This is a genomic window from Pantoea coffeiphila, from assembly GCF_016909495.1.
Classification (GTDB): domain Bacteria; phylum Pseudomonadota; class Gammaproteobacteria; order Enterobacterales; family Enterobacteriaceae; genus Erwinia; species Erwinia coffeiphila.
This window is the reverse complement of record NZ_JAFBFW010000004.1, coordinates 1-230,686: the sequence shown is the minus strand read 5'-3', so window position 1 is coordinate 230,686 and position 230,686 is coordinate 1. Positions and strand designations below refer to the sequence as shown.

Annotated in this window: 187 protein-coding genes, 1 tRNA gene, 1 pseudogene, 1 riboswitch and 1 other annotated feature (1 of these 191 cut by a window edge); of the genes and pseudogenes, 103 read left to right on the top strand and 86 right to left on the bottom strand. The window is 54.2% G+C overall.

Annotation, left to right across the window (positions count from 1 at the left end):
* The 3 genes in view from JOE09_RS14590 to JOE09_RS14580 are tightly spaced (each overlapping or abutting the next) and all read left to right on the top strand, a layout consistent with a single transcriptional unit that may run on beyond the window.
* Window positions 1-723, top strand: the 3' portion of a protein-coding gene (locus JOE09_RS14590; RefSeq protein WP_205066282.1) for a PTS ascorbate transporter subunit IIC. Its footprint begins 669 nt before the window's first position; only the last 723 of its 1,392 coding nucleotides appear in the window; its start codon lies beyond the left edge, outside the window; it ends in the stop codon at window positions 721-723.
* Window positions 720-1,550, top strand: a complete 831-nt coding sequence (locus JOE09_RS14585) for a transketolase (RefSeq protein WP_200562916.1) — start codon at window positions 720-722, stop codon at window positions 1,548-1,550. The genes JOE09_RS14590 and JOE09_RS14585 overlap by 4 nt, the downstream gene beginning before the upstream one ends.
* Complete coding sequence (locus tag JOE09_RS14580; RefSeq protein WP_205066281.1) at window positions 1,543-2,499, top strand: transketolase family protein; 957 nt, start codon at window positions 1,543-1,545, stop codon at window positions 2,497-2,499. Before JOE09_RS14585 ends, JOE09_RS14580 begins: the two co-directional genes overlap by 8 nt.
* A gap of 500 nt (window positions 2,500-2,999) precedes the next feature.
* Here the strand turns inward: JOE09_RS14580 and pta are convergent, their stop codons facing one another.
* Together pta and ackA are read right to left on the bottom strand one after the other, a co-directional pair.
* On the bottom strand, window positions 3,000-5,144 hold the full coding sequence (gene pta / locus JOE09_RS14575) for a phosphate acetyltransferase (protein ID WP_205066280.1): 2,145 nt from the start codon (window positions 5,142-5,144) through the stop codon (window positions 3,000-3,002).
* A gap of 137 nt (window positions 5,145-5,281) precedes the next feature.
* On the bottom strand, window positions 5,282-6,484 hold the full coding sequence (gene ackA / locus JOE09_RS14570; protein ID WP_205066279.1) for an acetate kinase: 1,203 nt from the start codon (window positions 6,482-6,484) through the stop codon (window positions 5,282-5,284).
* Window positions 6,485-6,822: 338 nt separating this feature from the next.
* Between ackA and yfbV the strand changes: the two genes are divergently transcribed.
* The 8 genes from yfbV (at window position 6,823) to JOE09_RS14530 (ending at window position 17,434) form a co-directional block, all read left to right on the top strand.
* Window positions 6,823-7,275, top strand: coding sequence for a terminus macrodomain insulation protein YfbV (yfbV, locus tag JOE09_RS14565; protein WP_105591260.1), 453 nt, complete (start codon window positions 6,823-6,825; stop codon window positions 7,273-7,275).
* A 145-nt stretch (window positions 7,276-7,420) separates the two neighbouring features.
* Window positions 7,421-7,915 (top strand): YfbU family protein, encoded by a 495-nt coding sequence (locus JOE09_RS14560; RefSeq protein WP_205066278.1) that lies wholly within the window; start codon window positions 7,421-7,423, stop codon window positions 7,913-7,915.
* Between the two features lie 13 nt (window positions 7,916-7,928).
* The gene (locus JOE09_RS14555; RefSeq protein WP_205066277.1) at window positions 7,929-8,588 is read left to right on the top strand and encodes a sugar phosphatase; all 660 of its coding nucleotides are present in this window, start codon (window positions 7,929-7,931) and stop codon (window positions 8,586-8,588) included.
* An 80-nt stretch (window positions 8,589-8,668) separates the two neighbouring features.
* Window positions 8,669-10,501 (top strand): SLC13 family permease, encoded by a 1,833-nt coding sequence (locus JOE09_RS14550; RefSeq protein WP_205066276.1) that lies wholly within the window; start codon window positions 8,669-8,671, stop codon window positions 10,499-10,501.
* A 239-nt stretch (window positions 10,502-10,740) separates the two neighbouring features.
* Window positions 10,741-13,434: a TonB-dependent receptor gene (locus tag JOE09_RS14545; protein ID WP_205066275.1), complete on the top strand. Its 2,694-nt coding sequence runs from the start codon at window positions 10,741-10,743 to the stop codon at window positions 13,432-13,434.
* A 198-nt stretch (window positions 13,435-13,632) separates the two neighbouring features.
* Window positions 13,633-14,487 (top strand): cell envelope integrity protein TolA, encoded by an 855-nt coding sequence (gene tolA / locus JOE09_RS14540; protein ID WP_205066274.1) that lies wholly within the window; start codon window positions 13,633-13,635, stop codon window positions 14,485-14,487.
* Window positions 14,488-14,916: 429 nt separating this feature from the next.
* Entirely contained in the window at window positions 14,917-15,753 is an 837-nt protein-coding gene (locus JOE09_RS14535; protein ID WP_205066273.1) for a HupA family protein, read from the top strand.
* 166 nt (window positions 15,754-15,919) lie between these two features.
* Entirely contained in the window at window positions 15,920-17,434 is a 1,515-nt protein-coding gene (locus JOE09_RS14530) for a surface lipoprotein assembly modifier (RefSeq protein WP_205066272.1), read from the top strand.
* Window positions 17,435-17,573: 139 nt separating this feature from the next.
* On the opposite strand, the gene yfbR is transcribed toward JOE09_RS14530, so the two are convergent.
* Window positions 17,574-18,170: a 5'-deoxynucleotidase gene (gene yfbR, locus JOE09_RS14525; protein ID WP_105591267.1), complete on the bottom strand. Its 597-nt coding sequence runs from the start codon at window positions 18,168-18,170 to the stop codon at window positions 17,574-17,576.
* 68 nt (window positions 18,171-18,238) lie between these two features.
* The gene (locus JOE09_RS14520; protein ID WP_200546162.1) at window positions 18,239-19,453 is read right to left on the bottom strand and encodes a pyridoxal phosphate-dependent aminotransferase; all 1,215 of its coding nucleotides are present in this window, start codon (window positions 19,451-19,453) and stop codon (window positions 18,239-18,241) included.
* A 1,022-nt stretch (window positions 19,454-20,475) separates the two neighbouring features.
* On the opposite strand from JOE09_RS14520, the gene lrhA reads away from it, so the two are divergent.
* The 15 genes and pseudogenes from lrhA (at window position 20,476) to JOE09_RS14445 (ending at window position 37,553) form a co-directional block, all read left to right on the top strand.
* Window positions 20,476-21,402, top strand: coding sequence for a transcriptional regulator LrhA (gene lrhA / locus JOE09_RS14515; RefSeq protein ID WP_205066271.1), 927 nt, complete (start codon window positions 20,476-20,478; stop codon window positions 21,400-21,402).
* A 666-nt stretch (window positions 21,403-22,068) separates the two neighbouring features.
* Window positions 22,069-22,506 (top strand): NADH-quinone oxidoreductase subunit A, encoded by a 438-nt coding sequence (locus JOE09_RS14510; RefSeq protein ID WP_105591270.1) that lies wholly within the window; start codon window positions 22,069-22,071, stop codon window positions 22,504-22,506.
* Between the two features lie 17 nt (window positions 22,507-22,523).
* Window positions 22,524-23,198 (top strand): NuoB/complex I 20 kDa subunit family protein, encoded by a 675-nt coding sequence (locus tag JOE09_RS14505; RefSeq protein ID WP_105591271.1) that lies wholly within the window; start codon window positions 22,524-22,526, stop codon window positions 23,196-23,198.
* 105 nt (window positions 23,199-23,303) lie between these two features.
* A pseudogene (gene nuoC, locus JOE09_RS14500) lies at window positions 23,304-25,117 on the top strand (NADH-quinone oxidoreductase subunit C/D).
* A gap of 2 nt (window positions 25,118-25,119) precedes the next feature.
* The gene (nuoE, locus tag JOE09_RS14495) at window positions 25,120-25,635 is read left to right on the top strand and encodes an NADH-quinone oxidoreductase subunit NuoE (protein WP_105591273.1); all 516 of its coding nucleotides are present in this window, start codon (window positions 25,120-25,122) and stop codon (window positions 25,633-25,635) included.
* A complete protein-coding gene (gene nuoF, locus JOE09_RS14490) occupies window positions 25,632-26,972 on the top strand; it encodes an NADH-quinone oxidoreductase subunit NuoF (RefSeq protein WP_123335196.1) in 1,341 nt (446 codons plus the stop codon). The genes nuoE and nuoF overlap by 4 nt, the downstream gene beginning before the upstream one ends.
* A gap of 50 nt (window positions 26,973-27,022) precedes the next feature.
* Complete coding sequence (gene nuoG, locus JOE09_RS14485) at window positions 27,023-29,749, top strand: NADH-quinone oxidoreductase subunit NuoG (protein WP_205066269.1); 2,727 nt, start codon at window positions 27,023-27,025, stop codon at window positions 29,747-29,749.
* Window positions 29,746-30,723 (top strand): NADH-quinone oxidoreductase subunit NuoH, encoded by a 978-nt coding sequence (gene nuoH, locus JOE09_RS14480; RefSeq protein WP_105591276.1) that lies wholly within the window; start codon window positions 29,746-29,748, stop codon window positions 30,721-30,723. Before nuoG ends, nuoH begins: the two co-directional genes overlap by 4 nt.
* A gap of 12 nt (window positions 30,724-30,735) precedes the next feature.
* On the top strand, window positions 30,736-31,278 hold the full coding sequence (gene nuoI, locus JOE09_RS14475) for an NADH-quinone oxidoreductase subunit NuoI (RefSeq protein ID WP_105591277.1): 543 nt from the start codon (window positions 30,736-30,738) through the stop codon (window positions 31,276-31,278).
* 10 nt (window positions 31,279-31,288) lie between these two features.
* Window positions 31,289-31,843 carry an NADH-quinone oxidoreductase subunit J gene (gene nuoJ / locus JOE09_RS14470; RefSeq protein ID WP_205066268.1) on the top strand — a complete coding sequence of 185 codons (555 nt, stop codon included), beginning with the start codon at window positions 31,289-31,291 and terminating at the stop codon, window positions 31,841-31,843.
* Window positions 31,840-32,142 (top strand): NADH-quinone oxidoreductase subunit NuoK, encoded by a 303-nt coding sequence (gene nuoK, locus JOE09_RS14465; protein ID WP_105591279.1) that lies wholly within the window; start codon window positions 31,840-31,842, stop codon window positions 32,140-32,142. Before nuoJ ends, nuoK begins: the two co-directional genes overlap by 4 nt.
* The gene (gene nuoL, locus JOE09_RS14460) at window positions 32,139-33,977 is read left to right on the top strand and encodes an NADH-quinone oxidoreductase subunit L (RefSeq protein ID WP_205066267.1); all 1,839 of its coding nucleotides are present in this window, start codon (window positions 32,139-32,141) and stop codon (window positions 33,975-33,977) included. Before nuoK ends, nuoL begins: the two co-directional genes overlap by 4 nt.
* A 71-nt stretch (window positions 33,978-34,048) precedes the next feature.
* A complete protein-coding gene (gene nuoM, locus JOE09_RS14455) occupies window positions 34,049-35,569 on the top strand; it encodes an NADH-quinone oxidoreductase subunit M (protein ID WP_105591281.1) in 1,521 nt (506 codons plus the stop codon).
* A 6-nt stretch (window positions 35,570-35,575) separates the two neighbouring features.
* Window positions 35,576-37,033: an NADH-quinone oxidoreductase subunit NuoN gene (gene nuoN / locus JOE09_RS14450; RefSeq protein ID WP_205066266.1), complete on the top strand. Its 1,458-nt coding sequence runs from the start codon at window positions 35,576-35,578 to the stop codon at window positions 37,031-37,033.
* 64 nt (window positions 37,034-37,097) lie between these two features.
* Window positions 37,098-37,553 carry a GNAT family N-acetyltransferase gene (locus JOE09_RS14445; protein ID WP_205066265.1) on the top strand — a complete coding sequence of 152 codons (456 nt, stop codon included), beginning with the start codon at window positions 37,098-37,100 and terminating at the stop codon, window positions 37,551-37,553.
* 80 nt (window positions 37,554-37,633) lie between these two features.
* Here JOE09_RS14445 and JOE09_RS14440 read toward each other — a convergent pair whose 3' ends face one another.
* On the bottom strand, window positions 37,634-39,292 hold the full coding sequence (locus JOE09_RS14440) for a glucan biosynthesis protein D (RefSeq protein WP_105591618.1): 1,659 nt from the start codon (window positions 39,290-39,292) through the stop codon (window positions 37,634-37,636).
* A 338-nt stretch (window positions 39,293-39,630) separates the two neighbouring features.
* Between JOE09_RS14440 and elaB the strand changes: the two genes are divergently transcribed.
* From elaB to JOE09_RS14405, 7 genes are all read left to right on the top strand, one after another.
* The gene (elaB, locus tag JOE09_RS14435; protein ID WP_123335182.1) at window positions 39,631-39,942 is read left to right on the top strand and encodes a stress response protein ElaB; all 312 of its coding nucleotides are present in this window, start codon (window positions 39,631-39,633) and stop codon (window positions 39,940-39,942) included.
* A gap of 168 nt (window positions 39,943-40,110) precedes the next feature.
* On the top strand, window positions 40,111-41,778 hold the full coding sequence (menD, locus tag JOE09_RS14430; protein ID WP_205066264.1) for a 2-succinyl-5-enolpyruvyl-6-hydroxy-3-cyclohexene-1-carboxylic-acid synthase: 1,668 nt from the start codon (window positions 40,111-40,113) through the stop codon (window positions 41,776-41,778).
* The gene (gene menH / locus JOE09_RS14425) at window positions 41,775-42,542 is read left to right on the top strand and encodes a 2-succinyl-6-hydroxy-2,4-cyclohexadiene-1-carboxylate synthase (protein WP_205066263.1); all 768 of its coding nucleotides are present in this window, start codon (window positions 41,775-41,777) and stop codon (window positions 42,540-42,542) included. Before menD ends, menH begins: the two co-directional genes overlap by 4 nt.
* An 11-nt stretch (window positions 42,543-42,553) precedes the next feature.
* On the top strand, window positions 42,554-43,411 hold the full coding sequence (gene menB, locus JOE09_RS14420; protein ID WP_205066262.1) for a 1,4-dihydroxy-2-naphthoyl-CoA synthase: 858 nt from the start codon (window positions 42,554-42,556) through the stop codon (window positions 43,409-43,411).
* Window positions 43,411-44,379 (top strand): o-succinylbenzoate synthase, encoded by a 969-nt coding sequence (gene menC / locus JOE09_RS14415; RefSeq protein ID WP_205066261.1) that lies wholly within the window; start codon window positions 43,411-43,413, stop codon window positions 44,377-44,379. The genes menB and menC overlap by 1 nt, the downstream gene beginning before the upstream one ends.
* Entirely contained in the window at window positions 44,361-45,722 is a 1,362-nt protein-coding gene (gene menE, locus JOE09_RS14410; RefSeq protein WP_205066260.1) for an o-succinylbenzoate--CoA ligase, read from the top strand. Before menC ends, menE begins: the two co-directional genes overlap by 19 nt.
* A gap of 72 nt (window positions 45,723-45,794) precedes the next feature.
* Window positions 45,795-46,985 (top strand): nicotinamide mononucleotide deamidase-related protein YfaY, encoded by a 1,191-nt coding sequence (locus JOE09_RS14405; protein ID WP_205066259.1) that lies wholly within the window; start codon window positions 45,795-45,797, stop codon window positions 46,983-46,985.
* An 82-nt stretch (window positions 46,986-47,067) separates the two neighbouring features.
* Here JOE09_RS14405 and yfaE read toward each other — a convergent pair whose 3' ends face one another.
* From yfaE to ubiG, 4 genes are all read right to left on the bottom strand, one after another.
* Complete coding sequence (yfaE, locus tag JOE09_RS14400) at window positions 47,068-47,328, bottom strand: class I ribonucleotide reductase maintenance protein YfaE (RefSeq protein WP_205066258.1); 261 nt, start codon at window positions 47,326-47,328, stop codon at window positions 47,068-47,070.
* Between the two features lies 1 nt (window position 47,329).
* Window positions 47,330-48,460, bottom strand: coding sequence for a class Ia ribonucleoside-diphosphate reductase subunit beta (nrdB, locus tag JOE09_RS14395; RefSeq protein ID WP_205066257.1), 1,131 nt, complete (start codon window positions 48,458-48,460; stop codon window positions 47,330-47,332).
* Between the two features lie 76 nt (window positions 48,461-48,536).
* Window positions 48,537-50,822 carry a class 1a ribonucleoside-diphosphate reductase subunit alpha gene (gene nrdA, locus JOE09_RS14390; protein WP_205066256.1) on the bottom strand — a complete coding sequence of 762 codons (2,286 nt, stop codon included), beginning with the start codon at window positions 50,820-50,822 and terminating at the stop codon, window positions 48,537-48,539.
* A 398-nt stretch (window positions 50,823-51,220) separates the two neighbouring features.
* A complete protein-coding gene (gene ubiG / locus JOE09_RS14385) occupies window positions 51,221-51,946 on the bottom strand; it encodes a bifunctional 2-polyprenyl-6-hydroxyphenol methylase/3-demethylubiquinol 3-O-methyltransferase UbiG (RefSeq protein WP_200546175.1) in 726 nt (241 codons plus the stop codon).
* A gap of 192 nt (window positions 51,947-52,138) precedes the next feature.
* On the opposite strand from ubiG, the gene gyrA reads away from it, so the two are divergent.
* Window positions 52,139-54,775: a DNA topoisomerase (ATP-hydrolyzing) subunit A gene (gene gyrA, locus JOE09_RS14380; RefSeq protein ID WP_205066255.1), complete on the top strand. Its 2,637-nt coding sequence runs from the start codon at window positions 52,139-52,141 to the stop codon at window positions 54,773-54,775.
* A gap of 112 nt (window positions 54,776-54,887) precedes the next feature.
* On the opposite strand, the gene JOE09_RS14375 is transcribed toward gyrA, so the two are convergent.
* Window positions 54,888-55,901, bottom strand: a complete 1,014-nt coding sequence (locus JOE09_RS14375; RefSeq protein WP_205066254.1) for an alpha/beta hydrolase family protein — start codon at window positions 55,899-55,901, stop codon at window positions 54,888-54,890.
* A 79-nt stretch (window positions 55,902-55,980) separates the two neighbouring features.
* Between JOE09_RS14375 and JOE09_RS14370 the strand changes: the two genes are divergently transcribed.
* Together JOE09_RS14370 and rcsC are read left to right on the top strand one after the other, a co-directional pair.
* Complete coding sequence (locus JOE09_RS14370; protein WP_205066253.1) at window positions 55,981-56,964, top strand: helix-turn-helix domain-containing protein; 984 nt, start codon at window positions 55,981-55,983, stop codon at window positions 56,962-56,964.
* Between the two features lie 94 nt (window positions 56,965-57,058).
* Window positions 57,059-59,908 carry a two-component system sensor histidine kinase RcsC gene (gene rcsC / locus JOE09_RS14365; RefSeq protein WP_205066252.1) on the top strand — a complete coding sequence of 950 codons (2,850 nt, stop codon included), beginning with the start codon at window positions 57,059-57,061 and terminating at the stop codon, window positions 59,906-59,908.
* Between the two features lie 39 nt (window positions 59,909-59,947).
* Here the strand turns inward: rcsC and rcsB are convergent, their stop codons facing one another.
* Genes rcsB through JOE09_RS14350 form a run of 3 tightly spaced genes read right to left on the bottom strand, consistent with a single transcriptional unit; the run spans window position 59,948 to window position 64,431 of the window.
* Complete coding sequence (rcsB, locus tag JOE09_RS14360; protein WP_105591299.1) at window positions 59,948-60,598, bottom strand: response regulator transcription factor RcsB; 651 nt, start codon at window positions 60,596-60,598, stop codon at window positions 59,948-59,950.
* A 1-nt stretch (window position 60,599) separates the two neighbouring features.
* Window positions 60,600-63,263, bottom strand: coding sequence for a phosphotransferase RcsD (gene rcsD / locus JOE09_RS14355; protein ID WP_205066251.1), 2,664 nt, complete (start codon window positions 63,261-63,263; stop codon window positions 60,600-60,602).
* A 13-nt stretch (window positions 63,264-63,276) separates the two neighbouring features.
* Window positions 63,277-64,431 carry an MFS transporter gene (locus JOE09_RS14350; protein ID WP_205066250.1) on the bottom strand — a complete coding sequence of 385 codons (1,155 nt, stop codon included), beginning with the start codon at window positions 64,429-64,431 and terminating at the stop codon, window positions 63,277-63,279.
* A gap of 774 nt (window positions 64,432-65,205) precedes the next feature.
* Between JOE09_RS14350 and ompC the strand changes: the two genes are divergently transcribed.
* From ompC to JOE09_RS14330, 4 genes are all read left to right on the top strand, one after another.
* Window positions 65,206-66,309: a porin OmpC gene (gene ompC / locus JOE09_RS14345; RefSeq protein ID WP_205066249.1), complete on the top strand. Its 1,104-nt coding sequence runs from the start codon at window positions 65,206-65,208 to the stop codon at window positions 66,307-66,309.
* 549 nt (window positions 66,310-66,858) lie between these two features.
* The gene (gene apbE, locus JOE09_RS14340; RefSeq protein ID WP_205066248.1) at window positions 66,859-67,917 is read left to right on the top strand and encodes an FAD:protein FMN transferase ApbE; all 1,059 of its coding nucleotides are present in this window, start codon (window positions 66,859-66,861) and stop codon (window positions 67,915-67,917) included.
* A gap of 9 nt (window positions 67,918-67,926) precedes the next feature.
* Entirely contained in the window at window positions 67,927-68,568 is a 642-nt protein-coding gene (gene alkB, locus JOE09_RS14335) for a DNA oxidative demethylase AlkB (RefSeq protein WP_205066247.1), read from the top strand.
* A gap of 106 nt (window positions 68,569-68,674) precedes the next feature.
* Complete coding sequence (locus JOE09_RS14330; RefSeq protein WP_205066246.1) at window positions 68,675-70,327, top strand: multidrug ABC transporter permease/ATP-binding protein; 1,653 nt, start codon at window positions 68,675-68,677, stop codon at window positions 70,325-70,327.
* Window positions 70,328-70,517: 190 nt separating this feature from the next.
* Here the strand turns inward: JOE09_RS14330 and JOE09_RS14325 are convergent, their stop codons facing one another.
* From JOE09_RS14325 to JOE09_RS14300, 6 genes are read right to left on the bottom strand one after another with little or no spacing between them, the layout of a single operon-like run.
* Window positions 70,518-71,312: an amino acid ABC transporter ATP-binding protein gene (locus tag JOE09_RS14325; RefSeq protein ID WP_205066245.1), complete on the bottom strand. Its 795-nt coding sequence runs from the start codon at window positions 71,310-71,312 to the stop codon at window positions 70,518-70,520.
* Window positions 71,313-71,314: 2 nt separating this feature from the next.
* Window positions 71,315-72,229, bottom strand: coding sequence for an amino acid ABC transporter permease (locus tag JOE09_RS14320; protein ID WP_200546187.1), 915 nt, complete (start codon window positions 72,227-72,229; stop codon window positions 71,315-71,317).
* Complete coding sequence (locus tag JOE09_RS14315) at window positions 72,216-72,740, bottom strand: GNAT family N-acetyltransferase (RefSeq protein ID WP_105591307.1); 525 nt, start codon at window positions 72,738-72,740, stop codon at window positions 72,216-72,218. Before JOE09_RS14315 ends, JOE09_RS14320 begins: the two co-directional genes overlap by 14 nt.
* A gap of 10 nt (window positions 72,741-72,750) precedes the next feature.
* Window positions 72,751-73,692 carry an ABC transporter substrate-binding protein gene (locus tag JOE09_RS14310; protein WP_105591308.1) on the bottom strand — a complete coding sequence of 314 codons (942 nt, stop codon included), beginning with the start codon at window positions 73,690-73,692 and terminating at the stop codon, window positions 72,751-72,753.
* 52 nt (window positions 73,693-73,744) lie between these two features.
* Window positions 73,745-74,875: a M20 peptidase aminoacylase family protein gene (locus JOE09_RS14305; RefSeq protein WP_200546188.1), complete on the bottom strand. Its 1,131-nt coding sequence runs from the start codon at window positions 74,873-74,875 to the stop codon at window positions 73,745-73,747.
* Window positions 74,876-74,888: 13 nt separating this feature from the next.
* On the bottom strand, window positions 74,889-75,890 hold the full coding sequence (locus JOE09_RS14300) for an LLM class flavin-dependent oxidoreductase (RefSeq protein ID WP_205066244.1): 1,002 nt from the start codon (window positions 75,888-75,890) through the stop codon (window positions 74,889-74,891).
* A 202-nt stretch (window positions 75,891-76,092) separates the two neighbouring features.
* Between JOE09_RS14300 and JOE09_RS14295 the strand changes: the two genes are divergently transcribed.
* Window positions 76,093-76,263, top strand: a complete 171-nt coding sequence (locus JOE09_RS14295; protein WP_172606541.1) for a hypothetical protein — start codon at window positions 76,093-76,095, stop codon at window positions 76,261-76,263.
* 10 nt (window positions 76,264-76,273) lie between these two features.
* Here JOE09_RS14295 and JOE09_RS14290 read toward each other — a convergent pair whose 3' ends face one another.
* The 4 genes from JOE09_RS14290 to malX form a co-directional block, all read right to left on the bottom strand.
* The gene (locus JOE09_RS14290) at window positions 76,274-76,999 is read right to left on the bottom strand and encodes a 4'-phosphopantetheinyl transferase family protein (RefSeq protein WP_205066243.1); all 726 of its coding nucleotides are present in this window, start codon (window positions 76,997-76,999) and stop codon (window positions 76,274-76,276) included.
* 75 nt (window positions 77,000-77,074) lie between these two features.
* Window positions 77,075-77,281 carry a hypothetical protein gene (locus JOE09_RS14285; RefSeq protein WP_105591312.1) on the bottom strand — a complete coding sequence of 69 codons (207 nt, stop codon included), beginning with the start codon at window positions 77,279-77,281 and terminating at the stop codon, window positions 77,075-77,077.
* Between the two features lie 216 nt (window positions 77,282-77,497).
* Window positions 77,498-78,688: a MalY/PatB family protein gene (locus JOE09_RS14280; protein ID WP_205066242.1), complete on the bottom strand. Its 1,191-nt coding sequence runs from the start codon at window positions 78,686-78,688 to the stop codon at window positions 77,498-77,500.
* Window positions 78,689-78,748: 60 nt separating this feature from the next.
* Window positions 78,749-80,359, bottom strand: a complete 1,611-nt coding sequence (malX, locus tag JOE09_RS14275; RefSeq protein WP_205066241.1) for a maltose/glucose-specific PTS transporter subunit IIBC — start codon at window positions 80,357-80,359, stop codon at window positions 78,749-78,751.
* A gap of 258 nt (window positions 80,360-80,617) precedes the next feature.
* Between malX and malI the strand changes: the two genes are divergently transcribed.
* Window positions 80,618-81,649 (top strand): Mal regulon transcriptional regulator MalI, encoded by a 1,032-nt coding sequence (gene malI, locus JOE09_RS14270; protein ID WP_205066240.1) that lies wholly within the window; start codon window positions 80,618-80,620, stop codon window positions 81,647-81,649.
* Window positions 81,650-82,542: 893 nt separating this feature from the next.
* Here the strand turns inward: malI and JOE09_RS14265 are convergent.
* The 3 genes from JOE09_RS14265 to JOE09_RS14255 all read right to left on the bottom strand — a co-directional run bounded on the left by JOE09_RS14265 (window position 82,543) and on the right by JOE09_RS14255 (window position 84,705).
* Window positions 82,543-82,619, bottom strand: a tRNA-Pro gene (locus tag JOE09_RS14265).
* Between the two features lie 76 nt (window positions 82,620-82,695).
* On the bottom strand, window positions 82,696-84,456 hold the full coding sequence (gene yejM / locus JOE09_RS14260) for an LPS biosynthesis-modulating metalloenzyme YejM (protein WP_205066239.1): 1,761 nt from the start codon (window positions 84,454-84,456) through the stop codon (window positions 82,696-82,698).
* 21 nt (window positions 84,457-84,477) lie between these two features.
* Window positions 84,478-84,705 carry a YejL family protein gene (locus tag JOE09_RS14255; protein ID WP_105591318.1) on the bottom strand — a complete coding sequence of 76 codons (228 nt, stop codon included), beginning with the start codon at window positions 84,703-84,705 and terminating at the stop codon, window positions 84,478-84,480.
* 161 nt (window positions 84,706-84,866) lie between these two features.
* On the opposite strand from JOE09_RS14255, the gene yejK reads away from it, so the two are divergent.
* On the top strand, window positions 84,867-85,871 hold the full coding sequence (gene yejK, locus JOE09_RS14250) for a nucleoid-associated protein YejK (RefSeq protein ID WP_205066238.1): 1,005 nt from the start codon (window positions 84,867-84,869) through the stop codon (window positions 85,869-85,871).
* Between the two features lie 97 nt (window positions 85,872-85,968).
* Here yejK and rplY read toward each other — a convergent pair whose 3' ends face one another.
* Complete coding sequence (rplY, locus tag JOE09_RS14245) at window positions 85,969-86,253, bottom strand: 50S ribosomal protein L25 (RefSeq protein WP_205066237.1); 285 nt, start codon at window positions 86,251-86,253, stop codon at window positions 85,969-85,971.
* A 126-nt stretch (window positions 86,254-86,379) separates the two neighbouring features.
* Entirely contained in the window at window positions 86,380-88,134 is a 1,755-nt protein-coding gene (gene radD / locus JOE09_RS14240) for a DNA repair helicase RadD (protein ID WP_205066236.1), read from the bottom strand.
* 186 nt (window positions 88,135-88,320) lie between these two features.
* Here radD and rsuA point away from each other — a divergent pair, with 186 nt between their 5' ends.
* The 3 genes from rsuA to JOE09_RS14225 all read left to right on the top strand — a co-directional run bounded on the left by rsuA (window position 88,321) and on the right by JOE09_RS14225 (window position 91,112).
* A complete protein-coding gene (rsuA, locus tag JOE09_RS14235; RefSeq protein WP_105591322.1) occupies window positions 88,321-89,025 on the top strand; it encodes a 16S rRNA pseudouridine(516) synthase RsuA in 705 nt (234 codons plus the stop codon).
* Window positions 89,026-89,052: 27 nt separating this feature from the next.
* Complete coding sequence (locus JOE09_RS14230) at window positions 89,053-90,252, top strand: Bcr/CflA family multidrug efflux MFS transporter (RefSeq protein WP_205066235.1); 1,200 nt, start codon at window positions 89,053-89,055, stop codon at window positions 90,250-90,252.
* A gap of 512 nt (window positions 90,253-90,764) precedes the next feature.
* Window positions 90,765-91,112, top strand: coding sequence for a YejG family protein (locus tag JOE09_RS14225; RefSeq protein WP_105591324.1), 348 nt, complete (start codon window positions 90,765-90,767; stop codon window positions 91,110-91,112).
* Between the two features lie 119 nt (window positions 91,113-91,231).
* On the opposite strand, the gene yejF is transcribed toward JOE09_RS14225, so the two are convergent.
* The 9 genes from yejF to yeiP form a co-directional block, all read right to left on the bottom strand.
* The gene (gene yejF, locus JOE09_RS14220) at window positions 91,232-92,815 is read right to left on the bottom strand and encodes a microcin C ABC transporter ATP-binding protein YejF (protein ID WP_205066234.1); all 1,584 of its coding nucleotides are present in this window, start codon (window positions 92,813-92,815) and stop codon (window positions 91,232-91,234) included.
* A 1-nt stretch (window position 92,816) separates the two neighbouring features.
* Window positions 92,817-93,842 carry a microcin C ABC transporter permease gene (locus JOE09_RS14215; protein ID WP_200561283.1) on the bottom strand — a complete coding sequence of 342 codons (1,026 nt, stop codon included), beginning with the start codon at window positions 93,840-93,842 and terminating at the stop codon, window positions 92,817-92,819.
* Complete coding sequence (locus tag JOE09_RS14210) at window positions 93,842-94,933, bottom strand: microcin C ABC transporter permease YejB (protein ID WP_205066233.1); 1,092 nt, start codon at window positions 94,931-94,933, stop codon at window positions 93,842-93,844. Before JOE09_RS14210 ends, JOE09_RS14215 begins: the two co-directional genes overlap by 1 nt.
* A gap of 11 nt (window positions 94,934-94,944) precedes the next feature.
* A complete protein-coding gene (locus JOE09_RS14205; protein ID WP_205066232.1) occupies window positions 94,945-96,753 on the bottom strand; it encodes an extracellular solute-binding protein in 1,809 nt (602 codons plus the stop codon).
* Window positions 96,754-96,864: 111 nt separating this feature from the next.
* A complete protein-coding gene (locus JOE09_RS14200; RefSeq protein WP_205066231.1) occupies window positions 96,865-98,457 on the bottom strand; it encodes a cyclic di-GMP phosphodiesterase in 1,593 nt (530 codons plus the stop codon).
* 212 nt (window positions 98,458-98,669) lie between these two features.
* Window positions 98,670-99,242 carry a bifunctional murein DD-endopeptidase/murein LD-carboxypeptidase gene (mepS, locus tag JOE09_RS14195; protein WP_200546204.1) on the bottom strand — a complete coding sequence of 191 codons (573 nt, stop codon included), beginning with the start codon at window positions 99,240-99,242 and terminating at the stop codon, window positions 98,670-98,672.
* A gap of 522 nt (window positions 99,243-99,764) precedes the next feature.
* The gene (locus JOE09_RS14190) at window positions 99,765-100,472 is read right to left on the bottom strand and encodes a phosphatase PAP2 family protein (RefSeq protein ID WP_205066230.1); all 708 of its coding nucleotides are present in this window, start codon (window positions 100,470-100,472) and stop codon (window positions 99,765-99,767) included.
* A gap of 37 nt (window positions 100,473-100,509) precedes the next feature.
* On the bottom strand, window positions 100,510-101,493 hold the full coding sequence (locus JOE09_RS14185; RefSeq protein WP_205066502.1) for a CobW family GTP-binding protein: 984 nt from the start codon (window positions 101,491-101,493) through the stop codon (window positions 100,510-100,512).
* Window positions 101,494-101,577: 84 nt separating this feature from the next.
* Complete coding sequence (yeiP, locus tag JOE09_RS14180) at window positions 101,578-102,150, bottom strand: elongation factor P-like protein YeiP (RefSeq protein WP_105591333.1); 573 nt, start codon at window positions 102,148-102,150, stop codon at window positions 101,578-101,580.
* A 255-nt stretch (window positions 102,151-102,405) separates the two neighbouring features.
* On the opposite strand from yeiP, the gene JOE09_RS14175 reads away from it, so the two are divergent.
* The 4 genes from JOE09_RS14175 to fruA all read left to right on the top strand — a co-directional run bounded on the left by JOE09_RS14175 (window position 102,406) and on the right by fruA (window position 106,843).
* Entirely contained in the window at window positions 102,406-102,660 is a 255-nt protein-coding gene (locus JOE09_RS14175; RefSeq protein ID WP_105591334.1) for a YkgJ family cysteine cluster protein, read from the top strand.
* Window positions 102,661-103,066: 406 nt separating this feature from the next.
* Window positions 103,067-104,200 carry a fused PTS fructose transporter subunit IIA/HPr protein gene (gene fruB / locus JOE09_RS14170; protein ID WP_105591335.1) on the top strand — a complete coding sequence of 378 codons (1,134 nt, stop codon included), beginning with the start codon at window positions 103,067-103,069 and terminating at the stop codon, window positions 104,198-104,200.
* The gene (fruK, locus tag JOE09_RS14165) at window positions 104,197-105,138 is read left to right on the top strand and encodes a 1-phosphofructokinase (protein ID WP_105591336.1); all 942 of its coding nucleotides are present in this window, start codon (window positions 104,197-104,199) and stop codon (window positions 105,136-105,138) included. Before fruB ends, fruK begins: the two co-directional genes overlap by 4 nt.
* Before the next feature lie 16 nt (window positions 105,139-105,154).
* A complete protein-coding gene (fruA, locus tag JOE09_RS14160) occupies window positions 105,155-106,843 on the top strand; it encodes a PTS fructose transporter subunit IIBC (protein ID WP_205066229.1) in 1,689 nt (562 codons plus the stop codon).
* A gap of 98 nt (window positions 106,844-106,941) precedes the next feature.
* Here the strand turns inward: fruA and nfo are convergent, their stop codons facing one another.
* Window positions 106,942-107,784 (bottom strand): deoxyribonuclease IV, encoded by an 843-nt coding sequence (gene nfo, locus JOE09_RS14155; RefSeq protein ID WP_205066228.1) that lies wholly within the window; start codon window positions 107,782-107,784, stop codon window positions 106,942-106,944.
* 61 nt (window positions 107,785-107,845) lie between these two features.
* The gene (locus JOE09_RS14150) at window positions 107,846-108,910 is read right to left on the bottom strand and encodes a YeiH family putative sulfate export transporter (protein ID WP_205066227.1); all 1,065 of its coding nucleotides are present in this window, start codon (window positions 108,908-108,910) and stop codon (window positions 107,846-107,848) included.
* A 164-nt stretch (window positions 108,911-109,074) separates the two neighbouring features.
* On the opposite strand from JOE09_RS14150, the gene yieE reads away from it, so the two are divergent.
* The 5 genes from yieE to cirA all read left to right on the top strand — a co-directional run bounded on the left by yieE (window position 109,075) and on the right by cirA (window position 115,795).
* Complete coding sequence (gene yieE, locus JOE09_RS14145; protein WP_205066226.1) at window positions 109,075-109,941, top strand: DNA-binding transcriptional regulator YeiE; 867 nt, start codon at window positions 109,075-109,077, stop codon at window positions 109,939-109,941.
* A 181-nt stretch (window positions 109,942-110,122) separates the two neighbouring features.
* On the top strand, window positions 110,123-111,589 hold the full coding sequence (locus tag JOE09_RS14140) for an amino acid permease (protein WP_205066225.1): 1,467 nt from the start codon (window positions 110,123-110,125) through the stop codon (window positions 111,587-111,589).
* A gap of 176 nt (window positions 111,590-111,765) precedes the next feature.
* The gene (locus tag JOE09_RS14135; protein WP_200546213.1) at window positions 111,766-112,848 is read left to right on the top strand and encodes a FecCD family ABC transporter permease; all 1,083 of its coding nucleotides are present in this window, start codon (window positions 111,766-111,768) and stop codon (window positions 112,846-112,848) included.
* A complete protein-coding gene (locus JOE09_RS14130; RefSeq protein ID WP_172606542.1) occupies window positions 112,848-113,633 on the top strand; it encodes an ABC transporter ATP-binding protein in 786 nt (261 codons plus the stop codon). Before JOE09_RS14135 ends, JOE09_RS14130 begins: the two co-directional genes overlap by 1 nt.
* A 176-nt stretch (window positions 113,634-113,809) precedes the next feature.
* On the top strand, window positions 113,810-115,795 hold the full coding sequence (gene cirA / locus JOE09_RS14125; protein WP_205066224.1) for a catecholate siderophore receptor CirA: 1,986 nt from the start codon (window positions 113,810-113,812) through the stop codon (window positions 115,793-115,795).
* Between the two features lie 45 nt (window positions 115,796-115,840).
* Here the strand turns inward: cirA and fghA are convergent, their stop codons facing one another.
* The 3 genes from fghA to ptrR form a co-directional block, all read right to left on the bottom strand.
* The gene (fghA, locus tag JOE09_RS14120) at window positions 115,841-116,683 is read right to left on the bottom strand and encodes an S-formylglutathione hydrolase (RefSeq protein ID WP_205066223.1); all 843 of its coding nucleotides are present in this window, start codon (window positions 116,681-116,683) and stop codon (window positions 115,841-115,843) included.
* An 89-nt stretch (window positions 116,684-116,772) separates the two neighbouring features.
* A complete protein-coding gene (locus JOE09_RS14115) occupies window positions 116,773-117,897 on the bottom strand; it encodes an S-(hydroxymethyl)glutathione dehydrogenase/class III alcohol dehydrogenase (protein ID WP_205066222.1) in 1,125 nt (374 codons plus the stop codon).
* A gap of 84 nt (window positions 117,898-117,981) precedes the next feature.
* Window positions 117,982-118,860, bottom strand: a complete 879-nt coding sequence (gene ptrR, locus JOE09_RS14110) for a putrescine utilization regulator PtrR (RefSeq protein ID WP_205066221.1) — start codon at window positions 118,858-118,860, stop codon at window positions 117,982-117,984.
* Between the two features lie 100 nt (window positions 118,861-118,960).
* Between ptrR and JOE09_RS14105 the strand changes: the two genes are divergently transcribed.
* The 7 genes from JOE09_RS14105 (at window position 118,961) to mglC (ending at window position 127,274) form a co-directional block, all read left to right on the top strand.
* The gene (locus tag JOE09_RS14105; protein ID WP_205066220.1) at window positions 118,961-120,097 is read left to right on the top strand and encodes a YbfB/YjiJ family MFS transporter; all 1,137 of its coding nucleotides are present in this window, start codon (window positions 118,961-118,963) and stop codon (window positions 120,095-120,097) included.
* Window positions 120,098-120,222: 125 nt separating this feature from the next.
* On the top strand, window positions 120,223-120,888 hold the full coding sequence (gene folE, locus JOE09_RS14100) for a GTP cyclohydrolase I FolE (RefSeq protein ID WP_105591349.1): 666 nt from the start codon (window positions 120,223-120,225) through the stop codon (window positions 120,886-120,888).
* A gap of 105 nt (window positions 120,889-120,993) precedes the next feature.
* The gene (gene yeiB, locus JOE09_RS14095; RefSeq protein ID WP_205066219.1) at window positions 120,994-122,172 is read left to right on the top strand and encodes a DUF418 domain-containing protein YeiB; all 1,179 of its coding nucleotides are present in this window, start codon (window positions 120,994-120,996) and stop codon (window positions 122,170-122,172) included.
* A 136-nt stretch (window positions 122,173-122,308) separates the two neighbouring features.
* Window positions 122,309-123,349, top strand: coding sequence for an HTH-type transcriptional regulator GalS (gene galS / locus JOE09_RS14090; protein WP_205066218.1), 1,041 nt, complete (start codon window positions 122,309-122,311; stop codon window positions 123,347-123,349).
* A gap of 305 nt (window positions 123,350-123,654) precedes the next feature.
* Complete coding sequence (mglB, locus tag JOE09_RS14085; protein ID WP_205066217.1) at window positions 123,655-124,650, top strand: galactose/glucose ABC transporter substrate-binding protein MglB; 996 nt, start codon at window positions 123,655-123,657, stop codon at window positions 124,648-124,650.
* 73 nt (window positions 124,651-124,723) lie between these two features.
* Entirely contained in the window at window positions 124,724-126,244 is a 1,521-nt protein-coding gene (gene mglA, locus JOE09_RS14080) for a galactose/methyl galactoside ABC transporter ATP-binding protein MglA (RefSeq protein ID WP_205066216.1), read from the top strand.
* 19 nt (window positions 126,245-126,263) lie between these two features.
* The gene (gene mglC, locus JOE09_RS14075; protein ID WP_205066215.1) at window positions 126,264-127,274 is read left to right on the top strand and encodes a galactose/methyl galactoside ABC transporter permease MglC; all 1,011 of its coding nucleotides are present in this window, start codon (window positions 126,264-126,266) and stop codon (window positions 127,272-127,274) included.
* 83 nt (window positions 127,275-127,357) lie between these two features.
* Here mglC and JOE09_RS14070 read toward each other — a convergent pair whose 3' ends face one another.
* The 7 genes from JOE09_RS14070 to metG form a co-directional block, all read right to left on the bottom strand.
* Window positions 127,358-128,281 carry a DMT family transporter gene (locus JOE09_RS14070; RefSeq protein ID WP_205066214.1) on the bottom strand — a complete coding sequence of 308 codons (924 nt, stop codon included), beginning with the start codon at window positions 128,279-128,281 and terminating at the stop codon, window positions 127,358-127,360.
* A gap of 41 nt (window positions 128,282-128,322) precedes the next feature.
* Window positions 128,323-129,039, bottom strand: a complete 717-nt coding sequence (sanA, locus tag JOE09_RS14065; RefSeq protein WP_105591356.1) for an outer membrane permeability protein SanA — start codon at window positions 129,037-129,039, stop codon at window positions 128,323-128,325.
* A 138-nt stretch (window positions 129,040-129,177) separates the two neighbouring features.
* Window positions 129,178-130,875, bottom strand: coding sequence for an NAD-dependent malic enzyme (locus JOE09_RS14060; RefSeq protein ID WP_205066213.1), 1,698 nt, complete (start codon window positions 130,873-130,875; stop codon window positions 129,178-129,180).
* Window positions 130,876-131,002: 127 nt separating this feature from the next.
* Window positions 131,003-131,893, bottom strand: coding sequence for a cytidine deaminase (gene cdd / locus JOE09_RS14055; RefSeq protein ID WP_205066212.1), 891 nt, complete (start codon window positions 131,891-131,893; stop codon window positions 131,003-131,005).
* A gap of 127 nt (window positions 131,894-132,020) precedes the next feature.
* On the bottom strand, window positions 132,021-132,713 hold the full coding sequence (locus tag JOE09_RS14050; protein WP_200545956.1) for a CidB/LrgB family autolysis modulator: 693 nt from the start codon (window positions 132,711-132,713) through the stop codon (window positions 132,021-132,023).
* Window positions 132,706-133,101, bottom strand: coding sequence for a CidA/LrgA family protein (locus JOE09_RS14045; protein ID WP_200545957.1), 396 nt, complete (start codon window positions 133,099-133,101; stop codon window positions 132,706-132,708). The genes JOE09_RS14050 and JOE09_RS14045 overlap by 8 nt, the downstream gene beginning before the upstream one ends.
* Before the next feature lie 124 nt (window positions 133,102-133,225).
* Window positions 133,226-135,259, bottom strand: a complete 2,034-nt coding sequence (gene metG, locus JOE09_RS14040; RefSeq protein ID WP_205066211.1) for a methionine--tRNA ligase — start codon at window positions 135,257-135,259, stop codon at window positions 133,226-133,228.
* Between the two features lie 183 nt (window positions 135,260-135,442).
* Here metG and apbC point away from each other — a divergent pair, with 183 nt between their 5' ends.
* Entirely contained in the window at window positions 135,443-136,543 is a 1,101-nt protein-coding gene (gene apbC / locus JOE09_RS14035; protein WP_205066210.1) for an iron-sulfur cluster carrier protein ApbC, read from the top strand.
* A gap of 39 nt (window positions 136,544-136,582) precedes the next feature.
* On the opposite strand, the gene JOE09_RS14030 is transcribed toward apbC, so the two are convergent.
* The 3 genes from JOE09_RS14030 to JOE09_RS14020 form a co-directional block, all read right to left on the bottom strand.
* Window positions 136,583-136,831, bottom strand: coding sequence for a hypothetical protein (locus JOE09_RS14030; RefSeq protein ID WP_105591363.1), 249 nt, complete (start codon window positions 136,829-136,831; stop codon window positions 136,583-136,585).
* A 36-nt stretch (window positions 136,832-136,867) separates the two neighbouring features.
* The gene (locus JOE09_RS14025) at window positions 136,868-137,485 is read right to left on the bottom strand and encodes a trimeric intracellular cation channel family protein (protein ID WP_205066209.1); all 618 of its coding nucleotides are present in this window, start codon (window positions 137,483-137,485) and stop codon (window positions 136,868-136,870) included.
* A gap of 222 nt (window positions 137,486-137,707) precedes the next feature.
* Window positions 137,708-138,130: a GNAT family N-acetyltransferase gene (locus tag JOE09_RS14020; protein ID WP_200545962.1), complete on the bottom strand. Its 423-nt coding sequence runs from the start codon at window positions 138,128-138,130 to the stop codon at window positions 137,708-137,710.
* Window positions 138,131-139,825: 1,695 nt separating this feature from the next.
* Here JOE09_RS14020 and JOE09_RS14015 point away from each other — a divergent pair.
* The 17 genes from JOE09_RS14015 (at window position 139,826) to fbaB (ending at window position 160,861) form a co-directional block, all read left to right on the top strand.
* Window positions 139,826-140,965, top strand: a complete 1,140-nt coding sequence (locus JOE09_RS14015) for a polysaccharide export protein (protein WP_205066208.1) — start codon at window positions 139,826-139,828, stop codon at window positions 140,963-140,965.
* Window positions 140,965-141,396, top strand: a complete 432-nt coding sequence (locus JOE09_RS14010) for an arsenate reductase/protein-tyrosine-phosphatase family protein (RefSeq protein ID WP_239553095.1) — start codon at window positions 140,965-140,967, stop codon at window positions 141,394-141,396. The genes JOE09_RS14015 and JOE09_RS14010 overlap by 1 nt, the downstream gene beginning before the upstream one ends.
* Window positions 141,397-141,415: 19 nt before the next feature.
* Window positions 141,416-143,602: a polysaccharide biosynthesis tyrosine autokinase gene (locus JOE09_RS14005; protein WP_205066206.1), complete on the top strand. Its 2,187-nt coding sequence runs from the start codon at window positions 141,416-141,418 to the stop codon at window positions 143,600-143,602.
* A gap of 118 nt (window positions 143,603-143,720) precedes the next feature.
* Window positions 143,721-144,926, top strand: coding sequence for a hypothetical protein (locus tag JOE09_RS14000; protein ID WP_205066205.1), 1,206 nt, complete (start codon window positions 143,721-143,723; stop codon window positions 144,924-144,926).
* A 71-nt stretch (window positions 144,927-144,997) separates the two neighbouring features.
* Window positions 144,998-146,104, top strand: coding sequence for a glycosyltransferase (locus JOE09_RS13995; RefSeq protein WP_205066204.1), 1,107 nt, complete (start codon window positions 144,998-145,000; stop codon window positions 146,102-146,104).
* The gene (locus JOE09_RS13990; RefSeq protein WP_205066203.1) at window positions 146,101-147,321 is read left to right on the top strand and encodes a glycosyltransferase family 4 protein; all 1,221 of its coding nucleotides are present in this window, start codon (window positions 146,101-146,103) and stop codon (window positions 147,319-147,321) included. Before JOE09_RS13995 ends, JOE09_RS13990 begins: the two co-directional genes overlap by 4 nt.
* Window positions 147,322-147,398: 77 nt before the next feature.
* Window positions 147,399-148,466, top strand: a complete 1,068-nt coding sequence (locus tag JOE09_RS13985; RefSeq protein ID WP_239553093.1) for a glycosyltransferase — start codon at window positions 147,399-147,401, stop codon at window positions 148,464-148,466.
* Between the two features lie 47 nt (window positions 148,467-148,513).
* The gene (locus JOE09_RS13980; protein WP_205066202.1) at window positions 148,514-149,797 is read left to right on the top strand and encodes a flippase; all 1,284 of its coding nucleotides are present in this window, start codon (window positions 148,514-148,516) and stop codon (window positions 149,795-149,797) included.
* Window positions 149,798-149,831: 34 nt separating this feature from the next.
* Window positions 149,832-150,296, top strand: a complete 465-nt coding sequence (locus JOE09_RS13975) for a serine O-acetyltransferase (protein WP_205066201.1) — start codon at window positions 149,832-149,834, stop codon at window positions 150,294-150,296.
* Between the two features lie 64 nt (window positions 150,297-150,360).
* Window positions 150,361-151,773, top strand: coding sequence for a mannose-1-phosphate guanylyltransferase/mannose-6-phosphate isomerase (locus tag JOE09_RS13970; protein WP_205066200.1), 1,413 nt, complete (start codon window positions 150,361-150,363; stop codon window positions 151,771-151,773).
* A gap of 15 nt (window positions 151,774-151,788) precedes the next feature.
* The gene (cpsG, locus tag JOE09_RS13965) at window positions 151,789-153,165 is read left to right on the top strand and encodes a phosphomannomutase CpsG (protein ID WP_205066199.1); all 1,377 of its coding nucleotides are present in this window, start codon (window positions 151,789-151,791) and stop codon (window positions 153,163-153,165) included.
* Window positions 153,166-153,353: 188 nt separating this feature from the next.
* Window positions 153,354-154,751 (top strand): undecaprenyl-phosphate glucose phosphotransferase, encoded by a 1,398-nt coding sequence (gene wcaJ / locus JOE09_RS13960; RefSeq protein WP_205066198.1) that lies wholly within the window; start codon window positions 153,354-153,356, stop codon window positions 154,749-154,751.
* A 39-nt stretch (window positions 154,752-154,790) separates the two neighbouring features.
* Complete coding sequence (locus JOE09_RS13955) at window positions 154,791-155,798, top strand: NAD-dependent epimerase (protein WP_205066197.1); 1,008 nt, start codon at window positions 154,791-154,793, stop codon at window positions 155,796-155,798.
* 58 nt (window positions 155,799-155,856) lie between these two features.
* Window positions 155,857-157,836, top strand: a complete 1,980-nt coding sequence (locus JOE09_RS13950; RefSeq protein ID WP_205066196.1) for a tail fiber domain-containing protein — start codon at window positions 155,857-155,859, stop codon at window positions 157,834-157,836.
* Between the two features lie 64 nt (window positions 157,837-157,900).
* Window positions 157,901-158,006: riboswitch (TPP riboswitch) on the top strand.
* A gap of 36 nt (window positions 158,007-158,042) precedes the next feature.
* Window positions 158,043-158,834, top strand: a complete 792-nt coding sequence (gene thiM, locus JOE09_RS13945; RefSeq protein WP_205066195.1) for a hydroxyethylthiazole kinase — start codon at window positions 158,043-158,045, stop codon at window positions 158,832-158,834.
* Entirely contained in the window at window positions 158,831-159,631 is an 801-nt protein-coding gene (gene thiD / locus JOE09_RS13940; protein WP_205066194.1) for a bifunctional hydroxymethylpyrimidine kinase/phosphomethylpyrimidine kinase, read from the top strand. Before thiM ends, thiD begins: the two co-directional genes overlap by 4 nt.
* A 177-nt stretch (window positions 159,632-159,808) precedes the next feature.
* Entirely contained in the window at window positions 159,809-160,861 is a 1,053-nt protein-coding gene (gene fbaB, locus JOE09_RS13935) for a class I fructose-bisphosphate aldolase (RefSeq protein ID WP_205066193.1), read from the top strand.
* Window positions 160,862-160,959: 98 nt separating this feature from the next.
* On the opposite strand, the gene JOE09_RS13930 is transcribed toward fbaB, so the two are convergent.
* From JOE09_RS13930 to JOE09_RS13865, 14 genes are all read right to left on the bottom strand, one after another.
* The gene (locus JOE09_RS13930) at window positions 160,960-161,583 is read right to left on the bottom strand and encodes a LuxR C-terminal-related transcriptional regulator (protein ID WP_205066192.1); all 624 of its coding nucleotides are present in this window, start codon (window positions 161,581-161,583) and stop codon (window positions 160,960-160,962) included.
* Window positions 161,584-161,866: 283 nt separating this feature from the next.
* Window positions 161,867-162,553, bottom strand: coding sequence for a GntR family transcriptional regulator (locus JOE09_RS13925; protein ID WP_105591387.1), 687 nt, complete (start codon window positions 162,551-162,553; stop codon window positions 161,867-161,869).
* A 131-nt stretch (window positions 162,554-162,684) separates the two neighbouring features.
* The gene (locus JOE09_RS13920) at window positions 162,685-164,151 is read right to left on the bottom strand and encodes a mannitol dehydrogenase family protein (RefSeq protein WP_205066191.1); all 1,467 of its coding nucleotides are present in this window, start codon (window positions 164,149-164,151) and stop codon (window positions 162,685-162,687) included.
* 46 nt (window positions 164,152-164,197) lie between these two features.
* On the bottom strand, window positions 164,198-165,481 hold the full coding sequence (locus tag JOE09_RS13915) for an MFS transporter (RefSeq protein ID WP_123334985.1): 1,284 nt from the start codon (window positions 165,479-165,481) through the stop codon (window positions 164,198-164,200).
* Between the two features lie 96 nt (window positions 165,482-165,577).
* Complete coding sequence (locus JOE09_RS13910) at window positions 165,578-166,588, bottom strand: Zn-dependent oxidoreductase (protein WP_205066500.1); 1,011 nt, start codon at window positions 166,586-166,588, stop codon at window positions 165,578-165,580.
* Window positions 166,589-166,598: 10 nt separating this feature from the next.
* Complete coding sequence (gene manD / locus JOE09_RS13905) at window positions 166,599-167,813, bottom strand: D-mannonate dehydratase ManD (RefSeq protein ID WP_105591391.1); 1,215 nt, start codon at window positions 167,811-167,813, stop codon at window positions 166,599-166,601.
* 1,062 nt (window positions 167,814-168,875) lie between these two features.
* A complete protein-coding gene (gene yegS / locus JOE09_RS13900; protein ID WP_205066190.1) occupies window positions 168,876-169,775 on the bottom strand; it encodes a lipid kinase YegS in 900 nt (299 codons plus the stop codon).
* 284 nt (window positions 169,776-170,059) lie between these two features.
* Window positions 170,060-171,442, bottom strand: a complete 1,383-nt coding sequence (gene trhP / locus JOE09_RS13895) for a prephenate-dependent tRNA uridine(34) hydroxylase TrhP (RefSeq protein WP_205066189.1) — start codon at window positions 171,440-171,442, stop codon at window positions 170,060-170,062.
* Between the two features lie 120 nt (window positions 171,443-171,562).
* A complete protein-coding gene (gene baeR, locus JOE09_RS13890; RefSeq protein ID WP_205066188.1) occupies window positions 171,563-172,270 on the bottom strand; it encodes an envelope stress response regulator BaeR in 708 nt (235 codons plus the stop codon).
* 23 nt (window positions 172,271-172,293) lie between these two features.
* Entirely contained in the window at window positions 172,294-173,679 is a 1,386-nt protein-coding gene (gene baeS, locus JOE09_RS13885) for an envelope stress sensor histidine kinase BaeS (protein ID WP_205066499.1), read from the bottom strand.
* Window positions 173,679-175,085, bottom strand: a complete 1,407-nt coding sequence (gene mdtD / locus JOE09_RS13880; RefSeq protein WP_200561178.1) for a multidrug transporter subunit MdtD — start codon at window positions 175,083-175,085, stop codon at window positions 173,679-173,681. The genes baeS and mdtD overlap by 1 nt, the downstream gene beginning before the upstream one ends.
* 4 nt (window positions 175,086-175,089) lie before the next feature.
* Window positions 175,090-178,164 (bottom strand): multidrug efflux RND transporter permease subunit MdtC, encoded by a 3,075-nt coding sequence (mdtC, locus tag JOE09_RS13875; RefSeq protein WP_205066187.1) that lies wholly within the window; start codon window positions 178,162-178,164, stop codon window positions 175,090-175,092.
* Window positions 178,161-181,280: an MdtB/MuxB family multidrug efflux RND transporter permease subunit gene (locus JOE09_RS13870; RefSeq protein ID WP_205066186.1), complete on the bottom strand. Its 3,120-nt coding sequence runs from the start codon at window positions 181,278-181,280 to the stop codon at window positions 178,161-178,163. Before JOE09_RS13870 ends, mdtC begins: the two co-directional genes overlap by 4 nt.
* Window positions 181,280-182,542, bottom strand: coding sequence for an MdtA/MuxA family multidrug efflux RND transporter periplasmic adaptor subunit (locus tag JOE09_RS13865; RefSeq protein WP_205066185.1), 1,263 nt, complete (start codon window positions 182,540-182,542; stop codon window positions 181,280-181,282). The genes JOE09_RS13870 and JOE09_RS13865 overlap by 1 nt, the downstream gene beginning before the upstream one ends.
* A gap of 231 nt (window positions 182,543-182,773) precedes the next feature.
* Between JOE09_RS13865 and JOE09_RS13860 the strand changes: the two genes are divergently transcribed.
* The gene (locus JOE09_RS13860; protein WP_205066184.1) at window positions 182,774-183,736 is read left to right on the top strand and encodes an aldo/keto reductase; all 963 of its coding nucleotides are present in this window, start codon (window positions 182,774-182,776) and stop codon (window positions 183,734-183,736) included.
* 711 nt (window positions 183,737-184,447) lie between these two features.
* On the top strand, window positions 184,448-184,705 hold the full coding sequence (locus JOE09_RS13855) for a hypothetical protein (protein ID WP_205066183.1): 258 nt from the start codon (window positions 184,448-184,450) through the stop codon (window positions 184,703-184,705).
* 82 nt (window positions 184,706-184,787) lie between these two features.
* Here the strand turns inward: JOE09_RS13855 and yegD are convergent, their stop codons facing one another.
* From yegD to JOE09_RS13840, 3 genes are all read right to left on the bottom strand, one after another.
* Window positions 184,788-186,140: a molecular chaperone gene (gene yegD, locus JOE09_RS13850; RefSeq protein WP_205066182.1), complete on the bottom strand. Its 1,353-nt coding sequence runs from the start codon at window positions 186,138-186,140 to the stop codon at window positions 184,788-184,790.
* 82 nt (window positions 186,141-186,222) lie between these two features.
* Window positions 186,223-188,820 carry a diguanylate cyclase gene (locus tag JOE09_RS13845; RefSeq protein WP_205066181.1) on the bottom strand — a complete coding sequence of 866 codons (2,598 nt, stop codon included), beginning with the start codon at window positions 188,818-188,820 and terminating at the stop codon, window positions 186,223-186,225.
* Window positions 188,821-188,949: 129 nt separating this feature from the next.
* A complete protein-coding gene (locus tag JOE09_RS13840) occupies window positions 188,950-189,564 on the bottom strand; it encodes a phosphatase PAP2 family protein (protein WP_205066498.1) in 615 nt (204 codons plus the stop codon).
* Between the two features lie 219 nt (window positions 189,565-189,783).
* On the opposite strand from JOE09_RS13840, the gene udk reads away from it, so the two are divergent.
* From udk to asmA, 3 genes are all read left to right on the top strand, one after another.
* On the top strand, window positions 189,784-190,425 hold the full coding sequence (udk, locus tag JOE09_RS13835) for a uridine kinase (protein WP_123334955.1): 642 nt from the start codon (window positions 189,784-189,786) through the stop codon (window positions 190,423-190,425).
* 107 nt (window positions 190,426-190,532) lie between these two features.
* Window positions 190,533-191,114 (top strand): dCTP deaminase, encoded by a 582-nt coding sequence (gene dcd, locus JOE09_RS13830; protein WP_200545991.1) that lies wholly within the window; start codon window positions 190,533-190,535, stop codon window positions 191,112-191,114.
* A gap of 13 nt (window positions 191,115-191,127) precedes the next feature.
* The gene (asmA, locus tag JOE09_RS13825) at window positions 191,128-192,972 is read left to right on the top strand and encodes an outer membrane assembly protein AsmA (protein WP_205066180.1); all 1,845 of its coding nucleotides are present in this window, start codon (window positions 191,128-191,130) and stop codon (window positions 192,970-192,972) included.
* A gap of 160 nt (window positions 192,973-193,132) precedes the next feature.
* On the opposite strand, the gene JOE09_RS13820 is transcribed toward asmA, so the two are convergent.
* The gene (locus JOE09_RS13820; RefSeq protein ID WP_205066179.1) at window positions 193,133-194,701 is read right to left on the bottom strand and encodes a TerC family protein; all 1,569 of its coding nucleotides are present in this window, start codon (window positions 194,699-194,701) and stop codon (window positions 193,133-193,135) included.
* Window positions 194,702-195,057: 356 nt separating this feature from the next.
* Here JOE09_RS13820 and galF point away from each other — a divergent pair, with 356 nt between their 5' ends.
* From galF to wzzB, 14 genes are all read left to right on the top strand, one after another.
* Entirely contained in the window at window positions 195,058-195,954 is an 897-nt protein-coding gene (gene galF, locus JOE09_RS13815) for a UTP--glucose-1-phosphate uridylyltransferase GalF (RefSeq protein ID WP_205066178.1), read from the top strand.
* A 46-nt stretch (window positions 195,955-196,000) separates the two neighbouring features.
* Entirely contained in the window at window positions 196,001-197,014 is a 1,014-nt protein-coding gene (gene galE, locus JOE09_RS13810; protein WP_205066177.1) for a UDP-glucose 4-epimerase GalE, read from the top strand.
* A gap of 453 nt (window positions 197,015-197,467) precedes the next feature.
* Window positions 197,468-198,514, top strand: a complete 1,047-nt coding sequence (gene wecA / locus JOE09_RS13805; protein ID WP_205066176.1) for a UDP-N-acetylglucosamine--undecaprenyl-phosphate N-acetylglucosaminephosphotransferase — start codon at window positions 197,468-197,470, stop codon at window positions 198,512-198,514.
* A gap of 76 nt (window positions 198,515-198,590) precedes the next feature.
* Window positions 198,591-199,682 carry a dTDP-glucose 4,6-dehydratase gene (rfbB, locus tag JOE09_RS13800; RefSeq protein WP_205066175.1) on the top strand — a complete coding sequence of 364 codons (1,092 nt, stop codon included), beginning with the start codon at window positions 198,591-198,593 and terminating at the stop codon, window positions 199,680-199,682.
* Window positions 199,679-200,581: a dTDP-4-dehydrorhamnose reductase gene (gene rfbD / locus JOE09_RS13795; RefSeq protein ID WP_205066174.1), complete on the top strand. Its 903-nt coding sequence runs from the start codon at window positions 199,679-199,681 to the stop codon at window positions 200,579-200,581. The genes rfbB and rfbD overlap by 4 nt, the downstream gene beginning before the upstream one ends.
* 29 nt (window positions 200,582-200,610) lie before the next feature.
* Window positions 200,611-201,492, top strand: a complete 882-nt coding sequence (gene rfbA / locus JOE09_RS13790; RefSeq protein WP_205066497.1) for a glucose-1-phosphate thymidylyltransferase RfbA — start codon at window positions 200,611-200,613, stop codon at window positions 201,490-201,492.
* A gap of 1 nt (window position 201,493) precedes the next feature.
* A complete protein-coding gene (rfbC, locus tag JOE09_RS13785) occupies window positions 201,494-202,030 on the top strand; it encodes a dTDP-4-dehydrorhamnose 3,5-epimerase (protein ID WP_205066173.1) in 537 nt (178 codons plus the stop codon).
* Between the two features lie 27 nt (window positions 202,031-202,057).
* Complete coding sequence (locus tag JOE09_RS13780) at window positions 202,058-203,341, top strand: lipopolysaccharide biosynthesis protein (protein WP_205066172.1); 1,284 nt, start codon at window positions 202,058-202,060, stop codon at window positions 203,339-203,341.
* Window positions 203,331-204,494, top strand: coding sequence for a hypothetical protein (locus tag JOE09_RS13775; protein ID WP_205066171.1), 1,164 nt, complete (start codon window positions 203,331-203,333; stop codon window positions 204,492-204,494). Before JOE09_RS13780 ends, JOE09_RS13775 begins: the two co-directional genes overlap by 11 nt.
* The gene (locus JOE09_RS13770; protein WP_205066170.1) at window positions 204,487-206,667 is read left to right on the top strand and encodes a glycosyltransferase; all 2,181 of its coding nucleotides are present in this window, start codon (window positions 204,487-204,489) and stop codon (window positions 206,665-206,667) included. The genes JOE09_RS13775 and JOE09_RS13770 overlap by 8 nt, the downstream gene beginning before the upstream one ends.
* Entirely contained in the window at window positions 206,664-207,737 is a 1,074-nt protein-coding gene (locus JOE09_RS13765) for a glycosyltransferase family 4 protein (protein ID WP_205066169.1), read from the top strand. The genes JOE09_RS13770 and JOE09_RS13765 overlap by 4 nt, the downstream gene beginning before the upstream one ends.
* Before the next feature lie 15 nt (window positions 207,738-207,752).
* On the top strand, window positions 207,753-208,520 hold the full coding sequence (locus JOE09_RS13760) for a glycosyltransferase (RefSeq protein ID WP_205066168.1): 768 nt from the start codon (window positions 207,753-207,755) through the stop codon (window positions 208,518-208,520).
* A gap of 301 nt (window positions 208,521-208,821) precedes the next feature.
* Window positions 208,822-210,228: an NADP-dependent phosphogluconate dehydrogenase gene (gene gndA / locus JOE09_RS13755; protein ID WP_105591420.1), complete on the top strand. Its 1,407-nt coding sequence runs from the start codon at window positions 208,822-208,824 to the stop codon at window positions 210,226-210,228.
* 163 nt (window positions 210,229-210,391) lie between these two features.
* Window positions 210,392-211,408, top strand: a complete 1,017-nt coding sequence (gene wzzB, locus JOE09_RS13750) for an LPS O-antigen chain length determinant protein WzzB (protein WP_205066167.1) — start codon at window positions 210,392-210,394, stop codon at window positions 211,406-211,408.
* Window positions 211,409-211,594: 186 nt separating this feature from the next.
* Here wzzB and JOE09_RS13745 read toward each other — a convergent pair whose 3' ends face one another.
* The 10 genes from JOE09_RS13745 to hisL form a co-directional block, all read right to left on the bottom strand.
* The gene (locus JOE09_RS13745) at window positions 211,595-212,080 is read right to left on the bottom strand and encodes a YbaK/prolyl-tRNA synthetase associated domain-containing protein (protein WP_205066166.1); all 486 of its coding nucleotides are present in this window, start codon (window positions 212,078-212,080) and stop codon (window positions 211,595-211,597) included.
* A gap of 59 nt (window positions 212,081-212,139) precedes the next feature.
* On the bottom strand, window positions 212,140-212,751 hold the full coding sequence (gene hisIE / locus JOE09_RS13740; protein ID WP_205066165.1) for a bifunctional phosphoribosyl-AMP cyclohydrolase/phosphoribosyl-ATP diphosphatase HisIE: 612 nt from the start codon (window positions 212,749-212,751) through the stop codon (window positions 212,140-212,142).
* Entirely contained in the window at window positions 212,745-213,521 is a 777-nt protein-coding gene (gene hisF, locus JOE09_RS13735; protein ID WP_205066164.1) for an imidazole glycerol phosphate synthase subunit HisF, read from the bottom strand. Before hisF ends, hisIE begins: the two co-directional genes overlap by 7 nt.
* Window positions 213,503-214,240 carry a 1-(5-phosphoribosyl)-5-[(5-phosphoribosylamino)methylideneamino]imidazole-4-carboxamide isomerase gene (gene hisA, locus JOE09_RS13730; protein WP_200546011.1) on the bottom strand — a complete coding sequence of 246 codons (738 nt, stop codon included), beginning with the start codon at window positions 214,238-214,240 and terminating at the stop codon, window positions 213,503-213,505. The genes hisF and hisA overlap by 19 nt, the downstream gene beginning before the upstream one ends.
* Window positions 214,241-214,245: 5 nt before the next feature.
* Window positions 214,246-214,836 (bottom strand): imidazole glycerol phosphate synthase subunit HisH, encoded by a 591-nt coding sequence (gene hisH / locus JOE09_RS13725; RefSeq protein ID WP_200546012.1) that lies wholly within the window; start codon window positions 214,834-214,836, stop codon window positions 214,246-214,248.
* Window positions 214,836-215,903, bottom strand: coding sequence for a bifunctional histidinol-phosphatase/imidazoleglycerol-phosphate dehydratase HisB (hisB, locus tag JOE09_RS13720; RefSeq protein WP_105591427.1), 1,068 nt, complete (start codon window positions 215,901-215,903; stop codon window positions 214,836-214,838). Before hisB ends, hisH begins: the two co-directional genes overlap by 1 nt.
* Window positions 215,900-216,994, bottom strand: a complete 1,095-nt coding sequence (hisC, locus tag JOE09_RS13715; RefSeq protein WP_205066163.1) for a histidinol-phosphate transaminase — start codon at window positions 216,992-216,994, stop codon at window positions 215,900-215,902. Before hisC ends, hisB begins: the two co-directional genes overlap by 4 nt.
* Window positions 216,991-218,298, bottom strand: coding sequence for a histidinol dehydrogenase (hisD, locus tag JOE09_RS13710; RefSeq protein WP_205066162.1), 1,308 nt, complete (start codon window positions 218,296-218,298; stop codon window positions 216,991-216,993). The genes hisC and hisD overlap by 4 nt, the downstream gene beginning before the upstream one ends.
* Before the next feature lie 4 nt (window positions 218,299-218,302).
* Window positions 218,303-219,202 carry an ATP phosphoribosyltransferase gene (gene hisG / locus JOE09_RS13705; RefSeq protein ID WP_105591430.1) on the bottom strand — a complete coding sequence of 300 codons (900 nt, stop codon included), beginning with the start codon at window positions 219,200-219,202 and terminating at the stop codon, window positions 218,303-218,305.
* 90 nt (window positions 219,203-219,292) lie between these two features.
* Window positions 219,293-219,415, bottom strand: a sequence feature (His leader region).
* Complete coding sequence (gene hisL, locus JOE09_RS13700) at window positions 219,391-219,438, bottom strand: his operon leader peptide (RefSeq protein ID WP_100396937.1); 48 nt, start codon at window positions 219,436-219,438, stop codon at window positions 219,391-219,393. (Overlaps the previous feature by 25 nt.)
* 177 nt (window positions 219,439-219,615) lie before the next feature.
* Here hisL and JOE09_RS13695 point away from each other — a divergent pair, with 177 nt between their 5' ends.
* The gene (locus tag JOE09_RS13695) at window positions 219,616-220,446 is read left to right on the top strand and encodes an SDR family oxidoreductase (RefSeq protein WP_205066161.1); all 831 of its coding nucleotides are present in this window, start codon (window positions 219,616-219,618) and stop codon (window positions 220,444-220,446) included.
* A gap of 56 nt (window positions 220,447-220,502) precedes the next feature.
* Here the strand turns inward: JOE09_RS13695 and JOE09_RS13690 are convergent, their stop codons facing one another.
* From JOE09_RS13690 to puuD, 4 genes are read right to left on the bottom strand one after another with little or no spacing between them, the layout of a single operon-like run.
* Window positions 220,503-221,330: a hypothetical protein gene (locus tag JOE09_RS13690; protein ID WP_239553088.1), complete on the bottom strand. Its 828-nt coding sequence runs from the start codon at window positions 221,328-221,330 to the stop codon at window positions 220,503-220,505.
* Window positions 221,331-221,379: 49 nt separating this feature from the next.
* Window positions 221,380-222,654 (bottom strand): NAD(P)/FAD-dependent oxidoreductase, encoded by a 1,275-nt coding sequence (locus JOE09_RS13685; RefSeq protein ID WP_205066160.1) that lies wholly within the window; start codon window positions 222,652-222,654, stop codon window positions 221,380-221,382.
* A gap of 40 nt (window positions 222,655-222,694) precedes the next feature.
* Window positions 222,695-223,252 (bottom strand): HTH-type transcriptional regulator PuuR, encoded by a 558-nt coding sequence (gene puuR / locus JOE09_RS13680; protein ID WP_105591433.1) that lies wholly within the window; start codon window positions 223,250-223,252, stop codon window positions 222,695-222,697.
* Window positions 223,249-224,010, bottom strand: coding sequence for a gamma-glutamyl-gamma-aminobutyrate hydrolase (puuD, locus tag JOE09_RS13675; protein ID WP_200561057.1), 762 nt, complete (start codon window positions 224,008-224,010; stop codon window positions 223,249-223,251). Before puuD ends, puuR begins: the two co-directional genes overlap by 4 nt.
* A gap of 226 nt (window positions 224,011-224,236) precedes the next feature.
* Here puuD and JOE09_RS13670 point away from each other — a divergent pair, with 226 nt between their 5' ends.
* Both JOE09_RS13670 and JOE09_RS13665 read left to right on the top strand, forming a co-directional pair.
* On the top strand, window positions 224,237-225,655 hold the full coding sequence (locus JOE09_RS13670; RefSeq protein ID WP_205066495.1) for a type I glutamate--ammonia ligase: 1,419 nt from the start codon (window positions 224,237-224,239) through the stop codon (window positions 225,653-225,655).
* A gap of 481 nt (window positions 225,656-226,136) precedes the next feature.
* Window positions 226,137-227,504, top strand: a complete 1,368-nt coding sequence (locus JOE09_RS13665; RefSeq protein ID WP_105591437.1) for an APC family permease — start codon at window positions 226,137-226,139, stop codon at window positions 227,502-227,504.
* Window positions 227,505-227,582: 78 nt separating this feature from the next.
* On the opposite strand, the gene sbcB is transcribed toward JOE09_RS13665, so the two are convergent.
* Entirely contained in the window at window positions 227,583-229,010 is a 1,428-nt protein-coding gene (sbcB, locus tag JOE09_RS13660; protein WP_205066159.1) for an exodeoxyribonuclease I, read from the bottom strand.
* A 177-nt stretch (window positions 229,011-229,187) separates the two neighbouring features.
* On the opposite strand from sbcB, the gene JOE09_RS13655 reads away from it, so the two are divergent.
* Entirely contained in the window at window positions 229,188-230,369 is a 1,182-nt protein-coding gene (locus tag JOE09_RS13655) for a tyrosine-type recombinase/integrase (protein WP_205066158.1), read from the top strand.
* On the opposite strand, the gene JOE09_RS13650 is transcribed toward JOE09_RS13655, so the two are convergent.
* Window positions 230,350-230,541 (bottom strand): helix-turn-helix transcriptional regulator, encoded by a 192-nt coding sequence (locus JOE09_RS13650; protein WP_205066157.1) that lies wholly within the window; start codon window positions 230,539-230,541, stop codon window positions 230,350-230,352. The two genes, JOE09_RS13655 and JOE09_RS13650, sit on opposite strands and share 20 nt — an antisense overlap.
* Between the last annotated feature and the right edge of the window lie 145 nt (window positions 230,542-230,686).

Genomic DNA, 230,686 nt, shown 5'->3' with positions numbered 1-230,686 from the left:
AGTTCCATCTCTATCTCCCTGACCATGATCGTTATTTACATGATTATGGCCTTCTGTGCCGGGAGTGAATACGTTGAATCGCAGCTCAGCGGCGGCCAGAACTTCCTGGTGTACGCCATCATCCAGGCCATCACCTTCGCCGCCGGGGTGTTTATCATCCTGCAGGGTGTGAGGTTGATTCTGGCCGAGATCGTCCCCGCGTTTACCGGCTTCTCGGAAAAACTGGTGCCGAACGCGCGTCCCGCCCTCGACTGCCCGGTGGTTTACCCTTATGCGCCCAACGCGGTGCTGATTGGCTTCCTGTTCAGCTTCCTCGGTGGGCTGGTGGGGCTGTTCCTGCTTGGCCAGCTGAAGCTGGTGCTGATCCTGCCTGGCGTGGTGCCGCACTTCTTTACCGGTGCTACCGCAGGCGTCTTTGGCAATGCCACCGGCGGCCGACGCGGTGCGATGTGTGGGGCATTTGCTAACGGTCTGCTGATCACCTTCCTGCCGGTACTGCTACTGCCGGTGCTGGGCGCACTGGGTTTCGCCAATACCACCTTCTCGGATGCCGACTTCGGCGTGGTGGGCATTATTCTGGGGAACCTGGCGCAGTATCTGTCGAAAGAGATGATTACGGTGGTGATTGTCGGCATCTTCGCGCTGCTGGTGCTGCATAACCTGTTCCGCAAACCCAAACCGGCCAACGATGGCAGCAAAAATGATACGGAGGTTAATCCATGAATACCCGAGAACTGACGCAGTTAGCGAACGATATCCGCGTGGAAACCCTGAAGGCGCTGACCCATCTTGGCTTCGGCCACTACGGCGGCAGTATGTCGGTGGTGGAAACCCTGGCGGTACTCTACGGCGATGTGATGCGCATCGATCCGGGCGATCCGGACTGGTCTGAACGCGACTACTTTGTACTGTCGAAGGGGCATGCCGGGCCCGCGCTTTACAGTACGCTGGCGATCAAAGGCTACTTCCCCCGGGAACAGCTGATCACGCTAAATGAGAACGGTACGCTGCTGCCCAGCCATCCGGACCGGCTGAAAACGCGCGGCGTGGATGCGACGACCGGTTCGCTGGGGCAGGGGATCTCGATTGCCGCCGGGATGGCGCTTTCCCACCGGCTGGCGGGGCGCAGCAATAGAGTGTTCTGCATCGTTGGCGACGGAGAGCTGAATGAGGGGCAGTGCTGGGAAGCGTTTCAGTTTATCGCTCACCACAAGCTGAACAATCTGACCGTGCTGGTGGACTGGAATAAGCAGCAGCTGGACGGCACGCTCGATGAAGTGATTCAGCCGTTCGATCTGGCGGAAAAATTCACCGCCTTTGGTTTTGAGGCGCAAACCGTACCCGGTGCCGATATCCCCGCGCTGTATGGCGCGCTGAAACCAGTCAGGGAGGCGCAGCAGCGGCCGCTGGCTATTGTCCTCGACAGTATTAAAGGGCAGGGGGTGCCGTGGCTTGAACAGTTAAGTAACAGCCACCATCTGCGCCTGACGCCGGAGCAGCGGCAGGCTATTGACGCTGAAATTGCTGCCCTGGAGGCCGCCCATGACTGAAACAACTGCTGTAACGCTTGAGCGTGATACCACTGAAATGCGTAAAGTTTACGCCAACTTCATTCGTGAGCAGGTTTCCGCCGGAACGCCGGTGATTGCGCTGGAAGCCGATCTGATGAGTTCGATGGCGATGGACGGCGTGCAGCGGGACTGGCCGCAGCACGTTATCAACTGCGGCATTATGGAGGCTAACGTGATTGGCGTTTCTGCCGGTCTGTCGCTGACCGGGCGCACGCCGTTTGTGCATACTTTTACCGCTTTTGCCAGCCGCCGCTGCTTCGATCAGCTGTTTATGGCACTCGATTATCAAAAGAACAACGTTAAGGTTATCGCCTCCGATGCAGGGGTGACGGCCTGCCACAACGGCGGCACGCATATGTCGTTTGAAGATATGGGCATTGTGCGCGGCCTGGCAAACTCGGTGGTGATGGAGGTCACCGATGCGACGATGTTCCGCGATATTTTGCAGCAGCTGGCGACGCTGCGCGGTTTTTACTGGGTACGCACTATCCGCAAGCAGGCGGCAAAAATCTATCCGGAGGGCACGCGTTTTACCATTGGTAAAGGCAATGTACTGCGCGACGGCAGTGATATTACGCTTATCGCCAACGGCATCATGGTGGCTGAAGCGCTGGTAGCCGCCGATCGGCTGGCAGAGCAGGGCGTAAGCGCGGCGGTGATCGATATGTTTACCCTCAAGCCGATCGACCGCATGCTGGTTAAAAACTATGCGGAGAAAACCGGACGCATCGTGACCTGTGAGAATCACAGTATTCATAACGGGCTGGGGTCGGCGGTGGCGGAAGTGCTGGTGGAAAGCTGCCCGGTGCCGATGCGGCGGGTTGGGGTGAAGGAGCGCTATGGTCAGGTAGGAACCCAGGAGTGGCTTCAGCAGGAGTATGGGTTGACGGCGGATGAGATTGTGGCTGCGGCGCGCGAATTGTTATAGGGGGGATCGCACGGCTACCTTTGTTGTAGCGCCTGTGATGCCGGAGTTCGTGCTGGCTGGTGGCTGCCCCGTCTGGCCGGTCCTCGCGCCACGCGTTGCGTGGTGCCCTCACTGCGTTCGTCAGCCTCTCGGACCGGCTCAGACGGCACATCCGTGTGCCGACCGAGCCTTGCGCCCGCGTCCTGCGGGCACATCCTGGCTTCCTTTCTTCGTTCAGCGCTGCGGATTGCCAGCCGTGGCAGCCACCAGTCAGCACCGTTATTACAGAGCTGTCTGACGGTGATTCAGGGTTTGTTCAGCGTTTGATTTGCAGGCTGGGCACCCATTTCCTGGTATTACAGCAACACCACCGGGAGATCGTAATATCCAGAACTACAGCCGCAACATCCAGATATTCAGTCCCTTGCCACCGGCCATAAAAAAAGCCGCTATCCCAAAAGATAGCGGCTTTAATCGATCAGCATCAGGCCGTAAGACCTGCTACTGCATCAGAGCTTAAATCAACCTTCAGCCTGCTTGGACTGAATCGCCGTCAGCGCGATGGTGTAGACAATATCATCCACCAGCGCACCGCGAGACAGGTCGTTCACCGGCTTACGCATACCCTGCAGCATTGGACCGATGGAAATCAGATCCGCAGAACGCTGTACCGCTTTGTAAGTGGTGTTACCGGTGTTCAGATCCGGGAAGATAAACACCGTAGCACGGCCGGCAACCGGGGAGTTTGGTGCCTTAGACTTGGCAACATCGTCCATGATCGCGGCGTCATACTGCAGCGGACCATCGATAACCAGATCCGGACGTTTTTCCTGCGCGATGCGGGTCGCTTCACGCACTTTCTCAACGTCGCTACCGGCACCGGAGTTACCGGTAGAGTAGGAGATCATCGCAACGCGCGGCTCAATACCGAAGGCAGTCGCGGAATCCGCTGACTGAATGGCGATCTCTGCCAGCTGCTCCGGGTTCGGGTCCGGGTTAATGGCGCAGTCGCCATAAACCAGAACCTGCTCAGGCAGCAGCATGAAGAACACGGAAGAGACCAGCGAGCTGTTTGGCGCGGTTTTGATCAGCTGCAGCGGCGGACGAATGGTGTTTGCCGTTGTGTGCACCGCACCGGATACCAGACCGTCAACTTCACTGGCTTCCAGCATCATGGTGCCCAGCATCACGTTGTCTTCCAGCTGCTCCTGCGCGACCACTTCGGTCATGCCTTTGCTCTTACGCAGTTCAACCAGGCGGGCAACGTAGTTTTCACGCACCACTGCCGGGTCAACAATCTCAATGCCTTTGCCCAGCTCAACGCCCTGTGCAGCCGCAACGCGCTGGATCTCTTCCGGGTTACCCAGAAGAATACAGGTAGCGATGCCGCGCTCGGCACAGATGGCTGCCGCTTTCACGGTACGCGGCTCGTCGCCTTCCGGCAGAACGATACGTTTACCGGCTTTACGCGCCAGCTCGGTCAGCTGGTAGCGGAAGGCTGGCGGAGACAGACGACGGCTGCGCTCGGAAGCCGCAGTCAGCGACTCGACCCACTCGGCGTCGATATGGCTGGCAACGTATTCCTGCACGCGCTCAATGCGCTGAGTATCGTCGGTTGGCACTTCCAGGTTGAAGCTTTGCAGGCTCAGAGAAGTCTGCCAGGTGTTGGTATCCACCATAAATACCGGCAGGCCGGTCTGGAATGCGCGCTCGCACAGTTTCTGGATAGGCGCATCGATTGCATAACCACCGGTCAGCAGGATCGCACCAATTTCCACGCCGTTCATGGCGGCCAGGCAGGCGGCAACCAGCACGTCAGGGCGGTCTGCGGAGGTCACCAGCAGCGAGCCCGGGCGGAAATGCTCAAGCATATGCGGCAGGCTACGTGCGCAGAAGGTCACAGACTTGATACGACGGGTCTGGATATCGCCTTCGTTGAGGATACGTGCGTTCAGGTGACGGCACATATCGATGGCGCGCGTGGCGATCAGATCGAAGCTCCACGGCACGCAGCCCAGAACCGGCAGCGGGCTGTTAGCAAACAGCTGCTTCGGATCGATGTTGGCGACGTTAGCCTTGGTGGAATCATCAAAGATTTCGGACAGGTCGGGGCGGGTGCGGCCCTGTTCGTCCACCGGTGCGTTCAGCTTGTTGATGATCACGCCGGTAATATTTTTATTCTTGCTGCCGCCGAAGCTGCTTTGAGTCAGCTCGATGCGCTCTTTCAGCTGCGCCGGAGAATCGTTGCCCAACGCCATGACGAACACAATTTCAGCATTCAGCGTTTTAGCGATTTCATAGTTCAGCGACTGCGCGAACTGATGCTTGCGCGTTGGCACCAGACCTTCCACCAGCACCACTTCCGCATCGCGGGTGTTTTCGTGGTAGCGAGCGATGATCTCTTCCATCAGCACGTCCTGCTGGTTGGAACCCAGCAGAGACTCCACGCGGCTCATTGCCAGCGGCTCGGCGGCCGGGATGCTGGAGTTTTTGCGGATGATGGTGGTGGTCTGATCCGGCGCATTGCCGCCGGTACGCGGCTGAGCGATCGGTTTAAACACGCTCAGACGAACGCCTTTACGTTCCATAGCACGAATTACGCCCAGGCTGACGCTGGTCAGGCCGACGCTGGTGCCGGTAGGGATTAACATAATAGTACGAGACACGATAACCTCTCTAATAGCCTGCATTTATCCGTCTGCATCAGTACCGATGGCATTTTTGCAGCGCAAACCAGGGCTATATCGTTACTTCTGCTCTCTGAAAACAACTCCGTCAGCCTGAGCTGACGGAGATTAGTAAATTAAGCGGTCAGGCGGGCTGCGTCCTGCGCGATAACCAACTCTTCATTGGTTGGGATCACGATGGCCGGACGGGTGCCTTCTTTATTGATGAAGCCTGATTTGCCGAAGCGGGCAGCCAGGTTACGCTCGTGGTCAACCTCGAAGCCCAGCAGCGCCAGTTTGCCCAGCGACAGTTCACGCACCATCGCCGCGTTTTCACCGATACCGCCGGTGAAGATAACCGCATCCAGGCGGCCATCCATCAGCGCCGCGTAGGCACCGATATACTTGGCCAGACGGTGGCAGTATACGTCCATCGCACGTTTTGCATCGGCTTTGGTGTCGTAGTTATCTTCAACATAGCGGCAGTCGCTGGTCACTTCAGTCAGGCCCAGCAGGCCAGACTCTTTGGTCAGCAGCTTGTTGATGGCGTCAACGTTCATGCCCAGTGTGTCGTGCAGGAAGAAGACCACAGCAGGGTCGATGTCACCACTGCGGGTGCCCATCACCAGGCCTTCCAGCGGGGTCAGGCCCATAGAGGTGTCAACGCAAATGCCGTTGCGGATAGCTGAAACGGAACCGCCGTTGCCGAGGTGGCAGGTGATAATGTTCACGTCTTCAACCGGCTTGTTCAGAACTTTTGCCGCTTCCTGAGTCACATAGTAGTGGCTGGTGCCGTGTGCGCCGTAGCGACGAACGCCGTGTTCTTTATACAGTTTGTACGGCAGAGCGTAGAGGTAAGACTCTTCCGGCATGGTCTGATGGAAAGCGGTATCGAAAACGGCCACGTTTTTATCAGCCAGATGCGGGAAGTTTTTCAGCGCTTCATCAATACCGATCAGGTGTGCCGGGTTGTGCAGCGGTGCAAAATCAGAAGCGTCTTTGATGCCCTGGATAACAGAATCGTCAATCAGCACGGATTGGGTCAGTTTCTCGCCGCCGTGAACGATACGGTGACCGATTGCCGCGATTTGTGCTGAAAGTTCTGGTTTTTGTGCCAGAATAGTTTTAACCATGAAGTTTAGTGCTTCACTGTGCGCCGCGCCGGCACCCAGAGCCGCTTCCTGTTTAGCGCCGTCCAGTTTCCATTTGATACGGGCTTCCGGCAGGTGGAAGCATTCAGCTAAACCTGACAGGAATTCGTCACCGTTTGCCGGATCGATGATGGCAAACTTAAGGGAAGAACTACCGCAGTTCAGAACCAGTACTAACTTACTCGACATGGAAGGTCCTATTTATCTAAAAGTGGCGAAATAAAAGTCAAACAGACTATCAGCGTAGCGCATGAAAGCTGGTACATTAATGACACATGTCATACTGACGAGAACTTTACAGATATCGGCAGTAAAAAATTTTGGATATTTTACGGGATTTTTTTAAATCCTGTTCGATCTTTCATGGCCCGACCAGTTGTTGACCGCAGTTGCTCGCTGTCCAGGGTCGAAAACGCGCTCAGGATAACCAGAGTGGCCCATAAAGACAAAATATTTTGAATAATGTCATGTAAAGTTGGTGTATTGCGGTTTTTTTTTAATTTTTATCTCTGAAGTTGAGGTCCGCTATGGCGAATGAATCCGGCTCCGTAGGTTGGTTCAAGCTGTTCCAAAATGGGCAGCATTATATGAAAACCTGGCCTGTCGATAAGCGTCTTGCGCCGGTGTTTCCTGAAAACAGGGTCACACGCGCCACGCGTTTTGCAATTGCATTTATGCCACCGCTGGCGGTGTTTACACTGACCTGGCAGATCGCACTGGGCGGTCAGCTTGGCCCGGCGGTTGCTACAGCGCTGTTTGCCTGCAGCCTGCCGATGCAGGGGCTGTGGTGGCTGGGCAAGCGATCGATTACTCCTCTGCCGCCGACATTATTGACCTGGTTCCACGACGTGCGTGAAAAGCTGCAGGCGGCGGGGCAGGCGATTGCACCAGTGGAAGGCAAACCGACCTATCAGTCACTGGCAGATGTGCTGAAGCGCGCGTTCAAGCAGTTGGATAAAACTTTCCTCGACGATCTCTGATCTGTCACGATTGTTCATCGATTAACGCGTTACGTTATTCCTTAGCGGGTTTTCATCTGGAAACCCGTTTTGCATCAAAGAAGCTCCCCACGCGGCTGTGAGATCCTTATCCACAACTTAATTTCCGCAACCAGGGAGCCCCCCGATGGACATGACCCCAGCCCAACGTTTAATTCTTTCCAATCAGTACCAGATTATGGCCATGCTTGATGCCGAAAACGCCGCGCACTACCAGCGCTGCCAGACCATCATCAAGCGCGGCTATGGTTTGCAGATGCGCGAGCTGGACAGCGAACTGAGTCAGCTACCCGAAGCTGAATGCCGCACGCTGCTGGCAATGATGGAGATGCACCACGCGCTGCATATATCCTGGAGTAATCTGAAAGATGCGCAGGATATCGATCCGCGCAGGCTGCAATTTCTTGGCTTCGACGGCAACACCGAAGGGCGCTACCTCGGCTATACGCGCTTTATGGTCGAGCGCGAAGGGCGCTATACGCATTTTCCTGCGGGCAGTCACCGGTTTGATGCGCAGGTTCCGATGTGGGAAAAGTATCAACGAATGCTTGCTGTATGGCACAATTGTCCGCGACAGTATCATTTGAGTGCGAACGAAATCGCACAAATTATTAACGCCTGATGAGGACGTCGCAGTGAAGTGTAAAGGTTTTCTGTTCGATCTGGATGGCACGCTGGTAGATTCCCTGATGGTTGTGGAGCGGGCCTGGAGTAACTGGGGGCGTCGTCGGGGGATTGATACCGAAGAGATCCTGGCTTTTATCCACGGTAAGCAGGCTATCACCTCACTGCGTCACTTTATGCAGGGCGCCTCGGCTGAAGAGGTGCAGAAGGAGTTTCTGGCCCTTGAGCGCCTGGAAGCTGAAGACACGGACGGCATTGTGGCTTTGCCGGGGGCATTATCCCTGCTGGCAACGCTCGACGAGCTGGAGATCCCCTGGGCGATCGTGACCTCCGGCTCTGTGCCGGTGGCCAGCGCCCGCCATGGCGCAACCGGGCTGCCGGAACCGCATGCTTTTGTCACCGCCGAGCGCGTTGAGCACGGAAAACCGGAGCCGGATGCCTACCTGCTGGGTGCGCATCTGCTGGGCCTGGAGCCGGAAGAGTGCGTGGTGGTGGAAGATGCCGCTGCGGGTATTCTTTCCGGTCTGGCGGCAGGCTGCCACGTGGTGGCGGTTAACGCGCCTGCCGATGCGCCGCGCCTCAATGAAGTGGATATGGCGCTGACCTCGCTGGAAGAACTGATCGTACACCGCGATCCTGACGGGACGGTCAATGTCCATCGTAAGCACTAATCCCTTGATTTAACCCCGCTATTGCGGGGTTTTTTTATGTCATGCTGTTGGCAACTGTAGCCGCCTGACGGGAATCTGCCGTGAACAATCAACTGCTCTGGGTACTTTGCCTGCTGGCTTTTGTGGTGATGCTTTTTATTACCGGCAAGCTGCGTATGGAAGTCGTTGCGCTGCTGGTCATTATTGCCTTTGTGCTGAGCGGCACGCTGACGCTGCAGGAGGCAACGCTCGGCTTCAGCGATCCTAACGTGATCCTGATCGCCGCGCTGTTTGTAGTCGGTGAAGGGCTGGTGCGCACCGGCGTGGCGCTGCAGCTGGGCGAGTGGCTGATTAAAGTGGCCGGCAACAGTGAGAGCCGCGTGGTGGTGCTGCTGATGCTAACCGTCGCCGGGCTGGGCGCGGTAATGAGCTCGACCGGTGTGGTAGCGATTTTTATTCCGGTGGTGTTGAGCGTCGCCGTTAAAATTAACAGCTCCCCCGGCCGCCTGATGATGCCGTTAAGCTTCGCCGGATTGATCAGCGGGATGATGACGCTGGTCGCCACGCCGCCCAACCTGGTGGTGAACAGCGAGCTGGTGCGCGAGGGGCTGAACGGTTTCGGCTTTTTCGCCGTTACGCCGATTGGGCTGGTGGTGCTGCTGTTGGGTATTGGCTATATGCTGCTGGCGCGTTTCTGGCTGGTGACGCCGACCGCTGCCGACCGGCCGGGGCAGGCGCGTCGCACCTTCCGCGAACTCATCCATCAATACCGCCTGAGCGGCCGTGCTCGCCGCCTGGCTATTCGCCCGGATTCTCCGCTGATTGGCCATCGACTTGACGATTTACAGCTGCGCGAGCGCTTCGGTGCCAGCGTGGTGGGCCTGGAGCGCTGGCGTAAATTCCGTCGGGTGATGGTGCCGGTCACCGGTACCACCGAGTTTCGCAGCGGCGACGTGCTGCTGATTGATATGTCTGCCGCTGAGATCGATCTGCGCGAGTTTTGCACCAGTCAGCAGCTGGAACCCATGGTGCTGCGCGGCGAATACTTTTCCGATCGCGCCCGCGACGTCGGCATGGCTGAAGTGTCGCTACTGGCCGACTCACCGCTACAGGGCAAAAGCCTGAGGGAAATCGCTTTTCGTTCGCGTTACGGCATTAGCGTAGTGGGGATGCGGCGCGGCAGCGAGGTGCTGGAAAGCGCCTTTACCGATGAGCCACTGGCGCTGGGCGATATCCTGCTGGTGATGGGCGACTGGAAAAAGATTGCCCAGATCCAGCAGCAGACCCAGCGCGATTTTATGGTGCTGAACCTGCCTGCCGAGGTGGATGAGGTCGCACCGGCCAGCAGTCAGGCTCCGCATGCGCTGTTCTGCCTGGCGCTGATGGTGGCGATGATGCTCACCGAGGAGATCCCCAATCCTATTGCTGCAATAATTGCCTGCCTGCTGATGGGCAAGTTCCGCTGTATTGATGCGGAAAGCGCGTGGCGGTCGATTCACTGGCCGGGGCTGATTCTGATTATCGGAATGATGCCTTTCGCGCTTGCGCTGCAAAAGACCGGCGGCGTTGCGCTAATCGTTGACGGGTTAATGCAGCTGGCGGGTGGGCACAGTCCGCAGGTGATGCTGGTCTGTCTGTTTGTGCTCTGCGCCACCATTGGGCTGTTTATTTCCAATACCGCTACGGCGGTGCTGATGGCGCCGATTGGCGTGGCGGCCGCGCATCAGATGGGCGTGTCGCCTTATCCGTTTACTATGGCGGTGGCCGTAGCGGCATCGGCGGCGTTTATGACGCCGGTTTCTTCCCCGGTGAATACGCTGGTTTGTGCGCCTGGCGGGTATCGTTTCTTTGATTTTGTGAAGGTTGGAGTGCCGTTTACGCTGATTGTGATGGTGGTTAGCGTGCTGTTGATTCCACGGCTGTTTCCGTTCTGATTCTTTGCTGCTGGCTATGGTGCTTAGGGGCCAGCCAGCGCAACCACTTATCCCTGCATTACCCCTAAAATTAGTACGTAAATAACTGAGACCTCTACAGAATTTTTAAAATAAAAACGCATTTATTTTCATAAACACCAAAAAAATCCTATCCCTAATCGTTGTAGTAACCAGACAGACATCGATCAACTAAAAATCGATGCATAACACCGTGCTTACCATCAGGGGACCAGGATCTAATGAGTTCGTCAGTGAAAATGAATGTGGGGCGTCGCGTCGGAACACGACTGCTCAGCGCCACGCTGCTCGGCAGTATCACGCTGTCACTGGCTGCGCTGCCGTTTGCCGTGCAGGCGGAAGAGGCAAAACAGGTTAACTTCCGTATTCCCGGCGGCTCGCTCTCGTCGGCGCTGGCCGACTTCGGCCGCCAGTCTGGCATGCAGGTCAGCTATCTGCCGGAATATGCAGCAGGGCAGCGTTCTGCCGGCGTTACGGCGACCACCACCCCGGCTGACGCGCTCTCCCGGCTGTTGCAGGGAACCGGGCTCAGCTACAGCTTTACCGGCAGCAACACGGTCACGCTGAGCCAGTCAGCAACCACCGCTGCGGCAGGCGATGATTCGCTGATGCTCGGCACCATTACCGTAAATGCCAAAGCGGGCGGCACTCCGGCCGATGCACCTTATGAATCCGCAGGTTCCAGCGCTTACCTGTCCGGTGAGCAGGTGGAACGCTTCCGCGGCACCTCAGTGGGCGACTTCCTCTCCGGCGTGCCGGGCGTACTGAACGGCGATGCTCGCAACTCCGGCGCGCTGGACGTTAATATTCGCGGCATGCAGGGCCAGGGCCGCGTGCCGGTGATTGTTGATGGTTCAAGTCAGGAAACTTCTATTTATCAGGGATACAACGGCTCTAACTCACGCAGCTATATTGACCCGGACTTCATCGGCTCTGTCTCGATTGAGAAGGGGGCGAGTATGGGCGCAGATGCCGTCGGTGCCACCGGTGGCGTGGTGCGCGTTAACACCATCAGCGCGAAGGACATTCTGCTGCCGGGTGAGACGATCGGCGTGCGGCTGAAGGGCGGATTTAACGGCAACAGCGGTAAGGTGCCGCGTGAGGGAACGCGTGCGGGGATGAAAGGGTTCCTGGGTTACAGCTATAACGGCCCGCCTACCGATGTCTATTACGATAACGATACTAACCGCCCGGGGCTGTTTGAAGCCACCGGTGGATCTGGCAGTATCGCTATCGCTGGAACGACGGAGTATTTCGAGGGGGTGGCTGCCTATGCTCAACGTTACAATGGCAACTACTATGCCGGTAAACATGGTGGCAATCAGCCCTATGTAACGACAATTATTGACCGGTATAATAACGAAAAATGGACTAACGGTGGTCTCAGTGCCTATCGCGGTGGCGAGCAGGTGCTGAACACCTCGTTGAACAATGAGTCCTGGCTGCTGAAGGGCAAGCTGAAGATGGTGGATAATCAGACGCTGGACGTGGGGTACAGCAAGTACATCAGCGACTATGGCTACCAGCTCGGATCAACCTACTTTGTCAGTGAAGGTGTTTATCAGGGGCAGCTCAGCAATATCACTCTGGATACCTGGACCGCACGTTATAACTGGCAGCCGGAAGAAACCGACCTCATCAATCTGAAGATCAACACCTTCTATAATAAGGTGGATAACCGTGCGAATGCCACCAACTACTCTGGTCTCAACTACAGGTTAACCAGTGCGGCGATGCTGGTGGGTTCCGAACGTTGGGGGGGCACACTCTCTAACACTTCACTGTTTAATACCCCGGTAGGGGATTTAAGCGTTGAATACGGCGGCGGCTACACCCGTGAAGACGTTGGTAGCCCGGACGGCATCGTCTATAACGATCCGTCATTTGCGATGCCTCAGCCACGCGAAGGCAATCGTCGTGAAAGCAGCGCGTTTACCACCGTCGAGTGGAAACCCCAGGACTGGCTGACGCTGAACGGCAACCTGCGCTATCAGCACTATAAAACCCTGGATAATGCCCCCACGCTTGCGGAGCCTTACGAGCGTACGGACAAAGGCTGGTCGCGGATCGCCAGCGTGACGGTGGAACCCTGGGAAGGCGTTAAGCCGTATGCGAAATACAGCAACGTGATGCGTAACCCGAGCATCTTTGAATCGCTGACCAGCCCGTCCTTTGGCATGCCGGTTTCTGATAACCCGGTGAAACCGGAGCAGGCGCGCAGCTATGAGCTGGGGATTAACTTCCTGCGCGATGGCGTGTTCCTGCCGGATGATAAAGTTCGTCTGCATGCCGCTTACTTTGACAACCATATTGATAACTACATCACCCGTTCCAATATTCCGATGGAAACTCCATGGTTTACCTGGTACACATTGGGCCGCGTCAATCTGCGGAAGGCAGAGATGCGTGGTTATGAAGTTTCTGCCGAATACGATACCGGTAAAGTGTTCGGTAGCATCGGCTGGAACCACTATACCCACGTGATGTTCTGTGCCGTCCCTGGCAGTATTAACCCGGAATACACCGAGTGCGCGGCGGGCGGGATCTACAACAGCTTTGCCCTGCAGCAGGTGCCGCCGAAGGATACCGTCACGATGAACCTCGGTAGCCGTTTCCTTGACAATAAACTGACCGTGGGCACGCGGTTTAACTGGATCGGCAGCCGCTATACCGAAGGGATCGGCGACGGCAGCGAAAAAACCACGCAGTCGCTGGGCGTTGGTTCAATCCAGGCTTCTAAATGGAACCCGTACGCGTTGATCGATCTGTATGCCAGCTACCAGCTGAATCAAAACGCCAGCTTCGATCTGAATATCGATAACCTGACGGATCGCTACTATGTTGATGCCTTAAGCATCATGCCGCAGCCGGGCCCTGGCCGAACGCTGCGCGGAAGCGTCACGCTGAAGTTCTGATAGTCCAGGGCGGGGCATCTGCCTCGCCCTGAATCCGCCATTGTCCTTTTCTGCCCGTACTGATTATTTGCCAATTTCACCCCGACGTAAAAAAACTGCCGATTTAACAGAAAATTTATCCTCCGTATTCGTTTTATTAACCAGAGACCCGAATTCCCGGGGATGCCGTAGGGATTTATGTAATGAGGTTGGTTAGACATGGCAACGCCAGTGACGTTTGATGATACGCAGCGCGCCGGAACAACGAGCTGGCTGACGGGCAGCCTGCTGGCGTTAGGCCTGCATATTGGTGCCGCTGTGTGGCTGATGTGGATGCCGCCGATTACCGCCGCCGATAATACGCCGCCAGCCGCGATCATGATCGAAATGGCGGATACCGCCCAGGCGGTGCTGACCGAACGGAACGACATCTCACCGGAAAGCCAGAATTCACAGGCCAGCGAAGAGAAAGTGAAGGAAGAGACACAGAGCGATGCCGCCGCTGCGCCTGCCGTCGATCCCGTGAAGCAGCCGGAAAAAGAGCCGGAGAAAGCGGTTCCTGAAGCCGAAAAACCGGATATCGCTCTGCGAGCCGCCCAGGGCGCGAAAACGAAAAAAGACCAAAAGGGCAAATCCCAGCAGGAAAAACAAAAGAAGCAGAAGCAGCAGCAGGCTCAGCATCAGGAGCAGGTTTCAGCAAAGCAGGCGGTTCAGGCTCAGGTGCAAACGCAGCAGGCCGAGCGCACCGCCGCACAGAAAACCAACGCCAGCAGTTCGGTTTCCACCCCGCAGGAGGCAAGCTGGGCAGGGCGAGTGATGGCGCATCTGGAGAAGCGCAAGCGCTATCCGGAAGCGGCGCAGGAGCGTGGCGATACCGGCACCGTGCTGGTGCGATTCACCATTGATGATGACGGCAATGTGCTGAGCGCTTCACTGGCGAGAAGTTCGGGCGTCCCCGAGCTGGATCGTGAGGTGCTGTCGCTCGTTAAACGCGCCTCTCCGGTGCCTGCGCCGCCATCAGGAGCACAAAAAACGCTGACCGCGCCGGTGGCGTTTTTCCCTAAGCGTGGCTGAGATAACCTGAAGACCGTCCTGATATACTCGCGATAGCCTGCTTCAGAGTGCTGAGGCATGGTTATCGCAGCCGTTCTGTGCTGTTGTCCTTACCTCATGAAAATCACTCCTTTCGTAAATCCTTCGCCGATATCACCTGTGACCGCTGTCTGAATCTCGATTGAAAACAACGATATTCTTATTCTGTATAAATATTATCCAGCCGACCTTGTAAGTCAGGATTTTGTAAATATGATTAATGAATGTAATAAAACATTTTCATATGTTTAAAAATAAGAATGATGACCGTTTGATTGTTATTCGATTAATTTATTTAAATTCAATTAGTTGAATTTATTTCAGACATGACCGACTGCTCGAGGTTGAAGTTCAGGCCATTGGTCTATGTAAAAAAACAGCAATTAAATTAAATCGTTAAGGAGAGTATCTATGTTGTTAAAAACTCATAAGATGGTTCTGGCTCTTGCGATTTTGACCGGCACGAGTGCGGCACAGGCGGATATCCTGCCTGGGTTGGATTTACCGATTGTAGATTTACCTGATTTAGTCGCGGGGGTACTCATAAAAGAAAGTAATCCAGGTACCCCCATATTGACTCCTGGTCACTTAGCTTATGGTTTTATACCCTCGATAATATTATCTACTGGTGGAAAAATAAGATTAGATCATGCTGCGGTTGGTTATCGAGTTGAGAATTCTGATTCAGTTAATATAGCTCACTTCAGTGGACGGCAAAGGAACAATGGTATTAATGGAGTTTGGACCTTTGCCCAGATTGATAATTCAAGTGTTTTTTTTGGTGAATGGAATGCAGAGGCAGCTACAGGACCAGTGGGAACAAAGGTCGCAGGAACCCATAACGTTTTTTATGCTGGGTTATTCCCAACAGGAGGAGTGCTTAATACAGATGCAACTTATAAAATCAAATCCATAAATAACTACAGCAATAACGGTACGAATGTACCAACCAGTGACCTCACCGTTAATTTCGCGCAGCAAACAGCCCGTTCAACGGGGGATATCTCGTTCACGAATGGGAATGTGCGTTTAGTTGCGAATGGACAAAATCGAGCGGGAGAACTAACTGCTGCAAACGTTAGCGTTGCCAGCGCTGGAGGGACTGGGGGAGCCTTGAAAGGGCAATTTTTCACTAAAGATCTAACAAATGTTCTTAACCTGTATCCAGAACCTGACTATGTTGCAGGTTACGTGACCTTCCAGGACAGAGATAAAAATACTGCATTTGGCGGTGTCAAGAAAAATTAAAAAACCTGAACTTTTATGACGTGATGGCCGTTACTGAATAGCCAGAATGTCATATGTTCTTAAGCAGGGGCTATCGAATTGCCCCTGCTTTATATTATCGCTTCTATCTCGGCAGTCCGGAATGTCAGCCGGGTTCCAGAAGTTCTGGCGGTTATGGAGTCAGTCTATGGCAATTAGTAAATTTATTTTTTCCAACGGGATGAATTCACGTTTGATATTACTCACTCTGTCATCGATTGTTGCCGCTAACAGCCCCATTGCCCGGGCCGAGGATCGTGAAGATACGCGTCGGCTGCTGGAGATGAACGTGCAGCGCCAGGCGGTTGGGCGCGAACGCGAACTGCTAAAAGAACAACAGGAGCCTGCGACGGTAGGTACTTTCAATGTGAATGGTCAGACCTGGCAGGTGGAGCGGACTGCTCCGGCGTTGGGGCAGGCACTTTATATGGCCCTGCAGGCTCATGAGTGGGGCGTTGCCCGCCGCCTGCTGAATGATTATCTGACCCTGCCCGATCGCGAGCCGCTGCTGGTGCATTATGCGCAGGGGACGCTGGCACGAGCTGCTGGAGACTACGATCGGGCAATTGCTGAGTATCGCGCAACGCTGGCGCTAAAGGCAGATTTTTTGCTGGCAAAGCTCGAGCTGGCCCGTACGCTGTTTCTGGATGGTCAGGATCGTGAAGCCGATCGGGCTTTTGCTGAAATTCTGGCCAGTTTTGACAGCAGTGATACGAGAACCGCTGGGGTAACAAAAACCATTACTGCCTTCCGTGAAGCGCTGGAACAGCGCCAGGCGTGGAGCGGGGCGATTTCTTTTGGCCCCGAATGGAGCGATAACGTTAACCAAACCACCGCAAGCCGCACCTGCCTGTTTGCCACCGACGACGGTTTTTGTTTCTACGAACGGGTGGTGCCCGAAGCTATCAGCTCCACCGGCACCGCCTTTGACGCCAGCGTGCAGCGCCGCATTCCGGTATATCAGCATCACGGTTTGTATCTTCGTTCACAGCTGTTTGGCACCCAGTACCGTACTCAGGGAAGCTATAACGAAACCACCTTTAATGCGCAGGCCGGATACAGTTTCCGCAAGGGCCGCCAACAGATCGCCATAGCGCCGACGTTTGAGTATTACGAGCAGAGCAATCATGCACTGTATGGCGCATGGGGTGCACACGCCGAGTGGACTTATCTGCTGACGGCAGCGTCGATGTTTAAGCTGGAAGGGGATTATAGAGATCGGCATTTTCGTCAGCAGAGCTACGCGGAGAATTTTAACGGTGGACAAACCTCATACTGGGCCACCTATTATCACAGTGTCTCTGAGGGTATAACGCTGTTCGGCGGTGTGGATTTTACCGATTCGGATGCCCGCAGTGAATACAACGGCTATCGGCAAAAGGGCGTCAGGCTTGGCGTTTCGGCTGAACTGCCGGCGGGGTTCCAGGCAACGTTGTTTACCGCTCTGCGCAAGCGCGACTACGACGTCTACAACCCGTTAATCGAGGAGCAACGCCTCGACAGAGAACAAAACTACGTGCTGGTGGTGAAGGCGCAGGAGTGGAAAGTCGCCGGTTTTGTCCCGATGCTGATTGCGCGGCATAACAAGGTGAAAAGTAACGTTGACTGGCTTTACAGCTATGACCGAAATGATATCGGCTTTAAGCTGGAGTATGCGTTTTAAACATCCCGCAAATCATCGTGCGTGATGTTGAACCGGGTTTAAGAGGCTATTACGTAGCTGTAAGGGGTGACAGACGTCATCCCCGTTTTAATTTTGATCAGCAATCAGCAATCAGCAATCAGCAATCAGCAATCAAGCGCTACAGCGACTCCTGGCTAATTTCATCCAGAGACAGGCTAAAGCTGGGGATAAACACCTCAACAAAATAGTCCATTTCCGGGCTGTGGCGCTGGGAGAGGGTTTTCTCCAGGCGGGCTTTCGCCAGCAGGAATTCGTTATTGCCCGCTGACAGCTCCTCCAGACATTTCAGGTAGGCGCACAGCGCATCTGCCTGTTTAACAATCGCCGTTTCCGCCTCGCTGTGCTGGTGCTCGTCAATCAGCGGAGCCCAGGCAGAGCGCAATTCTTCCGGCAGCATTTCAATCAGTTTCTTCTGCGCGATCTTCTCAATTTTTTTGTATTCATGGGCAATCTGCGCGTTGTAGTACTTCACCGGCGTGGGTAGATCGCCGGTCAGTACTTCGCTGGCGTCGTGATACATCGCCATCAGGGCGATACGGCCGGGGTCGAGATTGCCGTTAAATTTCTTGTTTTTAATCACCGCCAGCGCATGGGCAACCATCGCCACCTGCAGACTGTGTTCCGACACGTTTTCAGTGCGTACGTTACGCATTAACGGCCAGCGGTTAATCAGTTTCAGACGGGAGAGGTGGGCAAAAAAGTGGCTTTGATTCATCAGGTCTTTCCGCTTGCCCGGATAGCCGCATTGCCGCTATCCGGGACTGATATCTGAAGAGAGGGGACTTACTGGTGGTAGCCGCCGAGGAAGCGGCCAAACTTGGTGATGGCCATTTCCAGATCGTCTACGCGCGGCAGAGTAACGATGCGCACATGATCTGGCCACGGCCAGTTAAAGGCGCTGCCCTGCACCAGCAGGACTTTTTCCTGCAGCAGGAAGTCGAGAACCATCTTCTGGTCATCGTGGATGTTGAATTTTTTCGCGTCGATTTTCGGGAACATATACAGCGCGCCTTCAGGCTTAACGCAGCTCACGCCTGGAATATCATTGATCAACTCCCAGGCCCGATTACGCTGTTCATACAGACGGCCACCCGGCTGAATAAATTCGCTGATGCTCTGATAGCCGCCCAGTGCGGTTTGAATAGCGTGCTGCGCCGGAACGTTGGCGCACAGGCGCATCGACGCCAGCATTTCCAGGCCTTCAATATAGCCTTTCGCGTGTTTTTTCGGCCCGTTCAGCACCATCCAGCCCTGACGGAAACCGGCAACGCGGTAGGTTTTTGACAGGCCGTTAAAGGTAATGGTCAGCAGGTCCGGTGCCAGCGCGGCGATCGAGTGATGACGGGCGGCATCGTAAAGAATCTTGTCGTAGATTTCGTCAGCAAAAATAATCAGGTTGTGCTGGCGGGCGATCTCAACCACTTCCAGCAGCAGTTCTTTGCTGTATACCGCGCCCGTCGGGTTGTTCGGGTTGATGATCACAATACCGCGGGTGCGCGGAGTGATTTTGCTGCGAATATCGTCAAGGTCCGGGAACCAGCCAGCGGATTCATCACAAAGGTAATGCACGGCCTTACCGCTGGACAGGGACACTGCGGCGGTCCACAGCGGGTAGTCCGGGGCCGGAACCAGCATTTCGTCACCGCTGTTCAGCAGCGCCTGCATTGACTGAACGATCAGCTCTGATACGCCGTTACCAATATAGATATCTTCAACGGTCGTATCACGAACGCCCAAAGCCTGATAGTGCTGCATGATGGCTTTACGCGCGGAATACAGGCCTTTGGAGTCGCAGTAGCCCTGTGCGCTGGGCAGATTGCGGATCACATCGACCAGAATTTCGTCCGGGGCTTCAAAGCCGAAAGGGGCAGGGTTACCGATGTTGAGCTTGAGAACTTTATTACCTTCTTCTTCGAGGCGCTTGGCTTCTTTCAACACCGGGCCGCGAATGTCATAACACACATTATCCAGTTTGCTGGACTTATCAATTTGGGTCATCTCGGTCACCTTGACTTGCAGGAGGGTTTTCCTGCCGTGGAAAACTAAACGTTACACAATGTACTCCTCTCCTTAATGCTTTTGAAGGGTAGCCACGGGGTTTGGCGCGTTAATCGCGCTTTTTTCATGCGGCTCACACTACAGCGCGGAGGTTGTACAGTTTGTAGTATTAAATACTGTAAAGCTGAGTGTAATCACTACTTAAAACTGGAATCTTTCTTGTAATACTGAATGTCGATTCTCCTTTTGAGAGAAAATTGTTGGGAGATATTGCACAATTCATTAATGAAAAGTGGATTAATGATTGTTGAAACAGTCAAAATAAAATTATCATTTGAGTGCTTTTTGATCGCTTGAGTCTGTCACTCTAAGCTCAATCGTTTGCGCAGGCGCTGTGCCTGTCAAAAGATTGAATGAGTCCGATTCTTAAAGCGAAGTTTGATTTTAGTATATGCAAGTCTCATTGGAGTGCTGTTGCTGATAAAATCTTACTTTAGAGATAAGAATAATCGCATTTGGGCTTAAAAAGTAGGCGACAGTATGTCAGGATAACTTTCAGGAGACTTTACGCCGGTTTGCAGAGGTCTTCTGGTAATAAAAAAATGGTTTTTATACCCTGAAAGGGTAAGGAATGCTTAATATTCCTCCGGCATTGATGCTAAATGATTGCCACAGACTTTCCAGTTTGAATCTGCACTGTTAGATCCAAAAACGCGCGCATTTTTACCTAAAGTTTGTCGGGGTGAGCGGGAATCCGGTATCTGATTACCGCTTATGGGTTAGTACAGTGTGCAATCGTGATTAATCAGAGTCGGACACCTTTTTACCGCTCGCGTTGCGCACCGTCTGAGCCGATCGGAGTGTCGTGCAGGGTCTTACAGTGAGAGTTTACGTCATACTTCAGCCGGGTGTACCGGTTCCCGCTGATTGAATTATGCATTGATTATCAACTTATCTTTTTGATAAGAAAGTAATAACACCAGGGTAGCTGTTCGTAAAAAACTTATAAAGTGAAGAAAAACATGACTAGTGCAAATCGTCCGATACTTAATCTCGACCTCGATCTGCTGAGAACTTTTGTAGCTGTAGCCGATCTGAATACTTTTGCCGCAGCAGCAGCAGCTGTGTGCAGAACCCAGTCAGCAGTTAGCCAGCAGATGCAGCGTCTGGAACAACTGGTTGGCAAAGAACTCTTTGCCAGGCATGGGCGCAACAAGTTGCTGACTGAACATGGTATTCAGCTGTTGGGTTATGCGCGAAAAATCCTGCGCTTTAATGATGAAGCCTGCACGTCACTCATGTACAGCAACGTTCAGGGCGTGCTGACTATCGGCGCATCTGACGATACATCTGATACCATTTTACCGTTCCTGCTAAACCGCGTGACTTCGGTTTATCCGAAGCTGGCCATCGACGTACGCGTGAAGCGTAACCCGTTTATGATGGAAATGCTGAATCAGGGCGAGGTTGATCTGGTTGTGACAACCTCCAGCCCGATGAACTTTGCCTGGCAGGTGCTGCGTACGTCGCCGACGCTGTGGTACTGCGCTGCGGATTATATCTTCCAGCGCGGAGAGGCGATTCCTCTGGTCCTGCTGGATGAGCCAAGCCCTTATCGTGATATGGCTATCGATCACCTTAACGAAGCCGGTATCCCATGGCGTATCTCCTATGTTGCTTCTACGCTGGCTGCGGTGCGCGCGGCGGTGAAAGCGGGCCTTGGTGTGACCGCTCGTCCGGTGGAGATGATGAGCCCGGAGCTGCGCGTTATGGGGGCTGCGGAAGGTTTGCCTGTTCTGCCGGATACCGAATATCTCCTGTGCCGCAACCCGGATAGCGACAACGAGCTGGCGCTGGCGATCTTCAATGCCATGGAATCCAGCAACGATCCTTATGCCCTGGTCAACGCAAATCCTGACGGTGCCGCGCTGCTGGATGAGGATGAGTAATCTGTCAGATTAAACGCTGATGTTTATCATTCCCATAGCTAAATTGCATTAAATTTATGAATAACAGCCTTTCAGTGTTTTTTTAACCTGAAAGGTTTTTTTTTGTCATTTTAACGTCATCTAAATGCGCTTTCTTCATCAGAAAAAAGTGTTCCTGCTGCCCTTGTCCATAACGCCTTTAAACCGTTCACTCCATTGCTGGAGACGCCAGTATCATTCGTGCGATGAATTGATTTTGCACAATCCTTGCTGACCAAAATTTGGCCATAAAACACAGAAGTGTGTCCTCGATCAAAAAAATAACCCTATTAAGGGGCAGGAAAATATGATTATTCCTGCCAAAATAGAGATTGTTAAATACGCGATCCGAACATGGTTTTAGCTGCTACATTTTTATCAGGTCCTACCACTGACACGATTTAGCTTATTTTATGAGCATTAATTGTTAAAATAATGTTGCATCTGTAAATTAGCATGCGGATACTTTTGTCAAAGTTGACAAAAGGTTATTGAAAGGAGTAAAAAACCCCATAAAATAGCTGCCTAATCAAAAGAGGCAGTAAAATTTATAAGGTTTTTTATTTTTCCCTTGAATCGTTGTGGTGTGTTAACTGCCAGAGATTAGAGCAGGACGCGAAACACCACTTTTGGTGAGTAAGCAAGAGTATGTCAACAACCACAGAAGTCGTCGCCCATCACTGGGCATTCGCTGTTTTTCTGATCGTTTCAGTCGGTCTGTGTTGCCTGATGTTGGCCGGAGCGTGGTTCCTGGGCGGAAAAGGCCGGGGAAGGTACAAAAACACGCCTTTTGAGTCAGGAGCTCCTTCCGTCGGTAGCGCAAAACTGCGCCTGTCTGCCAAATTCTATCTGGTAGCAATGTTCTTCGTAATCTTCGACGTTGAAGCCCTCTATCTCTACGCATGGTCGACAGCGATTCGCGAAAGCGGATGGGTCGGTTTTGTGGAAGCCGCCATTTTCATCTTGGTATTGCTTGCTGGTCTGGTTTATCTGGTTCGCATCGGCGCACTGGACTGGGCTCCTGCCCGCCGTCGCTTTGACGTGAAGCCAACCACCATCTCGCACTCCAACCGTAATACGCAGTAACAGCGAGGCAAATAGACATGGACTATACGCTCACCCGCATAGACCCGAACGGTGAGAATGACCGTTACCCCCTGCAAAAACAGGAGATCGTCTCCGATCCCCTGGAAAAGCACGTTCATCAAAACGTCTACATGGGCAAGCTTGAGCATGCCATGCATGACCTGGTGAACTGGGGACGTAAGAACTCCCTCTGGCCGTTTAACTTCGGTCTTTCCTGTTGTTATGTCGAAATGACCACGTCGTTTACTTCGGTACACGACGTGGCGCGTTTTGGCTCGGAAGTTATTCGTGCTTCGCCTCGCCAGGCCGACTTCATGGTGGTTGCAGGAACCTGCTTTACCAAAATGGCACCCGTTATTCAGCGCCTGTACGACCAGATGCTGGAACCTAAGTGGGTGATTTGCATGGGAGCCTGTGCCAACTCTGGCGGTATGTACGACATCTATTCCGTGGTTCAGGGCGTTGATAAGTTCCTGCCGGTCGATGTGTATATTCCAGGCTGTCCGCCGCGCCCTGAAGCCTATATGCAGGCGCTGCTGCTGCTGCAGGAATCGATTGGTAAAGAGCGCCGTCCGCTGTCGTGGGTGGTCGGCGATCAGGGTGTGTATCGCGCCAATATGCAATCCGAACGCGAGCGTAAACACGCCGAGCGTATCGCGGTAACAAACCTGCGCAGCCCTGACGAGATTTAAGCCAGGCAGTTTATGGATGAGGTCAGCAACAGCACAACAAGACTACAAAGCAACGTGCGCCGACCCGCCTTACGCCAACACTGAGTGCCTGTCGGACAGGCCAGAATGGTGAACAACTTATGACAGACTTAACCACGCAAGATCTCGCACAGCCTTTATGGCAAACCCGCGACCACCTGGATGACCCGGTGATCGGCGAGCTGCGTAACCGTTTTGGGCCAGATGCCTTTACCGTACAACCAACCCGTACCGGGATACCGGTTGTCTGGGTGAAACGTGAGCAGTTGTTAGAAGTAATTGAATACCTGCGCAAGCTGCCTAAACCCTATGTCATGCTGTATGACCTGCATGGTATGGATGAGCGTCTGCGTACCCACCGTGCAGGTTTACCGGCGGCGGATTTTTCCGTTTTCTATCACTTCATCTCCATTGAACGTAATCGCGACATTATGCTCAAGGTGGCGTTGTCTGAAAACGATCTGAATGTGCCGACCATCACCAAAATTTTTGCCAATGCCAACTGGTATGAGCGTGAAACCTGGGAGATGTTCGGGATTAATATCGTGGGCCACCCGCACCTGACGCGCATTATGATGCCGCAGAGCTGGGAAGGGCACCCGCTGCGTAAAGACTATCCGGCCCGTGCGACCGAATTCGATCCCTTTGAGCTGACCAAGCAAAAAGAAGATCTGGAAATGGAAAACATGACCTTCAAGCCGGAAGACTGGGGCATGAAGCGTGGGACCAATAACGAGGACTATATGTTCCTCAACCTCGGTCCTAACCACCCGTCTGCGCACGGTGCGTTCCGCATCATCCTGCAGCTGGATGGTGAAGAGATCGTGGACTGCGTTCCGGATATCGGCTACCACCACCGTGGTGCTGAGAAAATGGGTGAGCGCCAGTCCTGGCACAGCTATATCCCATATACCGACCGTATCGAGTACCTCGGCGGCTGCGTTAACGAGATGCCGTACGTACTGGCAGTAGAAAAACTGGCCGGAATAAAAGTGCCAGAGCGCGTGGAAGTGATTCGCGTCATGCTGTCAGAACTGTTCCGTATTAACAGCCACCTGCTGTACATCTCTACTTTTATTCAGGACGTCGGCGCTATGTCTCCGGTGTTCTTTGCCTTTACCGACCGCCAGAAAATTTATGACGTGGTGGAAGCGATCACCGGCTTCCGTATGCATCCGGCCTGGTTCCGCATCGGCGGCGTGGCGCATGACCTGCCGAACGGCTGGGAACGCCTGCTGCGAGAGTTCCTCGACTGGATGCCAAAACGTCTGAAAGCCTACGAACAGACCGCGCTGAAAAATAGCGTTCTGATTGCCCGTGCTAAGGGTGTTTCTGCCTACAACATGGAAGAAGCACTGACCTGGGGCACCACCGGTGCCGGTCTGCGCGGAACCGGTCTGGACTTTGACGTGCGTAAATGGCGCCCTTACTCCGGCTACGAAAACTTTGATTTCGAAGTGCCAATCGGGGGCGGTGTGAGCTGTGCTTACACCCGCGTGATGCTCAAAATGGAAGAGATGCGCCAGAGTATGCGTATCCTGGAACAGTGCCTGAAAAACATGCCTGCCGGTCCATTTAAAGCCGATCATCCGCTGACGACGCCACCGCCTAAAGAGCGCACGCTGCAGCATATCGAAACCCTGATCACGCACTTCCTGCAGGTTTCCTGGGGGCCAATTATGCCTGCCAACGAATCCTTCCAGATGATTGAAGCGACGAAGGGGATTAACAGTTACTACCTGACCAGCGATGGCAGCACGATGAGCTACCGCACACGCGTGCGCACGCCGAGCTTCCCGCACCTGCAGCAGATCCCTTCGGTGATCAACGGCAGCCTGGTATCCGACCTGATCGTATACCTCGGTAGTATCGATTTTGTTATGTCAGACGTGGACCGCTAATTATGCACGATCAAAGAATTGCGATCGAAACGATCGATGAATCCGGGGCTTTCATGCTGAGTGCGGCAGAGCGCGATGCCATCGAGCATGAAAAGCACCACTATGAAGATGCTCGCGCAGCGTCAATTGAAGCGCTGAAAATCGTTCAGAAACAGCGTGGCTGGGTGCCGGACGGCGCAATCCATGCGATAGCCGACGTGCTGGGTATTCCTGCCAGCGATGTGGAAGGTGTGGCAACGTTCTACAGCCAGATCTACCGCACGCCGGTGGGCCGCCATGTGATCCGCTACTGCGACAGCGTGGTGTGCCACATCACCGGCTTCCAGGGCATTCAGGCCGAGCTGGAAAACAAGCTCAATATCAAGCCGGGCCAGACGACCGCTGACGGGCGCTTTACGCTGCTGCCAACCTGCTGTCTTGGCAACTGCGACAAGGGACCGGTGATGATGGTGGATGAAGATACCCACGTTCATCTGACGCCGGAAGGCCTCGCCAACTTACTGGAGCAGTATCAATGAAAACGATTATTCGTACTGCCGAAACGCATCCGCTGACGTGGCGCATGCGTGACGATAAGCAGCCGGTATTCTTCGATGAATACCGCAGTAAGAATGGCTATGCCGGTGCTGAAAAAGCGCTGAAGTCCATGTCGCCGGAAGAGATCGTAGGTCAGGTAAAAGACTCCGGTCTGAAAGGCCGCGGCGGTGCGGGCTTCTCCACCGGTTTGAAGTGGAGCCTGATGCCGAAAGATGAATCCATGAACATCCGTTACCTGCTGTGTAACGCCGATGAAATGGAGCCGGGCACCTATAAAGACCGCCTGCTGATGGAGCAGATGCCGCACCAGCTGGTGGAAGGCATGCTGATCGGTGCTTTTGCACTGAAAGCCTACCGTGGCTACATCTTCCTGCGCGGTGAATACATTGAGGCGGCTGCGAACCTGCGCCGTGCGATTGCCGAAGCGACCGAAGCGGGCCTGTTGGGTAAAAACATCCTCGGTACCGGTTTTGATTTCGAACTGATCGTTCATACCGGTGCGGGCCGCTACATCTGCGGTGAAGAAACGGCGCTGATCAACTCGCTGGAAGGCCGCCGCGCCAACCCGCGCTCCAAGCCGCCGTTCCCGGCTTCAGCCGGCGCATGGGGCAAGCCGACCTGCGTCAACAACGTGGAAACTATCTCAAACGTCCCGGCGATTATTGCCAACGGCGTTGACTGGTACAAAAACATCTCCACCAGTGAAGATGCCGGAACCAAGATGATGGGCTTCTCCGGCCGCGTTAAGAATCCGGGCGTGTGGGAGCTGCCGTTTGGTACGACCGCGCGTGAGATCCTGGAAGAATATGCCGGTGGCATGCGTGACGGCCTGAAGTTTAAGGCGTGGCAGCCGGGTGGGGCAGGGACGGACTTCCTGACCGATCAGCACCTCGACCTGCCGATGGAATTTGCCAGCATTGGTAAAGCCGGTAGTCGTCTGGGTACCGCGCTGGCCATGGCCGTCGACCATGAAATCAATATGGTGTCGCTGGTACGCAATTTAGAAGAGTTCTTTGCCCGTGAATCCTGCGGCTGGTGTACGCCGTGCCGCGATGGCCTGCCGTGGAGTGTGAAAATTCTGCGCGCGCTGGAACGTAAACAGGGACAGCCGGGGGATATCGAAACCCTGCTGCAGCTCTGTCGTCAGCTTGGCCCGGGTAAAACCTTCTGTGCGCACGCACCTGGTGCAGTAGAGCCACTGCAAAGTGCCATCAAATATTTCCGCGAAGAGTTCGAAGCGGGTATGGCACCTCAGGTTTACAGCAACGCGCACGCGATTAGCGGCATCCAGCCGAACCTGTTAAAGGCTCGCTGGTAAGCAAAGTTTAACGCCCGTTTTTTACCGGGCCTTACGGAAGCATGTTCACTATGGCTACAATTCATGTAGACGGTAAAGAATATGATGTTGATGGCGCAAACAACCTGCTGCAGGCCTGTTTGTCCCTCGGCTTAGATATTCCTTATTTCTGCTGGCATCCTGCGCTCGGTAGCGTCGGTGCCTGCCGCCAGTGTGCGGTGAAGCAGTTCCAAAATGCCGAAGATACCCGTGGTCGTCTGGTGATGTCCTGCATGACGCCAGCCTCCGACGGTACCTTCATCTCGATTGATGACGGCGAAGCAAAAGAGTTCCGCGAAAGCGTGGTGGAGTGGCTGATGACCAACCACCCGCACGATTGTCCGGTATGTGAAGAGGGCGGTAACTGCCACCTTCAGGATATGACGGTCATGACCGGCCACAGCTTCCGCCGCTATCGTTTTACCAAGCGTACCCACCGCAATCAGGATCTCGGTCCGTTCATTTCTCATGAAATGAACCGCTGTATCGCCTGCTATCGCTGCGTGCGTTACTACAAAGATTATGCGGACGGTACAGACCTCGGCGTGTACGGTGCTCACGACAACGTCTACTTCGGTCGCCCGGAAGACGGCGTGCTGGAAAGTGAATTCTCCGGTAACCTCGTTGAAATTTGCCCGACCGGCGTGTTCACCGATAAAACCCACTCCGAGCGCTACAACCGTAAGTGGGATATGCAGTATGCGCCAAGCATCTGCCAGCAGTGCAGCATCGGCTGTAACACCAGCCCGGGCGAGCGCTATGGCGAGCTGCGCCGTATCGAAAACCGCTATAACGGCACCGTTAACAGCTACTTCCTCTGTGACCGTGGTCGCTTCGGCTATGGCTATGTCAATCTGAAAGATCGTCCGCGCCAGCCTGTGCAGCGTCGTGGCGATGACTGGATCACCCTGAACGCCGAGCAGGCGATGCAGGGGGCGGCCGACGTGCTGCGCCAGGCGAACAAAGTGATCGGTATCGGCTCCCCGCGTGCCAGCGTGGAAAGCAACTTTGCGCTGCGCGAACTGGTTGGCGCTGAAAACTTTTCTACCGGCATCCCGGCAGGGGAGCAGGCACGTCTTGATCTGATGCTGGAAATTCTGCGCGACGGCGGTATCCACACTCCGTCCCTGCACGATATTGAAAGCTACGATGCGGTGCTGGTGCTTGGGGAAGATCTGACCCAGACCGGTGCGCGCGTTGCGCTTGCCGTCCGTCAGGCGGTGAAGGGTAAATCCCGTGAGATGGCAGCGGCGCAGAAAGTGGCCGACTGGCAGATCGCCGCGATCCTCAATATCGGTCAGAATGCTAAACATCCACTGTTTGTGACTAACGTCGACCAGACCCGTCTGGACGATATTGCCGCGTGGAGCTACCGCGCCCCGGTTGAAGACCAGGCGCGTCTGGGCTTCGCGATTGCCCACGAGCTGGATGCCAGCGCACCGGCAGTCAGCGATCTGGATAAGTCACTGAACGGCAAAATCGACGTGATCGTGCAGGCGCTGGCCGGTGCGAAGAAACCTCTCATCGTTTCCGGTACCAACTCCGGCAGCGAAGCGGTGATTCAGGCGGCAGCCAACGTGGCGAAAGCGCTGAAAGGCCGCGGCCAGGATGTCGGTATTACCCTGCTGGCGACCGCCAGTAACAGCATTGGCCTTGGCATGATCGGCGGCCACTCGCTGGATGCGGCACTGCAGGAGCTGGAAAGCGGTTCTGCTGATGCGGTTATCGTGCTGGAAAACGATCTCTATCGTCAGCTGCCGAAAGCGCAGGTGGATGCGGCACTGAAAAATACGCCAAACGTGATTGTTATCGATCACCAGCGTACCGCCACCACTGAAAAAGCCGGTCTGGTTCTCTCCACCGCCAGCTTCGCAGAAAGTGACGGTACGGTGGTGAACCAGGAAGGTCGCGCCCAGCGCTTCTTCCAGGTTTATGACCCAGCCTATTACGACAACAAAGTTGAGATGCTGGAAAGCTGGCGCTGGCTGCACGCGCTGCAAAGCACCATTAACAGCCGCGAGCCGGACTGGACCCAGCTGGATCATGTCATTGATTCCTGCGTGGTTGCGCTGCCGCAGCTGGCGGCGATCAAAGATGCGGCTCCGGATGCCAGCTTCCGTATTCGCGGACAGAAACTGTCGCGTTCACCGATCCGCTCCAGTGGACGTACTGCGATGCGCGCAAATATCAGCGTGCATGAGCCGCGTCAGCCGCAGGATAAAGACACCATGTTTGCCTTCTCGATGGAAGGGAACAACCAGCCGGGTGCGGCACGTTCGCAGATCCCATTTGCCTGGGCTCCAGGCTGGAACTCACCGCAGGCGTGGAACAAATTCCAGGCCGAAGTGGGCGGTAACCTGCGTAACGGCGATCCGGGCGTGCGTCTGTTCGAAGCGGGCCCGTCGCAGCTGGGATGGTTCGAAAAAATCCCTGCCGCGTTTGTGGGCAGTGAAAACCGCTGGCGTGTCGCGCCGTACTTCCACCTGTTTGGCAGTGAAGAAATGACCCAGCGCTCACCGGTTATGCAGAAACGTATGCCGGAAGTTTATGTGATGGTTAACCCGAACGATGCGGCGAAACTCGGCGTTAACGCCAACAGTGCCGTTCAGTTCAACTGCCAGGGTGAAACCCTGCGCCTGCCGGTGCGCTTCTCAAGCCACCTGCAGGCAGGGCAGGTAGGCCTGCCGCTGGGCTTACCGGGTATCCCTCCGTTCCTGTCGGGCGCTGAAATCGACAATCTGCAGGAGGCGGTACAATGAGCTGGTTGACACCGGAAGTTATCGACATTTTGATTGCCGTCGGCAAAGCACTGGTCATCCTGATGGTGGTGGTGGCCTGCGGCGCGCTGATGAGCTTTGGCGAACGCCGAATTCTCGGCCTGTTCCAGAACCGCTACGGTCCTAACCGCGTCGGCTGGGGCGGATCGCTGCAGCTGGTGGCGGATATGATCAAAATGTTCTTCAAAGAGGACTGGATACCGCCGTTTACCGACCGTGTGATCTTCACCCTTGCGCCGATGATTGCCTTTACCTCGCTGCTGCTGGCGATGGCGATCGTGCCGGTTACCTCTACCTGGATGGGGGCGGACCTGAACATCGGTCTGCTGTTCTTCCTGATGATGGCCGGTCTGGCGGTTTATGCCGTGCTGTTCGCGGGCTGGTCGAGTAACAACAAATACTCGCTGCTGGGTGCCATGCGCGCCTCGGCCCAGACCCTGAGCTACGAAGTGTTCCTCGGCCTGTCGCTGATGGGCGTAGTGGCGCAGGCTGGCTCGTTCAACATGCTGGATATCGTTAACAGTCAGGAACATATGTGGAACGTGATTCCGCAGTTCTTCGGCTTCCTGACCTTCTGCATCGGCGGCGTAGCGGTGTGTCACCGCCACCCGTTTGACCAGCCGGAAGCAGAGCAGGAACTGTCGGACGGTTATCACATTGAATACGCCGGTATGAAATTCGGCCTGTTCTTCGTCGGTGAGTACATCGGTATCGTTACCGTGTCTTCACTGATCGTGACGCTGTTCTTCGGTGGATGGAACGGTCCGTGGCTGCCGCCGATTTTCTGGTTCGCCATCAAAACGGGCTTCTTCATGATGATGTTCATTTTGATCCGTGCTGCGTTACCGCGTCCGCGCTATGACCAGATGATGTCGTTCGGCTGGAAAGTTTGTCTGCCGTTGACGCTGTTGAACCTGCTGGCGACTGCCGCAGTGATTCTGTACACGGCGCAGTAAGGGGTTAAGAACATGACATTAAAAGACATTGCCGTTGGTTTCGGTACGACAGTACGCAGTATCTGGCTGATTGGTCTGAACGCCTTCGCCAAGCGCGAAACCATGATGTACCCGGAAGAGCCGGTTTATCTGCCGCCGCGCTTCCGTGGGCGCATCGTGCTGACGCGTGACCCGGACGGCCAGGAGCGCTGCGTTGCCTGTAACCTGTGTGCGGTTGCCTGTCCGGTTGGCTGTATCTCGCTGCAAAAAGCCGAGATGCAGGATGGCCGCTGGTACCCGGAATTCTTCCGTATTAACTTCTCGCGCTGCATTTTCTGTGGCCTGTGTGAAGAGGCTTGCCCGACCACTGCGATTCAGCTTACCCCGGACTTCGAGCTGGGCGAGTTTAAGCGTCAGGATCTGGTGTATGAAAAAGACGACCTGTTGATCTCCGGTCCGGGCAAATATCCGGAATATAACTTCTACCGGATGGCGGGTATGGCGATTGATGGTAAAGACAAAGGCTTTGCTGAAAACGAAGCTAAACCTATCGACGTCAAGGGCTTGTTACCTTAAGGAGCCAGGCATGGAATTTGCGTTTTATCTTTGCGGACTGGTAGCGGTGCTGGCGACCTTGCGCGTTATCACCCATACCAACCCGGTACATGCGTTGCTGTACCTGATTGTCTCTTTGCTGGCGGTGTCCGGTGTGTTTTTCTCGCTCGGGGCTTACTTCGCCGGTGCGTTAGAGATCATCGTTTATGCCGGCGCGATCATGGTGCTGTTCGTCTTCGTCGTGATGATGCTGAACCTCGGCGGAGCGGAAGTGCAGCAGGAGCGTGAATGGCTGAAACCGGGGGCGTGGGTTGGGCCGGGCCTGCTGTCGCTGGTGCTGCTGGTGGTGCTGATTTACGCCATCCGCACCGTGAATGACCAGGGTATTGACGGCACGATGATCGATGCCAAGCAGGTCGGTATCAGCCTGTTCGGGCCTTACGTACTGGCGGTAGAGCTGGCTTCTATGCTGTTGCTGGCCGGTCTGGTCGTGGCATTCCATATTGGTCGCGAGCAGCGTGCAGGTGAATTGCTGAGCAACCGTCCGGACGACGCGTTAAAAAGTAAGAAGGAGGAGAGAGTATGATCCCTCTGCAACATGGACTGATTCTGGCGGCCGTGCTGTTTGTTCTTGGACTGACCGCCGTCACTATCCGTCGCAATATGCTGTTTATGTTGATCGGCCTCGAAATCATGATTAACGCTGCGGCACTGGCGTTTGTGGTTGCGGGGAGCTACTGGGGTCAGGCAGACGGTCAGGTGATGTTTATCCTGGCGATCAGCCTGGCGGCTGCCGAGGCCAGTATCGGCCTGGCGCTGCTGCTGCAGTTACATCGCCGCAGCCAGAACCTCAACATTGACAAAGTGAGCGAGATGCGCGGATGAACCTTCTCTATTTAACAATCCTGTTTCCGCTGATCGGCTTCCTTCTGCTGGCGTTCTCTCGTGGCCGCTGGTCGGAAAACCTGTCAGCTACCGTGGGAATGGGTTCCGTCGGACTGGCGGCGCTGGTCACGGCTTATGCCGGGATCGACTTTTTCAATAATGGACAGCAGGTGTTTAACCAGGCGCTGTGGACCTGGATGCACGTTGGCAACTTCAAAATCGACGTTAACCTGACGCTGGACGGCCTGTCGCTGACCATGCTGTCGGTGGTGACCGGCGTTGGCTTCTTCATCCACATGTTTGCCTCATGGTACATGCGTGGAGAAGAGGGCTACTCGCGCTTCTTCGCTTACACCAACCTGTTTATCGCCAGCATGGTGGTTCTGGTGCTGGCCGACAACCTGATGCTGATGTATCTCGGTTGGGAAGGCGTGGGCCTGTGCTCCTACCTGCTGATCGGCTTCTACTATACCGAGTCGAAAAACGGCGCGGCGGCAATGAAGGCGTTTATCATTACCCGCGTCGGTGACGTGTTCCTGGCATTTGCGTTGTTTATTCTCTACAACGAGCTGGGTACGCTGAACTTCCGCGAGATGGTCGAGCTGGCTCCGGCACACTTTGCGGCTGACAACCATATGCTGCAGTGGGCCACACTGATGCTGTTAGGCGGTGCGGTCGGTAAATCCGCTCAGCTGCCGTTGCAGACCTGGCTGGCCGATGCGATGGCGGGTCCAACCCCGGTATCTGCACTGATCCACGCCGCGACGATGGTTACCGCCGGTGTTTACCTGATTGCGCGTACTCACGGCCTGTTCCTGCTGACGCCTGAAGTGCTGCATCTGGTCGGCATTATCGGCGCTATTACGCTGGTTCTGGCAGGCTTTGCCGCGCTGGTGCAAACCGACATCAAACGCGTGCTGGCTTATTCAACCATGAGCCAGATTGGCTACATGTTCCTTGCGCTGGGCGTTCAGGCGTGGGATGCGGCTATCTTCCACCTGATGACCCACGCGTTCTTTAAAGCGCTGCTGTTCCTCTCGTCCGGTTCGGTGATCCTTGCCTGCCACCACGAGCAGAACATCTTTAAAATGGGTGGCCTGCGTAAGAGCATTCCGCTGGTGTACGTCTGCTTCCTGGTGGGCGGTGCGGCACTGTCGGCGCTGCCGCTGATTACCGCAGGCTTCTTCAGTAAGGATGAAATTCTGGCGGGTGCGCTGGCGAACGGCCATATCAATCTGATGGTTGCGGGCCTGGCGGGCGCCTTTATGACGTCTCTCTATACCTTCCGTATGATCTTTATCACCTTCCACGGTAAAGAAAAAATTCATGCTCACGCAGGGAAAGGGATCACGCACCATCTGCCGCTGATTGTGCTGTTAGTTCTCTCAACCTTTATTGGTGCGATGATCGTACCACCGCTGAAAGGCGTACTGCCGGAGACCACTGAACTGGCCCACGGCAGCGTGATGATGCTGGAAATTGCCTCCGGCGTAGTGGCGATTGTCGGTATTCTGCTGGCCGCCGCGCTGTGGCTGGGCAAACGTACGCTGGTGACTGCGATTGCTAACAGTGCGCCGGGCCGTTTCTTCTCCACATGGTGGTTTGCCGCCTGGGGCTTCGACTGGCTGTATGACAAAGTCTTCGTTAAGCCTTACCTCGGCATTGCCCGGCTGCTGCAGCGCGATCCGCTCAATTCAGTGATGAATGTTCCGGCGATTCTCGCGCGTGTAGGCAACAAAGGCCTGGTGATCAGCGAAAACGGCTATCTGCGCTGGTATCTTGCCGCGACGAGCATCGGTGCCGTTGTGGTTCTGTATCTGCTGATGGTGCTGTAAAGGTTAGTGAGTTGGGGTGGAGCCGAGCTTCGCCCCAGTAGAAAAATTCGAAATAAAGGGAACAAACCGCCATGTTATTACCTTGGCTTATAATCCTCCCCTTCGTCGGTGGTCTGTTGTGCTGGCAGCTCGAACGCTTTGGTCCCAAAGTGCCGCGCTGGATTGCATTGATCGCGATGGGGCTGACGCTGGTGCTGTCACTGCAGCTGTGGATGCAGGGTGGCTACTCACTGACCCAGGCTTCCGGATTGCCGCAGTGGCAATCTGAATTCAACGTGCCGTGGATTCCGCGTTTTGGTATCCATTTCCATCTGGCGCTGGATGGTTTGTCGCTGTTGATGGTGGTGCTGACCGGCCTGCTCGGTCTGATGGCGATTCTTTGTTCATGGAACGAAATCGAGAAGTGGCAGGGCTTTTTCCACCTGAATCTGCTGTGGATTCTGGGTGGCGTGATCGGCGTATTCCTTGCCGTCGATCTGTTCCTGTTCTTCTTCTTCTGGGAAATGATGCTGGTGCCGATGTACTTCCTGATCGCGCTCTGGGGCCATAAAGCCTCCGACGGGAAGACGCGTATTACCGCAGCAACCAAGTTCTTCATTTATACCCAGGCAAGCGGCCTGATCATGCTGATCGCTATTCTGGCGCTGGTATTCGTTCACTACAACGCCACCGGCGTGTGGACCTTCAACTATGAAGATCTGCTGAAAACGCCAATGTCGCATACGGTTGAATATGTACTGATGCTCGGCTTCTTTATCGCCTTCGCGGTAAAAATGCCTGTGGTACCGCTACACGGCTGGCTGCCTGACGCACACAGTCAGGCACCGACCGCAGGTTCCGTTGACCTGGCAGGTATTCTGTTAAAAACCGCTGCTTATGGTCTGTTGCGCTTTGCTCTGCCGCTGTTCCCGAATGCTTCCGCAGAGTTTGCGCCGATTGCCATGTGGCTGGGGATTATCGGCATCTTCTACGGTGCATGGATGGCGTTCTCTCAGTACGATATTAAACGCCTGATCGCCTACACCTCGATCTCCCATATGGGCTTTGTGCTGATTGCCATCTACACCGGCAGCCAGCTGGCCTACCAGGGCGCGGTGATTCAGATGATTGCGCACGGCCTGTCTGCGGCAGCGCTGTTTATTCTGTGTGGTCAGCTGTACGAGCGTCTGCATACCCGTGATATGCGCCAGATGGGTGGCCTGTGGTCGCGCATCAAATGGCTGCCCGGCCTGTCGCTGTTCTTCGCGGTGGCAAACCTGGGTATGCCGGGTACCGGTAACTTCGTCGGTGAGTTTATGATCCTCACCGGCAGCTTCCAGAGCGTGCCGACGATCATTCTGATCGCCACGTTTGGACTGGTGTTTGCGTCGGTTTACTCACTGATCATGATGCAGCGCGCTTACTACGGTGCGCCTAAGTCAGATACGCCACTGCGCGGCATGTCAGCGCGTGAGTTCCTGATGATCATGGTGCTGGTTGTCCTGCTGGTGCTGCTGGGTGTTTATCCGCAGCCGATTCTGGATACCTCCCACGCTGCGATGAGTAACATCCAGCAGTGGTTTACCGCTTCAATTTCAACTACAAGGCCGTAATTCGCCATGACAATAACTCCTCAACAACTGATCGCACTTCTGCCGCTGCTGATCGTCGGATTGACGGTGGTAGTTGTGATGCTGTCCATTGCGTGGCGACGCAACCATTTCGTCAATGCAACACTGGCGGTGATTGGCCTGAACCTGGCGCTGTTATCTCTTTACTTTGTCGGCCAGGCAGGGCCAATGGATGTTACCCCGCTGCTGCGGGTGGACGGCTATGCCATTCTCTATACCGGCCTGGTGATCCTTGCCAGCCTGGCGACCTGTACTTTTGCCTATCCGTGGCTGGCTACTTACCCGGATAACCGTGAAGAGTTCTATCTGCTGGTGCTGATCGCCGCACTGGGCGGCATCGTGCTGGCCAGTGCCAACCACCTGGCGTCGCTGTTTATTGGTATTGAGCTGATCTCCCTGCCGCTGTTTGGTCTGGTGGGCTACGCCTTCCAGCAGAAACGCTCGCTGGAAGCCGCCATCAAGTACACCATCCTCTCTGCCGCAGCATCTTCATTCCTGCTGTTCGGTATGGCGCTGGTGTATGCCGATTCCGGTAACCTCGGCTTTGTGGCATTGGGCAAAAGCCTGACCGACGGTCTGATTCACCAGCCTCTGCTGCTGGCCGGTCTTGGCCTGATGATTGTTGGCTTTGGCTTTAAGCTGTCGCTGGTTCCGTTCCATCTGTGGACGCCGGACGTGTATCAGGGCGCACCGGCTCCGGTCACCACGTTCCTGGCTACCGCCAGTAAAATCGCTATCTTTGCCGTGCTGATGCGCCTGTTTATGTACGCGCCGATGACCGACAGCGAAGGCGTGCGCACGGTACTGGGTATCATTGCCGTGGCCTCGATGCTGTTCGGGAACCTGATGGCGATTTCGCAGAGCAACATCAAGCGTATGCTGGGTTACTCCTCGATTGCGCATATGGGTTACCTGCTGGTTGCGCTGGTTGCCGTTCAGACTCATCAGCTGTCGCTGGAAACCGTCGGTGTTTACCTGGCTGGCTATCTGTTCAGCAGCCTGGGTGCCTTCGGGGTGGTCAGCATGATGTCCAGCCCGTATAGCGGACCGGATGCGGATTCACTTTACTCGTACCGCGGCCTGTTCTGGCATCGTCCAATCCTGTCTGCTGTGATGACGGTGGTGATGCTGTCGTTGGCGGGTATTCCGATGACGCTGGGCTTTATCGGTAAATTCTACGTGCTGGCAGTGGGCGTGAGCGCCGATCTGTGGTGGCTGACCGGTGCTGTGGTGCTCGGTAGCGCCATCGGTCTGTACTACTATCTGCGCGTCACCGTCAGTCTGTATCTGACACCGCCGGAAATGGCGATGCGTGATGCACCTTCAAACTGGGCGTTTACCGCCGGTGGGATTGTGGTGCTGATCTCTGCGATTCTGGTGCTGCTGCTGGGTATCTATCCTCAGCCGCTGATTTCGCTGGTCAACCTGGCACAGCCGCTAATGTAAGTTAAGGCATTCCAGGTAATAATCGGGCCCTTGTGGCCCGATTTTTTTTGCTCAGAGGAATTGTATGGATCTGAACTGGCAAGATTTACACCATAGCGAACTCAGTACCAGCCAGCTTTATCAGCTGCTGGCACTGCGTAATGCGGTCTTTATTGTTGAACAGCAGTGCCCGTATCTGGATATCGACGGAGCCGATCTCACCGGGGATAACCGGCATCTTTTGGGAATTATTGACGATCGTCTGGTGGCCTATGCGCGAATTCTGGTACCAAAGGAGGCCGACCAGCCGGTGAAGTTCGGACGGGTGATTATTTCCGGGGAAGCGCGAGGTTTGAATCTGGGCAGCAGGCTGATGGAGCAGGCGCTCAACAGCTGTGAACGTCACTGGCCACAGCGGCCAATTTTCCTGTCGGCACAGGCGCATCTGCAACGGTTCTACGGTCGTCTGGGATTTGTGGCGGTTAGCGGTGAGTATCTTGAAGATGATATTCCGCATGTCGATATGCTGCGGGCAGGTTAATCCGCGCTATTTCACAGCAAGGCGGCCCATGAAAGGCCGCCTTGTAGCATTCTCCGGCTTGACGGGAAACGCCAGCGTCGTTAACCGGCGGTCATAATCCGATCGTCGACGTATTTGCGCTTATCCGGCGGCGGCGGGAAGTACTGATACAGCCAGGTCTCGCTCAGCGTGTCGTCTTTGGTGCGCAGGAACATACGCATGTTCACCGGCGCGGTTGAATCGCTGTTCGGATACCAGTCAAACAGAATACGATAGCCGTTGATTGGCTCAACATAGAGGATTTCAACCTGTTTGAGCGTCCCTGAGGTGACCTCAATCACCGGCTCAATCCCCTTCGGCGCAGCGGCTTTAAGATCGCCACCGACGAAGTCAACGGCAAAACGACGCGCCCAGACGTCCGGATAGTGTTCACCCGGTGCCCAGCCTTCCGGGAAGCCACCCATACCGGTGCGGGTCGCGTTAACCCGCGCCAGACCGCTGCGAACCGGCGGCAGGCCGCTCCAGTAAAGCTTGTACTGGAAGCTGTGCTCGCTGCCGGCTTTGATCGGCTCGGCTGGCTGCCAGAAGCAGACGATATTATCCAGCGTTTCTCCCGTGGTCGGGATCTCCATCAGGTTGACCGCGCCTTTGCCCCATTTTCCAACCGGTTCCACCCACAGACTCGGGCGCTTGTTGTACCAGCCGATCACGTCCTGATAGTCCTGGAAATCATGATTGAGCTGTAACATGCCGAAGCCGCGCGGGTTTTCATCCTGGTAGGCGTTAAAGGTCAGGCGCTGCGGGTTGTTCAGCGGGCGGCAGATCCACTCACCGGCACCGGTCCACATGGCCAGACGATCGGAGTCGTGGATCTGCGGATGGATGGTGTCGCACATGCGGCGCTCGTTGTTGCCGCAGCTGAACATGGTGGTCATCGGCGCGATACCCAACTGCCAGATATCCTTGCGCGCATAGATGTGGTTTTCCACCTCCATCACCACGCGCTTTTCCTCGCAGTGGATGATGAACTTAAACGCGCCGGTGCAGCTTGCGCCATCCAGCAGAGTGTAGACGGTAAAGGTGGTGTCATCGGCTTTTGGCGTTTCGAACCAGAAGGCGGTGAAGTCAGGGAACTCTTCTTTACCGTTGCTGAAGGTATCAATCGCCACGCCGCGAGCCGATAGCCCGTACTGATAGGTTTCATCCACCGCGCGGAAGTAGCTGGCCCCCAGGAAGGAGACGATATCGCGGCGAGCCAGTTCAGGCTTTTTAAAGGCGCGGAAACCGGCGAAGCCGAGGTCGGTTTTCCCTTCCAGCTGGGCGGTATCAACATGCGCATTATTGTAGTTGAACAGCTCGGGGCGGAAATGAATCTCACGCGCTTCGCGGCTGCCGCTGTCCACGGAGAACATGCGGATGCGGCGTTTGAATCCCATCCCCACGTGGAAGAACTGAACGTCAAGCTGGCGATTATCGATGCCGTTCCACAGCGAGTGGTTGGCATCGTACTGGATTTCGTTATAGGCCTGAGGCGTTAAGGTGGCCAGGGTTTGCGGCAGCGGAGCCGGTGCGCCACCGTAAGGTTTTTTCGCCAGATCGGCGGCTAATTTTTTGAGCACGTCAAAATCAAATCGCACTGCGGTGCCGTCGGCAATCTCGCTGTCTGCCCAGGCGGCCTGGGAGAACAGGGTGGAGATACCAGACATTCCACTTAAGGTGGCGAATGCCATTGACGCTTTCATAAACATTCTTCGATTCATGCCAGAAATCATATCCTTTGCTGAACGGAGCTTGTGTTGACTGTCGCGCGTACTTCACGCATTCGCGTCGCCGGATTTAGCCCGACTACAGGGAGTTACGACAGCTTGCCTGGTGACTAATTCAGTTCAGGCAAAATTTATCAGATAAATCCAAAAACCGCAGTGATTTCCACGGCTGACCTGCGCGGAAGCTGCAATAAACAGCATCTTTGACGAGGATCGACAACGGCTGGACGCAGGGTTCCCAGGGATAACTGGCCCTTTTTGCCATGCAGCCCGAAAAATAGGGTCTATAGTTAGTCAGCAAGCAATGTGTAATTCGCCCACGGAGGATGACAATGGCTACACAGACTGAACCGCATGAGACTCGACTGGATGACGATCTGGCTTTGCTGACCAAAACGCTGGAAGAAGTGTTGAAGTCATCGGGCGATCCGGCTGACCAGAAATATGTTGAACTGAAGGCCAGAGCAGAAAATTCACTTCATGAAGTGAAATCGCGCATCAGCAATGCATCTGATACCTACTACTATCGCGCACGTCAGGCCGTTTCCCGTGCCGATGACTACGTTCACGACAAACCGTGGCAGGGCATTGGTGTTGGTGCCACGCTGGGTCTGGTTATAGGACTGCTGCTGGCTCGTCGTTAATTTATAACGCACTGGTGCCCTTTTACGGGCACCTGATTTTGCTAAATATCCTGCTGCCGTTCCCCCCGTTTTTACTCTGATGAAAACCTGCGTAATACTGGTTCAAATCAAAAAGATCGCAAAAACGCCTGCTTATAATGACTCCAGTCAATTTGATCTGGAGTGGCAATGTCGCACGCAACGTTCAATCGCCGCTGGGCTACCGTTCTTGTCGAAGCGCTTACCCGGCACGATATCCGGCATGTTTGTATTGCGTCCGGATCGCGCTCGGCACCCCTGGTGCTGGCCGCTGCTGCCAATGAAAAACTGGTCTGCCACACCCACTTCGATGAGCGTGGCCTTGGCTTTTTAGCCCTGGGGCTGGCAAAAAGCAGCGGGCAGCGGGTGGCCGTTATTGTTACCTCAGGCACGGCGGTGGCCAATCTCTATCCCGCTATTGTGGAAGCCCGTCAGGGCGGTGAAAAGCTGGTAGTGATTACCGCCGACCGTCCGACCGAGCTGATTGGCTGCGGAGCCAACCAGGCTATCGAACAGCAGGGTATTTTTGCCAGCCACGTCACCGCCGCACTGAATCTTCCCCGACCGACTCCCGATATTCCGGCGCGCTGGCTGGTGTCCTCGCTGGATACGCTGCTGACCGGGCAGAAAAGCGGTGCCGTGCATATCAATTGCCCGTTTGCCGAACCGCTGTACGGTGAGGATGAAGGAGAGTACCTGGCGTGGGCTAATGAGCTGGGTGACTGGTGGCACAGTCCGCATCCCTGGCTCAGCTATCCTGCGTTCGCCGATCTCCCCCTCATGCCGGACTGGTTTTTTGCCCGTCAGCAGCGTGGTGTGGTCATCGTTGGCAGAGTCTCTGCCACCGAGGGGCAGCAGATTAGCGAATGGGCTGAACAGCTTGGCTGGCCGCTGCTGGGCGATGTTCTGTCGCAGAGCGGCCAGCCACTACCGCATTCCGCGCTCTGGCTGGCACATCCTCAGGCCCGCCAGGCGCTGAATGACGCGCAGCTGGTGGTACAGTTCGGCAGCAGTCTGACCAGCCGCAACCTCTTGCAATTCCAGCAGCAGTGCCGGCCGGGTAAATGGTGGTTAATCGATCCGCTCCCCGGCCAGCGCGATCCCGCTTTTCATCAGGGGATTCGGGTACAGGCCCGCGCGGGCGAGTGGCTGGCAAAACATCCGGCAATGCCGCGCCAGCCCTGGTGCCCGCAGCTTCAGGAACTGGCCGACAAAACCGACCGTTACCTGAAGCAGCATCTGACCACCTTTGGCGAGGCGCAGCTGGCGCGCCGAATGCCGGAGCTGCTGGCCGGGAAAGGCGCGCTGTTTATCGGTAACAGCCTGGCAATCCGGCTGGTGGATGCGCTGGCCCGTCTGCCTGTGGGGTATCCGGTATATAGCAATCGTGGTGCCAGCGGTATCGACGGGCTGATTGCTTCCGCCGCGGGCGTTCAGCGCGGGCTTGGGCAGCCGCTATTGCTGCTGCTGGGGGATCTCTCCGCCCTGTATGATCTGAACAGCATGGCGCTGCTGCCGCAGGCCTCCGCCCCGGTTGTGGTGCTGGTGGTGAACAACCAGGGCGGGCAAATATTTTCTCTGCTGCCGACGCCGCAGTACGAACGCGAGCGCTTCTTCGCCATGCCGCCTGGGGTGGATTTCAGCCACGCGGCGGCGGTATTTGGCCTGAACTACCGGCGTGCGGAAAACTGGCCTGCACTGGCCGACGCGGTGAGGGAGGGATTCACGCGCGGCGTTACGCTGGTGGAAATGGTTTGTGACGGCGATGCGGGTGCGCAGGCCCTGGCTGGTCTACTCAAAGAGGTGATGACCCTGTGATTCTCCATGCGCGTTGGCAGGGACATCATCGCAGCATCAGGCCGGTGCTGGTCTGGCTGCATGGTTTTCTTGGCAGCGCGGATGACTGGCTGCCGGTGCAGCACTATTTCCGGCACTGGCCGCTGCTCAGCATCGATTTGCCGGGGCACGGCGGTTCACAGGCGCAAACCGTCAGCGGTTTTGACGAATTCTCACAGCGGTTGACCGCAACGCTCAACTACCATCAGGTTGAACGCTACTGGCTGATTGGCTACTCCCTCGGGGCTCGTCTGGCGTTTTATCACGCCTGCCGCCACGATGATGGCAGGCTTTGTGGTCTGTTGGCCGAAGCGGGTCACTTTGGCTTACCCCGCCAAAGCGAGCGCGAAACGCGCCGCGAGCACGATTTTGGCTGGGCGCAGCGTTTCCGCCAGCAGCCTTTGCCGCTGGTGCTCAGCCAGTGGTATCAACAGCCGGTTTTTGCTGAGCTTACCAACCCACAGCGACAGGCGATGATTGCCCGTCGGCTGAACAATCGCGCAGAGGGGCTGGCGACCATGCTGGAAGCCACTTCCCTTTCCGTACAGCCCGATCTGCTGTCGGAGCTACGGCAGAAAACGATCCCCTTCCACTATCTGTGCGGCGAATGGGACCTTAAATTCTTACAGCTGGCGCAGCAGTCGGGCCTGACTCCGGTGGTGATCCGCGATGCCGGGCACAACACTCACCTGGCAAACCCGATGGCATTCGCCCATCAGCTTTCGCTGTTGCTGAACCACAACTAACAGGAGCTTCGATGATTTCTCCCGACGAATCCATGCTAACCGCCCCGGCACAGTGGCTGCCGGTACCGCTGGAATTCAGCGATATCCGTTATCAAAAGACGGCGGATGGCATCGCTAAAATCACCATTAACCGTCCGCAGGTGCGGAACGCGTTTCGTCCCCTGACGGTGACGGAAATACAGCAGGCGCTGGATGACGCCCGCCGGGACCCGGCCGTTGGGGTGATCATCCTGACCGGGGAAGGCGATCTGGCATTCTGCTCCGGCGGCGATCAGAAAGTGCGCGGCGACTACGGCGGCTATCAGGACGATGCTGGAGTACATCACCTCAACGTGCTGGATCTCCAGCGCCAGATCCGCACCTGTCCGAAACCTGTGGTGGCGATGGTGGCGGGCTATGCGGTGGGCGGCGGCCACGTGCTGCATATGATGTGCGATCTGACCATCGCGGCGGACAATGCGCAGTTTGGCCAGACCGGACCAAAGGTGGGCTCCTTCGACGGCGGCTGGGGTGCAGCTTATATGGCGCGTATCGTGGGCCAAAAGAAAGCGCGCGAGATTTGGTTCCTCTGCCGGATGTACAACGCGCAGCAGGCGCTCGATATGGGGCTGGTCAACACCGTGGTTCCTCTGGCACAGCTTGAGCAGGAAACGGTGCGCTGGTGTCGCGAGATGTTGCAGAACAGCCCGATGGCACTGCGCTGTTTGAAAGCCGCGCTGAACGCCGACTGCGACGGCCAGGCCGGTTTGCAGGAGCTGGCCGGTAACGCCACCATGCTGTTTTACATGACTGAAGAGGGGCAGGAAGGGCGCAACGCCTTTAACCAGAAGCGGCCGCCCGATTTCTCACCGTTCAGGCGTAATCCCTAATGCGCGGCGCAACGCTGTTTGGCTATCAGCTGGCGCTGGACGCGGGGGTTATCCTCCGCGATCAGCGGCTGAAAACCCGCCAGGGAATGCTGGTGAGGCTGGTCAGCGAACGGGGTGAAGGATGGGGGGAGATCGCCCCCCTGCCGCAGTTCAGTGCGGAGTCACCTGAGCAGGCGCAGCAGCAGGCCGTGAAGTGGCTGGAGCGCTGGTGTGCCGGAGAACAGCCGCCGGAAAGCCCGCTGCCTTCGGTTGCTTTCGGTATCAGCTGTGCGCAGGCCGAACTGGCAGGGCAGCTACCTGCCGAAGGCTGCTGGCAGAGTGCGCAGCTGTGCAGCGGCGATCCGGACGTGCTGTTCGAACGTTTACAGCGTCAGTCCGCGCCGCTGGCAAAAATGAAGGTTGGGCTGTACGAAGCGGTGCGGGACGGTATGCAGGTGAATCTGCTGCTGGAAGCACTGCCCGATCTGACCCTGCGCCTGGATGCGAACCGCAGCTGGACGCTGGAAAAAGCATTGCAGTTTGCCCGCTATATTTCCACCGAGCTGCGCGGGCGCATTGCCTTTATTGAAGAACCGTGCCGAACGGTGGCGGAAAGCATGGCCTTTGCGCGGCAGACCGGGATTGCTATCGCGTGGGATGAAAGCCTGCGTGATGATGCCACGCTGCTCAGCGCACAGCAGGGCGTCAGGGCGGTTGTGATCAAGCCCACGCTGACCGGCAGCATTCAGAAAGTACAGCAGCAGGTTGCAGCGGCGCAGCGGCTGGGATTAACCCCGGTTATCAGCTCCGCGCTGGAGTCCAGCCTGGGCCTGACGCAGCTGGCGCGGCTGGCACAGCAACTCACGCCGGGCATTGTGCCCGGGCTGGATACCCTGTCGCTGATGCAAAAGCAGCTGCTGCGCCACTGGCCCGGCAGTACGTTACCGCTTTCAGGGAAGGAGGAACTGCAATGTCTGTGGCAGCAATAAATGACTGGCCCTGGCTGTACTGGCAGCAGCGCTATCCGCAGGCGACGGCCATCGACACCGGTGATGAGACGCTGAGCTGGCAACAATTGGCCGAGCGTATTAACGGCCATGCAAACGGCTTCCGTCGGCAGGGTGTGATGCCGGAGATGGTCGTCGCACTGCGCAGCCGCAATGGGTTGCAGGCGGTGCTGGCCTGGCTGAGCCTGCTGGCCTGTGGTGCGAGGGTACTGATGCTTAATCCGCAGCTGCCCGACGCGCAGCTGGACCAGTTACTGCCCGGTCTGGGCGTGGCGTTTGCGCTCAGTATCGATGCGCCCCCGGTTCCGCAGGCTCTTCCGCTAAACCTGACAACGGCCGCCGGGCGCGCCAACCATCCCTGGCAGCGGAATGCGTTAGCCACGCTAACCCTGACGTCGGGGACGACCGGGCTGGCGAAAGCGGCAGCACACACTTTTGACGCCCACCTGCACAGTGCGGCGGCGGTAATCTGTCTGATGGATTTCACCCCGCGGGATCGCTGGCTGCTGTCGTTGCCCCTGTTTCACGTTTCCGGCATGGGCATTATCTGGCGATGGCTGTCTGCCGGGGCCACGCTGGTCATCGATAAATCGCAGGATTTGTCGGCTGCGCTGGCACGCAGTAGCTTTGCCTCGCTGGTGCCAACGCAGCTATGGCGTTTGCTGAATCAGTCCGCGCTTCCAACGAGTCTGCGTGCCGTACTGCTCGGAGGTGCGACGATCCCGTCCGAACTGACCACCCAGGCGGAAGCGGCAGGAATCCGCTGCTGGTGCGGCTATGGCCTGACCGAAACGGCCTCAACGGTCTGCGCCGGCCGAGCGGACGGTTCCGGCAGCGCCGGTAAACCGCTCCCCGGGCAGGAGGTCAAACTGGTAGAAAACGAGGTCTGGCTACGCTCACCAACGCTGGCGCAGGGCTACTGGCTGGAGGGCGCGCTCCAGCCGCTGACCGACAAGGACGGCTGGCTGCACACCGGCGATCTCGGCCACTGGCGTCAGGATGAACTGTGCATCGACGGGCGTCGCGATAACCTGTTTTTCAGCGGCGGTGAGGCGGTGCAGCCTGAGCTGATTGAGAGGGTGCTGTTGGGCCATCCGGCAGTGACGCAGGCGGTCGTGGTTCCGCAGGTGGATAGTGAATATGGTCACCGGCCGGTTGCGCTGGTGGCGGGGGAAATTGACTTTGAGAAGCTTGCCGACTGGGCGGCACCTCAGCTGGCTAACTATCAACATCCGGTCGCCTGGTATCCGCTGCCTGAGCTTGCGGGAGAGGGCATTAAACCGTCGCGCCACCGCCTGCTGGCCTGGCTTCGCGATCGGAAATAGAGGGGAAAATCACATTGTTTTTATCCGGAAGGCTTCTTACAGTGTTAAGACCTGAGAAACCCGGAGATAAAAATGATAAGAGTGGAAATGCTCGCCACTGGTGACGAAGTGCTGCACGGTCAAATTGTTGATACCAATGCCGCATGGCTGGCGGGGGTGCTGTTTGAAAACGGTTTACCGATGACCAGTCGTCAGACGGTGGGAGACAGCCTCCCGGAGCTGGTCAATGTCCTGACCGAACGCAGTAGAATCGCCGATGTGCTGATCGTTAACGGCGGCCTTGGCCCGACCAGCGACGATCTGAGCTCGCTGGCTGCGGCAACGGCTGCCGGCGTTGGCTTGCAGATCCACCCGGAGTGGCTGGCCAAAATGGAAGCGTTTTTTGCCAGCCGTGGTAAACCGATGGCGCCAAGCAACCGCAAGCAGGCAGAAATCCCGGTCGGCGCTGAAATGCTGGATAACCCGGTGGGCACCGCCTGCGGTTTCGCTATTGAGCTGAATCGCTGCTGGATCTTCTTTACGCCCGGCGTGCCGTCAGAGTTTAAAACCATGGTCCAAGGCGAGATCCTGCCGCGTCTCAAATCCCGCTATCAGCTGCCCGAACCGCCGCTGTGTCTGCGAATGACTACCTTTGGCCGCGGCGAAAGCGAGCTGGCTTCTGCGATTGAACCGCTGCCGCTGCCGGAAGGCGTGGTGGTGGGCTATCGCGCGTCGATGCCGATTATTGAGCTGAAGCTGAACGGTCCGGCGGACAAGCTGGCCGAGATGGAGCAGTTCTGGCAGCAGGTGCGTGAAATCGCCGGTGACAGCGTGATTTTCGAAGGTCTGGAAGGGCTGCCGGAACAGCTGGCGCGGCGCCTGGGCGAGCGCGAGCTGTCGCTAACTGTGAGTGAACAGTTCACCGCCGGTCTGCTGCAGTGGCAGCTGGCTTCTGCTGGTGCCAGACTCAACGCGGGTAACGTTTTACCGAATCGACCGGAGCCCCTTAAGCAGCTGGCCGAGCGCAGTCGCGTGCTTGCGCAGGAGAACGATGCGCAGGTGGTGCTGATTGTCGGCGGCATTGAAGACGATAAGCTGGGGTTTGCGCTGAACACGCCGGACGGTATCTTTGCGCAGCGGGTGAAGTTTAACGTCAGCCGCCACGGTCTGAAAGCCCGGCAGGATATGGTCGCCATGCTGGCGCTGAATATGCTGCGCCGCTGGCTGAATGGCCAGACTGTCACTACCGGCCACGGCTGGATCGATGTGGTGGAAACACTGTAAAAGCCGTTGAGGAAAACGGGCGGCCTGATACTGTGGCTGCCCGAAGCCGAAAGGCGGTATTTTCCGCCAGGAAACCGGAGAATTACAGTTCGATCTCAATATCGCCCTGAGCCTGGCAGCAGCAGGGAAGGATCTCGCCCTGCTGAATAAACGCCAGCGGTTTACTTGCGTAGCTGACTTCGCCTTTCAGCAGGCGGGTGCGGCACGAACCGCAGTAACCTTCCCGGCACTGATACTCAATGCAGACTTTGTTCGCCTCAAGTGCGGCGAGCAGGGAAGTATGATGTTCCCTGCACTCCAGCTGCGTGCCGGAAGCACGCAGGGTAATAATCGAACGGGGCATTTTACAGTTCGAAGTCGCTGAGATCGTCGGTATTCACTTCCGCATCAATCTGCCCAACCAGGTAGGAGCTGACTTCAACTTCCTGCGGGGCAACCTGCACGTTGTCCGACACCAGCCAGGAGTTAATCCACGGGATTGGGTTTGAGCGGGTTTTAAACGGCAGATCCAGACCCACGGCGTTCATGCGAATATTGGTAATATATTCAATGTATTGCCACAGAATATCTTTGTTCATACCGATCATCGAGCCGCCGCTGAACAGGTATTCCGCCCACTCTTTTTCCTGCTCGGCTGCCAGTACGAACAGATCGTAGCACTCCTGGCGACACTCTTCGGCAATCTCTGCCATTTCCGGATCGTCTTCACCGCTGCGCAGCAGGTTCAGCATATGCTGGGTGCCGGTCAGGTGCAGCGCTTCATCACGGGCAATCAGCTTAATGATTTTGGCGTTACCTTCCATCAGCTCGCGCTCGGCGAAGGCAAACGAACAGGCAAAGCTAACGTAGAAGCGAATCGCTTCCAGCGCATTAACGCTCATCAGGCAGATATACAGCTGCTTTTTCAGCGTGCGCAGATTGACGGTGACGGTTTTACCGGCCACCTCGTGAGTACCTTCACCCAGCAGATGCCAGTAGCTGGTCATCTCGATCAGATCGTCGTAGTAGCCGGAGATATCCTTCGCGCGGGAGAGGATCTGCTCGTTAGCCACGATGTCGTCAAAGACCACGGCCGGATCGTTAACGATATTGCGGATGATATGGGTGTAGGAACGCGAGTGGATCGTTTCTGAGAACGCCCAGGTTTCTACCCAGGTTTCCAGTTCAGGGATCGAGATCAGCGGCAGCAGCGCCACGTTCGGGCTGCGTCCCTGAATCGAGTCCAGCAGCGTCTGGTACTTCAGGTTACTGATGAAAATATGCTTTTCGTGATCCGGCAGCGCCTGATAGTCGATGCGATCGCGCGAAACGTCCACTTCTTCCGGACGCCAGAAGAAGGAGAGCTGCTTTTCAATCAGCTTTTCAAAGATATCGTACTTTTGCTGATCGTAGCGGGCAACGTTGACCGACTGGCCAAAAAACATCGGCTCCAGCAGCTGGTCATTTTTGTTCTGCGAAAACGTGGTGTAAGCCATAAATAATAATCCGTCGTGGTAGCTGAGTCGTGCTACAGGAAATCAGGGAGGGGGCCAGCGGATGGCCCCCTGAAGATTAGATTTTGCAGGCGCCGCTTTCGCAGCCGTCATCCTGGATTGAAGGTGCCAGGTCATCCTGCGCATCTTCCGCACCATCACGGGTGTTCTGGTAGTACAGCGTTTTTACGCCGAACTTATAGGCGGTCAGCAGATCTTTCAGCAGCTGCTTCATCGGCACCTTACCGTTAGCGAAGCGCGTCGGGTCATAGTTGGTGTTGGATGAAATCGCCTGATCGATAAACTTCTGCATCAGACCCACCAGCTGCAGATAACCGTCGTTATTCGGCATTTCCCACAGCAGTTCATAGTTGTCTTTCAGACGCTCATACTCCGGTACGACCTGGCGCAGAATACCGTCTTTAGACGCTTTGATACTGATATGGCCGCGCGGTGGTTCAATACCGTTAGTGGCGTTAGAAATCTGCGAAGAGGTTTCAGACGGCATCAGGGCAGACAGCGTGGAGTTACGCAGGCCGTGAGTTTTGATCGACTCGCGCAGCGCTTCCCAGTCCAGATGCAGCGGCTCGTTGCTGATTGCGTCCAGATCTTTCTTGTAGGTATCAATCGGCAGAATACCCTGAGCATAGGTGGTTTCGTTAAACCACGGGCAGGCACCCTGTTCGATCGCCAGATCGTTAGAAGCCTTGAGCAGCCAGTACTGAATGGCTTCAAAGGTTTTATGCGTCAGGTTATTTGCGCTGCCGTCGGAGTAGCGTACGCCGTTTTTCGCCAGGTAGTAAGCGAAGTTGATCACGCCAATACCGAGGGTACGGCGACCCATTGCACCGCGTTTAGCGGCCGGGATCGGATAATCCTGATAATCCAGCAGGGCATCCAGCGCGCGTACCGCCAGAGTTGCCAGCTCGCGCAGGTCGTCAAGGCTTTCAATCGCACCCAGGTTGAATGCGGAAAGCGTACACAGCGCAATCTCACCGTTTTCGTCGTTAACGTCCAGCAGCGGTTTGGTCGGCAGCGCGATTTCCAGGCACAGGTTAGACTGGCGGACAGGCGCGATAGCCGGATCGAACGGGCTGTGGGTGTTGCAGTGGTCAACGTTCTGAATGTAGATACGGCCGGTAGACGCGCGTTCCTGCATCATCAGTGAGAACAGATCGACCGCTTTCACCCGCTGTTTGCGGATGCTGTCGTCTTTCTCATATTTGGTGTAAAGACGCTCGAACTCTGCCTGATCGGCAAAGAAAGCGTCATACAGGCCCGGTACGTCGGACGGGCTGAACAGGGTAATCTCTTCACCCTTCAGCAGGCGTTGATACATCAGCTTATTAAGCTGCACGCCGTAGTCCATATGACGTACGCGGTTGCCTTCCACGCCACGGTTGTTTTTCAACACCAGCAGGCTTTCCACTTCCAGGTGCCACATTGGATAGAACAGGGTGGCCGCACCGCCGCGCACGCCGCCCTGAGAACAGGACTTAACGGCGGTCTGGAAGTGCTTGTAGAACGGAATACAGCCGGTGTGGAACGCTTCACCGCCGCGAATCGGGCTGCCCAGCGCGCGGATACGACCCGCGTTAATGCCGATGCCGGCACGTTGAGAAACGTATTTCACGATTGCGCTGGAGGTGGCGTTAATCGAATCCAGGCTGTCGCCGCACTCAATCAGTACGCAGGAGCTGAACTGACGGGTTGGGGTACGCACGCCGGACATGATCGGCGTCGGCAGCGAGATCTTGAAGGTAGAGATCGCATCGTAGAAACGCTTAACGTAGTCCAGACGCGTTTCGCGCGGATAGCCGGAGAACAGACAGGCAGCAACCAGGATATAAAGGAACTGAGCGCTTTCATAGATTTCACCGCTCACACGGTTCTGCACCAGATATTTGCCTTCCAGCTGCTTAACCGCGGCGTAGGAGAAGTTCATATCACGCCAGTGGTCGATAAAGCCGTCCATCTGCTCGAACTCTTCGCGGCTGTAGTCTTCCAGCAGGTGACGATCGTATTTGCCCATCTCAACCATACGCGTCACCTGGTCGATCAGCTTCGGCGGCTCAAACTGGCCGTAGGCTTTTTTACGCAGGTGGAAAATCGCCAGGCGGGCGGCCATGTACTGGTAATCAGGCGCATCGCGGGAAATCAGGTCGGCCGCAGACTTGATAATCGTTTCATGGATATCAGACGTGCGAATACCTTCGTAGAACTGGATATGCGAACGCAGTTCAACCTGGGAGACGGAGACATTTTGCAGCCCTTCGGCAGCCCAATCGAGCACACGGTGGATTTTATCTAGATCGATGCGTTCGGTACGGCCATCGCGCTTAGTGACAAGCAGACTCTGATTCATGTCGCGTTTTACCTGTTTTAAACAAATAATCCCCACGTTTATGCACAGCTTGCTCGTTGTGAGTAACTCTGTGGATAAACACTACATATAGGGGGTGAGAGAAGACTGGATAACAATATGGTGAGTATTCTAGTAACTTTCGTGTGGTTAACAAGGCTTGATTTTCACGAAAAATTGCTGTCCGTTGGCACCTTTTTTGGCTAAGTCCGCGTTTCTCAAGGCCCAGGGTCCATGTCAATGGGAAAAGAATTTTTTTAGAAATATGATCGAGCGCGGAAATAATGTGCAGCGTTGAAATTTCCAGATTTTTCTGGCTCTAAAGTCGTGGCGGTAGTGCGGGATTTCTGTCAGATGATTAAAGGTAAAAAAGCCCCGGCCGATCGACCGGGGTAAAAATTTTACTCCACGCGGTGCGTATGGACCATGTAATTAACATCCACACCCGGGGCCAGCTTGAAGTGGTTGGTCAGCGGGTTGTAGTGCAGGCCAATCATATGGCGTTCGCGCAGTGTGGTTTCATCTACCCAGTTCAGCAGCTCGGCGGGGCGAATCAGCTTCTTAATATCATGCGTGCCGCGCGGCACCATGCGCAGAATGTATTCCGCGCCGACAATAGCCATCAGCCAGGCTTTGCTGTTGCGGTTAATCGTCGAGAAGAACACTTCACCACCCGGCTTCACCAGCTTAGCGCAGGCGTGAACCACCGAGCGCGGATCGGGCACGTGTTCCAGCATCTCCATGCAGGTCACTACATCGTACTGTCCGGCAAACTGTTCGGCATGTTCTTCAACCAGCTGCTGGATATAATCAATTTTTACGCCGCTTTCCAGCGCGTGCAGGCGAGCAACCTGCAGCGGCTCGGCCCCCATATCCAGGCCGGTAACGTTCGCGCCTTCACGCGCCATGCTTTCCGCAAGAATGCCGCCGCCGCAGCCGACGTCGAGGATCTTTTTACCGAACAGGCCACCGGCATGCTGCGCAATATAGCCCAGGCGCAGCGGGTTGATTCGGTGCAGCGGTTTGAACTCGCCTTCCAGATCCCACCAGCGCGAAGCAACGGCTTCAAATTTAGCAATTTCACCGCTATCAACGTTCTGCGCGGCCCCGTTTTGTTCTTTATTCATTGGGTTATTACTCCAGCCAAAGTTTGCTGCAGTATACATGTTTCGCCGTGCCTGTGGGCAACGCTGCGGGCCAGAGCGACCTGAGAATGCAATAAAGCGGCCAAACTGACGCTTTCCGTTCACCACCTGGGCGCAGTGTGATATACTTTCGCACCTTTGAATCCGGGAATAATCTAGAGGGATAGCGGCTCCATGAGCGACCTAGCCAGAGAAATCACACCGGTTAATATCGAGGAAGAGTTAAAGAACTCTTACCTTGATTATGCCATGTCGGTCATCGTTGGCCGCGCATTACCAGACGTTCGCGATGGCCTGAAGCCGGTTCACCGCCGCGTGCTTTACGCGATGAACGTTCTCGGTAACGACTGGAATAAACCGTATAAAAAATCCGCCCGTGTTGTCGGCGACGTTATCGGTAAATATCACCCGCATGGCGACACCGCCGTGTATGACACCATTGTGCGTATGGCACAGCCGTTCTCCCTGCGCTATATGCTGGTAGATGGTCAGGGTAACTTCGGTTCCGTCGACGGCGACTCCGCTGCAGCGATGCGTTATACCGAAGTGCGCATGTCTAAAATCGCCCACGAGCTGCTGGCGGATCTGGAAAAAGAGACCGTCGATTTTGTGCCAAACTATGATGGCACCGAGCAGATCCCGGAAGTGATGCCAACGCGAGTGCCTAACCTGCTGGTAAACGGTTCTTCCGGTATTGCCGTGGGGATGGCGACGAATATTCCGCCGCACAACCTGACCGAAGTCATCAATGCCTGTCTGGCGTTTATTGAAGATGAAAGCATCACCGTTGAAGGCCTGATGGAGCACATCCCGGGGCCGGACTTCCCGACGGCGGCAATCATCAATGGCCGTCGCGGCATTGAAGAGGCCTACCGCACCGGCCGCGGCAAGATCTACATCCGCGCACGTGCTGACGTAGAAGCCGATGCCAAAACCGGCCGTGAAACCATCATCGTGCATGAAATTCCGTATCAGGTGAACAAAGCGCGCCTGATCGAGAAAATTGCCGAGCTGGTGAAAGAAAAGCGTCTTGAAGGTATCAGCGCGCTGCGCGATGAGTCCGATAAAGACGGCATGCGCATCGTGATCGAAGTGAAACGCGATGCGGTTGGTGAAGTGGTTCTGAACAACCTCTACTCGCTGACCCAGCTGCAAACTTCCTTCGGCATCAACATGGTGGCACTGCATCAGGGCCAGCCAAAAATTATGCCGCTGAAGGATATTCTCGAAGCCTTCGTGCGTCACCGCCGTGAAGTGATTACCCGCCGCACCATCTTCGAGCTGCGCAAGGCTCGCGATCGTGCGCACATCCTTGAAGCGCTGGCCGTGGCGCTGGCCAACATCGACCCGATCATTGAACTGATCCGTCGTGCGGCATCGCCTGCTGAAGCAAAAGCGGGGCTGATTGCTCGTTCTTGGGAGCTGGGCAATGTGTCCGCCATGCTCGAACGCGCCGGCGACAACGCAGCGCGTCCGGAATGGCTGGAAGAGCAGTACGGTATTCGCGACGGTCAGTACTACCTCACCGAGCAGCAGGCTCAGGCGATTCTGGATCTGCGTCTGCAGAAACTGACCGGCCTTGAGCATGAAAAACTGCTGGATGAGTACAAAGAGCTGCTGATGCAGATCGCTGAACTGCTGCGCATTCTGGAAAGCGCCGATCGCCTGATGGAAGTGATCCGCGAAGAGCTGGAGCTGATCCGCGATCAGTTCGGCGATAAGCGCCGCACCGAAATTACCGCTAATAGCGCCGACATCAACATCGAAGACCTGATCACTCAGGAAGATGTGGTAGTCACGCTGTCGCACCAGGGCTACGTCAAGTACCAGCCGCTGAGCGACTACGAAGCTCAGCGCCGTGGTGGTAAAGGTAAATCGGCCGCGCGCATCAAAGAAGAAGACTTTATTGACCGCCTGCTGGTGGCCAACACGCACGATACCATTCTGTGCTTCTCCAGCCGTGGCCGTCTCTACTGGATGAAGGTTTACCAGCTGCCGGAAGCCAGCCGTGGCGCGCGTGGGCGTCCGATCGTCAACCTGCTGCCGCTTGAGGCCAATGAGCGTATCACCGCGATTCTGCCGGTGCGTGAATACGCCGAAGGCTGGAATATCTTTATGGCTACCGCCAGCGGTACCGTGAAGAAAACCGCCCTGACCGAGTTCAGCCGTCCGCGCAGCGCCGGTATTATTGCCGTCAATCTGCGTGATGATGACGAACTGATCGGTGTATCACTGACCAACGGCAGCGATGAAGCGATGCTGTTCTCCGCTGCGGGTAAAGTGGTGCGCTTCGCGGAAAGCGCCGTGCGTGCCATGGGTCGTACCGCTTCCGGCGTGCGTGGCATCAAGCTGGCCGAAGGCGATCGCGTGGTGTCTCTGATCGTTCCTCGCGATGACGGTGCGATTCTGACGGTAACCCAGAACGGTTACGGTAAGCGTACAGCGAACACCGAATATCCAACCAAGTCGCGTGCAACGCAGGGTGTTATTTCGATCAAAGTGACCGAACGTAACGGACCGGTGATCGGTGCAGTGCAGGTTGTCGACAGCGATCAGATCATGATGATTACCGATGCCGGTACGCTGGTGCGTACACGCGTTTCGGAAGTCAGCGTGGTTGGCCGTAACACTCAGGGCGTTATTCTGATCCGTACTGCGGAAGAAGAAAACGTGGTGGGTCTGCAGCGTGTTGCCGAGCCGGTTGCGGAAGAAGAGCTGGATGCCATCGACGGCAGCGTTGCGGAAGGGGATGATGAGATCGCCCCGGAAGTGGATACTGACGATGATGCGACTGAGGCAGATGACGAGTAATCGTTGATGCTGTAGCTATCCGAGGAGCCGGTTCAGATGAACCGGCTTTTTTATTGCCAAAAATTTAAGACTGGAAGACGTTACGCAGAAATACCCCCTCTGCATTTAGCCGTTAAGGCTGTGTTGCGTTAGTTTCAATCCCCGCCTGCTGCATAAATTTCGTGACTGCGGTTATCGTCTGCTGGTGAATCCGCTCCCGCTCTGCGGCGGGAGTATCGCAGATAAACGCTTCTCCCTCTTCGGCCAGAATCTTCTCCGCCGTCGGCTGGCAGACCGGCAGGAAATCAAAGTGCCCGGCCTGTGGCATGATCTGGCGTGGCGTGTGTATTTCCTCTGTCCCCAGCGTCATTTTTCCCGTTGGCCGACTGTAATAGCCTGCGGCAAGGGTCAGCACCGGAATGGAAATGGCCTTCAGGCTTTCTGGGGTTAAGACATAGCTCATCCCCGGATCGAGCGCGATAGCGAAGGTGATTCGCGGATCGCGATAGCTGGCCGCGAGGCGGGCATCATCAGTTTTCTCCAACTGTATTCCGTTTTGCTTGTAAAAACGACAGTCCGGCATCTGCGGCATATCCTCGCAGTAATGCGTTAAGCGCTGGCGGTTAATCAATCCGCCCGCCAGTGCCAACACGCTGTAACCGCCTTTGGAGTGGCCTATCGCGCCGATTTTGCTTACATCAATGCTGTTCTTCCAGACGCCAGCTGCAAGATAGTGGTCAAGCATCAACGACAAATCGCGGGTTTGCAGCGTCAAATCCGTTTCAGGCCGCGAATCCCCGGTGGTGCTTCCGGGGTGACTGGCCGCCACGACGATAGCGCCGCGTTCTGCCAGCGCCGTAGCAAGCCAGGCAAGGCTGGCATTATTTCCCCCGCTGCCGTGACTTAATAAAACCAGCGGGAAACGGCCGCTGGCTATCGGGGCATCGGGGATCGCTTTATAGCCGGTAAAAACCCTATTGCCGCCCAGCAGCTGTGGCTCGCTGTTGCTAGTGGTGGGATAAAATATTCGTACTTTCAGATCCCGTTGAGGGGAGATGTTTTCCAGCGTTTCCAGCCGGTTTCCCACGCTGTAGCTCCAGCCGCTAACGGGAATAAGTAAAAGTACCAGGTAAATAAACAGGCGCATTAATTTTTCTCCTTGTGTATAAAGGTCTGATTATCAGCTTGTTAGCGGCGCCTGACGTCCTCGATCGCGATAGAGTCCTATGTTGATACCGATTAATTTTTTGCTGAGTCTGATTTGTCTGCTGCTGTTGGTTAAACGCTGGCAGGCCGGATGGGTGTGGCGTGGATTGTTGCTGCTGTGCGTGATCCACAGCCTCAACGCCGGAATCAGTACGCTCCTGGATAGCGCTATCTGGCATAAGCTTCAACCGGTTACCGGTGCCATGCTGCCGCTTGCCTGCCTGCTGGCGCTCAGGGAGCAGCAGGGTAAACCGCTGAGATACGGGCTGAGCCTGCTGCCTGCACTGCTGATGGCGGTCACCGTCATCGGTTTCCCGCAGGCGATTGATGTACTGATGCCGGTTATCTGGTTCGCCTGCGCTGGTTTGATGTTAACTTCCCTCAAAGCGGGCAGCGACGTGCTGCCAACGGTGGCGCTGGAGCGCAGTGTTCTCACTGTTAAAACCTGGCGTTGGCTGGCGATCGTGCTTATCGCGGTGGCGTTGTTGGATGTGGCCGTTTCACTGTTGGCTAACTTTGCCAGTGGGGCAGGGGTCCAGCTGTTGCTGTTCTGCGGTAATCTGCTGGTTTGTGCTGTTTTATCGTTGTCGCTGGTGCTGGCCCCGGCAAACCCCGTGCAGCCAGAATCCGTTTTGCCGAGGCAGCCCGATACCGGTGACCATGATATTTTTATCGGCATCGAGCGGCTGATGCAGGAAGGCCTTTACCGGCGGACAGATTTGAATCTGGCGCTGCTGGCGCGTAAAGCCGGCATCCCGGCGCGGCGCGTTTCGGCGGCGATTAATGCATTACGCCAGCAAAGCGTGTCGCAATATGTTAACGGTTGGCGGATTAGGGAGGCCTGCGAGCGCCTGCGCCGGGAAGACGGAACTGTGATTGAGATTATGGAAGAGGTCGGGTTTCTGACAAAATCCAACTTTAATCGTGAATTTCGCCGCGTTTGTGGCACAACGCCATCGGAGTGGCGTAAATCCCCCTCGGAACAGACTGAATTAACGCGCTGAGCCTGCGGTGCAAACTGGCTTTTTTAGCAGGCTGGCGCTACTGTATCGGCACGTTTGCTATCATCAGCCTGTTTTGGACGTCAGTGGGTTCCATTTGAAATATCTCGTCTCTTTCCGCACCACGTTACGCATTTCCCGCTATCTGTTCCGCGCGCTGGCGTTGATGCTGTGGACGCTCGGCGCGCTGCTGACGGCGTTTTACATTATCAACGTATTGCATGAAAGAGAATCGCAGGTCCGTCAGGAGTTTAATACCAGCTACGATCAAACGCAGTGGTATGTCCGGCACTCCGCAGATGTGGCCCGCGAGCTGAAGTTTATTGCTGAGAACCGGCTTAATGCCGCCAATAACGGGCTTGATGTGTTAAGCGGTGTGTTTCCCGGTAAAACCGCCACGCCACAATTTTATCCGCTGTATGCCGACTCTGACTGCAGTGCGATGAGTAACACGTGGCGCAGTTCGCTTGAATCCCTCAGCTACTTCCTGCACTACTGGAAGGATAATTTTGCGACGGCCTACGATCTGAACCGGGTGTTCTTCGTGGGGGGCGAAAGCCAGTGTCTGGCGGACTTTGGCGTCGGTAACGCCTCGGTAGACCGTGAAAGAGCATTAAAGCTGCTGAATGAACGTATTCTTAAGTACCGCAATGGTAATGAAGATGAACGTAAAAGCAGCGTCTTCTGGGTAGCTCCGACAGCTCAGCCCGGCGTGGGTTATTACTACATGATTACCCCGGTTTATATCGCGAACAAAGTTGCTGCGCTGCTTGGCATTGAGCAGTCTATTCGCATGGAAGATTTTATCACTCCGGGCAGCCTGCCGGTGACGGTCACTCTGGTTGATGAAGATAATCAACGGGTACTCTCTTCCGCTCGTGGCGGCCCGTCGTTTTCATCCGATGATTTACCGGACGATGATGCCTGGTTCGGATATGTTCAGGGCTATAAGCAGCTGATCATGAAAAAAAGCCTGCCGCCTTCGTCACTGAGCGTCGTGTACTCCGTTCCCACCGATGTGATGGTGGAACAGCTTAAAATTCTGATCGTGAATGCTGTGCTGCTGAATCTGATTAGCGCACTGCTGCTGTTTACTCTGGCCTGGCTGCTGGAGCGGCGGATGTTTTTACCGGCTGAAGATAACGCCCATCGGCTGGAAGAACACGAGCAGTTTAACCGTAAAATTGTGGCTTCCGCCCCGGTAGGGATCTGTATCCTGCGGACCAGCGACGGCACCAACATCCTCAGTAACGAGCTGGCGCATAATTATCTCACTATCCTGACGCAGGAAGATCGCCAGCGGCTGACTGAAATTATCTGCGGCCAGCAGGCCAATCTGGTTGATGTACTGACCGGCAGCAATACCAACCTGCAAATTAGCTTCGTACATTCTCGCTACCGTAACGAGAACGTCGCCATCTGCGTGCTGGTGGATGTCAGCGCACGCGTGAAAATGGAAGAGTCGCTGCAGGAGATGGCGCAGGCGGCGGAGCAGGCCAGCCAGTCCAAGTCGATGTTCCTGGCCACCGTGAGCCACGAACTGCGTACGCCGCTTTATGGCATTATCGGCAACCTCGATCTGCTGCAAACCAAAAGTCTGCCGCAGGGGGTGGAGTCGCTGGTCACCGCGATGAACAACTCTTCCAGCCTGCTGCTGAAGATCATCAGCGACATCCTGGACTTCTCCAAAATTGAATCGGAACAGTTGAAAATTGAACCGCGTGAGTTTTCCCCACGCGAAGTGGTCACCCATATCACCTCTAACTATCTGGCGATGGTGATTAAGAAGCGCCTGACGCTGTGGTGTTTTATCGACAATGACGTGCCGGTAACGCTGAACGGCGATCCGATGCGCCTGCAACAGGTGCTTTCAAATCTGCTAAACAATGCGATTAAGTTCACTCATACCGGCGGCATCATCCTGCATGTATACGTGCGCGATGGCTATCTGGCATTCCGCGTGCGTGATACCGGTGTGGGAATACCGGGTAAAGAAGTCATCAAGCTGTTCGATCCGTTCTTCCAGGTCGGCAGCGGCGTGCAGCGTAATTTCCAGGGAACCGGGCTTGGGCTGGCGATCTGTGAAAAACTAATCAATATGATGGATGGCGATATTGAGGTGGATTCCGAACCGGGTATGGGAAGCCAGTTTACTATTCGTATCCCTCTTTATAACAGCAACGTTGCTGCGCCGGTGCTGCATGACGGATTGCAGGATAAACACTGCTGGCTGGCGATACGTAACGACACGCTGGCGGATTTCCTCTGCCGCTCGCTGCCGCAGCAGGGTATTCAGGTGCATCGCTATGAAGGCGAATACGCAGCGGATGATGTCGTTATCACCGACCATGATTTCCAGCCGGACAGCGATGTTCGCGCGGTGATCCGCTTTGATGCCAGTCACAACGGAGCACCGCAGGAGCTGATTGCCGGTCGATGGATCTACAGTACCATCGCACCTCACGAGCTGGTGTCCCTGCTGGGGCGCATTTACCGCGTTGAGGTGGAGCTCCCCGCTGAACTGTCGCAGGCGGTTGTAGCCGATCAGCAGGCGGTGAGCAATGACGATATTCTGATTCTGGTGGTGGACGATCACCCCATTAACCGCATGTTGCTGTCGGATCAGCTGGGATCGCTGGGGTATCGGGTGAAAACCGCGCAGGATGGCGTCGACGCGCTAAACGTTATCAGCCGCAGCGAAATCGACATCGTGCTGACCGACGTTAATATGCCGAATATGGATGGCTATCGCCTGACTCAGCGTTTACGCCAGCTGGGGCAAACTTTCCCGGTGGTCGGCGTTACTGCCAATGCACTGGCAGAAGAGAAGCAGCGCTGTATGGAAGCGGGGATGGATAACTGCCTGTCGAAGCCGGTGACGATGGATGTTTTACAGCAGGCGCTGGCGTTTTATGCCGAGCGTGTGAGAAAGGGCAGGGCGGATTAAATACATGGGGCGACCCGAATATGTCGCCCCATCGAGGATTTACTCTTTATCAACCGATGACATGCTGACGGATGACAGGTAGTTCAGCAGGGCAATGTCGTTTTCCACGCCCAGTTTCATCATTGCTGACTTCTTCTGGCTACTGATGGTTTTGATACTGCGATTCAGTTTCTTGGCGATTTCAGTGACCAGGAAGCCTTCTGCGAACAGGCGCAGTACTTCGCTCTCTTTTGGCGACAGGCGTTTATCACCGTAACCGCCCGCGCTGATTTTCTCCAGCAGCTTTGCCACGCTCTCCGGCGTATATTTTTTGCCTTTCTGCAACGCAGCAAGTGCTTTAGGCAGGTCGGTCGGCGCGCCCTGTTTCAGCACAATTCCTTCGATGTCCAGATCCAGCACGGCGCTCAGTATTGCCGGGTTATTGTTCATGGTCAGAACGATAATCGACAGGTCAGGATAGTGGCGTTTGATATATTTGATCAGCGTAATACCGTCGCCGTATTTATCTCCTGGCATAGACAGGTCGGTGATCAGTACGTTGGCCTCAAGCTTAGACAGGCTGTTGATCAAACTTGTGGAGTCTTCAAATTCCCCTACAACGTTGACCCATTCAATTTGTTCGAGGGATTTACGAATACCAAACAGGACAATGGGATGGTCGTCGGCAATGATTACATTCAGGTTATTCATTTTATGGGTTACCTTGCTGCAGCAGCTCGTTGACGTAATGGTCAATTTCACTGGTGGTATTTTTAATGTTTGAATCGTTACATTCGCGGATGTGCTGCTCTAACGTTTCGCAGAGCTGCTTGCCGGGGAGCAGGTTGAGCATGGCAAACACACCTTTAAGCCGGTGTGCTGTCTGAGCAAGCGCACTGTATTCCCTGTTTGCTGCCTCATTATACAACCTCCTGACATCATCCGGAACTGTGTCCACAAATAGCTGGAAATAACCGCTGGCGAATAGCTGTGCCAAATCCTGCGGTTCCGTGCTTTCTTCAGCCGACTCTTCCTGTGCCAGCTGTTGTTCGATCAGCTGCAACAGTGCATCCTGCATTGCGCTACTGATATTGAAATTAACCCGATACTGGCCGTGAGCCAGCAGCGTAAAGCCGGGCTCGTCGTCTGCAAGCAGCAATGACCACGGCGTCAGTCGTGACGGATCGTCAGTAACCAGCACATCATGCTGCTGGCCGGAGAAGCGCTCATCTGGCGTAATGCAGTTGGCACCCCAGTCTTCAAGTTGATGCACCACAATTTTACGCACGTCATCAACAGTGATATCAATCAGGGCATTCACACCTTCCAGCAGTTTCTCTTCCTGTTCCTGCTGCGGCTCGGATGGCAGCGGCAGCTGAATGCTGTATCGGGAGCCAATTTCCGCCGTCGCATGAATATCGAGCTGGCCGCCAAGCTGTTTGCAAAGCTGTTTACAAAGGAAGAAGGCCATACCGGATGCCTGACCAAAGCGATCTTTATGCGTTTCACCGAGGAACGGGAAATCGGCGTTGGCCATTTCGTCAGCCGACAGGCCGGAACCGGTATCCACAATATCAATCACCAGCCGTTCCCGATTATCCGTGGCGGTATTGACCGTCAAACTGACTCGCCCCCACGTTGTTGTGGTAATAGCATAGTACATCAGCGTGGAGAGGATTTTGGCCATGGCGCGACGATCGCCCAGCCGCAGTTCATCGCTGCTCAGATGATTAGCGATCATCAGCGTTAAGCCTTTACGCCGCATCATTGGCAGAACGTCCTGGGCCAGCTCATCCAGCAGCGTTTGTAAATTAAACAAGCCCACTTCCGGCGCCCAGTCCAGCGTTTCAAGCTGATTCAGCAGTACGATATCGTCGATCAGACGTTCCAGAGACTGTGCCGATTCCAGCGAGTGGTTAAGCGATTCCACATCGTAATCGCTGCCCAGGGTCAGCAGGCGCTGAATCACATCGCTGAGCGGTCGCTGGAGGGCATGACCCAGATTTTGCAACAGCTGCTGCCGCGACTGATGATTCTTATCCAGAACCTGTTGCGCCTTCTGCAGTTTTTTATTAACCAGCAGTTCACGGTCCTGATCGCGCATCATAAACAGCTGCGTATGCGGAGAGATTGCACTGCGCGCGTGGCGAATTTCATAGACTTCATTGTTGACCGTCGCCTGCAAAACGCCCTGATGCTGATCGGACATATTGATAATTTTTTGCAGGTTCAGATGCGGCAACAGGTGTTCCGCAATCTTGTTACAGAGTAACGTTCGGTTGTTCGCAAAATCGTAAACCAACAGGCCGACCGGCAGCGTGGCGACAATTTCCTCGTTAAGCTGACGCAGTGATTCAAGTTCAGCACTTTGATTTTCACTCGGCCGCAGCGACTGCTGGCGGAGCAGGAACAAGCCAGCGAGCGACAGCAGCAACAGGCTGAGATTCGCCAGCAGCGGCCAGAGTAAATTGCGCAGCGTATCCAGTGCCAGTTCGGTCACCGGTACGCGGTACACCAGCTGCAAAGGGGTTCCGGAGAGGGATGTCGCAATTTCAATATTGGGATTCACCCAGTTAATGCGCGCTTTACTGCTGTTATCCTCACTGTCGCTACCTTCAGCCACCGGCGCAGTATCCTGCCGCAGCTGGAAGTTTTCCAGCGGCATGGCTTCAGGAATGATGTCGTTCACCGGCAGATCGAAGGCCACTACCGTTGCCAGATGACCGGGCTGATTGAAGGTGGTGCGCATGGTAAAGTAGTGGTCGTTTTGCCAGCTTAACCGCCGCAGTGGAGAGAAGCTTTCGCGCTCATCCAGTGCATTCGCCTGCTGGAGCATTTCCGCCCGGCGCGCCTCAACGATATTGCTGATGGCGTTATCTTTGTAGCGCGTTGCCATGTCCTTCAGTGGCAGAGTTGAAACCAGAATCAGGCTGTTGTCCTGACCATTCAGGAAATACATTGACCAGGTACTGTTTTCAGCCCCCCAGAGGGTATCCAGATAGGTGGACATGCGCTGCGACATATCCAGCGTGCTGCTGTCGTGCGAACCGAAAATCAGCGCCTCCGTTTTGCGCCGGTTCTTTTCCAGCGCATAGACGTCAGGGCGCAGGCGAGTTTCCTGTAAGCTTTCGGAAGGCGTTGTACCCGCTGCGGTCGCCGCCAGATTTTCATAAATCTGCCAGGTCGCAAAACGATAACTGTCGATGCGTTTCTGCATGGCGTGAGTAATATCATTCATCACGTAGTGCCTGGCCGTAAGCCAGGCGCTCACCGCATTCTGAATCATAAAGCCGGATGCCAGCAGCAATAGCAGAATAAACAGCACGAAAAATCGCGTGACGTTAGCGGATGTCAGCGGGAATTTATAGGTCGTCATACGTTGGCACTGCTCATCGGGTGATCAATCTCGCGCTGGCGGCAACGACTAACAGCAGTGCAGCAACGGCGCTGAAGGCGACCGACAGACTTGACCACTGAGCAATAAAACCGATCAGTGCCGGGCCGGCAAGAATGCCTGCATAACCAATCGTTGTCATCGCGGAGATGGCCAGGCTTACCGGCATGGTTTTTTGGTTCCCGGCGGCGCTGAACATAATCGGCACGGTGTTCGATGCGCCGAAACCGACCAGTAAAAAGCCTATCAGCGTCATTGTTGAGTCGTTGATGGTTACCGCCAGTACCAGCCCTGCCGCAGCGCACAGTGAGCCGAAGAACAGCGTTGCCGTGCGGCCCGCTTTTAACACAACCCAATCGCCGCATAATCTGCCAATGGTCATGGCGACGGAAAACACCGCATAGCCCATTCCGGCCTGCGCGGCAGGCATATCGCGGCTATGAGTCAGAAATAGTGCGCCCCAGTCGAGAATGGCACCTTCGGCAAGAAACAGAATAAAGCACAGTACACCGAGGAACAGCACCCAGCCGCGCGGCAGAACGAACATCGGCGTATCGGGCTGATGCAGGCGTTCGTTCAGGATATGGCGCTGACAAAACAGATACAGCGCGATCAGCAGCAGATTAATCACCAGTACCGCATGTACCGGAGTCATGCCCAGAGCCAGAATCAGGCTCATCAGCCCGGCTCCAACGATACCGCCCATACTAAAGAAACCGTGGAATCCGGACATCATCGCTTTGCCCGAACTCTTTTCCACCTCTACTGCCTGGATGTTCATCGCCACGTCAATCATGCCAATAGACGCACCGAAGGCCATCAGCGCCAGTGCCAGAGAGAAAGGGGAGGAAAGTACGGCCAGAAGAGGAAGCAGCACCAGCAGGAAAAAACTGCCGCAGGTAATGATACGCTTACAGCCGTATCGCCCCACCAGAACACCGGTTAGCGGCATCGCAATCAGCGATCCCAGTCCCAGAAACAGCAGCAGTGTGCCTAAAGAGGCATCACTCAGCGCGGCACGTTCTTTAGCATAAGGTACCAGCGGTGCCCAGGCTGCCATACCAATCCCGGCGATCAAAAAAACGACGCGAGTTGCCCGTTGATTTAATCGCGCTACATTCGCTGAGATCTGCGTTTCCAGTGTTGTCATTTTATCCATTCAGCCCGTGCAAAGTTAACCCCGTTTTTTACCACAATTGCCATTAGTAAAGAAGCGCAACGCTGCGTGGGGGGGCGCTGTTTAAGCGGATAGCCGGGCTATCTGATCATTCAGCCAATCTTAATAACCTGAAAGGTCACACCTGTGAATCGGAATCGTCGGGTAGCGGCGATTTTCCAGAGGAGTCCTGGGCCGTGGTTTAAATCGGTAGTGCGCCAATCTGCGCTATCTGGTGCTTATCAGAAACTGAACTGTAGCGGCTATTTGTTTCTTTCAGGCGGAGTGACGGGGAGAGAACGTTTACTTTACGGGGGAAATTAGCTTTACGGATGTTTGCTCAGGAATTAAAAGCAAAAAAAACCGGGCAACAAGGCCCGGTGGAAATATTTGGGGTGACACAAATCATTCGGGGTGAATGAAGGTAATAATGAAATTAAATGATGATAGCGTAATTATTATAGCTTTTGCTGGACGGCGATATTTATCATTCAGTGCGCAAAATAACTGTTTTAAGTTATTGTTTTTAATGAATTAAATTATTTTTTGATTATTGATGCTGTATTATTTATCAATAAATGCCATTTAAAAGTTCCATCGAATTTACTTTTTGAAATATATGTAATATGTTCTGAAACATATTATTGTGTTTGGTATCATTTTCTTCATGGATTATTGCCTGTAGTTCCTTAATATGACCTTCAATGCTGAATTAATACATTCAGTACGCAGTGGCAAATAAGATAAATAAAATGAGAGGGTAATTACATGAAACTTCGCGTTCTTTCGCTGATGATTCCAGGTCTGCTGGTAGCCGGTACCGCTGGCGCAGCTGAAATCTACAATAAAGACGGCAACAAACTGGATCTGTTCGGTAAAGTTGACGGTCTGCACTACTTCTCCGATGACAATGGTACCGATGGCGATCAGTCTTACCTGCGCTTTGGCTTCAAGGGCGAAACTCAGGTGACCGATCAACTGACCGGTTATGGTGAGTGGGAATATCAGGTTGCGCTGAACAACACCGAGTCTCAGGGGACTGCTGACAACTACACGCGTGTCGGTTTCGCGGGTCTGAAATTTGGCGATGCGGGGTCTCTGGACTACGGTCGTAACTACGGTGTTATGTACGACATTGGCGCATGGACCGACGTTCTGCCTGAGTTCGGTGGCGATACCTACGGTGCGGATAACTTCCTCTTCCAGCGTTCAAGCGGCCTTGCGACCTATCGTAACAATGACTTCTTCGGTCTGGTTGACGGCCTGAACTTTGCTATCCAGTATCAGGGCAAAAACGGCAGCCCGGAAGAAAGCAATAACGGTCGTGACGTTCTCGGCCAGAACGGTGATGGCTGGGGTCTGTCAACCACCTATGACATCGGTGAAGGCTTTGGTATCGGTGCCGCTATGTTCTCTTCTGACCGTACTGACGAGCAAAACAACAGCGCAGCGCTGGGTCACGGCGACCACGCGACCGCATACTCAGGCGGTCTGAAATACGACGCTAACAACATTTACCTGGCCGCCATGTATACTCGCGCGTATAACGCGACCCGTTTTGGCAGCATTGACTCCAGCGCTTACGGTTACGCAAACCAGGCAGATAACTGGGAACTGGTTGCACAGTACCAGTTTGACTTCGGCCTGCGCCCATCTCTGGCATTTGTTAGCTCACGTGGCAAACAGATCGAAGGTTACGGTTCTCAGAACCTGAAACGCTACATTGATGTGGGTACCACCTACTACTTCAATAAAAACATGTCCACCTACGTTGATTACCAGATCAATCTGCTGGACGACAGCGCATTCACCAACGCAGCCGGTATCAATACCGACGATGTAGTGGCAGTTGGTCTGGTTTACCAGTTCTAAGTCTTGCTACTACAGACGGGCTAAAGGATATCCCCTGATGCCTGTTAGTTGAAAGTAACGGAGCCGCTATCTTTTCAAGATGGCGGCTTTTTTATCATCGGTAGCCGAATAACCCTCTCTTAACGTCATCCTTTTCGCAATAAAGTGCACTTGTGCTTTTGTTATCAGCAGCTAATCGCTTGTGGCTGTGGCTGTGGCTGTGGTTTGAGCGAGCCAGGCCCGGCCGCCGCAGAGGTCGGGCCTTCTGAACGTTTTGCATCGCTTTCACCATGCAGAGAGGAGATCCGGAGGCTTAACCCGCCAACGCCCGCTCCTGACTTTGCAAACGACTCGGAACAAATGCCACTCTGTACTGGTCCGACAGGTTAACAAACGAAGTGATGGCACCCTATTTCTAAACCGCCCCTGAATCACCACTCCTGCTACCCTTGTCATTCCCGCCTCTGGCAAAGATAATCATCGCCACAAATTTTCTAAAGCATTTAAAACCGGCGCAGCCCTTGTAGCTCTGGCTAACGCCGTAACGGCAGCAAAAAGGTTAGAAAGAAAATGAAAGCGAACTGGCGACACCTCATCAGCCTGGCGGCAGCGTTTCTGCTGGTGGCCTGCGACAACCCGCAAACCTCCGTGCAGCAGGACGCCATGGTGCTGGAAGGGAAAACCATGGGAACCTACTGGCGCGTCAGCCTGGCGGGCGTGGATAACTCGCGCCGCGAAGCTTTGCAAAACGCCATCCAGCAGCAGCTGAATAACGATGATCATGAGCTTTCAACCTGGAAAAATGACTCCGTCCTTTCCCGATTCAACCAGTACCGCGGCAGCGGCCCGCAGCCGGTCAGCGACAACATGGCCGATATCGTCACCCTGGCACTGCGAATTGGTCATCAAACCGGCGGGGCGATGGATATCACTATTGGACCCCTGGTTAATCTGTGGGGCTTCGGCCCGGACAAACAGCCCGTCAGCACCCCGAACATTCAGCAGATCGATGCCGCCCGCGCGCTGACCGGATTGCAGCACCTGCAGGTGATCAACCGTGCCGGACAGGCATATCTGCAAAAAGATCTTCCAGGACTGTACGTGGACCTCTCAACCGTGGGTGAAGGTTTCGCCACCGACCACCTGGCACGGCTGATGGAAAAAGAGGGCATCAACAACTATCTGGTGTCGGTAGGCGGGGCGGTGCTGACGCGTGGGCAAAATGCGCAGGGCAAAGCCTGGCAGGTGGCGATTCAGAAACCGACCGATCGTGAAAATGCGGTGCAGGCCATCGTCGATCTGCAGGGACACGGTATCAGCACCTCCGGCAGCTATCGCAACTACTATGAGCTGGACGGCAAGCGTATTTCTCACGTGATCGATCCGGTCACCGGCCAGCCGATCCAGCATCGCCTGGTGTCCGCCACGGTGATTGCTACCACGGCGCTGGAGGCCGACGGCTGGGATACCGGGCTGATGGTACTGGGCGAGGAGAAAGCCAAAGCGCTGGCGCTGCGTGATAAGCTGGCGGTCTATCTGATCTATAAACAGGGCGACGGCTTTGCCAGCTGGATGTCGCCGCAGTTTAAGGCCTTTATACAGTCTGATACCGGCAGTGATAAACCCTGAGGAGTCGCTATGCTCGATCTGTTTGCCGAAGAGGAACCCTGGAGCGAACCCCTGGCCGACGGCGCGGTGATCCTGCGCCGACGTGCGTTGAGCGATGCCGATGCGCTGCTTGAACAGGTGGCGCAGATTGCGGCACAGAACCCCTTTCACCATCGCATCACGCCCGGTGGCCACCGCATGTCGGTGGCGATGACCAACTGCGGGGATCTGGGCTGGACCACCGACTCGCGCGGCTATCAGTACAGCGAGCAGGATAACGCCGGAGGAACCCGCTGGCCGCCTATGCCGACGCTGTTTCGCCAGCTTGCCGTCAGCTGCGCTGCCGAAGCCGGTTTCCCACATTTTAATCCCGATGCCTGCCTGCTTAACCGCTATGAGCCCGGAGCAAAGCTGACCCTGCATCAGGATAAGGACGAACGCGACCTGCGTCAGCCGATCGTTTCCGTCTCGCTCGGGCTGCCTGCGGTCTTCCAGTTTGGTGGTTTTGAGCGGAGTGATGCCACCATGAGGGTGCTGCTGGAGCACGGTGATGTGGTGGTGTGGGGCGGGCCTTCACGGCTGCGCTACCACGGGATTCTGCCGCTGAAACCCGGTATTCACCCTCAGGCCGGTGCGTTCCGCTTTAATCTGACCTTCCGCCGCGCACACTGACCCCGTAGCAGACGGCAGCCAATGCGGTGATAATGAGAATTAGTATTGATATAGCCCACTATCTCATTAAACTGCTAGCTGCTTTTTTACCTGCCGGGATGTTTTCATGGAGTTGCTCCACGTTGTTTATAAGCAGTATCGCTGGCCGTTTATCGGCGTGATCCTGCTTAGCCTGCTCAGCGCCGTGCTGGGTATTGGCCTTATCGCCTTTATCAACCGCGAACTGATCGTTACTCTCAACTCTTCACTGATGGTGCTGCCGCAGTTCCTTGGCCTGCTGCTGCTGCTGATGGCGGTGACGCTGGGGTCCCAGCTGGCGCTGACCCTGTTGGGTCACCACTTTGTCTATCGTCTGCGCGGTGAATTTATCCGCCGGATTCTGGATACTCGCGTCGAGCGCATCGAGCAGATTGGTAACGCCCAGCTGCTGGCGGCGCTGACCAGCGACGTGCGTAATATCACCATCGCTTTCGTGCGTCTGCCCGAACTGATCCAGGGGATTATTTTAACCGTAGGATCGGCGGCCTATCTGGGCTGGCTGTCACCGAAAATGCTGGTGGTCACCGCCATCTGGGTTGCTATCACGATTTTCGGCGGCTGGCTGCTGGTATCGCGGGTTTACCGCCATCTGGAAGTGCTGCGTAACACCGAAGAGCGCCTGTATGCCGATTTCCAGACCATTATCGAAGGCCGCAAAGAACTGGCGCTGAACCGCCAGCGCGCGCAGCAGATTTTTGACGATGTCTACGGTGAGGATGCCCGCACCTATCGCCATCATATCGTGCGCGCGGATACCTACCATCTCAGCGCCGTTAACTGGTCGAATATCATGATGCTCGGCGCGATCGGGCTGGCATTCTATCTGGCCAACAGCCTGGGCTGGGCCGATACCGCCGTCGCTGCTACCTATTCGCTGACGCTGCTGTTCCTGAGGACGCCGATGCTGTCTGCCGTAGGCGCGCTACCAACGCTGCTGACCGCGCAGGTGGCGTTTAATAAGCTCAACACCTTCAAGCTGGCCGACTATCAGGCCGAATTCCCGGCTCAGAGCGGTAAGAAGGCGTGGCAGACCCTGGAACTGCGCAATCTGGTATTCCACTACGGCGATAACGGATTCAGCGTCGGGCCGATCAACATGGTTCTCAACCGTGGCGAGCTGGTGTTTCTGATTGGCGGTAACGGCAGCGGAAAATCCACGCTGGCGATGCTGCTGACCGGGCTATATCAGCCGGTTTCCGGTGAGATCCTGCTCGACGGCAAAGTGGTTCAGCCCGAATCGATGGACGATTACCGGCAGCTGTTTTCGGCGGTGTTTACCGATGTGCACCTGTTCGACCGTCTGATCGACGACAGCGGCCAGCCCGCCGATCCCGAGCGGGTACAGGCATGGCTGGAGCGGCTACAGATGCAGGATAAAATCCAGCTCGACGGCAACCGCATACTGAATCTGAAACTGTCGAAAGGGCAGAGCAAGCGCCTGGCGCTGCTGTTGGCCACCGCCGAACAGCGCGACATTCTGCTGCTTGACGAGTGGGCGGCGGATCAGGACCCGCACTTCCGTCGTATCTTCTATCGCGAGCTGCTGCCGTGGTTACAGGGGCTGGGCAAAACGGTGTTTGCTATCAGCCATGATGACCACTATTTCCTGCATGCCGATCGCCTGCTGGAAATGCGTCAGGGGCATCTCAGTGAGCTGACCGGGGCCGAGCGGGATATGGCCACGCTGGATGCAGTAAAGCGTACCGATACCGCAGGCTGAAGGGCAAAAGGACTTTGCATAAGTTCAGCTACTATTGTTATTAGTCAACGGGTTAGTACAGGGGTAAGCTGATTGCAACGGTTGAGTACCGCCGTTAACTTCCCTGAACTTTCTCGTCGTCTTACCAAATGGTTGCAACGGCTTATCATTATGATAAGCCGTTTTTTTATGCATCAGAGAGGGGGAGAAATTAGAGAACTTTGGCGAGGAAGCGGCTGGTGCGCGGATGCTGCGGGTTGTTCAGCACCTGATGTGCGCTGCCTTGTTCAACGATTTTACCGTCAACCATAAAGACCACATTATCGGCCACCTCGCGGGCGAAGCCGATTTCATGGGTGACCACCACCAGCGTGGTGCCGGAGCGGGCGAGCTTTTTAATGGTATCCAGTACTTCCCCAACCAGCTCCGGGTCCAGCGCGGAGGTGGGTTCATCAAACAGAATAACTCGCGGATCGAGCGCCAGTGCACGAGCAATCGCGATGCGCTGCTGCTGACCACCGGAAAGATGGCGCGGCCAGGCATCCGCCTTGTGACGTAATCCCACCGCATCCAGCAGCTCTCCGGCGCGTTCTATTGCCTGCTGGCGGGTTAATCTTTTATGCACAATTGGCGCTTCAATAATGTTTTCCAGCACCGTCAGATGCGGGAACAGATTAAAGTTCTGGAAGACGTAGCCCACCTCGGTACGCTGTTTGAGAATCGCCTTTTCCTTCAGCTCATACAGCTTATCCCCTTTGCGCCGATAGCCAATGTAGTCGCCGTCAATGCGAATAAAGCCTTCGTCGACGCGTTCCAGATGATTAATCGCCCGCAGCAGGGTGGATTTACCGGAGCCGGAAGGGCCGAGGATCACCGTCACCGAACCCGGCGGCAGCTCCAGCGACACATTATCCAGCGCCTTGAAGCGGCCAAAGCTTTTGCTGACGTGGGTAATCGAAATATGGCCGCGCACCGCGTGGCTGTGCAGATCGAGGGCTTCTGACATCGTTAGCTCCTTAGCGGGGTGATCGCCGCAGTCTGGCGGCGTAAGCGCCAGCGTGGACGCGGAGTAGAAGATTCACGGGTTGCACTGCGGGCCAGCCAGCGCTCGACATAATGCTGCAGAATCGACAGTACGGTGGTGATCAGCAGATACCAGACGGCGGCCACCATCAGCAGCGGGATAACCTGCTGCGTACGGTTGTAAACCATCTGAATGGTGTAGAACAGTTCCGGCATCGCGAGTACGTACACCATCGCGGTGCCTTTGGCGAGGCTGATAATTTCGTTAAAACCGGTCGGGATAATTGAGCGCAGCGCCTGCGGCAGGATAATGCGCAGCGTGCGGCGCGAGCCCGGCAGGCCCAGCGCGGCGGCGGCTTCAAACTGACCCTGATCGACGCCGAGTATGCCACCGCGAATAATCTCAGCGGTATAGGCCGACTGCACCAGCGTCAGGCCGATTACGGCGGTGCTGAACTGGCCAAGTACGTCAATGGTCTGGTATTCGGCAAAGGTCAGCGGAGTAAACGGAATACCAATCGACAGCGTGTCGTAGAGGTAAGAGAAGTTGTAGAGAATAATCAGTACCACAATCAGCGGCAGCGAGCGGAACAGCCAGATGTAGCCGAAAGCCAGTCCCGAAAGCAGCCACGAAGGCGAAAGGCGGGCCAGCGCCAGCAGTCCACCAAAGAAAATACTGAGCACCGTGGCAATCAGCGTCAGCAGCAGGGTCTGACCCAGGCCGCTGAGGATCGCCGGGTGGAAGAACCAGTGGGCGAAGACCTTCCACTCCCAGCGAGGATTAAAGGCCACCGACTGAATCACTACCGCCAGCACAAACAGGGCAATAAACCCGCCCAGCACTCTGAGCGGATAGCGGGCAGGGACCACGCGCAGGGTTTCCGTTTCATTGTGTTTCATGAGCGGCTCCTGCGGTAACATGCTGATTCAGCAGCTTGCGAAAGCGCAGTCGGCCATCATGGGGCGGCAGGCTGTACTCTTCCGGGTTACGGGTGATATCGAACTGCGGCTGATAGCCGTGGGAAAGATAGAGCCTGACGGCTTCCGGCTGGCGGAAACCGGTGGTGAGGAACACCCCTGTGTAACCTGCCAGCTCGGCGCGTCGCTCCAGTTCAACCAGCACCTGCAGTGCCAGCCCCTGGCGGCGCAGATCGCTGCGCGTCCAGATGCGTTTCAGCTCGGCGGTTTCCGCGTCGAGCGCCTTGTAGGCGCCCATTGCAATAATCTCACCATCGCGCTCCAGCACCACAAATGTACCCCGTGGCGGCAGATACCATTCGGTCAGCTCGACTTCCGCGTCGCGGGCGAAAAAATCACCGTAGCGGGCGCTGTATTCGCCAAACAGACCTTCGATAATCGGTGCCAGCTCCGGGGCTTCCGGTGACAGCTGGCGGAACTGTGCTTGACTCATCACGAACTCCTTAGTCGCCCAGACCCGGCGGGTTGATCTCGGAGCGATCCAGGCGTTCAATGCCTTCGCCCCAGCGGTTCAGCACCTTGTCGTACTCGCCGCTTTTAATCACGCCGTTCAGCGCGGTGTTCACCGGTGTGACCAGGCCATTACCTTTCTTCAGCGTCACCGCGATGTGTGCCGCCTTCGGCCAGCCGCCGTCAACGCTTCCTACCAGTTTGGTCTGGCCGGTCAGCGCCGCTTTCCATGCGCCGATCACGTTTGGACCAAAGAAGGCATCCGCACGGCCGGACTGCAGTGCCAGCGTCTGCGCGGCATCATCTTTCACGTAGATTGGGGTAAACGGCTTCAGGCCTTTTTTCTGGTTGGCTTCATCCCAGGCCAGCAGGATCGCTTCCTGGTTGGTGCCGGAGCCGACGATAATCCGCAGGCCGGCAATATCTTCCGCTTTTTTCAGCGAGGTGATTTTGCTGGTGGACTTCACGTAAAAGCCCAGTGAATCCTGGCGGTAGGTGGCGAAGTCAAACTTCTCTTTACGCTCTTTGGTGACCGTCACGTTGGTGATCGCCGCGTCGTATTTGCCGGAACTGACGCCCAGCGGCCAGTCTTCCCATGAAGTTGGTACTACGTTCAGCTCAAGACCCAGGCTATCGGCCACCAGGCGGGCGATATCCACTTCGCTACCCTGCAGGGTTTTGTTGTCATCGGAGAACAGCGTCAGCGGTGGGGAGTTCAGCGCGGCCACGGCAACGGTAAATTTACCCGGCACGGCGAAGCGGTGATCCTTAGGGATCTGCGCCACGGCTTCAGGGTTCACCGGCGCATGGATCGGCGCAGCATTGGCTTCCACGCTGATCCCCGTGCCGTTCACGGTGACGGTTTCGGCCCAGGCTCCGCTGGTCAACAGGGCGGTAGCAACGAACAGTCCTGACAGTAATGAGGTTTTAAGCATAATGTTTACTCTTATTATTTGAATGTGCAGGTGGAAACGCAGTTTGCTGTGGCTAACTAATTTCACGCAGCGCGGCTTCTGCCAGCTGGCTGAAATAACGGGCGGCCGGTTCGATCAGGCTTTCATCCGGTTTAAATCCGGGATGATGCAGGCCGAATTCGCTGGCGCTGCCGATACTGACGAAGGTGCCAGGGGTGTTGTGCAGGTAGAAGGCGAAATCCTCCCCGCCCATTTGCAGATCGGCGTGCTGTACGGTGTAACCGGCTTCCGCCGCGACCCCTTTACTGAATTCTGCCCAGCGCTCGGTATTGACCAGCGCCGGAGGCCCCGGATGCCAGTTGAGCTTCGCTGTTGCACCGAAGCCTTCGGCGATGCTGCTAATCAGCTGCTGGAAGCGTTGCGGTAATGATTCACGAATGGCGTCGTTGTGGGTTCGCACCGTCCCTTCCAGTACCACGGTCTGCGGCAGCACGTTCCAGGTATTGCCGCCCTCAATGCGGGTGACGCTGACTACCACCGATTCCAGTGGACTGTAGCTGCGGCTGACCAGCGTTTGCAGTGCGGTAACGATCTGGCTGGCAATCACAATCGCGTCAATGCCCTCCTGCGGACGGGCGGCGTGGGCACCTTTACCGGTGACTTCGAAGTCAAAGCGATCGACGTTGGCATAAAACGGCCCGCCGCGCGTGGCGAAAGTGCCAACCGGCAGTTCCGGCGCGTTATGCATGCCGAAAATCGCGCTTACGCCTTCCAGCGCACCGGCTTTGATCAGCGTTTTCGCCCCGCCAAACCGTTCTTCCGCTGGCTGAAACAGCAGACGTACCCGGCCTGGCAGCGTTTTCTCACGCGCTTTCAGCAGCAGTGCAGCACCAAGGATCACCGAGGTATGTACATCGTGACCGCAGGCGTGCATCACACCGGGATTCTGTGAGCGAAATTCAACCGGGACCACCTCTTCGATCGGCAGTGCATCGATGTCGGCACGCAGCGCAATCAGTGCGTCACCCTGACCGATCTCGGCCACGACACCGGTATTCAGCCCGTAAGGCTGCGGCTCGATGCCAGCGCTGCGCAGCCAGCCCTGAATGCGTTCAGTGGTGGCAAATTCCTGATTGGACAGCTCGGGGAACTGATGCAGTTCACGTCGCCATGCGATTAACTGTTGTCCAAGATTCTGACTCATTGTGCTGTGCTCCTCAGGCGGCGACCAGGCGATGGCTGGCCAGTAGTTCCAGCGATTTCACCCGCGCCGCGCCGCTGCTGACCGGCGTATCAATAACAAACTCTTCAATGCCGTACTGCTGATGCAGCGCTTCGAGCTCGTTATGAACCTGTTCGGCTGTGCCTTTAATGACCGCGGCTTCGCGCGGTTCGATGCGGTAATTCGTGGCGTTCGCCTGACGAATAAAGGCTTCCGCCTGGGCAATCGTACCAACGGTGACGCTCTGGCCATTTTCTACATGAACACGGTAGTGCTGCAGATCGGCGGCAAGCAGGTCGGCATCTGCCGCTGACTCAGCCACAATCACCTGCACCGCTACCAGCGCCGACTGTCCGCCGCTCAGGCGACGATAGGTTGCCAACGTCTGCTCCAGCTCCTGGCGGTTTCCGTTAAGATGCGCGGCAAAAACAAACTGCCAGTTCAGCTCGGCGGCCAGCTGCGCGCTGCCTTCGCTGGCACCCAGCAGAAAACGCTGAGCCGGGCGAGCAGGGACCGGAGTCGCCAGCAGCTGGTCTTCGGTTTGACTGTCGCTGTCGCTGGCGTTCAGCCAGCCTTCCAGCGCCCGCAGCTGGCTGGAGAAATCGCCTTTCGCTTCGGCGTTAATGCCGTGCTGCAATGCGCGGGTAGACAGCGGCAGGCCGCCCGGCGCTTTGCCCACGCCAAGATCGACGCGGCCCGGAGCCAGAGAGGCCAGCAGGTTAAAGTTTTCCGCCACTTTATAAGGGCTGTAGTGCTGCAACATTACGCCGCCGGAACCGACGCGCAGATGGCGGGTATGGGCAAGAATCCAGGCGATCAGCACTTCCGGTGACGGGCTGGCCAGAGCCTGCGTATTGTGGTGTTCAGCCAGCCAGAAGCGGTGAAAGCCCCACTCTTCGGCTTTTTGCGCCAGCAGTAATGTCCTTGCCAGTGCCTGGGCAGGCGTTTCACCTTCTGCTACCGGACTTTTATCCAGCAGGCTCAATTGATAAGCCATAATTAATCCTTAATGCGCTTCAGTTGCTGGCAATTATTGAAGGGAGCTGCGAGGGGAGTAAAACAACAAATCTGGCATATATCATTCATCAAATGGGATAAGCGGCTATTACCAGCGGCTGGCAAAGGCTGTGCGAAATGGATATTTTGCGGAGGCGATAAAATAAGGTTTACTAACCTTTCACAACACAGAGGAGCAACGTATGAAAGGTTTATGGCTGCATTTTACCCGCTTTTTCCAGGTACCTGCCGGTATGGCAACGCTGGATAGCTGCCGGGTTGTTGAAGCGATGATTCCGATGGTGGAACTGTATGGTGTGGATCTGCACGACCTGCCGCAGCTGAACGACCGCAGCCCGCGCGACGGTAAATAAGCTATGCAGACTATTCCTGCAGCCCGATAACCCAGGTTAATACCGTATCGGGCTGTAACTCAACCTCTACCGTAAACTCCCTTCCGGCACAAAACTCAACGGAAAACGTCTCAGTCAGCCTTAGCGTGAGCCGCGTGTTTTGCGCATCCCAGTCAACCACCTCTGCCGTACTGAAATCCATAAAACACCGCAGTTTGGGCCATATCGCCTTATATAAGCTCTCTTTCGCCGAAAAAACGAGTGTCACCGCACAGGCAAAAGGCAGTTCAAGCCGTTCTAACAGTGCCTTCTCCGCAGGATTAACGATCATATGCGCCATTTCTGACGCGTGTTTTTCCGTCATCATCTGTTCGCAGTCGATACCCGGCAGGACGTCATTGCGGCGGGTCAGCAGCGCGCAGATGCGCCGATGGGTGTGCGAAAGCGAACCACGTATGCCTTCCGGCCACAGCGGAGCACGGTCTTCATCGTTGTGCAGAATGAACTGCGTAACGTCCATCCTGGTCAACGCCTGCTGCAGGCAGTAGCGGCTGGCAAGATATTCCGCGCGGCGTTTGTTCACCGCTTTTTGCAGCCTGGCAGGGAAGGGGATATTCAGCAAATCAAACAGTTCAGGGGTGAAATGCGCTTCGTTAAACTGCACGTCGAGCAGTAACACATTGGGATAAGCGGCAAGCGGGCTAAGAACCGCACGGGAAATAAATGGAGGCAATGAAGGCAGGTTTAGCAAAGGCATAGCCACTAACCGATTAAAAAGTGATGCTTAATTTAAACAGGTTAGTGGCCAGATTTCAAAACTGAGCGGACAGACTCAGTGGTTTGGCGGGATCGCGAGATTTTTAATCGACACCACAAAGTGCTCGTTGCCCTTGGAGATCTTGGCACCACGGGTGCACCAGTGGCTGGCGAGACGGAAAAAATCGTCGCTACCGATGTCGTAGGCCAGTTCTACTTTATGAATTCCCGAATGAAGCAGTTCTTCTGCATCTTTAAAATTTGTCGCTTTTACTGTCGGCATGTTAGTCATCCTGTTTTACACAGTGCGATGAAGAGTGTATCCACAGCGTATGATATTTGTGTGACAGTTTTGTTTCACCAAAACGGGTTGCTGACAATATGCGATATAACCCGCAAAATTTTGCAACGTGTTGTAATTCAGCGGGAAGGCGCGGCTGATGACGTCCGGCATCACCCTTTCAGCTTAACTCTCAGACGCACCACTTGGCCGGAGCGGTTAACCCGAACGGTGCTGGATTACTGCCTCAATGCCAGCGATTAATTTATCCATTCCCGCTTCGACTTTCGACCTCGGGCAGCCGACATTCAACCGCAGGAAGCCGTTGCCCTCTTCACCGTAGGTATAACCCGGCATAATCGCGACTTTCTGCCGTTCGATCAGCTCTGTTTGCAGCAGACGATCGTCAATCCCTAACGAGCGCAGATCGATCCAGGCCAGGTAGGTTGACTGCGGTGGCTGCCAGCCCAGCTGCGGGAAGGCGTGATTCAGCCGTTCGGCCACGTAGCGCAGATTGCCCTGCAGATAGTCGCGCAGCGCATCCAGCCAGGGTTCACCGGCGCGATAGGCCGCCACGTGGGCATGAACGGCCAGCACCGCCGGCGAAGATAATCCGTCGCAGGCCTTCAGCTGATGCAGGTAGGCATCGCGGTGTATTTTACTGCCGATCAGCCCGTATGCACCGGTCAGCGCGGGAATGTTAAAGCTCTTGGAGCCGGAGGTCAGCAGCGCCCAGTCGCTTCGTGCTACTTCATTCCACGGCGTGTGCCGATTGTTACCCCAGACCATATCCATGTGGATTTCATCGCTGATAGTCCGTACGCCGTGGCATTCGCACAGCTCAGCAATCAGCGCAAGCTCCGACCGCGTCCAGACTTTTCCCGTCGGATTGTGCGGGCTGCATAGCAGCAGCACCGAGCAATCTGGCTGGCTTAGCAGGTTTTCCAGCAGTTCTGCGTCCAGTCTCCAGTCGTTGCCCTGTTTGATCAGCGGGCAGGGCAGCATGCGGCGCTGATTGCCGTCTACCACCTTAAAGAACGCGTCGTAGGCCGGTGTGAAAGTGACTACGCCGTCCCCCGGCTGGCTCCACAGGCGGATCAGCTGCGCCGCCATATAAATGACCGAAGGACCGTAGACCACCGTTTCACTATCAATACGGCTGTTAAAGCGCTGCTGAAACCAGTGGGCAATTGCGCCGAGAAAATCATCATGTTGCCAGCGGCTATAGCCCAGCACACCGTGCTGCAACCGCTGTTGCAGCGCCTCAAGAATGCATGGCGCGGTGGGGAAATCCATATCCGAAATGGTGAACGGCAGCAGGTCGGCGCTGCCGAAGCGATCGGCGACGTAATCCCACTGAGTGCACCAGGTGCCGTGGCGGTCGGTGACGGTGGAGAAATCAAAAGACATGCGCTTTACTCCCGGCATAACGCAAATAAGGGCGACCCTGGTCGCCCGCTGAAAGGGGGGTTATACGGTAATCGGTTCTGCCGCTGCAGGGCTGGCCGCTGCACGGATCAGAGCATCCAGCTCGTCTTTTACCGACTGCACCTGTGGGCCAATTACCACCTGCAGGTTGTGTTCATTAAGATGTACCACGCCAATTGCCCGATTGGCTTTCAGCGTTGCATCATCCACCAGTGTCATATCCGCCACCGACAGGCGCAGACGGGTGATGCAGTTGTCCAGGGATACGATGTTGCCTGCACCGCCCAGCGCACTCAGAATAGCCGGCACGTTGTAGCCCGATTTGCTGGAAGACGGCACGGCGGCGGCAGGCAGGCTGTCCGATTCGCGGCCCGGAGTTTTGATATTAAAGCGGGTAATTGAGAAGCGGAAGATCGCGTAGTAACCCGCGAACCAGATGGCCGCCACAACCGGCACCAGATACCACTTGGTGGCGGTGCCGTGCAGGATGCCAAAGACCACAAAGTCAATGATGTTGCCGTCCGTATTACCGATGGTCACGCCCAGCACCGACATCACGGTGAAGCCCAGACCGGTCAGGAATGCGTGGATCACGTACAGCGCAGGTGCCACGAACAGGAACAGGAATTCGATCGGTTCGGTGGTGCCACCAACCACGCAGGCAACCACACCGGAAATCAGCAGCCCTTTAATTTTATGACGGTTTTCCGGTTTGGCGCAGTGGTACATTGCCAGCGCGGCACCCGGCAGCCCGCCAAGGAAGGCCGGCATCTTACCCTGCGACAGGAACTGCGTTGCGCTTTCTGAGAAGCCGTGGGTGGTCGGGCAGGAAAGCTGCGCCTGGAAGATGGTCAGCGCGCCGCTGACTTCACGGCCGCAGACATCTAATGTTCCGCCTGCTTCGGTGAAGCGGATTAGCGCTACCAGAATGTGCTGCAGGCCGAACGGCAGCAGGAAACGCTCGCCGGAGCCGAAAATCATCGGGCCAAATACGCCCGCGCCCTGGATCAGGCGGCCAAGACCGGTAATCCCGGCAGCGAAGAACGGCCAGATCAGCGGGATCAGTAAACCGACCAGACCCAGCACTACGGTAGTGACAATCGGCACGAAGCGGGTACCGCCGAAGAACGCCAGGGCGTCCGGCAGGCGAATGGTGTTAAAGCGCTCGTGCAGTCGGTAGACGATGATGCCAACGATCACCGCACCCAGAATGCCGGTATCGATAGACTGAATGCCCAAAATCATCTGGATATTATTGGCTTTCAGCACCGCCGGATCGGTGGTGGGCAGCGTACCGTTGGCGGTCAGATAGAAGTTAACGGCCAGATTCAGCACGGTGAAACCGACGAAGCCGGAGAAAGCGGCAACGCCTTTATTCTCGCGCGCCATCCCCAGCGGAATCGCAATAGCGAACATCACCGGCAGGAAACTGAAGGCGAAAGAGCCAACCTTGCTCATCCAGACGAAAATCAGCTGAAGAACGGGATTGCCCAGCACCGGTAGCAGGGTGATGACATCGCGGCTGCTCAGTGAACTGCCAATGCCGAGCATAATGCCGCAAAACGACAGCAGCGCGACCGGCAGCATGAAAGTTTTACCCAGGCTCTGGAAGAACTCCCAGAGTGTGAAACGTTGTTTTTTATGTGCAGGCATACCCGCTCCCCAATGGTGTTGTTAGGCTCTGTGTTGCTGGAGGCTAAGATAAAACGTTTCACCAAAACAATACGTGTTCAAGCTCACACTATCCGATCATTCCAGGTATAACGGGGTTTAAAAAAGGTTTAACGTTTTACTTAAATTGCTTAATCATATATAACTCTCTGACCAGGCTAATTTTTTGCTTCCGGGTACGTATAATGGCGGCCGTGAGCGATGCCGTTTCGTGGAGTCCGGTATGAACGATAAAGTCCGATGAACCATAAAAAGATCACGATTATCGATGTGGCCCGCCACGCCGGTGTGTCTGTCACCACCGTTTCACTGGTGCTGGGCGGCAAGGGGCGTATCTCTCAGGCGACGGCTGAGCGGGTTAACCGCGCCGTGGATGAACTGGGTTTTGTGCGTAATCGCCAGGCAAGTACGCTGCGCGGTGGGGAATCCGGCGTGGTCGGGCTGATTGTCCGCGATATCTGCGAGCCGTTTTACGCCGAAATGACCGCGGGCCTCAGCGAAATGTTTGAAGCGCAGGGCAAAGTTTTGTTCCTGCTGCAAAGCGGAGCGTCGGGGAAAGGTCTGATGCGCTGCTTCGATACGCTGCTGACGCACGGCGTAGACGGCATTGTGATTGCCGGCGGTGAAGGGGCAATGAGCGGCCTGAAGGAAAAGGCAGAAGAGCAGGGCGTGCCGCTGATTTGTGCCACCCGTTCCGGCGGCATTGACGGCGTTGACGTGGTCCGCCCCGACAATATGCTGGCGGCAAAAATGGCCACGGAATACCTGATAAGACAGGGGCACAAGCAGATCGCCTATCTCGGAGGGCTCAGCAATTCACTGACCCGCGCCGAACGGCTCGGCGGTTTTTGCGCCACGCTGCTGCAATATGGCCTGCCGTTCCGCACGGAATGGATTATCGAATGCGATTATCAGCAAAAGTGTGCGGCGGATGCGACGGAACTGCTGCTCTCCCACTACCCAAAAATCAGCGCCATCGTCTGCCATAAATCTTCCGTGGCGCTGGGGGCTTATTTTGGCGTGCTGCGCACCGGCGCAGAAGTTGGCGGCGGCGCAGTTGACAGTTTCTTCCAACAAAAAATCGCCCTGATTGGCATGGAAGACGCCCCCGAGTCCGAGCTGACCGAACCGCCTCTAACCTCAATTGCCAACTCCGCGCGTGAAATCGGCCACGCTACGGCGCGGCGTTTGCTGCTGCGCATTGGCGGGCAGAATCTGGAAGCGCAGAATATTATCGTGCCGCCCGCGCTGGTGGAGAGGGCGTCGGCGTGATTCGAATTGATAAATTCCGCCTTAGCGGGCGGGTTTTATATTACTGGATAGGCACGTGAAGAGTCTGACTGTTATTTTATATAAATATCCCTCGCTATGGTTCTGGATGCGATATTAAATTCTAATTTCTGATGAAATAATATTACGTGCGTAATTGATTTATTAATCATTCGATTTAATAGTTGAATGTATTATGTTTTTATAATTGTGATGGCGTTCAAGTGTTTTTGTAAAAAATGAATTATTTCTATCTGTAATTGATTTGTATGTGGCTACATTTCTTTTATATTATTGATATTTCGGTGTTTTTTACATTACTTGTTTCCTATTAAATATATTGTAATTTTAAATCATGTGAATGTATTCTTTGTTTGCGGTTTTCAAATTCAAACTGCGGCAATAATAATGGTGGTTGTTCATGGTGATGAATATTTAAAGGATTGAAAATGAAACACAGAATATTCAGGGGCATAGTATTACTAATATCCATCCTGACTGTAGCGTCCTTGCTGAATGGGGTTGGGATATTTGATAATACTTTTTATTCTGCCCCACGCGAACTTTCTAATCTGGTGATAACCGTTCTGAGCATGTTTGGTATGGTTAAGATCACCGATGGAATATTTGTGTTCTTTTCCAGAAGATGACTGCGTCAGTGACATTGTGCTGGCCTGTGCCATATAAGGCCTCTTCTAACAGAGGCCTTTTTATTCATAAGTAGCGTGGGTTTTAATCAAACCTAACGATTGCACAGGCTAAATAATCTTAGTCTTTAGCCTGTGGATGCAGGGCGTTAGTGTGACGGGTTAAGTGACTCTGATAGTTTTATTTGTTAACGACAAAATTCAGGCACAAAAAAACCAGCCGTAAGAGGCTGGTTTTTCTAAGGTATTTGGTCGGCACGAGAGGATTTGAACCTCCGACCCCGGACACCCCATGACCGTGCGCTACCAAGCTGCGCTACGTGCCGATATTTGCAGCATAGTTTACTGAACTGGCCTTCGAATGCAAGTAGCTAACATCTTGACTGCGTTATATTTATACAGTCAGTTAGCGATAAAACGTTTTTCGTCGGTCAGTACCTGAAGCAGCAGCGCCAGCTGCGGCTTGTGGTTCTTCAGCTCTTCACCCTGCGAATTCCACGCCGTATAGCTACCGTTGTTATCCAGCAGCAATGTCTCATCGGCGGTGGTGATAACCAGGCGGTGGTTGCTGATACTGCTTGCCACCCAGTTATGACGACGCTTCGCAGAGAATAAGTCTTCCCCCTGCGAATAGTCAGCAAGCGGCGTATTTACATGCAGAAGACGCTGCATCAGGGTTGCCATAATGTCCTGATGATCGGTGAGTTTATTCACCGTTTGTGCGGGCGTTTGTGGCCAGTGCACGATCATCGGCACCTGTAGCGCTGCGCGATTGCCTGGATTGTCATCACCTTCCAGTACCACTCCGTGCTGAGCGGTAATGACCACCACTGTCTTGTCCAACAGCCCTTTCTGTTCCAGCGTAGCCAGCACGCTTTGTATCTGCTGATCGACATTGGCAGCGGCCCGACTGTACCGACGAAGGCGTTGCTTATCGGAACCATCCCCGCCGCTGTTATCTGCGGTGGTTAGTGACAGATAGGAGAACCACGGATTGCTATCGTTTCTGTGCCCGTTCAGCCAGTTTTGCCACTGGGTGGTCGTCTGATCGTTACTCTGTTCGCGGGCTTCCGGCAGAGAGAAATCAGACAGCAGCGCCTGGCGATAAAGAGGCGAATTGAAGCCGTCGCTGGCAAACAGGCCAAACTGATAGCCCTGCTGGCCCAGCGTGCCAATCAGCGTTGAAGCAATGCGTGATGAGAGTACGCCGTCCATATAGCTCGGGGAAATACCATAAAACAGCCCAAACAGACCCGTGTCATCGGTGCCGCCGGAGCTGAAGTGCTGGCTAAAGCGCACATTACTTTCGGCGAAACGCGTCAGGTTTGGCAGCATTTTAGGCATACTGGCTTCATTCAGCCCGTCCACGGTGATGACCAGCAGGTTGTTGCGTGTACCGCGATCGCTGACGGTAATATCGCTCAGCGGGTAGGCGACCGACAGCGCTTCAGGATTCCCCTGCTGCACCAGGCGGCGCTGATACTCCTGCGCATCCAGCAGGCCGTATTTTTCCAGGAAGCGTCGCGCTGTCATTGGATAGGAAAGCGGAAGGTTCGAACGCTGCATAGTGATCGGGCGATAGAAGTTAGCATCCGCCCAGATATACATCAGATGGCTGGCAAAGAAGGCGCTGATAAACAGGGCTGCCAGCGGTTTGCCGAAGCTGCGGCGGTTCAGGCTGCGCAGCTTTTGCCAGCTCCAGGTGGCAAACAGCATCTCCACAAGGAAAATCACCGGCACGCTGATAAACATCAGCTGCCAGTCGCGCGCCAGTTCGCTTTGATCGGGGTTAATCACCAGTTCCCAGACAACGGGATTCAGGTGCAGGTGGAATCGTTCAAAAACCGCGCCGTCGACCAGAATCAACGTCAGTCCCGCAGTGGCGATAATCGCCGACAGAAAGCGTAACAGCCGCTGCGACATCACCACGAAGGTCAACGGGAAAACGATCAGCAGATACGCGGCGAAGACGATAAAGCTGAAGTGCCCGATCCAGCTGCTAAACGCATAAATCCGACCGGCCAGCGAGGTTGGCCAGTCGGAAACAAACAGGTAGCGGCTACCCAGAATGAACGCAAAAATGATGTTAAACAGGGCGAACCAGTGCCCCCAGCTTATCATCTGGGAGACTTTTTCACGGTAGCGCTGCCGATTTGTTACCATAACGGGATCAGAGTCGTCTCATCAGTGGGCTTTATCTTCGCGTACCGACGCCTGAAGCGCTTCGGCAAACGAACGAGCCATAGTCTGGCGCTGCGCAGGTGCAACGCTGGTATTGAGCAGGTTGGTCACCATATTTCCCAAAACCATCAGGGAAAGATCGGTAGGAGTCTGGTTTTTTTCCAGTACCTGGACCAGTTCTGCGAGGATTTTTTCCACGCGTTCGTTAGTGTAACGGGATGATTGTGCCATAGCGTCTATTTTACTGAGATTTAAAAGGCGCCATTTTACCGTAACAGCACGTTTTTTTCTGCATTTTTATCGTCAGCAACGGGTTAATGTTGTTGCTGATTGGTTGATCGAAATAGCACTCGGTGATTGAATACGCGCCTGTGCCAAAAGGAGAGTTTACCATGAGTCTGGATATCGACCAGATTGCCCTTCATCAGCTGATCAAACGTGATGAACAGACGCTGGATCTGGTTCTGCGTGATTCGCTGCTGCCGTCCACCCCGGCGGTTACCGCCATGATGGAAGAGCTGCATCGCGTTTACAGCGCCAAAAGTAAAGCCTATGGCCTGTTCAACGAAGAGAGCGAACTGGCCGAGGCGCTGCGCAACTGCCGCAAAGGCGAGGATGATTTTCTGGGTTTCAGCCGTGCCGCTACCGGTCGCCTGCGCGATGAACTGGGTAAATATCCCTTTGCAGAAAGCGGCGTGGTGCTGTTTGGTCAGTACCGCTACCTGGCGGTGAACTATCTGTTGATCGCGGTGCTGAGCAGCCAGAACAGTATGCGCGTGAACGAAGAGCTGGATATCAGCAGCACGCAGTTCCTGGATATTAATCATGCTGATATCGTGGCGCGCGTCGATTTGACCGAGTGGGAAGCTAACCCGGAGTCGACCCGTTATCTGACCTTCCTGCGCGGGCGGGTAGGGCGCAAAGTCGCGGACTTCTTTATGGACTTCCTTGGTGCCAGCGTGGGTCTGGACACCAAAGCGCAGAACCGCGGCCTGCTGCAGGCGGTGGATGACTATTGCGCAGAAGCCAGCCTTGATAAAAACGAGCGCCAGAACTACCGTCAGCAGGTTTACAGCTATTGCAACGAGCAGCTGCAGGCGGGTGAAGAGATCGAACTTCAGGGGCTGTCGGAAGAGCTGGCGCCGCTGGGTGAAAAAACCTTCCAGGCGTTTACCGCCGAGCAGGGCTACGAGCTGGAAGAGAGTTTCCCGGCCGATCGCAGCACTCTGCGTCAGCTGACCAAGTTTGCCGGCAGCGGCGGTGGCTTAACGCTGAATTTTGACGCTATGCTGCTGGGCGAGCGTATCTTCTGGGACCCGACCACCGATACGCTGACCATTAAGGGCACGCCGCCCAACCTGCGCGATCAATTGCAGCGCCGCACCAGCGGTAAGTAGCCGCATAGGGTGGATCTGATTTCAGGTCTGCCCGAATTCAGCATAAAAAAAACGCCGCATATGCGGCGTTTCTTTTACATCTGTAACGAACGAGCGATTAAGCGCGAACGAAGTCGATGTGGTGCAGTTTTGGCTTGAACGGGTGACGCTGAACAGCCTGCACTTTAACTTTGATTTCTTTGCCATCTGCAACCAGAGTCAGCACTTCTTCGTAAAAACCAGGCTTAGCCTGCATGTTCATTACGGAGTCGTGGTCCAGTTCGATAGCGATAGCTTCTTCTTTGCCACCGTAAACGATAGCTGGGAATTTGTTAGCTACACGCAGGCGGCGGCTCGCACCCTTACCCTGCTCTTTACGTACTTCTACATTGATAGTGAACATTATAAAGTCTCTTCAGTTTTTGTTCCTGCTACAGGCGACCCAGCAGCAGGCGGATTGTTCAGCCTTTGCAGAGCAAAAGCGGGCGGCATTATAGCCTCGTTTGCCGCTGCGGGCAACGTAATAAACTCAGCGCAGCTCATTAGCCCGGCGAAAACGTCCCTGGTAATCAAAGACTTTTTCCCGCACCTGCCAGAAATGCCGCTGTTTACGCGCGACAACAAAATCAGGATGGCGCAGCAGCGGCTGGAGGCTGATGATATCGTCAGCCGTTTTCCAGTTCAGCGGCACGCCCGGTGCGCGCTGGTGCGGGCGTAAAAAAAGCTGCTCAAAGGCGGTGCGCTGCGCCGGGCTTTTCAGCCGGAAACGCTCGCTCACCTCGGTGGCCTCTTCATCGAAGTAGCGCGCCTTCAGCCATTCGCCGTGCTCGTCGCTTCCGGCCTCCAGCACCATGGCCGCACAGCGCAGTACCAGCGCATCCTTCAGCTTCAGCGCGGCTTTCAGCATATCGTCGGGATCGACCAGAATCGTGTCGCACTCGCGGCAGCGGCGGGCGGCAATATCATTTTCGGCGTTGCACTGCGGGCAGTTCTTGAAGCGGAAGCGATAGTCGCACTGCTCGCGGTTGCCTTCATCATCCTCCAGCACGCCCTGGCAGCGGCGGCCAAAGTGCTCAATGATTGTGCCGTCGGCGGTGGTTTTCCCCCAGAAGGTGTTGGCGAAACCGCAGCCGGGGCAGAAAACCTGCACCGGTTTATTGTCGCTTTTCCCTTTTGGCGTCCCCACTTCCGGCGTAAACAAATCGTGAGGATTACCGGCGTAGTCGAGGATCAGGCAGTCGCTTTTCCCCGGACTGAGGCGCAGTCCGCGGCCGACAATCTGCTGGTAAAGGCTGACCGATTCGGTGGGGCGCAGAATGGCAATCAGGTCGACGTGGGGCGCATCAAAGCCCGTGGTCAGTACCGCGACGTTGACCATATATAGCAGCTCACGCGCCTTGAAGGCGGTAATCAACGCATCGCGTTCGGCGGCGGGCGTTCCGGCGCTGATTAAGGCTTTACTGTCCGGCAGCAGGCCGAGAATTTCTCTGGCATGCTCAACGGTCGCGGCGAAGATCATTACTCCCTGACGCTCTTGAGCAAATTCGACGATCTGCTGAATGATATGCGGCGTGATGCGCTGCTGCTGTTTCAGTTCACGGTTGAGATCGGCCTCGCTGAACAGGCCATTTTCCTGCGCCTGCAGACGACTGAAATCATACTGCACCACCGGCATGTCCAGCCGCTCGGGCGGTACCAGAAAGCCGTGCTTAATCATATAGCGCAGCGGAAGCTCATAGATGCAGTCGCGAAACATCGCCTGTTCGCTGCCGCGCACCATACCGTGATAGTGGAACTGATAGATCCAGCCTTTCCCCAGCCGGTAGGGCGTGGCGGTAAGGCCGAGCAGACGCAGCTGCGGATTGCGCTGGCGCAGCTGGTTGATGATTTGCTGATACTGGCTGTCGTCGGCATCGCTGATGCGATGGCACTCATCAACAATCAGCAGTGAAAAACGGTCGTCAAACTGCGCCAGGTTTCGTGCCACAGATTGCACGCTGCCGAACACCACTTTTGCCTGGCTCTCTTTACGCTGTAGTCCGGCGGCAAAGATATCCGCCTCCAGATCATAAGCCTGATATTTCGCGTGATTCTGCGCCACCAGTTCTTTGACATGCGCCAGCACCAGTACCCGACCACGCGCCACGCGGGCCAGTTCGGCAATCACCAGGCTTTTGCCCGCGCCGGTCGGCAGCACGATGACCGCCGGCTCGGCGGAGCGGCGAAAGTAGCTGACGGTGGCATCCACCGCTTCCTGTTGATAGGGGCGTAGGGTAAAAGACATGAACACTCACTGCGGAAAAAATATTTGGCTATTATGCCACGAAAGGGCGTTATGAGGACTATTCCCTCTGTGATGCAGGGACTTCTGCGGCTATACTGTGCATTCCATTCTGGATGAGCGCTTCGCGCCACATCACAAGACGTTAATCGTCAGTTTTCATTCCAAAATACAGGCAGTGCAGAGTTAATGCGACTTGATAAGTTTTTATCCCAGCAGCTGGAAGTCAGCCGCGCCATCGCCGCGCGTGAGCTGCGAGCAAAAAGAGTGACCGTTGACGGCGAAGTTGTGCGCGATGGCTCATTTAAACTGACCCCGGAAAACACCGTGGAGTTTGACGGTAATCCGCTGCAGCAGCAGCTGGGGCCGCGCTATTTCATGCTGAATAAGCCGGTGGGTTACGTGTGTTCCACCGACGATCCCGATCATCCTACCGTGCTGTATTTCCTCGCCGAGCCGACCGCCTATAAGCTGCATGCCGCCGGACGCCTGGATATTGATACCACCGGTCTGGTACTGATGACCGATGACGGTCAGTGGTCGCACCGTATTACCTCTCCTCGCCACCACTGCGAGAAAACCTATCTGGTGACTCTTGAGCATCCGCTGAGCGACGACACGGCGCAGCAGTTTGCCGAAGGCGTGCAGTTGCACAATGAGAAGACGCTGACCAAACCGGCGGTGCTGGAAGCGCTCGACGAGCATCACGTGCGCCTGACCATCAGTGAAGGTCGTTACCATCAGGTGAAACGGATGTTCGCCGCGGTGGGGAACCGCGTGGTGGAACTGCACCGTGAGCGCATTGGCGATATCAGCCTGGATGCCGATCTGGAGCCGGGTGAGTACCGTGCGCTGACTGAGGAAGAAGTCGCCAGCGTTGGGCTGGCGCGCTAGCGCACAATAATTTCAAAGGGGCAGTGAGTGTCAAAGGATAAGAATTCTTCCGCAGGATTGGTGGTGATCCTCGGTCTGTTGGCGATGCTGATGCCACTTTCGATCGATATGTATCTGCCTGCGCTGCCGCAGATTGCTCGCGAGTTTGGCGTGTCGGCGGGCAGCGTACAGATGACGCTCAACGCCTATATTCTTGGCTTTGCACTTGGTCAGCTTATCTATGGTCCGCTGGCGGACAGCTTTGGCCGCAAGCCGGTGATTGCGGTAGGCACGCTGATCTTTGCGGTGGCTGCCGCCGCCTGTGCGCTTTCGCAGAGTATTGAGCAGCTGATCAATATGCGTTTCCTGCACGGCCTGTCGGCGGCGGCGGGCAGCGTGGTGATCAGCGCCCTGATGCGCGACAGTTACTCGAAAGAGGAATTCTCGCGCATGATGTCGTTCGTGATGCTGGTGACCACCGTGGCACCGCTGCTAGCACCGATCGTCGGTGGCTGGCTGCTGCTGATCTGGAGCTGGCACGCTATTTTCTGGACGATTTCCGTGGCGGCGATTATTACCACGCTGCTGGTGGTAACCCAGATAAAGGAGACGTTGCCGAAGGAGAAGCGACAGCGGTTTAATTTGCGTACCACGCTGGGTAATTTCCTTTCGCTGTTTCGCCATAAGCGAGTGTTCAGCTATATGCTGGCCAGCGGCTGTTCGTTTGCCGGGCTGTTCTCCTTCCTGAACGCCGGGCCGTTCGTTTACATCGAGCTCAACCATATTTCGCCGCAGGACTTTGGCTACTACTTTGCGCTGAACGTGGTGTTCCTGTTCCTGATGACGCTGCTGAACAGCCGCTGTGTTCGGCGTTTTGGTCCGCTGGCGATGTTCCGCTTTGGTCTGCTGGTCCAGTTCACTATGGCGGTTTGGCTGCTGCTGGTTAGCGCGCTGGATCTCGGCTTCCTGCCGCTGGTGTTTGGCGTGGCGATGTTTATCGGCTGCGTGGCGATGGTGTCATCGAATGCGATGGCGGTGATCCTGGATGAGTTTCCTCATATGGCGGGAACCGCCTCTTCCCTGGCGGGCACGCTGCGTTTTGGTGTGGGCGCGCTGGCCGGAGCGCTGTTGTCTACCATGACCTTTAACAGTGCGTGGCCGATGGTCACAGCGATCTTTATCTGCGCTACGCTATCGATTGTTCTGTTCCTTTATGCGGCGCGCCCGCGCCACGCTCAGTCCGCCTGATTCTGCTGCCGGGCCGCTTTTGGCCCGGTAGTATTCCCAGTACCCAGTACCCAGAATCCAATACCCAATACCCGGTGCTCAGGTAAAGGGTATCTGCTGCAATCCGTTAATCCGCTTCAGACATCGATCTTCGAATCGTTCATCCAGCCTGTTCGCGGGCTGTTTCTCTTCCGTACCCGGGCACGCCTGACTGTAGCCGGGCAGCGATGCATTTGATCAAGTACCGGGCATTCTCACCGTTCTGTTGATTATTTGTGAAATGCTAACCCTGAAAAAGTAACAGTATTGCTACGAAAACGGTTGTGATCCCGAGGGTAACGCGGTAAATATAGCGAATAAATGAGAGTTACCTCTCAAAAAAAGACTATAAAAAATGTGGATAAGTCAGGTGATTAAAACTGCCTGAGATAAATGATGCTGTTTATCAGCACGTTAAAGTTATTTCCACAATTGATGATTTACCTTGTAAAATAATTGTGAAAAAATTGTTTAAAGTCACTCTGGGGGGGACTATGTTGAATACATTACAACATTCAGTGGTACATCGTTTGCCAGCCAGTTATCGACGCTGCGGTGGGCCTGTCGGCTTCACCGTAGAACCTCAGGCAGCCAATGTGTTAAACAGCGATGACGACTTGATCGGGCTGCGCCTGCTGAGCCACAACGGTGATTCTGCATGGGAAATTATGCAGAACATCAAACTGGCACTGGCTGATATGCAGCTGGAGTGTTCCGTACTGGAGCTGGAAGGTGAGCCCTGCCTGTTTGTTCATCGGCAGGATGAATGCACCACCACCTGCCGCCTGAAGAATTTCGGCGTCGGTATTGCTGAAACCTTTGCCGGTGAACGCCGCGATTAGGTCAGGCTGAGTCTCACCACATTTGAACAAGCTTGTCCCCACCGCCAGACGTTTTGATTAAGCCTGACCCGGCCGCAGAACGTCATAACTAAACCCGTAGCAGCACGTCGATCTCGCGATCAGGCCAGCATCAGCAGCTGGCGAGTGTATTCCTGCTGTGGCGTATTAAAAATCTTCTCACATTCCCCCTGTTCGACCACTTCTCCCTGCTGTAGCACCACGACCTGATGACAAAGCGAACGCACCACCTGCAAATCGTGGCTGATAAAGATGTAGGCCAGCCGGTGCTGTTGCTGAAGCTTTTTCAGCAGGGTGAGGATCTGTTTCTGCACCGAACGGTCCAGTGACGAGGTTGGTTCATCCAGAATGATCAGCTGCGGTTGCAGGATTAGCGCGCGGGCGATGGCGATACGCTGGCGCTGACCGCCGGAAAACTCTGCCGGATAGCGCTGGCGAGTTTCAGGGTCCAGGCCGACCTCTTCCATTGCGGTAATCACCTTTGCTTCCCGCTGCCCTGCATCCAGCTCGGGGTGATGAACCTGTAGCCCTTCTGCAATGATTTGCAGCACGTTAAGCCGTGGATTCAGCGCCGAGTTAGGGTCCTGAAACACCACCTGGATCTGGCGGCGCACCGGCAGCATCTGCTTGCGGTTCCACTGGTGCAGCGGCTGGTTGTTAAACCAGATATCGCCACCGGAAGCAATCAGCCGCAGCAGCGCCAGTCCGGTAGTGCTTTTACCGGAGCCGGATTCCCCAACCAGACCGAGCGTTTCACCCGGATGCAGACTAAAACTCAGCGATTTTAATGCATGGTGATAGCCCACCGTGCGGCGCATCAGCCCCTTTTTAATCGGGAACGCTACCTGTAAGTTATCCACTTTCAGCAACGGTGCCTGTTCTGTATCCGCGGGTTCAGGCCGGCCTTCTGGCTCAGCATCCAGCAGCTGGCGAGTATAAGGATGCTGCGGCGCGGCAAAGAGCTGCTGTGTGCTGTTATGTTCCACAGCCTGGCCGTTGCGCATCACGGTTACGCTATCCGCAAGCTGGCGCACAATATTCAGGTTATGGGTGATAAACAGCAGGCCCATATTCAGCTCCTGCTTCAGCTCCTTCAGCAGGGTGAGGATCTGCGCCTGTACCGTCACATCCAGTGCGGTAGTGGGTTCGTCGGCAATTAACAGTTCGGGCTGAGTCAGCAGCGCCATAGCAATCATCACGCGCTGGCGCTCGCCGCCGGAAAGCTGGTGGGGAAAATCATTTAATCGCCTGGTCGCATTGCGGATGCCCACACGTTCCAGGCAGCTGAGCATTTCGGCCCGTGCAGCTTCCCGGCGCATCCCGCGATGCAGTGACAGCACTTCATAAAGCTGCTTTTCTATGTTGTGCAGTGGGTTTAGCGAAACCATCGGTTCCTGAAAAATCATCGCTATACGGTTACCGCGCAGGCCGCGCAGCGTGCGTTCATCGGCATGCAGCACGCTCTGACCGGCAAACTGGATATCACCCTGCGGATAAACCACCGGCGGTGAAGGCAGTAGCCGCATCACCGACAGCGCCGTCACGCTTTTACCTGAGCCTGACTCGCCGACCAGCGCCACGGTTTCACCGGCATCCACCGAAAGCGAAAGTCCGTCCACCACGCGCCGTTCAACGCCGCCCTGGCGAAAAGCAATGCTCAGATCCTGAATCGAAAGTAGCGCCATATCAGTGTACCTTGCTCGGGTCAAAGGCGTCGCGCACGGCTTCACCAATAAAAATTAACAGTGACAGCAGGATCGCGAGCGAGAAGAAGGCGGTCAGCCCCAGCCACGGAGCCTGTAGATTATTTTTACCCTGTAGCAGGAGCTCCCCCAGCGACGGCGAACCCATTGGCAGCCCGAAGCCAAGAAAATCCAGCGAGGTCAGCGTGGTGATCGATCCGCAAAGAATAAACGGCAGGAAGGTCAGCGTGGCGACCATCGCATTCGGCAACATATGCCGCGACATAATGCGCCAGTCGCTGACCCCCATCGCCTGTGCGGCGCGGATGTAGTCGAAGTTACGCGTGCGAAGAAATTCCGCGCGAACCACGCCGACCAGGCTCATCCAGCCGAAAATCACGGTAATCGCCAGCAGCCACCAGAAGCCGGGCTGCACCACGCTGGAGAGCAGGATAATCAGGAATAACGTCGGCATGCCCGACCAGACCTCAATAATACGCTGTCCCCACAGATCGACTTTACCGCCAAAATAGCCCTGGGTTGCGCCGACGATAATGCCAATCACGCTGGAAAACAGCGTCAGCATCAGGCCAAACATCAGGGAAATCCGCGTGCCGTAGAGAATGCGCGCCAGCACGTCGCCACCGTTAGCATCGGTACCCAGCCAGTTTTCCAGCGAAGGCGGGGAAGGGAAGGGGCGGGTGCTGGCAAAGTTAATTGTATTATCGCCGAAGCGGATTGGAGCCCAGATAGCCCAACCCGCACTGTCCAGCCGCTGCTTCAGCCATGGGTCCTGATAATCTGCCGGGGTGTCCAGCGGCCCGCCAAAATCACTTTCGGTATAGTTCACCACCAGCGGGAAATAGGTCCGATCCTGATAGTGCACCACCAGCGGCTTATCGTTCGCCAGCAGTTCGGAGCCGAGGCAAAGCACGAAAAACACCAGGAAGATCCACAGCGACCAGTATCCGCGGCGGTTATGCTTAAACCGCGCCCAGCGGGCCTGATTAATCGGATTTAAATGGCTCATCAGCGCCCCTCGAAATCAATACGCGGATCGACCAGCGTGTAGGTGATATCGCTGATAATGTTCAGCAGCAGCCCGATCAGCGTGAAAATGTACAGCGTGCCAAACATCACCGGATAATCGCGCTGAATGGTCGCGTCGTAGCCCAGCAGACCCAGACCGTTAAGCGAGAACATCACCTCAATCAGCAGCGAGCCGGTAAAGAACATGCTGATAAAGGTGGCGGGGAAACCGGCGATCACTAACAGCATGGCGTTTCGGAACACGTGGCGGTAAAGAATTTTCTCCTCATCCAGCCCTTTGGCCCGGGCTGTAACGACGTACTGCTTGCGGATCTCATCAAGAAACGAGTTTTTAGTCAGCATGGTCAGCGTCGCAAAGCCACCGATTACCGTCGCCAGCACCGGCAGGGTGATATGCCAGAGATAGTCGGTGATTTTGCCATACCACGGCAGGCTGTCGAACTGCGGTGAGACCAGTCCGCGCAGTGGGAACCAGTCGAGGTAGCTGCCTCCGGCAAACAGCACAATCAGCATGATACCGAACAGGAAAGAGGGAATGGCGTAGCCGATGATTATCGCCGTGCTGCTCCAGATATCAAATGCACTGCCGTTGCGTACCGCCTTCTTGATGCCGAGCGGAATCGAAACCAGATAAATAATCAGCGTGCTCCATAGTCCCAGCGTCACCGACACCGGCAGGCTTTCTTTGATCAACTGTATAACCGAACTACTGCGGAACAGGCTGTCGCCGAAATCAAAGCGCAGATAGTTCCACAGCATGGTGAAATAACGCTCGTGCAGCGGTTTATCAAAGCCGTAGCGCTTGGTGATCTCGGCAATCACCTCAGGATCCAGGCCTCGGGAACCGCGATACTGACCCTCAGCGGGGGAGGCATTCAGCGAACTTCGCGAGTGGGAGGCGTTTTCGCCGGCAGCACCCGGCAGGCCGGTGGTCTGTCCAAACTCAATATTGGCAATGGCCTGATCGACCGGGCCACCTGGTGCAATCTGCACGATAAAAAAGTTAATGGTGATAATCGCCCACAGGGTGGGAATAATCAGCAGTAAGCGACGAAGAATATACGCACCCACAATCAGGCTCCTTAACGACGCTGCGCCGGCAGCTGTGCGGCTTTGTTGACATCGTACCACCAGCTGTCAAAGCCCAGCGAATAGGTTGGGCGAGTGGTCGGCATCGAGAATTTATTCCAGTAGGCATAACGATCGCTGGCGCTGTACCACATGGGGATCATGTAGTAGTTCCACAGCAGCACCCGGTCCAGCACTCGTCCCAGAGCGATCAGCGCCGGTTTATCGCCCTGATGCTGGTTAATCTGTTCGATCAGATTATCGACCAGCGGACTATTGACGCCCGGCCTGTTGTAGCTGGAATTGATATAGCTGCTGGCCCAGTAAAACTGCAGGCCGGTATCGGGGGTGGCAAAAGCGGCATAGGGCGAGGGCAGCATATCGAAATCACGGCTGCGCAGGCGGGAAAGATACTGCGAGCTGTCCACCTGGCGTACATCCATGGTAATACCGATACGCGACAGATTATGTTGGAACGGTAGCACCCACTGGTCGCTGCCGCCGCTGCGCAACAGCAGTTCGAAACGCATCGGTTTACCGGTTTTAACATTCACCAGCTGTCGGTTTTTCAGCTCCCAGCCTGCCTGTTTGAGCAGATCGAGTGCCTGTAAGAGTTTACCCCGATCGTAGCCGCTGCCGTCAGTTGTGGGCGGTTGATAAATTTTATCAATGACTTCAGATGGATACTGCCCCTTTAGCGGGGCAAGTATTTCCAGTTCGCTGGCGTCAGGGTAGTTGCGTGCAGCGTACTCTGTATTCTGGAAATAGCTGTCGACTCGCTTATAGGCATTATAAAACAGCGCCTTGTTCATCCAGTCGAAATCAAACACCAGCGACAGCGCTTCACGCACTTTCGGATCGGTAAACTGCGGGCGCTGAATATTAAAGGCCAGCCAGTTGGTGTCGGTAGCAACGGTATTCGGGATCGGGTCTTTGATGATATAGCCGCGTTCAAAATTGTTACCGCTGTACTGCGTGGCCCATTTTTTTGCCGAACCTTCTGCCCGGAAATCAAACGCACCGGCCTTAAATGCCTCGAAGGCCACGTTATCATCGAGATAATAGTCGTAGCGGATTTTATCGAAGTTAAAACGCCCTTTATTCACCGGCAGGTTTGCTGCCCAGTAATCTTTTACCCGTGAGTAGGTGATTGACTGGCCGACTTTATAGGCGGTAATACGATAGGGTCCGCTGGACGGCGGTGGATAGGGGAGTGGCTCACCCAGATTACGATTTTTCCAGAATTTCTCCGGGAACACCGGTGATGACAGCAGCGACAGCATTTTGTCGCGGTCGGGCTGCGGCTGTTCAAAACGCACCGTCAGACGGGAAATGGCCTTAGCGGTGACGCCTTTATAATACACGCGATACTGCGGCACGCCCTGAGTCATAAACATATTGAAGGTGAAGGCGACATCGGCGGCGGTTATCGGCGAGCCGTCCTGGAATCGTGCCAGTGGATTAATATTCACCTCAACCCAGCGATAATTGTCGGGGTAGCGGGCATATTCGGCAATAAGCGGGTAGAGACTGCCGACCTCATCTTCGGACGAGGTGAACAGGCTGTCATACAGTGCTTCTGTGCGCGCGCCGGGACTGCCGCGCATGGCATAGCGGTTAAAGTTATCGTAGGTGCCAATCGCCGAGAGGGTAATACTACCGCCTTTTGGCGCGGCCGGGTTGGTATAATCAAAATGCGTGAAGCCTGTGGCGTATTTTGCAGTACCAAGCTGGGCAAAACTGTAGCTCTCATTAATCTTTTCAGCCTGCGCGCAGGCAGCGGTCAGGCTGAATAAAGCAAGGGCAACAACGCGCACAATCATGGTTTAACAGGCTCCCGAAGGTTATTGAAAAAGACAGGCAAGTCAGACTGACAGTAAAGCTAACCGGGCGCAATGATAGTTAAGCCTTTTTACCCGTTTTGACAGTTGATGCTAACCAACCAGTACCGTGCGATCGTTTGACACGGACTGGTCGATAAAATAATCCACCAGCTGGGGTACTGTTCGCGGCCGACTGAATAAATAACCCTGCATATGGCTGATACCACCATTGATCAGCCACAGCGCCTGCTCGGCGGTTTCCACCCCTTCGGCTACCGTATTCAGATTCAGTTTCTGCGCCAGACTCAGCACGGCGTCCAGTACCGGAGAATTAACGGTTTCAGTGCCAATACTGAGTACAAAACCCCGATCGATCTTCAGGTAATCAAATTTAAACTTTTCCAGATAGATTAACGCACTGTGACCGGTGCCAAAATCATCAATCGCAATTTTAATATTTTGCTGGCGAATCCAATGGAAGATTTCATCCGCGCTGTTGTCATCCACCATAGCGCGTTCGGTAATTTCGAAAATATATTCGAAATGATTTTGCGGCATGGCTTCCAGCCAATCGAGCACGTCCTGACGAAAAGTCGGGTAGCTTAAATGCAGTGGGGAAAGATTAATACCCAGACGCGTTCCGGCAGGGATCGTTTTGCACAGTTGGTGTGCATCCCGTGCAACGAGCTGAAATAAATGCCGGGTTAGCGGGACGATCAGGTTTTGTCCTTCGGCGTAGCTGATAAACGAGTCGGGCGGTATTCGGCCTTCGGTCGGATGTGTCCAGCGCAACAGGGCTTCAAGCCCGTAAGTTCGCCCGGTACTGGCTTCTATGACCGGCTGATACTCTACGTGAAATTCACCCCGCTTCATGCCCAGCTGGATCTCTTTTCCCTGCCGCTGGCGCAGTAAAAGCGCCAGGAAACAGGCAAAGGCGGCGATGATGCTGAGTAACAGTCCGGCGAGAAGGATGACATGAACATCGCGCGCAGGAAGCGTTTCCCCATAGAAATAAAGCGTCAGGGGGTATCCGGAAATGGCAATCGTACGCAGCGGGTGCTGCGGCAAATCCGCAAGCTTGATCACTCCGTCATTCCAGGTGGTTAGCGCGTTATCTTTTGTGGCTATCGCCATCCCGGCAATCTCCAGATGGCGGGAGGTCAGCAGCAGGTAAGGGGTCAGGTTAACGTTCAAAGTGACAAACACGCCGTAGGACGGGTGATTGGCATCGGACAGCCAAATGGCGATTGCGGGTTTGCCCGGAACCATTGGCGTGTCGGGGATCAGGCGAATATCCAGCGGTTTAGCGATGTCGGTTAAGGGGGAAATGCTTTTTACCGCCAGCGACATTGGCCCGGTGGCGGAGGAGCAGAAGGCCACGCCGTTTTTGACCAGCAAAATGGCACGAATATTAGGAGCGAATGCGGCGCGCTGGATCAGATCATTACGAACCTGGTCGCAGCTGGCAATACTGGCGGCGGCCTGTAAAGGCTGTAGGGTTTGCTGAAGTTCACCGAACAGGTTGATGACATAGCTTTGCGTGTAGCCAGCCAGCCGGTTATGGCTTTCGGAATGGCGGTTCCAGGTGATACTCAGGGTAATAACGATAAACGACAGAAAAAAAATAAAACCAATGGCGGCACTCAGACAGACTATCTTGCGCTGCTGGGGGACCAGTCGCGTGACGTTTGTTGGCAGTGGCATGGGGTGATATCTCCCGTTATAGCCGGTTTTTTATTATTTATTAGTAACAAACAGCTTCTCTGGTGTAAGCAATGCAGGATATAACGGCGGCGGGTTTCTGTCTTCATATTCTTTTGATTATCAATAGTTTTTTTGCTGGAAAACAGGCGAAAAAAAACGCTGCCGGGGCAGCGTCTTTTTCTCTCGTGTTTCGCAGACTTCAAAGGATAAAATCAGCTTTGAGTTCGGCTCAGAACCCGGCGTGCATCGCGGTAGCGATTTTTCCAGTACGACTCGTTGAGATTAGAAATCATCACGCCGCTGCTGGTCGATGCATGTACGAAGTTGTCATTACCGATATAAATACCGACATGACGACCCGTAGAGCCTGCGCGGAACAGAACTAAATCACCCGGGCGCAGTTTCGCGCGCTGGATACTCTTTCCGCTGTCTTCCTGTTCATAAGTTGAGCGAGGAAGATCTAAACCAAACTGTTCACGAAACGTAGTCTGAACAAAGGCCGAGCAGTCAATGCCACGTTTGCTGGTACCGCCTAAACGATAACGCACGCCTTTCCAGTCTGCGTACTGATCCATTAAACGGGATTTAATATCCACGTTCTGAACCATCTGTTCGAATTCATCCTGAGACGCTTGAAGTAAAAAACCATTCTGGTCTTTAACTGCATGAGTATCAGTTTGTACATTGTGCCCGCTGTTCGAACTACATGCTGACAAAAGTGCCGCAAATGCGACGGCGGGGATTGCCCGCAGGATATATCTCAGAATAGGTTGAGACTTGACCATTATGTTTGTAATCCCTTGAAGTCCTTAACGACAGAGTCGTTAGTTAAAATGCGAAACGAAACGAGATTAATTAGCGCATCACAAGATGACAATTTCGGAATCTTTAAAATGTGTTAGCGAGCACGTTTTAAAATGTAACAGACCGAAATATTTTACCCATTTTGCCTAACCGGAAACGAGGTTACCCCATTACAACTCCCATGGCGAGGGGTTTTAAGTACTTTTTTATAGGTTTTTTTGATGTGAAATAACCAGATACGCATTTGGTCAGAGAACGGACAATATTGGCGGTTTTAGCGTGCCGGACAGCACGGCTTTGTGACAGAAGGTATAGCGGCTGTGAGATTAGGAATAATCTCAAAGAATGACAGTTGGTTACCTTGTTGAGCTTGCCTGCGCAGGCATAATGAAATGTTCTGAGTGATTCACTATGTTAGCCTGCTAATTGATTTCTCATCCGCATTAAAGATAAGAAAAATATTTATCCTTAATGCGGAATGTACTGCAGGTTTATAAGGGGAATTACCTGGCCGGTTTATATTTACCCGGTAAATGACGATAGAGCCAGTTCACGAGATAGTCGCTGGCCGGAGTCATTAGCCACCAGCTCATTCCCACCAGCACCACGGAAAGGGAACCTACGGCAATGTCGGTAAACCAGTGGGCGCCAATCATCACGCGCGGCATCGCAAACACCAGTACGATCAGCACCGCCAGGGCAAACGCGCGGCGGCTGAAATAGCGCAGCATAAAGCAGGCGAAAATAATCAGCATCATACCGTGGTCGCCGGGGAAACTGTCCGCCGAGGAGTCTTTGGTCGGAATACCGGTCAGCTGTGAGACATGATGCACATCCGGGAAATATTTCGTCGGGCTGGCATGTGAAACCGGGATCAGATGACCGAGCTGGTTCAGGCCCACGGCGGTAATCAGCATGGTGATGCCGATGGCCAGCATTCTGCGGCGGCCCTGCGGCGTTTCACGACGCCAGAAGTGCAGATAAAGACCGCCCATCGCCAACAGAGAGACGCCGTCAAATGCGCGGAAGTTGGTGATGGCTACCAGCCACAGCAGAAGTTTACTGGTCACCATGCGGTCGTTGAACCAGTAGAAAATCCCTTTATCGATGGCAAACCACTGGCCGTGGCCTGCGGGAAGATACCAGGAGAAAAAGAGGATTAACCCCAGCGCATTGAGTAAAAGGATGGTCAGTAAGCGTTTAGTCGTCATAAATACCAGAAAGTCATTAGCTAAGTCGCGGCGTAGATTATCCCTGATAGTGTAAACGAAGTTTCAACAAAGAAGTTTGCAAACTGTTCCAATCCGCGCGCGCATCGTCGATAAGTTCAATGCGGCTGTCCGGCGGCTCGGCGCTGCGGGTCTCAATATGGAAGTCGGCCCCCTGACGATTAATGCTGACCATACCTTCCGCAATCCGCATGACGCCTTTCACCCTGGAAACCGGTGCCAGCCTTGCCCACTCCAACAGGCCGATGGTATCAAACACCGTATCGCCGTTGAAAACCCAGCCGCAGGCATAGTATCCCTGGCCCTCATTCAGCGCTCGCCGCCACGGCATGTTGTCGTCAGGCTTGAGTGCCGCCAGCCGCGACGGTGCGGTGCTGTGATGATGATGGGCGGGATGAGGTAACTCTCGGAGATTGCGGCGTGGGGTGTCCAGCAGCGCTGCATCAATCTCGCCGTGCTGGGTGGTAACCAGCGTGCGGCCGGAGGCTGACTGCTGCTGGAAGTTCAGCAGCGCCTGGCGGCTGGTGTCGTCCCAGCGATCCTGTTTATTGGCAATAATGATATCGGCGGCGGCCAGCTGGTCACGGAAGTTTTCATTATCCACCACCCGTTCATCCAGCAGCTGGCGCGGATCGAGCAGGCAGAGCGTGGCGCGCAGATCGATCCAGGGTTCGTACACGCTGGCCGATAGCATATCGAGGATCTGTTTCGGATGACCCAGGCCGGTAGGTTCAATCAGCAGCCGATCCGGCTTTGACTGCTTCAGCAGCATATTCAGTCCAACCTGCATCGGCAGCCCATTCACACAGCACATACAGCCGCCGGGGATCTCTTTCAGCACGGCACCGGTTTCTGCCAGCAGCGCACCATCAATACCTACTTCGCCAAATTCGTTGACCAGTACCGCCCACTTTTCACCGTCGGGTTTATTCGCCAGTAAATGCCGCAGCGTGGTGGTTTTTCCGCTGCCAAGAAAGCCGGTGATCAAATTTACCCGGGTCATCATTGCTCCAGTTAATGCGTTTTCTTTTTGTTATAACATAACAAAAAGGGCGATGTCATTGCACATCGCCCCTGTCCGGCAGAACTAGTCTGCGCGGCTCATATAACGACGTTCGGGAATATGAATGCGGATCTTGTCACCGTTGCTGAGATATTCCGGTACCTGGATAACCAGACCGGTACTCATCGTTGCCGGCTTAGTACGGGCGCTGGCAGAGGCACCTTTAATACCCGGCGTGGTTTCAACAATTTCCATATCCACGGTCTGCGGCAGCTCAAGCGCCAGGATCTGGCCATCCATCGTCAGCACCTGAATACCGGGAATGCCGCCTTCCGGCAGGAACAGCAGTTCGTCTTCGATCTGATCCTGCTTGAAGTTGTACGGGGTGTAATCTTCGTCATCCATAAAGACGTATTCGTCACCGTCTATATAAGAGAAGGTGACCTGGCGGCGGCTGAGAGAAATGGTGTCGAGGATGTCATCGCCTTTGAAGCGCTCTTCAACCTTCAGCCCGGTGCGTACATCCGTGAAGCGCATTTTGTACAGCGTGGACGCACCGCGTGCGCTTGGGCTTTGCACATCAATGTCTTTTACCAACAGCAGTTTGCCGTTGTAGCTGATGGCCATACCTTTTTTGATTTCATTCGCTCTTGGCATAAAACGGATCTCACGTGGAAGAGAGGAAAATTTATCGCGACAAGGTACTCGCGCCCGGGCTTTCAGGCAAGATCTGCCTGCATGGCTAAGCGGAAAAAAGCGGGAATTGTAATCATGAGGATATCCCGAGCGTCGGTGGTTTACAGCGGATAAGGCCACACTTCACGATATAATCTGACATTCGCGACATTCTGTATCGTAACGAAAGGGCTTCTGCTAATGTGGCGCCCTGTAACTTAGCGTAGAGATTATCTGATGGAATGCCGTATTGATTGTGGAGCCTGCTGTATTGCGCCTTCCATCTCCAGTCCGATCCCGGGCATGCCCAACGGCAAGCCGGCCAACACCCGCTGTATTCAGCTTAATGACCGCAATTTATGCAATATTTTTGGCTCCCCGCTGCGACCAAAGGTGTGCGGTGGATTGCAGCCTTCGCGGGATATGTGCGGCACCAGCAGCCTTGACGCGATGACCTATCTGGTGAATCTGGAAGCCGCAACGGCGCCTTAGGCGCGCGGGCGCTGAAATCAGCATATCTGGCCATCAAACCTCTTCTGACTTCTCTTCAACACTTTTCTTGCCATCTGACCCCTGCTTAACCTTTCTTCAGCACTTTTCTAACCATCAAGCCCCTTGCTTAACCTCTCTTCAGCACTTTTCCTGATAAATCCCCCTGCTTTCAGCACCCCTTCAGCTAAAGCCATAGCGCCGGGGGTTTTCTGTGACAAATCTCAACAAAATGTGCGGACCGTCAAAAATCTGCTATGTCGTTTGCAGTAAAACTTGCCACAACACATCAATAACGACCACAATCCTTGAAACGTTTCAGCGTTGTCTCCGCAGGTTGTTTGCTCAGGGATAGCGCTTTTTTTCTCAAATTAGCTGAAACGATTCAAATTCAGCAGCGAGGAGAACCATGTTCCAGTTAGAACTCAACGCCATTAAGCCCGGTGCGCAGGCGTCCGACAAACAAGATGCCATTCGTCAGGTTGCCGCCGCGCTGACCGCTGCCGGTAACGTGGGCGAAGGCTACGTTAACGGTATGCTTGCCCGTGAGCAGCAGACCTCTACCTACCTGGGTAACGGTATTGCCATCCCGCACGGCACCACCGATACACGCGATCTGGTCCTGAAAACCGGCGTGCAGGTGTTCCAGTTCCCGCAAGGTATTGCCTGGGGCGACGATCAGACTGCCTACGTGGTCATCGGCATCGCCGCCAAATCGGATGAACACCTGGCGCTGCTGCGTCAGCTGACTCACGTCCTGAGCGATGACAGCGTGGCTGAACAGCTGAAAACCACCGATTCAGCGGAAACGCTGCGCAGCCTGCTGATGGGCGAAAAGCAGGGCGCTGAGTTCAAATTCGATACTTCGCTGATTGCCACCGACGTGGCCGCCAGCGATCTGATGACGCTTCAGGCGCTGAACGCCGGTCGTCTGCAGCAGGCTGGCGCGGTTGATGCGTCCTTCGTCAGCAGCGTCATCGGCGCGAAGCCGCTGAATCTGGGGCAGGGCATCTGGCTCAGCGACAGCACCACCGGTAACCTGGGTAGCGGCGTGGCCGTCAGCCGTGCCGCCGCGCCGATCGACGTCAATGGTGAAAGCGCTTCGCTGCTGATCACCGTGGCCGTCGCCGACGACCAGCCGCTGACCGTGCTGAACTACCTGAGCGATCTGCTGATTGCCCGGAAAGCTGAACGTCTGCTGAAGGCCGACGCGGCGGGTATCCTCGCGCTGCTGACCAGCGAAGTGTCCGAACAGGCTGACGTACTGACCGAAGAGTTCACCATTCGTAACGAACATGGCCTGCATGCCCGTCCGGGCACCGCGCTGGTCAGCGTAATCAAGCAGTTCAACTGCGACGTGACCGTCACCAACCTCGACGGCAGCGGCAAACCGGCTAACGGCCGCAGCCTGATGAAAGTCGTGGCGCTGGGCGTGAAAAAAGGCCATCGCCTGCGCTTTACCGCCAGCGGTGAAGATGCGCGCGCCGCGCTGGACGCGATTGGTGAAGCCATCGCCGCCGGTCTGGGCGAGGGGGCAGCATGAGCAGACGCGTTGCCACTATTACCCTGAACCCGGCTTACGATCTGGTGGGTTACACGCCGGAAATCGAACGCGGTGAAGTAAACCTGGTGAAAACCACCGGGCTGCACGCGGCCGGTAAAGGCATTAACGTTGCTAAGGTGCTGAAAGATCTGGGCATCGACGTGACCGTCGGCGGCTTCCTCGGTAAAGAAAACCAGGATGGCTTCCAGCATCTGTTCAGCGACCTCGGCATTGCCAACCGCTTCCAGGTGGTTGAAGGCCGTACCCGTATTAACGTTAAGCTGACCGAGAAGGGCGGCGATGTTACCGATCTGAACTTCTCCGGTTTTGAAGTGACCGGACAGGACTGGGATCGCTTCACCGCCGATTCCCTGACCTGGCTGGGCCAGTTCGACATGGTCTGCGTCAGCGGCAGCCTGCCTGCAGGCGTCGATCCTGAAGCCTTTACCGAGTGGATGACCACGTTACGCACTCACTGCCCGTGCATCATCTTTGACAGCAGCCGCGAGGCGCTGGTTGCCGGTCTGAAAGCCGCGCCGTGGCTGGTGAAACCTAACCGCCGCGAGCTGGAAATCTGGGCTGGCCGCAAGTTACCGACATTACAAGATGTGATTGAAGCAGCACATTTGCTGCGCGAGCAGGGTATTGCTCACGTGGTGATCTCCCTCGGTGCCGAAGGCGCGCTGTGGGTGAATGCTTCAGGCGAATGGATTGCAAAACCACCTGCCTGTGAAGTTGTCAGCACCGTGGGTGCCGGTGATTCAATGGTTGGCGGGCTGATCTACGGCCTGCTGATGCGTGAATCCAGCGAGCACACCCTGCGTCTTGCAACCGCCGTGGCGGCAATGGCCGTCAGCCAGAGCAATGTGGGCGTTACCGATCGTACCCAGTTGGCCGCAATGATGGCGCGTGTCGACCTACAACCTTTCCATAATTAACAGCAGGAGACGCATAATGAAAACGCTGCTGATCATAGATTCTTCGCTGGGGCTGGCAACGGGCTATCTGGCAAAAAACATCACTACCGCCGCTGCGGCAAGTGCCGGACTGACGCTGACCGATAACCCGGCAGAAGCAGACCAGGTCATTGTTGCCGGTAAAAACATTCCGGCCGACAGCACGCTGAACGGTAAAGCCATTTATCTGGCGGATATCGAACAGCTGCTGCGCCAGCCTGCCGACGTGCTGGCGAAAGCGCAGACCGATGCCCAGCCGTACCAGGCACCGGTTTCCGTAGCGAAAGCGGCTGCGCCTGCCGCTGGCCCGAAACGTATTGTTGCGGTGACCGCCTGTCCAACCGGCGTAGCGCACACCTTTATGGCGGCGGAAGCCATCGACACCGAAGCGAAAAAACGCGGCTGGTGGGTGAAGGTTGAAACCCGTGGTTCCGTCGGTGCAGGCAATGCCATCACTCCGGAAGAGGTCGCGGCGGCCGATCTGGTTATCGTTGCGGCGGACATCGAAGTGGACCTGGCCAAGTTTGCCGGCAAGCCGATGTATCGTACCTCTACCGGTCTGGCGCTGAAGAAAACCGCGCAGGAGCTGGATAAAGCCGTGGCGGAAGCCAAGCCTTACCAGCCGCAGGGCGGCCAGTCTTCCGCACAGAGTGAAGACAAGAAAGAGAAAACCGGTGCTTACCGTCACCTGCTGACCGGCGTGTCTTACATGCTGCCAATGGTGGTGGCCGGTGGTCTGAGCATCGCGCTGTCGTTCGCGTTCGGTATCACCGCGTTTAAAGAGCAGGGCACGCTGGCTGCGGCACTGATGCAGATCGGTGGCGGCAGTGCGTTTGCGCTGATGGTGCCGGTACTGGCAGGCTTTATCGCCTTCTCCATTGCTGACCGTCCGGGTCTGACTCCGGGTCTGATTGGCGGTATGATCGCCACCAGCATCAACGCAGGCTTCCTCGGCGGTATTATTGCCGGTTTCATTGCCGGTTATGCGGCGAAGTTCCTCAGTCAGAAGGTGAAGCTGCCAACCAGTATGGAAGCACTGAAGCCGATTCTGATTATTCCGCTGGTCGCCAGTCTGATCACCGGTCTGCTGATGATCTACGTGGTGGGCAAACCGGTTGCCGGTATCATGTCTGGCCTGACTACCTGGCTGGCTAACATGGGTACGGCGAACGCGGTACTGCTGGGTGCGGTTCTTGGCGGCATGATGTGTACCGACATGGGCGGCCCGGTGAACAAGGTGGCTTACGCGTTCGGCGTGGGTCTGCTAAGTTCTTCAACCTACGGACCGATGGCGGCGATTATGGCGGCCGGTATGGTGCCACCGCTGGCGATGGGTCTGGCGACGATTGTTGCACGTAAAAAGTTCAACAAAGGTCAGCAGGAAGGCGGCAAAGCCGCGCTGGTTCTGGGTCTGTGCTTTATCTCTGAAGGTGCGATTCCGTTTGCGGCCCGCGACCCAATGCGCGTACTGCCATGCTGTATCGTTGGCGGCGCGGTAACCGGCGCCATCTCCATGGCGATTGGTGCCAAACTGATGGCACCGCACGGCGGTCTGTTTGTTCTGCTGATCCCGGGTGCAATCACTCCGGTACTGGGTTACCTGATGGCGATTATAGTCGGTACGCTGGTGGCAGGTCTGACTTACGCGGTGCTGAAGCGCCCGGAAGTGGAAACGGCGAAAGCGTAATCTCCAGTTGGGCCAGGGTAAAACGCCTGGGCCCGATAGCAAAACGGCCTCGCTACTGCGGGGCCGTTTTTTTGCGTCTGACTTCTACGTCTGCGTTTTTACTTCTGCTCTGACTTCAGCCAGGCAATTTCATCCTTCCAGATTTCCGGATCGATGGTTTCCAGAATCATTGGAATACCGTCAAATCGCGCATCTTTCATCAGCCAGCTAAATACCGTCTTACCGATATTACCCTCACCGAGGCTGTGATGGCGGTCAACGCGGCTGTTAAACTCACTCTTCGCATCGTTCAGGTGCATCCCTCGCAGGTAGCGGAAGCCGACAATCCGCTCAAACTCCTCGAAGGTTTTCACGCACTCTTCTTCGGTACGCAGATCGTAACCGCCGGCAAACGCGTGGCAGGTATCGATGCAGACACCGACGCGGGACTTATCCTCCACGCCATCGATAATCGCCGCCAGGTGCTCAAAGCGGAAACCAAGATTACTGCCCTGGCCAGCGGTGTTTTCGATCACCGCCGTAACGCCCTCGGTCTGGTCCAGCACGATATTGATCGACTCTGCGATACGCTTCAGGCACTCGTCTTCACTAATCTGTTGAAGATGGCTGCCTGGGTGAAAGTTCAGCAGCGTCAGACCCAGCTGCTGGCAGCGGGTGACTTCGTCAAGGAAGGCAGCGCGTGACTTTTCAAGGGCTTCCTCAACCGGATGGCCGAGGTTAATCAGATAGCTGTCGTGGGGCAGGATCTGGCCGGGGCCATAGTTATACTGCTCACAGGCGCTGCGAAAGGCGGAAATTACCTCGTCCGTCAGCGGTGCTGCGCGCCACTGGCGCTGATTTTTGGTGAACAGCGCAAAGGCAGTTGCTTCCAGCTCAAAGGCGCGTTTAACCGCCTGATCCACGCCGCCTGCTGCGCTGACGTGGGCACCGATAAATTTCATGCCGTTCTCCTGTTAATGGCCTGGGTCATCTCCGGCTATGATAACCGGAAACGCGGCCAGATTATGCCATCAAATGGTCGGCCAGCAGGTTAATCGCACCGCCACCCACAATCAGCCAGATAAACAGCACCAGACCCAACAGCAGCGGCCGCAGCCCGGCACGTTTCAAATGGTCAAAACGGGTGGTGACGCCCAGTGCAGCCATTGCCATTGCCAGCATCACGTTATCCAACTGGTTAACGGTGCCGATCATCTCTTGCGGTAGCAGGTGCAAAGAATTGAACAGGGCTACAGCGATAAACAACAGGGCAAACCAGGGGAAGCTGACTGCTGACTTCTGCGCGCCGTGGGCGGCAGCGGGGCGCAGGCGTTTAATCTGCCAGCTGAGGAGAACCAGGAAGGGAGCCAGCATCATCACCCGCAGCATTTTAGCAATCACAGCCGTATTTTCCGCCTGCGTGCCGAGGGTATGCCCGGTGGCAACAACCTGCGCCACTTCATGCAGGGTGGAGCCGATATAAATGCCGTAGCTTTCTGCGGTAACAGATGGGAACAGTGCTGCTGCCAGCGGGTACAATAAAGGATAAAGAAAGATAGCCAGGGTGCCGAACAGTACCACGGTGGCAACGGCGACGGTGACTTTGGCCGGATCGGCTTTTACCACCGGCTCTGTTGCCAGAATCGCTGCCGCGCCGCAGATGCTGCTACCCGCACCGATAAGCCAGACGGTTTCGCGATCGAGATCAAAAACTTTACGCCCCAGCCAGCAGGCAAGGAAAAACGTTGAGCTGAGAACCAGCATATCAATCACAATACCGCTGGCGCCGACATCGGCAATTTGCTGGAAGGTCAGACGAAAACCGTACAGAACGATCCCCACACGCAAAAGTTTTTGTTTGGCGAAAGCCACCCCATCGTTACAGGGCCGGGTAATATAGGGATAAACCGTATTGCCGATAAGGATACCGAAGACAATAGCCAGCGTCAGTGCGCCCAGCCCCAGACCTGAAAGCTGGGGAAGGCTTCCTGCCGCGGTCGCCAGGGTGGCAATCCCTGCCGCCAGCGCCAGTCCAGGTATAAACTTAACGGCAACAGGTAGCGCATTAGGGTAGGTCATGTCGGTCATATCGGTTTCTCCTTAAAAGCCATGGAGATCATGTAAGAATTCGGCTTAAAAGAGAAATTGATAATATATTTATTATAAACCACTATTAGTGTTAAGCGGCGTCGGCGGAGGGCTGGAATCGCAGCACGTTTTGTAAGGCAGTATCTTTAGACTAAGGAAGCATTATGCACATTACTTTACGCCAGCTGGAAGTCTTTACCGAGGTACTTAAAAGCGGGTCAACGACCCAGGCCTCTCTGGTGTTGGCCCTGTCCCAGTCAGCGGTTAGCGCCGCACTGGCCGATCTGGAAGGCCAGCTTGACGTTAAGCTGTTCGATCGCGTTGGCAAGCGGCTGGTAATCAATGAGCACGGTCGCCTGCTGTACCCACGTGCTGTTGGTCTGCTGGAGCAGGCGCAGGAGATCGAACAGTTGTTTCGTGAAGATAACGGTTCTCTGCGTATAGCCGCCAGCAGCACCATCGGCAACTACCTGCTGCCTGGCATGATCGCCCACTACCGTCGTGATTTTCCATTATTGCCGCTTGAGCTTAGTGTGGGTAACAGCCAGGAGGTGATTAATGACGTCGCTGATTTTCGTGTTGATATCGGTCTGATTGAGGGGCCATGCCACATGCCCGAGTTGATTACCGAACCGTGGATGGAAGATGAGCTGGTGGTGTTTGCTGCGCCGGGTGCGGACATTCTCAGCCATCCGGTGACGCTGCAAAGCCTGGCGGCGGCACCGTGGATCTTGCGTGAGCAGGGGTCGGGTACACGAGAAATCGTTGACTATCTGCTGCTATCACACCTGCCGCAGTTCGATCTGGCGCTGGAGCTGGGCAACTCCGAAGCAATAAAAAATGCGGTGCGCCACGGGATGGGGATCAGCTGCCTGTCGCGCCGGACCATCGCCGAGCAGCTGGAGCTGGGTACGCTGGTCGAAGTGCCCGTACCGCTGCCAAAATTAAAACGCACGCTGTATCGTATCTGCCACCGGCAGAAGCACGTATCAAAAGCCCTGAGCCGTTTCCTCAGCTACTGCAAAGAGTAAAGAGTCGTTGTCATTGCTAGTGCGGCGGGAAAACCGTCGCAGCGCTGCCGTTGTCATCACGTCTTATTCTAATGATCGCCGGACGATCATGAAGCTAACTTATAACGTCGCGTTATCGCTATACGCTCCCCGGTAGTTTGTTACAATCGCGCCTCATTTTAGAAAAGCACAGCGATTAAACATGGATCATGACATAAAAACAACACAACAGCCTGGGTTAAGGCGTGAACTCAAAGCTCGTCACTTAACGATGATAGCCATTGGCGGTTCAATTGGTACCGGTCTCTTCGTCGCTTCAGGTGCGACCATCTCTCAGGCGGGACCTGGCGGAGCGCTGCTCTCCTACGCGCTGATTGGCCTGATGGTCTACTTCCTGATGACCAGCCTTGGTGAGCTTGCCGCGTATATGCCGGTATCCGGCTCATTCTCCACCTACGGTGCAAAATACGTAGAAGAAGGCTTCGGTTTCGCTCTCGGCTGGAACTACTGGTACAACTGGGCGGTGACTATCGCCGTTGACCTGGTGGCCTCGCAGCTGGTGATGAGCTGGTGGTTCCCGGACACCCCGGGCTGGATCTGGAGTGCGTTATTCCTCTGCGTGATCTTCCTGCTTAACTATATTTCGGTGAAAGGCTTCGGTGAGGCGGAATACTGGTTCTCGCTGATTAAAGTCGCTACCGTGATTATCTTTATTATTGTCGGCGTCGCGATGATCGTCGGCATTATGCGCGGCGGCGAAAGCGCCGGCTGGCATAACTGGCAGATTGGCGATGCGCCGTTCGCCGGGGGCTTCGCGGCGATGATCGGCGTGGCGATGATTGTCGGTTTCTCCTTCCAGGGGACCGAGCTTATCGGTATTGCTGCGGGTGAATCTGAAGACCCGGGTAAAAATATCCCGCGCGCGGTGCGTCAGGTGTTCTGGCGTATCCTGCTGTTCTACGTCTTTGCGATTCTGGTGATCAGCCTGATCATCCCGTACACCGATCCAAGCCTGCTGCGCAACGATGTTAAAGATATCAGCGTCAGTCCGTTCACCCTGGTCTTCCAGCATGCAGGCCTGCTGTCGGCGGCAGCGGTGATGAATGCGGTGATCCTGACGGCGGTGCTGTCGGCGGGCAACTCCGGCATGTACGCCTCCACGCGCATGCTTTACGCTCTGGCCTGTGAAGGCAAAGCGCCGCGCATTTTCAGCAAGCTGTCGAAGGGGGGGGTGCCGCGTAACGCGCTGTACGCGACCACCGTGATTGCCGGTCTGTGCTTCCTGACCTCAATCTTTGGTAATCAGACCGTGTATCTGTGGCTGCTGAATACCTCCGGGATGACCGGGTTTATCGCCTGGCTGGGAATTGCTATCAGCCACTATCGTTTCCGTAGGGGCTACGTCGCCCAGGGCCGCGATCTGGCCGACTTGCCTTACCGTTCCGGTTTCTTCCCGCTGGGGCCGATTTTCGCCTTCGTGCTGTGCCTGATCATCACTCTGGGTCAGAACTATCAGGCGTTCCTCGCTGACACCATTGACTGGTACGGCGCGGCGGCAACCTATATTGGTATTCCGCTGTTCCTGATTATCTGGTTCGGCTATAAGCTGACGCGCAAGACGCGGTTTGTGAAATACAGCGAGATGGAATTTCCAAAATTAGATAAGTAATATTGCTGAATAACTCCAAAGGCGCGAATTTCGCGCCTTTTTTATATCCCGCGCGGTGGTACAAATATTATTGATAAGTATTATCATTAGCTTTATTTTTCTCTCCATAATTTCTACAATCTTGCCTTTCTCCCGGCCAGGGAACGATCCGGGGCTTTCCCGAACAGGTATTGAAGATGAGTGTGACCCACGATCCCGTAAAGTTATCCGAAGTAACGCCGCCCGACAGTGCAATGGGGCGCTATCATCGGGTACTGAAGCATCGCTTTCTGATGATGGGGGTGCTGTTTCTGGCGATTGTTGCCTCATTAATCCTTGATTTTACCCTTGGCCCGTCCGGCCTGACGCTGCACGCACTGTGGCAAACTCTGCTTTCCCCTGAATCCGTCGATGCCGGTACTCGAGTTATCGTCTGGGATATCCGCCTGCCGTATGCGCTGATGGCAGTGGTTGTGGGCCTTGCGCTGGGGCTGGCCGGTGCCGAAATGCAGACCATCCTGAATAACCCGTTGGCCAGTCCGTTTACCCTTGGCGTCTCTTCCGCCGCCGCCTTCGGTGCCGCGCTGGCCATTGTTCTTGGTATCGGCATTCCCGGTATTCCCGATCAGTGGTTTATCTCCGCCAATGCCTTTGTCTTCGCGCTGTTTGCCGCGCTGATGCTGGATGCGGTCACCCGCTGGACCAAAGTCGCCACCTCTGGCGTGGTGCTGTTCGGTATCGCGCTGGTGTTTACCTTTAACGCGCTGGTCTCGATGATGCAGTTTATCGCCAGCGAAGACACCCTGCAGGGGCTGGTGTTCTGGACCATGGGCAGCCTGGCGCGCGCCTCGTGGGACAAGCTGGGCGTGCTGTGCCTGGCGCTGCTGATTCTGGTGCCGCTGTCGTTGCTCAGTTCGTGGAAGCTGACGGCGCTGCGCCTCGGTGAAGATCGCGCAGTCAGCTTCGGCATTGACGTGCGCCGCCTGCGTCTGGCAACCCTGCTGCGCATCAGTATTCTCTCTGCGCTGTCGGTGGCCTTCGTCGGGCCTATCGGCTTTATCGGCCTGGTGGCACCGCATATCGCGCGCATGATTTTCGGTGAAGATCACCGCTTCTATCTACCCGCCAGTGCGCTGACCGGTGCGCTGGTGCTGTCGATGGCTTCCGTCGTCTCGAAGAACATTATTCCTGGGGTGATCATTCCGGTTGGCATCGTCACCTCGCTGGTCGGCGTGCCGTTCTTCCTGAGTATTATTCTGCGCCATCGGGGGAATATTTGATGCAGGGACTGAAAATCAGCGGCTTCAACGCCGGCTATCCAAAGCGTCAGATCATTACCAACCTCAACGTGCCTCTTTTGCCACGCGGAAAAATTACCGTGCTGCTGGGGCCGAACGGCTGCGGCAAGTCAACGCTGCTGCGTTCGCTGGCGGGCCTGAACCGCGCGAAAGGTGAAATGTGGCTTAACGGTGAAGAGCTGATGACGCTGCCGTTTGCCCAGCGCGCCAGCCGCGTGGTGTATCTGCCGCAGTCGCTGCCTGCCGGGGTGCACCTGCACGTGCTGGAGTCGATTATCGTTGCCCAGCGGGCGTCCGGCGGGCGCAGCAGCGCGGCCAGCGAAGCCGAAGTGATGGAGCTGCTGGAGCAGCTGGGCATTGCGCACCTGGCAATGAGCTATCTGGACCAGCTTTCCGGCGGGCAGAAGCAGCTGGTGGGCCTGGCACAATCGCTGATCCGCCGTCCGGGCCTGCTGCTGCTCGATGAGCCGCTCAGCGCGCTTGATTTAAATTATCAGTTCCATGTCATGGAGCTGGTGCGCCGTGAAACGGAGAAGCGAAATATCGTCACCGTAGTGGTGGTCCACGATATCAATATCGCCCTGCGCCACGGCCAGCATGTATTAATGCTGCAAAACGGTGAACTGATTGCCGATGGTTTACCGGAAGACGTGATTACTCCGGAGAGTCTTGCGCGCGTGTACGGCGTTCGTGGCCGAATTGAACGCTGTACGTTGGGAACGCCGCAGGTATTAATCGATGGATTAGTTGAAGCACCCTCTTTTTAGTTCTGGCAAGTGCGCGCCGGGGCCCGTCCAGCTCCGGCAATTTACCGCGCAGGACAAGCGTCAATTAACCGGAATATAACCGGAAAACCGAGCGGATAAACTCCGCCGAATAAGTCAATTACGGTATTTGCCGTAATCATTTTTGCTGTTACTGCTTTGCATTCATGGAGAAAGTTATGTTTAGGTTGAACCCTGTTATGCGCGGGGGCCTCTGCGCGTCTGCTATTATTTTATCCTTCCCGCTGCTGGCTGAAGACGTTGAAGTTGAAGAAGCGAAACAACGTGAACAGCAAATGGTGGTGACCGCTTCGGCAACCGAAGTGAATCTGAAAGATGCGCCGGCCAGTATCAGCGTGATCACCGCCGAAGATATTCAGCGCCGTCCGGTGCAGAATCTGCGCGATGTACTGCGTGATGTTCCCGGCGTACAGCTGACCAACGAAGGTGATAACCGTAAGGGCGTCAGTCTGCGCGGCCTCAACAGCAGCTATACGCTGATCCTGGTTGACGGCAAGCGCGTTAACTCGCGTAATGCGGCCTTCCGCCATAACGACTTCGACCTTAACTGGATACCGGCCGATGCCATCGAGCGTATCGAAGTGGTCCGCGGGCCGATGTCCTCGCTGTACGGTTCCGATGCGCTGGGTGGCGTGGTGAACATTATTACCCGTAAAGTCGGCAAAGCCTGGCACGGAACCCTGAGTGCGGATACGACCGTGCAGGAACATCGCGATCGCGGCGACAGCTACAATGGCAGCTTCTTCACCAGCGGTCCGCTGATTGACGATCTGCTGGGTGTGAAGTTGTACGGCAATCTCGGCAAGCGCGAAAAAGACAAACAGCAGCACTCAGATACCGCTGCCAACGGCCTGTCGCCGCGCATTGAGGGTTACACCAACCGCAACACCAACGTGGAATTCGCGCTGACCCCGACCAAAGAGCAGGATATCAGCCTCGGCTACGGCTTCGACCGCCAGGACCGTGATTCCGACTCGTTGGATAAAAACCGCATCGAACGCCAGAACTATTCTCTTGGCCACAACGGCCGCTGGGACTGGGGCAACACCGAGCTGCGCTTCTACGGCGATCGCGTTGAAAACTACAACAGCAGCGCCGGTAACGCGGTAGCGAGAAACAACTCGCTGGACGGAAAACTGGTTCTGCCGCTGGCTGACATCAACCAGATAGTGACCTTCGGCGGTGAAGTGCGCCACGATAAGCTGGAAGACAGCGGCACGCTGAAAGGCAGCGGCAAAACCTCCGCCAGCCAGTACGCGCTGTTTGTGGAAGACGAGTGGCGGATTATTGAGTCACTGGCGCTGACCACCGGCGTGCGTATGGACGATCACCAGACCTTCGGCGATCACTGGAGCCCGCGCGCCTACCTGGTGTATAACGCCACTGATACGATTACCGTGAAGGGCGGCTGGGCCAATGCTTTTAAAGCGCCTTCACTGCTGCAGCTCAGCCCGGACTGGCAGAGCGGTTCCTGCCGCGGCAGCTGTACCATTGTCGGTAGCAAAGAGCTGAAGCCGGAAACCAGCGAAAGCTTCGAACTGGGCCTGTACTACGCCGGGGAAGAGGGGCTGCTGGAGGGCGTGACCGGCAGCGTGACCGCCTTCCAGAACAACGTTGACGATATGATTGATATTGCCCGTACGGCGAATCGTGCGCTGGCACCCACTTACCCGAACTACGTGGGCGTGGATGAAAACGGCAATCCGACGTTCCGCTACTACAACGTCAACAAGGCGCGCATTACCGGTGTGGAAACCGAGATGACGGTGCCGTTCAACGATCGGTGGAAGCTGACACTGAACTACACCTATACCGACGGGCGTAACCTGAGCGGCGGCGGTAACAAGCCACTTCAGGAGCTGCCGCTGCACACCGCCAACGGTACCCTGGACTGGAAGCCGCTGCAGGACTGGTCGTTCTTCCTGCAGGCGAACTACTCCGGACAGCGCCGCTCACTGACCACAGACGGCCCGACGCCGGGTGGTTATGTGATGTGGAATGCCGGTGGAGCCTGGCAGGCGACCAAAGCGGTCAAGCTGCGCGCTGGGGTGATGAACCTGGGTGACAAAGATCTGAACCGCGACGACTACACCTTCAACGAAGACGGCCGTCGTTACTTTGCCGCGGTAGATTACTCCTTCTAATCCCCGCCGGGGCCAGTGGCGAAACCGCTGGCCCCGAACTGCCTGCTACACCAGCAGATACTTTGCGTGGAAGCGCAAATGGTCCTCAACAAAGCTGCTGATAAAGAAGTAGCTGTGGTCGTAGCCCGGCTGCACGCGCACGGTCAGCGGGAAATCCACTTCGAGGGCAATCTCCTCCAGGCGTTCAGGCCGTAGCTGATCGGCGAGGAACTGATCGCTGTCGCCCTGATCGATGAGCACCGGCAGCTGGTTAGCGCTGTTGCGCATCAGCCAGCAGCTGTCGTACTCCTTCCAGCTTTCCACATTATCGCCCAGATAGGCGCGAAACGCTTTCTGTCCCCACGGCACTTCCAGCGGATTGACGATCGGTGCAAAGGCGGAGGCCGAACTGAAGCGGCCCGGATTGCGCAGCGCGATGGTCAGCGCACCGTGTCCGCCCATCGAATGACCCATAATCGCCTGACGATCGCTGACGCTGAAGTTACCGGCAACCAGCGCGGGCAGCTCGCTGTTGATGTAGTCGTACATCTTAAAATTGGCCGACCACGGCGCTTCGGTGGCGTTAAGGTAGAAACCCGCCCCCTGGCCGAGGTCGTAACCCTCGTCGTTGGCCACGCCTTCGCCGCGCGGGCTGGTATCCGGCATCACCAGCACCAGACCCAGCTCGGCCGCTACGCGCTGTGCGCCGGACTTCACGCTGAAGTTTTCATCGGTGCAGGTTAAACCGGCAAGGCACCAGACCACCGGCGGCGGCGTGCCGTCTTTCGGGCCGGGTAAAAAGATGCTGAAGGTCATGGTGCAGTTCAGGCTGCTTGACTGATGGCGGTAGCGCTGCTGCCAGCCGCCGTACAATCGGTGTTCTTCAAGTAGCTCCAGAGTGGATGGCATGTATCCTCCTGATGGGTTCTGTCGTCGTTCAGAATCAGGCCCGCTAAAACGAGCCTGTCTCTGACTATAGCTTACCGGTGCCCGGCTTATTATTTATTGAAATGCACCACGGTACGGATCGACTTGCCGGAGTGCATCAGCTCGAACGCCTCGTTGATGTCTTCCAGCGGCATGGTGTGGGTAATAAAGTCGTTCAGCTGGAACTCACCGTTCATATAGCGATCGACAATGCCCGGCAGCTGCGAGCGACCCTTCACGCCGCCGAACGCGGAACCGCGCCATACGCGGCCGGTGACCAGCTGGAACGGACGGGTGGCAATTTCTTCGCCCGCACCAGCCACGCCGATAATCACCGATTCGCCCCAGCCCTTGTGGCAGCACTCCAGCGCGGAACGCATCACGTTCACGTTACCGATGCACTCGAAGGAGAAGTCCACGCCGCCGTCGGTCATCTCAACGATCACTTCCTGAATCGGTTTGTCGAAATCTTTCGGGTTGATCAGATCGGTAGCGCCCAGCTTGGTGGCCAGATCGAACTTGCTGGTGTTGATATCCACGCCGATGATGCGACCGGCTTTCGCCATCTTCGCACCGATAATCGCCGACAGACCAATGCCGCCCAGGCCGAAGATCGCCACGGTGTCGCCTTCTTTCACTTTCGCGGTGTTCAGTACGGCACCCATACCGGTAGTCACGCCACAGCCCAGCAGACAGACTTCTTCCAGCGGGGCTTCTTTGCTGATTTTAGCCAGTGAGATTTCCGGCACTACGGTGTACTCGGAGAAGGTAGAGGTGCCCATATAGTGGAAGATAGGCTGACCGTCTTTAAAGAAGCGGGTGGTACCGTCCGGCATCAGACCTTTACCCTGGGTGGCGCGGATCGCCTGGCAGAGGTTGGTCTTGCCGGACAGACAGAATTTACATTTGCCGCATTCCGGCGTGTACAGCGGGATCACGTGATCGCCCACGGCAACGCTGGTCACGCCTTCGCCCACGGCTTCAACAATACCGCCGCCTTCGTGGCCCAGCACCGCCGGGAACACGCCCTCTGGATCTTTACCCGACAGGGTATAGGCGTCGGTATGGCACACGCCGGTGGCGGTGATGCGCACCAGCACTTCGCCTTTCTGCGGCGGCATCAGATCCAGTTCTTCAATCTTCAGTGGCTCACCGGCGGCCCAGGCTACGGCGGCACGTGTTTTAATCATCTGCATTTTATGCTCCTGTCAGTTACTCCGATCCGGCGGTTTCCGGTCGTGAGCAGGGTGTTTAAGGTTAAGAGGGGGTGATAAGCCCGGTCAGTCGCTGGACTTATTATCAAACTGTTCAATAATCAGGTACTTCAACGCTTCAACATTTGGCGTGAAGGCATCACGCCGCCACACCAGCCGCGTGTCGGTATCGCGGAATTCCGCCGACAGCGGATGCTGGCGCACGCGTTCATGGCCCGGCAGCAGCGTCAGCACACCTTCCGGCAGCATGGCGATACCGCCGCCGCTGGCGACGCAGGCCAGCATCGCGTGGTAAGAGGGAATATCCATCACCGGCCCGTGCTGCACGCCGTCGGCAAGAAACCAGTTTTCAAAACGCTGGCGGTAAGAACAGCTGGGGCGAAAGGTAAACAGCGTGGCCCCGGCTGCGTCCGCCGGGCCGACGATTGGCGGGTGTTCAAGGCTGGAGATCAGCACCAGCCGTTCGGAAAAGGCCACGCAGCTGTTCAGCTCGTCCATATTGATCGGCCCGTCGGACAGGGCGGCGGCCAGCGTGCCCGCGCGTACCTGCTCGAGGATTTCGCCGGAGGTGCCGGTGGTCAGCGACAGGGTGACGCTTTTATAACGCTGATGAAATTCAGCCAGCAGCGAGGGCAGGCGGCTGGCGGCGGTGCTCTCCATCGAGCCCAGCGCAAAGTGCCCGGCGGGTTCGCCGCTGTGGGCCATCGCCATCGCTTCGGCGCTGAGTGCCAGAATGCGCTGCGCGTAGCAGAGAAAGTTATGCCCCATCGGCGACAGCCGCAGGCGCTGCTTTTCGCGAATAAACAGGTCCGTGCCGAGTTCCTCTTCCAGCTGGCGCAGGCGAGTGGTGAGATTAGAGGGTACGCGGTTAAGCTGTTCCGCCGCGCGAACAACCGAGCCGCTGTCGGCAACGGCGCAGAACATTTTAAGCTGGGTCAGGTCCATATTCTTTTTTCGTAAGCAACTTTGTGTGAATTATTCACTTTTTGAGAGTTTACCGATCGCATAGACTACTGGCAATGAAAATCGGGCATGGGAGAACAAAATGGCAGTGCGTGTGGCATTCAGCGCGTTTCTGGCGCTGGTGGTAGCAATGGGGATCGGGCGTTTCGCCTTTACCCCGCAGGTTCCTTTAATGATAGACGATCGCCAGCTGTCGCTGACCAGCGCCGGGGTGGTTGCCGCCTTAAACTACCTCGGCTACCTGTTTGGCTCCTGGGACGCGATGCGTGCCACCCGGCGGGTGGAGTGGCGACTACAGGCGGGAATTTGGGGCGCGGTGGCGCTGACGTTGCTTTCCGCCTGCATTGCGGGGCCGTGGTGGCACGGCGTGGTGCGTTTTCTTATTGGCTGGGCCAGCGGCTGGGCGATGGTACTGATCGCCGCGTGGAGTAATGAACAGCTGCACCATTACGGGCGCCCGGCGCTCAGCGCGGCGGTGTTTGCCGGGCCGGGCACCGGAATTTTCCTCAGCGGAATGATGGCGGTGCTGCTGCATCACTGGCAGATCGGTGCCGCCATGGCCTGGCTGGCCTACGGGGTGATGGCGTTGCTGTTGGTATTGTTAATTGCCCGCAACCTGCCGCGCAGCGGCCAGCTACATCGCCCTGACACCGCGCCGGAGCCGCTGAAGCTGACCGCCGGTCTGAAAAAACTGGTGTGGAGCTACAGCCTGGCGGGGTTCGGCTATATCCTGCCTGCGACGTTCCTGTCGCAGATGGCGGCGGCACGCTTTCCCGGCAGTGCCTTTGCTCAATTCGCCTGGCCGGTGTTCGGCGGTGCGGCGGTGGTGGGGATTCTGGCGGGGATTCTGACCCGCCGTTACGGCCATAGCAACCGGCGGCTGGTATACGTACTGGTATTACAGGCCGTCGGCGTATTCGCGTCCGATCTGCTGCCGGGCATTGGCGGGCTGGTGCTGGGCGCGGTGCTGGTCGGCGGCGGTTTCCTTTGCGTGGTACAGCTGTCCCTGCAGTACGGTCGCGAACTGGCACCGCGGCATACCCGCTATCTGGCCGGGCTGCTGACCACCGGCTATGCCCTCGGCCAGCTGGTGGGGCCGCTGCTGTCGGCGATATCCACCGCGCTAGTCGGGCGGCTGGAACCGGCGCTGTACGTGGCTGGAGTGGCGCTGCTGGTGGCCGCCGCGCTGGTCTGGCGGCGCGATGCGGCGGCTGAATGAAACAGTTTCATCGACAATTAAATTGATTCACTGGATCGCGCGCCGATTGTATTACAAAATACCGCCTCAGAAATTTCGCCGGGCCCGTTGCGCCCGGCTGGTCACCTGCTGGAGAAGAAAATCACATGGCGACGTTGAGTCAGGAAGCCGCACTTGTTCATGAAGCACTGCTTGCTCGTGGGCTGGAAACCCCGCTACGCGCTCCCGTGCGTGAAATGGATGACGAAACCCGCAGACAGCTGATTGCCGGCCATATGACCGAAATTATGCAGCTGCTGAACCTCGATCTGGATGATGACAGCCTGCGCGAAACCCCGCAGCGTATTGCCAAAATGTACGTGAACGAAGTGTTTTCCGGCCTGGATTACGCCAACTTCCCGAAAATTACCGTGATCGAAAATAAAATGAAGGTTGATGAAATGGTGACGGTGCGCGATATCACGCTGACCAGCACCTGTGAACATCACTTCGTGATTATCGACGGTAAGGCAACCGTGGCTTATATCCCAAAAGATAAAGTGATTGGCCTGTCGAAGATCAACCGCATCGTGCAGTTCTTCTCTTCGCGCCCACAGGTGCAGGAACGACTGACGCAGCAGATCCTCGTGGCGCTGCAAACGCTGCTCGGCACCAACAACGTCGCGGTGTCCATCGACGCGGTGCACTACTGCGTGAAGGCGCGCGGCATTCGCGATGCCACCAGCGCCACCACCACGACCTCCCTGGGCGGGCTGTTCAAGTCCAGCCAGAATACCCGGCAGGAGTTCCTGCGTGCGGTACGTCACAGCTGATTGACAGCCTGAGGCGACATCCTGCACTGTAGGGGCAGGCCGGTTTTGCCGGTCTGCCCGTTGTCGATCCACGCCCGGGCGACCGGAAGAGATGAACCTCCCTGGATGAATGCACCCGTAACCCGTATTGCCACGCTGGATTTTATCCGCGGGGTCGCCATTCTTGGCATCCTGCTACTGAACATCACCTCCTTTGCCTTACCGAAAGCCGCCTACCTTAATCCGGCCTGGCACGGCATGCCTGCCGCTTCCGAGCTGTGGGTCTGGTCGGCGATGGATCTGCTGGCGCAGGCTAAATTCCTGACCCTGTTTGCCATCCTGTTCGGTGCCGGGCTACAGATGCTGCTGCCGCGCGGTAAACGCTGGTTACAGTCGCGGCTGTCGTGGCTGGTGATCTTCGGCTTGCTGCACGGCCTGCTGTTCTGGGAAGGGGATATTCTGCTGGCGTACGGCCTGGTGGGGCTGGTGGTGTGGCGAATGATCCGCGATGTCCCCGGCACGCGGCAGCTGTTTAATACCGGTCTGATGCTGTATGTGGTCGGTAGCGCCATTCTGGTGGTGCTGGGAATGGCCTCGGGGCCAAATCCCAACAGCTCGTGGCTACCCGGTGCCGCAGACATCCAATATGAAACCTTCTGGCGCACTCACGGTGGCTGGGAGGCGCTGCGCAACCGGCTGGATATGCTGGGATCGGCGCTGATGGCGCTGGCCGCACAGTACGGCTGGCAGCTGGCGGGCCTGATGATGTGCGGCGCGGCGCTGATGCGCAGCGGCTGGCTGCGCGGTACGTTCAGCGTGCAGCACTATCGCCGCACGGGCTGGCTGCTGGTGCTGACCGGCGTGGCAATTGAAATTCCGTCGATTGCCCTGCAGTGGATGACCGGCTGGAGCTTCCGCTGGTCGGGCTTTTTCTTACAGGTGCCGCGCGAAGTCAGCGCGCCATTACAGGCACTGGGCTATGCCGCGCTCTGTTTCGGCTACTGGCCGCAGCTACAGCGGCGCGTAATCACCAAAGCGGTCAGCGCCGTCGGTCGAATGGCGCTCAGCAACTATCTGCTACAGACGCTGATTTGCACCACGCTGTTCAACCATTTTGCGCTGTTTAACCACTTTAGCCGTTTACAGCTGCTGGCGATTGTCCCTGCTATCTGGCTGGTTAACCTGCTGTTTTCTCTCTTCTGGCTGCGACTGTTCCGCCAGGGGCCGCTGGAGTGGTTTTGGCGTCGGCTGACGTCGCTGGGGCTGCCAGCGCAGGGAGAAGATGACAGGCATCACAAAGGTTAAAAGTTTGTATGTAACCGTTTTCAGGCATGTGACGCAATTCACGTAGCTGGAACGGCCTCACTGACAAAATAGACGGCAGAAACGCGTCAAGGTCAGGAAGGGCTATGCAAAATCTTATCTTCTGCGGTAATCGGTCATGATTACCATTCGTGATGTCGCCCGTGAGGCGGGCGTCTCCGTGGCGACCGTCTCCCGCGTGTTAAATAACAGCGCGGCGGTTACCGGGGAAACCCGCGACGTCGTGTTAAAAATCGTTGAGCAGCTGGGCTACCGCCCTAACGCCAACGCGCAGGCGCTGGCCAGCCAGGTCAGCGATACCATCGGCGTGGTGGTGATGGATGTATCCGATCCCTTCTTTGGCGCGCTGGTGAAAGCGGTTGATACCGTTGCCCAGCGCCTGCACAAACACGTACTCATCAACAACTCCTATCATCAGGCGGATAAAGAGCGCCACGCCATTGAAGTGCTGATTCGCCAGCGCTGCAACGCCTTGATTGTGCATGCAAAAGCACTGGGTGATGACGAGCTGTCGTCGCTGATGCAGCAGGTGCCGGGTATGGTGTTAATCAACCGCATCATCCCCGGATTTGCCCATCGCTGCGTGTGCCTGGACAACGTCAGCGGCGCGCTGATGGCGACCCGCATGCTGTTACAGCATGGGCATCAGCGCATCGGTTATCTTGGTTCGGCCCATCCGATTGAAGATGACGATCAGCGCCGCCACGGCTGGATGCAGGCGATGAACGAGCAGGGGATTACCCCGGCCGAGAGCTGGTCTGCCTGCGGCGAACCGGATTTACAGGGCGGAGAAGCAGCCATGGTCGAGCTGCTGGGGCGTAATCTTCAGCTCAGCGCGGTGTTTGCCTACAACGACAGCATGGCCGCCGGTGCGCTGGCAGCGCTGAAAGACAACGGCATTGCCGTGCCGTTACAGCTTTCCGTCGTTGGATTTGATGATATTCCTATCTCGCGTTACACCGATCCTCAGCTCAGCACTGTACGCTATCCTATTGTTTCTATGGCAAAACTCGCTACCGAACTGGCGCTGAAAGGCGCAGCCGGGCAGCTGGATCACAGCGCCCAGCACTGCTTTATGCCGACGCTGGTGCGCCGTCACTCGGTGGCGCTGCGGCAAAGTGTGTCGGCCGTCACTAACTCAGGCGATTTGCTGGTGTAACCGTTTTCAATCTGTGAGTAAATTCACAGTTAATTAACATGGCCTTCTCTATGATGGCAGCGTCTGCAGGGGCTGAAACATGATGTAACGACAGGGCTGGCTTTCTCGCTGTCGTTAATCAGCACTGCTAAACGTGTTTACATACAGCATTCAGGAAGCCTTTCCGCACACGGACGTCGGGTTTGGTGTTAGCCATAGTCGGCCCGCGCAACAACTCTGTTTCGCCGCCCACGAATCGATCGCCACGCGAGCACGCTGTGCCCGCATTGCGTTGAGTACTACCCTACAAAAAAACCGGAGATACCATGAATAAGAAGGTTTTCACTCTCACCGCCCTGGTCGCCAGCATGATGTTTGGCGCTGCTGCTCACGCTGCTGATACCCGTATCGGCGTGACCATTTATAAGTATGACGACAACTTTATGTCGGTGGTGCGCAAGGCCATTGAGAAAGAAGCCAAAAACAGCTCGGACGTTCAGCTGTTGATGAATGACTCCCAGAACAGCCAGTCAACCCAGAACGACCAGGTTGACGTCATGGTAGCGAAAGGCGTGAAGGCGCTGGCCATCAACCTGGTTGACCCGGCGGCGGCTGATGTGATTATCAGCAAAGCAAAATCCAACGATATTCCGGTGGTGTTCTTTAACAAAGAGCCTTCGGCGAAAGCGCTGGCCAGCTATGACAAAGCCTATTACGTCGGTACCGACTCTAAAGAGTCCGGCGTTAAGCAGGGCGAGCTGATTGAAAAACACTGGAAGGCCAACCCGGCCTGGGATCTGAACAAAGACGGCCAGATCCAGTTCGTGCTGCTGAAAGGCGAGCCGGGCCACCCGGATGCCGAAGCGCGTACCAAATACGTGATCGATACCCTGAACAAAGACGGTCTGAAAACCCAGCAGCTGCATCTGGATACCGCGATGTGGGATACCGCTCAGGCGAAAGATAAGATGGATGCGTGGCTCTCTGGCCCGAACGGCAACAAAATCGAAGTGGTGATCGCTAACAACGACGCGATGGCGATGGGTGCCGTTGAAGCCCTGAAGGCCCACAACAAGTCTTCCGTGCCGGTATTCGGCGTGGATGCACTGCCGGAAGCGCTGGCGCTGGTGAAATCCGGTGCAATGGCCGGCACCGTGCTGAACGATGCGGATAACCAGGCGAAAGCCACCTTCGATATGGCGAAAAACCTGGCGGCGGGCAAACCGGCTACCGAAGGCACCAACTACAAACTGGACGGTAAAGTGGTTCGCGTCGCTTACGTTCCTGTCGATAAAGACAATTTGTCACAGTTCGCGAAATAAGTATCACCTGATGCGGAGCGCTCTGCTCCGCATCAGGCGTTGAATCAGGTCACCCTTTCAGCCAGGTAGAATTATGGGCAGTGATAACGTGCAAACGCAGCGCGAATTTTTGCTCGAGATGACGAATGTAAATAAGTCATTCCCGGGAGTTAAAGCGCTTGATAATGTGAATCTAAAAGTCCGTCCGCATTCAATTCACGCCTTGATGGGGGAGAATGGTGCCGGTAAGTCGACCTTATTAAAATGCCTGTTTGGCATTTACAGTAAAGACTCGGGGAGCATTATTTTTCAGGGGGAGGAAGTTAATTTCAAAAGCTCTAAAGAGGCGCTGGAAAACGGCGTGTCGATGGTGCATCAGGAATTAAACCTCGTTCTGCAACGTACCGTCATGGATAATATGTGGCTTGGCCGCTATCCAAAAAAAGGGTTCTTCGTCGATCAGGAAAAAATGTATCGCGATACGAAAGCGATCTTCGACGAGCTGGATATTGATATCGATCCGCGCGATAAGGTGGTATCACTTTCCGTTTCGCAAATGCAGATGATCGAAATCGCCAAGGCTTTTTCCTATAACGCCAAGATCGTTATTATGGATGAGCCAACGTCATCGCTGACCGAAAAAGAAGTTAACCATCTGTTTACCATTATTCGTAAACTGAAGGATCGCGGCTGCGGCATTATCTATATCTCGCACAAAATGGAAGAGATCTTCCAGCTGTGTGATGAGATCACCATTCTGCGCGACGGCCAGTGGATTGCCACCCAGTCGCTGGAAGGGCTGGATATGGATAAGATTATCGCCATGATGGTCGGTCGTTCGCTTAACCAGCGTTTCCCGGATAAGCACAACGTACCGGGGGAAACCATTCTGGAGGTGCGAAACCTGACCTCGCTGCGCCAGCCGTCGATCCGCGACGTTTCCTTCGACCTGCGCAAAGGCGAAATCCTCGGTATTGCCGGGCTGGTGGGGGCTAAGCGAACCGATATCGTCGAGACGCTGTTTGGCATCCGCGAGAAATCCGCAGGTACAATCCGCCTGCACGGTAAGCCGATTAAAAATAACAGTGCCAATGAAGCCATAAACCACGGCTTTGCGCTGGTCACCGAAGAGCGCCGTTCAACCGGTATTTACGCCTATCTGGATATCGGCTTTAACTCGCTGATTTCAAATATCCGTAAGTATAAAAATAATATTGGTCTGCTAGATAACAGCCGGATGAAAAGCGATACCCAGTGGGTCATTGACTCCATGCGGGTAAAAACCCCGGGTCATAAAACGTCGATTGGTTCGCTTTCCGGCGGTAACCAGCAGAAAGTGATTATTGGTCGCTGGCTGCTGACTCAGCCGGAAATATTAATGCTGGATGAACCGACGCGCGGTATTGACGTTGGCGCGAAGTTTGAAATTTATCAGCTGATTGCCGAGCTGGCGAAGAAAGATAAGGGAATCATTATTATCTCCTCGGAAATGCCGGAGTTATTAGGCATCACCGATCGGATACTGGTAATGAGTAATGGCCTGGTTGCAGGCATTGTCGAAACGAAAAACACCACGCAAAACGAAATATTGCGTTTGGCATCGTTGCACCTTTAATGATGTAAGGGCTGTTACTATGAATGCAGTGAATAAAAAGAATGCGCTCACCTGGTTAAAAGAGGGCGGAATTTACGTGGTGCTGCTGGTTCTGCTGGCAGTTATCATTATCCAGGACCCAACGTTTTTAAGTTTAATGAACCTGAGTAATATTCTTACCCAGTCCTCCGTGCGCGTCATTATTGCACTGGGCGTGGCGGGGCTGATTGTTACCCAGGGGACCGACCTGTCTGCCGGTCGTCAGGTTGGCCTGGCGGCAGTAGTGGCGGCAACGCTGCTGCAGTCGATGGATAACGCCAACAAGGTGTTTCCTCATATGGAAACCATGCCGATTGCGCTGGTTATTCTGATTGTCTGTGCGGTGGGTGCGCTGATTGGCCTGGTGAACGGCCTGATTATCGCTTACCTCAAGGTAACGCCGTTTATCACCACGCTGGGTACGATGATTATCGTTTACGGCATTAACTCGCTGTATTACGACTATGTTGGTGCGTCACCGGTGGCTGGTTTTGACGAGAAGTTCTCTACCTTTGCGCAGGGCTTTATCCGCATGGGCGACTTTAAACTCTCGTACATCACCTTCTACGCGATTATCGCCATCTTCCTGGTGTGGATACTGTGGAATAAAACCCGCTTCGGTAAAAATATCTTTGCTATCGGCGGTAACCCGGAAGCGGCGAAAGTCTCTGGCGTAAACGTTCCGTTCAACCTGATCCTGGTCTACGCCCTGTCCGGCGTGTTCTATGCCTTCGGTGGGATGCTGGAAGCGGGCCGTATCGGTTCCGCCACCAATAACCTTGGCTTTATGTACGAGCTGGATGCGATTGCGGCCTGCGTGGTGGGCGGCGTGTCGTTTGCCGGCGGCGTGGGTACGGTAGCAGGTGTGGTGACCGGGGTGATCATCTTTACGGTGATCAACTACGGCCTGACCTATATCGGCGTTAACCCTTACTGGCAGTACATCATCAAGGGCGGCATCATTATCTTCGCGGTGGCGCTGGATTCACTGAAGTACGCGCGTAAGAAGTAAGTTGTTTGTGAAAAGGGCTGCATGATGCAGCCCTTTTCATATCGAAGCGGGTGATGTCACCTTTCTGCAATTCTGCCAATCCATTAGTCAATAGCGCCCGCCTCAGGCACCTTTTCCTTTCCAAACCGCTGCGCAAGAAGAGAAATCAGCCCCGGCATACACATCCCCGTCAGAATCAGTGCGCCACCCAGCAGAACGTTGACCGACAGGTTTTCATGCAGCAGCCAGACGGCGAACAGCGCGGAAAACACCGGCTCAAGATTGTAGATCAGCACCGCGCGCGTCGGCGAGGTATAGCGCTGATAGTGGGTCTGCACCCAGAAGGCGATCACCGTAGAAAACAGCGCCGTCACCAGCAGGGCCCACACCAGCGGGCCGTCCCATGTCTGCGGGAACCATTCGCCGCCGGTGGCATGCTGCATCAGCATAATCACCGCTGCCATGGTGGCAACCTGCAAGAACGTCAGTGCGGTATTGTCGTGGCGGACGCTGAGCTTATCCAGCGCCAGAATATGCAGCGCCGTGAACACCGAACCGATAATCACCAGCGAATCGCCCCACTGCAAATGCCAGTCGTGCATATCGGACATCACCAGCAAACCGGCCACGCCAAACAGCACGGCGATAATCGCCGAAGCAGAAGGCAGCTTACCCGCCAGCGGGCCGGAGAGCAGCAGTACCCAGACTACCGCCAGTCCGGCCAGAAACCCGGTATTCGATGCGGTGGTGGTTTGCAGCCCGAGGATAAGAAAGACGAACGCTGCGCCCAGCAGCAGACCCAGAGAAATGCCCGCAAGGTACGTTCGGCCACCGATGCCCGCCAGGCTTTTGGCGCTGAAGGGCAACATCAGCAGGGTAGAGAGCAGGAAGCGCAGCCCCAGCACCATCAGCACCGGATGCAGGGCGACCGCCTGCTTCATCACCGGGAAGCCAATTCCCCATCCGGCGGCAACGCAAACCAGCAGCAGTTCCGCTATCCAGCGTTTGCGTGTGGTGACTTCATTCATTCGACAACTCCCGGTCCATGTCTGGCTAATGCGAGTGGTGGTTACTTTCCTTTCTGCTGGATTTCCAGCAGCTGCTCCGGGGTGACTGCCGGGTAGCTCTGCGCGTCTTCAGGCACTTCATGTACCGCCGGGATCGGCACCAGCGGCCCGAGGAATCGCGGTTCGCGCTTCATCAGGTACAGATCGGCCAGTGCGCCAAGGCGAGCACCCACTTCACGCAGCCGCACGCTGAGCATGTTTTTTGGCGAGGGAACCGCATAGCACTGCGCCTGAATCCCCATATGCAGGGCGATAAACAGCGCACGCTCGCAGTGGAAGCGCTGGGTAATAATAATAAAGTCGTTGGTATCGAACACCTTGCGGGTGCGCACAATGGAGTCGAGGGTACGGAAACCGGCGTAGTCCAGCACGATATCGGACGGCTCCACGCCAGCCGCAATCAGGTCACGGCGCATGGTCATCGGTTCGTTATAGCTTTGCTGGGCGTTATCGCCGCTCAGCAGCAGATAGTTCACCTTGCCGCTGTTATAGGCGTTCATCGCACCCTGGATGCGATACAGGTAATACTGATTGATCACCCCGGTCCGGTAATACTTGGCGGTGCCCAGTACCACGCCAACCTGACGGTGGGGCAGGGATTTCAAATCGTCGTAAATATAGGGGGCGGTTTTCCAGCTCATCCAGCGATCCAGGCCAAGCGCGGTCAGAACCATCAGAACGATGATGATAATCAGACCATAAGCCAGGCGTTTCAACATACTGAACGGTGCTCGAAATTGCGAAGACAGGGTGGTTCAAGGCTACTGTAGGGAGAGAGGGGAAGCAAGCAACGGCGCGCCGTATGGCGGTTTTTCACACAAATAGCCGGGCGCAGTGTGACGCCCGGCAGATTCTTCTTAGATAGAAGTCCGGCGATAGTTACGATACTGCGGCAGCCAGAAGTTGGCGGCAATGGCTTTGGACAGCACGTCTTCCGAGGTGACCACCGCCACGCCCGCCAGCTGTGCGGCTTTGCCTACGGCCATCGCAATGACTTTTGACACGCCCTGAATATCCTTCACTTCTGGCAGTACCGGGCCGGAGCCTTCGTTAGCCAGAGGCGAGCACTCTGCCAGCGCACGGCTGGCGGCCATCAGCATGCTGTCGGTTACGCGGGTCGCGCCGGAGGCAATCACGCCCAGGCCAATACCCGGGAAGATATAGGAGTTATTGCACTGGGCAATCGGGTAGGTTTTATCCTTCCAGATCGCCGGTGCAAACGGACTGCCGGTGGCGACCAGTGCCTGACCGTCGGTCCAGGCCATAATGTCCTGCGGCGTAGCTTCTACGCGGGAAGTCGGGTTGGACAGCGGCATGATAATCGGGCGCGGGCAGTGCTTATGCATTTCACGCACGATCTCTTCGCTGAACAGCCCCGGCTGGCCGGAAACGCCGATCATAATGCTCGGACGCGCGTTGCGCACCACGTCCAGCAGTGAGAGCGAATCGCTGCTGCTGTCCCAGTTGGCCAGACGTTCGCTTTTCTGCACCAGTTTGCTCTGGAAGTTAAGCAGGTTTGGCAGCTTGTCGGTCAGCAGGCCGAAGCGGTCGACCATAAATACGCGGGCGCGCGCTTCATCTTCGCTCAGCCCTTCGGATTTCATCTGGGCGATAATCTGCTCGGCGATACCGCAGCCGGCGGAACCGGCACCGAGGAACACCACATTTTGCTCGCTCAGCTTGCTGCCCGCTGCACGGCTGGCGGCCAGCAGGGTACCCAGCGTGACGGCGGCGGTGCCCTGGATATCGTCATTGAAGCAGCAAACTTCGTTACGATAGCGCTCCAGCAGCGGCATGGCATTCTTCTGCGCGAAGTCTTCAAACTGCAGCAGCACGTTCGGCCAGCGGCTTTTCACGGCGGTAATAAATTCGTTGACGAAGTTATCGTACTCCTCGCCGGTAATGCGCGGGTGGCGCCAGCCCATGTACAGCGGATCGTTCAGCAGCTGCTGATTGTTGGTGCCGACATCCAGCACCACCGGCAGGGTGTAGGCCGGACTGATGCCGCCACAGGCGGTATAGAGCGACAGCTTACCTATAGGAATACCCATGCCGCCGATGCCCTGGTCGCCCAGGCCGAGAATGCGCTCGCCGTCGGTCACGACGATAACTTTTACATTCTGCTTGGTGGCGTTCTGCAGCATGTCTTCAATGCTGGCGCGGTTCGGATAGGAGATAAACAGACCGCGCGCGCGGCGGTAGATCTCAGAGAAGTGCTCACAGGCTGCACCCACCGTTGGGGTGTAGATGATGGGCATCATCTCTTCCAGATGGTTGTCCAGCAGGCGATAGAACAGGGTTTCGTTAGTGTCCTGGATATTACGCAGATAGACGTGTTTATCGTTATTATTTTTAAAATCCTGGAACTGCCGCCAGGCGCGTTCGGCCTGTTCCTCAATGGTTTCAACCGTTTCAGGCAGCAGGCCGTTGAGGTTGAAGTCATTACGCTCCTCAATCGAGAAGGCGCTGCCTTTGTTCAGCAGGGGAAATTCCAGCAGGATCGGACCGGCGTAAGGGATGTAAAGCGATCGTTTACTTTCGTATTCGAGTTCCATGCAATTCGTACTCTGGTTGCTATCGTGATGATGTGGGGCCAATCCTAGAATAAATCATCTGAAAATACAGCTTTTGTTAACAAGTAATAACAAAAGCTGGGATCTTTCTCGAAGTACTGGCGGATTTTTACGATTGAATCAGAGGAATGGTGCTGAAGCGGGTACAGCCCAGCGCGCTGAGGGTGGCAGCGGTGGCGGACAGTTGGCTGAGCTTCGCCTCCGGCGCTTCGGCCAGTACCGCGCGGGAAATATCGCTGCTGGCGTATCCGGCAAGATTCAGCAGATTCAGCGCGCCCTGCAGCGGCGGCAGAGTTGGGTTAAAGGCGGCATTTTCCGCATAGCGCCCGGCGAAAATCGTACCGTCGGTCGTTTCCAGCGCTACGCCGCTCCATGCCTGGCTGTACGGCGCATGGCTGCTGTTGGCCGCCGCCAGTGCCGCCTGTTCCAGCGCATCGCCCCGGATCGCCACGCCGTGATCGACGTTATCCATCAGCAGGGTGGTAATGTTCAGATCGCGCGGACCGAACGAATCCGGCAGATAGTCGCCCAGCGTGGCCGCCGACCGGCCCGGCAGCTCGATGGTCAGGGCGGTACCGCTGTTCAGTTCGTTCATAAACTGGCGGCAGTGGCCGCAGGGGGTGTAGTTTACCGTGATCGCTTCAAGCGCGCGTTCGCCCCGGAGCCAGGCGTGGGTCACTGCGCTCTGCTCGGCGTGAACGGTTTGCTGCATGGTGGTGCCGCTGAATTCCATATTGGCCCCGAACCATAGCGTGCCGCTGGCACCGCGTGCGATGGCACCGACTTTAAAATCGGACAGCGCGGCCTGTGCGCAGGCTGCGGCCAGCGGCAGCAGGGCAAAGGCCAGTTCGCTGTCGTTATAGCCACACTGCTTTTTCAATATTGCCGCTTCATCGGCGCTGATGCGGGCAGAAAACTCCGCAGAAGAGAGAATCGGCCGAATGGCATGCTGTAATGGCTCGGGAAGCGTGGCGAAGGCTGCCAGGAATCTTGGATGCATTTTAGGCCTCTTTATGCTGGATGCTGGCTCATGTTAACGAGCCGGCAGCCAGTTATATGTGATCTGCATCTCTCTGTCAGTGTAATAAATGAAATTGATAAACAAAATGCGAGATCTCTCGCAAGTTTTACCCCAGCCAGTGCAGCAGTACGGGAAAAATAAACGGTGCCAGCAGTGAGGTAATAATGGCGCACAGCACCAGCGCCAGCGAACTGAACGCCCCTTCCTGCGCATCCATTTCTACCGCGCGGGCGGTGCCGATAGCGTGCGAGGCGTTGCCAATCGCCAGCCCACGGGCGGAGGCGGCACGCACCCGCAGCAGATTCAGCAGCATATGGCCAAACACCGCGCCCAGCACCCCGGCCATCAGCACGCAGATTGCGCTGATCGCCGGTATCCCGCCCAGCGAGCCGGACACCGCCATGGCAATTGGCGTGGTCACTGATTTCGGCAACAGGGTCGCGGCGATCTCGGGTGTGGCACCGAGCCACAGGGCAATGGCAGTCCCTGAGATCATCGCGGTGATACTGCCGATAAAGCAGACGCTGATAATCGACTTCCAGCGGGCGCGGATCTGATGCATTTGCTCATACAGCGGCAGCGCAAGGGCGACCACAGCGGGCTGCAACAGGCTATTCAGGATGGCGCTGCCCTGGAAATAGCGGGTATAGGGGATTTGCAGCAGCAGCAGCAGTGGAATAATCACCGCCATAGCAATCAGCAGGGGATTCACAATAGAAATCTTCACCCGTGCGGCAAGCTGACGCGCCGCCAGAAACACCACGACCGTTAACGGAATGGACCACCACATATCACTCATCGCGTTCCCCCTCAGGCGCCAGCGGCTGGCGGTGCATACGCTGGGACAACACGCCGACGGTGACCAGCACAATCAGCGTGCTGACCAGGCAGGAAACCACAATCGGGCCAAACTGCGCGGTAAGAATATCCATATCGTTCATCACGCCGACGCTAATCGGCACGAACAGCAGCGCCATATAGCGGATAAACAGGCTACAGCCGGGCCGGACCCACTCAACGGGAAGGATTTGCGTAGCCAGCAGGGCGAACAGCACCAGCATGCCGATAATGCTGCCGGGAATGGTGACGGGAAGCAGGCTGGAAATGCCGATACCCACATACAGGCAGAGGTAGATAATGAAAAAAGCGCGGATAAACTGCCACAGAATCAGCGGGGCGCGGCGCATGATAACCTCCTGAATTTCAGAACGTTAATCATACGATTAAATGACCTGATGCGCTACCCGGTAGGACAATCGCAGAAATAACAAAGGGGCGAACGGTTGCCCGCTCGCCCCTGTTAAGAACGGCTTACTTCACCTGCTGACCAGGTTGTGCGCCGCTGTCCGGGCTGAGCAGGAAGATATCCTTACCGCCAGGGCCTGCGGCCATCACCATTCCTTCGGAAACGCCGAAGCGCATTTTACGCGGAGCGAGGTTCGCCACCATCACCGTCAGGCGGCCGACCAGCACCGCCGGGTCCGGATAGGCGGCACGAATACCGGAGAATACCTGGCGGCTTTCACCGCCCAGATCCAGCGACAGGCGCAGCAGCTTGTCGGAGCCGTCAACGAATTCCGCATTCTGGATCAGCGCAATACGCATATCCACTTTGGCGAAGTCGTCGAAGGTAATGGTGTCCTGAATCGGGTCGTCGGCCAGCGGACCGGTTACAGCCGGTTTCGCTGCGGCAGCGGCTTCCTCTTTCGACGCTTCAATCAGGCCGTTAACTTTATCCATTTCAACGCGGTTATACAGCGCCTTGAAAGCGGCGATATTGTGGCTCAGCAGCGGCTGGTGGATGCCTTCCCAGCTCAGTTCCTGATTAAGGAACGCTTCAACGCGATCGCTCAGCTGCGGCAGCACCGGCTTCAGCCAGGTCATCAGCACGCGGAACAGGTTAATGCCCATTGAGCAGATGGCCTGCAGATCGGCATCGCGGCCTTCCTGCTTCGCCACTACCCACGGAGCCTGCTCGTCGACGTAGCGGTTGGCCACGTCGGCCAGCGCCATGATCTCACGCACCGCACGGCCAAATTCGCGGCTGGCCCAGGCTTCGCCAATGCTTTCTGATGCATCGGTAAAGGTTTTATACAGCGCCGGGTCCGCCAGTTCCGCAGACAGCTGGCCGCCAAAACGCTTATTGATAAAGCCGGCGTTGCGCGAGGCCAGGTTAACCACTTTATTCACGATATCCGCATTCACGCGCTGAACGTAATCTTCCAGATTCAGGTCGATATCGTCGATGCGGGAAGAGAGTTTCGCTGCGTAGTAGTAGCGCAGGCTGTCGGAATCCAGATGCTGCAGCCAGGTGCTGGCCTTAATAAAGGTGCCGCGCGATTTGGACATCTTCGCGCCGTTAACCGTCACATAGCCGTGCACGAACAGGTTGGTCGGCTTACGGAAGTTACTGCCTTCCAGCATCGCCGGCCAGAACAGGCTGTGGAAATAGACGATATCTTTACCAATAAAGTGGTAGAGATCCGCGTCGGAGTCGGTCTTCCAGAATGCATCGAAGTCGATATCGCCGCGCTTATCGCACAGGTTCTTAAACGCGCCCATATAGCCGATAGGCGCATCCAGCCAGACGTAGAAATATTTGCCCGGCGCACCAGGAATTTCAAAGCCGAAGTAAGGTGCATCGCGGGAGATATCCCACTGCTGCAGGCCAGACTCGAACCACTCCTGCATCTTATTAGCAACCTGCTCCTGCAGCGCGCCGGAACGGGTCCAGGCCTGCAGCATGGCGCTGAATTCCGGCAGATCGAAGAAGAAGTGCTCGGAATCGCGCAGCACCGGCGTCGCGCCGGAAACCACCGACTTCGGATCGATCAGCTCGGTTGGGCTGTAGGTGGCGCTGCACACTTCGCAGTTGTCGCCATACTGATCCGGGGCCTTACATTTCGGGCAGGTGCCTTTAACGAAGCGGTCCGGCAGGAACATGCCTTTTTCCGGATCGTAAAGCTGGGAAATGGTCCGGTTTTTGATAAAACCGTTCTCTTTCAGGCGCGTGTAGATAAGCTCGGACAGCTCACGGTTCTCTTCGCTGTGCGTTGAGTGATAGTTGTCGTAGCTGATATCGAAACCGGCAAAGTCGGTCTGATGTTCCTGACTCATTTCGGCGATCATCTGCTCCGGTGCGATGCCCAGCTGCTGGGCTTTCAGCATAATCGGCGTACCGTGTGCGTCATCGGCGCAGATGAAGTAAACCTGGTTGCCGCGCATTCGCTGGTAACGGACCCAAATATCTGCCTGGATATGCTCGAGCATGTGTCCGAGATGAATGGAACCGTTGGCGTACGGCAGGGCGCACGTTACCATAATTTTTTTCGCGACTTGAGTCATAGTGAGACTTGCTTTACCTGTTGAAAAAGGGGTTTAGATGGTAACCGAAAGCCACTCCCTGCGTAAACAAGGGGTTCATCCACAGGGGGATTTTTACGGCCCCGCTTCCCCGGGGCAGGGCGGGATCTGATATGCTTAGCGCTATAACGCATTCTTTATTACAGACCAGAACAAGGAGCCGGGATGACGTCACAAGCGAAGCCCGAAGCGCTGCGCGCAATCGTCATGGGGGTGCTGGCCACCTTTGAGCATCCAACCCTGCAGCACAATCTTACCGTGCTGAAGGCACTTCGACACTGCGCATTAATAGACAACACACTGCACATCGAACTGACTCTGCCGTTTGCCTGGCAGAGCGCATTTGAAACGCTGAAATCGACCGTTAGCGCCGAACTGCTGCGCCTCAGCGGTGCCTCAGCCATCAGCTGGCGGCTGTCGCTTAATGTCGCCACCCTGCAGCGGGTGAAAAACCGCCCCGGGGTGAACGGCGTGAAAAACATCATCGCCGTTAGCTCCGGCAAGGGCGGGGTAGGGAAGTCCACCACTGCGGTTAACCTGGCGCTGGCGCTGGCCGCCGAGGGCGCGAAGGTCGGCCTGCTGGATGCGGACATCTACGGCCCGTCGATCCCGGATATGCTGGGCACCGAAGCGCAGCGGCCCAGCTCGCCGGACGGCAAGCATATGGCACCGATTATCGCCCACGGCCTGGCGACCAACTCTATCGGCTATCTGGTGACCGACGATAATGCCATGGTGTGGCGCGGCCCGATGGCCAGCAAAGCGCTGATGCAGCTGCTGAACGAAACGCTGTGGCCGGATCTGGACTACCTGGTGCTGGATATGCCGCCGGGAACCGGTGACATTCAGCTGACGCTGGCGCAGAACGTGCCGGTGACCGGGGCAGTGGTGGTCACCACGCCGCAGGACATTGCGCTGATTGATGCCCGCAAGGGGATTGTGATGTTCGAGAAGGTGAATGTGCCGGTGCTGGGCATTGTTGAGAACATGAGCATTCATATTTGCAGCCAGTGCGGCCACCACGAGCCGATCTTCGGCACCGGTGGGGCAGAGCGCCTGGCGGAGCAGTATCACACCCGGCTGCTTGGCCAGCTGCCGCTGCATATCAGCCTGCGGGAAGATTTGGACGACGGCGAACCGACGGTCGTGCGCAGGCCGGACAGCGAGTTCACCACGCTCTATCGCCAGCTGGCCGGTAGCGTTGCTGCCCGTCTTTACTGGCAGGGCGAAGTGATTCCGGAAGATATTTCCTTCCGCGCGGTTTAAACAGAGCGCCGTTAACGGGCGGGCATCATCGCCCGACCGTTACGCCAGGCGTACGTGCCGCTGCTGAAAGCCGTCCACCATCGAATAGTCAAAATCTATTTTTCCGGCGTCAAACAGCTCAAGAATCAGCGTGAAATCGTTGTCGGGCGACACGTTGCAGCGATGATTGAGCAGCGTATCCTGCATGATAAAATTCCGGTCGCCACGGGCGATACGCTGCAAATACTGCAACATGCTATAGGCATTTTTACTGATGCCTGTTTGTTCGTGAAGGGGTCTGCTGGTCATCGTCTTTACTGGCGTGATCTTATTGCGAAAGGGGTATTATAGTCCGTTATGTTTAATGGACGGCAAGCCGATTTTATATTTCAACGCCACCAGCCGCAGCAGTGTGCAGATGATAATCGCTGCCCAGGTGCTATAGATATGCGGGACATACCCGGCCGAACCGCTTATTTCTATTGCTGCGCCAATTAACGCTGCGCTGGCATAGATATCCTGGCTGAAGATGGTTGGCGGCTTACCGATCATCAGGTCGCGCAAACACCCTCCACCAACGGCGCTGACGCACCCCAGGAGTATAGACAGCTCAACATTTTGCGTATGCTGCCAGGTTTTATTGGCACCAAACGCGGCAAAAAATCCCAGCCCCAGCGCATCAAAAAACAGCGTGGCACGTTCAAATGAAAGGATGAGACGTTGAAAAAACGCCACGCAGATGACCGCTGCGACAATCACCAGCAAATAGCTGAGGCTGACCAGGCCAGCCGGCGGTAACGTGCCGATGCAGATATCGCGCATGACGCCGCCTCCGATGGCAGTAACCGCTGTCAGTACGAACACGCCAAAAATATCAAAATCCTCTCTTACCCCAGCGGTAGCACCGCTCAGGGCAAAAGCAAAAGTCCCTATCAGATCGATAGTGTGAAAAATATTCAGCATGCCAAACATCCTTTGTCTGCATCAAAAGCCACGGATGAACGTGGCCGTGCCAATATTAAAACCAGGTCATTACTGCAACGGTCGTGGCTTCCATTCTCGCCGCTGCCGCTGGTATCAGAACGAATCTAACCAGTATGGCGTGATAAGCCGGGGATTGGTGAGGGGTAAAATGATGCGTGGAACACTATGCCATTCCAGTGTCATAAGTTGCGGTATCAACCGTTAAAGCACAAAGTGCATTAAAAGATACTCACCCTGTTCACTCTCGCCCTGTGCCACCGTTCGCCATCCATGTTTCTTATAGAAGCTTTGCGCCTGTAAATTCTCGGCCAGACACTTTAACGCGCCGGTCGAGGTAAACGAGCGCTGTACCGCCTGTAAAAGTGCGCTTCCCGCACCGCTTCCCTGCCACTCCGGGTCCACAAACAGGCTGTGCAGGAAGTTATCCTGCTCCAGTACGGCAGCAAAACCTACACGATGACCATCCAGTTCCGCCACCAGGATACGTTCGCCCAGCGTGGCATGGTCAAAATCCTCTAAACGCCAGTCGCTATCGTCCAGCCAGGTCCAGCTATGCCTGCGAGCAGCAAGAAACAGCGTACGCAGGAAAGGACGATCGGCCTCAGTGTAGGGACGGATAATCATGATCTACAGACTCCTGAAATGAACGCGCCGGATGGCAATCGGCAGAGTGTATAGCAAAACCGGTGGAGAATACTCTGGGAAAACAACGCGCATCAGGGTGTCGGGAGTAAGTTAATGTAGATGCTGAAAATTTAGCTTCAAGCAGAATTGTATCCGCCTTGAATGCATGGCAAGCAAGATATTAATCTGTTGAATAGGGCTGTAGAGGGGGGATTGCAGTGAGGATGGACACGAATGACGAGGCTTTGAATTTAAATACCACGATGAGGCAGTTAAATATCGTGAAAAATAACCCTTGCTGATTAATTTATATGCGCTGGGGTGTGCGTTTTACGAGATTAGGCCTGATGAGAAAATTCCTATTATTTCTGCTGCTAATAATTTCCTTTGCGGTTATCAATATATACATCAAAATAAAATTACTTATAAATCATAGAGTTGAATTTTATTTGTTGGTGTTTATTAGGATTTATACCATAAATTTTCCACGACTCAGAGCCGTCTGGAAAACGCCTGGATCAGTATATAGCACTCCCAATTGACAGATATTTACCTTAGAATAATTCCAATTCACTAGTACAACCACACCAGCCTGGAACGCGTTCGGAGGCTCTATCCGATCGCGACCTGACCGGGCATTGAATGTGGTTAATGATTATCGCCGAGTAGCACAGTGCACTGGTAGCTGTTGAGCCAGGGGCGGTAGCCTGCCTGGACGGGTGATATTTTTTAATCAAACAGCCCGCTCGTTTTTACACCGCTACAGCAAATTTAATCATAGTGTCATCTAATTTTCGTATACCTGAAAATTTATAGTTGATAATCAGAAAACGTGCAAAAAAATTCAGATTTATTCCAGTTAGAACCACTTGCTATATTTTCTTTTTTTAGATTCTGAATGCATGTCATTGCCAGCTAAAGAAATGATATAGCCGTAAATTTTTTGTATCTTTATGATTTTAATGATTTTTATTTTTGGTTGCTTCTGTGCTGTACATTTTTCATCTCAGAATAATGGCTAATCCCATATAAGAATTAAGGATAATTCAGCGCGTTTTACCCTACAAAAAGTTTAATTAAACTCCTCGCTTTAACCCGGGAATGACTTCATTCCTGACCGCAAAAAAACGTAGTACGTGAAATATTAACGGCCTGTCTGAGATGTTTTCAGAGTTATCGCTCTTGCAGCCCGAAACCGAAGATAATTTTTAGCGAAAAATTGTGGTTATAAGTGGCCTCATTATCAGGCCTGAAGTAGTATTGTGCTGATTCAAACAGCACGTTTTGATACTTCTGCAAGGCCTGAATTATCAGCATCGACAACACATTTTTTACAGTGTGCACACGTAACACAGCATCCTGGGGGGATGCACAGGGGGAAATCTAAGCATATGAGAGCAACAGCAGCGCCGTCTGTTCCACTTTTAGCCGGTAGAACTCTACCCGAAGCAATACACCCCTTTCGTCACTCTGGCTGCGGTCACGATGTGATACCAGGATGGGCTCCCAGAATCACGGTAACTTTTCATAACGTTTTGGCTATGGTTGGTAAAGAGACCCGATAGAGCATTCACCTTCTAAGCTCAGGCTATTTATTGCTGCTGAATGCAGCAGATAAAAATGACGACTGTTAGTAATTGCGCCCTAAAACGGATACTGGCAGATAACTCTCTTATTCATTGATGATATGAACTTATGACGAAGAAATATTTGAAACTTTCGGTGGTTGCAGCAGCAATTGGGTTATTAAGTGGTTGTACCGTGATACCTGGCCAGGGCTTGAGCACTTCTGATAAGGATGTGATTAAATCCCAGGATAGCGATTTTGACGTTAGCAAAATGGTTAACGTGTTCCCGATGACGCCAAATCTGATCGATCAGTTACGCCCGGCCCCGGTGATCTCCCGTCCTAACCCTCAGCTTGACGCGTTACTCAGTAATTATGAATACCGTATTGGTGTGGGCGATGTGCTGATGGTAACCGTATGGGATCACCCTGAGCTGACCACCCCGGCAGGCCAGTACCGCAGCGCCAGCGACACCGGTAACTGGGTCAATGCCGACGGCACCATTTTCTATCCTTATATTGGTAAGGTGCAGGTTGCCGGCAAAACCCTGGCGCAGATTCGTCAGGAAATCAGCAACCGCCTGACTACCTATATTGAAAGCCCGCAGGTTGACGTAAGCATTGCGGCCTTCCGTTCGCAGAAAGCCTACGTGACCGGTGAAGTGATTAAATCTGGCCAGCAGGCGATTACCAATATCCCGTTAACGGTGATGGATGCAATCAACGCTGCGGGTGGCCTGGCCCCGGATGCCGACTGGCGCAACGTGGTGCTGACCCACAACGGTCAGGAATCAAAACTTTCCCTGTATGCGCTGATGCAGAAGGGTGACCTGACCCAGAACAAGATGCTGTTCCCCGGTGATATTCTTTACGTGCCGCGTAACGACGATCTGAAAGTGTTTGTGATGGGCGAAGTCGGCAAGCAGTCGACCCTGAAAATGGACCGCAGCGGTATGACGCTGGCCGAAGCGCTGGGGAACTCGGAAGGTATCTCGCAGGCGATGGGTGATGCGCAGGGTGTCTTCGTGGTGCGCCAGCTGAAGGGCGATAAAAACGGTAAGATTGCCAATATCTACCAGCTAAATGCTAAAGACGCTTCGGCAATGGTACTGGGTACTGAATTCCAGCTGCAGCCTTACGATATTGTCTATGTGACAACCGCACCAGTCGTCCGTTGGAACCGTGTAGTTTCCCAGTTGGTGCCGACCATTACCGGTGTGCATGATATGGTCGAAGGGGCTCGTTATCTTCGTCAGTGGAATCCATAATGTTTAATTCAATTTTAGTAGTATGCACTGGTAATATTTGCAGGTCACCGATAGCTGAAAGAATACTTCGCAACTTGTTGCCAGAGAAAAAAATAGATTCGGCAGGTACAGGAGCCTTGGTTGATCACCCAGCGGATACTTCTGCAATAGAGGTTTCTTTTAAGCATGGATTGTCAGTGGATAATCACAAAGGGAAGAAGGTTAGCTCAAGACTTGCGCAACAGTATGATCTTATCCTTGTTATGGAAAAGTCACATATGGAAAAGATTTGCGAAATATCTCCTGAGTCAAGAGGAAAGATTATGTTACTTGGACATTGGGATAACCAAAGAGAGATTCCCGATCCGTATCGGAAAAGCCAGGAAGCATTCGAATCTGTCTACAAGTTAATAGAAAATGCATGTTTGAGCTGGGCGAAAAAACTCAACTGATAATTCAGGAAGCTAATAAATGTCATCTGTAATCACAAATAAACCAAAGTCACCGGATAATGAAGATATTGACTTAGGACGAATTGTCGGTGAGTTAATAGACCATAGAAAACTTATCGTTGCGATTACCACAGCGTTCATGGTTGTGTCAGTAGCTTATTCATTTTTTGCAACACCAATTTACCAAGCTGACGTGCTTATACAAGTAGAACAAAAGCAGGCCAATGCTATACTGAGTAATTTGAGCCAGCTAATGCCTGATGAGCAACCTCAATCTGCACCAGAAATTGCTTTACTTCAATCGAGAATGATTCTTGGTAAAACGGTTGATGATATGAATCTCCAGACAGTCATCAAGCCAAATTATTTTCCTGTAGTTGGTCGTATATTTCATAGATTGATCGGAACAGATGACGGTAAGATTGAAATTAGTCGACTTTATCTTCCTGGCAAGGGAAAAGAAGATAATTACCCTGAGATAATACTTAAAGTCATCGATGCTAATAATTATACAATTGAAGGTACAGAACCATCAGGTAATGACTTCAAAATAAATGGAAAGGTTGGTCAACTTCTGACAAAAGATGGTCTCTCGATATTTGTAGATAATATCGAAGCAGAAACGGGACAAGAATTCAAAGTAAAATATCTTACACGACTTAAAGCTATAAATGATTTGGCTGATAATTTCGCTGCAGTAGATCAAGGTAAGGATAGTGGGATGCTTAACCTGGTTCTCACAGGAGAAGACCCTCTTAAAGTTTCTAGAATTTTGGATCAAATTAGTCAAAATTATCTAGAACAAAATATTTCTCGGCAGGCTGCTCAAGACGAAAAAAGTTTCGATTTCTTACAAAAACAGTTGCCTGTTGTAAGAAGTGAACTCGATTCTGCTGAAGATAAATTAAATATGTATCGTAGAAAAAAGGATACAGTTGATTTATCTATGGAGGCAAAGACAGTTCTCGACCAGATCGTTAATATTGATAACCAAATTAATGAATTAACTTTCAAAGAAGCAGAAATATCTCAATTATATACAAAAACACATCCGACATATAAAGCATTATTAGAAAAGAGAAAAACGCTTACTGATGAAAAAGCGAAAATAAGTGAGCGTGTTTCTGAAATGCCGGCAACACAGCAAGAAGTATTAAGATTGAGCCGTGATGTAGAGTCGGGTAGAGCGGTATATATGATGCTTTTGAACCGTCAGCAAGAACTCAATATTGCTAAGTCGAGTGCTATTGGCAATGTGCGAATTATTGATAATGCTGTAACAGAACCAAAGCCAGTGAAGCCAAGAAAGTTATTAATAATTCTTATTGGTACATTTATTGGTATTTTTGTATCGGCTGCATTAGTATTAATGAGAACTCTCTTAAGAAGAGGAATCGAATCTCCTGAGCAACTGGAAGAGTTAGGTATAAGTGTTTACTCAAGTGTGCCAGTTTCTGAGTGGGTCAGTAAAAAGAATACGCTGGGAAACCGTTCTGGATTTGAACGACATGATAAGCATTCATTCCTTTCTATTGATAACCCCACAGATTTAGCTATTGAGGCAATTAGAAGCCTAAGAACAAGCCTTCATTTTGCAATGTTAGAAGCTAAAAATAATGTATTAATGATATCTGGTGCTAGTCCAGATGCGGGTAAAACTTTTATCAGTAGTAATTTAGCTGCCATTATTGCTCAGAGTGGTAAAAAAGTCCTTTTCATTGATACTGATATGAGAAAAGGGTATGCGCATACTATTTTTAATCTAAATAACAATAATGGACTGGCTGATGTGATATCTGGGTTATCCACAATAGAAAATTCGATTAAAACCGTTGAGTCTGCTGGATTTGATTTTATTTCTAGAGGAAAGGTTCGCCCGAATCCGTCAGAGCTGTTAATGAATGAGAGGTTTGATGCTTTGATCGAGGATGTTTCCAAACGATATGATATCGTAATTTTGGATACCCCACCGATTATGGCAGTAACTGATGCAGCTATAATTGGGCGTATTGCTGGTACGGTACTTCTGGTCGCCCGGTTTGAAGTTAATACACCTAAAGAAATCGTGACTAGTATTAAGAGATTTGAGCAAAGCGGTGTAAATGTGAAAGGCTGTATACTTAATGGCGTAGTGAAAAAAGCCAGCAGTTATTACAACTATGGTTACAATCATTATGGATATTCTTATTCAGATAAAGAAAAATAAATAGTTTGTCGTTAGAACACATGCCCAATAACGGTGGGTATGTGTTCTAAATTCAAATACTTGATAATTGTTTAATGCAAATTATTAAGGGATGGATTGTTTAATACTTGGAAATCAGATGAGAATAAATATTGAAAAATGTATTCTTCCAGTGTTCTTTATCTTTATTTCTGTTAAGGCATTTTATGGCCCGCTAGGTTTAGTTTCTCCAATGGTAAACTATGTTGGAGCCGCCTTAATGTTTCTTTTTTTAGTTATAAGATGGGCAAGGTCATTTATTGCGCGGCGAGAAGTACTATTGGTCACATTACTACTTACCATATATATTTTGGTAGGTATCGTGAAAAATGGATTATTTCAGTCAATTTTTGGCGTATATGTATTGATTCCTTTTTTATTTTCCTTAGCATACTCTGATGTTCTTAGTGAGAAAGTTTTTTTAAAAAGTAACAAATATTTTCTTTTTCTCGGAGTGACATGTTATCTAGGGGTCTTATACGTTAGTTTTTTTGGTGCCCCGTGGGTAGGTGCTAAACTTAATGTAGGAGGATATGAAAAAGTCCTTTCTCGTGACTGGACTACAGGAGGGATTCTACGTAATCCTGGATTTACAATTGCATCATTTGATGCAGCAACGTTATTGATGATTTGTTCTTTCTTTATTTCTTATTCATTGTTAGAAAAGAAAAAATTTGTTTTTTCTTTTCTAACACTTCTCGTTTTTATATATCCAATTTATTTAACCACTACAAAAACCACTCTTGTTACGTATTTTTTATTAATTATTCTTTTCTTGTCACCTTCTTTTCTAACTGTGGCAGTGAGTCGTTTATTTCTGATTGGGATGGTTATTTTTACTTATGTATATATGATTCCATCAGCAACGTATACAAAATTTGACAGCACAAATAGTTTTGAGATTCGTATGTTTCAAACATGGCCTGATGCAATAAAATTATTACAAGATAATTTATCTATTGTATTTGGGAATGGCTTTGGCAGCATAGGCATGCCGTCCATGTTTTCGTTAGGAAAATATAATCCAGCAGATAATATGCTTGTGTATTTCTTTGTAATTTCCGGAATGATCAGTGTTTTATTTGTAGGTGTTATATTATTTAAATTCGCAACCATTTCCTTCGCATTACCGAAATTCAAAAAGAAATACTATTTGTTTTCATTCTGTATTTTCAGTGGTGGCTTAAGCTATAATCTTTTTGAATCTGTCTTTTATGCACCGTTTGCAGGGATATTAATCGGCATGTTGTTTAATAAAAATATATCTAGAGCAGATAATTCAACCATAGATGATTTTGAAAATTAGTCAGCATCTGTAATTGATTCCATGATAGTTAAAAATGATTACATTCAATGTATCTGCCTAGGAGAGGGGTGATGATTTCTTGGATTTTAGGACCAGAAAGTAGATTCAATACCGGGATTGCTAAATACAGCTTAGAATTAATTGATGGGATGAGGAAGATCTCTGAAAAATCGATAAAAATAATATCTTTCAAAGATAATGGTAGACCTAACTCAATTTTACGGTATTTTTGGCAGTTTTTCACACTGCCATTAAAAATTATTTTCTTTGAAAAAAATAATGAGCTAATAATTTATCAAGAAGCGTTTATCTTTCTTGTCATTTTTAGGTTGTTCAGTAATAAAAAAACAATCACTGTTATACATCATGTTCCGGAAGAAAATGATCGTTCCAAGAAAGGATTTTATTTAAAGTTTCTGTTTTCAATCCTGCCCAAAAAGAACAAAAATATAGTTTATATTACGCCTTCTGAGTTCACTAAAAATAAGTTAATTTATCAGTACGGTGTATCAGAACTAAATGTTCATGTTGTATACAATATAATCGAATCAACAGATGAAGAAATAGCAGTAGGTTTAAATAATAATTTAAATAAATTAGAAAAGAATTTTGTAGATAAAATAGAAAGCTACAAAAGAAATGGTTTCACTATTGTATCAAACATCGGGAGTTTCGAAGATCGGAAAAATGTACTAATCTTAGTAGATGTATTTAACTCTTTAAAATTAAAGTCTAAGAAAGATAATTTTTTATTGGTTAAAGTAGGTTTTGCGATAGATGAAAATAATAAAAATAAATTCATTTCGAAATGCGATGAGAATGAAGTTAATTACGCCTTTCTTGGCGATGCATCCAGTGATTTAATAAATTATGTGTATTCTGCCAGTGATATTTATGTTGCCCCATCTCGATATGAGGGTTTTGGTCGGACTGTGATTGAAGCTCAAAAAAGAGAATGTCTAATTCTGGCATCAAAAATCGCAGCGCACCTGGAAATTTTGAATAATGAAGTGGTCTTTGTTGATGAAATAAATAATCCAACGGAGTGGGCGGAAAAAATAATAACCTTGGATGAGTTACAGCCGATAGATAGAGAAAAAAGCATCGCTCTCGGTGTGAGTAATACTATCAAATTCAATTCTGTCAATGTAACTAAGGAATTCTTGAAAATTTTATGAAAAATATTATTTATATAGCATCTAGATATCCCTCTTCTTATGCAGGAAGAGAATATATGATTAAACAAAATCTTAAGTTCTTTGATGAAGCAGGCTACACTGTAGATTTCGTTTATTTGGGGGCTGAAACATCAATCAGGATTGATAAGAATGTTACATATCATCAAATAAAAAAACCATCATTGTTTGAAATAGCATTTAATCTGATATTCAAGACGAACCTATCTCTTCAAGAAAGACTTTTTTATTCGAATTTTGCAAAAAATAAAATTTTAAATATTTTCGAGAAAAATAAGAAGTCAGTAATATTAGTTGATATGGTAAGAATGTCATCGTTAGCCGAAGATATTTCATGTGGTAAAATTCTAGAATACGATGACTTATTAAGTTTAAGATATAAAAGAATGTACGATAATTTTTCTAATAATATTGATCTTTTAGGTACATATTCTGATAAATATCCATCGGCAGTTGTGAAAATCATCAAACCTTTTGGGAAATATATTCTGGCAAAAGAAAATAAATTAATGGATAAGAGGGAAATATATTTATCAAAAAGATTCTCTCTTTTGTCATTTACCTCTCCTTTAGAGGCTAATAACTTTTCAGAAAAAGTTTCATCAAATATTGTATTTGCAAATCCTCCAGCCATACCTGATTTTTCTTGTAATGAAGATAGCAAAGTTAGCTCTGAAGGTATGAAATTTTCATTCGTGGGGAATTTAAAAGCTAACCATAACCTTGCGACACTAAAAAATATAAAAGATCTCTTCAGCAGAAAAGATGTATTACAAAGTGGTGCTGAAATAGATGTCTATGGAGATTATGATCAGAGAGCTTTAGAACTTTGTAAGAATGTAGCTAACATTCATTTACATGGTATGGTCGAAAATATTGATGATGCTTATTTAAGTTCAAGTTGCTTGATTGCGCCTATACCATTTGGCTCCGGTATTAAAGTTAAAGTTATTGAGGCTATGAGCTATGGTTTGTTAGTTATAACTAATGATATAGGAGCAGAGGGTATTGGACTCAAGGCTGGTTATAACTACATTGATTATATAGATGATGATCATTGTGCTCATAGCATAGTCTCACTTCAAAATGGTACTTACGACATCGGTTCCATCGCAAGTAATGGAACTGAACATGTAAGGAAAAATTTTTCTGAGACAATTGTCAAAAGTAATCTTCTGCGAAATATTGAGAGTTTATAAACGGTAGAAAAGGAATTGTATCTCAATTTTCTATTTATCCAATTATTTGATGCCAAGTGAGATTTGGTTGGGGTTTTATGAAAAAAAAAATAGCATTAATTATTCCATTTTTAGGCCGTTCTGGTGCGGAACGTGTAATTTTCAACCTTTTGAATAACCTTGATAGAAATAAGTTTGAACTTCATTTATTACTATATAAAGACATTCCTGAAAATAATTCTCTTTTAAATAGCTTGAGTTCTGATGTCATAGTTAATTATTTAAATATAAAAGGAAGAGTTAGAACATCTTTGTTTTCATTTGTTTTTAAACTGAGGCGTTATTTCAAAGATGAAAAAATTGATTCTTTTTTGATTAGTGATGGTGTGTCTAATGCAGCACTTTCACCTTTTTTATTCCTACTGGGTAAAAATGTAAAAAAAATAGCTCGGGAATCAAATCTACCAACTTTTTTTGAAAAGAATATTCTAATTAAATCACTATATAAGTACTGCTATAGAAACTACGATGTCATCGTTGTACAAAGCAATGAAATGTATGAAGATCTGTCTGAGAAGTTTAATATTCCTAAGAATAGAATAACAAAAATTAACAACCCTCTTGATATTTCTAAAATTCGATCGCTAAGTGAGCAGTCGATAGAATATGTATTTAAGGATGGGACAATAAACCTCTTGACTATTGGTCGTTTGACATATCAAAAAGGATTTGACCTTCTAATAAATGCCTTAGCTAATTTTTCTGAAAATAAATATCACCTTACTATTATCGGAGATGGTGAAGAAAATGACAGCTTAAGGAAATTAGCTGAAGATAGAGGGTTATTGAATTGCATTTCATTTATTAAATCAACAGATAATCCCTATGCTTTTATGAAGAAGGCCGATATATTTATATCTAGTTCTCGTTGGGAAGGATATCCAAATGTTGTTATTGAAGCCATTGCATGCGGAACTCCAGTTGTCTCAAATAATTATCCTGGGGGTATCAGTGAAATCATAAATGAAAGAAATGGGGTGATTTGTAATATTGAAAATCATGAATTAGAAAAATCAATAGAAACAGCGCTGATGCTTACTAATGTAGGTTTTGATGAAGAAATAAACAATAATATAATGAAGAAATATGAAAATATTTTCTACTGAAAAAAATAAAGAATTGAAAACAAGTAAATAAGCAGGGTTGGAAATAAATGAAACAATATTTGACAAACTCTTTATGGGTTTTACTAGAGAAAGTGATTAGGCTTTCAGTTGTTTTTCTGTTTTTTTCCTTGGTTTCGCAAAAACTCTCAGTTTATGATTTTGGAATTTTTTCGTTATCACAAACGGTAGTTACTCTAATAATTGGTATTGTTGCTTTTGGTTTTGATAATGTTTTAATAAAGGATTTCTCCTCTTCTCAGAGGATTAATGAGTATTTTTCCACCGCGATGATTTTTAGATTAGCAATTTCTATTTTCGCGATTTCGTTGTTTTGTTTAGTAATGATTTTTATGAGTTATGGTTTTATTTATAAACTGGTGTTTATGGCTTCATCACTTAGTATAATATTCCAAACTCAAACGATTTATTACTCATATTACCAAGCGGTATCTAAATCAATAGTTATTACAAAAACTAGTATTGCTGCCTTAGTAATATCATCGATAATCAAACTTGCAATAATATACTATGAATTAGGAATTGTTTATTACGCACTTTCATTTAGTTTGGATTATCTTTTTTCATTTCTATTTATTTATTTCGTCTCCAAGAAGAATGGGCTTTTATTGAAGGTAAGTCTTTTTGAATTTAATGTTTTGAAAAAACTAATTAACCAATCATATCCAGTATTAGTTTCAACGATTATTGTAATGATATATACGCGGATTGATCAATTTATGATAGCTAAATATCTTAGTATTGAAGATGTTGCTAAGTTCAGCGTTGCCGTTAGAATTTCAGATGCTTATATGTTTATTCCAATGGCTATTGCAGCATCTTTTTTTCCTATGGTATCTAAAGACCCATCGTCATCTTCAATACAGAAATATTTTAACATTACTCATCTAGTCACTGTGGTTTCTGCATTAATGGTAATAGTAATGTTGCCATTGGTCATCGGTACATTTTTCGGTGTTAGATACCATGAGTCAATTCAAGTTGCAAACATAATTGTAATCGCTAATGTCATATCTGCACTTGGTTTTGTTAGCTCAAATATATTGATCATTCGAAATATTAGTTACCTGAGGATTTATAGGGCTATATATGGTTTAATAATAAATATCGCTCTTAATATAATATTAATTCCAAAATTTGGGATTATTGGCGCAGCTTACTCGTCTCTTTTTAGCCAGATCATTGCAGCGTGGATTGCAAATTCATTCTCTCCAAAAACGAGGGATTGTTTTGTCTTTCAATTCAAAACATTAGTTACATTCGGATTGCCCAGTATCAAGCAAATATATAAAGAACTAAGATTGGATAAGTGAATTTTAAGACTAGATCAGGCATGGGGTATGGATTTTGACTATTAAAGAAAAGCTTAAAAAAGTGACAGCTTTAAGAATTACAAAATATTTCGTATATGGTTTTTGGAATACATTTATAAAGATTTTTAAATTTTTATACTGTATTGGTGCATTTAATGACGGTAGGGTTGCATTGTATTGCGATCTAACAATCGGATTGAGGAAGTTAAAGGAGCGAAGAGTACAATTTCCGCATCCGATTGGAGTAGTAATAGGAAAGGGTGTAAGTTTAGGTTATGACTGCCGAATATATCAATGTGTAACCATTGGGTCAAAAAATAAGGATGATGGATTATACCCTAAAATAGGAGATAATGTGACAATCTTTGCTAATAGTGTAATTGCTGGTGGTGTATGTATTGGTAGTAATGTAACTATTGGTGCATCGACGGTTGTTCTTAAAGATGTACCTGATAATTGTATTGTTGTCGGTAATCCTGCTCGTATTATCCAAAAATAAATAAGTATGTTATTTGCTCAATTGAAATTAAATTTGCGTTATCTCAATTAAGGGAGAAATACCAATGATCCTTCCAGTCATTATGGCGGGTGGTACAGGTAGCCGTTTGTGGCCAATGTCCAGAGAGCTTTTTCCAAAGCAATTCCTGCGCTTAAATGGCGAGCAATCAATGCTACAAGATACAGTCACTCGTCTAGATGGTTTAAATGTATCGGAACCACTGCTGATTTGTAATGAACAACACCGCTTTTTGGCTGCTGAACAATTACGTCAAATCAACCAGTTGTCTAACAATATTATTCTTGAGCCAGTAGGGCGCAATACTGCACCCGCTATTGCACTTGCTGCTTTGAGTGCTACTGCTAAAGATGAAGATCCACTTTTACTTGTTCTGGCTGCAGATCACGTCATCGAAAACAAGGATGCTTTCCATCAGGCCATCCTTAAAGCAACGCCTCTGGCAAAACAGGGTAAGCTGGTTACCTTTGGTATAGTAGCTACAGGCCCAGAGACAGGTTATGGCTATATTCAGCGCGGCGATTCCTTTGGTGAATCCGCGTTTAACGTAAAACGCTTTGTCGAGAAACCGGATCTACCAACTGCTACCGAGTACCTTGCCAGTGGTGAATACTACTGGAACAGCGGAATGTTCCTGTTTAGTGCGAAGCGTTATCTTGAAGAATTGGGTGAATTCAGGCCGGATATCCTTGCAGCATGCCAACTGGCAATGGCTGATGTGAAGATTGATTCGGTCCAGGACTTCATTCGCGTAGATCTTGAAGCCTTCTCTGCCTGTCCGGATGAATCCGTTGACTACGCGGTGATGGAAAAAACAACCGATGCAGTTGTTATCCCACTGGATGCAGGTTGGAATGACGTTGGTTCATGGTCAGCCCTTTGGGAAGTTAATGAGCGCGATGATAATGGTAACGCCCTGACTGGCGATATCTTTACTCATAAAACCACTAACTGCTATATCAACACCGACGACACCTTGGTAGCAGCAATTGGTGTTGAGAATCTGGTGATTGTAAACACCAAAGATGCCGTGTTAGTGATCGATAAATCACAGGTTCAGGACGTTAAGAAAGTTGTTGAGTTCCTTAAGTCAAATGACCGTCGTGAATACCGGGTGCACCGCGAATCGTATCGTCCATGGGGACGTCACGACAAAGTAGTTGATGCGCCGCGCTATCAGATTAACCGCGTAACGGTTAAGCCTGGTGGCAAGTTCTCCCTGCAGAAGCATCTACACCGTGCGGAACACTGGGTTGTGCTGTCAGGAACTGCGGAAGTGACCCTTGAAGGGAAAACCTATCTGCTGACTGAAAACCAGTCCACTTTCATCCCTATCGGTTCAGTCCACATGCTGGAAAACCCGGGAAAAATCCCACTGGAACTGCTGGAAATTTCTTCCGGTTCTTACCTGGGTGAAGACGATATTATTCGATTAAAAGACCATTACGGCCATTGCTAACTTTAGGGAAAAAATATGTCTGGTGAATTAACGTGTTTTAAAGCCTACGATATCCGTGGAAAATTAGGCGCAGAGCTTAATGAGGATATTGCCTATCGCATTGGCCGTGCTTACGGTGAATACCTGAAGCCAAAACAAATGGTCCTGGGCGGCGATGTACGCCTGACGAGTGAAGGCCTTAAGCTGGCTTTGGCAAAAGGCCTACAGGATGCCGGTACTGACGTAATTGATATCGGCCTGACCGGTACTGAAGAAATCTATTTCGCAACCTCATACCTGAAAGTTGATGGTGGCATTGAAGTCACTGCCAGCCATAACCCGTTAGACTATAACGGCATGAAGCTGGTGCGTGAAGAATCCAAGCCAATCAGCGGTGATACCGGCCTGCGGGATATTCAAAAACTCGCTGAAGCAAACGATTTTGATGCCGTTGATGAAAGCAAGCGCGGTTCATACAAGCAGCTTTCGATTCTGGATGCCTATGTAGACAAGCTGCTTAGCTACGTTGACTTAAACAACTTTAATCGCCCACTGAAGCTGGTTCTGAACTCCGGTAACGGTGCTGCGGGGCACGTAGTTGATGCTGTTGAAGCCCGCTTTAAGCAGGCTGGGGTTAATGTAGAGTTTATTAAGGTTCACCATACCCCTGACGGTAACTTCCCTAACGGTATTCCTAACCCGCTGCTGCCAGAATGCCGCCAGGACACAACGGATGCCGTTGTTGCTCATCAGGCAGATATGGGTATCGCCTTCGACGGTGACTTCGACCGCTGCTTCCTGTTTGATAACCAGGGTAACTTTATTGAAGGTTACTACATTGTTGGCCTGCTGGCTGCGGCATTCCTGGAGAAAAACCCGGGATCGCGCATCATTCACGATCCTCGCCTTAGCTGGAATACGGTAGACATTGTAGAAAAAGCGGGTGGCGTACCTGTGATGTCCAAAACCGGCCACGCGTTCATCAAAGAGCGTATGCGCCTGGAAGATGCCGTGTACGGCGGTGAAATGAGTGCGCACCACTACTTCCGTGATTTCGCTTACTGCGACAGCGGTATGATCCCATGGTTGCTGGTTGCCGAACTGCTGTGTGTTAAAGGCAAAACCCTCAGCGAACTCGTTGGCGATCGTATGGCTGCTTATCCTGCATCCGGCGAAATCAATAGTTCGTTATCTGCCCCGAAAGAAGCAATCGCCCGCGTTCTCGAAAAATATCAGCATGATGCCATCAATGTGGATTACACAGATGGAATCAGCGTTGAGTATGCCGACTGGCGCTTCAATCTCCGTAGTTCCAACACTGAGCCTGTAGTACGTTTGAATGTTGAGTCACGTGCAAACACTGAATTGATGAATTTAAAAACAGAAGAGATTTTAAATATTCTTCGAGCATAGTTACATTATGTAAGTGGCCATCTTTATGGCCACTTTGTATTAAATGTACTTTTAAATTCCAGAATAATAAGTCACTTATTATGCATGTACAATTTTCAGTTAAGTAATACTGATTTTCGCATAGCAGGAATAAAATTCGTACCCTCACTTCAGGTTGTTGACCTACAGCTAACAAGAGTGAAACTAGAATGACAATTCTACATCATCGTACTCGTTCTAATGCTAATGCATCGTTAATTTCAATGGTGCAACGTTTTTCGGATATCTCAATAATATTTTTTGGGCTTTATGTTGTTGCTTTTTTCAATGGTAGAGGGTTTGACTACAAGTATACTTTAATTTCACTAATGGTTTTGGTTGTATTCCAAATGATTGGTGGTATGACAGATTTTTATAGATCTTGGCGAGGTGTTAAGGCATCGGCCGAACTACTTTTGATTTCTAAAAACTGGACTGTTAGTTTACTGCTAACATTAGGGATAAGCTCCATTATAAGTGACTTCGATTTGAGCTTTAAAATCTTTATTCAGTGGTATCTGGTCGTTGTTGCAGGTTTTTTCTTATGCCGCATGGGAATTAGAATCGGGTCAGGAATGCTGCGCAAAATGGGCTATAATACCCGTCGAGTCGCAGTTGTTGGTACAATGCCTGCCGGAATAAATTTGATTAGCAGTTTTATCGATGAACCATGGATGGGGTTTATAGTCGTAGGGGTTTACGATGACAAACCGCTGGATGGAATAACTAATATTAATTATGCTGGTGACTTTGAAAAATTAATCGAAGATGCTCGTGAAGGAAAACTTGATCGTATTTATATCGCGATGAGCATGAAAGATGAAGCAAAAATAAAAGATATAGTCAGAAAGCTAACAGATACAACATGTTCTGTTTTATTAATTCCAGATGTCTTTACTTTTAATATTCTTCAGTCGCGAACGGAAGAAATAAATGGTGTGCCTGTAGTTCCTCTTTTTGATACTCCATTAAATGGTATTAATATGGTATTCAAACGTCTTGAGGATATAATTTTTTCTTCTATTATTTTACTTTTCATCTCCCTGCCATTAATTGTAATTGCGTGCGCTGTTAAATTAAGTTCTCCGGGGCCAATTATATTTCGTCAGATTCGTTATGGTATGGATGGAAAACCGATTATGGTTTGGAAATTTCGAACTATGTCGGTAATGGAGAATGGTACTACAGTTACTCAGGCAAAACAAAATGATCCTCGTGTAACAAAGCTAGGGAAATTTTTGCGTAATACTTCTCTAGATGAGTTGCCACAGTTTTTTAATGTTCTATTTGGTCAAATGTCTGTTGTTGGACCACGGCCTCATGCGGTAGCGCATAATGAGCAGTATCGCTCACTAATTGAAGGTTACATGCTCCGTCACAAAGTAAAACCTGGAATTACGGGATTGGCCCAGATTAATGGTTTTCGTGGAGAGACTGATACCTTGGATAAGATGCAGAAACGAGTTGATTATGATCTTCTTTATATTCGAGGATGGAGTATATGGTTAGATATGAAAATAATATTTCTCACCTTTTTCAAAGGTTTTGTTAACAAAGCAGCATATTGATTTTAAACTTTAAATTTAAATTTAAACGTATGGTGAAATATGAAATACTTAGTTACTGGTGCGGCTGGTTTTATTGGATTCCATGTTTGTAATCGACTCCTTTCGGACGGTTTTGAAGTTGTAGGTCTGGATAATATTAATGATTATTATGATGTTTCATTAAAAGAAGCTAGGTTGGAGATACTTAAATCATTTGATGGTTTTAGCTTTGAGTTCATAGATTTGGCAAATAAAGATGCAGTATTAAATGTCTTTTCTACTTCTCAATTTAAGGCTGTCATTCATCTTGGTGCTCAGGCAGGAGTTCGTTATTCCATCGAAAATCCATATGCTTACATAAATTCTAATATTGTTGGGCATTTGAATATATTAGAAGGGTGTAAAATTTCTAAGGTCGAACATCTGCTGTATGCTTCCTCTAGTTCTGTCTACGGGTTAAATAGAAAACTTCCATTCTCAACAAATGATTCCGTCGACCATCCTGTTTCATTATATGCAGCTACTAAAAAATCTAATGAGTTGATGTCGCATACATACTCACATCTTTTTGATATTCCAACTACAGGATTAAGATTTTTTACTGTATATGGACCCTATGGTCGCCCTGACATGGCGCTTTTCAAATTCACAAAAGCGATTATAGAAGGTAACGAAATTGACATTTATAACAATGGAAATATGAGTCGTGATTTTACTTATATTGATGATATCGTAGAGTCTATTATTAGGCTTAAAGATATACCTCCTGTTAGAGATGATGGTTGGACTGTTGAAAATGGAAGTCCTGCTCAAAGTTCAGCACCTTATCGAGTCTATAATATTGGTAATGGAAAGCCTGTTTCGCTAATGTCATATATATCGCAAATTGAGTTTAAATTAGGGATTGATGCGAAGAAAAATTATATGCCATTGCAGCAAGGTGATGTATTAGATACTTTTTCAGATACGAATGATTTATATGAACTTATTGATTTCAAACCAGAGACGACTGTTGAGGAAGGGGTGGGTAAATTTATAGATTGGTATCGTGATTTTTATAAGAATTAATTTTTACCGATATAATTGAGTTCGTTGATATGATTTACGGAATAAAAGGTGAATGCAGATGTCAATTTCACGTAGGAAGTTATTAGGTTTTGCTATTCCATCTTCTTTGTTATCCCTGTTTTATAGTGAAAAAAATTCTGCGGCTGAAATAAAATCTCCACAAGAAAATTCTCTTGATCGTAGTCATGTCAACGAAACTGATTTAAACAATAAAACAGTTGGTCTTGTTAAAGATGAGGTGATTCATGATATTTCTTCAAGCAACGGGGCTCAGCTTTTAGGATGGAAAAGAAAAGTTTCAAAAAGTGATAGTGGTAATGTTGGTGTTGCCTTAGATGGAAGCGTAGTAAATATTTGGGAGTTTGCGGATTTTGTAACAGATCGTCCGGGCGATGACCCGTCTTTGTGGGATTGGTCACCTGCAACTAGAGCCGCAATTGAATATTGTACCGAATATCGTAGAGTTTACGGGAGCGAAGTTCGTTTTCAGACTATTTCGCTAAGATATCCTGGTGGATATTATATGCACAAAACACCGATTGAATGTGCAAACCGAGCCAAAGATGGTAGTACAACATTTGCTACTACGTTGAAAATAAGTGGTGATGGTAAGACAGGGACAACATTAGCATCTGCAATTTCGGGATTGCCACTTTTTTTCTTCACTGGATTAAGAGTATGCATAGAGGATATTGCATTTACACGTCACTTAGAAACTGAGAATGTACAATTTATAAAATTAGGTGATGAAAACGCATTTACACCGTGTTCACATTCTACTTTTCGTAATATAGTAATGAGCAATGCAACAAAAAGTTTCATCATCGGACAGCTTTTTGATAGCACATTTCAATCTATTCATATTATTGGTGCGCGGCCGTCTGGTGACATTCAACCAACTATGATTGAGATCCTACCTCATAACAGCGACTCTACTAATCAGTTGACGTTTCTAAATATTGTTCTCGAAACTGCTTATTCCGAGAACACTGTAATGTTTAAGTCGGTTGCCAAGAGTATTAAAACTCCTCATCATAGTATTCATTGGTTTGGCGGACATTTTGAAACAAATACTCGGGGCGTTTTGAGTGTTGATTTAACAAACACAGCATTTTGTAGTTTTACTGGTGTTAATTTTGTCTCTAATGGTAAAGGGAAAAGAGACTCAGTAAAAAGAACCGTTAACGTTAATAATTGCACACGCATAGATTTCCGATCCTGCTATTTCTACTATGATTATAAGGTGTATTTGTATGATTCAAATTCTGATGAGTCTGTAATTCATGTCGTCAATTCATGTAATAATATATTCATAGATTCTTCTTTTTTTGTGACTCCATACAAGAATACCCTTGATAAAGCGAACTGGAAGTGCATTATTAACTGTGATGACGCTGCATATAAAGAGCGAAGCTTTAGGTTTTTGAATTGTGCATTTAATGATTTTAAATCAATTGGTTCGTCTACTATTGGGTATTATTCATCCATTAATAATTCAGGTGAGGTTTGGAGTACATATGTAGATGATGCATCCTCATTCTCTCTTGCCTATTCCAATTCGAATCATCCTGAAGATATATCCGAAAAATTATTCGACTTTACTAAAGATGGTTTTTTGAATATATCACAAAGTAATGGTGGCCTTAAGGCCAACGGCAATTTAATTTTAGATGCGGGTAGAGTTTCGGTATCAAAAAGTGATCTGTATGTTTCTGGTGATTTAGTTGCTAAAAGTGTTACACAGTTATCTGACTCAAGATTGAAGTCGGATGTTCGAGAAATAAATTCAAAAGTAATTGAAGTTGCTAAATCCGTCAGCCCAAAACAATTTTTTTATAAAACGGATGCTGATAAGGTTATTCACTTTGGATTTATTGCTCAAGAGTTAATTGAGGCATTTGAATATGCAGGGTTAAATGCTTTTGATTACGGACTTGTTTTTAGAAAGGATGCAGGAAAAGATTTCTCCCCTCTTTCTGAAACTGACGAGTTTTTTTCAATTAATTACTCTGAGCTAATGTTATTAAGAAGCTTGTGAGGTATGGTTTGATCCTTTTATGTGTTTTTTGTATTCTTTAGGTTATTGCTTCGCAATGTGTTTACTTAATGACTCGGGGTGCCCATCCTGTTTTCCCAGGACAAGGCTGAGAAAAACCCGCATAACCTGAACTGGATAATGCCAGCGGAGGGAAGTCAGATGCCTCCAACCGGCATCGCCTTCTTGATCGCCGGTTGGGAGTATAGATGAGCCAACCCATTCCCCTCAGCCACCACGATGTGGCGCACTCTCTGGCGCTGTTCCGCCAGCAATCCCCCCTTATTCACTGCATGACCAATGATGTAGTACAGACCTTTACGGCCAACGTTCTGCTGGCGCTGGGTGCATCCCCGGCGATGGTGATTGATGCCGAAGAGGCTGCGCAGTTTAGTGCGGTAGCTAGCGCGCTGCTGGTCAATGTCGGTACGCTCACCCGCTCGCGCAGCGCGGCAATGCTGGCGGCGGTGGAGTCTGCAAACCGTGCAGGGCGCAGCTGGTCACTGGACCCGGTGGCAGTTGGGGCGTTAGCCTTCCGTACCGAATTCTGCCATCAGCTACTGAATCATCAACCTGCCGCCATCCGCGGTAATGCCTCAGAGATTAAGGCGCTGGCGCAGGAAGCCGTTTCAGGGCGCGGCGTCGATTCCCGGCATCAGTCCGATGCCGCGATTCAGGCCGCACAGAAGCTCGCTTTACAGAGCGGGGCGGTTGTGGCGGTCACCGGAGAAGTGGACTTTGTTACTGACGGTCAGCGGACTCTCAGTGTCAGCGGCGGTTCACCGTTGATGACGCGCGTAGTCGGTACAGGCTGTGCGCTGTCGGCGGTGGTGGCGGGTTTTGCCTCGCTGCCCGGCGATCGCCTGATCCACGTTGCCAGCGCCTGCCGCGTGGTATCACTGGCCGGCGAGCGTGCCGCCGCGATCGCATCAGGACCGGGGAGCTTTATCCCTGCCTTCCTGGATGCGCTCTATCTGTTGACCCCGGAGGAACTGGCATGAAGCGGATTAATGCACTGACCATTGCCGGTACCGATCCCAGCGGCGGAGCGGGTATCCAGGCAGATCTGAAAGCGTTCTCGGCGCTGGGCGCTTACGGCACCAGCGTGATCACCGCGCTGGTTGCGCAGAATACCCGGGGCGTGCAGTCGGTTTATCGTATTGAGCCGGATTTCGTTGGTGCGCAGCTGGATTCAGTGCTGTCGGATGTACGCATCGATGCGATCAAAATCGGTATGCTGGCGGAATCCGACATTGTGGAAGTGGTGGCCGGGCGTTTGCAGGCAGCCACCACACCGTGGGTTGTGCTGGATACGGTGATGCTGGCAAAAAGCGGCGATCCGCTGCTCTCTCAACGGGCGGTTGCCACGCTGCGCGAACGCCTGCTGCCGCAGGTATCGATTATCACGCCGAATCTGCCGGAGGCCGCAGCGCTGCTGGACTGCCCGATGGCGAGCAACGAGCAGGAGATGCGCGAGCAGGGCAGGGAACTGCTGGCGATGGGCTGCCAGGCGGTGCTGATGAAGGGCGGCCACCTCAGCGAGTCGGAAAGCCCGGACTGGTTGTTCACCCGCGAGCTGGAGCAGCGTTTTACCGCGCCGCGTGTGAATACCCGCCACACCCACGGCACCGGCTGCACGCTCTCTGCGGCGCTGGCCGCACTGCGACCGCGCCACGATAACTGGGTGGCAACCGTGCAGGCGGCGAAGACCTGGCTGCAGCGCGCACTGGAGCAGGCGGATTCGCTGGAAGTCGGGCAGGGGATTGGTCCGGTGCATCACTTCCACCAATGGTGGTAATGAATGCAGGGGCAAACGCGCTTTTGTGCGCATTAGTCTGAAAAATCCAGTCAGCAATTTGCCTGGATAACCGTTTAGGTTCACCCTGTTGAGGTCAGAAATCAGTCGCATTTCTGAACAGCGGGCCATTTGACCGTTGGCGGGTCGTGGCCCTCCCTACCTTTGACAGGAGTTATCATGACGGACATCGTACAGTTATTGGGCAAAGAAGCAGATTCTCTTTTGCAACATCGCTGCATGACTATTCCAGCAGACAGCCTCTATCTTCCGGGATCGGATTGGGTAGACCGGGTGATGGTTGATAATAACCGTCCCCCGGCGGTTTTACGCAATATGCAAACCCTGTATAACACCGGGCGTTTAGCCGGGACAGGTTACCTCTCTATCCTGCCGGTTGACCAGGGCGTTGAGCACTCCGCCGGCGCCTCTTTTGCCGCAAACCCGCTGTACTTCGACCCGAAGAATATCGTCGAGCTGGCGATTGAAGCGGGCTGTAACTGCGTCGCCTCCACCTATGGCGTGCTGGCTTCCGTTTCCCGCCGCTATGCGCACCGCATTCCGTTTATGGTCAAGCTGAACCATAACGAAACCCTCAGTTATCCTACCCAGTACGATCAAACCCTGTATGCCAGCGTTGAGCAGGCTTTTAACCTGGGGGCCGTTGCCGTCGGGGCAACCATCTATTTCGGTTCCGAGCAGTCGCGCCGTCAGATCGAAGAGATCTCGGTAGCGTTTGAGCGCGCGCATGAACTGGGGCTGGTCACGGTGCTGTGGGCCTATCTGCGCAACAACGACTTCAAAAAAGACGGTGTGGATTATCATGCCAGTGCGGATCTCACCGGTCAGGCAAACCATCTGGCGGCGACCATCGGTGCAGATATCGTTAAGCAGAAAATGGCGGAAAATAACGGCGGCTACAAGGCGGTGAACTTCGGTCACACCGATGAGCGGGTTTATAGCAAGCTGACCACCGATAACCCCATCGATCTGGTGCGTTATCAGCTGGCTAACTGCTATATGGGACGAGCAGGATTGATTAACTCCGGCGGTGCAGCAGCGGGGGATACCGATATTGCGGAATCCGTACGTACTGCCGTGATTAATAAGCGTGCCGGAGGAATGGGGCTGATTCTTGGCCGTAAAGCATTCAAGAAATCAATGAAAGACGGCGTGGCGCTTATTAATTCCGTTCAGGATGTCTATCTGGATAAAAAAGTCACCATAGCTTAATAATATGACAGGCGGACATAAAATATCCGCCTGTCATATCCTGCTACTTGCTATATAAAACACCCTGGTGTTGGCGCAATCTTCCCACCAACAAACGACTAACTCAAATGCGGTACGTGAGTCAGGCTTTTGGCCAGATTGATTATCTGGAACAGCACTTTAGTCCGCTTTGATTTACTTTTCTTCTTCAGATTGTTTTTATGAGAAAGTACGGTCTTCAGCTTGATGTTAATATGTTCAGAAATCTCTACCGAGCTTCTTTCTTTCATCCAGAGATTAAGTATTTCAGACTCGCGTTTGCTGAACGACAGCGGTGTTTCATCAGCCGGGTAGAGTCCAACAGGTTGAGTGGCCTGCTTTAACCTGTTGTTTGAAACCAGATTTTTTACTGTGCTGATTGACACGTTCTGCGCCATAATCACCACGTTCGGCTTGATGTAAATGTAATCTTCAAATGATGAATGAACCACCCGCATAAAGATAATAAACAGGGTTTCCGGATTCATTGCAATCAGTTTTTTTATCTCTTCCCTGTCGTTTTCCGTGTTGTAAACGGATTCGCAAATAAACGCTATTTGCGTGGAGCCTTGCTGTAATAGTCGTGCGCAGTTAGGAAGATTATCCAGCAGATGAATATCCTTTTTTTTACCGCCTGCTTCATTGATAACGCTTTTTAATCCATGGCTGAAATAATCACATTTATTTAATATGATATAACTCATAAAGTACAGCCTTATTTAAGTTGGTTAACTGCAATGATTGCTGTTATTTATTATGAAACACTAAATATCGATAACGAATAGTGATGACGTTGGAAGAAAATCAGCAGGTGCTGATATTAATGAAATATCAGGGGTCGCTAATTACGCCGATCTTGTGATGTAGATCTACTATAAAGGCTCAGTGTACAGCCGCAAATGTCTTACACCGTCAATTCTTGTCTGTACGCCTCATGAATAGCGAAAAAAGAGGGGCGGGGCGCATTTTTCGCCCCGAAGCGCTGTTTTATACAGCTTCGAACCATTCGCTATTCTGTTCTGCTATCGGAGTTATAGAGAAGATCATCTCCTGCAGATGAGTGCGCATGGCGCTTTCAGCAGCATTAGCGTCTTTCGCCACCAGCGCCTGGTAGATTTTCCAGTGCTGCTCTATCAAACTCTCCGGCGGCGAGACCTTGCTGAGGGTTAGAAAACGTACCCGGTCCATGGTGGCCTTGATGTTTTCTACCGTTTCCCACGCCAGCCCGCAGTCAATGCTTTCGGCAATCAGGCGGTGGAACTCATCATCCAGTACAAGAAAGGCCTGGCTGTCGTGGCGCTCCGCCGCCAGCTTTTGCAGCTGCAGGTTGTGCTCAAGAGCGGCCAGCCCGGTTGCACTGGCTTCCTGCGCCGCTCTGCGCACCACGGCCACTTCTACGGCTTCACGGATAAAACGCCCGTCGGCCACCCGCTGCGCGGAGATCTTGCGCACGAAGGTGCCACGCTGCGGCAGTACCTGTACCAGCCCGGCCTCGGCCAGTTTAATAAAGGCTTCCCGCACCGGCTGGCGAGAGACGTTAAAGCGGCTGGAGACGTCTTTTTCGGACAACAGGCAGCCGGGAGGAATGGCACAGGTGACAATTTCATGGCGCAGATAGCGGTAAATCTGCTGATTTACCGGTTCGCTGGCGGTAATGGTATATACAGTCGACATTCGGCAACGTCCCTTTAGCGGCAGGTCATCTCAACCCGTCTGCGCATGGTAGCAAAGCGTTCAGTCTAATCAGCAAGATGGCGGAGCGCCAGGGCTTTATCAGCCCCGGCATGCGGGTGGTGCAAATGCGGTCAGCAGCCCGGCTTGACCAGTTGATGAACGGTCCTTTTTGCCCCCTGATCCAGCAGCAGGCGGTAGATATGATTCACCCTGGCGACAAACGCGGTGCTGGCGGGCAGATCGTGGCCGAATACGCTGCTCAGCGCCAGCAGCGCGGCGACGCGTTCGCTGCCCTCCCTGCTCCCGGCCACGCGCTGAGCCAGCTCCGCGCGCAGCGGATCGTTGATGCTAATCGCTTCTCCCTGCTCGCTGACGCCGCCAACGTAGCGCATCCAGCCCGCCACGCCCAGCGCCAGCAGATCGAAATCACTACCGTGCTGTAAATGCCAGCGAATACTGTCCAGCCAGCGCTGCGGCAGCTTCTGCGTGCCGTCATTGGCAATCTGCGCGGTGCGATGTTTGATAGCGCGGTTGCGATAGCGGGCAATCAGCGAGTCGGCGTAGGCTTCCAGGTCCACGCCGCGGGTGCGCAGGGTTACCGCCTGTTCCGACAGCATCAGGCGGCGCGCGGCCAGCAGAAACAGCTCATCGTCCATGCAGTCGCTGATATGCTCGTAGCCTGCCAGATTGCCCAGATAGGCGAGGAACGAGTGGCTGCCGTTAAGCATGCGCAGCTTCATCTCTTCGAACGGGAGTACGTCTTCCACCAGTTCGGCCCCCGCCAGCTCCCAGCGCGGGCGTCCGCTGACGAAATTATCCTCGATCACCCACTGGAAAAATGGCTCACACACCACGCCCGCCGGATCGTCGCAGCCCAGCTGTTCGCGCAGGGCACGGTGCGTTTCATCGGTCATTGCCGGAACAATGCGGTCCACCATGGTGGAAGGGAAGGTGAGGTTATCGGCGATCCACTCCGCCAGTTCAGGCTCCTGCTGACGCGCCAGCTGGCTAATCACCCGGCGAGTGACGTGGCCGTTCTCCGGCATATTGTCGCAGGACATCACGCTAAACGGTGGCAGCCCCCGTTCGCGGCGGCGGCGGATGGCGGCCAGAATAATCCCCGGCAGCGACTGCGGCACATCGGGGTTCGCCAGGTCGTGAACGATCGCCGGGTGTTGCAGATTCAGCTCGCCGCTGGCCGGATGGTGGCAGTAACCTTTTTCGGTTACCGTCATCGACACAATCGCCACCTCCGGCTGGCTTAGCGCGTCAATCACCGCCTCCACGCCGTCCGACTGGCCGTGCAGCGCCTGGGTGACCACGCCAATAATCCGCAGATCCATCCGGTCATCAGCCATTTCCGCCACGCTGTAGCACAGCTGCTGCTGGCGCAGCGCATGAATCGCCTCGCCGTTGTTCAGATTGATTTCGCAGTAACCCCAGTCGCTGCCCTGCTCGGCAGCCAGCCTGTCGCTGCACACCGCCTGGTGCGCACGATGGAAGGCACCGAAGCCGATATGCACCATTCGCGTTCGTAATGCACTACGGTCGTAAGCGGGTTTCTGCACGCTTGCTGGAAGGTTCTCCACAGACAACATAAATTATCCTTAATTGAAGGTGCGGGGGAGCGCCCCGCACAACCATTTAAACTGAAACAGTCTTACTGTATTTTTTCGGCGGACGCACCACCACCAGCACCAGCAGGGCACCCAGCGCGGCGATGCCACCGGCGAGGATAAAGGCGCTGTCGAACTTACCGGTATGCTGCACGATGTAGCCGGTCGCAATCGGCCCGATAATTCCGGAGATGCTGCCGATCAGGTGGATAAAGCCGCTGATGCTGCCGACGCGGCTTTTATGCACCACGTCCTGAATAATCGCCCAGTAGATCGCCCCGGTGATATACAGGAAGAAGATAGACACCGACATCAGTCCAACCGCAGGCACCACGTCTTTCACCGTTCCTGCACAGGCCACGCAGATTGCGGCGGCGAAAAGGCACACCACCAGCACAATTTTTCGCGACAGCAGCAGTTTGCCGGTCATGCGGAAAATCTTGTCTGAGATGATCCCACCCAGCGCCAGGCCGACGAAGCCGACAATCCACGGGATCATGGTGGTGATGCTCATCGCCTTGATATCCAGCCCGTGCGACTGCACCAGATAGGCCGGGAACCAGCTGAGGAAGAAGAACAGAATATAGTTGTAGCAGAAGAAGGCGAAGGCGGTGACCAGAATAATCGGCTGGCGCAGATAGTGGCCCAGGCCATGCTGTGACTGGGACAGTTCTTCCTCGGCGCTCAGCTGCTCGTCTTTCATCTGGGCGATCAGGGCGCGCTCGCGTTCGCTAATCAGCTTGCTTTTCAGCGGGTTATCGGCGGCGATAAAGAACCACACCACCATCCAGATAATGCCGATTGAGCAGATAATGGCGAACGCCGGGCGCCAGCCGAAAGCCAGGGACAGATAGCCAATAATCGGGCCGGCAATCGCGCCGCCGAGCGGTGAACCGGCGCTGAGCAGCCCCATCGCGGTGGCCGCCTGTTTTTTCGGGAACCAGCCGTTAATCGCCTTGTTGGCCGAGGCGCAGATTGGGCCCTCCGCCATGCCGAACAGCACGCGCAGGATCAGCATCGACCAGAAGCCGGTGGCCAGCGCGGTAAAGCCGCAGAACAGCGACCACATGCCGACCGCGACGCCGAGAGTGATGGTTGGCCCGAAGCGGTCCGTTGCCAGGCCGCCAACGAAGTTAAAAATGGCATAGCCGAAGAAGAAGCTGCCGAAAATCAGGCCGAACTCTTCGGCATTGAGCATCAGGTCTTTCTCAATCATCGGCACGGTCAGCGACAGCGCCACGCGATCGAGGTAGTTGATCATATAGACAAGAAACAGCAGCAGTACGATGGTCCAGCGCAGGTTTTTAATCATCATGACTCCTTCCCCTCTTTCCGGCCTGCTGGCGGTTGGGGGCTGTAGGTAGAGGTATTGTGGCCGGAGGGCTGGGTCAAACCCCCCGGTGTTTTGCTAGCTGACTTTCAAAATTACTTTGCAGCAGCTGCGCGGGTCCTTCTCAAACAGGGTCATCGCCTGTTCAATCTGGCTGAGCGGCAGGGTATGGGTGACCAGCTTTTCCGGTTCGATCAGCCCCTGTTCGATCCAGGCAATCACCTGCGGGAAGCGGTTGCTGTTCAGTCGGGAGGTAAATAGCGACAGCTCTTTGCTGGTCAGGCTTTGCTGGGTGATAGCGCAGGGCTCGCCGGAGAAACCGAGCAGGCCGATGCGCCCGGCAGGTGAGGCCAGTGCGGCCGCTTCGGCAAGAATCGACGGGTGGCAGGCGGCATCAATAATCAGCGTTGGCTGCACGCCATCGAGCTGTTCCGCCAGCGGGGTGTCGCTGTTGTTCAGCGCGCGATCCGCGCCGTTGTTCAGTGCCAGAGTCAGCCGTTCGGTTATCCGGTCGGCGACGATCACCGTTTTCACGCCATAAACGCCTTTCAGCACCTGGATCGCGGTCAGCCCCATCGGGCCGGCACCGTAGATCAGCGCCACGTCGTCGGGCTGCGGCTGTAAAAACGCGGTGATGTTGGCGGCGATGGTAAATGGTTCCACCAGGCTGGCCAGCGTATCGGGAATGCTCTCCGGCAGCCGCCAGGCATTCGCGGCGGGTGCCAGCGCATATTCACTGAAGCCGCCGTCGCGATGCACGCCGATCACCTGTAGCTCTTTGCAGACGTTGGGGCGACCGATGGAGCAGGGATAGCAGTGACCGCAGCTGACCACCGGATCGACCGCTACGCGCTCGCCAATGCGCGCGCCGTCCACGCCGTCGCCCACCGCATCAATCAGGCCAAAAAACTCGTGGCCGATGGTACGCGGATAGCGGGCAAAGGGATTATGCCCGTGCCAGATATGCACATCGGACCCGCAGATGCTGGCGTACTGCACTTTCACCCTGACTTCGCCCGCTTCCGGCAGCGGCAGCGGACGTTCCTGAATCTGAAGATCGCCGGGACGTTCAATGACCACGCTTTTCATCATGCTCTCCTTACCAGTTCCACAGCGTGCCGTCTTCCAGACGGGCAACGGGCAGATACGCCGGTTCATAGGGATATTTCGCCGCCAGCTTTTCGTCGAACTCAATGCCGAGGCCCGGTTTTTCGCCCGGATGCATATAGCCGTTATCAAACGTCCAGCTGTGCGGGAACACTTCCAGCATCTGCTCGGAGTAGCCCATGTACTCCTGCACGCCGAAATTTGGCACCCACAGATCGAAGTGCAGGGCGGCGGCCATGCAGATTGGCGACAGGTCGCTCGGTCCGTGAGATCCGGTACGCACCTGATACAGCGAGGCGAAGTCGGCGATGCGGCGCATGCCGGTAATGCCGCCCGCGTGGGTGATGGTGGTGCGGATATAGTCGATCAGCTGTTCTTCAATCAGCTGCTTGCAGTCCCAGATGCTGTTAAACACTTCACCCACCGCAATCGGCGTGACGGTGTGCTGGCGGATCAGGCGGAAGCTCTCCTGGTTTTCGGCCGGGGTCGGGTCTTCCATCCAGAACAGGCGATAGTCCTCCACGCTTTTGCCGAAGCGCGCGGCTTCGATCGGCGTCAGGCGGTGATGCATGTCGTGCAGCAGGTGCTCATCAAAGCCGAATTTGTTGCGGATGGCATCGAACAGTTTTGGCGTGAAGTCGAGGTATTTTTCGGTCGACCACAGCTGTTCTTCCGGCCGCGCGCCTTTCGTTGCCGGCTCGTAGGCCTCGCCTTTGCCCTTGGCCATGCCGTAGGTGGTTTTCATTCCCGGCACGCCGCACTGGGCGCGAATGGCTTTGAAACCCAGCTCTTTATGTTTGGCGTAGTCGTCCATGACTTCATCGATGCTGTGACCGGTGGTATGGCAATAAACCATCACTCCGGTACGCGATGCGCCGCCGAGCAGCTGGTAAAGCGGCATATTGGCGGCTTTGGCTTTGATATCCCACAGCGCCTGGTCAACGGCGGAGATCGCAGACATGGTGACCGGCCCGCGACGCCAGTAGGCCCCTTTGTAGAAGAACTGCCAGATGTCTTCGATCTGGTGGGCATCGCGGCCGATCAGCTGCGGGCAGACGTGATCTTTCAGGTAGGACGCGACGGGCAGTTCACGGCCGTTGAGCGTGGCATCACCGATGCCGGTGAGTCCCTGATCGGTGGTGATCTTCAGCGTGACAAAGTTTCTGCCGGGGCAGGTGACAAACACTTCCGCTTTAACAATTTTCATTTCAATTCGCCTTGTTGACTCGCTATGGCGCAAAATTACGCCAATGACGTACTACCATACAAGTTGGATTGGTTGGATTTTCGAGGGGGATCACAGATCGGGGGGAAGGCGCTGTAAAGTTCGAGGATGGGGTTCAGCCTCTGCTGCTGCTTCAGGGCGGTCCTCGCGCCGTGCATGGCACGGTGCCTTCGGTTGCGCAATAAAATGCCGCTGTGGAACAGGCGTATGGGGTTCAGCCTCTGCTGCTGCTCCAGGGCGGTCCTCGCGCCGTGCTTGGCACGGTGCCTTCGGTTACGCCATTGTGCCGGTCGGACCGGCCAGGATTGAACGTCCCTGTTCAAACCCGGCCTGACGCCAGCATCCCTGCTGTCGTCTCCTGGCGCAATGGCTCCACCTCAGCGCTGCGGATGCCCTTACGCAGCAGCAGAGGCTATCCCCTTTACCACGGTCTTCGCTTTAGGTTTTTCAGGCAACGTGAAAGTTAAAAAGCAGGCTGGCTGTGCGCCCGACCGGGGGCACAACCAGCCAGCGCCCGCTCCGGAATTTGCAATCAGGCCACCCACCAGCAGCCTCTCCCGAATCCGCCAACCGCACTGTACAAATCCCCGGTGATATGTCTGAAACAGCAGTGCACATTATTTTCGCTGTTGAACCGGAGTTTAGGGTTCCGCCTCTGCTACTGATTCCTGGCGGGTCCTCACTTTTGTATTTTCAGGCAACGCGAAAGTTAGAAAGCAGGCTGGTTGTGACCCCGAGCGGGCAATCCACAGCGCTGAACGTAGAGAGGAAGCCAGGATTCGGCCGCATGGATGCGGCCGAAAGTCACAGCCGGGCCAGGACGGTCCGTCTGTGGCGGTCCGCCCGGCTGACGAACGAAGTGAGGGAACCGCGAAGCGGCGCGAGGACGGCCGAACGGGGTCACAACCAGCCAGCGTTAACTTCCGACTATGCAAATAACACAGCATAAATTCCCGGTGTGCACATTTTTCCTGCTGTTGAATCGGTGTCTGGGGCACAACCAGCCTGCGTTAACTAACGACCCTGCAAACACCAAATCCAAAATTAAGCCAACAGCTCACACGACGGCGGCAACCGGCACTCCAACGCATCCGGCATCACCTCAATCTTAAACTTCGTCCCCGTCAACGGCTCGCCATCCAGATTAAACGTCATCTCATTCGGCGCATCAATCGTCAGCCACGGCAGCGACGCCGTAATCAAATTCGGATTCTCATCATCACTGGTCAACGTATGCAACAGCGTCGGCAACAGCTCCTGCGACGTGGCAATCGTCAGCTCCAGCTTACCGTCATTAATCAGCGCCTGAGGGCAAAGACGCTGACCGCCGCCCGCCTGCCGACCGTTACCAATCCCAATCACCAGCGCATCACCCTGCCAGTCGAAATCCGGACCGCGAAGATGGCAACTGTCCGCCTTTAGCGTATCCATTCGCATCAAACCGTGGATAAAATAGGACACGCCACCCAGCGCCGACTTCAGCTTCTCCGGCGTTTCCGTCGTAATGCGCGTGCCGAAACCGCCGGTCGCCATATTGATAAAATAGCGATCGCCGTTTACCCGCGCTAAATCAATAGCCGTCGCCTTGCCGATAATTGCCAGCCGCAGCGCGTTCTCCATCTCCAGCGGAATGCCCGCGCTGGTGGCGAAATCATTAGCAGTACCCAGCGGCACAATGCCCAGCACCGGCCGCCGTTCAGGTGGCAGACCGGCCAGTGCGGTGGCGATCTCATTAATCGTGCCGTCGCCGCCGGCGGCAATCACCGTGGTGGCATTCAGATCCACCGCTTCACGCACGTAGCGCTCGCCGTCACCGTGTTCCCAGGTCACGCGCACCTCCAGGCGGTAGCCTTCCTCACGCAGAGTGGCAATCGCCTGGCGCAGATCCTCATTGCCCGCGCTTTTACCGTTCAAAATCGCCAGCGTGATTGAATCATTTACCATTTTTTTATTTTCCTGAAGTTCGTGGCGGATGGTTTCAAGATATAGCATATCCTGTTACAGACGGTGAACTGTGGGGTTCCAGAAGGGAATATTTTCGGAAAAAAGGACAAGAAAAAGCCCGGACGGGGGAGCCGACCGGGCCAATGAGGTGGTTCATTCCGCCCGGAGTTCAGCTTGATATCCGGACGTGCAGAGAATGCTGTTTAATGTTTGTCGTTAGGAGCCAGCGCATAATAACGGGGAACCTCCCCCGGTACTGTGATCGGATTCTAAGATCGATAACCTTATGAAACTTCTTTTGCCAGTTCTGACGCGTGCGGATTGCGGGTGGTGGTGCCTTCCAGATTACGCATCAGCAGTGCAAATTGCAGATCCATTTCTTCGGGCAGCGGCAACCACACCAGATGTCCGTTGCCCGGCGCCACCTCAATCGCCTGCGCCTTGCCGTTCTCCATCTGCGTCAGCGTGAAGTTGATATTGCCCGCGGGGGTCATCAGCTCCAGACTGTCGCCAACGCTGAATTTGTTCTTAACGTCCACCTGCGCCAGCGCGCCACGGCGCTCACCGGTAAATTCCCCAACGAACTGCTGACGATCGGACACCGAATAGCCCGCGTCGTAGCTCTGATAGCTGTCGTGCGTGTGGCGGCGCAGGAAGCCTTCGGTATAGCCGCGGTGCGCCAGTCCTTCCAGCGTTTCCAGCAGGGCAGGATCGAACGGCTTACCGGCGGCGGCATCGTCGATGGCACGGCGATAAACCTGTGCCGTGCGCGCGCAGTAGTAAAACGACTTGGTGCGGCCTTCAATTTTCAGCGAATGCACGCCCATCTGCGTCAGCCGATCCACGTGCGCCACCGCACGCAGATCCTTCGAATTCATAATGTAGGTGCCGTGCTCGTCCTCAAAAGCGGTCATATATTCGCCGGGGCGCATCGCCTCTTCGATCATAAACACCTTGTCGGTCGGCTGGCCCATGCCCAGCGTCGGTTCAACGTTCTGCACTGCAATCGGCTGCTGGCGATGGACGATGTTACCAATCGCATCCTCTTTGCCTTCTTCCACGTTGTATTCCCAGCGGCAGGCGTTGGTACAGGTTCCCTGGTTCGGATCGCGCTTGTTGATATAGCCGGAAAGCAGGCAGCGCCCTGAATAGGCCATGCACAGCGCGCCGTGGACGAAAATCTCCAGTTCAATTTCCTGCACTTTCTCACGTATTTCGCTGATTTCTTCCAGCGACAGCTCGCGCGACAGGATCACCCGCGTCAGGCCCATTTGCTGCCAGAATTTCACCGTCGCCCAGTTCACCGCGTTGGCCTGCACCGACAGATGAATATCCATCTGCGGGAAGGCCTCGCGCACCAGCATAATCAGACCGGGATCGGACATAATCAGCGCATCCGGCCCCATATCGATCACCGGCTGAAGATCGCGAATAAAGGTTTTCAGCTTGGCGTTGTGCGGGGCGATATTGACCACCACGTAAAATTTTTTGCCCTGGGCGTGGGCTTCGTTGATGCCGATCGCCAGGTTCTGGTGGTTGAATTCGTTGTTGCGCACGCGCAGGCTGTAGCGCGGCTGACCGGCGTAAACGGCGTCTGCGCCATACGCGAAGGCGTAACGCATATTTTTCAGCGTGCCGGCCGGGGAGAGGAGTTCCGGTTTAAACATGTTTTCTCAGTCTGATGTCAGGTCAGATATTGCCAGGATGGCTGCCCTTTGCGGCGTGGCGTCGCTAAGGGCAGATTTCGGTGCGGGATTGTAAGGCAGGGAAGCGGGAGATTAGTTGATCTAAATCAATCGGCAGATATCGGCTTCCCAGCGATAGCCCATGCCGTAGACTGCGCGGATAAACGGCTGGCTGGCATCCAGCGATTCCAGCTTGCGGCGCAGGTTTTTAATATGGCTGTCGATGGTGCGGTCGGTCACCACGCGGTAATCGTCGTACAGCTGGTTCAGCAGCTGTTCGCGGGAAAATACCTTGCCCGGCTCGTGGGCGAGGGTTTTCAACAGGCGGAACTCGGCGGGGGTCAGATCCAGCGGTTTATCATCCCAGCTGGCCTGGAAGCGGTTTTCATCCATGCACAGCAGCGAGGTTTGTACCGCCTCTTCTTTTGGCCGCAGGCAGCGCTTCAGAATGGTTTTCACCCGTGCCACCACTTCCCGCGGGCTGAACGGCTTGCAGATATAGTCGTCCGCGCCAATCTCCAGCCCCAGCAGGCGATCAATCTCTTCGGTTTTGGCGGTGACCATAATGACCGGCAGCTCGGAGAAGCGGCGCAGCTCGCGGCATACCGACAGGCCATCCAGCCCCGGTAGCATCAGGTCCAGCAGCATTAAATCGGGCTGATTCTGCTTTGCCCACTCCAGCGCTTCGTCGCCGCGCAGCAGGTGGTGCGTGCGATAGTTGGCCGCCTGCAGATAATCCACCAGCAGCTGGCCAAGCTTGGGTTCATCTTCCACGATTAAAATCAGCGGTGCCGGTTTTTCCTGCTCCATATCACTTCCTCAGTACGGATAAATCAGTGCGGTTTATTGGGTAAGCTTACCGTAATTTTCAGCCCCCCGGCGGAAGAATGCGCGGCGCTGAGCGTGCCGTCGTGGGCCGCAACAATATTCTGGCAGATCGCCAGCCCCAGCCCCGAGCCACCGCTGGCGCGGTTGCGTGACCCCTCGGCGCGATAGAAACGTTCAAAAATCTGTTTGAGCTGATCGTCATTCACCCCCGGCGCGCTGTCTTCAAAACGCAGCAGGTTTCCGCCGGGGCCGGACTCCAGATAAATGCTCAGGCTGCCGCCGGCGTCGGTATAGCGCAGGCTGTTTTCCATCAGGTTGGTGAACAGCTGCCCCAGCCGATCCGGATCGCCAAACTGCGGCGCGGCCTCCGGCAGCGACAGGTTAAGCCGCAGGCCCTGTTGCTCATAGCGATGGCGGAAGTTAGCGGCGACCATTTCCAGCAGCGGCACCAGATCGGTGTCGCGCTTGCGATAGGCCAGCGCGCCCTCGTCGGACAGCGACAGCTGGTGGACATCATCGACCAGCTTGGTCAGCGTGGCGACCTCGCCCTGTAGCGAAATAATCGACTCCGGCGTCAGTTTGCGCACGCCGTCCTGAATCGCCTCCAGCTCACCGCGCAGGATCGCCAGCGGGGTGCGCAGCTCGTGGGAAATATCGGCCATAAACGCACGCCGCATGCTTTCGTTCTTTTCCAGCGTGCTGGCCAGGCGGTTAAAATCCTGCGCCAGGCGGCCAAGTTCGTCGCGGCTGGTGGATTCCACCCGGCTGGTAAAATCACCGGCGGCCAGATGATGCGTGCCCTCAACCAGGCGCTTAACCGGGGCCAGCAGCCCGCGCGACATCAGCCAGGTCACCAGCGCGGCCAGCAGCATTGTCAGGCCGACGATCATCCAGCTGGTGCGGTTTTGCTGCCGGTCGAAATTAATATCCGCCACGCGAGTCAGCCGTTCTGACGGGGAACCGACCACCCAGCCGACCACTTTATTATCGCTGGTGGTAATCGCCCGGCGCGTGCCTTCCGGCGGAACCGGGCCGCGCGGACCGATCATCACGCGATAGTTCTGATCGATAACCCAGAACTGGGTACGCCAGCCGTGCGGCGGCAGCTGATTGCTGGATTCCGGGTTCTGATCCAGCGAGCGCAGAATATTAAAGACCAGCCGGTTGTTATTGCGCAGGAAGGTCCAGCTGCCGTGCTGTTCGTACTGATCGGCCAGCGCATCGCTGAGCATGGTGATCCGCTGTTCGTTGCCGCGCTTAATGTAGTCGATAAAGCCGTGCTCGAAGCTCAGGCGCACGCCCCAGTGCATGGTGATCAGCACCAGCATGCAGGTTGATAATATCGCGGCAAACAGCTTAGCGGTGATGCCGATGCGGAGGCGGGCAAAGATCATTTTTTTCTCCTGCGGGCCAGTACCGTATTCGGGGCGATCTCCGCCGGTACGCGCCAGAACACCAGCGCGGGCAGGGCGATCACCAGCGCCATACAAAGGTAAGTCCAGATAAATGCCTGATGTACCAGCGGGCTGTCCGCCACCGCCTGGTGGCCGAAGGTGCCCAGCAGCAGCCCGGCAACGGTCACGCCGATACTCATCGACAGCTGCTGCACCATCGACAGCAGGCTGTTGCCGCTGCTGGCGAGGTCATCCGGCAGCTCTTTCAGCGTCAGGGTATTCATCGCCGAAAAACGAATAGCGTTGACCATGCCCTGCAAAAACAGCACCAGCGGCAGCAGCAGATCCCAACCCAGCAGCGCGACCATCGGGAAAAGCAGCGTTACCAGCGCCAGCGCGACGGTGGAGCCCACCAGCACGTGGCGATAGCCGAAACGGTTAACGATCTGTACCACGATGCGCTTCATGCCCATATTGCCCAGTACCATCGGGATCATCATCAGCCCCGCGTGCAGGGGGCTGTATCCCATGCCGATCTGCAGGAACAGCGGCGTCATAAACGGCAGCATTCCGCTGCCGATGCGGGCGGTGAGGCTGCCGAGCAGCCCGATGGAGAACACGCGGTTATCAAACAGTTTGAGGCTGAACAGAGCGAGATCGTTGTGACGGGCGTGCAGCAGATAAAACAGCATCGCAAACACCCCGGCAAGAATAAACAGGCACAGCAGCAGCGGAGAAATGCCCAGCCCGCGCTGGCCGTCGAGCGCCAGAGTCAGCGTTGCCATCCCTACCGCCAGCAGCAGATAGCCGGTGAAGTCGAAGCGGCGGGTAACCAGCGTGAAGTTGGGGAGCAGCCGCAGGGTAGCGATAGCACCGACGATGCCCACCGGAATATTAATCAGGAAAATCCAGTGCCAGCTGGCGTACTCGACCAGCACGCCGCCCAGCGTGGGCCCCATCAGCGGGCCAATCTGCCCTGGTATCGTGACGAAGGTCATCGCTGCCATATACTGATCGCGCGGCACCAGCTTCATCACCGTCAGGCGTCCCACCGGCACCATCATCGCCCCGCCGATGCCCTGTACCACCCGCGCCATTATCAGCTGGTCCAGCGTGCCAGAAAGGGCACAGCACAGCGAACCGAGGCTGAACAGGATAATCGCGCTGAAAAACACGTTGCGCACGCCAAACCTGTCCGCCAGCCAGCCGCTGACCGGTAGCATAATTGCCACCGTCAGCACGTAGGAGACAATCACCGAATGCATATGCAGCGGGCTTTCATGCAGGCTGGCGGCCATCGACGGCAGCGCGGTGTTGACGATGGTGGTGTCCAGCGTCTGCATAAAGAAGCCGAAGGCAACGATCCACAGCTGCCAGCGAACGGAGGAAGGCGGTGAGGCGATCACATCAGGCTTCCTCAACCACAGGCTGCGGGCGCGGCTTCCGGCGTAGTTTATCCATATACAGATAAACCACCGGCGTGGTGTACAGCGTCAACAGCTGGCTCATCACCAGGCCGCCGACGATAGTGATCCCCAGCGGCTGGCGCAGTTCGGCACCGTCACCGCTGGTCAGCACCAGCGGCAGCGCGCCGAGCAGGGCGGCCAGGGTGGTCATCATAATCGGCCGGAAGCGCAGCAGGCTGGCCTGCTCAATGGCTTCTCGCGCCGTCAGCCCGCCTTTGCGCTGTGCTTCAATGGCGAAGTCCACCATCATAATGGCGTTCTTCTTCACGATGCCGATCAGCAACATAATGCCGATCAGCGCGATCAGGCTGAACGGCGCGCCGAACAGTTCCAGCGCCAGCAGCGCACCGACGCCCGCCGAGGGCAGGGTGGAGAGAATGGTCAGCGGATGAACGTAGCTCTCATACAGAATGCCCAGCACGATATACACGGTGGCGATTGCCGCAATAATCAGCCACAGCTGGCTGCTCTGTGATTTCTCAAACTCTGCCGCCGTACCGGCAAAGCTGCCGCGCACGCTGGACGGCACGCCCAGCGCGGTGACGCTGCGGTCGATGGCCGCCGAGGCCTGCGACAGCGACACGCCTTCCGGCAGGTTAAAGGAGATGGTCGAGGACGCCGACAGCCCCTCGTGGTTGACCGACAGCGGCGAGTTCGCCGGTTTCCAGCTGGCAAAGTAAGACAGCGGGATCGGTTTCCCTTCGCTGTTGATCACGTACATCTGGTTCAGCGCGCTGATGTCCTGGGTGTAGCGCGGATCGACCTCCATCACCACTTTATACTGGTTCAGCGGCTGGTAGATGGTGGAGATTTGCCGCTGGCCGAAGGCGTTGTTCAGCAGGTTGTTGACGTCGGACACGTCAATACCCAGGCTGGACATCGCCGCGCGGTCGTAGGTCAGCGCCATCTCTGCACCTTTGTCTTCCTGGTCCGAGTTGACGTCGGCCAGCTCCGGCAGTGCGGCAAAGGCGCGGCGGATTTTCGGCTCCCACTCGCGCAGGTCATCGAGGCTGTCCGACAGCAGGGAATACTGATAGCCAGCGTTGGATTCGCGCCCGCCCAGGCGCAGATCCTGCACCGCCATCAGGAACAGGTTGGCACCCGGCTCCTTCGCCAGCTTGGTACGCAGGCGGGCAATCACCTGCTGGGCGTTCTCAGTACGTTCCGACAGCGGTTTCAGCGAGATAAACATCGACCCGCTGTTAGTGCGAAAACCGCCGGTAAAGCCGACCACGCTCTCCACCGCCGGGTCGTCATGCACGATGCGCATAAAGTCCTGCAGCTTGTCGCGGATCGACTGGAAGGAGATACTCTGGTCGGCCTGAATAAAGCCCATCAGCCGCCCGGTATCCTGTTCCGGCATAAAGGTTTTTGGAATGGACACGTAAAGGTACATGGTCAGGCCGATGGTGGCGAAGAACACCAGCAGCGTCCAGCGCGCATGATTCAGCACCACCCGCAGTGAACGGCCATATCCCTGCTGCACGGCCAGCAGCACCTTGCCGAAGCCGCGAATGCGCGACTGCTGATGTTTGCGCTGCGGCTTCAGCAGCAGCCCGCACATCATCGGCGTCAGGGTGATGGAGATCAGCAGCGAGATACCGATTGCCACCGACAGCGTCACGGCAAATTCGGTAAACAGCCTGCCAATCAACCCGCCGAGCATCAGCAGCGGCAGGAACACCGCCACCAGCGAAATGCTCATCGACACCACGGTAAAGCCGACTTCGCTCACGCCCTGCAGCGCCGCCTGCACCGGTTTCATCCCGGCTTCCACATGGCGGGAAATATTCTCCAGCACCACTATCGCATCATCGACCACAAAGCCGGTGGCGACCGTCAGCGCCATCAGCGACAGGTTGTTGAGGCTGAATCCGCACAGGTACATGGCGGCAAAGGTGCCGATGAGCGAAACCGGCACCGCCACCGCCGGGATCAGCGTGGCGCGGCCGGAGCGCAGGAAGGCAAACACCACCAGAATCACCAGCCCGACGGAAATCGCCAGCGACTGCTCGACCTCATGCAGCGAGGCGCGAATTGTCGGCGAGCGGTCCTGCGCCACGTTCAGCTCAATGGATGCCGGGATAATCTTACGCAGCTCCGGCACCTCGGCACGAATGCGGTCGACGGTATCGATAATATTGGCTTCCTGCGACTTGCGGATCATCAGCAGGATCGCCGGTTTGGCGTTGGCCATTCCGGCATTGCGTACGTCCTCAACCGAATCGGTGACGTTGGCGACGTCGCTCAGCCGCACCGCCGCGCCGTTGCTGTAGTGCACGATCAGCGGTTGATACTCCGCGGCGGTTTTCAGCTCGTCGTTGGTTTTCAGCTGCCAGCGGTGGTGGTTATCTTCCACCGCGCCCTGCGGCTTGCGCACGTTGGCGTTGGCGATGGTTTCCCGCACCGCATCCAGCGACAGGCCCTGGTTAAACAGCGCCTGCGGGTTCAACTCAACGCGCACCGCGGGCAGCGAGCTGCCGCCGACCGATACATCCCCTACGCCCTCAATCTGCGCCAGCTTTTGCGCCAGCTGAGTGGAGGCATAGTCATACAGCTGGCCCTGAGAATAGGTATCCGAGGTCAGGGTCATGATCAGGATCGGCGCGTCGGACGGGTTGGCCTTGCGGTAGGTTGGCCGCGACGGCATACCGCTCGGCAGCAGGCTTTGTGCGGCGTTGATCGCGCCCTGCACGTCGCGGGCGGCACCGTTAATATCGCGGTCGTAGTCAAACACCAGAATGATGCGCGTGGAACCAAGCGAGCTGCTGGAGGACATCTCGGTCACCCCGGCAATACGCCCCAGCGCGCGCTCCAGCGGCGTTGCCACGGACGAAGCCATGGTTTCCGGCGAGGCACCGGGCAGCGAGGCGCTGATCATAATCACCGGGAAATCCACCTGCGGCAGCGGAGCCACCGGCAGCAGGCGGAAGCCCAGAATACCGGCCAGCAGGATCGCCACGGTCATCAGGATAGTGGCAACCGGGCGATGGATAAACAAGGCGAAAAATTTCACTCTGCCTCCCGGCGCGCGAAGCGCTGGCGAGTGGCGTGGGCGAGGCGGTCAAATAGCAGGTAGATCACCGGCGTGGTGAACAGCGTCAGTACCTGGCTGACGATCAGCCCGCCGACCATTGCTGTACCCAGCGGGCGGCGCAGCTCCGCACCCACGCCGGTGCTCAGCATCAGCGGCAGTGCACCGAGCAGGGCCGCCAGCGTGGTCATCAGGATCGGACGGAAGCGCAGCAGGCAGGCCTGATAAATCGCATCGTACGGCGACATGCCCTGTTCGCGCTCGGCGGCCAGCGCAAAGTCGATCATCATGATGGCGTTCTTCTTCACGATACCAATCAGCAGGATGATGCCGATAATGGCGATCACGTCCAGTTCGCTGCCGCTGATCAACAGCGCCAGCAGCGCGCCGACGCCCGCGGTGGGCAGCGTGGAGAGGATGGTGATCGGGTGAATAAAGCTCTCATAAAGAATGCCCAGCACGATGTACATCGCCACAATCGCTGCCACGATCAGCCAGACGGTGCTGGAAAGCGCCGCCTGGAAGGCGAGGGTGCTGCCCTGGAACTGGGTCATGATTTCCGCAGGCATTTCCATCGACTTCTCGGCCTGAGTGACGGCATTCACCGCCTGCTCCAGCGAGTAGCCGTCACTGACGTTAAACGAGAAAGTCGCCGACGGGAACTGGTCAAGGTGGTTGATACTCAGCGCGCCGTGGCGCTGTTCAACGCTGGCAATGGCGCTCAGCGGCACGCTGCCGCCGTCGGTGCTTTTCAGCCGCACGCTTTGCAGCGCGGCCAGCCCCGGCGTGGCGGTGGTGTCGTGCTCCAGCACCACGCGGTACTGATTTGCCTGAGTGTAGATGGTGGAGATCAGGCGCTGACCGAAGGCGTTATACAGCGCGTTGTCCACGTCGGCCATGGTAATACCCAGACGGCTGGCAGTATCGCGATCGACGCGGATATAGGCTTCCAGCCCCTGGTCCTGCCAGTCGTTGCTGACGTCCTTCAGCTCCGGCATGGTGTTCAGTTTTGCCAGCAGCTTCGGCACCCACAGGCTGAGCGAGTCGAGCGACCCGGCCTGCAGCGTAAACTGATACTGGGTGCGGCTGACCTGAGTATCAATGGTCAGATCCTGCACCGGCTGCAGCCACAGGGAGATGCCGGGGATCTGCGCAACCTGCTGTTGCAGGCGGGCAATCACCACCGGGATGCGGTCGTCGCGCTCATCCAGCGGCTTGAGGTTGATTTGCAGCCTGCCGCTATTCAGCGCCGAGTTGGTGCCGTCAACGCCGACAAACGAGGTCAGGCTCTGCACCGCCGGATCTTTCATAATCACCGAGGCCACTTCTTGCTGGCGCTGCGCCATGCTGGCGTAGGAAACGGACTGTGAGGCCTGCACGGTGCCGGAGATAATGCCGTTATCCTGCACCGGGAAGAAGCCTTTTGGGATCACCAGCCACAGCATCACGGTGATCGCCAGCGTACTTAGCGCGACACCGAGGGTGATCCACGGATGATTCAGCACCCGGCTCAGCAGGCTGCCGTAGTGGGCAATAACCTTATCAAACATCGCCTCGCTGGCGCGCGAGAAGCGGTTTTGCTTGCGCAGCGACTCCACGCTTAACATGCGCGCGCACATCATCGGCGTCAGGGTGAGTGAGACCACGGCGGATATCAGGATCGCCACCGCCAGCGTCACGGCGAATTCACGGAACAGCCTGCCGACGATATCGCCCATAAACAGCAGCGGGATCAGTACCGCAATCAGCGAGAAGGTCAGCGAGATGATGGTAAAACCTATCTCTCCGGCACCTTTGAGCGCGGCGGTTAACGGTTTTTCGCCTTTCTCAATGTAGCGCGAGATATTCTCGATCACCACGATCGCATCATCCACCACGAAGCCGGTGGCGATGGTTAACGCCATCAGCGTCAGGTTGTTGATCGAAAAGCCGCAGAAATACATCACCGCAAAGGTGCCGACCAGCGACAGCGGCACCGCCACGGCCGGAATAATGGTGGCGGGAACGTTGCGCAGGAACAGATAAATAATCATCACCACCAGCGCAATGGCCAGCAGCAGCTCAAACTGTACGTCGTTAACCGACGCGCGGATATTGGTCGTGCGGTCGGTCAGCAGCTTAACGTCCACCGATTTTGGCAGTGAGGCGGTCAGCGCAGGCAGCATCTGGCGGATGTTGTCGGCCGTATCAATAATATTGGCGCCCGGCTGGCGCTGGACGTTAAGCACGATCGCCTGCTGGCGGTTGGCCCACGCCCCCAGCCAGCTGTTTTCCGCACCCTGTTCAACGGTGGCCACATCGCCCAGCCGCACCGGCGCGCCGTTAAGGTAAGTGACGATCAGCTGGCGATAGCCTTCGGCGGTTTTGATCTGGTCGTTGGCCGACAGCGTAATGGCGCGTTCCGGACCGTCCAGGCTGCCCTTCGCCGAGTTAACGTTGGCATTGCTGATGGCGGTGCGCACCGTTTCAGTGGAAATGCCCAGCGATGCCAGCGCCTGCGCGTTCAGCTTCACTCTGACCGCCGGGCGCTGCCCGCCGGAAAGCGTGACCAGCCCGACGCCGGAAACCTGCGAGATCTTCTGCGCCACGCGGGTCTCCACCATATCCTCGACCTGAGTCATCGGCATGCTGGTGGTGGTCACGGCAAGGGTCATAATTGGCGGATCGGCCGGGTTAACCTTACTGTACACCGGCGGGTTAGGCAGATCGCTGGGCAGCAGGTTGGTGGCGGCGTTAATCGCGGCCTGCACTTCCTGCTCGGCCACGTCCAGCGGCAGCGTCAGCTGGAACTGCAACGTTACCACGGAGGCGCCGCCCGCGCTCTGCGAGGACATCTGCTTCAGGCCGGACATCTGACCAAACTGGCGCTCCAGCGGGGCGGTGACGGCAGAGGTCATCACGTCCGGGCTGGCACCGGGGTAGAGCGTCACTACCTGAATCGTGGGGTAGTCCACTTCCGGCAGTGCCGATACGGGCAGAGAACGATAACCGATGATCCCGGCCAGCAGGATCGCAATCATCAGCAGCGTGGTGGCGACCGGGCGCAGAATAAACTGGCGCGATGGTCCACCGCCGGTTGTGGAAGGCATTCCCTGCATCAGTCGCTGGCTCCCTTGGCTGGCTGTGCGCTTTTACCAGAGGTCAACGGTGTGGACTGCGGGGCGACGATTTCGACTTTTGCACCCTCGGTCAGGCGATCGATGCCGTCGGTGACGACTTTTTCACCGGCCTGCAGGCCGCTGTTAATCACCACGGTTTCGCTGTCCTGAATGCCCACGGTGACGGATTTTTTGCTGACTTTATTGTCGGCGTTGACCACCCAGACAAAGTGGCCCTCGTTACCCATTTGCAGCGCCGCTGCCGGGATCACGATGGCATCCTGTAGGGTAGCGACCTTCAGGCGGGCATTCACAAACTGATTAGGGAACAGCCGGTCATCCTCATTGCTGAAGCGGGCTTTCAGTTTAACGGTGCCGGTAGTGGTATCGATCTGGTTATCCATGCTGAGCAGCGCGCCCTGCGTCAGCAGCGTTTTATTGCTGCGGTCCCAGGCTTCGACCGGAACAGCGCCCTGTTTCTGCGCGTTAAGAATGGCGCTGATATCATTTTCCGGCAGGCTGAAGACCAGGTCGATCGGGTGCGTCTGGGTGATCACCACAATTCCATTGGTATCGCCGCTGGTGATGTAGTTGCCGATATCCACCTGCTTCAGGCCCACGCGGCCATCAATCGGTGACGTGATGCGACTGTAGGTGAGGTTGAGTTTGGCGCTGGCAACGCTGCCCTCATCAGCTTTAATGGTGCCCAGCGTTTCGCTAACCAGTGATTTCTGAGTGTCGAGGTCCTGCTGCGAAACCAGGCTGGTTTTCGCCAGCTTTTCATAGCGCGCCAGGTCGCGGCGGGCGTTGGCCAGCGTTGCCTGATCCTTCGCCAGCTGGCCTTCTGCCTGGATCAGCGCAACCTGCCACGGGCGGGGATCGATTTCGGCCAGCAGCTGTCCGGCTTTCACCTGCTGCCCTTCGGTAAAGTGCAGCGCCATCAAATCGCCGTCAACGCGGCTGCGCAGGGTGACGGTGTTGGCGGCGGTGACGGTGCCGAGGCCGGAGAGGTACTGCGGCACGCTTTTGCTTTGCGCGACAGCCGCCTGCACCGGGCTTAATTCTGCGCCCATACCGCCAGGACCGCCTGGCCCACCGGGGCCGCGCCCGCCACGGCCACGAGGATGCGCGGATTTTTCAGCTGTGTCAGGTTTTGCTCCCGGAGCATCAGCATGGCTGTGCCACCAGTACAGGCCGCCGCCAACCAGTGCGGCAAGAATAACAACCAGTGGGATAATGGGGAAACGGCGCTGTGCTTTCATTAACTCTCTTGCTCTCCGGTAGCGGGGAAATGTCCAGATGGGACGAAAAGGCGTCCACTCTTCATATTAGCTAATTATAACTTACGAAAAATGAAGGAAATAAGGATAACTGTATAGTTCTGCATTGTCTTCTGTTCACATTCTGCAAATTATTAGACAGAAAATGTCGAAGCGACAGATAGTTAGTCTGCTAAGATTGATGCCGTGCAACCCATCTACCAGGAGATTGAAATGAGTACTTCAGAACATCGCCAGCTTGGTCGTTCCGGCATTCAGGTTCCGCTACTGACCTTTGGGGGTAACGTTTTTGGCTGGACGGCCGATCAATCAACGTCCTTTTCCCTGCTGGATGCACTGGTGGAGAAAGGTCTGAATTTTATTGATACCGCCGATGTTTATTCGCGCTGGGTTCCCGGCAACGAGGGCGGCGAATCAGAAACCATCATCGGTAACTGGCTGAAGCAGAGCGGTAAACGCGACAAAATCATTCTGGCCACCAAGGTGGGGATGGATTTGGGCGACGGTAAAACCGGTCTGGCACCTAAATACATTCGCCAGGCGGTTGAAGCCTCCCTCAAACGTCTGCAAACCGATTATATCGATCTGTATCAGGCGCACCGCGATGATGAAGATACGCCATTACAGGATACGCTGGCTACCTTTGATGCATTAATTAAAGAGGGCAAGGTGCGTGCTATCGGTGCCTCAAACTACTCCGCCGACCGACTGAGTGAAGCGCTGAAAATCAGTGCGGATGCCGGTCTGGCGCGCTATGAGACGCTGCAGCCGGAATATAACCTGTACGATCGCGAAGGCTACGAAAGCGGTCTGGAAGCGGTGGTAGAGGAGCATGGGCTGGGCGTGATTAACTATTATTCGCTGGCCAGCGGCTTCCTCAGCGGTAAGTACCGCAAGCCGGAAGATGCGGCGAAGAGTGCGCGCGGGCAGGGCGTGGTGGAGAAGTATCTGAACGATCGCGGGTTGAAGATTGTGCATGCGCTGGTGCAGGTGGCCGAAGCGCATCATGCTTCACCAACGCAGGTGGCGCTGGCCTGGCAGATTGCGCGCCCGAGCATTACCGCGCCGATTGTTAGTGCGACGTCGCTGGCGCAGGTGGATGAGCTGGCGAAGGCGACTCAGTTGAAGCTGACTGATGCGGATAAGCGTTTGCTTTCTGAGGTCAGTAGTTACTGATAGGCCGGTGGCTTGGTGACCGTAAGAGGGCATAACAGCCAGACGCTTGCTGTGTTGGTTGCAGAGTCTTGTGTTGGCATGGGTTATGTTGTTTGCAGAGTTGGGAGTTTGCGCTGGCGGGTTGTGCCCCCGTTCGGGCGGTCCTCGCGCCGCTGCGCGGTCCCTTCACTTCGTTCGTCAGCCTCCCGGACCGCCACAGACGCGCGTCCTGCGCGGCTGTGACTTTTGGCCGCGTCCATGCGGCCAAATCCTGGCTTCCTCTCTGCGTTCAGCGCTGCGGATTGCCCTCTCGGGGGCACAACCCGCCTGCTCTCTGACTTTCGTGTTGCCTGAAAATAATTGGTTAAGCGGTGTTGGAGCATTTATGTGGAACTGGTGTTCTTTCATTTACGGTTAGCAGGTCTATTTTTCGCCGAATGAGTTGCCCCGTGCAGCATCAAGTTTATCTGCAAATCTGGTTATTCTTTGAAATCCAAAAGCGATGAAATAATTAAAGGGGACAGACTCTGCTGCTGCGTAAGGGCATCCGCAGCGCTATGGCGTAACCGAGGGCACCGCACCGCGGCGCGAGGACCGCCCTGGAGCAGCAGCAGAGGCTGCCTCCAGACACCTATTATCCAGCGCCCCGCACGGCAACGCGTTGATGGGACTCGCGGCTTTGAGGTATCATCACCGCCCTGTACATGTTCCCACCGCCGTGAGGCAAACCGTATGAACAAGAAAAAGATATTTATCGTCTACCTGCCGGTCAGCCTGGTGTTCTTTATGATCCTGCCAGGAGCCATCCTGCGTGATATGCCGCCAGAGCGCTTTGCCTCGTTCAGCCATATCACCAGCCTTGGTGGCGTGCTTAACCCAATCGTCTCCGTGCTGCTCTTCCTGGCGATCGTCTCGGTGATCCTGGCAATGATTGCCGTTCCGCTGATTGGCCGCTGTGCCCGCGCAATCATTAATCGACGTAAAGCCTAAACCTCGATTTCTTCCGTGAGATGCCGGGTCACCATCACCCGGCCTGAAGGACAACAGCCGGGTGAAGAAACTGAGGCGGCCCTTAGCGGAACATCACTTGCGCCCAGCGCGCCAGCCCCGCCGTAACTGAACCGAAATCATCGCCGCTGGTCAGCGGGATATCCGGCAGCTGACGCTGCAATGCCTGGCGCAGAACAGGTGATTTCGCGCTGCCGCCGGTCAGATAAATCACGTCGGGCTTCGTGCCGCTGGTCTCCAGCGCCAGCGCAACCTGCTCCTGAATCCGCTCAAGAGGCTGGTTAATCGCCGCCTGGAGCGCCGCCACGCTGATATCCGTTGCCAGCCCGTCGTCGATAAAATCTAATCCCGCCAGCGTCTGTGGCCGATCGGAAAGCGCAATCTTGCTCTCTTCCGCCGCACGCACCAGACGATAGCTCAGGCGCTGGCGCCAGACTTTCAGCAGGCGCTTCACCTTCTCCGGCTCGCGCGCATCGCGGATCAGATCCTGTAGCAGCTTGTTGCTGGCCGCGGCATAGAAATCACTCTGTGCCGGAACGTCGTTAATCGCCACCGCATTCCACCACGGCAGGGCAGGCAGGCCCATTCCTTTCACGGTTTCACCACCCAGACCCAGCAGTGGCATCAGCTCCTTAAAGGCCAGCATAATATCCAGATCGTTACCGCCTACGCGGCAACCGCTGTGACCCAGCAGGCTGTCGCTACGATCGGATTTATCGTGCCACTGCGGCCCCATCAGCAGCATCGAGCAGTCGGTGGTTCCGCCGCCGATGTCTACGACCAGTACGCGGCTTTCCTTGCTCAGCGTGGCTTCAAAGTCCAGACCGGCGGCTACCGGCTCGAACTGGAAAATCACATCGCTAAAACCGGCACGGCTGGCCGCGCGGGCCAGAATGCCTTCCGCCTGCTGGTTGGCGTCTTCGCCGCCCAGCCCCTGGAAGTTGACCGGGCGGCCAATCACCGCCTGGGTCACGCTGTCGTTCAGCGAGCTTTCCGCCGACTGACGAATATGCAGCATCATTGCGCAGACCAGGTCCTCAAACAGCGCGACCTGCTGCGGCTTCAGGCCGCTGGCACCAAGGAACGATTTCGGTGATTTTACAAACCACACCTCTTCCGGATCGTCCATATACTGGGCCAGCGAGGCCAGGCCGAACTTCACACTGGCCGGTGTGACTTCAATATCTTCTTCGCGGTTGAAAGCGACGGCGCGGCGCAGCAGCGCCTGGCTCTCAGCGTGCGGCGTAGGGACCTGATGATGGCGGAACAGCCATTCACTGACGGCTTCACGGGTTGGCGCACACAGCATTGAGGGTAAATAGGGGGAACCCTGCTCTAATGGCAGCATTTTTGGCTGGCCCTGGTCCATGATGGCGACCGAGCAGTTGGCCGTACCGTAGTCGAAACCGATAAACATCGTTCTCTCCGCTGAGTGGGGAAAAAAAGGGGGCGACTTTAGCCTGGCCGTGTCGGCAGAGCAAGGGGGTATAGTGGTTTTATTAACGGGGAGGGAGGGCGATGCCAGGTGCCGGAGGCAGGTCGTTATCCGTTGCTTCGCCGTAAACCGCAATCTTGCCCCGACCGCTGTTTTTGGCCTGATAGCAGGCGATATCGGCCTGTGTCATCACTTCAACCGCGTTGCTGCTGCTGTCAAAAATGGTCAGCCCGGCGCTGGCTCCAACAGAGAACTCGTGACCTTTCCACAGGAATTGATATTGACTGATGGTGGCGACCAGGCGACTGGCAATCTCGCTGGCGTCCTCCAGCGAACATTCCGGCAGCAGCATGCCAAATTCATCGCCGCCAAGACGGGCGAGGAAGTCGCTGCCGCGCAGCTGGCGCATCATCAGCGTCGACAGCTCACGCAGCAGTGCATCCCCGGCGGCGTGGCCGGCGCTGTCATTTACCGCCTTAAAGCGGTCCAGGTCGACGAAGGCCAGCACGTGATGCATGCGCTGATTTTCCTGCGGCATCAGCAACACTTTCAAACGCTGCTCAAAGCTGGCACGGTTCGGCAGGCGGGTAAGCATGTCGTGAGAGGCGCTGTAGCGCAGGCGTTTAAATATTTCCCGCGACTCGCTGACGTCCTGGATAACCATGACGCTACCGATATTGTCGCCTTCCTGGGTGCTCAGCGGCGACAGGCTGTAGTTGATGGCAAACACCTCGCCGGCGCGATTGTGCAGGACGAGATCCTGGTCCGGGGAGTCAGCGGGTTTGGTATTTTTCGGCAGGGCGCAGCTGAGGACGATCTCTTGTTCTGGCCCTTCACCGCCGTGGGTGATCTGCAAGATTTCGGCGATGGGCTTGCCCACCGCGTGGTGCTGAGGCCAGCCGGTCATTTTTTCCGCCACCGGATTCATAAAGATCACCTGCATCTCTTCATCGGTGCTGATCACCGCTTCATCAATGGCATCCAGCGTGATGTGCATGCGCTCCCTTTCCTGATCGAGGGCGTCGGTCAGCTGGCGAAATGCGGTGACATCCTGATTAATCCCTAACATACGCGAAGACTGGCCGGGTTCACCCGCTACCATATTGCCCTGGCAGCGGATGTAGCGGATACCCGAGCTGGTTTCAATACGGTACTCAACGTCAATCGGTGAGGTGTTTTTCACCGCGTCATCAAGCAAGGCCATCACCTTTTTTCGATCGGCGGGAAGCAGGCAGTTTATCCAGCTCTGCTGAGTTATCGTTGCGTTTTCCGGCAGATGGTAGAGCTGAAACATACGCCGATCCCAGGTCATTTCCCCGGTGATTGGATGCCATTCCCATACGCCGATTCCGGCAGCATCATTGGCCAGGGTAATGCGCTCCATCAGTTGCTGATTGACCTTCTCGGTTTGCTTAAGCCCGGTTATATCCTCTATTTGCGATATGAAATAGAGTGGCTGCTGTTCGCTATCGCGCACCAGAGAAACGGCCAGAAGCGCCCAGACGGTTTGGCCGTCGCTGCGAAGATAGCGCTTTTCCATACTGTAGCTGGCGATCTCTCCGGCCAGCAGGGCATTCATCTGTATTAAATCGGCATTCAGATCGTCGGGATGGCTAAGCTGCTGGAAGGTCATTCCTTCAAGTTCATCCTGGCGATAGCCAAGCAGGCGGCACAGCGATTTATTGACCTGCAGCCACTGACCGCCGGGTGCCACCAGCGCCATGCCGATCGCCGAATATTCCATCGCATGACGAAAGCGGGTTTCACTCTCCGAGATATGCTTGCGCTCTTCGCGGAACGAGTGCATCACCAGGGTCATTAAATGGCTGGGCACCAGCGCCAGCAGGAAGGGTAGCCAGGGAACCGAGACCAGCAACGGTGCGCTGATAAAGTCCTGCGGGATCAGGTTCAGCGCCAGCATCAATGAGATCATCGATACCGTCACAAGATAAACGATGAACGCGGCCAGCCGCGGCAAACGCACGGCGCTGTAAAACAGAATGACAATCACGAAGGCAAACGACCATGGCAGAAAGCGCAGGGCCAGCCAGCTAAGAGTAAGGGTGACCAGCAGGGTGAGTACCGTTTCGATCAGCACCCGATGCTTCATCAGCGAGTCGCGCTGCCACAGCAGTGCAACCGGACCGAGCGCCAGCATACCGATGACCTCTGAAGCAACCCATGTTGAGAAAAACTGCGTCAGTGAAGCGGCGGGGATATTCAGCAGCGCGCTGGCCAGCATCGCGCCCAGAAGCGGGGTAAACAGGCCAACTGCCAGCATCATTCTGGCCCAGCTGTACAGCGTATTCAGCGGAGCATGATGATCCAACAGCAGGCGAAGCATTACGCCCCCCATCAGTGCCTGGGCCAGATTAATCAATGGAAATTTCAGGTTGGACAAGCTGGGACCGAGGATAATGGCATTCGCGCAGATCACCCCTACCATGCAGCCGCTTAGCAGCAGCGGCAGGTGACGTACAGGATTGCGAAATACCACGATGGTCATCAGCGCAGTGGAAAACCACAGCGGTGAGATCTGGCCGCTGATTTTAATCAACTCAAGGCAGTAAAGGGTGGATGCCAGGCTCAGTAAACCCAGCAGCAGGCTGTTCAGCCACTGCGTCCGGCTATGTTGTACATTGGCTAACGTTTCTGAGGCCATCCACACTTATCCAGCACGGCGCCAGGCAGCGGCGCAATCTTTATCTCTAAAGCCATGCTAGCACAAGAAACCCAGGTTGAAGTGGATGGCACAAAAAACCTGCGAGAAATGCCCCAGATTAAGTTGAGTTTATTGCTTGATTTTTAACAGATCCGCGCGCGTCCACGGGTGTTCGATGCCGGCAATTTGTGCAGACAGCTTTTGCAGAAACTGCTGAGTGGTGGCAACACGTCCGTTACTGAAAAGAAGGACGGGCACCAGCAGCGCGATGCACAGCTGCGCCAGTGAAAAACCCCTTGGCCGAACGGTACGCTGGCTGAGCAAAAAGGCGGTGCTAAGCGTAAAGCCCAGAACCAGACCGGCAATCACCTCGCTCACTGAATGAGCATTGAGTTCCAGGCGCGATATCCCAACGATAACCGGGATAAGATAACCCGCGATCAGCACAACGCGCCGCCATATTACGGAAAGGCGGCCGCTCAGCAGCCAGAGCATTACTGGCCACAGGGTGGCGGACATGGCACTGTGGCCGCTGAAGCCGGTGAAGTTAAAGCGCACGCTGCCAATCCCAAAGCCGAGGAAGGCGATTTTTGACAGGCTGACCACCAGTCCCGCACAGCCGAACGCCAGCAGCCAGAACCAGACGGCGCGTTTGTCGTCGTTTTTCCAGCGCAGCAGGAAGGCGATGATGACCGCAGTCGGCAGTAACAGCATGCTGTCACCGAAATAGGTCAAAAGATGCATTATGTGATCTGGCACGCTGTTTCCTTGAGGCTTTTTTGCTTGTCGTACTTTAACCGCACGCCAGCATATTATCTAACGGTATAATCTGAAAAGGCCGGGGATGCTTTTTTCTGGCATCAGATGGGTGAACTCCCTATAATTGCGCGCGCTATGCCCTTCATATTTCAGGAAGCTGGCTATTTATCCTTTCATTTTGTCTCGGAATCAGGTCGTTAATTTATGGCTGACAAGTCGCATCAGTGCGTCATCGTAGGTATCGCAGGCGCTTCAGCCTCGGGGAAAAGTCTTATCGCCAGTACGCTGTATCGTGAAGTGCGCGATCGCGTGGGTGATGAAAACATTGGCGTGATCCCGGAGGATGCCTATTACAAAGACCAAAGCCATTTAACGATGGAAGAACGGGTTAAAACTAACTACGACCACCCGAGTGCCATGGATCACACGCTGCTGCTTCAGCATCTGCAAATGCTGAAAGCCGGGCAGTCGATTGAACTGCCGGTCTACAGCTATGTTGAGCATACGCGTGAGAAAAAAACCATCACGCTGAAGCCAAAGAAGGTCATTATCCTCGAAGGCATCCTGCTGCTGACCGATGCACGCCTGCGTCAGGAGATGAATTTCTCGATCTTCGTCGACACTCCGCTCGATATCTGTTTGATGCGCCGCATGAAACGTGATGTAAATGAGCGTGGCCGCTCAATGGATTCGGTGATGGCTCAATATCAGAAGACGGTTCGCCCGATGTTCCTGCAGTTTATTGAACCATCAAAGCAGTATGCGGATATTATCGTGCCGCGTGGCGGGAAAAACCGCATCGCTATTGATATCCTCAAGGCGAAGATTAATCAGTTCTTTGAGTAACCCTTGCAGGCCCGCCTGGCGGGCAGGCTACGGAGGTCGAACGGTGCGCTTTCCCGTTGTTCTCGTCGCCGCTTTTAAGCATTTCTGAATAGGTTGGAGTCCCCGTTATGAGATTATGTGACCGCGATATTGAAGCCTGGCTCGATAATGGCAAACTGGGCATTACCCCGCGCCCGCCGGTGGAACGCATCAGTGGTGCCACGGTTGACGTTCGCCTTGGCAACCAGTTCCGCACGTTTCGCGGCCACACGGCTCCGTTTATTGATTTGAGCGGACCAAAGCATGAAGTCAGCGCTGCGCTGGATCGGGTGATGAGCGACGAAATCGTTCTGCCGGAAGGCGAAGCGTTCTTTCTGCATCCGGGGGAGCTGGCGCTGGCGGTAACCTTTGAGTCGGTGACGCTGCCTGACGATCTGGTCGGCTGGCTTGACGGGCGTTCATCGCTCGCCAGGCTGGGCTTGATGGTACATGTGACCGCGCATCGTATCGATCCCGGCTGGCAGGGGCGTATTGTGCTGGAGTTTTACAATTCCGGTAAACTTCCGCTGGCTCTTCGCCCCGGTATGCTGATCGGCGCACTGAGCTTTGAACCGCTATCGGGCCCGGCAGCACGCCCGTACAACAGCCGCCAGGATGCGAAATATAAAGGTCAGCAGGGCGCGGTTGCCAGTCGAATCGACAAAGACTAAAGGTGGCAGAGGCATGAAAAGATTGATAACCACACTGGCCATTCTACTGGTGGTGATGGTGGCCGGAATGACCGCACTCGTTCTGCTGGTCAATCCCAATGATTTTCGCGCCTATATGGCCCAGCAGGTTGAGCAGCGCAGCGGCTATCAGCTTGCGTTGAAAGGCGAGTTGCGCTGGCACGTCTGGCCGCAGCTGAGTATTCTTTCCGGGCCGGTCACGCTGACCGCTCAGGGGGCTTCTCAGCCCGTGGTCAGCGCGGAAAACATGCGTCTGGATGTCAATCTTCTGCCTCTTCTGTCCCACCAGCTTTCCGTAAAACAGGTCATGCTTAAAAATGCCGTTGTTCGGCTGATCCCGGAAAGCGAGCGCCAGCGGCCTGCCGATGCGCCGATTGGTCCTGCAGGCAGTGCACCGCCGTCGGTGATTGAAGATGTGACTCGCGGCTGGCGATTCGATATTTCTCATCTGCGGATTGTCGATAGCCTGCTGGTCTGGCAGCAGGATAACGGCGAGCAGCTTAACGTTCGCGATTTTAATCTGCGGCTCGATCAGACCCAGCCGCGATTGGTTAATCTTGAGTTCAGCAGCCGAATTAGCCGCGATCAGCGCGATCTGCGCCTTCAGTTCAGCAGCGAACTTGATATCACCCACTATCCCCGCCAGATAAACGCCGCCATTAAACAGCTCGACTATCAGCTGCAGGGTGCCGATCTGCCGCAAACCGGGATTAAAGGCCAGGCGGCTATGGCAGCCAGCTGGGATAATGCTAATCAGCGCTTCAGCCTTAGCGACATTCAGCTCAGTGCCAATGACAGTCAGCTGAGCGGGATAATTACCGGCACTCTCGGTAACCGGCCGCAGGTTGTGGCGGATCTTAGTTCGGCAACGCTGAATATGGATTCACTGTTAGGCATTCCAGAAACCACTAACGCCGATGCGGCGCAGCAGAGTCAGCGTACCGGGCGTGCACCGGTGATCGCGGAATCAGCGCCTGTCAACAATGCGGACTCACCGTTGAATGCCATCGACGGTAAAATCGGTTTGAAAATTGCTAAACTTCGCTGGCGCGGCATCGATATGGATGCGGTGGATCTGGAGGCGACGAATCAGCAGGGCTTGCTCAGTCTGGTCAGGCTGCAGGGCCAGGCTGGCGGCGGTACGTTCTCCCTGCCGGGGAGTATTGACGTCCGTAGTTCACAGACCCGTGTTGCACTTAAGCCTTCATTTCAGCGCGTTGGTATCGGTCCCCTGTTAAAAGCATTTAACCTGCCGGATACCATTAGCGGTGAGCTGTCGCTGGACGGTGATTTCAGCGGCAATGGCTTAACCGTGGCTGAATTTAATCATCAGTGGCAGGGGAGTGCTGATCTCAAGCTGGATAACGCCCAGTTTGCCGGGCTTAACTTCCAGCAGCTGATTCAGCGTGCTGTGGAAGGGAACAGCGACAAAGTGCGCGGTGAGCGTAACGACCAGCCGATCCTGCAGCAGATTAGCGGCCACGCCACGTTGAATAACGGCCTGGTCACCTTCCCTGAGCTGAATGCGCAGTCGACCATTCTGAACTATACCGGCAGCGGTAATGTCGATCTGGCAAAAAGGGAGCTGGATATTAACTTTGGCGTGACGGTGATGCGCGGCTGGCAGGGCGATGACACGCTGGTCAGGCGTTTGCAGCAAACGCCGGTGCCGCTGCGGATTTACGGCCCGTGGTCGACGATTAACTACAGCCTGAAAGTCGATCAGGTGCTGCGCCAGCAGTTGCGTGATGAAGCGAAACAGCGCTTGAAAGAGTGGATGGGGCGCAACCCGGACAATGAAAAGCGTAACGATGTGAAAAAGCTGCTGAAGGATATGTAAGCCGGTAGCAGCTCTTAATCTCATACCGTCACGTTTTATCTCATCTGCCGCGCGTTGCGCCATTTCACCGCGTTTTCTTACAACCCCAGGCGGGAAGTAACGTGGCGCTATCCTGCGCAGGCTGGCGAAAAATACAGAGCCTGCGCAATATGCTTTACTTCTATTCCTCTTCCGCCGGTGGCGGTACGATCTGCACTTTTTGTACCCGATGGTTTTCTACCTGCAGGGTGCGGATCAAATAATCGCCGATCTGTACCTCTTCCCCTTGCTGAGGGACGTGCTGTAAATGCTCCATCAGTAGTCCCGCCAGCGTATTGTATTCACGCTTTTCATCCAGCGGCAGCGGCAGGTACATCGTCAGGTCGTCCAGCGGCATATGCCCGTTAGCCGTCCAGCTGCCGTCGGCGTTTTGCTGAATATCGTAACGAGGGTCCAGTCGTTCACCCTCGTTTGGCAGATTACCGGCAATCGTTTCCATCACGTCACTCAACGTGACCACGCCTTCCACCGAACCAAATTCGTCCACCACGAAGGCAAAGTGGGTGCGCGCATTGCGGAACTGCTCCAGTGCGGGCAGCAGCGGTAGCTGTTCAGGGAACACCAGCGGCTGACGGATTAAGGCCCGCAGATCGAGGCTGTTGCCGTGCAGCGCCTGTTTCAGCAGTTCAATCACGTGAACCACACCAAGCGGCTCTTCGCTATTTTCAGTAATGATCAGGCGCGTGTGCTGATTATTGTCCAGGCGGGACATAATCTCTTCCGGCGATTCGGCAAGGTCAATGTGCTGGATATCATGGCGCGAGGTCATGATGCTGCTGACGCTGCGTTGGCCCATTGCCAGCACCCGCGCAATCATCATCCGCTCCTGCTTATTAAAAATCGCTTTTGGCGCGGCGTTACTGGCCACCAGAGAGGCGGTTTCCGCGTCAAGTTCAGCCGGTTCATGGCTGCCGCGCAGCAGGCGTAAAACCGCTTCAGCGGTACGCTTGCGCAGCGGGGCTTTAGCCGACAGGAACCGACGGCGGTTGAACTGGGAAAGCTGATTAAGCGCCTCGATCATCACCGAGAATCCGATGGCCGCGTAGAGGTAGCCTTTAGGAATGTGATAGCCAAAACCGTCGGCGACCAGGCTGAAACCGATCATCAGCAGGAAGCTCAGACAGAGAATAATAATCGTCGGGTGGCCGTTCACGAAGCGGGTCAGCGGTTTACTGGCTAGCAGCATCAGCATGATCGAGATAATCACCGCGGCCATCATCACCGCCAGGTGGTCCACCATGCCCACGGCGGTGATTACCGAATCGAGGGAAAATACCGCATCCAGTACCACGATTTGTGCCACCACCGGCCAGAACCGCGCACCGCGTTTTTGCGGATTTTCCTCTTCATCTTTACCTTCCAGCCGTTCATTCAGCTCAACGGTGGCTTTAAACAGCAGGAAGACACCCCCCGTCAGCATAATCGCATCGCGAGCACTAAAAGCATGCCCGGCAATCGAAAACAGCGGAGCCGTGAGGGAAGAGAGCCAGGATATAGAGGCCAGCAGCATCAGGCGCATCAACAGCGCCAGCAGCAAGCCGGTAACGCGAGCGCGGTCGCGCAGGGCAGGGGGGAGTTTCTCCGCCAGGATGGCGATAAACACCAGGTTATCAATGCCCAGCACTAATTCCAGCACCACCAGGGTGACCAGTCCGGCCCAGATTGACGGGTCGGCGATCCATTCGAACATTGTTTTTACCTGTTAACCAAAAGTTGTTGCGTAATGATGAGTGTGAATCCCCGTGATTTCAACTGATAACCCCCTGCTGAGATAGTTGCAGATTATTATCATTTATTGACTTATGTGGAATGAACTATTTATTGACCATAAATACTAAAATCATCCCGTTTAAGCTGGTTTTATTGCCGGTGGCGTAGCATATTATTGAGCCGTACTAACTGCATATTAAAGAGCGATTTCGCTGGTTTCTTGAGTTTTAATTGGCACTGACCGCTGAACAATTTTCAGATTAAGATTATACTTAAGGATCGCACCGATAATGCATAATCAGCGAACGCTTATTACTTCATTTATATGGAAAAATTATGACCAAGCTTAAAGCAGTTATCCCGGTCGCGGGTCTCGGTATGCATATGCTCCCTGCTACAAAAGCGATTCCTAAAGAGATGTTGCCGATCGTTGATAAGCCGATGATTCAGTATATCGTCGACGAGTGCGTGGCAGCGGGCATTAAGGAAATTGTACTGGTCACCCACGCTTCTAAAAATGCAGTAGAAAACCATTTTGATACCTCTTACGAACTGGAAGCGCTGCTTGAGGCTCGCGTTAAGCGCCAGCTGCTCAGCGAAGTTCAGTCCATATGTCCGCCGGGCGTAACCATTATGAACGTGCGTCAGCCGCAGCCTCTGGGTCTCGCGAACTCCCTGCTGTGCGCCCGCCCAATGCTCCACGATGAAGCCTTTGTTGTGCTGCTGCCGGATGTGCTGCTGGATGACGCTTCAGCGGACCCGCTGCGTTACAACCTGGCCGCGATGGTAGCTCGCTTTGAAGAAACCGGACGTAGCCAGGTGCTGGTTAACCGCCTGCCGGACGCCGATCTTTCTGAATACTCGGTGATCACCACCAAAGATCCGCTGACCATTCCTGGCCGCGTTAGTCAGATTGTCGATTATGTTGAAAAACCAGAGCAGCCGCAGGCGCTGGACTCTGACCTCTCAGCAGTAGGCCGCTACGTGCTTTCTGCCGATATCTGGTCCGAGCTGGAAAATCTGGAACCGGGCGCGTGGGGACGCTATCAGTTAACCGACGCGATCGCTAACCTGAGCAAAAAGAAACCAGTCGATGCGCATCTGCTGACGGGGCAAAGCTTCGACTGCGGACGCAAGCTGGGTTATATGCAGGCTTTCGTGACCTGGGGGCTGCGTAATAACGCCCAGGGACGTGATTTCCGCGATGCAGTGAAAAAAATTCTGGCAAAATAACAATCTGAGGGTGCCGCGGGTCTGCCCGCTGCGTGAAGGAGTCTGAATGGCTATTTTAGTAACGGGTGGAGCAGGCTATATCGGTTCCCATACTGTACTGTCGCTGCTGACCCGCGGTGATGATGTGGTGGTGTTGGATAATTTGAGCAACGCCTCGAAAGAATCGGTGAATCGTGTTGAAAAGCTGACGGGTAAAACCGCCACCTTCCGCGAAGGCGATATTCTCGATCGTGCCTGCCTGCGGGATATTTTCGCCAGCCACAATATCAGCGCGGTGATCCACTTTGCCGGGCTGAAAGCAGTAGGGGAATCTACGCGTAAGCCGCTGGAGTACTATCAGAACAACGTTACCGGCACGCTGGTGCTGCTGGAAGAGATGCGCAGTGCGGGCGTTAACCAGTTTATCTTCAGTTCTTCGGCCACCGTTTACGGTGCCGATGCGCCAGTTCCCTATGTGGAAACAACCCCGATTGGCGGCACGACCAGTCCTTACGGCACGTCTAAACTGATGGTTGAGCAGATCCTGCGCGACTATGCCAAAGCCAACCCCGAGTTCAAAACGATTGCTCTGCGCTATTTCAATCCGGTCGGTGCGCATGAATCCGGGTTGATTGGTGAAGATCCTAACGGAATACCTAATAACCTGCTGCCTTATATTGCACAAGTGGCAATCGGTCGCCTGGAAAAATTGGGCATCTTTGGTGATGATTATCCAACGAAAGACGGTACCGGCGTGCGTGATTATATTCACGTGATGGATCTGGCGGAAGGGCATCTTAAAGCGCTGGACCATCTGCCTGCGATTAGCGGTTATAAAGCTTATAATCTGGGCGCGGGTAAGGGATATTCGGTACTGGAAATGGTTAAGGCTTTCGAGAAAGCTTCCGGTCGGCCGATACCCTATCAGGTTTCTCCGCGTCGTGATGGCGACCTGGCCGCTTTCTGGGCCGATGCGTCTCTGGCTGATAGCGAACTCGACTGGCGGGTTTCACGCGGCATTGATGAGATGATGCGCGACACGTGGAACTGGCAGTCAAATAACCCAAATGGTTATCGTTAATAATCAATTTCACTTGTTACTACATTGAAAGCTCCCACAGTGGGAGCTTTTTTTTTGCTCGCTGTAAAATGAAAAATTCTGTGAATTGCTCATATATCCTGAATTATATGGGAAAATTCCCAATAACGAATTTTTAACGTTAGCAGGCCAAAAAAAACAGCTCGCCTGCTGTTTAATTGCGCACATAAAGCAATTATCCCTACTCTTCATAAAAATTTTCAAATTAAACTTGTATGCCTCATGCCGAGGCGGGAGAATTAGTGATTCTTTTGGTAATCCTTGATGAGATTTTGTTTCCAGGAGTTATCTGAAGAAAAAATTTAGCCAGGCAGGATAGTCTGACTATGCTTGAGTAGGGGAAATCGCGTTTAGTGGACTGGATTGCTGTGCCAGGGGCGGTAGCGTGGTTTCATTGAGCGAAATGCAAAAAGCTAAGTGAGCATTGGTGCACATATGCAAGAGATCGTTCTCATCTTTCTGGGGGCTTTAGCGCTGTTGTTTATTGCGAGAAAAGTAGCTCGCAAAGTGGGGCTGGTGGACAAGCCAAACGCGCGTAAGCTCCATAGCGGGCATATCCCTTTGGTCGGCGGCGTTTCTGTCTACTTTTCCTTGTGGATTCTATATGCGCTGCAGCCAGCGTGGCTGCCTGATTTCGACATTTATATGATTTGCGCCACGTTGCTGCTGCTGGTGGGTGTGCTTGATGACAGGTTCGACCTGCCGGTGATGCCGCGTATGGGTCTGCAGGCGGCGGTAGCGGGCATTATGATGTACAACGGGCTCTATTTATCCTCACTGGGTAATATCCTGTTTGGTTACCAGCTGATTTTGGGAACCTTTGGTTATGTGATTACCCTGTTCGCGGTTATTGCAGCCATTAACGCTTTCAATATGGTTGACGGCATTGACGGATTGTTGGGCGCACTCTCCTGCGTCACCTTTGGCTCGCTGGGCATCGTGTTTATCATGGGCGGCAATGATGATATGGCGATGTGGTGCATGTGCCTGATGGCGGCCTGCCTGCCTTACATTTTGCTTAACCTTGGTATTCCATGGGGCAGAAAGTTCAAGGTCTTTATGGGTGATGCGGGCAGCATGCTCATTGGTTTTACGGTGATCTGGCTGCTGATTGTCGCCTCTCAGGGGCAGGATGCGATTATGAGCCCGGTAACCGCGCTATGGCTGATTGCGGTACCGCTTATGGACATGATGCGCGTGATGATTGCGCGTATTCGTCGTGGCAGTAGCCCGTTCCGTCCCGACCGCGAGCATATGCACCATATCCTGATGCGTGCCGGCCTCAGCGGGCGTTGGACGTTAGTGATTATGACTTCCGCGCAGGTATTTAGTGGCATGATCGGCATTATCCTGGAAGGCTGCCGCGTCCCTGATAACTGGCAGCTTGCCCTGTTTGTCGGCAGCTTTATTTCACTGCTGTATGCCATGAAATCGCTGGAAAGACTCAAAGTGACTTTTGGGCGCTTCCTGGCCGTAAAATAGGCTAACTGGAAAGTGCAGGCGCCGGGGCGCGATCCCGGCGCGATTTTGCCAGGCATTATTATAAGAGAGAGACCGCGTGAAAATTTTAGTGACCGGCGGAGCCGGATTTATCGGCTCTGCCGTCGTACGCCATATCATCAGTGAAACCGCGGACAGCGTCGTCAATGTTGATAAACTCACCTACGCAGGTAACCTTGAATCTGTTGCAACGGTGAGCTCAGATCCCCGTTATGCTTTTGAACAGGCAGATATCTGCGATAAAAGCGCTATGGCCGCTATCTTTGCTCGCCATCAGCCTGATGCGGTCATGCATCTGGCTGCTGAGAGCCACGTCGATCGCTCGATCAGCGGACCCGCTGATTTTATTGAGACCAATATCGTCGGAACCTACGTCTTACTGGAAGCGGCGCGTCAGTACTGGAGCGAGCTGGATGCCTCGCGCAAGGAGGCTTTCCGTTTCCATCATATTTCGACCGATGAAGTGTATGGCGATCTGCCCCATCCTGATGAAGTCGGCGATGCACAAAACAACCTGCCGCTGTTCACCGAAACCACCTCCTACGCGCCCAGCAGCCCCTATTCGGCTTCTAAAGCCTCCAGCGACCATCTGGTTCGCGCCTGGCTGCGTACCTACGGTCTTCCAACGGTGGTGACCAACTGCTCCAACAATTATGGGCCTTATCACTTCCCGGAAAAGTTAATCCCGCTGGTTATTCTCAACGCGCTGGAAGGAAAAAACCTGCCCATTTATGGCAAGGGCGATCAGATCCGCGACTGGCTGTATGTTGAGGATCACGCCCGTGCGCTGTACACCGTGGTGACCAACGGAACCGTGGGCGAAACGTATAATATCGGCGGCCACAACGAGAAAAAGAATTTGCAGGTGGTGGAAACGATTTGCGATCTGCTGGACGAGATGGTGCCGAAAGGGCAGAGCTATCGCCAGCAAATCAGCTATGTCGCGGACCGTCCGGGCCACGATCGCCGCTATGCGATCGATGCCGGAAAGATCGGCCGTGAGCTGGGTTGGCAGCCGCTGGAAACTTTTGAAAGCGGCATTCGTAAAACCGTACAGTGGTATCTGGATAACACCAGCTGGGTCAGCAACGTGAAAAGCGGTGCTTATCAGACGTGGATTACGCAAAACTACAGCGAGCGTCTGCCGTGAAAATTCTACTGTTGGGGAAAAACGGTCAGGTGGGCTGGGAACTGCAGCGTGCGCTGGCTCCCCTTGGAAAACTGACCGCGTTGGCCTCTGACTCAACTGATTATTGCGGTGATTTCACGCGTCCGCAGGATCTCGCCGATACCGTGCGTCAGCTGCGGCCCGATGCGATCGTCAATGCTGCTGCCTGGACGGCGGTAGACAAAGCGGAGTCGGAAGCTGAGCAGGCGCATCAGGTCAATGCCGCGACCGTTGAGGTCCTGGCAAAGGAAGCCCATCAGCTGGGCGCGCTACTGGTACATTACTCCACCGATTATGTCTTCCCGGGGGAGGGCGATCGCCCGTGGCAGGAAAGCGATGCCACAGGCCCGCAAAACGTTTACGGTGCCAGCAAGCTGGCGGGTGAGCGGGCAATCCAACGTTTTTGTGAAAATCACCTGATATTCCGAACCAGTTGGGTGTATGCCAGCCGGGGAAATAACTTTGCCAAAACCATGCTGCGCCTTGCCGCTGAGCGGGAAGAGCTGTCGGTGATTAACGATCAGTTTGGTGCACCGACGGGGGCTGATTTAATTGCGGACTGTACCGCACACGCTATCCGTACGGTTCAGCATAACCCCGATGCGGCAGGGCTATACCATCTGGTGGCATCCGGCACGACAAGCTGGTTCGACTATGCCAGCTTCGTTTTTGCTGAGGCACGTAAAAATGGTAATGAACTGGCGCTTAAAAACCTGCATCCAGTCCCTACCAGCCGTTATCCAACACCGGCTCGGCGACCGCTAAATTCCCGGCTGGCAACCAATAAGTTCTGCACGACCTTCGGGCTTTCGCTGCCTGAATGGCAGGTAGGCGTGCGGCGGATGCTGCAGGAACTTAACGATTCGCAGATCCCGCGTTAAACCTCTGCGTTTGAATTAAAAAGAGAAAAATTATGAAGCGTAAAGGCATTATTCTCGCTGGCGGTTCCGGAACCCGTCTCTACCCGGTCACTATGGCGGTAAGTAAACAGCTGCTGCCAATCTACGACAAACCGATGATCTACTACCCTATCAGCACGCTGATGCTGGCGGGGATACGCGATATCCTGATTATCAGTACCCCACAGGATACGCCGCGCTTTGAGCAACTGCTGGGTGATGGCAGTCAGTGGGGGCTGAATCTGCAGTATAAAGTGCAGGACAGTCCGGACGGGCTGGCGCAGGCCTTTATCATCGGTGAAGAGTTTATCGGTGAAGATAACTGCGCGCTGGTGCTTGGCGATAATATTTTCTACGGCCACGATTTGCCGAAAGAACTGGAAGAAGCCGTCAGTCAGCCTTCCGGAGCAACGGTATTTGCCTATCACGTCAACGATCCGGAGCGCTACGGCGTCGTTGAGTTCGATAAACAGGGCATTGCCGTTTCGCTGGAAGAAAAACCGCTGGAGCCGAAAAGCAATTATGCGGTAACCGGTCTTTATTTCTACGATAACAGCGTTGTTGAATTGGCCAAAAGCCTGAAGCCGTCGCCGCGCGGCGAGCTGGAAATCACCGACATTAACCGCCTCTACATGGAACGCGGGACATTAAAAGTGGCGATGATGGGGCGAGGCTATGCGTGGCTGGATACCGGTACGCACCACAGCCTGATTGAAGCCAGCAATTTTATTAAAACCATTGAAGACCGTCAGGGGCTGAAAGTTTCCTGCCCGGAAGAAATTGCCTACCGTAAAGGGTTTATCGATGCGGCTCAGGTGAAAAAGCTGGCGGAGCCGCTGGCGAAAAATGATTACGGCAAATATTTATTAAAAATGATTAAAGGTCAGTTCTGACATGAAGGTAATTCACACGGCGATCCCGGACGTATTAATTTTTGAACCTGCCGTTTATGGCGATGAGCGTGGTTTTTTCTTTGAAAGCTTTAACCATAAGACTTTCGAAGGAGCTGTAGGGCGAAGGGTCGAATTTGTTCAGGATAACCATTCTAAATCTGCCGGTGGGGTTCTGCGGGGGTTGCACTATCAGCTAGCACCCTACGCGCAGGGTAAGCTGGTGCGCTGCACGGCCGGAGAGGTCTTTGACGTTGCCGTCGACATCCGCCCCGATTCCCCGACCTATGCGAAGTGGGTCGGTGTAAACCTTTCTGCTGAAAACAAACGACAGATGTGGATTCCTGAAGGGTTCGCTCATGGCTTCCTGGTACTGAGTGAGAGTGCAGAGTTTCTGTACAAGACGACGAATTATTATCATCCGGAAAGCGATCGGGGCATCATCTGGAACGATCCGACGCTGAATATTGCATGGCCGACGCGTGAGCAACCCTTACTATCTGAAAAAGATCGCCTTCAGCCTTTTTTAAATCGCGTTTAACCTGAACTGCACGGCTATCGATTCACTATGCTTAAGAACGGACTGTTTAGAAGTATTATTATTCTCGCCTCCGGCACGGCGCTGGCGCAGATTATTTATCTGGCATTTATTCCCATCATTACGCGTCAGTACGGCCCTGAGGCTTACGGGATGATGGGCAGTTTTATGTCGGTAATTAATATTCTGATTCCCCTTTCTGCGTTGAGTTATCCGATCGCGGTCGTTTTACCTAAACGCACGCTTCTGGCTTCTCTGTTGGTCAGGCTTTGTCTGTGGCTGGGTGGGGTCATCGCTATCCTGTCTCTTTTGCTGTTAGCCTTTGGGCAAATAGTGTTTCCACACGCGCTGCCCACGGACAAGTACCCGCTGTGGTTCTGGCTGTTAATTCCTTTAATGATCCTGGTGCTGCCGTTTCAACTGAGTGGGCAGCAGTGGTTGATTCGCACGCGCAGCTATAAGCAAATCGCACATATTTCCGTAATACAGGCTGCCGCCGTGAATATTTTGCGGGTAGCTGGGGGGATGCTGGCTCCACTCCCGGTGACGCTGGTTGGGATTACCGCTGCTGGCTATGTGCTGCAGGCGATACAGTTCTTTGGCCGCGCGCTTAAAGCCGGGCTGCGCGTTAAATCCCGTTCATTTCGTTTTAATCGAATTAAACGGGTGGCTCGCCACTATTATGACTTCCCTCTTTTTCGCACGCCGCAGGCCCTCGTTAACTCGCTCTCGCAAAGTTTGCCCGTGTTTATTATCGGTTACTATTTCGGTGCCGCTGAAGCCGGATTCTACGCGTTAGCACAAACCATTCTTGGGGCACCGGTTACGCTCCTGAGCGGCGCAATCAGTAACGTCTATTACCCACGCGTTAGTGAAAAAGTTAACAACGGTTCTCCCATTTTCGCCTTTATCACCAAATCGACGCTGTTGCTGCTGCTGACCTCCACCGCCATTTATTTGGTGGTCATTCTCTTCGGCCCGTGGATCTTTAGCCTGGTGTTCGGTGAAAAATGGCATATTGCCGGGGAGTACGGGCAGTGGATGGCGATTTACTGTATTTTCTGGTTGGGCGCTCGGCCCGCGATTGATTCCATTCCCTCATTAAAAATCCAGCACTATTTCCTGGCGTATGAGGTGACTTCAATGGTGCTGCGCGCGGCCGCTTTGATGTTTGGCGTGCTGGTGCTCAAATCGAGCCTCGGTGCGATGGCCGTGTTTTCTCTGGTTAATGCCGCGGCCTATTTTTCTCTTTCCGTCATGGTGATGGTCATGTCTAAGAAATTTGATAAGAAAATGGTAAAACATGTCGACTGAGATCGCACCACCAGTACGTAACGGCTACCGTCAGTATGAAACGCTGTTGTTCAACCTGTTGATCGGGTTAACCATTTTTAGCGTATCTTTCCGTATTCTCGTGCTGGCTATCCTGTTTATGCTGCTATCCAGCATCGTGGTGCTGGTTCGCTTCAGGGCTCCGATGCGCAGCTACCTGTTTGTCGGCTACATCATGATGTTCTTCACGTTATGGTATGTATTTGGCTTGGGGCATTTTGAGCGCGGCCCTGGGAAATTTACTAACCTGGTATTGCTGATCGTTTTCAGTTTTATTCTGTTCTTTGTACTGGGCTATCAGGAAGCGCAAACGCGCCGTAAAACCTGGATTAATTTCTTTTGTCTCTGCAGCATTGCCTATGTGCTGATTGTTTGTATCTACAGCAAACTGCACGGCTACCCGGGATATAATCTGGTTTATGACGTCGTCAACCGCAGCGAAGAAAACTCACCGCTTTATGCGCTACAGTTGGTGCTGTTCACCATCGTCTGGCTGAATAACAACTGGCAGATGCGCCATTTGATTATGCTCACGGTGCTGTCCCTGCTGTGTTTTGTATTCAGTGCGGTGTATCTGGGATCACGTGCCGCCTTTATATTACTGGTGCTGTTCTTCGCGTTTAAAACCTCGTCAAATCCTAAACGTCTGCTGCTGATCTGTGCCGTTGGGGTGTTGATTGTGACGCTGGCTTTGTTTGCCGTCGATATTTCCCGCTGGATGTCGCTGTTGGACTTTGGTGGCTTCTCAGAGCGCGGCATCGACAGCCCACGTTTTAGCATGCTGGTCTACGGTTTTAGCAATTTCCTCAACTATCCGTTTGGCGGTATGCAGGTGCAGGCGGAAGGTTACACCGGGATCTGGTTTCACAATATGTTGCTGGATTTGGTGCGTGTTTCCGGCACGGTCGTGATGTTTATGTGGTTGCTGGCGCTGGCGTTCATCGGCTGGATACTGGTCAGGTACCATACCAAAACACGCTATTTAATCGTGTTTGTCATCCTCAATATTGCGTTGATGCAGGATCTGGCCTTTGACGGCTTTTTCAACATTATGGCGTTGGAATTTTACGTAATGGGGCATGCAATCTATCTGAGAAATGACAGGTTGAATAAGCGTACGAGGCAAAATGTTTAATAAAACGCTGTTTATTGATGAGTCGCCCGTTTACGGCGGACATGAAGAGATGTTTCTACGGCTAATCGCCCAGTGCGAATGCCCGGCGGATGAAAAAATCACCATCGTCGTCAACAAGAAAAATCAGAAGCTGATTGATGAAATCGATAATTTAAAAATCCGCACAGGCCTGCCAATTGCGATATTAACCCATGATTTTTCGGGCTTCCCTGTCAGACCACTGACGAATCTGTTGGCCTGGAGCGATGCGTTTGCCCTGTATCGTATTATCAGGAACGGCGGGTTCTCGCAGGTGATGGTCGTTCAGGGAACCATCGAAATTGGCGGATTATCGCTGCTCGTCGCCCGACTCTCCGGCTGTAAGGTCATGTCCTATATACCGATTACCAAAAGAAGTCGTCTGCTGGGCGTTACGTTGGGCGGTTTTCGCGACTGGCTTAACCGGCTGTTTTATTACCCGCTGGCGCATAAATTCATTACCATTTCTGAGTTTAATAAGCGGGAACTGATCGCTGATTTTGCGGTGCCGGAAGATAAAATCAGCATTGTTTACAACTTTAATGAACCGACGTTTTTCACGCGATCTTCAGGCCAACAGGTTGAGCTTCCCGCAGGGATCAACTTCCTGTTTATTGGTCGGGTCGATTTTCTGCAAAAAAGGCAGCAGGAATTCCTGCGTGCGTTTACTGCGCAACAGAACCACAGCAATCTTTATCTGCATATCGTCGGTGATAACAGCTCCGCTGAATCAGAGCTTCTGCGTTCTGAATTTGCCGGTAACCCGAATATTGTCTTCCACGGCTGGTGTACGCCCGATCGCATCGAAGCGCTGATTCAGGCGGCTGATGGCATCGTGCTGCCCTCACGTTTTGAAGGCGTGCCGCTGGTCATGGTGGAGGCAGTGAAACTGGGGCGGGTAGTGTTCGGCAGCGATGTTGATGGTATGAAGGAGTTTCTTCCTCCGCAGTGGCGTTTCCCGGCGGACGATTTTCCACAAGCGATAGCAATGATGGCGTCGGTACCAACCCGGCAGAGTGAAAACGCGCGGTTGATTCAGGCAACGCAGGAAAAGTTTACGCAAATTTTTAATCCGCAGCTGTCTTCCGCAGCGTTTAACGTGGCTTTAGGGATAAACCAGGTGCCCAAAATATTATTAGATTGCCGTTTGATGACGGCCCGCCCAACGGGTATTTCTCGTTACTCAGAGAAGTTTCTTGCGTATTACATCGAGAAATACGGCGCGGATAATGTGACTGCACTGTTGAACGAAGCTCGCCCGGATATTGCCTGTCGGCAGCAGGTGATAGCGCTTAAAGCGTTTAATCTGCTTCACTGGATGCGCTTCCCCGGCTGGTTAAAACAGCAGGATTACACGCACTACATCAGCTTTCACTATTCCGGGCTGATGCGCCCTGTTAAAGGGATAAAATCAGCGGTCACCGTGCATGATTTAATGTTTGAACTGGTGCCTGAATTCTTCAGTGGCTGGCTCAAAAAGCTGATCGGTAAACGCTATTTTCGCCTGCTGGTGGGTAAAAGCATGGCGACGAGCGATCTGGTTCTGAGCGTTTCCGCTACGACGCGAAATGACGTCAAGGCGCTTTATCAGCTGGATTCCGCCGTGACTGGTGAAGGTCTGTTTCTCACCGCGCAGCCGGACAGTGCGATTATCAGTAAGTTGGGTTTACGCGAAAAAGGTTACTTGCTCTATACGGGCAATAATCGGCCGCATAAAAATATCAATGCGCTGCTGGCAGCATTTTCTGAATTGCGTAAGACTCAGCCCGATCTGGCGTTGGTATTGGTAGGGCATACCGAAACTTCACCTCAGGAAGGGGTAATTTATCCCGGATTTATCAGTGATGAACAATTGGTGGCGCTGTATCAACATGCGCGCGTCTTTGTGTTTCCTTCGTTATACGAAGGATTTGGTTTACCTATAATCGAGGCACTGGCAAATGGCTGCCCGGTGATCGCTTCAGATATCCCGGCATTTAGGGAGTTTGCTAACGACAATATTCGCTATTTTGAATTGGGGAATCACCCGGCGTTGGTGGCACTGCTGCAGGAAAAGGCGAAATTTTATCCTGACCAGGCTGAAGCTATTTTGCAAAAGTTCAGCTGGAAAAGTACCTGGCAAAAGCTCGATCGCATTTTGGATAATTGGCTATGAAGAAAGTCATCGTTTTGCATGATTTTGACGGCAAACCCTATTTTAAAGCGTTGGAGCAGGTTGCCGATGTCGTTTATCTGAATACACGGCCGTTTCGATTTATGCTGCGCGATCTGCTGAAGTATCGCAAGATTCAGCGTGAGACGCTAAATTCACTATTGTTTCTGTTTAAACTGCCGTTCATCCGGCAGCACACCATTTTATTGGGCATGGCACCGTTTAATATTCGCCTGCTGATTTACAGTTTTCTGTGCAAACACAACCGCGTCCTGCTTCATACTTCCTGGCATCAGTGGCAGGGTGGGGTTCCGTTTGAATATCCCGAACCGCTGCGTGGTTGGTTAAAACGGGCATGGCGAAATCGTCTGCCACGATTCGCCAGTATTGTTGCCGTTACAGAAGAAACCCGTCGTTCAGTTAGCCAGTTTTTGCCTGAAATAACAGAGCGAATTGTCACCATTCCGCATGTGGTGGATATCGATCCCATTGACGATAAAGCGTTTGAAGACAAATGGCAGCAGAGCCCTGGCCACTTTCTTTTTACCGGTCGACTCACTGCAGCGAAAGGCGTCAGTACGTGGCTGGAATTGGCCGAATATGCCGAAAAAAATGCACCTGAGCTTGAATTCCATATCGCCGGGCGGGGAGAGGCGGAAAGCCAGGTCATCGATTATCAGCAGAGACACGCTAATTTAAATTTCCATGGATTTATCAGCGATCGCGAACAGCTAAAATCTCTGATGGCCCGTAGTCATTTTCTTCTCCTGCCGTCACGCAAGATAAATGGCTGGGAGGAACTGTTTGGACTGGTCGTCATTGAAGCGATGAGTCAGGGCTGCGTTGTTGTCGCTTCCGATCACATTGGGCCGCGCGAAATTATCACGGACGAAGAGGATGGTTTGCTTTACCGGGAGGAAGAATTCGCCGCTAAGGCCAGGCAACTGATTGCCGATCTCAATCTTAATAAATTGCAACACGCGCAGCGTGCCGAAAAAGGATTAGCAACCAGTCACCGCTATTCGATGAAAGTTATCGCTAATATGTGGTCAAGTTTGATTAATAAATTTTAGTTATTCAGGGGTGTAATGAACATCTATATTAGCGTTGTTTCGCATGGTCATGCCGAAATGATTAAGCAGATTAACTGTCTGCCGCAGTTAGCGAAACAGTTTAACGTTGTATTGAAGTGTAATAAACCACAAGATGCAGAGGCATTGAGTGACTGGTGTGCAGATAATAATATCGTCATTATAAAAAGTGACTATGGTTTAGGCTTCGGTAAAAACAATAATTTCGTCTTTGACTACTGCCAGCAGAAACTCAGCATGCAGGGAGAGGATATTTTTATTGTGCTTAATCCTGACTTGTATATCACAGCTGAACAAATTGCAGAACTTGTGGAAAATATGCAGAGAGATCGCGTGGCGTTTGCCGCCATCAATCTTTTTAAGAATGATGAAAAAACGATCTATGATAATTCTATACGCAAGTTCCCGACCCTGAAGGACTTCTTCCAGTCATTTATTTTCGGGGTCAATAAATGCATCATTGATAAGTCTAAAGTTTTTGCGCCCACGCCCGTAGACTGGACCGCCGGATCGTTTATGGCTCTCAAAGCGAGCCACTATCAACAGCTTTCTGGATTCAATGAAAAGTACTTTATGTACTGTGAAGATATCGATTTGTGTTATCGCTCTCAGCTGCTGAAAGTACCCGTGGTTTATTATCCAACGATTCATGCTCTGCATTTTGCCAAGCATGCTAACCGCAGCGTGTTCTCTCGTCATTTTATGTGGCACTTACAGAGTACATTCAGATTTCTAATCTATAAGTTCACCCATCGTCTGAGTTAGTGAAGACGTGCGTAAGGTTATTTAACCGCGATATTACTTGAATTTATTAGCTGAGCGATTGATGCAATAAAACTTATGATGGCAGGCTGATTTTATTCATCATGAGTGCTTAATTAAGCATCAGACCTTACTGAGAAGCGATAATTGCGGCACTTTTTAGAGGGGTATTTGGTGAGTTTTATTCAATATATCTGACTATCGCACCAATCACTATCCACATTACCTAAACCTGAGTTAACATGTCTGGAACATTGACCGCAGTCACATTGCTGCAGGAAAAATCACGTAGACAGGAGTAGGTATGTCCAAGCAACAGATCGGCGTTGTGGGTATGGCTGTTATGGGCCGCAATCTGGCACTCAACATTGAGAGCCGCGGCTATTCAGTTTCTATCTTCAACCGCTCTCGTGAGAAAACCGATGAAGTGGTCGCAGAGAACCCAGGTAAAAATCTGGTTCCGCACTACACCGTCGAAGAGTTTGTTGACTCACTGGAAAAACCTCGTCGTATCCTTCTGATGGTGCAAGCCGGTGAAGCGACCGATAAAACTATCGCATCCCTGACTCCACATCTGGATAAAGGCGACATCCTTATCGATGGCGGTAACACCTTCTACAAAGACACCATTCGCCGTAACCGCGAACTGTCTGAGCAGGGCTTCAACTTTATCGGTACCGGTGTTTCCGGTGGCGAAGAGGGCGCACTGAAAGGCCCATCTATCATGCCTGGCGGCCAGAAAGAAGCTTACGAGCTGGTTGCTCCTATCCTGGCTGAAATTGCAGCACGTGCCGAAGGTGAAGCCTGTGTGGCTTACATGGGTCCGGACGGTGCGGGTCACTATGTTAAAATGGTGCACAACGGCATCGAATACGGCGACATGCAGCTGATTGCTGAAGCCTACTCTCTGCTGAAAGGCGCGCTGAACCTGAGCAATGACGAGCTGGCGAAAACCTTCAGCGAGTGGAACGAAGGCGAGCTGAGCAGCTATCTGATCGACATCACCAAAGATATCTTCACGAAGAAAGATGAAGAGGGTAACTACCTGGTTGATGTAATCCTGGATGAAGCGGCAAACAAAGGTACCGGTAAGTGGACCAGTCAGAGCTCCCTGGATCTCGGTGAGCCGCTGTCACTGATCACCGAATCCGTGTTTGCCCGTTACCTCTCCTCGCTGAAAACTCAGCGCGTAGCGGCATCTAAAGTGCTGACCGGTCCAACCGTACAGGCTGTATCAGGCGACAAAGCCGAGTTCGTTGAGAAAGTACGCCGCGCGCTGTACCTGGGCAAAATCGTTTCCTATGCACAGGGCTTCTCTCAGCTGAAGGCTGCTTCAACAGAGAACAACTGGGATCTGCACTACGGCGAAATCGCGAAAATCTTCCGCGCTGGCTGTATCATCCGTGCTCAGTTCCTGCAGAAAATTACCGATGCCTATGCCGATAACGCTGACATCGCTAACCTGCTGCTGGCTCCGTACTTCAAAAACATCGCTGACGAATACCAGCAGGCGCTGCGTGACGTTGTGGCTTATGCCGTGCAGAACGGTATCCCAACCCCAACCTTCTCTGCTGCGATCGCCTACTACGACAGCTACCGTTCAGCGGTACTGCCAGCGAACCTGATTCAGGCTCAGCGTGACTACTTCGGTGCGCATACCTATAAGCGTACTGATAAAGACGGTGTGTTCCACACCGAATGGCTGGATTAATTCAGTCTGCAACCTCCCGCTAAGCGGGAGGTTGTTTCATCCAAAATAGTCCTTCTCGACTATTTTAAGAAATTCCCCATCGCACCTCGCTGACTCTTCAACTATTTTTACCTATACTGACTTCCTTTGCGTTAGCTTTCTTTGTTTGAGTAAATTGAAAATTATGAGTCGCGATAGCCATTCCAATTCTGAGCAGAATCCGCATCACCAAAATTCCTATAGCCGTGATGAAGAACTCGGTCTGCTGGATATCCTCGTCCAGCTATGGGCCGGTAAAAAAATTATAATTGCATCGATCGTCGTCACCGTGCTGTTGGCGCTGGCCTACGTCTTGCTGGCAAAAGAGAAGTGGACTTCAAAAGCGATTGTGACGCTGCCAGCAGCAGGTCAGGTGGCGAACTATAACGCCGCGTTAAGCGTGTTGTATGCGCAGAGCCCGCAGGACAAACCCGCTATCGGCGATCTACAACAGCAGCTGTTTAACCGATTCGGCAGTTCAATCAGTGCACTCTCATCCGAACTGGAAAACCTGGATGAACCGCTGGAGCTGAAAGTTCAGCAGGTGATTAAAGGCAGCCGCGAACCGCTGCGCATCTCCTTCACCGCGGAAACCGCAGAGCAGGCACGTAAGCAGCTGGGTGAGTACATTCAGCGAGTGAACGACGACGTTGTGGACGATTACGGTGCCGATATTCGCCGCAGCCTGAGCGTAAAAACCCGCGAGCTGACGGATTCACTGGATACGCAGAAGCAGGTTGCGCTGGATAAAAAGCAGCTGCGCATTGATGTGATTAAGCAGTCGCTGAAAATTGCGGAAGCGTCAAACATTACCCGCTCACAGCTTAATCAGGCCGAGTTCCTGTCCGATGATACGATGTACCTGCTGGGCACCGTTTCTCTGCAGGCGATGATTGCTAATGAAGCGACGAAGCCGCTGCCGCTTGATAGTGCCTATTACGACACGCAGCGTTCACTGTTAGCGATGACCCATCTGAAAATTCAGGTGGATAACCTGCAATCTTTCCGCTATATCGCACCGGGCGATCTGCCTGTGCGTCGTGACAGTCCAAAGCGCGTACTTACGGTCCTGCTGTCGATTATCCTTGGTGGTATTATCGGCTCCGGCATCGTAATTGGTCGCGTGGTGAGTCAGCAGTATCGTCAGCGTAAACAGTCTTAAACATTGACGCAGCGGCCGGCGCGATCCGGCCGCACTTTATCTCTCTGCACGACTCATCATGCCCACGAATTGATCGGCGTACTCTCGCCCTTTACCACCGCTGCAGCATCCTGCCTGCACAGTTACGGCGTAATGAACCACGCTCTGGCCTCGTTACCATCATATTCGCACTTCAGGCCACCGCACTTACACTTCTTCCCGCAAGAAACTCAGGATCGTCGGTGCCGCAATGCGCTGATAGTCTGCCGTGTTCAGCACCATGGATTTCTCCAGCAGCCCGGCGTTAAACGCCAGCTCTTCATAGCGTGTCAGCAGGCTGGGATCGGCAACCAGCAACAAATCCTGGTGAAAGCTGAAAGGGGGGATCGCACCAAACACGCAGCCGGTCAGCTTATCTACTTCCGCCGGACTGGCCAGCGAGGCGCGCAGGCCGCCCAGCGCCGACGCCAGTCTGGAGAGATCGGCCTGCTTATCGGCAGGCAGCACCGCCAGCACGTGCTGCTTCACACCGTTACCCTTCACGTGGCACACCAGCGCTTTTGCACCCTGCCCGAGTGCGGTGCCGCGCAGTGCAGCCACATCTTCACATTTCCCCATCGCCGCGTGTTCCATCACCCGATAACGCGCCTGCTGTTCGTCGAGCAGGGTGGTAAGTTGATCAAAGGTACTCATGATTGCTCCCTGTAAAAAAATAAGGGCCGGATAACCGGCCCCTTTAGCATAGTGAACGATTACTTGTGCCGCTGGCGCAGATTTTCAATCACCGCCGACAGGTTCAGCTCCTGATCCTGTAACAGCACCAGCAGATGATAAACCAGATCGGAGGCCTCGTTGGTCAGTTCGAAGCGGTCGTTAACCGTTGCGGCCAGCGCGGTTTCCACGCCTTCTTCACCCACTTTCTGCGCGATGCGCTTGGTGCCGCTGGCATAAAGGCTGGCGGTGTATGAGCTTTTCGGATCGGCATGCTTGCGTTCGGCCAGCAGCTGCTCCAGCTGATAGAGGAAGGTCCAGTCCGGTGCGGCCGGAGAGAAGCAGCTGGAAGTGCCAAGGTGGCAGGTTGGGCCCACCGGATTGACCAGCACCAGCAGCGTATCATTATCGCAGTCCGGGGTGATGCTGACCACGTTAAGGAAGTGCTCGGAGGTTTCCCCTTTGGTCCACAGGCGCTGCTTGGTCCGCGACCAGAAGGTCACTTTGCCTGTGGCCAGGGTTTTATCCAGCGCTTCCTGATTCATATAACCGTGCATCAGAACTTCGCCGGAAACGGCGTGCTGCACGACGGCGGGCATCATCCCGTCAGTTTTTACCCAGTCCAGCTTAGCCAGCTGTTGTTCAGTTAACATGCGCGGATCTCCACACCTTTTTCTACCAGGAACGCTTTCAGTTCCCCAATATTGATAATCTGCTTATGGAAGACGGACGCGGCCAGCGCACCGTCGACGTCGGCATCGCGGAATGCCTGATGGAAGTGTTCCATGGCGCCCGCGCCGCCGGAGGCGATCAGCGGCACCTTACACACTTCACGTACTTTTTGCAGCTGCACCAGATCGTAGCCGTTGCGCACGCCGTCCTGATTCATCATATTCAGCACGATTTCACCGGCACCGCGCTTCTGCACTTCCTGCACCCAGTCGAGGGTTTCCCACTTTGTGACGCGGGTACGGCTTTCGTCGCCGGTGTACTGATTAACGTGATACTTGCCGCTTTCGCTGTCGTACCAGGTATCAATGCCGACCACGATGCACTGCACGCCGAAGCGATCGGCCAGGCGGGTGATCAGCTCCGGATCGGCCAGCGCCGGGGAGTTAATCGAAATCTTGTCGGCACCGAAGGAGAGCAGCAGCGCGGCGTCTTCCACAGACTTAATGCCGCCCGCCACGCAGAAGGGAATATCGATCACTTCCGCCACGCGTGAGATCCAGCTTTTATCCACCACGCGGCCATCGCTTGATGCGGTGATATCATAAAACACCAGCTCGTCGGCACCTTCCTGGGCATAGCGCTGCGCCAGCGGCACGATGTCACCGATGATCTCGTGATTACGGAACTGCACGCCTTTGACCACCTGGCCGTCGCGCACGTCGAGGCAGGGAATTATCCGTTTTGCCAGCATGAAATTGCCTCCGATACGTTGAATTTACCTTCCAGCAGCGCGCGACCGACGATCACGCCCTGCGCACCGCTGCCGCGCAGGGCGGCAATGTCGTCCAGCGAGCCGATGCCGCCGGAGGACTGGAAGGCAATTTGCGGATAGCGCGCGGAGACTTCGCGATACAGCTCAACGTTTGAGCCGCTGAGCGTGCCGTCGCGGGAGATATCGGTGCACAGCACGTGCTTCAGGCCAAACGGCAGGAACTGGTCGATGACCTCCTCCAGCGTGATCCCGCTGGCTTCCTGCCAGCCGCTGATCGCCACTTCTTTACGGTTGTTGGCATCAATGCGCACGTCCAGCGCCAGTACGATGGCTTCCGCGCCGTACTGCTTAAACCACTGCTGAACCTCTTCCGGCTGCTTAATCGCCGTCGAACCGACTACCACGCGAGTTGCGCCGGCGTTAAGCAGCGCCTCAACGTCGTCTTTGGTGCGGATGCCGCCGCCAACCTGCACCGGCACGCTGACGCCCGCCAGCAGTTTGGTCAGCAGGGGGATCTGGCGTGCCGCCGGATCTTTCGCGCCGGTCAGATCGACCAGATGCAGCACGGTCGCGCCCTGAGCCTGATAATCCTGCAGGCGCGGCAGAGGATCGCTGCCGTAGTCGCGCTGCTGGCCGTAGTCGCCCTGGTGCAGGCGCACCACTTTGCCATCAATTAAATCTAACGCCGGGATAATCATACCGGTTACATCTCCAGGAAATTTTTCAGCAGCTGCGCGCCAGCGGCACCGGAACGCTCAGGGTGGAACTGCACGCCGTAGAAGTTATCTTTCTGCACCGCAGCGGTAAACGGTGACCCGTAGTTGCACTGGGCAATGGTGTACGGATTAACCGGCATGGCGTAGCCGTGAACGAAATAGAAGTACGAACCGTCTTCAATACCGCGGAACAGATGATTACCGGCCTGCGAAGTAATCTGGTTCCAGCCCATATGCGGCAGCGGCAGGCCAACATCCTGCATCCGCTCAACCGGATGTTCGATGACATCCAGCGTCGGAATACCGCCGTTTTCATCGCTGTGCGAGCCGAGCAGCTGCATACCCAGGCAGATGCCCAGCACCGGCTGCGTACAGGCTTTGATCAGCTCGATCAGATCGCGTTCGCGCAGCTGGTCCATCGCCGCCTGCGCGGTGCCGACGCCCGGCAGAAACAGCTTGTCGGCGTTCAGTACGATATCGGCTTCACGGCTGACCTGCGGGTTGTAGCCCAGGCGCTGTATGGCCCACTTTACCGAGGAGAGGTTGGCGCAGCCGGTATCCAGGATCACCACGTCCATTACAGTACCCCTTTCGAGCTTGGCAGCGTGTTGCCCTCTACGCGGATCGCCTGACGCAGGGTGCGGCCGAAGACTTTAAACAGGCTTTCCACGCGATGGTGATCGTTTTTGCCTTTGGTGCGCAGGTGCAGAGTGCTGGCCATGGTGTAGGAGAGCGAACGGAAGAAGTGTTCCACCATCTCGGTGCTCAGATCGCCCACGCGCTGATAGCTGAACTCGGCTTTGTATTCCAGGTGCGGGCGGCCGGAGATATCCAGCGCGCAGCGCGCCAGGCATTCATCCATCGGCAGCACGAAGCCAAAGCGACCAATGCCGCGCTTATCGCCCAGCGCTTTCAGCAGCGCTTCGCCCAGCGCCAGGCCGGTGTCTTCCACCGTGTGGTGATCGTCAATGTACAGATCGCCCTTCACGTCGATATTCATGCGGAAACCGCCGTGGGTGGAGATCTGATCGAGCATATGGTCGAAGAAGCCGACGCCGGTGCTGATTTTGCTGTCGCCTTCGCGGTCCAGCCACACTTCAACCTTGATCTGCGTCTCTTTGGTGCTGCGGTTGACCAGCGCGTAGCGATCGCGTTTGGTCAGCTGCTCTTCAATCTGCGACCAGCTCAGGCCGTTTTTGCCGTACAGCAGGCCGGTGATGCCCATATTCTGTGCCAGCTGAACGTCGGTAGCGCGGTCGCCGATCACATAGCTGTTGGCGGTATCCAGCGCGCCTTCGGCCAGCCACTGGGTGACCATTTTGGTTTTTGGCTTGCGGCAATCGCAATTATCTTCCGGCTTGTGCGGGCAGATCAGGATATCGTCAAACTTCACGCCCTGAGAGGTGAGGATCTGCATCATCAGATTGTGCGGGCCGTCGAAGTCCGCCTGCGGGAAGCTGCTGGTGCCCAGTCCGTCCTGATTGGTGATCATCACCAGCCGGAAGCCGGCTTTCTGCAGCGACAGCAGGGCGGGGATGGCATCCGGCTCAAAGGCCAGTTTATCCATGCGGTCCACCTGAAAATCTTCCGGCGGCTCAGAAATAATGGTGCCATCGCGATCGATAAAAAGGACTTTCTGACTCATGCTTGCTCCTGAGGTACGGTTGCGCCGGGTAAGGACTTCAGCGCGCTGATAACACGGTCACACTCTTCACGGGTGCCGATGGAAATACGCAGGCATCCGGACAGTCCCGGCTGCTTATTCTGGTCGCGCAGGATAATACCCTGATCCCACAGCGTCTTGAAGACCTGGCTGGAGGCCGTAAAGCGCGCGAGAATATAGTTGGTTTCACTGTTAAACACGTCTTCAACGCAGTCACACTGGCGCAGATCGGCAATCAGCTTTTCGCGGTTGGCGATCAGCTGGGCGACGTGTTCACGCATCAGCGCAATTCCTTCGTCGCTCAGCGCCTGCCCGGCGATATCCGCGACGGGGGTGGAAAGCGGGTAAGGGGCAATCACCTTCATCAACAGTGCGATCACTTCGGCGTTGGCCAGGGTGAAGCCGCAGCGCAGCCCCGCCAGCGCAAAGGCTTTCGACAGCGTGCGCAGAACCACCAGGTGCGGATAATCTTTCAGCCAGCCGGCCAGCGACGCCTGCGGGCAGAATTCGATGTAGGCTTCATCGGCGACCAGCAGCGCTTTACCACGCGTCATCTCCAGCAGCTCACGGAAATCATCCGGGTTGATCAGGTTACCGGTCGGGTTATTCGGGCTACAGACGTAAACCAGCTTCACGCCGTCCAGCTGTTCCGCAATGCCGGACAAATTCAGCTGCCAGTCTTCACGCGCTTCAACGGTGCGGTACTCCACGCCGATGGTTTCCGCGCTGACGCTGTACATGCCGTAGGTTGGCGGGCAGAACAGCACCGCATCTTTACCCGGCTCGCAGAAGGCGCGCATCAGCAGCTCAATGCCTTCGTCGGCACCGCGGCTGACCAGCACCTGATCCGCATTCAGACCGGCGTAAGCGGCATAGCGCTCAATCACCAGCTTCGGCTGGCACTCCGGGTAACGGTTCAGCGTCTGCTGGCTGAGGTCAAACGGCACAGGCAGCGGATATTCGTTGGCGTTCAGCCAGACGTCACCGTTGCCGCCCAGGCGGCGGGCGGACTGATACGGCGTCAGCGCGCGAACGTTTGCGCGGGCCAGCGCTTCGACGGAATTCGTGCTCATGGTTTCTCCTTCAGTGCGGCTACGCGCAGGGTCACGGCGTTCTTGTGGGCAATCAGCTGCTCGGCCGCGGCCAGCGTTTCAATGGTCGCCGCCAGGCCCATGAAGCCTTCCTGCGTCAGTTCCTGCACCGTCATTCGCTTCTGGAAGTCCGCCAGGCCCAGGCTGGAATACGTGGCGGTATAGCCATAGGTCGGCAGCACGTGGTTGGTCCCGGAGGCATAATCGCCTGCGGACTCCGGCGACCAGTCACCGAGGAATACCGAACCGGCGCTGGTGATGCTTTCCACCAGATCGCGCGCCTGGCGGGTCTGAATAATCAGGTGCTCTGGCCCGTAGCGGTTGCTGATCTCCACGCACTGCTGCAAATCGCGCACCACAATCAGGCGGCTGCTTTCCAGCGCTTTGGCGGCGGTGGCGGCGCGCGGCAGTTCGGCCAGTTGCCGATCCACGGCGGCGGCAACGGCTTCCGCCATCGGCAGAGAAGGCGTTAGCAGCACCACCTGCGAGTCCGGGCCGTGCTCGGCCTGTGACAGCAGGTCAGAAGCGACGAAATCCGGCGTTGCGCCCTCATCGGCGATGACCAGCACTTCCGACGGACCGGCAGGCATATCGATCGCCGCACCGTCCAGGCGCTGGCTGATCTGGCGCTTGGCTTCGGTGACGTACGCGTTGCCCGGGCCAAAGATTTTGTCCACTTTCGGCACGCTTTCGGTGCCGAACGCCAGCGCGGCAATTGCCTGCGCGCCGCCGACCTGGAACACTTCCTGCACGCCGCACAGTTTGGCTGCGTAAAGGATTTCATCGGCAATCGGCGGTGGCGAGCACAGCACCACGCGGCGGCAGCCGGCGATGCGGGCAGGAGTGGCCAGCATCAGTACGGTGGAGAACAGCGGTGCAGAACCGCCGGGAATATACAGACCCACCGAGGCCAGCGGGCGGGTCACCTGCTGGCAGCGCACGCCGGGCTGGGTTTCAATATCCACCGGCGGCAGTTTCTGCGCCACGTGGAAGGTATCAATATTGGCGACCGCAACGGCCATCGCCTGCTTGATTTCTGAACCGAGGCGCGCGCAGGCGTCCTCGATTTGCTGCTCGCTGACGCGCAGCGCATCAACCTGCGTTTTATCAAAGGTGGCACTGTAGTAACGCAGCGCATCGTCACCTTCGGCTTTAACCTTCTCGAGAATACCGCGCACGGTGGTGCTGATACTGTCCGAGGCAGAAATCGCCGGGCGGGTCAGCAGCGCCTGCTGCTGCTCTTCACTAGAATCCTGCCAGGCAATGGGGGTCATCGTGGTCGCCATGGGGTTACTCCATCATCTTCTCAATTGGCAGCACCAGAATGGAGCTGGCCCCGAGGGATTTCAGTTTTTCCATGGTTTCCCAGAACAGCGTTTCGCTACTGACCATGTGCATGGCTACGCGGCTCTTATCGCCTGCCAGCGGCAGAACGGTAGGGCGCTCGGCACCCGGCAGCAGGGAAATGATGTCTTCCAGACGCTCGCTCGGCGCGTGCAGCATGATGTATTTTGATTCGCGAGCCTGAATCACGCCCTGAATACGGGTCATCAGCTTGTCGATCAGCTCCTGCTTGGCGGCAGGCATTTCGCCGTCGCGCTGGATCAGGCAGGCTTTAGAGCGGTAAATCACTTCCACTTCACGCAGGCCGTTGGCTTCCAGCGTGGCGCCGGTAGACACCAGATCGCAGATCGCATCGGCCAGACCGGCGCGCGGTGCCACTTCCACCGAGCCATTCAGCAGGCAGGATTTGAAGTTAACGTTTTGCTTATCGAGGTATTTTTTCAGCAGGTGCGGGTAGGAGGTGGCAATACGGGAGTTCTGTAAACAGGCCGGTCCGGTATATTCGTCATCCACCGGCATCGCCAGCGACAGGCGGCAGCCGCCGAAATCCAGGCGACGCAGGGTGAAATAGCGCGGATCTTCGCCCTGAGCGCGGCGGGTCAGCAGCTCTTCTTCCAGCACGTTCTCACCGATAATGCCGAGGTCAACCACGCCATCCATCACCAGGCCCGGAATATCGTCATCGCGTACGCGCAGGATATCAATCGGCATGTTCTCAGCGAAGGCGATCAGGCGCTGCTGCTGCAGGTTAATTTTGATGCCGCAGCGGGCCAGCAGTTCGCGTGATTCGTCACTTAAACGGCCTGATTTCTGCATAGCTATGCGTAAACGGGTGTTATCTAACATCGGTGCTAATCCTCTTTATCCTGTCTGCTTTATATTCATTATGCCGTTGGTCAGTCCGTCATCTCAGCATTCGGGCTCTGTGTTCAGCCCAAAAAAAAGCCCCCGGAAGGTGATCTTCCGGGGGCCATTTCGCGTTTATGCACCACTGGAAGATCCTGAACGTCTTCCAGCACACATCGCCTGAAAGACTAGTCAGGGTGATGGTGGTGATGATGGTTAAACTGAACGCGAGTCATAAAATTCTCTTGGATGAATGTCTATTTATATCGTGACAAATAACCTAACCAGGATGGTGAGATGACGCAACACTTTTTTGTCAATGTTGAAAGATTCTCTTATTAACTGGCGGTTGTCACCGGCATTGGGCTGGCGTAGCCTGATGCAAACGGGTTGCATAAAACGGGAGCAAGAGGATGAAGAGAGTCGCAATTGTCGGACTGGGCTGGCTGGGAATGCCGCTGGGGCTGTCGCTCACCGCCGCCGGAATGCAGGTCACCGGCAGCAAAACCACGCCGGACGGCGTTGAGGCTGCGCGCATGTGTGGTATTGAAAGCTACGTGCTGGAACTCAACCCGGAACTGGTCTGCGAGGCGGATGACCTTGCCGCCTTGCTGAGCGTTGATGCACTGGTGATTACCCTTCCCGCCAGCCGCACGGCTTCCGGCGGCGAAAGCTATCTGCTGGCGGTACAGCAGCTGGTGGACAGCGCGCTGGCGTTTAACATACCGCGCATTATCTTCACCAGCTCAACGTCCGTGTATGGCGATCGCCCGGGCTTGACCAAAGAGAGCAGCGATCTGCTACCGGTTACCGTTGCCGGGCGCACGCTGCAGGAGCTGGAAAGCTGGCTGCATAAGCTTCCCGGCACCTCGGTAGATATTCTGCGGCTTGCCGGGCTGGTAGGACCGAAGCGCCATCCGGGGCGTTTCCTTGCCGGAAAAGAGGGGCTGAGCAATGGTGAGCAGGGGGTGAACCTGGTGCATCTTGAGGATGTGATTGAAGCCATCCGGCTGCTGCTCCAGCGGCCGAAAGGCGGCCATATTTACAATCTCTGCGCCCCGGTTCATCCGTCACGAAAAGAGTTTTATCCCACCGTTGCACGCCAGCTTGGCCTGATGCCGCCGACCTTTATTGACGACGGCACCGGTAAAGACGGCGGTAAAATCATCGACGGCAGCAAAATCTGCCGCGAACTGGGCTTTGAATATCGCTACCCGGACCCGGGCAAGATGCCGCTGGCTTAAGCCCCCACCGCACTGCCAATCCTGATGCCCTGCACGGATGCAGGGTGGTTCTCACGTCAGGCCGCATTCTCCGGAATGTGAGTGAAAAAAGCCGGATCGATCTGCTGCTCTTTAAGCCAGGGATGGATGGCCAGATAGCGGTAAACCGCCGGACCCGGCGTTAGCGGCGGGTACTGATAAATTTCATCCAGCCGCTCCAGCGTGGTGTGCAGCATCGGATTGCGGCAGTACAGACCGATCTCCTCGCTGCCGTCCTTAATCTCCTTTTGCAGCTGCGCGATGATCCACAGCGTCGGTCGCCACCAGTCATAGGCGAAATCCACGTGGCGGATCACCGTCGCCGCCGCCTGGCGGTGCGAAAGCATGGCAAAGAAGTTAAGCACATTATCCAGTTTCAGCCGCGCGTTGCGATCCAGCGCAATCACCTCATCCAGACTCATCCCGTTAAGCTCTGGCTTCAGTTCGGCATACGCCGCTGCGGCCGAGGCCGGGAAGGGCTTTCTTCCGATTGGAAACAGGCGGCTGCTGAGATATTCCGCATACGCTTTATTTCTCACCGCAATGAGCAGCGCGAGAAACGCCTCGTCTTTCACCTTCTGAAACTCATCGGTGGTGAAGGTCGTTAATAGCTCGAAAATGGAACGCTCAACCAGATCCTTCGCGGATCGCTCTGATTCGATGTACTGAAAGCGGAAGGTAATCACCACCCCGGTAAAGGCCAGCGCGGTGAACAGCACGTTAATGGCGTTGTAGATTGCGCCGGTAGGTTCGCCGAAGGCCGCGCTGGAAACATAGCGGGAGAGGGGGTACGCCGCTGCCCAGAACAGGATGATGCCAAAAACCACAATAATGAAGAAACGGGTGTTGCTACTGGTTGAATTCATGACGGTTCCTCAGGTGACCGGCCCGCATTTTACTGCGAACCGGCCGGATTTAAACCCCTAGTCGGTCACGCAGCGCATACCAGGCGGCCCCGATCGCGGTCAGCGGCACGCGCAGGGTGCGGCCGCCGGGGAAGGGCAGATGCGGCAGTTTCGCAAAGGCATCAAAGCGTTCGGCGTCACCGCGCATCGCCTCGGCGATCAGACGACCGGAAAGATGGGTGCTGGTCACCCCGTGGCCGCTGTCGCCCTGCATGTAGTAAACGCCGTTTTCCAGGCGGCCAAACTGCGGCATTCTTGACAGCGTCAGCAGGAAGTTGCCGCTCCACGCGTAATCAAACTTCACCCCGGCCAGTTGGGGGAAGGTTTTCAGCAGCTTGGGGCGGATCAGCGCATCAATATCAGACGGTTCGCGCGCGCCGTAGATCACCCCGCCGCCGTACAGCAGGCGGTTATCGGCGGTCAGTCGGAAATAGTCCAGCAGGTAGTTACAGTCCTCAACGCAGAAGTTGTTCGGCAGCAGCGACTGTGCCACTTCGGCGGAGAGCGGCTCGGTGGCAACAATCTGCGAACCGCAGGGCAGGCTTTTTTTCGCCAGCCGGGGTTCAAGATGCGGTGCCAGATAGGCATTACCGGCAAAAATCACAAATCGTGCCTGAACCTGCCCGTGTTCGGTACTGATGCGGTGCGGCGAACCGTACTGCACGGATGTCACCGCCGAACGCTCAAAGATTCGCCCGCCGTGGCGGCGAATGGCTTCGGCCTCGCCCAGCGCCAGATTCAGCGGGTGAATATGCCCACCGCTGCGGTCCAGCAGCCCGCCGACGTAGCGGTCGCTGCCTACTTCGCGGCGAATCTCCTCGCGGTCCAGTAGCTCAAGCTGGTGGTTGCCATAGCGCCGCCAGCGTTCCGACTGCGCGTCAAGATGCTGCATCTGTCGCGGGGTGAGGGCGGCAAAAACACCGCCGGGGCGATAATCACAGTCAATGGCGTAGCGGTCGATGCGATCGCGAATAATTGCCGCACCCTCAAACATCATGCTGCCCAGCAGCTGTGCGGTTTCGCTGCCGTAGCGCTGTTCGATAACATCGACATCTCGGCTGTAGGAGTTAACAACCTGCCCGCCGTTGCGGCCGCTGGCGCCAAAACCAACCTGTGCCGCCTCCAGTACCACCACATCATAGCCCGCTTCGGTCAAAAACAGCGCCGAGGAAAGGCCGGTAAACCCGCCGCCGATGATGCACACGTCGCACTGAATACTCTCTTTCAGCTGCGGCCAGGCTTCGTGCGGGTTGGCGGTTGCTGCATAGTAGCTATTCACATGCATATTTTTTCCCTTATGCCCGGCTGCACCGGGCCTGTCGTGGCTAAAACGTTGCGGGCGTATGGGCGCTGATAATGCAGCAGCGCCGGGAAGAAGAATTGGTAAAGCTGTGGGGGTTGCCGGTATCAATGACATAGCTTTGCCCGGCATGCAGGTGATAGCTCTGGCCGTTGATATTCAGCGTGATCTCACCCTCCAGCAGCGTGCCGGTTTCCTCACCCTGATGGCGTATTTTTTCTCCGGTTGTTGAGCCTGGCTCATAAGTTTCCAGCAGCATGGCCAGCGTTCTGCGGGCGTTGCCGTTGTGGATCAGGCGAAGCGAAACCCCCTGGCCGCCGATATCGATCAGCTCATGCTCCTCAATCACCACTTTAGGTACTTCATCCACCACCGGCTCTGAGAAAAACTCCGACAGCGAGAGGCCGTAAACCTTGAGTAACTTTTGCAGCGTGCTGACTGCCGGGCTGACTTTATCTTGCTCAATGGTGCTGATCGCACTGTGCGTCAGGCCCGAAAGCTCCGCCACGCGGCGCTGTGACAAACCCATCTGCTGCCGGAGCTCGGATAAACGCCGTCCGGGAGCCAGGGTGATTTCGCTCATAGCCTTTCCTTTCTGAAACGCTGGCTGGCCGCGATCAGCCCGCCAAAAATCTGGCGGGAGGGCTCCGAACCGGCGCTTTGCCATTCCGGGTGCCACTGAACCGCCAGGGCAAAGGGATGCTGAGAATGACTGACGGCTTCGATCAGTCCGTCGGCGGAACGCGCTTCGGGCCGCATTTTTGCGCCCAGCGTGCGTATTCCCTGCTGGTGCAGGGAGTTGACCCGCAGCCTGCTGGCGTGGTTTACCAGCGATGAGAGCAGGCCGTCCGGCTCCAGCCAGACCTCATGAACCGGTGAGTACTGTTCCTCCAGCGTCAGGGAGGGATCTTCGCGGTGATCCTGCATGCCGGCCACCAGATGCAGCTGGCGGTGCAAATCACCGCCGGTGGCAACCACCAGTTCCTGCAGCCCCCGGCAAATCGCCAGCAGCGGCATCCGGTTTTCCAGCGCGTAGTTGACCAGCGCAAAGGCCAGGCGGTCGCGGCCGGGATCGGCATCCGGTTCTTCCCCGGACTGATGATAATGATGGGGTTCGATATTGCTTGGGCTGCCGGTGAGTAAAATGCCATCCAGCGCAGCCATAGCGTTTTCTAATAGATGAGGGGCTGACATCAGCCCGTGGGGCAGCGCCAGTGGAATTCCGCCTGCCAGCAGAACGGCGTCGAGATATTTGTTGTGTACCATCTGCGTCGGATGGCCGTTTTTATCGACCTGGCACATCACCACGCCAATCAATGGTTTGTCAAAAATAATGCCCATTCTCACCCCGTTACACTGTTCAAAATATCAACCGGTGGAACCGCCCGTGGCGCAAAACTGTGCAATATTATGTCAATCTAGCAACGGCTTGGGTAATATTCAAACGTGATGAGGTGAAAAATAAAGCAGTTAGTTACATTTGCACACTCTTTGTGTTGGCGCTATGTTAATAGTGTGGCTGTTATTTTGAGCAACGCTCAACAACGAAACGAACCTGGTGGGTGGCATCATGACCAATATTGTCGAAGTTGAAGACTTCACGCGGCACAGTGAAGAGAAACGAACCACCGCGTTCCAGAGTGAAGTGCAAACTTACCTGGAACGCCATCCTGAAACGCAGTACGTCGATATCCTCCTCAACGATTTAAATGGTGTTTTCCGCGGTAAACGCATTCCGATTGCCAGCCTGAAGAAACTGGATAAAGGCTGTTACTTCCCGGCTTCTGTCTATGCCATGGATATCCTCGGCAACACCGTGGAAGAAGCGGGGCTGGGCCAGGTACTGGGTGAACCGGATAATATCTGCGTTCCCGTTGAAGGTTCTTTAATTCCCTCCGCTTCCGATCCCGAACATCTGGCGCAAATTCTCCTGACCATGCGCAATCAAGATGGCACTCCCTTTGACGTTGAACCCCGTAATGTCCTCAACCAGCTGTGGCAGCAGCTGCGCAATCGAGGGCTGTTCCCGGTGGTAGCGGTAGAGCTGGAGTTCTATCTGGTCGATAAACAGCGCGATGCCGAAGGCTATATTCAGCCGCCGTGCGCGCCGGGCAGCGACGAGCGCAATATGCAAAGCCAGGTGTATTCCGTTGATAATCTCGATCACTTTGCCGACGTGCTGAGTGAAATCGACGAGCTGGCGAAGCAGCAGGGTATCCCGGCAGACGGCGCGCTGGCGGAAGCGTCTCCGGGCCAGTTTGAGATCAACCTGCACCACACGCGTAATGCGCTGAGCGCCTGCGATCACGCCGTGCAGCTGAAGCGGCTGATCCGTCAGGTGGCCGAACGCCACGGCATGAATGCCACCTTTATGGCCAAGCCGTACGAAGAGTACGCCGGTAGCGGTATGCATGTGCATATCAGCATGCTGGATGCCGCCGATCATAATGCCTTTATCTGCGATGACGGCAGCGATTCGCCGCTGCTGAAGCGTGCCCTGGCCGGGATGATCGATTTGATGCCGGCTTCGATGGCGCTGCTGGCACCCAACGTTAACGCCTACCGCCGTTTCCTGCCGGATGCGTTCGTTCCGCTACAGGCCTCCTGGGGCCACAATAATCGCACTGTGGCGCTGCGTATCCCCTGCGGCGACAGCGACAATCACCGCGTGGAATATCGCGTTGCCGGGGCCGATGCTAATCCTTATCTGGTGATGGCGGCGATTCTGGCCGGTATCCTGCACGGGCTGGATAACCAGCTGCCGCTGCCGGTCGCGGTGAAAGGTAACGGGCACGAGGCGGAGGGCAACCCGCTGCCGATCCGCCAGAGCGATGCGCTGTATGAGTTTGAGCAAAGCCATGCATTACAGAAACTGCTGGGTACGCGTTTCGGTTTTGTCTGGCACAGCTGCAAGCATCACGAGCTGATGCACTTTGAGCGGCTAATCACCGCAACGGAAATTGACTGGATGCTAAAAAACGCCTGAAGGCCCGGCTGGCAGGCGCTGAACGCGGGTAATCGTCTGTGTAACAGTGCTTTGCCAGTTAGGATTAAACGTAAATTTGTAACTGAAGGTCTCAAAAGCTTGTCAGGGTGCCTCCGTTTGGTGCAAAATATGCGCCCTGCATTAGAAGATCACGTAACCGACGCTAATTAATCCTGGCGGCGGTTATTTTTTTTATGCAGGTAAACGAATTTTGTATTTTAAGAGGCCGGTCCAGAACCGGATAGATATAAGCTTTCAGCACACACAGTGACGTGTCTTATTGAGGAAACAAACATGGGGCAACATCTTCTTACTCCAGCATCTGCTGGTATTCGCCAACGCGACGACTACGGCGCGAAAGCAGGATCTTTTTCTACTCCTGCCTGCTATTCCCTCAATCCTCTTATGAAAGACTATCGCAGTACGCGAAGTTTCCCTGTGGTTCAACCCAGAAAGGTTGACTCTATGGGGAGGCTGAATCATGTCGCTTAATACCGCTACTCCTGGCGCACAGCCTCGCGCACACCTGAAGAAAACGCTGACGTTAATGCCTGTAGTGATGATGGGCCTGGCTTACATGCAGCCAATGACCCTCTTCGATACCTTTGGCATTGTTTCCGGCTTAACTGACGGCCACGTAGCTACCGCATACGCATTTGCGCTGATTGCTATTCTGTTTACCGCGCTGAGCTACGGCCAGCTGGTTCGTCGTTTCCCGTCTGCGGGTTCGGCCTACACCTATGCGCAGAAAGCGATTAGCCCACACGTCGGCTTTATGGTCGGCTGGTCTTCACTGCTTGATTATCTGTTTATGCCGATGATCAACATTCTGTTGGCCAAAATTTACTGGGAAGCACTGGTTCCCGGCATTCCATCATGGATTTTCGTGATTATGCTGGTGGGCTTTATGACCCTGTCTAACCTGAAAGGCATTAAAACCGTTGCTAACTTCAACAGCGTGATCGTTGTGCTGCAGGTGGCGGTGATGGTGGTCATTATGGGTATGGTGGTCTGGGGCGTAGCGCACGGCGAAGGTGCCGGTACGCTGGTCAGCAGCAAGCCATTCTGGTCCGAAAATGCCCACGTTGTTCCGATGATTACGGGAGCGACCATACTCTGCTTCTCGTTCCTCGGCTTCGACGGCATCAGTTCGCTGTCTGAAGAGACTAAAGACGCCGGGCGCGTGATCCCGAAAGCGATCTTCCTGACCGCATTAATCGGTGGCGTGATCTTTGTCGTGGTTTCTTACTTCCTGCAGCTGTACTTCCCGGATATCTCTCGCTTTAAAGATCCGGATGCATCACAGCCGGAAATCATGCTGTACGTGGCGGGCAAAGCCTTCCAGTTCGGCATCCTGATTTTCTCCTGTGTCACCGTACTGGCTTCAGGCATGGCGGCCCACGCTGGCGTATCGCGTCTGATGTACGTGATGGGCCGTGATGGCGTGTTCCCGGAGCGTTTCTTCGGCTATATCCATCCGAAGTGGCGTACCCCGGCGCTGAACGTGCTGCTGGTTGGTGCTATCGCGCTGACCTCCATCACCTTTGACCTGGTCACTGCCACGGCGCTGATTAACTTCGGTGCGCTGGTCGCGTTTACCTTCGTAAACCTGTCGGTAATTTCGCAGTTCTGGATCCGTGAAAAGCGTAACAAAACGCTGAAAGATAACTTCACCTTCCTGATCCTGCCGATGCTGGGTGCGCTGACAGTTGGCGCGCTGTGGATCAACCTGGAAGAGAGCTCAATGGTTCTCGGCCTGGTGTGGGGCGCAATTGGTCTGATTTATCTGGCCTTCGTGACTCGCAGCTTCCGCAATCCGGTGCCGCAGTGTAGCGAAGACCTGATGTAACGGCGGTTAAGCTTTGCATTAAAAAGGGGCGGTTCGTGTGAACCGCCCCTTTTTTTACCTATAGATCATCGAAAATCGTCAGGAAGTCAGCTCGCGGGCATACTCGAACAGCGCCTTCAGCTGCGCCAGTTTTCCTGCATCACCTTCATACTGGTTATACAGCATCTCCAGTTCCTGCACGTAATCCTGCACGCGCTGCGGATTCAGCGCTTCGCGACGGTGCTGTAGCCAGCGTTTCTGTTCTGCATCATCGAGCGTGCCGGGGAAATTGCGCGCGCGGAAACGGAACAGCAGCTTCTCAATGCGGGCATCTGCAAAGGTTAAATCCAGCGCGGGCAGATTCTCCGCCGCCGTCTGGCGAATAATATTCATTGCCTGGCGATCCGCGTCGCTAAAGAAGCCGTTATACAGCTGGGCATCAACATCCTCCGACGGGGTAAACGGCTCCGCTTCTGCAAACAGCGTCACCACTTTTTCACGCACTTCCGGGTGCTGACGCAGCAGGGCGAGGTTATCCAGGCAGCGCTGGCGATCGATATCCAGGCGGGCCGCATCTTCCGGGCGCAGGGTATTGGCCGGAGCCACCACCGGGCATTTATTGATATGTACCAGCTTAAGCGGCACCGGCGAGGCGTCGCCCAGCTCATCGCGCCGGGTATACAGCCGTTCACGCAGCTGGTCTGCATCCAGTGTCAGGAGGGGCGATATATCGCCAGCCAGGTCGCAGGTAATTAGTGCATTACGGTTGTCGGGATGCCAGGCGAGCGGGGCGATCCAGCTGGTATTACCGCGCGCCGCGCCAAACATACCGGAAATATGCACCAGCGGTTTCATCTGCGGGATATCCACCAGGGCGGTAATCTTTTGCTTATTGCGATGGGTAAACAGGAAGTCGTACAGCCTTGGCTGCTTTTCTTTGACCAGCTTCGCCATGGCAATCGTGGCATAGACATCCGACATCGCATCGTGGGCGTTGGCATGTTCCACGCCGTTGGCTTTGGTCAGATGCTCAAGGCGGAAGCTGGGAAAACCGTCGTCGTTTTCCGGCCAGACAATCCCTTCCGGGCGCAGGGCGTAACAGGCGCGCATCACATCCAGCAAATCCCAGCGGCTGTTGCCGTTCTGCCAGCTCCATGCATAGGGGTCGTAAAAATTACGATAGAATAGATTACGGCTCACCTCATCATCAAAGCGCACGTTGTTATAGCCAACGATGCAGGTGCCGGGTTCGCTGAACAGCTGGTGGATACGGCGGGTAAACTCTACCTCGGTGACGCCACGCGCGCGCGCAATCTGCGGCGTGATGCCGGTAATCATCACCGCTTCCGGCTGCGGCAGGTAGTCATCAGCGGGCTGGCAGTAAAACACTTCCGGCTCACCAATAATGTTGAAATCCATATCGGTACGGATCCCGGCGAACTGGGCCGGACGGTCCAGAGACGGGCTTTTGCCGAAGGTTTCGTAATCGTGGAAGAGGAAGGTAGGCTGTACAGTTTCGTTCTTCAAATTTTAAATCCGTTCATTATAGTTCGTTAACTTGTTGATTCGAAAGCGTTAGAACTAACTCTTCCACCTGGTTTTTACTGTATATGTTTACAGTTGTTTGTTGCTGTTCGCGTTTGTTCATGCCATATTGCGTACATAACTGGTACAGAACCCAAAAAAACGTGTGTACAGAAAACTATGGCCCTCAGCGACACTAAACTCCGCTCCCTACATGGTAAACCATATTCCGGCAGTCCTGAAGTCGCAGATGGCGATGGCCTCGGCGCGCGCATTTCACCGAAAGGGGTGATCGCCTTCCAGTATCGCTACCGCTGGCAGGGCAAGGCGGTCCGCATATCCATCGGAAGGTACCCGGCCATGAGCCTGAAAGAGGCCAGGAACATTACTGCTGAATTGCGCCTGCTTTATGACGCCGGTAAAGATCCGCGCGCGTACTTTGAAAAAGCGACCGGCGAGTCAGTAATGACGGTTGCCGACTGCCTGTCCTACTGGAAGGAGCAGTACGTCGATATTTCTCTGCGGCCCAACACTCAGGCGTTGTATCACTCAACGGTAATAAAGCATATGAGCGGTGCATTCCCTGGCCGGGCCATTGGTGACATTACAGTTAAGCAGTGGATCGATTTTTTCTCGAGAGAGGAGAGGGAGAACCCACGGCGCGCCCGACAACTACTTACGCAGGCAAGATCCGCGATCGGCTGGTGCATCCGCCGGCAGGTAATCGACAACTCTTCGCTTATGCGTATTGCCCCTCGTGACGTCGGTGCAAGGTCTGAAAGCGGAAGCAGGGTGCTCACGTACCCCGAGCTGGCTCAGATCTGGGTCGCCATCGAACGCAGCCGGGCCGCAACGTCCAATAAGCTGCTGCATCAGATGCTGATGCTTTGGGGCGCGCGCGTATCAGAACTGCGGCTTGCCGAGCGCAGAGAATTTGATATGGAAAGCATGGTTTGGACTGTCCCAAAAGAGCACAGCAAGATGGGGAATCTGATCCGCAGGCCCATATTCAAGCAGATTGAACCGCTGCTGCAAAAGGCGATGCTGACTTACGACCAGATTTTATTCCCGGGCGCTGAGATAGCGAAGCCTCTCTGCATTGCTGCGGCTAACAGGTATATTTTGCGGATCAGGGATTCGTTGGATTTGAGTTACTGGCGAGCGCATGACTTCAGGCGAACCCTGGTCACGCGCTTGTCGGAGGAAGGGGTAGCCCCGCACGTCACGGAAAGGATGCTGGGGCATGAGCTGGGAGGGGTGATGGCGGTGTATAACAAACACGACTGGCTGGAGGATCAGCGTCAAGCTTATGAGATGCACGCTGAAAAACTGTTCTGGCACGTCAGGAAGCTTTCTGGTTGATGCCGCCATTCAGCAACCACTCATCCACTGCCGATCGCAGATAGGCTTTTGGGTGGGTGCGAACCGGCTTAGGGAAGTTGTATTCTCGGCAGTATTTCCACATCGTTGTGCGTGATGAAACGTGCAATTTTTCCATCACTTCGCTTTCTTTGATCAGGGTGGTGTCGGTCATAGATACCTCTTCATTCAGATTGGATTAAGCGACCTGCTGATCGCGGGTGGTGCAGAGTTCTGGCAGGTTGGCGCGTACAAGCGCTTCAGCGAACGGTGGCGGCACGGCGTTGCCACAGCGTGCTACCTGCTTGTCTTTCGCGTAC

What these genes read in the sequence shown, in the direction of transcription:
- JOE09_RS14585 (WP_200562916.1), top strand. Translation starts at nt 720, where the DNA reads ATGAATACCCGAGAACTGACGCAGTTAGCGAACGATATCCGCGTGGAA.
- JOE09_RS14580 (WP_205066281.1), top strand. Translation starts at nt 1,543, where the DNA reads ATGACTGAAACAACTGCTGTAACGCTTGAGCGTGATACCACTGAAATG.
- ackA (WP_205066279.1), bottom strand. Translation starts at nt 6,484, where the DNA reads ATGTCGAGTAAGTTAGTACTGGTTCTGAACTGCGGTAGTTCTTCCCTT.
- yfbV (WP_105591260.1), top strand. Translation starts at nt 6,823, where the DNA reads ATGGCGAATGAATCCGGCTCCGTAGGTTGGTTCAAGCTGTTCCAAAAT.
- JOE09_RS14560 (WP_205066278.1), top strand. Translation starts at nt 7,421, where the DNA reads ATGGACATGACCCCAGCCCAACGTTTAATTCTTTCCAATCAGTACCAG.
- JOE09_RS14545 (WP_205066275.1), top strand. Translation starts at nt 10,741, where the DNA reads ATGAGTTCGTCAGTGAAAATGAATGTGGGGCGTCGCGTCGGAACACGA.
- tolA (WP_205066274.1), top strand. Translation starts at nt 13,633, where the DNA reads ATGGCAACGCCAGTGACGTTTGATGATACGCAGCGCGCCGGAACAACG.
- JOE09_RS14535 (WP_205066273.1), top strand. Translation starts at nt 14,917, where the DNA reads ATGTTGTTAAAAACTCATAAGATGGTTCTGGCTCTTGCGATTTTGACC.
- JOE09_RS14530 (WP_205066272.1), top strand. Translation starts at nt 15,920, where the DNA reads ATGGCAATTAGTAAATTTATTTTTTCCAACGGGATGAATTCACGTTTG.
- yfbR (WP_105591267.1), bottom strand. Translation starts at nt 18,170, where the DNA reads ATGAATCAAAGCCACTTTTTTGCCCACCTCTCCCGTCTGAAACTGATT.
- JOE09_RS14520 (WP_200546162.1), bottom strand. Translation starts at nt 19,453, where the DNA reads ATGACCCAAATTGATAAGTCCAGCAAACTGGATAATGTGTGTTATGAC.
- lrhA (WP_205066271.1), top strand. Translation starts at nt 20,476, where the DNA reads ATGACTAGTGCAAATCGTCCGATACTTAATCTCGACCTCGATCTGCTG.
- JOE09_RS14510 (WP_105591270.1), top strand. Translation starts at nt 22,069, where the DNA reads ATGTCAACAACCACAGAAGTCGTCGCCCATCACTGGGCATTCGCTGTT.
- JOE09_RS14505 (WP_105591271.1), top strand. Translation starts at nt 22,524, where the DNA reads ATGGACTATACGCTCACCCGCATAGACCCGAACGGTGAGAATGACCGT.
- nuoE (WP_105591273.1), top strand. Translation starts at nt 25,120, where the DNA reads ATGCACGATCAAAGAATTGCGATCGAAACGATCGATGAATCCGGGGCT.
- nuoF (WP_123335196.1), top strand. Translation starts at nt 25,632, where the DNA reads ATGAAAACGATTATTCGTACTGCCGAAACGCATCCGCTGACGTGGCGC.
- nuoG (WP_205066269.1), top strand. Translation starts at nt 27,023, where the DNA reads ATGGCTACAATTCATGTAGACGGTAAAGAATATGATGTTGATGGCGCA.
- nuoH (WP_105591276.1), top strand. Translation starts at nt 29,746, where the DNA reads ATGAGCTGGTTGACACCGGAAGTTATCGACATTTTGATTGCCGTCGGC.
- nuoI (WP_105591277.1), top strand. Translation starts at nt 30,736, where the DNA reads ATGACATTAAAAGACATTGCCGTTGGTTTCGGTACGACAGTACGCAGT.
- nuoJ (WP_205066268.1), top strand. Translation starts at nt 31,289, where the DNA reads ATGGAATTTGCGTTTTATCTTTGCGGACTGGTAGCGGTGCTGGCGACC.
- nuoK (WP_105591279.1), top strand. Translation starts at nt 31,840, where the DNA reads ATGATCCCTCTGCAACATGGACTGATTCTGGCGGCCGTGCTGTTTGTT.
- nuoL (WP_205066267.1), top strand. Translation starts at nt 32,139, where the DNA reads ATGAACCTTCTCTATTTAACAATCCTGTTTCCGCTGATCGGCTTCCTT.
- nuoM (WP_105591281.1), top strand. Translation starts at nt 34,049, where the DNA reads ATGTTATTACCTTGGCTTATAATCCTCCCCTTCGTCGGTGGTCTGTTG.
- nuoN (WP_205066266.1), top strand. Translation starts at nt 35,576, where the DNA reads ATGACAATAACTCCTCAACAACTGATCGCACTTCTGCCGCTGCTGATC.
- JOE09_RS14445 (WP_205066265.1), top strand. Translation starts at nt 37,098, where the DNA reads ATGGATCTGAACTGGCAAGATTTACACCATAGCGAACTCAGTACCAGC.
- JOE09_RS14440 (WP_105591618.1), bottom strand. Translation starts at nt 39,292, where the DNA reads ATGAATCGAAGAATGTTTATGAAAGCGTCAATGGCATTCGCCACCTTA.
- elaB (WP_123335182.1), top strand. Translation starts at nt 39,631, where the DNA reads ATGGCTACACAGACTGAACCGCATGAGACTCGACTGGATGACGATCTG.
- menD (WP_205066264.1), top strand. Translation starts at nt 40,111, where the DNA reads ATGTCGCACGCAACGTTCAATCGCCGCTGGGCTACCGTTCTTGTCGAA.
- menB (WP_205066262.1), top strand. Translation starts at nt 42,554, where the DNA reads ATGATTTCTCCCGACGAATCCATGCTAACCGCCCCGGCACAGTGGCTG.
- menC (WP_205066261.1), top strand. Translation starts at nt 43,411, where the DNA reads ATGCGCGGCGCAACGCTGTTTGGCTATCAGCTGGCGCTGGACGCGGGG.
- menE (WP_205066260.1), top strand. Translation starts at nt 44,361, where the DNA reads ATGTCTGTGGCAGCAATAAATGACTGGCCCTGGCTGTACTGGCAGCAG.
- JOE09_RS14405 (WP_205066259.1), top strand. Translation starts at nt 45,795, where the DNA reads ATGATAAGAGTGGAAATGCTCGCCACTGGTGACGAAGTGCTGCACGGT.
- yfaE (WP_205066258.1), bottom strand. Translation starts at nt 47,328, where the DNA reads ATGCCCCGTTCGATTATTACCCTGCGTGCTTCCGGCACGCAGCTGGAG.
- nrdB (WP_205066257.1), bottom strand. Translation starts at nt 48,460, where the DNA reads ATGGCTTACACCACGTTTTCGCAGAACAAAAATGACCAGCTGCTGGAG.
- nrdA (WP_205066256.1), bottom strand. Translation starts at nt 50,822, where the DNA reads ATGAATCAGAGTCTGCTTGTCACTAAGCGCGATGGCCGTACCGAACGC.
- ubiG (WP_200546175.1), bottom strand. Translation starts at nt 51,946, where the DNA reads ATGAATAAAGAACAAAACGGGGCCGCGCAGAACGTTGATAGCGGTGAA.
- gyrA (WP_205066255.1), top strand. Translation starts at nt 52,139, where the DNA reads ATGAGCGACCTAGCCAGAGAAATCACACCGGTTAATATCGAGGAAGAG.
- JOE09_RS14375 (WP_205066254.1), bottom strand. Translation starts at nt 55,901, where the DNA reads ATGCGCCTGTTTATTTACCTGGTACTTTTACTTATTCCCGTTAGCGGC.
- JOE09_RS14370 (WP_205066253.1), top strand. Translation starts at nt 55,981, where the DNA reads ATGTTGATACCGATTAATTTTTTGCTGAGTCTGATTTGTCTGCTGCTG.
- rcsB (WP_105591299.1), bottom strand. Translation starts at nt 60,598, where the DNA reads ATGAATAACCTGAATGTAATCATTGCCGACGACCATCCCATTGTCCTG.
- rcsD (WP_205066251.1), bottom strand. Translation starts at nt 63,263, where the DNA reads ATGACGACCTATAAATTCCCGCTGACATCCGCTAACGTCACGCGATTT.
- JOE09_RS14350 (WP_205066250.1), bottom strand. Translation starts at nt 64,431, where the DNA reads ATGACAACACTGGAAACGCAGATCTCAGCGAATGTAGCGCGATTAAAT.
- ompC (WP_205066249.1), top strand. Translation starts at nt 65,206, where the DNA reads ATGAAACTTCGCGTTCTTTCGCTGATGATTCCAGGTCTGCTGGTAGCC.
- apbE (WP_205066248.1), top strand. Translation starts at nt 66,859, where the DNA reads ATGAAAGCGAACTGGCGACACCTCATCAGCCTGGCGGCAGCGTTTCTG.
- alkB (WP_205066247.1), top strand. Translation starts at nt 67,927, where the DNA reads ATGCTCGATCTGTTTGCCGAAGAGGAACCCTGGAGCGAACCCCTGGCC.
- JOE09_RS14330 (WP_205066246.1), top strand. Translation starts at nt 68,675, where the DNA reads ATGGAGTTGCTCCACGTTGTTTATAAGCAGTATCGCTGGCCGTTTATC.
- JOE09_RS14325 (WP_205066245.1), bottom strand. Translation starts at nt 71,312, where the DNA reads ATGTCAGAAGCCCTCGATCTGCACAGCCACGCGGTGCGCGGCCATATT.
- JOE09_RS14320 (WP_200546187.1), bottom strand. Translation starts at nt 72,229, where the DNA reads ATGAAACACAATGAAACGGAAACCCTGCGCGTGGTCCCTGCCCGCTAT.
- JOE09_RS14315 (WP_105591307.1), bottom strand. Translation starts at nt 72,740, where the DNA reads ATGAGTCAAGCACAGTTCCGCCAGCTGTCACCGGAAGCCCCGGAGCTG.
- JOE09_RS14310 (WP_105591308.1), bottom strand. Translation starts at nt 73,692, where the DNA reads ATGCTTAAAACCTCATTACTGTCAGGACTGTTCGTTGCTACCGCCCTG.
- JOE09_RS14305 (WP_200546188.1), bottom strand. Translation starts at nt 74,875, where the DNA reads ATGAGTCAGAATCTTGGACAACAGTTAATCGCATGGCGACGTGAACTG.
- JOE09_RS14300 (WP_205066244.1), bottom strand. Translation starts at nt 75,890, where the DNA reads ATGGCTTATCAATTGAGCCTGCTGGATAAAAGTCCGGTAGCAGAAGGT.
- JOE09_RS14295 (WP_172606541.1), top strand. Translation starts at nt 76,093, where the DNA reads ATGAAAGGTTTATGGCTGCATTTTACCCGCTTTTTCCAGGTACCTGCC.
- JOE09_RS14290 (WP_205066243.1), bottom strand. Translation starts at nt 76,999, where the DNA reads ATGCCTTTGCTAAACCTGCCTTCATTGCCTCCATTTATTTCCCGTGCG.
- JOE09_RS14285 (WP_105591312.1), bottom strand. Translation starts at nt 77,281, where the DNA reads ATGCCGACAGTAAAAGCGACAAATTTTAAAGATGCAGAAGAACTGCTT.
- JOE09_RS14280 (WP_205066242.1), bottom strand. Translation starts at nt 78,688, where the DNA reads ATGTCTTTTGATTTCTCCACCGTCACCGACCGCCACGGCACCTGGTGC.
- malX (WP_205066241.1), bottom strand. Translation starts at nt 80,359, where the DNA reads ATGCCTGCACATAAAAAACAACGTTTCACACTCTGGGAGTTCTTCCAG.
- malI (WP_205066240.1), top strand. Translation starts at nt 80,618, where the DNA reads ATGAACCATAAAAAGATCACGATTATCGATGTGGCCCGCCACGCCGGT.
- yejM (WP_205066239.1), bottom strand. Translation starts at nt 84,456, where the DNA reads ATGGTAACAAATCGGCAGCGCTACCGTGAAAAAGTCTCCCAGATGATA.
- JOE09_RS14255 (WP_105591318.1), bottom strand. Translation starts at nt 84,705, where the DNA reads ATGGCACAATCATCCCGTTACACTAACGAACGCGTGGAAAAAATCCTC.
- yejK (WP_205066238.1), top strand. Translation starts at nt 84,867, where the DNA reads ATGAGTCTGGATATCGACCAGATTGCCCTTCATCAGCTGATCAAACGT.
- rplY (WP_205066237.1), bottom strand. Translation starts at nt 86,253, where the DNA reads ATGTTCACTATCAATGTAGAAGTACGTAAAGAGCAGGGTAAGGGTGCG.
- radD (WP_205066236.1), bottom strand. Translation starts at nt 88,134, where the DNA reads ATGTCTTTTACCCTACGCCCCTATCAACAGGAAGCGGTGGATGCCACC.
- rsuA (WP_105591322.1), top strand. Translation starts at nt 88,321, where the DNA reads ATGCGACTTGATAAGTTTTTATCCCAGCAGCTGGAAGTCAGCCGCGCC.
- JOE09_RS14225 (WP_105591324.1), top strand. Translation starts at nt 90,765, where the DNA reads ATGTTGAATACATTACAACATTCAGTGGTACATCGTTTGCCAGCCAGT.
- yejF (WP_205066234.1), bottom strand. Translation starts at nt 92,815, where the DNA reads ATGGCGCTACTTTCGATTCAGGATCTGAGCATTGCTTTTCGCCAGGGC.
- JOE09_RS14215 (WP_200561283.1), bottom strand. Translation starts at nt 93,842, where the DNA reads ATGAGCCATTTAAATCCGATTAATCAGGCCCGCTGGGCGCGGTTTAAG.
- JOE09_RS14205 (WP_205066232.1), bottom strand. Translation starts at nt 96,753, where the DNA reads ATGATTGTGCGCGTTGTTGCCCTTGCTTTATTCAGCCTGACCGCTGCC.
- JOE09_RS14200 (WP_205066231.1), bottom strand. Translation starts at nt 98,457, where the DNA reads ATGCCACTGCCAACAAACGTCACGCGACTGGTCCCCCAGCAGCGCAAG.
- mepS (WP_200546204.1), bottom strand. Translation starts at nt 99,242, where the DNA reads ATGGTCAAGTCTCAACCTATTCTGAGATATATCCTGCGGGCAATCCCC.
- JOE09_RS14190 (WP_205066230.1), bottom strand. Translation starts at nt 100,472, where the DNA reads ATGACGACTAAACGCTTACTGACCATCCTTTTACTCAATGCGCTGGGG.
- JOE09_RS14185 (WP_205066502.1), bottom strand. Translation starts at nt 101,493, where the DNA reads ATGACCCGGGTAAATTTGATCACCGGCTTTCTTGGCAGCGGAAAAACC.
- yeiP (WP_105591333.1), bottom strand. Translation starts at nt 102,150, where the DNA reads ATGCCAAGAGCGAATGAAATCAAAAAAGGTATGGCCATCAGCTACAAC.
- JOE09_RS14175 (WP_105591334.1), top strand. Translation starts at nt 102,406, where the DNA reads ATGGAATGCCGTATTGATTGTGGAGCCTGCTGTATTGCGCCTTCCATC.
- fruB (WP_105591335.1), top strand. Translation starts at nt 103,067, where the DNA reads ATGTTCCAGTTAGAACTCAACGCCATTAAGCCCGGTGCGCAGGCGTCC.
- fruK (WP_105591336.1), top strand. Translation starts at nt 104,197, where the DNA reads ATGAGCAGACGCGTTGCCACTATTACCCTGAACCCGGCTTACGATCTG.
- fruA (WP_205066229.1), top strand. Translation starts at nt 105,155, where the DNA reads ATGAAAACGCTGCTGATCATAGATTCTTCGCTGGGGCTGGCAACGGGC.
- nfo (WP_205066228.1), bottom strand. Translation starts at nt 107,784, where the DNA reads ATGAAATTTATCGGTGCCCACGTCAGCGCAGCAGGCGGCGTGGATCAG.
- JOE09_RS14150 (WP_205066227.1), bottom strand. Translation starts at nt 108,910, where the DNA reads ATGACCGACATGACCTACCCTAATGCGCTACCTGTTGCCGTTAAGTTT.
- yieE (WP_205066226.1), top strand. Translation starts at nt 109,075, where the DNA reads ATGCACATTACTTTACGCCAGCTGGAAGTCTTTACCGAGGTACTTAAA.
- JOE09_RS14140 (WP_205066225.1), top strand. Translation starts at nt 110,123, where the DNA reads ATGGATCATGACATAAAAACAACACAACAGCCTGGGTTAAGGCGTGAA.
- JOE09_RS14135 (WP_200546213.1), top strand. Translation starts at nt 111,766, where the DNA reads ATGAGTGTGACCCACGATCCCGTAAAGTTATCCGAAGTAACGCCGCCC.
- JOE09_RS14130 (WP_172606542.1), top strand. Translation starts at nt 112,848, where the DNA reads ATGCAGGGACTGAAAATCAGCGGCTTCAACGCCGGCTATCCAAAGCGT.
- cirA (WP_205066224.1), top strand. Translation starts at nt 113,810, where the DNA reads ATGTTTAGGTTGAACCCTGTTATGCGCGGGGGCCTCTGCGCGTCTGCT.
- fghA (WP_205066223.1), bottom strand. Translation starts at nt 116,683, where the DNA reads ATGCCATCCACTCTGGAGCTACTTGAAGAACACCGATTGTACGGCGGC.
- JOE09_RS14115 (WP_205066222.1), bottom strand. Translation starts at nt 117,897, where the DNA reads ATGCAGATGATTAAAACACGTGCCGCCGTAGCCTGGGCCGCCGGTGAG.
- ptrR (WP_205066221.1), bottom strand. Translation starts at nt 118,860, where the DNA reads ATGGACCTGACCCAGCTTAAAATGTTCTGCGCCGTTGCCGACAGCGGC.
- JOE09_RS14105 (WP_205066220.1), top strand. Translation starts at nt 118,961, where the DNA reads ATGGCAGTGCGTGTGGCATTCAGCGCGTTTCTGGCGCTGGTGGTAGCA.
- folE (WP_105591349.1), top strand. Translation starts at nt 120,223, where the DNA reads ATGGCGACGTTGAGTCAGGAAGCCGCACTTGTTCATGAAGCACTGCTT.
- yeiB (WP_205066219.1), top strand. Translation starts at nt 120,994, where the DNA reads ATGAATGCACCCGTAACCCGTATTGCCACGCTGGATTTTATCCGCGGG.
- galS (WP_205066218.1), top strand. Translation starts at nt 122,309, where the DNA reads ATGATTACCATTCGTGATGTCGCCCGTGAGGCGGGCGTCTCCGTGGCG.
- mglB (WP_205066217.1), top strand. Translation starts at nt 123,655, where the DNA reads ATGAATAAGAAGGTTTTCACTCTCACCGCCCTGGTCGCCAGCATGATG.
- mglA (WP_205066216.1), top strand. Translation starts at nt 124,724, where the DNA reads ATGGGCAGTGATAACGTGCAAACGCAGCGCGAATTTTTGCTCGAGATG.
- mglC (WP_205066215.1), top strand. Translation starts at nt 126,264, where the DNA reads ATGAATGCAGTGAATAAAAAGAATGCGCTCACCTGGTTAAAAGAGGGC.
- JOE09_RS14070 (WP_205066214.1), bottom strand. Translation starts at nt 128,281, where the DNA reads ATGAATGAAGTCACCACACGCAAACGCTGGATAGCGGAACTGCTGCTG.
- sanA (WP_105591356.1), bottom strand. Translation starts at nt 129,039, where the DNA reads ATGTTGAAACGCCTGGCTTATGGTCTGATTATCATCATCGTTCTGATG.
- JOE09_RS14060 (WP_205066213.1), bottom strand. Translation starts at nt 130,875, where the DNA reads ATGGAACTCGAATACGAAAGTAAACGATCGCTTTACATCCCTTACGCC.
- cdd (WP_205066212.1), bottom strand. Translation starts at nt 131,893, where the DNA reads ATGCATCCAAGATTCCTGGCAGCCTTCGCCACGCTTCCCGAGCCATTA.
- JOE09_RS14050 (WP_200545956.1), bottom strand. Translation starts at nt 132,713, where the DNA reads ATGAGTGATATGTGGTGGTCCATTCCGTTAACGGTCGTGGTGTTTCTG.
- JOE09_RS14045 (WP_200545957.1), bottom strand. Translation starts at nt 133,101, where the DNA reads ATGCGCCGCGCCCCGCTGATTCTGTGGCAGTTTATCCGCGCTTTTTTC.
- metG (WP_205066211.1), bottom strand. Translation starts at nt 135,259, where the DNA reads ATGACTCAAGTCGCGAAAAAAATTATGGTAACGTGCGCCCTGCCGTAC.
- apbC (WP_205066210.1), top strand. Translation starts at nt 135,443, where the DNA reads ATGACGTCACAAGCGAAGCCCGAAGCGCTGCGCGCAATCGTCATGGGG.
- JOE09_RS14030 (WP_105591363.1), bottom strand. Translation starts at nt 136,831, where the DNA reads ATGACCAGCAGACCCCTTCACGAACAAACAGGCATCAGTAAAAATGCC.
- JOE09_RS14025 (WP_205066209.1), bottom strand. Translation starts at nt 137,485, where the DNA reads ATGCTGAATATTTTTCACACTATCGATCTGATAGGGACTTTTGCTTTT.
- JOE09_RS14020 (WP_200545962.1), bottom strand. Translation starts at nt 138,130, where the DNA reads ATGATTATCCGTCCCTACACTGAGGCCGATCGTCCTTTCCTGCGTACG.
- JOE09_RS14015 (WP_205066208.1), top strand. Translation starts at nt 139,826, where the DNA reads ATGACGAAGAAATATTTGAAACTTTCGGTGGTTGCAGCAGCAATTGGG.
- JOE09_RS14010 (WP_239553095.1), top strand. Translation starts at nt 140,965, where the DNA reads ATGTTTAATTCAATTTTAGTAGTATGCACTGGTAATATTTGCAGGTCA.
- JOE09_RS14005 (WP_205066206.1), top strand. Translation starts at nt 141,416, where the DNA reads ATGTCATCTGTAATCACAAATAAACCAAAGTCACCGGATAATGAAGAT.
- JOE09_RS14000 (WP_205066205.1), top strand. Translation starts at nt 143,721, where the DNA reads ATGAGAATAAATATTGAAAAATGTATTCTTCCAGTGTTCTTTATCTTT.
- JOE09_RS13995 (WP_205066204.1), top strand. Translation starts at nt 144,998, where the DNA reads ATGATTTCTTGGATTTTAGGACCAGAAAGTAGATTCAATACCGGGATT.
- JOE09_RS13990 (WP_205066203.1), top strand. Translation starts at nt 146,101, where the DNA reads ATGAAAAATATTATTTATATAGCATCTAGATATCCCTCTTCTTATGCA.
- JOE09_RS13985 (WP_239553093.1), top strand. Translation starts at nt 147,399, where the DNA reads ATGAAAAAAAAAATAGCATTAATTATTCCATTTTTAGGCCGTTCTGGT.
- JOE09_RS13980 (WP_205066202.1), top strand. Translation starts at nt 148,514, where the DNA reads ATGAAACAATATTTGACAAACTCTTTATGGGTTTTACTAGAGAAAGTG.
- JOE09_RS13970 (WP_205066200.1), top strand. Translation starts at nt 150,361, where the DNA reads ATGATCCTTCCAGTCATTATGGCGGGTGGTACAGGTAGCCGTTTGTGG.
- cpsG (WP_205066199.1), top strand. Translation starts at nt 151,789, where the DNA reads ATGTCTGGTGAATTAACGTGTTTTAAAGCCTACGATATCCGTGGAAAA.
- wcaJ (WP_205066198.1), top strand. Translation starts at nt 153,354, where the DNA reads ATGACAATTCTACATCATCGTACTCGTTCTAATGCTAATGCATCGTTA.
- JOE09_RS13955 (WP_205066197.1), top strand. Translation starts at nt 154,791, where the DNA reads ATGAAATACTTAGTTACTGGTGCGGCTGGTTTTATTGGATTCCATGTT.
- JOE09_RS13950 (WP_205066196.1), top strand. Translation starts at nt 155,857, where the DNA reads ATGTCAATTTCACGTAGGAAGTTATTAGGTTTTGCTATTCCATCTTCT.
- thiM (WP_205066195.1), top strand. Translation starts at nt 158,043, where the DNA reads ATGAGCCAACCCATTCCCCTCAGCCACCACGATGTGGCGCACTCTCTG.
- thiD (WP_205066194.1), top strand. Translation starts at nt 158,831, where the DNA reads ATGAAGCGGATTAATGCACTGACCATTGCCGGTACCGATCCCAGCGGC.
- fbaB (WP_205066193.1), top strand. Translation starts at nt 159,809, where the DNA reads ATGACGGACATCGTACAGTTATTGGGCAAAGAAGCAGATTCTCTTTTG.
- JOE09_RS13930 (WP_205066192.1), bottom strand. Translation starts at nt 161,583, where the DNA reads ATGAGTTATATCATATTAAATAAATGTGATTATTTCAGCCATGGATTA.
- JOE09_RS13925 (WP_105591387.1), bottom strand. Translation starts at nt 162,553, where the DNA reads ATGTCGACTGTATATACCATTACCGCCAGCGAACCGGTAAATCAGCAG.
- JOE09_RS13920 (WP_205066191.1), bottom strand. Translation starts at nt 164,151, where the DNA reads ATGTTGTCTGTGGAGAACCTTCCAGCAAGCGTGCAGAAACCCGCTTAC.
- JOE09_RS13915 (WP_123334985.1), bottom strand. Translation starts at nt 165,481, where the DNA reads ATGATTAAAAACCTGCGCTGGACCATCGTACTGCTGCTGTTTCTTGTC.
- JOE09_RS13910 (WP_205066500.1), bottom strand. Translation starts at nt 166,588, where the DNA reads ATGAAAAGCGTGGTCATTGAACGTCCCGGCGATCTTCAGATTCAGGAA.
- manD (WP_105591391.1), bottom strand. Translation starts at nt 167,813, where the DNA reads ATGAAAATTGTTAAAGCGGAAGTGTTTGTCACCTGCCCCGGCAGAAAC.
- yegS (WP_205066190.1), bottom strand. Translation starts at nt 169,775, where the DNA reads ATGGTAAATGATTCAATCACGCTGGCGATTTTGAACGGTAAAAGCGCG.
- trhP (WP_205066189.1), bottom strand. Translation starts at nt 171,442, where the DNA reads ATGTTTAAACCGGAACTCCTCTCCCCGGCCGGCACGCTGAAAAATATG.
- baeR (WP_205066188.1), bottom strand. Translation starts at nt 172,270, where the DNA reads ATGGAGCAGGAAAAACCGGCACCGCTGATTTTAATCGTGGAAGATGAA.
- JOE09_RS13870 (WP_205066186.1), bottom strand. Translation starts at nt 181,280, where the DNA reads ATGCAGGGAATGCCTTCCACAACCGGCGGTGGACCATCGCGCCAGTTT.
- JOE09_RS13865 (WP_205066185.1), bottom strand. Translation starts at nt 182,542, where the DNA reads ATGAAAGCACAGCGCCGTTTCCCCATTATCCCACTGGTTGTTATTCTT.
- JOE09_RS13860 (WP_205066184.1), top strand. Translation starts at nt 182,774, where the DNA reads ATGAGTACTTCAGAACATCGCCAGCTTGGTCGTTCCGGCATTCAGGTT.
- JOE09_RS13855 (WP_205066183.1), top strand. Translation starts at nt 184,448, where the DNA reads ATGAACAAGAAAAAGATATTTATCGTCTACCTGCCGGTCAGCCTGGTG.
- yegD (WP_205066182.1), bottom strand. Translation starts at nt 186,140, where the DNA reads ATGTTTATCGGTTTCGACTACGGTACGGCCAACTGCTCGGTCGCCATC.
- JOE09_RS13845 (WP_205066181.1), bottom strand. Translation starts at nt 188,820, where the DNA reads ATGGCCTCAGAAACGTTAGCCAATGTACAACATAGCCGGACGCAGTGG.
- JOE09_RS13840 (WP_205066498.1), bottom strand. Translation starts at nt 189,564, where the DNA reads ATGCATCTTTTGACCTATTTCGGTGACAGCATGCTGTTACTGCCGACT.
- udk (WP_123334955.1), top strand. Translation starts at nt 189,784, where the DNA reads ATGGCTGACAAGTCGCATCAGTGCGTCATCGTAGGTATCGCAGGCGCT.
- dcd (WP_200545991.1), top strand. Translation starts at nt 190,533, where the DNA reads ATGAGATTATGTGACCGCGATATTGAAGCCTGGCTCGATAATGGCAAA.
- asmA (WP_205066180.1), top strand. Translation starts at nt 191,128, where the DNA reads ATGAAAAGATTGATAACCACACTGGCCATTCTACTGGTGGTGATGGTG.
- JOE09_RS13820 (WP_205066179.1), bottom strand. Translation starts at nt 194,701, where the DNA reads ATGTTCGAATGGATCGCCGACCCGTCAATCTGGGCCGGACTGGTCACC.
- galF (WP_205066178.1), top strand. Translation starts at nt 195,058, where the DNA reads ATGACCAAGCTTAAAGCAGTTATCCCGGTCGCGGGTCTCGGTATGCAT.
- galE (WP_205066177.1), top strand. Translation starts at nt 196,001, where the DNA reads ATGGCTATTTTAGTAACGGGTGGAGCAGGCTATATCGGTTCCCATACT.
- wecA (WP_205066176.1), top strand. Translation starts at nt 197,468, where the DNA reads ATGCAAGAGATCGTTCTCATCTTTCTGGGGGCTTTAGCGCTGTTGTTT.
- rfbC (WP_205066173.1), top strand. Translation starts at nt 201,494, where the DNA reads ATGAAGGTAATTCACACGGCGATCCCGGACGTATTAATTTTTGAACCT.
- JOE09_RS13780 (WP_205066172.1), top strand. Translation starts at nt 202,058, where the DNA reads ATGCTTAAGAACGGACTGTTTAGAAGTATTATTATTCTCGCCTCCGGC.
- JOE09_RS13775 (WP_205066171.1), top strand. Translation starts at nt 203,331, where the DNA reads ATGTCGACTGAGATCGCACCACCAGTACGTAACGGCTACCGTCAGTAT.
- JOE09_RS13770 (WP_205066170.1), top strand. Translation starts at nt 204,487, where the DNA reads ATGTTTAATAAAACGCTGTTTATTGATGAGTCGCCCGTTTACGGCGGA.
- JOE09_RS13765 (WP_205066169.1), top strand. Translation starts at nt 206,664, where the DNA reads ATGAAGAAAGTCATCGTTTTGCATGATTTTGACGGCAAACCCTATTTT.
- JOE09_RS13760 (WP_205066168.1), top strand. Translation starts at nt 207,753, where the DNA reads ATGAACATCTATATTAGCGTTGTTTCGCATGGTCATGCCGAAATGATT.
- gndA (WP_105591420.1), top strand. Translation starts at nt 208,822, where the DNA reads ATGTCCAAGCAACAGATCGGCGTTGTGGGTATGGCTGTTATGGGCCGC.
- wzzB (WP_205066167.1), top strand. Translation starts at nt 210,392, where the DNA reads ATGAGTCGCGATAGCCATTCCAATTCTGAGCAGAATCCGCATCACCAA.
- JOE09_RS13745 (WP_205066166.1), bottom strand. Translation starts at nt 212,080, where the DNA reads ATGAGTACCTTTGATCAACTTACCACCCTGCTCGACGAACAGCAGGCG.
- hisIE (WP_205066165.1), bottom strand. Translation starts at nt 212,751, where the DNA reads ATGTTAACTGAACAACAGCTGGCTAAGCTGGACTGGGTAAAAACTGAC.
- hisF (WP_205066164.1), bottom strand. Translation starts at nt 213,521, where the DNA reads ATGCTGGCAAAACGGATAATTCCCTGCCTCGACGTGCGCGACGGCCAG.
- hisA (WP_200546011.1), bottom strand. Translation starts at nt 214,240, where the DNA reads ATGATTATCCCGGCGTTAGATTTAATTGATGGCAAAGTGGTGCGCCTG.
- hisH (WP_200546012.1), bottom strand. Translation starts at nt 214,836, where the DNA reads ATGGACGTGGTGATCCTGGATACCGGCTGCGCCAACCTCTCCTCGGTA.
- hisB (WP_105591427.1), bottom strand. Translation starts at nt 215,903, where the DNA reads ATGAGTCAGAAAGTCCTTTTTATCGATCGCGATGGCACCATTATTTCT.
- hisC (WP_205066163.1), bottom strand. Translation starts at nt 216,994, where the DNA reads ATGAGCACGAATTCCGTCGAAGCGCTGGCCCGCGCAAACGTTCGCGCG.
- hisD (WP_205066162.1), bottom strand. Translation starts at nt 218,298, where the DNA reads ATGGCGACCACGATGACCCCCATTGCCTGGCAGGATTCTAGTGAAGAG.
- hisG (WP_105591430.1), bottom strand. Translation starts at nt 219,202, where the DNA reads ATGTTAGATAACACCCGTTTACGCATAGCTATGCAGAAATCAGGCCGT.
- JOE09_RS13695 (WP_205066161.1), top strand. Translation starts at nt 219,616, where the DNA reads ATGAAGAGAGTCGCAATTGTCGGACTGGGCTGGCTGGGAATGCCGCTG.
- JOE09_RS13690 (WP_239553088.1), bottom strand. Translation starts at nt 221,330, where the DNA reads ATGAATTCAACCAGTAGCAACACCCGTTTCTTCATTATTGTGGTTTTT.
- JOE09_RS13685 (WP_205066160.1), bottom strand. Translation starts at nt 222,654, where the DNA reads ATGCATGTGAATAGCTACTATGCAGCAACCGCCAACCCGCACGAAGCC.
- puuR (WP_105591433.1), bottom strand. Translation starts at nt 223,252, where the DNA reads ATGAGCGAAATCACCCTGGCTCCCGGACGGCGTTTATCCGAGCTCCGG.
- puuD (WP_200561057.1), bottom strand. Translation starts at nt 224,010, where the DNA reads ATGGGCATTATTTTTGACAAACCATTGATTGGCGTGGTGATGTGCCAG.
- JOE09_RS13665 (WP_105591437.1), top strand. Translation starts at nt 226,137, where the DNA reads ATGTCGCTTAATACCGCTACTCCTGGCGCACAGCCTCGCGCACACCTG.
- JOE09_RS13655 (WP_205066158.1), top strand. Translation starts at nt 229,188, where the DNA reads ATGGCCCTCAGCGACACTAAACTCCGCTCCCTACATGGTAAACCATAT.
- JOE09_RS13650 (WP_205066157.1), bottom strand. Translation starts at nt 230,541, where the DNA reads ATGACCGACACCACCCTGATCAAAGAAAGCGAAGTGATGGAAAAATTG.